This window comes from Pseudomonas fluorescens, assembly GCF_902497855.1.
GTDB classification, from domain to species: Bacteria; Pseudomonadota; Gammaproteobacteria; order Pseudomonadales; family Pseudomonadaceae; genus Aquipseudomonas; species Aquipseudomonas fluorescens_BI.
The window spans coordinates 1-230686 of the sequence record NZ_CABVHU010000009.1 but is presented as its reverse complement, the minus strand read 5'-3'; the positions used below and the strand labels follow the sequence as shown (position 1 = coordinate 230686).

The 230686-nt window shown below is 61.0% G+C and carries 193 protein-coding genes, 3 pseudogenes and 1 riboswitch (1 of these 197 cut by a window edge); of the genes and pseudogenes, 101 read left to right on the top strand and 95 right to left on the bottom strand.

Features of this window, described 5'->3' with window-relative positions:
• The 7 genes from F8N96_RS19350 to F8N96_RS35075 form a co-directional block, all read right to left on the bottom strand.
• Positions 1–201: the beginning of a GTP-binding protein gene (locus tag F8N96_RS19350; RefSeq protein WP_150799153.1), read on the bottom strand. The gene continues 1023 nt to the left of window position 1, outside the view; the window shows 201 of its 1224 coding nt (coding positions 1–201); it begins with the start codon at positions 199–201; its stop codon lies beyond the left edge, outside the window.
• Positions 198–860, bottom strand: coding sequence for a nitrile hydratase subunit beta (gene nthB / locus F8N96_RS19345; RefSeq protein ID WP_150799152.1), 663 nt, complete (start codon positions 858–860; stop codon positions 198–200). The genes F8N96_RS19350 and nthB overlap by 4 nt, the downstream gene beginning before the upstream one ends.
• Positions 861–901: 41 nt before the next feature.
• The gene (gene nthA / locus F8N96_RS19340; RefSeq protein ID WP_150799151.1) at positions 902–1501 is read right to left on the bottom strand and encodes a nitrile hydratase subunit alpha; all 600 of its coding nucleotides are present in this window, start codon (positions 1499–1501) and stop codon (positions 902–904) included.
• Positions 1502–1591: 90 nt separating this feature from the next.
• A complete protein-coding gene (locus F8N96_RS19335) occupies positions 1592–3106 on the bottom strand; it encodes an amidase (protein ID WP_150799150.1) in 1515 nt (504 codons plus the stop codon).
• A 210-nt stretch (positions 3107–3316) separates the two neighbouring features.
• Positions 3317–4186, bottom strand: coding sequence for a transporter (locus F8N96_RS19330; RefSeq protein WP_150799149.1), 870 nt, complete (start codon positions 4184–4186; stop codon positions 3317–3319).
• Between the two features lie 134 nt (positions 4187–4320).
• Positions 4321–5379 carry a phenylacetaldoxime dehydratase family protein gene (locus tag F8N96_RS19325; RefSeq protein WP_150799148.1) on the bottom strand — a complete coding sequence of 353 codons (1059 nt, stop codon included), beginning with the start codon at positions 5377–5379 and terminating at the stop codon, positions 4321–4323.
• Between the two features lie 39 nt (positions 5380–5418).
• Positions 5419–5586, bottom strand: a complete 168-nt coding sequence (locus F8N96_RS35075) for a hypothetical protein (protein WP_191630790.1) — start codon at positions 5584–5586, stop codon at positions 5419–5421.
• A gap of 366 nt (positions 5587–5952) precedes the next feature.
• Between F8N96_RS35075 and F8N96_RS19320 the strand changes: the two genes are divergently transcribed.
• Positions 5953–6888 (top strand): helix-turn-helix domain-containing protein, encoded by a 936-nt coding sequence (locus tag F8N96_RS19320; protein ID WP_150799147.1) that lies wholly within the window; start codon positions 5953–5955, stop codon positions 6886–6888.
• Between the two features lie 258 nt (positions 6889–7146).
• Here the strand turns inward: F8N96_RS19320 and F8N96_RS19315 are convergent, their stop codons facing one another.
• The 5 genes from F8N96_RS19315 to F8N96_RS19295 all read right to left on the bottom strand — a co-directional run bounded on the left by F8N96_RS19315 (position 7147) and on the right by F8N96_RS19295 (position 12769).
• Positions 7147–8421 (bottom strand): OprD family porin, encoded by a 1275-nt coding sequence (locus F8N96_RS19315; protein ID WP_150799146.1) that lies wholly within the window; start codon positions 8419–8421, stop codon positions 7147–7149.
• 218 nt (positions 8422–8639) lie between these two features.
• The gene (locus F8N96_RS19310; RefSeq protein WP_150799145.1) at positions 8640–10028 is read right to left on the bottom strand and encodes a tripartite tricarboxylate transporter permease; all 1389 of its coding nucleotides are present in this window, start codon (positions 10026–10028) and stop codon (positions 8640–8642) included.
• Entirely contained in the window at positions 10025–10501 is a 477-nt protein-coding gene (locus F8N96_RS19305) for a hypothetical protein (protein WP_150799144.1), read from the bottom strand. Before F8N96_RS19305 ends, F8N96_RS19310 begins: the two co-directional genes overlap by 4 nt.
• A 58-nt stretch (positions 10502–10559) precedes the next feature.
• Complete coding sequence (locus F8N96_RS19300) at positions 10560–11477, bottom strand: hydroxymethylglutaryl-CoA lyase (protein ID WP_150799229.1); 918 nt, start codon at positions 11475–11477, stop codon at positions 10560–10562.
• 5 nt (positions 11478–11482) lie between these two features.
• Positions 11483–12769, bottom strand: coding sequence for a hydroxymethylglutaryl-CoA reductase, degradative (locus F8N96_RS19295; RefSeq protein WP_150799143.1), 1287 nt, complete (start codon positions 12767–12769; stop codon positions 11483–11485).
• Between the two features lie 138 nt (positions 12770–12907).
• Between F8N96_RS19295 and F8N96_RS19290 the strand changes: the two genes are divergently transcribed.
• From F8N96_RS19290 to F8N96_RS19270, 5 genes are all read left to right on the top strand, one after another.
• Positions 12908–14278, top strand: coding sequence for a PLP-dependent aminotransferase family protein (locus F8N96_RS19290; RefSeq protein WP_150799142.1), 1371 nt, complete (start codon positions 12908–12910; stop codon positions 14276–14278).
• A 151-nt stretch (positions 14279–14429) separates the two neighbouring features.
• Positions 14430–15152 (top strand): GntR family transcriptional regulator, encoded by a 723-nt coding sequence (locus tag F8N96_RS19285; protein ID WP_150799141.1) that lies wholly within the window; start codon positions 14430–14432, stop codon positions 15150–15152.
• Positions 15149–15937, top strand: coding sequence for an SDR family oxidoreductase (locus F8N96_RS19280; protein ID WP_150799140.1), 789 nt, complete (start codon positions 15149–15151; stop codon positions 15935–15937). Before F8N96_RS19285 ends, F8N96_RS19280 begins: the two co-directional genes overlap by 4 nt.
• A gap of 93 nt (positions 15938–16030) precedes the next feature.
• The gene (locus F8N96_RS19275) at positions 16031–16963 is read left to right on the top strand and encodes a 3-keto-5-aminohexanoate cleavage protein (protein ID WP_150799139.1); all 933 of its coding nucleotides are present in this window, start codon (positions 16031–16033) and stop codon (positions 16961–16963) included.
• 157 nt (positions 16964–17120) lie between these two features.
• Entirely contained in the window at positions 17121–18461 is a 1341-nt protein-coding gene (locus tag F8N96_RS19270) for an MFS transporter (RefSeq protein WP_150799138.1), read from the top strand.
• 534 nt (positions 18462–18995) lie between these two features.
• Here F8N96_RS19270 and F8N96_RS19265 read toward each other — a convergent pair.
• Positions 18996–19355, bottom strand: a complete 360-nt coding sequence (locus F8N96_RS19265) for a DUF6124 family protein (RefSeq protein ID WP_150799137.1) — start codon at positions 19353–19355, stop codon at positions 18996–18998.
• A 1065-nt stretch (positions 19356–20420) separates the two neighbouring features.
• Here F8N96_RS19265 and F8N96_RS19255 point away from each other — a divergent pair.
• Both F8N96_RS19255 and F8N96_RS19250 read left to right on the top strand, forming a co-directional pair.
• Complete coding sequence (locus F8N96_RS19255) at positions 20421–20675, top strand: type II toxin-antitoxin system HicA family toxin (protein WP_150799136.1); 255 nt, start codon at positions 20421–20423, stop codon at positions 20673–20675.
• Positions 20672–21004, top strand: a complete 333-nt coding sequence (locus F8N96_RS19250; protein WP_150799135.1) for a type II toxin-antitoxin system HicB family antitoxin — start codon at positions 20672–20674, stop codon at positions 21002–21004. The genes F8N96_RS19255 and F8N96_RS19250 overlap by 4 nt, the downstream gene beginning before the upstream one ends.
• 361 nt (positions 21005–21365) lie before the next feature.
• On the opposite strand, the pseudogene F8N96_RS19240 reads toward F8N96_RS19250, so the two are convergent.
• Together F8N96_RS19240 and F8N96_RS19235 are read right to left on the bottom strand one after the other, a co-directional pair.
• Positions 21366–21665, bottom strand: a pseudogene (locus tag F8N96_RS19240) (cation:dicarboxylate symporter family transporter); the annotation flags it as partial.
• A 161-nt stretch (positions 21666–21826) separates the two neighbouring features.
• A complete protein-coding gene (locus F8N96_RS19235; protein WP_150799134.1) occupies positions 21827–22186 on the bottom strand; it encodes a DUF6124 family protein in 360 nt (119 codons plus the stop codon).
• 414 nt (positions 22187–22600) lie between these two features.
• On the opposite strand from F8N96_RS19235, the gene F8N96_RS19230 reads away from it, so the two are divergent.
• Positions 22601–23167 carry an adenylate kinase gene (locus F8N96_RS19230; protein WP_150799133.1) on the top strand — a complete coding sequence of 189 codons (567 nt, stop codon included), beginning with the start codon at positions 22601–22603 and terminating at the stop codon, positions 23165–23167.
• A 170-nt stretch (positions 23168–23337) separates the two neighbouring features.
• On the opposite strand, the gene F8N96_RS19225 is transcribed toward F8N96_RS19230, so the two are convergent.
• Together F8N96_RS19225 and F8N96_RS19220 are read right to left on the bottom strand one after the other, a co-directional pair.
• Positions 23338–23841 (bottom strand): hypothetical protein, encoded by a 504-nt coding sequence (locus tag F8N96_RS19225; protein ID WP_150799132.1) that lies wholly within the window; start codon positions 23839–23841, stop codon positions 23338–23340.
• Positions 23828–24133, bottom strand: coding sequence for a hypothetical protein (locus F8N96_RS19220; protein WP_150799131.1), 306 nt, complete (start codon positions 24131–24133; stop codon positions 23828–23830). Before F8N96_RS19220 ends, F8N96_RS19225 begins: the two co-directional genes overlap by 14 nt.
• Positions 24134–24406: 273 nt before the next feature.
• On the opposite strand from F8N96_RS19220, the gene F8N96_RS19215 reads away from it, so the two are divergent.
• Positions 24407–24595, top strand: a complete 189-nt coding sequence (locus F8N96_RS19215; RefSeq protein WP_224789582.1) for a type II toxin-antitoxin system HicB family antitoxin — start codon at positions 24407–24409, stop codon at positions 24593–24595.
• A gap of 58 nt (positions 24596–24653) precedes the next feature.
• Here the strand turns inward: F8N96_RS19215 and F8N96_RS19210 are convergent, their stop codons facing one another.
• Both F8N96_RS19210 and F8N96_RS19205 read right to left on the bottom strand, forming a co-directional pair.
• Positions 24654–25250: a cupin domain-containing protein gene (locus F8N96_RS19210; protein ID WP_191627468.1), complete on the bottom strand. Its 597-nt coding sequence runs from the start codon at positions 25248–25250 to the stop codon at positions 24654–24656.
• 101 nt (positions 25251–25351) lie between these two features.
• Entirely contained in the window at positions 25352–27313 is a 1962-nt protein-coding gene (locus tag F8N96_RS19205) for an FAD-dependent oxidoreductase (RefSeq protein ID WP_150799130.1), read from the bottom strand.
• A 176-nt stretch (positions 27314–27489) separates the two neighbouring features.
• Here F8N96_RS19205 and F8N96_RS19200 point away from each other — a divergent pair, with 176 nt between their 5' ends.
• From F8N96_RS19200 to F8N96_RS19145, 12 genes are all read left to right on the top strand, one after another.
• Entirely contained in the window at positions 27490–28344 is an 855-nt protein-coding gene (locus tag F8N96_RS19200) for a class II aldolase/adducin family protein (RefSeq protein WP_150799129.1), read from the top strand.
• Between the two features lie 238 nt (positions 28345–28582).
• Positions 28583–29230 carry a TetR family transcriptional regulator C-terminal domain-containing protein gene (locus F8N96_RS19195; RefSeq protein WP_150799128.1) on the top strand — a complete coding sequence of 216 codons (648 nt, stop codon included), beginning with the start codon at positions 28583–28585 and terminating at the stop codon, positions 29228–29230.
• Positions 29231–29322: 92 nt separating this feature from the next.
• Positions 29323–30036, top strand: coding sequence for a response regulator (locus F8N96_RS19190; RefSeq protein ID WP_150799127.1), 714 nt, complete (start codon positions 29323–29325; stop codon positions 30034–30036).
• Between the two features lie 5 nt (positions 30037–30041).
• The gene (locus F8N96_RS19185; protein ID WP_150799126.1) at positions 30042–30812 is read left to right on the top strand and encodes a substrate-binding periplasmic protein; all 771 of its coding nucleotides are present in this window, start codon (positions 30042–30044) and stop codon (positions 30810–30812) included.
• Positions 30809–33085: an ATP-binding protein gene (locus tag F8N96_RS19180; RefSeq protein WP_150799125.1), complete on the top strand. Its 2277-nt coding sequence runs from the start codon at positions 30809–30811 to the stop codon at positions 33083–33085. Before F8N96_RS19185 ends, F8N96_RS19180 begins: the two co-directional genes overlap by 4 nt.
• 211 nt (positions 33086–33296) lie before the next feature.
• The gene (locus tag F8N96_RS19175) at positions 33297–34709 is read left to right on the top strand and encodes an amino acid permease (RefSeq protein ID WP_150799124.1); all 1413 of its coding nucleotides are present in this window, start codon (positions 33297–33299) and stop codon (positions 34707–34709) included.
• 370 nt (positions 34710–35079) lie between these two features.
• Positions 35080–35871, top strand: coding sequence for an enoyl-CoA hydratase/isomerase family protein (locus F8N96_RS19170; RefSeq protein ID WP_150799123.1), 792 nt, complete (start codon positions 35080–35082; stop codon positions 35869–35871).
• A gap of 64 nt (positions 35872–35935) precedes the next feature.
• Entirely contained in the window at positions 35936–37096 is a 1161-nt protein-coding gene (locus F8N96_RS19165; RefSeq protein WP_150799122.1) for an acyl-CoA dehydrogenase family protein, read from the top strand.
• Positions 37097–37114: 18 nt separating this feature from the next.
• Positions 37115–39214, top strand: a complete 2100-nt coding sequence (locus F8N96_RS19160; RefSeq protein WP_150799121.1) for an acetate--CoA ligase family protein — start codon at positions 37115–37117, stop codon at positions 39212–39214.
• A gap of 10 nt (positions 39215–39224) precedes the next feature.
• Positions 39225–40838 (top strand): 5-guanidino-2-oxopentanoate decarboxylase, encoded by a 1614-nt coding sequence (locus tag F8N96_RS19155; RefSeq protein WP_150799120.1) that lies wholly within the window; start codon positions 39225–39227, stop codon positions 40836–40838.
• A 23-nt stretch (positions 40839–40861) separates the two neighbouring features.
• Positions 40862–42052, top strand: coding sequence for a pyridoxal phosphate-dependent aminotransferase (locus F8N96_RS19150; RefSeq protein ID WP_150799119.1), 1191 nt, complete (start codon positions 40862–40864; stop codon positions 42050–42052).
• The gene (locus tag F8N96_RS19145; RefSeq protein WP_150799118.1) at positions 42045–43460 is read left to right on the top strand and encodes an aldehyde dehydrogenase family protein; all 1416 of its coding nucleotides are present in this window, start codon (positions 42045–42047) and stop codon (positions 43458–43460) included. Before F8N96_RS19150 ends, F8N96_RS19145 begins: the two co-directional genes overlap by 8 nt.
• A gap of 81 nt (positions 43461–43541) precedes the next feature.
• Here the strand turns inward: F8N96_RS19145 and F8N96_RS19140 are convergent, their stop codons facing one another.
• Positions 43542–43982: an Rrf2 family transcriptional regulator gene (locus tag F8N96_RS19140; RefSeq protein WP_150799117.1), complete on the bottom strand. Its 441-nt coding sequence runs from the start codon at positions 43980–43982 to the stop codon at positions 43542–43544.
• Positions 43983–44158: 176 nt separating this feature from the next.
• Here F8N96_RS19140 and F8N96_RS19135 point away from each other — a divergent pair, with 176 nt between their 5' ends.
• From F8N96_RS19135 to F8N96_RS19110, 5 genes are all read left to right on the top strand, one after another.
• On the top strand, positions 44159–45760 hold the full coding sequence (locus F8N96_RS19135) for an ABC transporter substrate-binding protein (RefSeq protein WP_150799116.1): 1602 nt from the start codon (positions 44159–44161) through the stop codon (positions 45758–45760).
• Positions 45761–45927: 167 nt separating this feature from the next.
• On the top strand, positions 45928–46887 hold the full coding sequence (locus F8N96_RS19125; RefSeq protein WP_150762867.1) for an ABC transporter permease: 960 nt from the start codon (positions 45928–45930) through the stop codon (positions 46885–46887).
• Positions 46888–46890: 3 nt separating this feature from the next.
• Positions 46891–47718, top strand: coding sequence for an ABC transporter permease (locus F8N96_RS19120; RefSeq protein ID WP_150762866.1), 828 nt, complete (start codon positions 46891–46893; stop codon positions 47716–47718).
• Between the two features lie 2 nt (positions 47719–47720).
• Entirely contained in the window at positions 47721–49382 is a 1662-nt protein-coding gene (locus tag F8N96_RS19115) for an ABC transporter ATP-binding protein (protein ID WP_191635371.1), read from the top strand.
• A gap of 9 nt (positions 49383–49391) precedes the next feature.
• On the top strand, positions 49392–50111 hold the full coding sequence (locus F8N96_RS19110) for an NAD(P)H-dependent oxidoreductase (protein WP_150799114.1): 720 nt from the start codon (positions 49392–49394) through the stop codon (positions 50109–50111).
• Between the two features lie 61 nt (positions 50112–50172).
• On the opposite strand, the gene F8N96_RS19105 is transcribed toward F8N96_RS19110, so the two are convergent.
• Positions 50173–51411: an acyl-CoA dehydrogenase family protein gene (locus F8N96_RS19105; RefSeq protein ID WP_150799113.1), complete on the bottom strand. Its 1239-nt coding sequence runs from the start codon at positions 51409–51411 to the stop codon at positions 50173–50175.
• A gap of 390 nt (positions 51412–51801) precedes the next feature.
• Between F8N96_RS19105 and msuE the strand changes: the two genes are divergently transcribed.
• From msuE to F8N96_RS19065, 8 genes are all read left to right on the top strand, one after another.
• A complete protein-coding gene (msuE, locus tag F8N96_RS19100; protein ID WP_150799112.1) occupies positions 51802–52365 on the top strand; it encodes an FMN reductase in 564 nt (187 codons plus the stop codon).
• A gap of 47 nt (positions 52366–52412) precedes the next feature.
• Positions 52413–53513 carry a dimethylsulfone monooxygenase SfnG gene (gene sfnG, locus F8N96_RS19095; RefSeq protein WP_150799111.1) on the top strand — a complete coding sequence of 367 codons (1101 nt, stop codon included), beginning with the start codon at positions 52413–52415 and terminating at the stop codon, positions 53511–53513.
• A gap of 15 nt (positions 53514–53528) precedes the next feature.
• Positions 53529–54686, top strand: a complete 1158-nt coding sequence (locus F8N96_RS19090; RefSeq protein ID WP_150799110.1) for an AMP-binding protein — start codon at positions 53529–53531, stop codon at positions 54684–54686.
• A 14-nt stretch (positions 54687–54700) separates the two neighbouring features.
• Entirely contained in the window at positions 54701–55492 is a 792-nt protein-coding gene (locus tag F8N96_RS19085; RefSeq protein ID WP_150799109.1) for an ABC transporter ATP-binding protein, read from the top strand.
• A gap of 68 nt (positions 55493–55560) precedes the next feature.
• On the top strand, positions 55561–56442 hold the full coding sequence (locus F8N96_RS19080; RefSeq protein WP_150799108.1) for a branched-chain amino acid ABC transporter permease: 882 nt from the start codon (positions 55561–55563) through the stop codon (positions 56440–56442).
• A gap of 11 nt (positions 56443–56453) precedes the next feature.
• Complete coding sequence (locus tag F8N96_RS19075; RefSeq protein ID WP_150799107.1) at positions 56454–57521, top strand: branched-chain amino acid ABC transporter permease; 1068 nt, start codon at positions 56454–56456, stop codon at positions 57519–57521.
• A 75-nt stretch (positions 57522–57596) separates the two neighbouring features.
• On the top strand, positions 57597–58919 hold the full coding sequence (locus F8N96_RS19070; protein ID WP_150799106.1) for an ABC transporter substrate-binding protein: 1323 nt from the start codon (positions 57597–57599) through the stop codon (positions 58917–58919).
• 283 nt (positions 58920–59202) lie between these two features.
• A complete protein-coding gene (locus F8N96_RS19065; protein ID WP_150799105.1) occupies positions 59203–59973 on the top strand; it encodes an ABC transporter ATP-binding protein in 771 nt (256 codons plus the stop codon).
• A 62-nt stretch (positions 59974–60035) separates the two neighbouring features.
• On the opposite strand, the gene F8N96_RS19060 is transcribed toward F8N96_RS19065, so the two are convergent.
• The 4 genes from F8N96_RS19060 to F8N96_RS19045 form a co-directional block, all read right to left on the bottom strand.
• Positions 60036–61139, bottom strand: coding sequence for a sigma-54 interaction domain-containing protein (locus F8N96_RS19060; RefSeq protein WP_150799104.1), 1104 nt, complete (start codon positions 61137–61139; stop codon positions 60036–60038).
• Positions 61140–61147: 8 nt separating this feature from the next.
• Entirely contained in the window at positions 61148–62335 is a 1188-nt protein-coding gene (locus F8N96_RS19055) for an acyl-CoA dehydrogenase family protein (protein ID WP_150799227.1), read from the bottom strand.
• A 565-nt stretch (positions 62336–62900) separates the two neighbouring features.
• Complete coding sequence (locus tag F8N96_RS19050) at positions 62901–63167, bottom strand: hypothetical protein (protein WP_150799103.1); 267 nt, start codon at positions 63165–63167, stop codon at positions 62901–62903.
• Between the two features lie 164 nt (positions 63168–63331).
• The gene (locus F8N96_RS19045) at positions 63332–64993 is read right to left on the bottom strand and encodes a PHA/PHB synthase family protein (protein WP_150799102.1); all 1662 of its coding nucleotides are present in this window, start codon (positions 64991–64993) and stop codon (positions 63332–63334) included.
• Between the two features lie 357 nt (positions 64994–65350).
• On the opposite strand from F8N96_RS19045, the gene F8N96_RS19040 reads away from it, so the two are divergent.
• From F8N96_RS19040 to F8N96_RS19010, 7 genes are all read left to right on the top strand, one after another.
• Positions 65351–66790: an NAD-dependent succinate-semialdehyde dehydrogenase gene (locus F8N96_RS19040; protein ID WP_150799101.1), complete on the top strand. Its 1440-nt coding sequence runs from the start codon at positions 65351–65353 to the stop codon at positions 66788–66790.
• Between the two features lie 52 nt (positions 66791–66842).
• Positions 66843–68246: a Rieske 2Fe-2S domain-containing protein gene (locus F8N96_RS19035; RefSeq protein WP_150799100.1), complete on the top strand. Its 1404-nt coding sequence runs from the start codon at positions 66843–66845 to the stop codon at positions 68244–68246.
• A gap of 81 nt (positions 68247–68327) precedes the next feature.
• Positions 68328–69278 carry a PDR/VanB family oxidoreductase gene (locus F8N96_RS19030; RefSeq protein ID WP_150799099.1) on the top strand — a complete coding sequence of 317 codons (951 nt, stop codon included), beginning with the start codon at positions 68328–68330 and terminating at the stop codon, positions 69276–69278.
• Positions 69279–69329: 51 nt separating this feature from the next.
• Positions 69330–70790 (top strand): sulfatase-like hydrolase/transferase, encoded by a 1461-nt coding sequence (locus F8N96_RS19025; protein ID WP_150799098.1) that lies wholly within the window; start codon positions 69330–69332, stop codon positions 70788–70790.
• Positions 70791–70913: 123 nt separating this feature from the next.
• Positions 70914–72572 carry a GMC family oxidoreductase gene (locus tag F8N96_RS19020; RefSeq protein ID WP_150799097.1) on the top strand — a complete coding sequence of 553 codons (1659 nt, stop codon included), beginning with the start codon at positions 70914–70916 and terminating at the stop codon, positions 72570–72572.
• Between the two features lie 87 nt (positions 72573–72659).
• The gene (locus F8N96_RS19015; RefSeq protein WP_150799096.1) at positions 72660–73073 is read left to right on the top strand and encodes a YidH family protein; all 414 of its coding nucleotides are present in this window, start codon (positions 72660–72662) and stop codon (positions 73071–73073) included.
• Positions 73074–73075: 2 nt separating this feature from the next.
• On the top strand, positions 73076–73429 hold the full coding sequence (locus tag F8N96_RS19010) for a DUF202 domain-containing protein (RefSeq protein ID WP_150799095.1): 354 nt from the start codon (positions 73076–73078) through the stop codon (positions 73427–73429).
• A gap of 123 nt (positions 73430–73552) precedes the next feature.
• Here F8N96_RS19010 and F8N96_RS19005 read toward each other — a convergent pair whose 3' ends face one another.
• Together F8N96_RS19005 and F8N96_RS19000 are read right to left on the bottom strand one after the other, a co-directional pair.
• Positions 73553–74797, bottom strand: coding sequence for an OprD family porin (locus F8N96_RS19005; protein WP_150799094.1), 1245 nt, complete (start codon positions 74795–74797; stop codon positions 73553–73555).
• A gap of 32 nt (positions 74798–74829) precedes the next feature.
• On the bottom strand, positions 74830–75699 hold the full coding sequence (locus tag F8N96_RS19000) for a TSUP family transporter (protein WP_150799093.1): 870 nt from the start codon (positions 75697–75699) through the stop codon (positions 74830–74832).
• Positions 75700–75877: 178 nt separating this feature from the next.
• Here F8N96_RS19000 and F8N96_RS18995 point away from each other — a divergent pair, with 178 nt between their 5' ends.
• The 3 genes from F8N96_RS18995 (at position 75878) to F8N96_RS18985 (ending at position 81517) form a co-directional block, all read left to right on the top strand.
• A complete protein-coding gene (locus F8N96_RS18995) occupies positions 75878–76651 on the top strand; it encodes a GntR family transcriptional regulator (RefSeq protein WP_150799092.1) in 774 nt (257 codons plus the stop codon).
• Positions 76652–77158: 507 nt separating this feature from the next.
• On the top strand, positions 77159–78475 hold the full coding sequence (locus F8N96_RS18990; RefSeq protein WP_224789583.1) for an MFS transporter: 1317 nt from the start codon (positions 77159–77161) through the stop codon (positions 78473–78475).
• A 162-nt stretch (positions 78476–78637) separates the two neighbouring features.
• Positions 78638–81517 carry an FAD-binding and (Fe-S)-binding domain-containing protein gene (locus tag F8N96_RS18985; RefSeq protein WP_150799091.1) on the top strand — a complete coding sequence of 960 codons (2880 nt, stop codon included), beginning with the start codon at positions 78638–78640 and terminating at the stop codon, positions 81515–81517.
• 78 nt (positions 81518–81595) lie between these two features.
• Here F8N96_RS18985 and phaZ read toward each other — a convergent pair whose 3' ends face one another.
• Positions 81596–82402 (bottom strand): poly(3-hydroxyalkanoate) depolymerase, encoded by an 807-nt coding sequence (phaZ, locus tag F8N96_RS18980; RefSeq protein WP_150799090.1) that lies wholly within the window; start codon positions 82400–82402, stop codon positions 81596–81598.
• 300 nt (positions 82403–82702) lie between these two features.
• On the opposite strand from phaZ, the gene F8N96_RS18975 reads away from it, so the two are divergent.
• Positions 82703–83107, top strand: coding sequence for a DUF3597 domain-containing protein (locus F8N96_RS18975; RefSeq protein ID WP_150799089.1), 405 nt, complete (start codon positions 82703–82705; stop codon positions 83105–83107).
• A gap of 92 nt (positions 83108–83199) precedes the next feature.
• Here F8N96_RS18975 and F8N96_RS18970 read toward each other — a convergent pair whose 3' ends face one another.
• Together F8N96_RS18970 and F8N96_RS18965 are read right to left on the bottom strand one after the other, a co-directional pair.
• Complete coding sequence (locus F8N96_RS18970) at positions 83200–84525, bottom strand: SDR family oxidoreductase (RefSeq protein WP_150799088.1); 1326 nt, start codon at positions 84523–84525, stop codon at positions 83200–83202.
• A 127-nt stretch (positions 84526–84652) separates the two neighbouring features.
• The gene (locus tag F8N96_RS18965; protein WP_150799087.1) at positions 84653–85624 is read right to left on the bottom strand and encodes an MBL fold metallo-hydrolase; all 972 of its coding nucleotides are present in this window, start codon (positions 85622–85624) and stop codon (positions 84653–84655) included.
• Positions 85625–85868: 244 nt separating this feature from the next.
• On the opposite strand from F8N96_RS18965, the gene F8N96_RS18960 reads away from it, so the two are divergent.
• Positions 85869–86033 carry a KGG domain-containing protein gene (locus F8N96_RS18960; protein ID WP_102136406.1) on the top strand — a complete coding sequence of 55 codons (165 nt, stop codon included), beginning with the start codon at positions 85869–85871 and terminating at the stop codon, positions 86031–86033.
• 57 nt (positions 86034–86090) lie between these two features.
• On the opposite strand, the gene aldA is transcribed toward F8N96_RS18960, so the two are convergent.
• Genes aldA through F8N96_RS18940 form a run of 4 tightly spaced genes read right to left on the bottom strand, consistent with a single transcriptional unit; the run spans position 86091 to position 90858 of the window.
• Positions 86091–87524 (bottom strand): aldehyde dehydrogenase, encoded by a 1434-nt coding sequence (gene aldA / locus F8N96_RS18955; protein ID WP_150799086.1) that lies wholly within the window; start codon positions 87522–87524, stop codon positions 86091–86093.
• A gap of 20 nt (positions 87525–87544) precedes the next feature.
• Positions 87545–88345: an aldolase/citrate lyase family protein gene (locus F8N96_RS18950; protein ID WP_150799085.1), complete on the bottom strand. Its 801-nt coding sequence runs from the start codon at positions 88343–88345 to the stop codon at positions 87545–87547.
• Positions 88346–88359: 14 nt separating this feature from the next.
• Positions 88360–89544, bottom strand: coding sequence for an L-rhamnonate dehydratase (rhmD, locus tag F8N96_RS18945; protein WP_150799084.1), 1185 nt, complete (start codon positions 89542–89544; stop codon positions 88360–88362).
• Between the two features lie 18 nt (positions 89545–89562).
• Complete coding sequence (locus tag F8N96_RS18940) at positions 89563–90858, bottom strand: MFS transporter (RefSeq protein ID WP_150799083.1); 1296 nt, start codon at positions 90856–90858, stop codon at positions 89563–89565.
• A 124-nt stretch (positions 90859–90982) separates the two neighbouring features.
• Between F8N96_RS18940 and F8N96_RS18935 the strand changes: the two genes are divergently transcribed.
• Both F8N96_RS18935 and F8N96_RS18930 read left to right on the top strand, forming a co-directional pair.
• Positions 90983–91924: a LysR family transcriptional regulator gene (locus F8N96_RS18935; RefSeq protein WP_150799082.1), complete on the top strand. Its 942-nt coding sequence runs from the start codon at positions 90983–90985 to the stop codon at positions 91922–91924.
• 521 nt (positions 91925–92445) lie between these two features.
• Positions 92446–92715, top strand: a pseudogene (locus F8N96_RS18930) (PAS domain-containing protein); the annotation flags it as partial.
• Between the two features lie 101 nt (positions 92716–92816).
• Here the strand turns inward: F8N96_RS18930 and F8N96_RS18925 are convergent.
• Both F8N96_RS18925 and F8N96_RS18920 read right to left on the bottom strand, forming a co-directional pair.
• On the bottom strand, positions 92817–94172 hold the full coding sequence (locus F8N96_RS18925) for an amidase (RefSeq protein ID WP_150799081.1): 1356 nt from the start codon (positions 94170–94172) through the stop codon (positions 92817–92819).
• Between the two features lie 13 nt (positions 94173–94185).
• The gene (locus F8N96_RS18920) at positions 94186–95517 is read right to left on the bottom strand and encodes an MFS transporter (protein ID WP_150799080.1); all 1332 of its coding nucleotides are present in this window, start codon (positions 95515–95517) and stop codon (positions 94186–94188) included.
• A 211-nt stretch (positions 95518–95728) separates the two neighbouring features.
• On the opposite strand from F8N96_RS18920, the gene F8N96_RS18915 reads away from it, so the two are divergent.
• Entirely contained in the window at positions 95729–96766 is a 1038-nt protein-coding gene (locus F8N96_RS18915) for a LacI family DNA-binding transcriptional regulator (RefSeq protein WP_150799079.1), read from the top strand.
• A 145-nt stretch (positions 96767–96911) separates the two neighbouring features.
• Here the strand turns inward: F8N96_RS18915 and F8N96_RS18910 are convergent, their stop codons facing one another.
• Complete coding sequence (locus F8N96_RS18910; RefSeq protein ID WP_150799078.1) at positions 96912–97190, bottom strand: hypothetical protein; 279 nt, start codon at positions 97188–97190, stop codon at positions 96912–96914.
• A gap of 262 nt (positions 97191–97452) precedes the next feature.
• On the opposite strand from F8N96_RS18910, the gene F8N96_RS18905 reads away from it, so the two are divergent.
• The gene (locus tag F8N96_RS18905) at positions 97453–97650 is read left to right on the top strand and encodes a hypothetical protein (RefSeq protein ID WP_150799077.1); all 198 of its coding nucleotides are present in this window, start codon (positions 97453–97455) and stop codon (positions 97648–97650) included.
• Positions 97651–97756: 106 nt separating this feature from the next.
• On the opposite strand, the gene F8N96_RS18900 is transcribed toward F8N96_RS18905, so the two are convergent.
• Positions 97757–98974, bottom strand: a complete 1218-nt coding sequence (locus F8N96_RS18900; RefSeq protein ID WP_150799076.1) for a DUF3422 domain-containing protein — start codon at positions 98972–98974, stop codon at positions 97757–97759.
• 477 nt (positions 98975–99451) lie between these two features.
• On the opposite strand from F8N96_RS18900, the gene F8N96_RS18895 reads away from it, so the two are divergent.
• From F8N96_RS18895 to F8N96_RS18870, 6 genes are all read left to right on the top strand, one after another.
• A complete protein-coding gene (locus tag F8N96_RS18895) occupies positions 99452–100420 on the top strand; it encodes an amidohydrolase family protein (protein ID WP_150799075.1) in 969 nt (322 codons plus the stop codon).
• Between the two features lie 53 nt (positions 100421–100473).
• On the top strand, positions 100474–101226 hold the full coding sequence (locus F8N96_RS18890) for an Asp/Glu racemase (protein WP_150799074.1): 753 nt from the start codon (positions 100474–100476) through the stop codon (positions 101224–101226).
• A 9-nt stretch (positions 101227–101235) separates the two neighbouring features.
• Complete coding sequence (locus F8N96_RS18885; RefSeq protein ID WP_150799073.1) at positions 101236–102075, top strand: alpha/beta fold hydrolase; 840 nt, start codon at positions 101236–101238, stop codon at positions 102073–102075.
• A 2-nt stretch (positions 102076–102077) separates the two neighbouring features.
• Positions 102078–103124, top strand: a complete 1047-nt coding sequence (locus tag F8N96_RS18880) for a 2,5-dihydroxypyridine 5,6-dioxygenase (protein ID WP_150799072.1) — start codon at positions 102078–102080, stop codon at positions 103122–103124.
• Positions 103121–103738 (top strand): N-carbamoylsarcosine amidohydrolase, encoded by a 618-nt coding sequence (locus tag F8N96_RS18875; protein ID WP_150799071.1) that lies wholly within the window; start codon positions 103121–103123, stop codon positions 103736–103738. Before F8N96_RS18880 ends, F8N96_RS18875 begins: the two co-directional genes overlap by 4 nt.
• A 132-nt stretch (positions 103739–103870) precedes the next feature.
• Positions 103871–104374, top strand: a complete 504-nt coding sequence (locus F8N96_RS18870; protein ID WP_150799070.1) for a MarR family winged helix-turn-helix transcriptional regulator — start codon at positions 103871–103873, stop codon at positions 104372–104374.
• A 207-nt stretch (positions 104375–104581) separates the two neighbouring features.
• On the opposite strand, the gene F8N96_RS18860 is transcribed toward F8N96_RS18870, so the two are convergent.
• From F8N96_RS18860 to F8N96_RS18845, 4 genes are read right to left on the bottom strand one after another with little or no spacing between them, the layout of a single operon-like run.
• Positions 104582–105124, bottom strand: a complete 543-nt coding sequence (locus F8N96_RS18860) for an aromatic-ring-hydroxylating dioxygenase subunit beta (protein ID WP_150799068.1) — start codon at positions 105122–105124, stop codon at positions 104582–104584.
• The gene (locus tag F8N96_RS18855; RefSeq protein WP_150799067.1) at positions 105124–106413 is read right to left on the bottom strand and encodes an aromatic ring-hydroxylating dioxygenase subunit alpha; all 1290 of its coding nucleotides are present in this window, start codon (positions 106411–106413) and stop codon (positions 105124–105126) included. The genes F8N96_RS18860 and F8N96_RS18855 overlap by 1 nt, the downstream gene beginning before the upstream one ends.
• On the bottom strand, positions 106406–107698 hold the full coding sequence (locus F8N96_RS18850; protein WP_150799066.1) for an NAD(P)/FAD-dependent oxidoreductase: 1293 nt from the start codon (positions 107696–107698) through the stop codon (positions 106406–106408). Before F8N96_RS18850 ends, F8N96_RS18855 begins: the two co-directional genes overlap by 8 nt.
• 4 nt (positions 107699–107702) lie before the next feature.
• Positions 107703–108011, bottom strand: a complete 309-nt coding sequence (locus F8N96_RS18845; protein ID WP_150799065.1) for a non-heme iron oxygenase ferredoxin subunit — start codon at positions 108009–108011, stop codon at positions 107703–107705.
• Positions 108012–108381: 370 nt separating this feature from the next.
• Here F8N96_RS18845 and F8N96_RS18840 point away from each other — a divergent pair, with 370 nt between their 5' ends.
• From F8N96_RS18840 to F8N96_RS18825, 4 genes are read left to right on the top strand one after another with little or no spacing between them, the layout of a single operon-like run.
• Complete coding sequence (locus F8N96_RS18840; protein WP_150799064.1) at positions 108382–110766, top strand: xanthine dehydrogenase family protein molybdopterin-binding subunit; 2385 nt, start codon at positions 108382–108384, stop codon at positions 110764–110766.
• Entirely contained in the window at positions 110763–111605 is an 843-nt protein-coding gene (locus F8N96_RS18835; RefSeq protein WP_150799063.1) for an FAD binding domain-containing protein, read from the top strand. The genes F8N96_RS18840 and F8N96_RS18835 overlap by 4 nt, the downstream gene beginning before the upstream one ends.
• The gene (locus tag F8N96_RS18830; RefSeq protein WP_150799062.1) at positions 111602–112798 is read left to right on the top strand and encodes a xanthine dehydrogenase family Fe-S subunit; all 1197 of its coding nucleotides are present in this window, start codon (positions 111602–111604) and stop codon (positions 112796–112798) included. The genes F8N96_RS18835 and F8N96_RS18830 overlap by 4 nt, the downstream gene beginning before the upstream one ends.
• A gap of 30 nt (positions 112799–112828) precedes the next feature.
• Entirely contained in the window at positions 112829–114010 is a 1182-nt protein-coding gene (locus F8N96_RS18825) for an XdhC family protein (protein ID WP_150799061.1), read from the top strand.
• A 21-nt stretch (positions 114011–114031) separates the two neighbouring features.
• Here F8N96_RS18825 and F8N96_RS18820 read toward each other — a convergent pair whose 3' ends face one another.
• The 6 genes from F8N96_RS18820 to F8N96_RS18795 all read right to left on the bottom strand — a co-directional run bounded on the left by F8N96_RS18820 (position 114032) and on the right by F8N96_RS18795 (position 120510).
• Positions 114032–115324 (bottom strand): OprD family porin, encoded by a 1293-nt coding sequence (locus F8N96_RS18820; RefSeq protein WP_150799060.1) that lies wholly within the window; start codon positions 115322–115324, stop codon positions 114032–114034.
• Between the two features lie 207 nt (positions 115325–115531).
• Positions 115532–116848, bottom strand: coding sequence for an MFS transporter (locus tag F8N96_RS18815; RefSeq protein WP_150799059.1), 1317 nt, complete (start codon positions 116846–116848; stop codon positions 115532–115534).
• Positions 116849–117118: 270 nt separating this feature from the next.
• A complete protein-coding gene (locus F8N96_RS18810) occupies positions 117119–117751 on the bottom strand; it encodes an N-carbamoylsarcosine amidohydrolase (protein ID WP_150799058.1) in 633 nt (210 codons plus the stop codon).
• Positions 117752–117760: 9 nt separating this feature from the next.
• Positions 117761–118516, bottom strand: coding sequence for an Asp/Glu racemase (locus tag F8N96_RS18805; protein ID WP_110658857.1), 756 nt, complete (start codon positions 118514–118516; stop codon positions 117761–117763).
• Between the two features lie 30 nt (positions 118517–118546).
• Positions 118547–119365, bottom strand: coding sequence for an alpha/beta fold hydrolase (locus F8N96_RS18800; protein ID WP_150799057.1), 819 nt, complete (start codon positions 119363–119365; stop codon positions 118547–118549).
• Entirely contained in the window at positions 119362–120510 is a 1149-nt protein-coding gene (locus tag F8N96_RS18795; RefSeq protein WP_150799056.1) for an FAD-dependent monooxygenase, read from the bottom strand. The genes F8N96_RS18800 and F8N96_RS18795 overlap by 4 nt, the downstream gene beginning before the upstream one ends.
• Positions 120511–120855: 345 nt before the next feature.
• Between F8N96_RS18795 and F8N96_RS18790 the strand changes: the two genes are divergently transcribed.
• The 4 genes from F8N96_RS18790 (at position 120856) to F8N96_RS18775 (ending at position 126806) form a co-directional block, all read left to right on the top strand.
• Entirely contained in the window at positions 120856–121908 is a 1053-nt protein-coding gene (locus tag F8N96_RS18790) for a 2,5-dihydroxypyridine 5,6-dioxygenase (RefSeq protein WP_150799055.1), read from the top strand.
• A 105-nt stretch (positions 121909–122013) separates the two neighbouring features.
• Complete coding sequence (locus F8N96_RS18785) at positions 122014–122478, top strand: MarR family winged helix-turn-helix transcriptional regulator (RefSeq protein WP_150799054.1); 465 nt, start codon at positions 122014–122016, stop codon at positions 122476–122478.
• Between the two features lie 255 nt (positions 122479–122733).
• The gene (locus F8N96_RS18780; protein WP_150799053.1) at positions 122734–123222 is read left to right on the top strand and encodes a (2Fe-2S)-binding protein; all 489 of its coding nucleotides are present in this window, start codon (positions 122734–122736) and stop codon (positions 123220–123222) included.
• Between the two features lie 14 nt (positions 123223–123236).
• Positions 123237–126806 carry a molybdopterin cofactor-binding domain-containing protein gene (locus F8N96_RS18775; RefSeq protein WP_150799052.1) on the top strand — a complete coding sequence of 1190 codons (3570 nt, stop codon included), beginning with the start codon at positions 123237–123239 and terminating at the stop codon, positions 126804–126806.
• On the opposite strand, the gene F8N96_RS18770 is transcribed toward F8N96_RS18775, so the two are convergent.
• The 3 genes and pseudogenes from F8N96_RS18770 to F8N96_RS18760 all read right to left on the bottom strand — a co-directional run.
• Positions 126800–127465, bottom strand: coding sequence for a TetR/AcrR family transcriptional regulator (locus F8N96_RS18770; RefSeq protein WP_150799051.1), 666 nt, complete (start codon positions 127463–127465; stop codon positions 126800–126802). The two genes, F8N96_RS18775 and F8N96_RS18770, sit on opposite strands and share 7 nt — an antisense overlap.
• 174 nt (positions 127466–127639) lie before the next feature.
• Positions 127640–128980, bottom strand: a complete 1341-nt coding sequence (locus F8N96_RS18765) for an MFS transporter (RefSeq protein WP_150799050.1) — start codon at positions 128978–128980, stop codon at positions 127640–127642.
• 1280 nt (positions 128981–130260) lie between these two features.
• Positions 130261–130515, bottom strand: a pseudogene (locus F8N96_RS18760) (DUF6124 family protein); the annotation flags it as partial.
• Positions 130516–130696: 181 nt separating this feature from the next.
• Here F8N96_RS18760 and F8N96_RS18755 point away from each other — a divergent pair.
• Both F8N96_RS18755 and F8N96_RS18750 read left to right on the top strand, forming a co-directional pair.
• On the top strand, positions 130697–132004 hold the full coding sequence (locus tag F8N96_RS18755; protein WP_150799049.1) for an MFS transporter: 1308 nt from the start codon (positions 130697–130699) through the stop codon (positions 132002–132004).
• 124 nt (positions 132005–132128) lie between these two features.
• On the top strand, positions 132129–132593 hold the full coding sequence (locus F8N96_RS18750) for an anti-virulence regulator CigR family protein (protein ID WP_150799048.1): 465 nt from the start codon (positions 132129–132131) through the stop codon (positions 132591–132593).
• Between the two features lie 253 nt (positions 132594–132846).
• Here F8N96_RS18750 and F8N96_RS18745 read toward each other — a convergent pair whose 3' ends face one another.
• The 3 genes from F8N96_RS18745 to F8N96_RS18735 form a co-directional block, all read right to left on the bottom strand.
• Entirely contained in the window at positions 132847–134112 is a 1266-nt protein-coding gene (locus F8N96_RS18745) for an MFS transporter (protein ID WP_150799047.1), read from the bottom strand.
• A gap of 20 nt (positions 134113–134132) precedes the next feature.
• Entirely contained in the window at positions 134133–135203 is a 1071-nt protein-coding gene (locus F8N96_RS18740) for a sugar phosphate isomerase/epimerase family protein (RefSeq protein WP_150799046.1), read from the bottom strand.
• Positions 135204–135311: 108 nt separating this feature from the next.
• Entirely contained in the window at positions 135312–136820 is a 1509-nt protein-coding gene (locus F8N96_RS18735) for a PLP-dependent aminotransferase family protein (RefSeq protein ID WP_150799045.1), read from the bottom strand.
• Positions 136821–137049: 229 nt separating this feature from the next.
• On the opposite strand from F8N96_RS18735, the gene F8N96_RS18730 reads away from it, so the two are divergent.
• The 7 genes from F8N96_RS18730 to F8N96_RS18700 all read left to right on the top strand — a co-directional run bounded on the left by F8N96_RS18730 (position 137050) and on the right by F8N96_RS18700 (position 143442).
• Positions 137050–138030, top strand: a complete 981-nt coding sequence (locus F8N96_RS18730; protein ID WP_150799044.1) for a quinone oxidoreductase family protein — start codon at positions 137050–137052, stop codon at positions 138028–138030.
• A 13-nt stretch (positions 138031–138043) separates the two neighbouring features.
• Positions 138044–138892: a TauD/TfdA dioxygenase family protein gene (locus F8N96_RS18725; protein WP_150799043.1), complete on the top strand. Its 849-nt coding sequence runs from the start codon at positions 138044–138046 to the stop codon at positions 138890–138892.
• 87 nt (positions 138893–138979) lie between these two features.
• Positions 138980–140032 carry a 3-keto-5-aminohexanoate cleavage protein gene (locus F8N96_RS18720; protein WP_150799042.1) on the top strand — a complete coding sequence of 351 codons (1053 nt, stop codon included), beginning with the start codon at positions 138980–138982 and terminating at the stop codon, positions 140030–140032.
• 92 nt (positions 140033–140124) lie between these two features.
• Positions 140125–141453, top strand: a complete 1329-nt coding sequence (locus F8N96_RS18715) for an MFS transporter (protein WP_150799041.1) — start codon at positions 140125–140127, stop codon at positions 141451–141453.
• Positions 141450–142112 carry a DsbA family oxidoreductase gene (locus F8N96_RS18710; protein ID WP_150799040.1) on the top strand — a complete coding sequence of 221 codons (663 nt, stop codon included), beginning with the start codon at positions 141450–141452 and terminating at the stop codon, positions 142110–142112. Before F8N96_RS18715 ends, F8N96_RS18710 begins: the two co-directional genes overlap by 4 nt.
• On the top strand, positions 142109–142435 hold the full coding sequence (locus F8N96_RS18705) for a Rieske (2Fe-2S) protein (RefSeq protein ID WP_150799039.1): 327 nt from the start codon (positions 142109–142111) through the stop codon (positions 142433–142435). Before F8N96_RS18710 ends, F8N96_RS18705 begins: the two co-directional genes overlap by 4 nt.
• Complete coding sequence (locus F8N96_RS18700; protein ID WP_150799038.1) at positions 142432–143442, top strand: YeiH family protein; 1011 nt, start codon at positions 142432–142434, stop codon at positions 143440–143442. Before F8N96_RS18705 ends, F8N96_RS18700 begins: the two co-directional genes overlap by 4 nt.
• Before the next feature lie 246 nt (positions 143443–143688).
• On the opposite strand, the gene F8N96_RS18695 is transcribed toward F8N96_RS18700, so the two are convergent.
• Complete coding sequence (locus F8N96_RS18695) at positions 143689–144747, bottom strand: AraC family transcriptional regulator (RefSeq protein ID WP_150799037.1); 1059 nt, start codon at positions 144745–144747, stop codon at positions 143689–143691.
• Between the two features lie 381 nt (positions 144748–145128).
• On the opposite strand from F8N96_RS18695, the gene F8N96_RS18690 reads away from it, so the two are divergent.
• The 6 genes from F8N96_RS18690 to F8N96_RS18665 all read left to right on the top strand — a co-directional run bounded on the left by F8N96_RS18690 (position 145129) and on the right by F8N96_RS18665 (position 155741).
• Positions 145129–147132: a DUF1302 domain-containing protein gene (locus F8N96_RS18690; protein WP_150799036.1), complete on the top strand. Its 2004-nt coding sequence runs from the start codon at positions 145129–145131 to the stop codon at positions 147130–147132.
• 41 nt (positions 147133–147173) lie between these two features.
• A complete protein-coding gene (locus tag F8N96_RS18685; RefSeq protein ID WP_150799035.1) occupies positions 147174–148532 on the top strand; it encodes a DUF1329 domain-containing protein in 1359 nt (452 codons plus the stop codon).
• Positions 148533–148663: 131 nt separating this feature from the next.
• Complete coding sequence (locus F8N96_RS18680; RefSeq protein ID WP_150799034.1) at positions 148664–149755, top strand: WD40/YVTN/BNR-like repeat-containing protein; 1092 nt, start codon at positions 148664–148666, stop codon at positions 149753–149755.
• Between the two features lie 16 nt (positions 149756–149771).
• Positions 149772–152288 (top strand): efflux RND transporter permease subunit, encoded by a 2517-nt coding sequence (locus tag F8N96_RS18675; RefSeq protein WP_150799033.1) that lies wholly within the window; start codon positions 149772–149774, stop codon positions 152286–152288.
• Between the two features lie 7 nt (positions 152289–152295).
• Entirely contained in the window at positions 152296–154074 is a 1779-nt protein-coding gene (locus F8N96_RS18670) for an acyl-CoA dehydrogenase C-terminal domain-containing protein (protein ID WP_150799032.1), read from the top strand.
• A gap of 23 nt (positions 154075–154097) precedes the next feature.
• Positions 154098–155741, top strand: a complete 1644-nt coding sequence (locus F8N96_RS18665; RefSeq protein ID WP_150799031.1) for a fatty acid--CoA ligase — start codon at positions 154098–154100, stop codon at positions 155739–155741.
• Between the two features lie 535 nt (positions 155742–156276).
• On the opposite strand, the gene F8N96_RS18655 is transcribed toward F8N96_RS18665, so the two are convergent.
• From F8N96_RS18655 to F8N96_RS18640, 4 genes are all read right to left on the bottom strand, one after another.
• The gene (locus F8N96_RS18655) at positions 156277–158487 is read right to left on the bottom strand and encodes an LTA synthase family protein (RefSeq protein ID WP_191630763.1); all 2211 of its coding nucleotides are present in this window, start codon (positions 158485–158487) and stop codon (positions 156277–156279) included.
• Positions 158488–158639: 152 nt separating this feature from the next.
• Positions 158640–159080, bottom strand: a complete 441-nt coding sequence (locus tag F8N96_RS18650) for a hypothetical protein (RefSeq protein WP_150799029.1) — start codon at positions 159078–159080, stop codon at positions 158640–158642.
• A gap of 149 nt (positions 159081–159229) precedes the next feature.
• Positions 159230–160141 carry a carbohydrate kinase family protein gene (locus tag F8N96_RS18645; protein ID WP_150799028.1) on the bottom strand — a complete coding sequence of 304 codons (912 nt, stop codon included), beginning with the start codon at positions 160139–160141 and terminating at the stop codon, positions 159230–159232.
• 71 nt (positions 160142–160212) lie between these two features.
• Entirely contained in the window at positions 160213–161163 is a 951-nt protein-coding gene (locus F8N96_RS18640) for an AraC family transcriptional regulator (protein WP_150799027.1), read from the bottom strand.
• Positions 161164–161384: 221 nt separating this feature from the next.
• Here F8N96_RS18640 and F8N96_RS18635 point away from each other — a divergent pair, with 221 nt between their 5' ends.
• Positions 161385–162158, top strand: coding sequence for an L-iditol 2-dehydrogenase (locus tag F8N96_RS18635; RefSeq protein WP_150799026.1), 774 nt, complete (start codon positions 161385–161387; stop codon positions 162156–162158).
• 155 nt (positions 162159–162313) lie between these two features.
• Here the strand turns inward: F8N96_RS18635 and F8N96_RS18630 are convergent, their stop codons facing one another.
• A complete protein-coding gene (locus F8N96_RS18630; RefSeq protein WP_150799025.1) occupies positions 162314–166450 on the bottom strand; it encodes a CheR family methyltransferase in 4137 nt (1378 codons plus the stop codon).
• A 393-nt stretch (positions 166451–166843) separates the two neighbouring features.
• Between F8N96_RS18630 and F8N96_RS18625 the strand changes: the two genes are divergently transcribed.
• Positions 166844–167506, top strand: coding sequence for a glycosyltransferase (locus F8N96_RS18625; protein ID WP_150799024.1), 663 nt, complete (start codon positions 166844–166846; stop codon positions 167504–167506).
• A gap of 33 nt (positions 167507–167539) precedes the next feature.
• Here F8N96_RS18625 and F8N96_RS18620 read toward each other — a convergent pair whose 3' ends face one another.
• Both F8N96_RS18620 and F8N96_RS18615 read right to left on the bottom strand, forming a co-directional pair.
• Positions 167540–167776, bottom strand: a complete 237-nt coding sequence (locus F8N96_RS18620; protein WP_150799023.1) for a hypothetical protein — start codon at positions 167774–167776, stop codon at positions 167540–167542.
• Between the two features lie 72 nt (positions 167777–167848).
• Positions 167849–169150, bottom strand: coding sequence for an erythromycin esterase family protein (locus F8N96_RS18615; RefSeq protein ID WP_150799022.1), 1302 nt, complete (start codon positions 169148–169150; stop codon positions 167849–167851).
• A gap of 230 nt (positions 169151–169380) precedes the next feature.
• Here F8N96_RS18615 and F8N96_RS18610 point away from each other — a divergent pair, with 230 nt between their 5' ends.
• Genes F8N96_RS18610 through F8N96_RS18600 form a run of 3 tightly spaced genes read left to right on the top strand, consistent with a single transcriptional unit; the run spans position 169381 to position 171322 of the window.
• Positions 169381–170031: a hypothetical protein gene (locus F8N96_RS18610; RefSeq protein WP_150799021.1), complete on the top strand. Its 651-nt coding sequence runs from the start codon at positions 169381–169383 to the stop codon at positions 170029–170031.
• Entirely contained in the window at positions 170031–170462 is a 432-nt protein-coding gene (locus F8N96_RS18605) for a phage holin family protein (RefSeq protein WP_150799020.1), read from the top strand. Before F8N96_RS18610 ends, F8N96_RS18605 begins: the two co-directional genes overlap by 1 nt.
• Positions 170459–171322: a DUF3618 domain-containing protein gene (locus F8N96_RS18600; RefSeq protein ID WP_150799019.1), complete on the top strand. Its 864-nt coding sequence runs from the start codon at positions 170459–170461 to the stop codon at positions 171320–171322. Before F8N96_RS18605 ends, F8N96_RS18600 begins: the two co-directional genes overlap by 4 nt.
• Before the next feature lie 77 nt (positions 171323–171399).
• Here F8N96_RS18600 and F8N96_RS18595 read toward each other — a convergent pair whose 3' ends face one another.
• The 3 genes from F8N96_RS18595 to F8N96_RS18585 form a co-directional block, all read right to left on the bottom strand.
• Positions 171400–171849, bottom strand: a complete 450-nt coding sequence (locus F8N96_RS18595; RefSeq protein WP_224789538.1) for a GFA family protein — start codon at positions 171847–171849, stop codon at positions 171400–171402.
• Entirely contained in the window at positions 171846–172100 is a 255-nt protein-coding gene (locus F8N96_RS18590) for a DUF6555 family protein (RefSeq protein WP_150762818.1), read from the bottom strand. Before F8N96_RS18590 ends, F8N96_RS18595 begins: the two co-directional genes overlap by 4 nt.
• A gap of 148 nt (positions 172101–172248) precedes the next feature.
• On the bottom strand, positions 172249–172806 hold the full coding sequence (locus F8N96_RS18585) for an ATP-dependent Clp protease proteolytic subunit (protein WP_150799018.1): 558 nt from the start codon (positions 172804–172806) through the stop codon (positions 172249–172251).
• Positions 172807–173072: 266 nt separating this feature from the next.
• Here F8N96_RS18585 and F8N96_RS18580 point away from each other — a divergent pair, with 266 nt between their 5' ends.
• Complete coding sequence (locus F8N96_RS18580; protein ID WP_150799017.1) at positions 173073–173504, top strand: general stress protein; 432 nt, start codon at positions 173073–173075, stop codon at positions 173502–173504.
• A gap of 125 nt (positions 173505–173629) precedes the next feature.
• Here the strand turns inward: F8N96_RS18580 and F8N96_RS18575 are convergent, their stop codons facing one another.
• The 11 genes from F8N96_RS18575 to F8N96_RS18525 form a co-directional block, all read right to left on the bottom strand.
• Positions 173630–174148, bottom strand: coding sequence for a hypothetical protein (locus F8N96_RS18575; protein WP_150799016.1), 519 nt, complete (start codon positions 174146–174148; stop codon positions 173630–173632).
• On the bottom strand, positions 174106–174411 hold the full coding sequence (locus F8N96_RS18570) for a DUF1778 domain-containing protein (RefSeq protein WP_150799015.1): 306 nt from the start codon (positions 174409–174411) through the stop codon (positions 174106–174108). The genes F8N96_RS18575 and F8N96_RS18570 overlap by 43 nt, the downstream gene beginning before the upstream one ends.
• A 260-nt stretch (positions 174412–174671) precedes the next feature.
• Positions 174672–175052, bottom strand: coding sequence for a RidA family protein (locus F8N96_RS18565; RefSeq protein ID WP_150799014.1), 381 nt, complete (start codon positions 175050–175052; stop codon positions 174672–174674).
• Positions 175053–175213: 161 nt separating this feature from the next.
• Positions 175214–176755: an acyl-CoA carboxylase subunit beta gene (locus F8N96_RS18560; protein ID WP_150799013.1), complete on the bottom strand. Its 1542-nt coding sequence runs from the start codon at positions 176753–176755 to the stop codon at positions 175214–175216.
• Positions 176756–176844: 89 nt separating this feature from the next.
• Complete coding sequence (locus tag F8N96_RS18555; RefSeq protein WP_150799012.1) at positions 176845–178017, bottom strand: thiolase C-terminal domain-containing protein; 1173 nt, start codon at positions 178015–178017, stop codon at positions 176845–176847.
• Positions 178014–179543, bottom strand: coding sequence for an AMP-binding protein (locus F8N96_RS18550; protein WP_150799011.1), 1530 nt, complete (start codon positions 179541–179543; stop codon positions 178014–178016). The genes F8N96_RS18555 and F8N96_RS18550 overlap by 4 nt, the downstream gene beginning before the upstream one ends.
• A gap of 8 nt (positions 179544–179551) precedes the next feature.
• Positions 179552–179968 (bottom strand): Zn-ribbon domain-containing OB-fold protein, encoded by a 417-nt coding sequence (locus tag F8N96_RS18545; RefSeq protein ID WP_150799010.1) that lies wholly within the window; start codon positions 179966–179968, stop codon positions 179552–179554.
• 7 nt (positions 179969–179975) lie between these two features.
• A complete protein-coding gene (locus F8N96_RS18540; RefSeq protein WP_150799009.1) occupies positions 179976–181475 on the bottom strand; it encodes a carboxylase in 1500 nt (499 codons plus the stop codon).
• A 3-nt stretch (positions 181476–181478) separates the two neighbouring features.
• Entirely contained in the window at positions 181479–182876 is a 1398-nt protein-coding gene (locus F8N96_RS18535; protein WP_150799008.1) for a hypothetical protein, read from the bottom strand.
• Entirely contained in the window at positions 182873–184282 is a 1410-nt protein-coding gene (gene accC / locus F8N96_RS18530) for an acetyl-CoA carboxylase biotin carboxylase subunit (RefSeq protein WP_150799007.1), read from the bottom strand. Before accC ends, F8N96_RS18535 begins: the two co-directional genes overlap by 4 nt.
• The gene (locus F8N96_RS18525) at positions 184282–184749 is read right to left on the bottom strand and encodes an acetyl-CoA carboxylase biotin carboxyl carrier protein (protein WP_191630762.1); all 468 of its coding nucleotides are present in this window, start codon (positions 184747–184749) and stop codon (positions 184282–184284) included. Before F8N96_RS18525 ends, accC begins: the two co-directional genes overlap by 1 nt.
• Positions 184750–184911: 162 nt before the next feature.
• Here F8N96_RS18525 and F8N96_RS18520 point away from each other — a divergent pair, with 162 nt between their 5' ends.
• The 10 genes from F8N96_RS18520 (at position 184912) to F8N96_RS18475 (ending at position 198558) form a co-directional block, all read left to right on the top strand.
• Entirely contained in the window at positions 184912–185172 is a 261-nt protein-coding gene (locus F8N96_RS18520; RefSeq protein ID WP_224794109.1) for an acetyl-CoA carboxylase biotin carboxyl carrier protein subunit, read from the top strand.
• Between the two features lie 5 nt (positions 185173–185177).
• Entirely contained in the window at positions 185178–185888 is a 711-nt protein-coding gene (locus F8N96_RS18515; RefSeq protein WP_150799005.1) for a GntR family transcriptional regulator, read from the top strand.
• A gap of 66 nt (positions 185889–185954) precedes the next feature.
• Positions 185955–187514 carry a class I adenylate-forming enzyme family protein gene (locus tag F8N96_RS18510; protein ID WP_150799004.1) on the top strand — a complete coding sequence of 520 codons (1560 nt, stop codon included), beginning with the start codon at positions 185955–185957 and terminating at the stop codon, positions 187512–187514.
• Positions 187511–189091: an acyl-CoA carboxylase subunit beta gene (locus F8N96_RS18505; protein WP_150799003.1), complete on the top strand. Its 1581-nt coding sequence runs from the start codon at positions 187511–187513 to the stop codon at positions 189089–189091. The genes F8N96_RS18510 and F8N96_RS18505 overlap by 4 nt, the downstream gene beginning before the upstream one ends.
• A 62-nt stretch (positions 189092–189153) precedes the next feature.
• Positions 189154–190428, top strand: coding sequence for an MFS transporter (locus tag F8N96_RS18500; protein ID WP_191635370.1), 1275 nt, complete (start codon positions 189154–189156; stop codon positions 190426–190428).
• 3 nt (positions 190429–190431) lie between these two features.
• Positions 190432–191439 carry a YeiH family protein gene (locus F8N96_RS18495; RefSeq protein ID WP_150799002.1) on the top strand — a complete coding sequence of 336 codons (1008 nt, stop codon included), beginning with the start codon at positions 190432–190434 and terminating at the stop codon, positions 191437–191439.
• Between the two features lie 155 nt (positions 191440–191594).
• Positions 191595–193421 (top strand): DUF1302 domain-containing protein, encoded by a 1827-nt coding sequence (locus tag F8N96_RS18490; protein ID WP_150799001.1) that lies wholly within the window; start codon positions 191595–191597, stop codon positions 193419–193421.
• A gap of 32 nt (positions 193422–193453) precedes the next feature.
• Positions 193454–194812, top strand: coding sequence for a DUF1329 domain-containing protein (locus tag F8N96_RS18485; protein WP_150799000.1), 1359 nt, complete (start codon positions 193454–193456; stop codon positions 194810–194812).
• 68 nt (positions 194813–194880) lie between these two features.
• Entirely contained in the window at positions 194881–195954 is a 1074-nt protein-coding gene (locus F8N96_RS18480; protein WP_150798999.1) for a WD40/YVTN/BNR-like repeat-containing protein, read from the top strand.
• A 30-nt stretch (positions 195955–195984) separates the two neighbouring features.
• Positions 195985–198558 (top strand): efflux RND transporter permease subunit, encoded by a 2574-nt coding sequence (locus F8N96_RS18475; protein ID WP_224794108.1) that lies wholly within the window; start codon positions 195985–195987, stop codon positions 198556–198558.
• Here the strand turns inward: F8N96_RS18475 and F8N96_RS18470 are convergent.
• From F8N96_RS18470 to F8N96_RS18405, 14 genes are all read right to left on the bottom strand, one after another.
• A complete protein-coding gene (locus tag F8N96_RS18470; protein WP_150798998.1) occupies positions 198504–199295 on the bottom strand; it encodes an ABC transporter ATP-binding protein in 792 nt (263 codons plus the stop codon). The genes F8N96_RS18475 and F8N96_RS18470 overlap by 55 nt on opposite strands.
• Positions 199292–200308, bottom strand: coding sequence for a FecCD family ABC transporter permease (locus tag F8N96_RS18465; RefSeq protein ID WP_150798997.1), 1017 nt, complete (start codon positions 200306–200308; stop codon positions 199292–199294). Before F8N96_RS18465 ends, F8N96_RS18470 begins: the two co-directional genes overlap by 4 nt.
• Positions 200305–201318, bottom strand: a complete 1014-nt coding sequence (locus F8N96_RS18460) for an ABC transporter substrate-binding protein (RefSeq protein WP_150798996.1) — start codon at positions 201316–201318, stop codon at positions 200305–200307. The genes F8N96_RS18465 and F8N96_RS18460 overlap by 4 nt, the downstream gene beginning before the upstream one ends.
• A gap of 142 nt (positions 201319–201460) precedes the next feature.
• A riboswitch (cobalamin riboswitch) is annotated at positions 201461–201658 on the bottom strand.
• 43 nt (positions 201659–201701) lie between these two features.
• On the bottom strand, positions 201702–202748 hold the full coding sequence (locus F8N96_RS18455) for an ABC transporter substrate-binding protein (RefSeq protein ID WP_150798995.1): 1047 nt from the start codon (positions 202746–202748) through the stop codon (positions 201702–201704).
• A gap of 40 nt (positions 202749–202788) precedes the next feature.
• A complete protein-coding gene (locus F8N96_RS18450) occupies positions 202789–203841 on the bottom strand; it encodes an ABC transporter substrate-binding protein (protein WP_150798994.1) in 1053 nt (350 codons plus the stop codon).
• 265 nt (positions 203842–204106) lie between these two features.
• Positions 204107–205870: an ABC transporter ATP-binding protein gene (locus F8N96_RS18445; protein ID WP_150798993.1), complete on the bottom strand. Its 1764-nt coding sequence runs from the start codon at positions 205868–205870 to the stop codon at positions 204107–204109.
• Positions 205871–205946: 76 nt separating this feature from the next.
• Positions 205947–206546, bottom strand: coding sequence for a nitroreductase family protein (locus tag F8N96_RS18440; RefSeq protein WP_150798992.1), 600 nt, complete (start codon positions 206544–206546; stop codon positions 205947–205949).
• 25 nt (positions 206547–206571) lie between these two features.
• Complete coding sequence (locus tag F8N96_RS18435; protein ID WP_150798991.1) at positions 206572–208440, bottom strand: extracellular solute-binding protein; 1869 nt, start codon at positions 208438–208440, stop codon at positions 206572–206574.
• 23 nt (positions 208441–208463) lie between these two features.
• Entirely contained in the window at positions 208464–210065 is a 1602-nt protein-coding gene (locus F8N96_RS18430; protein WP_150798990.1) for an ABC transporter ATP-binding protein, read from the bottom strand.
• The gene (locus tag F8N96_RS18425) at positions 210065–211213 is read right to left on the bottom strand and encodes an ABC transporter permease (protein WP_150798989.1); all 1149 of its coding nucleotides are present in this window, start codon (positions 211211–211213) and stop codon (positions 210065–210067) included. The genes F8N96_RS18430 and F8N96_RS18425 overlap by 1 nt, the downstream gene beginning before the upstream one ends.
• The gene (locus F8N96_RS18420) at positions 211213–212274 is read right to left on the bottom strand and encodes a microcin C ABC transporter permease YejB (protein WP_150798988.1); all 1062 of its coding nucleotides are present in this window, start codon (positions 212272–212274) and stop codon (positions 211213–211215) included. Before F8N96_RS18420 ends, F8N96_RS18425 begins: the two co-directional genes overlap by 1 nt.
• A gap of 80 nt (positions 212275–212354) precedes the next feature.
• Positions 212355–213698, bottom strand: a complete 1344-nt coding sequence (locus F8N96_RS18415) for an LLM class flavin-dependent oxidoreductase (RefSeq protein ID WP_150798987.1) — start codon at positions 213696–213698, stop codon at positions 212355–212357.
• Between the two features lie 130 nt (positions 213699–213828).
• The gene (locus F8N96_RS18410) at positions 213829–214503 is read right to left on the bottom strand and encodes a class II aldolase/adducin family protein (RefSeq protein ID WP_150798986.1); all 675 of its coding nucleotides are present in this window, start codon (positions 214501–214503) and stop codon (positions 213829–213831) included.
• A 38-nt stretch (positions 214504–214541) separates the two neighbouring features.
• Positions 214542–215591 (bottom strand): ABC transporter substrate-binding protein, encoded by a 1050-nt coding sequence (locus tag F8N96_RS18405; protein ID WP_150798985.1) that lies wholly within the window; start codon positions 215589–215591, stop codon positions 214542–214544.
• Between the two features lie 646 nt (positions 215592–216237).
• On the opposite strand from F8N96_RS18405, the gene F8N96_RS18400 reads away from it, so the two are divergent.
• Both F8N96_RS18400 and F8N96_RS18395 read left to right on the top strand, forming a co-directional pair.
• Positions 216238–218655, top strand: coding sequence for a TonB-dependent receptor (locus F8N96_RS18400; protein ID WP_150798984.1), 2418 nt, complete (start codon positions 216238–216240; stop codon positions 218653–218655).
• Between the two features lie 358 nt (positions 218656–219013).
• Complete coding sequence (locus F8N96_RS18395; protein WP_150798983.1) at positions 219014–220102, top strand: sigma-54 interaction domain-containing protein; 1089 nt, start codon at positions 219014–219016, stop codon at positions 220100–220102.
• Between the two features lie 50 nt (positions 220103–220152).
• On the opposite strand, the gene F8N96_RS18390 is transcribed toward F8N96_RS18395, so the two are convergent.
• The 4 genes from F8N96_RS18390 to F8N96_RS18375 form a co-directional block, all read right to left on the bottom strand.
• Positions 220153–221232 (bottom strand): enolase C-terminal domain-like protein, encoded by a 1080-nt coding sequence (locus tag F8N96_RS18390; RefSeq protein WP_150798982.1) that lies wholly within the window; start codon positions 221230–221232, stop codon positions 220153–220155.
• 2 nt (positions 221233–221234) lie between these two features.
• Positions 221235–222428, bottom strand: coding sequence for an alpha-hydroxy-acid oxidizing protein (locus F8N96_RS18385; RefSeq protein WP_150798981.1), 1194 nt, complete (start codon positions 222426–222428; stop codon positions 221235–221237).
• Positions 222429–222440: 12 nt separating this feature from the next.
• Positions 222441–224027, bottom strand: a complete 1587-nt coding sequence (mdlC, locus tag F8N96_RS18380) for a benzoylformate decarboxylase (RefSeq protein WP_150798980.1) — start codon at positions 224025–224027, stop codon at positions 222441–222443.
• Between the two features lie 134 nt (positions 224028–224161).
• Positions 224162–225052 carry a LysR family transcriptional regulator gene (locus F8N96_RS18375; RefSeq protein ID WP_150798979.1) on the bottom strand — a complete coding sequence of 297 codons (891 nt, stop codon included), beginning with the start codon at positions 225050–225052 and terminating at the stop codon, positions 224162–224164.
• 185 nt (positions 225053–225237) lie between these two features.
• On the opposite strand from F8N96_RS18375, the gene F8N96_RS18370 reads away from it, so the two are divergent.
• The 3 genes from F8N96_RS18370 to F8N96_RS18360 all read left to right on the top strand — a co-directional run bounded on the left by F8N96_RS18370 (position 225238) and on the right by F8N96_RS18360 (position 229490).
• Positions 225238–226584, top strand: a complete 1347-nt coding sequence (locus F8N96_RS18370) for an MFS transporter (protein ID WP_150798978.1) — start codon at positions 225238–225240, stop codon at positions 226582–226584.
• Between the two features lies 1 nt (position 226585).
• Complete coding sequence (locus F8N96_RS18365) at positions 226586–228082, top strand: benzaldehyde dehydrogenase (protein ID WP_150798977.1); 1497 nt, start codon at positions 226586–226588, stop codon at positions 228080–228082.
• Positions 228083–228242: 160 nt separating this feature from the next.
• The gene (locus F8N96_RS18360) at positions 228243–229490 is read left to right on the top strand and encodes an OprD family porin (RefSeq protein WP_150798976.1); all 1248 of its coding nucleotides are present in this window, start codon (positions 228243–228245) and stop codon (positions 229488–229490) included.
• 28 nt (positions 229491–229518) lie between these two features.
• Here F8N96_RS18360 and F8N96_RS18355 read toward each other — a convergent pair whose 3' ends face one another.
• Positions 229519–230493: an aliphatic sulfonate ABC transporter substrate-binding protein gene (locus F8N96_RS18355; RefSeq protein ID WP_150798975.1), complete on the bottom strand. Its 975-nt coding sequence runs from the start codon at positions 230491–230493 to the stop codon at positions 229519–229521.
• Positions 230494–230686: the final 193 nt, after the last annotated feature.

The following is a 230686-nucleotide window of genomic DNA, read 5'->3' as shown; positions in this document are numbered from 1 at the left end:
ATCGCTGCCGCGGTGCAGCGACACGTTGCGTGCCACGTCCTCGGCGTCGATGTTGACTTCGCTCATGTCGTTGACGATGACCGCCACCCGCATACCTGCGCGGTTGCGCAGGATGTGGTTGAGCAGGGTCGTCTTACCGGAGCCCAGGAAGCCCGAAAGGACCGTCACCGGCAACCGGACCAACAGGGCCCCGTCAATCATGCGGCCACCGTTTGCGCGACGACGGCCTTGTCCAGGTAGCTTTCAAACAGGTCGACGACCACCAAGCCATCGTCCGCGGCATCGCCCCACAGATCCTTTACCTGGAATTCGACGTGATAGGTCGGCTGGTGCGCCGCGCTCAAATCGCCGTGGCCGATGGCGTCCGGGAACGGCCATTTTTCCGAAGTGCGGTGTCGGACGATGCCTTCCTTGCCGCGTACATAGGCCGGCATGCGTATGTGTCCGGCCACGTACTCGTCGCGAACCACCACCCGGTCGCCCACTTCAAATGGCGGGCGGCCGGTGATGGCGGGGCGGCCCTTGTCGTGGGAAGGGTTGGCCAATTTGAAGGGTGAACCCAGCGCCCGATCGAGTTCGTCCTGGCTAATGACGCCGGTTTCGACCAGCAAGGTGGCCGTGGCAATGACGTAGCGTTCGTAATATTGCGTGCCAACGTGCTGGCGGACATCAAGTCGTTCGACGGCGTGACGGATTTCGTCGACGCTGAATTTTTTCAACTGGTCGGCGCCGATAAACATCAGGCTGTAAGCCAGGTGCTCCCATTCCTGTTTGAACACTTGTTTGTAATCCTGGCTATTGATGACGTGGGGAACCTTGCCAAAGCCTTGAAAACCGCCGAGATCGTGAAAGCCATCCATAAAAAAACCTCCGAAAATTAGCAGATGAAGAGTCTTTTGGGTCAACGTACGCGGGGCAGGGCCACCCCGATCAGCACATCCTTGGTCACCAGTTTCTGAAGCTCTTCTTCACTCATGTGCTCGGAGCCTTCGGGCCTTAAGGGCAGGACCAGGTAGCGGCTTTCCGCGCTGGTATCCCAGACTTTGACGACCACATCGCTTGGTAACTCTGTGCCCATCTCACGTAGCACAGTGCGTCCTTCACGAACCAGACGTGCACGGAACTCAAAACCCTTGTACCACTCCGGCGGTAACCCCAGGACCGGCCAGTTGGTGCAGGAGCACAGGCTGCAGACGATGACATTTTTCAGCTGGGGCAAATCCTCCAGGGCCACGATGTATTCGCCTTGCGGGCCGGTGAAACCGAACTGCGCACACGCTGCGGTGCCGTCTTTGAGCAACAGCTCCCGGAACTGCGGATCCACCCAGGCCTTGGCGACTACACGGGCGCCGTTTTCCGGGCTCCATTGATGCACCATCAATTCGGTTAGCTGCTCGATATAGCCCTCTGGGATCAGCTCCTTGTCTTGCATAACCTTGAACAACGCCCAGGCCCGCTCGCTGGGCGTCGAAGTGGATGCTGGTGATACAGTGGCGCTCATGGTGTAACTCCTCATCGGTTGACACGGTCAAAAAAGTGAAGAACAGCCCCCGGTTTTTTATTGATGTCCGGGAGGTTTGGGGAGGCAGCCTTACAATGTCTTCCAGTCGACAGAGGCCTCGAACGCTGCCGCCGCCTGGTAAATCGTGCCTTCGGCATAGTGCTTGCCAACGAACATCAGCCCCACGGGCAGGCCGTCCACCAGACCACACGGGATCGACATGGCCGGATGGCCGGTAATGTCCTGCGGCGCGGTGTTGCCGATCATTTCCAGCGCACGGGCCACGTACTCGGTGATCGAACAATCGGGTTCGGGGTGGGGCTGGGCAATGATCGGCACGGTCGGCATGACGAGAAGGTCATAGGTTTGCAGTGCCTTGTCGTAACCGGCCCGGGCGAAGCGTGCGATGTTCTGTGCCTTGGCGTAGTAGCGACCGTTGTAGCGTTCCAGGCCGTATTGGCCGACGAACATGCACAGCTTGAGCGACGCGGACAATGCGTCCGCCTGTTCGCGCCAGCCGGCCTGCTTATCCAGCAGGCCGACGTCGTAGAGGCCCTTCCAGTTAAAGCCTGCGCCATTGCCATGCATCATCTGCATGGTCAGGCCTTCGCAGCCGATGGGGTGCCACAATGAACCCGCCAGGTTGTGCTCGGGGACGGAGACCTCTTCGACGCGAGCTCCCAAGGCTTCGAGTCGGGCGATGGCGCCGCGTACCTTGTCGGCAACACGTGGGTCCTGGTTGGCCAGCTGGAAGCCTTCCTGAAGGACGCCGATCCGAAGCCCGCTCACACCTCGTTCCAGATAGTCGCAATAGGCGTCGACTTGAGGGGCAGCCTGACGAGGATCGAGCCCGTCGGCACCGGCCAGGACTTCCAGCATCAGCGCGTTGTCACGCACGTTGCGGGTGATGGGACCGGCATGGTCGATGGTGGCCTCGATCGCCATGATCCCGGTGTAGGGCACCAGACCGTGGGTCGGCTTCATGCCATAGGTGCCGCAGAACGCTGAAGGGATGCGGATCGAGCCGCCTTGATCGCCGCCAACCGCCAGGTCCACCTCGCCGGCGGCCACCAACGCAGCGCTGCCGGAGGAGGATCCGCCGGCAGCGAAACCGTGCCGGTATGGGTTGTGTACGGGCGCCGGATCAGACGTATGGCTGCCACCGGAGAGGCAGTAGTGCTCACAGGTCGCCTTGCCCAGGATGGTCCCCCCGGCGTCTAGTAAACGGGTCACCACGGTTGCGTCAAACGACGGTACAAACCCTTCCAGGATCGAGGCGCCGTTCATCATCGGGACGCCAGCCAGGGAGATGTTGTCCTTGAGCGCAACAGTCTTGCCTGCGAGCTTGCCCTCACGGGCGCCATTCACTTCCGTCCTGTAATACCAGGCGTTGAGCAGGTTTTGCGGGGTCGAAGGGCGGTAGCGGGAACTGCGGTCGTAGCGCACTGGCGGAGTGAAATCCGGCAACTCGTCGACCAGGTCGTATGCATCGAAACTTGGCTGCATGAGTGCCAGGTATTCCACTGCCTGCTCGTGGGTCAGCTGCATGTTCAGCCGGCCAGCGATGTCCTGCAGTTGGTCGAGGGTAGGGCGAACAATGGCCATGGTTTTCCTATTCTTTTGTCTGTGATCGACAACGGGTCGGCCTGTACGGGAGCGTTCGAGGGTGATTCGAAACACACCTCGTGCCGAGTACCTGGAGCGACATCAATCGGGTGGGTAACAGAGATCAAGTTAGGCATCCCTCTCTGCCTTTGCTTGGCTGAGAAGGACAGCCATTTGGTTGAAAAGGACAACCTGCTGCGCATGGCGCGCTCAGAACACTTTCAAGACACGCAGGTTCAGGCGCGCACCTTCCTTCAAGCCTTGTTCGACCTCGATGTCGGTGCCGATCTGGGCCTGAATCTGCAGCGTGGGCTCGATGAAGTGCGTGACGGTGAACCGCCCATAGGAGGTGGAGACCCCGTCGTGCTGATCGACCCCGTTGACGGTGGTCGCCGAGCCCGTGATGTAGCCCCCGCCAACGGCGAAGGTGGTGCTCGGCGTCCAGTTGTAGCGCACGGCGGTCTGGTACTCGTAGCGGGTGTTTTCTTCCAGCTTCGCCCCGGTCGAGCCGAAGTCATTGTTGGCCGACACCCATGAGGCTTCGGCCACCGTGTCCAGTGCCCATTTCGGGGAGAAATGGTGGATGTACGCCGCCTGCAGCGTGGCGCGCCAGCGGTTCTCGCCGAGGTTCAGGGCATCGTTTTTGTCGTAGCTCCCCACCGGAAAGGACAGATAGGGCGCCAAGGCGAAGATGTCCTTGTTCGCAGTGGGCAGCGTCCACTTCAGCGGCGCGGTGATGATCGGGTCGCCGATGCCGCGGGTATCGCCCAAGGCGCCGATATCTCCAGAAGCGTTCAATTGGCCGAAAGGCAACAGAATCTGCGGTTCCCATGAGAGGTTTTCTGACAGGCCGATGGCGTGCACATAACGCAGGATGCCGATGTCCGAACTGAGCCTGGCGTCGTCGGAGACCTTGTGGCCGTTCTGGTACAGATCCGAGCGATCGGCGTGCTGGTAGTAGAGCAGCAAGGCGTTGGCGCCGGCCGGCAATGGTTCGAAATCGCCTGGAGCAACCTCGATGGCCTGGCTTTTGACAAAGGGCAGCATGCCCAGCACGAGTAACGAGCGACTCAACTTCATGATCGATTTCCTGGCAAAAGGGCCCCCAACCCCATGCGCTAGAGATGGGGGGCCAAAAAATGTTTGGGGGTGAGGTCTGTGTCAGAGCGGAATCCGGATCAAGACCGCCCGTGGACGCCGGGTCGCGTCAGACGTCAGGCTTCAGGGATCACCGCGTCACGCAACATGCCGGTTTGCGGGTGGCAGTTGATGTACTCGAACACTTGATCCTTGGCGTCGGATACCGAGACTTCGTGATAGAGCCGTAGCTTCGACAGGCTGGTGGCGACCCGAAAGAAGGTCACGAAGATCCGCAGATGGGTCGGATGGGATTCGGCCCAGCGCTCGAGTTTTTCCAGGGAGCGCCAGTGACCGATGTTGTAGCTCAGGTTCAGAAAATTGCCGTCCAGGTCGATGTAATTCACGAAGCGATTGCTGTAGCAACCCAGGTCCTTGCCACTGTCACGCAGGAAGTCCATGCCCGCCTGCAAAGTCGGCAGAATTTCGTTGAGATAGAGCGATCGTTCTTCTTCGCCAGCATCAGCCCAGTCCTGTCCGGAGCGGATCAGCGCGATATTGTCGTGACCCTGCACGACCACGCGCCCACCTTTGGCCGGGTCGCCCGCGATGACGGTCAGTTCGCCGGAAGGAGCCATCCAGTCGGTCTGGGAAATCGGGAAGCGGTCACGCATCGATCCCCAGTAACCATGTTCTTCGATGTCGTCACTGATGGTGTCCATCACGGCGCCAACGCCGGGCAACTCATCGCGAAAGCCATACAGCGTCTCGAACTGCTCGGCCCGCGGCGCGACAATTTCCCGAAAGTAACCGAGACCGTCGCTCAGGCGCTCCTGCGAGGACCACCATTCGATTACCTCAGGCGTGCGCAGCCAACGGCAATACGCGGCGGGGTCTTTCCAGTAACCGACGATCATCAGGTTGTCGTAACCGCTGTTGTCGGCGTGGTGGGTCAGGTCATGGCTCAGAGGGCCATCGGGCAAACTCAGGCTGGCGGCAATGTGGCGCATGGCGTGCAGGGCTGCTTCACGCTGGTCCTCCCCGCGGTATTGCACACCCCAATACCCCATCACTACTTGTTCCAGTCGCTCATCGGCGCGTCCAACCCACATGGGGAAGGGTGGTTGGTATTCATCGGGGACGCGACGAGACAACGTGCGCGGGCATTTGAGGTGCTTATCGATCGCAGATTCCATGGTGGGCTCCGTTGTTTTTTTTGGTATGCGGTTATCTGTTCAACGTTTCGACTGGCGCGGGTGACTGGTGGTTGGCGCAACCAGCCGACGCCGCAGCGCCAGAGTCCCCAGCTCTAACAGGTAGGTGGCGAACTCTTCAGGCGCCAAGTCGCGCATCTGCAAAAGCCAGGATGAATCGGACTGTCGCTGCTGCTCTGGCAGTTGCATGGGACACCTCATCAGTTGTGGTTGGAGGGGCACGGTGTGGGGTAGAAGTTAGGCGGGGACGACGCAGTACGCTTGGCTCGTAGGGACAACCGTTTGGCTAGAAAGGACAGGCGCTGAAAACAGGATTACGATGAGCTGAATTGGTGCGCGCACTCCGTCAGACGGCGAATGCATGTATCGATAACGGGCAGGAGAAGTGTTGGCGGGACTCGCCCACGCAGCCTCTATCCCGAGCGTGCGAGCGTCTGCCATTTCAGGCGCACATAACGTTGGCAACCCGAAAGGGGAGTGGCCTGCTAATTGCTAAGCAGGGAACCAACGTTACCGTCACTCTTATTGTTTCGTCGCCGCCGTGAGGTGAATGCCATGAGTCACAGCAATCAGTATTCAACCCTCGCCGTTGCAGCTCCGCGTCGCTTTGATTACTGGAAAGAAGTGGTGTGCCGTCACTGCCTGGCGGCAGACAGTAAACCATTGGCGCAGAGCGATTTCGACGGGGCGCTGGAGGTGCACGGCATGGGGCCGCTGGACATCTGTACGCTGTCCTCGCCACTGCATTTTTGGGAGCGTTCACCCCGGCACTTGCGCAGCGGTCCTGATGAGGATCTGTGGCTGGGCTTCACCCGGCGAGGCTTTGGTGAACTGGAGCAGGCAGGGCGCAGGGCAACGCTGGCGGCGGACAATTTGTTTCTTTATGACGCATCCCAAACATTCCGATTCAGCCTGGGTGGTACCGAGAACCACCTGGTCCGCATTCCGCGACAGTTGCTCAGCCAACGGTTGCCAGGCGTAGCAGGTTGCACCGCCGTGGTTTTGGACGATCGCCGTCCAGGGGTGATTCCGTTGCGCGAGATGTTGCATCAAGCGGCGAGCATTCCTGCGAGTTTTCAAGATGAGGGGCTATCCAGCCGCTTTTCCAACACCTTGCTTGACCTACTCGCGATTAGCCTGGAACTCCAGGACTTGAAGACGACCCATGACGAGCTGGATCTTTATGGTCGGATAATGAACTACATCCACCAGAATCTGACCGATCCAGACCTGTCGATCGAGCGCATCGCTCAAGTGCATTATGTGTCCACGCGAACCGTCACGCGCGCTTTCGCCCGTTACCAGAAAACGCCGGTCGCGGAGATCTGGAAAGAACGCCTGCTTGCGAGTCGCGAGGCAATAGAACGCGGCCAGGTACGCAGTATTTCTCAAGCTGCACTGGATTTCGGTTTCTCCGATTTCTCCCATTACAGCCATGCGTTTCGCAAGGCCTTTGGCGTGGCGCCTCATACGCTCCTGCGCCGGAATTGAGAACGGCCACTCACAATCCTCCCGAATCCAGACCTTAGAGCGTTGCCCACGCTGTCCCGCCCGGAATGTTGAGTGTCGGCGCCAGGGCATAAGCGGTCAGCGCCATCGCTACTCGAATGACGGCGCGGAGGCCAGATTCAGATTTCCTTGGTTATTTGGCCTCTTGGCGACAAGTGATGAACATTCAAAAGCGCCTGTTGAAGTTCATCACGCCGATTGTTGTCACACCTTCAGGTCTGTGAGTTGAACACGTGGTCGCTAAAGAAACTTGATCGGATAATTGATGATGAGACGGTTTTCATCGATGTCGTAATTGCTGAAATCCCGGCGTAGTGTTGAATTGCGCCAGCGCACCGACATGTCCTTCAATGGGCCGCTTTGAATGACGTAGGCCAGTTCGGATTCTCGCCCCCATTCCTTTCCATGGTCGGTGGCGTTGGTTTGAATATGGTCACCGCTGAGGTATCGATTCATCATCGTCAGTCCCGGCATACCTAGCGCCGCGAAGTCAAAGTCGTGACGAAGCTGCCAAGAGCGTTCCCGGGCGTTGTCATAGCTTGAAGTAAAGGTATCGTTTGCCAGCGGGTAGCCGGCTGTGCCGTTTACTCGCATCCAGCCCGTCTCTCCATACACCCGCTGTAAGCCCAGGTAAAAAGTATTAGCGCCTGTTTTGGCTGAAAGCATCAGCGAAGCAGTTTTGTTATCCATCTGGCCTGCCTTTGCAGATCCGTCTTCGTCGCCAAGAAAGAGCCCCAGATTTGCTCCTAGTTTCCATGAGCCAACACCTTGGTTATGGATCACATTCAAGTATTGCTGTTGGTAGATGTCATCAAGCTGGGCGTACCAAAGGCCCATCTGTGTGGCCTTGTCATTGAACTGGTACTCGCCCCCGGCGAAGTTGAATCGATCCGAGGTCGCTCCCGGGCGTCCAGCCATGAACATGTCATCCATGCTGGCGTCATTTCGAGGACTGTTGCCACGGAATTGGCCCGTGTAGAGCGTGAGGTTTTCCACTTCCCGTGATGTAACTTGTGCACCGCGAAAGGTCTGCGGTATTGAGCGACCATCATCCGAGCGCAAGATAGGGAGCAGGGGCACCCATTCGCCTATTTTCAGTTCAGTGGCGGAGTACCTGGCTTTCACCGCGACACCCAGGCGACCGAAATCGTCTGCCGGCCTGCCGCTATCGTGCACAGGAAGAAGTTGAGTTCCTGCTGTCCCCCGTCCACCGTCGAGCTTGATTGAATAGAGCCCCAACAGGTCTACCCCAAGGCCCACCGCGCCAGTGGTGTAGCCTGAGCGCACATCTAAAATGAAACTTTGAGTCCATTCTTCGGCCTTTCCCTGAGGATAGGACGGGTCTACAAAGTTTCGGTTTTGATAAAAGTTACGGAGATTGAGAGTGCCCGTTGTGTCGTCTGTCAAGCCTGCCGCCGACACCCCGATTGACGCAGTAGAACTCATAACGCCCACTGCTAATGGCCTCAAGAGGGTGGCAAGTCTCGGTGTCATGTTGCGTGGAAGGATTTTCATTATTGTTATTTCCTTTTTTTTGAGCGCAGTCTTCCCTCGCAGTGAAAGACTGGAAAAAAATACGGTTTTCTGGATATGGCTGGCGAAGAAGGACGTCTGCGCCAGAGTGTTATTGGGTGAAACGCCTAAACGCTTATTCCGTAGAGTTCAGCCAACGCACCCGGTCAGTCATGTGAATAGAGTTTCAATGCCTTGGCGAAGCCTTGGTTTGCTGGAAATCATGCGTGTATCAGGGCGACGAGGGCCGGAATCGTGAGTACGGCGGTGTAATAGCCCATGAACTGGACGCCAATGTTGAATCCTAAAAAGCGTGAGAGAAATCCGCCCAGCAGGCCGATGGTGATGATGACCAGCAAACCCAGGAGGCCGCCTTCCCAGATGCCAATCACCAGGATCAGGCCAACAAAAGTCGAGATCACGGCTTCGTGGCTGATTTTGCGCGACACATAGGATGCTGCTCTGTGCGCGTAATTCATGGTGAACGGGTAAGCAATCAAAATGGCAATGACCACCGCCAACATGCCGTACCCCAGAAACTCCCAAGTGCTGAGCAGTGAGTGCAAGTTGTGCACCTGGCCCGTCGCTGTGTCGACGCTGAAACGCGGGGGCGCATTGAAGAGTGGCGCTGCCGGGCCTGCGGCGACAGGGCTGAGTGGCAGACCAAACGCGATCAGCGGGATCAACGCTTCGGCGAGGTAAGTTGATTCAGTGACCCCGTTTCGAGCGGTTATGACTGTGGTCAAGCGGTGGTAAACGTGCTTGACCCGTGAACCGACGACTTCGCCCATGATGACGGTCATGGCAACCGGGCTGAACACGAAGGTGGCGCTGGAGACTACGGCAGTGACAGCCGTCCATATGCTCTGTTTGCTGTCCAATACCCTGAGCGGATTAGGAAAGAATCCGCCCCAGCTTTTTACGTCGGGAGACAAGGAAAAAGTGCGCACCTCCTGGCGTCGCATTGTTTCTCGCTCGGCCGGTGCGAGCATGGAGAACAGGGCGGCGATCAGCGGACCGATGGCAATGCCGAGGAAGTAACTGACACTGAGCTTGACCCCGTACTGGCCGGTGATGCTTTGCAGGCCCACAATCACCATCACGAAAGGGATCAGCGTCAGCACAGCCGCCATGCGGCCTTTGGAAAACCATGCGATAGCGACCGCTGCAAACAGGAACACCCAAGGTGCAGCACGCTTGATCATGTCACCGAACGGCGCGAGCATCACGGCGAACAGTACGGCCATCGGAACAGCAATCAACGCTGCAATGACCGCACCCGAAATCATCTTGCGCAGTGCAATGTGTGGTACGCCCAGATTGCGCAAGAAATTGGCTTCGCGCATGAGTGGCGTCGCCATGGTGTCGCCCGGAATACCCAGTAGTGCCGTCGGTACCGCATGGGTCATATGTTTGGCTACGGCGCCCGCCAGGAAGAATGTCAGCACACCTGCGGCAGGAACGCCCAGCAGAACGACCAGCAAAGTCAGCGGGGCGAGTGTAGTGGTTTCATCGCTACCCGAGATGAGTCCGATCCCGGCAAAAATCACCGCCCCCAGGATACCCATGCCCAACGCAATCAGGATCTGATCCAGCAATGGTGCGATCATGACCGGCCACCACTGATGCTTACCGCTCTGACATCGGCGGCGGGGGAGGCATCGAAGCTTTTCGCGCAAGTGTCCATACCTTTCTCGTAATCCGCGAACAGATCATAAAGATCCATTTCACGCAGTTCCGCTATCGTGGCTGGCGGCAGGTCAGTCAGACTGCCGAGGGGGCCGTATTCATTCTGCAATTCGATCAGGATTTTCGAGCGCCACGCCGGATCTGCCAGATGCTCTACGACATTACGCTTGGGTTTGAAAAGCGAAGCACTGATGGCTCCTCCTGCCAGGCAGCCAACGATACCCACAAGCATCGCGTACGCACGCGCCATCTGCAGAGAGTCTACCCAGCCGACAAACAGGTACTGCGCCAGGAAAAAAGCGCCGAGGCTGACGATTGCGCCGATGCCAATGGAGTAGATCAAGTGGCGACCGTCTACCGTGTCGCCCCATACTTCAAACAGTTCGGGTTTCATTAGGATTCTCCCACCGCCCCTGCGGGCTTTTATTGTTATGAACGTGAAGAGATGCGGCTTAGTTCGTTTCTACGAGACCACGTTTCGCGAGAAGGGCACGGGATACTCTGGATGCAGTTTCCCGTCCGAGTTCGGCATTGATGAACTCACCGATTTCGATCAATGCATCAAGATCGACGCCATGGTTCATGCCAAGGCCGTTTAGCAGGTAAATCACATCTTCGGTGGCAACATTGCCAGTGGCCCCTGGCGAATACGGGCAGCCACCCAAGCCGGCAACTGAGCTATCGAAAATCCGTACACCCGCTTCCAACGCGGCATGGATATTGGCGATAGCCATGCCGTAGCTGTCATGAAAGTGTCCGGCGAGAACGCTGACGGGAACAACCTGGCTACAGGCGTTGATCAATGTCTTGGTAGCCGCAGGTGTACCCGCGCCAATGGTGTCGCCCAGACTGACCTCATAACATCCCATTGCGAAGAGCGAAGCGCTGACTGCTGCCACTGCCTCTGGTTTGACGTGGCCTGTGAAGGGGCACCCCATGACGCAGGAGACGTAACCTCTGACCCGGACTCCGGCATCGCGCGCGCGCACCATCACTTCCTGATAGCGGCGCAGGCTTTGCGCGATAGAACAGTTGATATTCTTTTGTGAGAACGCTTCGGAGGCAGCGGCAAATATTGCGACCTCTCGGCAACCTGCCTCTATTGCTGCTTCCAGACCTTTCACGTTGGGCACCAACGCTGTCCAGGTTACGCCGGTGCGCGTTGTGAGTGATTTGAGCACTTCGGCAGATCCGGCCATCTGCGGTACCCAGCGTGACGAGACAAATGCTCCGGCTTCCAAGGTTCGCAAGCCCGCATCTGCCAGCATTTCCAGTAACTGCACTCTGATCTGAGGGGGAAGTGTCCGCTTCTCATTCTGCAAGCCGTCTCTTGCACCTACCTCAACCAACCGGACGTAATCGTCGGCCATGATCATTACTGCGCACGCTTTTGCTTGAGTAGTTCAGCCGCTTTGTCTGAACGTACATCTCGAGCCTCGACCATCTGCTTGACCAGCCAGTTGACCTCTGCGCCTTTGGCGCCAGCGGAAAGCGCAATGTTGCGCGCATGCAAAGCCATGTGGCCGCGTTGTATCCCTTCAGTAGACAGTGCACGCAGCGCGCCCAGGTTTTGAGCAAGACCGACTGCCACAGCGATTTCGGCGAGTTCCTGCGCCGTCTTCACCCCCAGGATGCGTAGCGACAGTTGTGCCAATGGGTGAGTCTTGGTGGCGCCGCCGACCAGGCCGACAGGCATGGGCATTTCCAAGGTGCCCACCAGATGACCTTTGCCATCTTTTTCCCACGTGGTCAGCGAACCGTAATGGCCGTTGCGGCAGGCGTAGGCGTGTGCACCGGCTTCCACCGCGCGCCAGTCGTTACCCGTGGCGACGATAAGTGGGTCGATGCCATTCATGATGCCCTTGTTGTGAGTGGCTGCACGATAGGGGTCGACGACAGCAAAGTTGTAAGCATCGAGGATCCCTTCAATGACGTCTTCACCTTTGTAGGCTGCGGTCGTGAGCAACTCAGGGGCAATACGGATCTGGGCCCTGGCAAGACGCAGATCAGCCAGGTTGGACAGAATGCGCAGCCGTACCTTGCCTCCGGTAATTTCTTCCATCAGCGGGGCAACCGCTTCAGCCATAGTGTTCACGGTGTTGGCGCCCATGGCATCCCGCACATCCACGATGAGGTGGGCCACCAGCATTGGTCCGCGAGGGCTCTGGGCAAAGGTGTGCACTTCAATGTCGCGACAGCCTCCGCCCAACTGGTTAAGCAGTTGATCCTTGCGGTTGGCGAGTTCGATGATTTCGTCTTTGCGACGCAAAAGGCTCAGACGTGCATTGAAGGGATCTTCGATCTCGACAATCTGCACCTGGGCTCGCATCAGCGGCAGAGAACTGGATGTCTGGAAACCACCGGCATCGCGCGCCAGTTTGGCCATGAACGAAGCAGCCGCGACCACCGACGGCTCTTCAACCACCAACGGCACTATTACGTCACGACCATTGATTTGGAAGTTGCTGGCGACGGCGTAGGGTAATTCGAACTTGCCGATCACGTTCTCGATCATGCCGTCGGCAATTTCCAAGGGGAGGGCGCCGGCATCGCGTAGCAGGGCAATATCGGCTTCTGGAAGTTCGAGCAGCTCTTGCAAGTGACTCAGGCGTTCGGCGGGCGACATGCTGCGGAACATGGGGAGGCGGGAGTCGATACTCATGTGAAGAGTCCTGGTGCAGTTATTGTTGTTGAATGGCTGTCACCCTATTCGCATGTGTCAGAGTAAAAAAGGTACAGTTTGGACAGACAGTACCTAAGCTGTACCCTCAGTGATTAATTCATTCAGGGGTTCTATGCGATGGCGCGGCTGACACTTGCCCAGCAACTGACGGCATCATTGGTCGAGCAAATCGGTAATGGCACCTACCGGGTCGGTGACCGGTTGCCGTCCCTGCGCGAGTGCATGCGCCTGTTTGGCCATTCGAAAAACACAGTGATCAACGCTTATGAATCGCTGGCCTCCCAAGGACTTGTCGAAGCGCGCCATGGGCAGGGTTTTTTCGTCAGACAAGGAGCGCCGAGCAGCAACGAACCGGAAGAGCCGCTACCTTTCACCCGGGCGATGGACACCATCTGGCTCATGCGACAGCAGTTTGTCCGTGAACCCGGTCACTCGCCACTCGGTGAAGGTTTTCCGCCAGTGGAGTGGCTGATGGATTTGCGTCTGGACAAGTTCACACGGCAGATCATGCGTATGGGTGTAACGACGCTTTTCCGATACGGCAACCGGCTGGGGAATGCCGCTCTTCGTCAACACCTGGTGCAAAAACTGGCAACCTACTCAATTACTGCAAGCCCTCGCCAGATCGTCACCACCCATGGGGCCAATCACGCACTGGACCTGATAATCCGCCGCTTTATTGCTCCGGGGGATTACGTTTTCGTCGAGGATCCAGGCTATTACCCGCTGTTTGGCAAGCTGCAATTACAAGGAGCCCGGATGCTATCCGTACCCAGATTGCCGGATGGGCCGGACATTGAGGTGCTGGAGCAGCATCTGCTTGTGCATAAGCCAAAATTATTTTTCATGCAGTCTGTTGGGCACAACCCGACGGGCTCCGATATTTCACCCGGCAAAGCCCACCGGTTGGTTCAGTTAGCGCAAGAGCACAACTTCATCCTGGTGGACGACGACGCTTTAGCAGATTTCAAACCGGCATCGGCAATCAAGGTATCTGCGCTGGATCAGTTGCGACGCTCACTGTACGTGGGGAGCTTTTCAAAATCGGTTTCTGCGGCATTGAGGGTTGGGTTTATCGCAGGCAGTAAAGACGTCATAGATGAACTGGGTGACCTGAAAATGCTGCTGCATACCAGCACCTCGGAGCTTTGTGAGCGAACCGTTGATGTCATTCTGATGGAGGGGCATTTCCTACGTCATTTGATCCGTCTTCAAGAACGGTTGAAAACTGCTACCACAGTAGGTTTGCAGATGTTGGATGAGATAGGGGCCGAGGTATTTGTTCGTCCAGAGCAAAGTCTTTATCTGTGGGTCAGGTTTCCTCACATTGACGATGCCAGGGAACTGACGCGACAACTGCTTCCAAAGGGTTTCATGATTGCCCCTGGACACATTTTTTCACCGGAGCAATCGCGTATAAATCCATGGACGAGATTGAATGTCGCGTATCTGAATGATCCATTGCTCAAAGCAGTATTGAGCAGCTGAGTCGAATGCCATTGTCGCGCCACCCGCGGCAAAAAATCAGCAGACACGCCGTAGCGTGCCTCAGGATCGACCCAGGCCAAAAATAATTTGACATATGATATTTGTGATCACATATTGGGCCCATAAGAACGCCCAATGTGAGCCATTACTCATGACAGATCGCCCAACCCTCCTGCCCACCATGCGCCAGGTTTCCCGCGATACCCTGCAGGATCAGGTCTACCGTCAGATCCGCGAAGCGCTGATGAGCGGCCGCTTCCAGCCAGGCCAGAAGCTGACCATCCGCGGTCTCGCCGAGGCGTTGGGTTCCAGCCCGATGCCCGTGCGCGAAGCGCTCAATCGACTCAGCGCAGAGAACGCCTTCGAAGTCACCGAGACCTCCCGCCTGCGTGTGCGCATGATGACCCCCGAACGACTGCGCGAAATCCGCGACGCCCGGGTTGCGCTTGAAGGCCTGCTGGCCGAGAAGGCCGTTCTGCTGCTCAACGACGCCGACCTTAAAGACATCAGCCACCTGTGCGACCAGATGCAGCAAGCCGCCGACAGTGTCGATGTGGCCCGCTACTTGTGGACCAACTTTGCCTTCCACCGGCGCATCTATGCGGTGGCCAAAGCCGAGCTGACCATCGCGGCAGTGGAGAATTTCTGGCTGCACATGGGCCCCTGTTTTGCGCTTGTCGCACCGGACAGGGCGCACCTGCAGCGCTCGATGGAAGCGCACAACCGCATCGTCGAGGCCCTGGCCGCGCGCGATGGGGCCGCGGCCCGGGCGGCAGTCACCGACGACATCATGCAGGCGGCCGACTCCCTGGCACGCCTGATCGTCAAGGGCGACCGTTCACGGTCGCCGGTTTCTGGAGTAAAGAAAGCATGAGCGTTCTCAATCGACTGATTCCCTATACCGGCCTGCGGGTGCTGATCTCTGGCGGCGCAGCCGGGATCGGTGAAGTACTGGCAGCGGCTTACATGGAGGCGGGTGCAAAAGTGCATGTGTGTGACGTCAGCGAAGCCGCCATTGCAGCGTTCCGCGACCGTTACCCGGACAGCGTCGCCACCCGTGCCGACGTGGGTGACCCGGCGCAGATCGAAGCGGTGTTCAAGGTTCAGCGCGAACAGTTCGGTGGTCTCGATGTCCTGGTCAATAACGCCGGGATCGCCGGGCCGACCGCCGGGATCGATGCGGTCACCGACGAGGAATGGCAGCGCACCATCGACATCAACCTTACTGCGCAATACCGCTTTGCCCATCACGCGGTGCCACTGCTCAAGGCGTCACCCAACGCGCATCTGATCCACATCGCGTCGGTGGCCGGTCGCTTGGGTTACGCCTGGCGCACACCGTACGCCGCGACCAAGTGGGCCATCATTGGCTTGATGAAATCCCTGGCGTCCGAGTTGGGTGAAAGCGACATCCGCGTCAATGCCTTGCTGCCCGGCATCGTCGAAGGCCCGCGCATGGACGGGGTGATTCGCGCCCGTGCCGAGCAGATGAACGTGCCTGAAGCCGAGATGCGTGAGGAGTACCTGAAGAAGATCTCGCTCAAACGCATGGTCACCGCCGAGGACGTGGCCGCCATGGCGCTGTTCCTGTGTTCCCCCGCCGCACGCAACGTGACCGGCCAGGCTATCAGTGTGGATGGCAACGTCGAGTACCTCTAAGCGTCTCGACTTCAGTTACACCAACGGCCGGACATAATCCGCGTCGAGTGACCCCAACAACTTTCTCGCCAAGAACAAGAACGGAGAACACTCATGTCCAAAAATCGCCCGATCATCATCACCTGCGCCGTCACTGGTGCCATCCATACGCCTTCGATGTCGCCACATTTGCCGATCACGCCGCAGGAAATTGCCGACGCCGCCATCGGTGCCGCCGAGGCCGGCGCATCGATTGTGCACCTGCATGCCCGCGATCCGATCGATGGGCGGCCGAGTCAGGATGTCGACCTGTTCCGTCAGTTCCTGCCGCAAATCAAGGCCAAGAGCGATGTGGTGATCAACATCACCACCGGCGGCGCGCCGACCATGGGCGTGGAAGAACGTCTGCAGCCTGTGGCACAACTCAAGCCGGAACTGGCGTCGCTGAACATGGGATCGATGAACTTCGGGCTGTACGAAATGCTCGATCGTTTCACCGAGTTCAAGCACGACTGGGAGCGGCCATACCTGGCCGAGAGTGACGACCGGATCTTCCGCAATACCTTCCGCGACATCGCCCACATTCTCAACGCCTGTGCCGAGAACCGCACCCGCTTTGAAATCGAATGCTACGACATCGGCCATCTGTACACCGCCGCGCACTTCCTGCAGCGCGGGTTGCTCAAGGCGCCGATTTTCATTCAGTCGGTGTTCGGTCTGCGCGGCGGTATCGGTGGGCATCCCGAGGACCTGGCGCACATGCGCCGTACGGCCGACCGCCTGTTCGGCGACGCTTATCAATGGTCGATTCTCGGCGCCGGTCGTAATCAGATTCCCCTGGGCACCATGGGCCTGGCGATGGGCAGCCATGTACGCGTCGGCCTCGAGGATTCATTGTGGGACGGGCCGGGCAAACTGGCCGCGTCCAATGCCGATCAGGTCAAGCGCATTCGCACGGTGATCGAAGCCCTGGGCGGGCGCGTGGCGACCCCGGATGAGGCGCGGGAAATGCTCGATCTCAAGGGCAAGGACCAGGTCGATTTTTAATAGCGTTGTCATGATGGCGCCGGCCTGGGTGGTCGGCGCCTGGTGTTGACAACGAAACCTGTCCTCTTCATAAAAACAGTCAGCTCAGCTTTTTTTGCTCACGGCGGCCAGCGTTGCCGGGACTTCTCTACAGCTGTAGCTGCAAGAGGTTTGCGCGATGACAATAACAAGAAACATCGAAATACCTGATGCCCCCCGAGACGCGGCGACGCTGAACAAGTTGATGTTCGTCAAGCTGATGCCATTGCTGATTGCGGCCTACGTGCTGAGCTTTCTTGACCGGACCAACATCGCGTTGGCCAAGCATCAACTGGATATCGATCTGGGCATTTCCGCTGCCGCCTATGGGCTGGGCGCCGGGTTGTTCTTTCTCACCTATGCGCTGTCGGAAGTGCCCAGCAACCTGATCATGCACAAGGTTGGCGCGCGCTTCTGGATTGCGCGGATCATGGTCACCTGGGGTCTGATCTCGGCGGCGATGGCGTTTGTCCAGGGCGAAACGTCGTTCTACGTGTTGCGCCTGCTGCTGGGCATTGCCGAAGCGGGTCTGTTTCCTGGCGTCATGCTGTACCTGACGTACTGGTTCGGCCGCGAACAACGGGCCCGGGCCACCGGTTATTTTCTGTTGGGTGTGTGTTTTGCCAACATCATCGGTGGGCCGCTGGGGGCCGCGCTCATGCAACTGGACGGTGTGTGGGGCTGGCGTGGCTGGCAGTGGATGTTCATGCTCGAAGGCCTGCCTGCGGTGTTCTTCGCCATGGTGGTCTGGAAAAAATTGCCGGACCGTCCAAGCAAGGCGCCCTGGCTGAGCGCCGCCGAAGCCGAGCAGATCGAGCGTCGGTTGGCCGCTGAAGCGGAGGAGGGCGCAGGCCCTGGCGGTCACTCGTTCAAGCAATGCCTGACGCCGCAGATTCTGTTGGCGATCCTGGTCTACTTCTGCCACCAGATCACGATCTACACGGTGATCTTTTTCCTGCCCGGCATCATCGGCAAATACGGCGAGCTGAGTACTTTGCAGATCGGCTTGCTGACCTCTCTGCCTTGGCTGGCGGCGGCAGCGGGCGCTATCGCACTGCCCCGATTCGCCACCACGCCGGCGCGTGCCCGGCAAATGCTGGTAGCGGGTTTGCTGACCATGGCCGCAGGCCTGGGAATCGCCTCGCTGGCGGGACCGGTGATCAGTCTGCTGGGCTTCTGCATATCGGCGGTGATGTTCTTCGTCGTGCAGTCGATCATCTTTCTCTACCCCGCTTCGCGACTCAAGGGCGCAGCGCTCGCCGGAGGGTTGGGATTCGTCAACTCGTGCGGCCTGCTGGGCGGTTTCGTCGGCCCCTCCGTGATGGGGTTGATCGAGCAAAGTACCGGCAATGCGATGAACGGCATGAAAATCGTGGCGATTATCCTGGTGCTCGCGGCGATGGCGGCATTGCGTTTGCGTCAGGGCCATGAGCACAAGGTGGATAAACAACGGCTGCAAGGCCGGCGACAGCCTGTATGAGTGCGCGCTGACAACAATGCTGCCGGTCAGGGGTGGGAGTGGTCGTGGTATCTGCGACATTTCCACCCCGGTTTCCCATCGGACTGGGCACTGTTGAATTTGCCTTATGCCCCGGTCCTGCCATTTGAGATTCGACCCAAAATCGTGATTGGTTTGTTTTTTGTTCTTAAAGCACCCTTATTGGTTAATGCCAGTCAGTTAAGCCCTTGTAGGAGCGAGCTTGCTCGCGATGGACATGCGGGCGACGCGTTTATCCAGAAGATACGCGTCATCGTTAACGTCCATCGCGAGCAAGCTCGCTCCTACAATTTCCTTAACTGATCGGCATTACCCTTATTGGTGCTTTTTTCTTGTTTTTTTAAACCCGTTTGGGGTCGGTGAATTATGTTCGGGAATGAGTTCCAACTGCGAACCGTGCCGAGTATCTGGTCAGACGAATCGGCCTTGGTGCAGCTTGGCAGAATGCGGCCCCGAAAAAAAAGAGACCGCAGCACAGACCGCAGGGCTTACTCATTCTGCCTCAGCCAACCCCACCTACTCGCGCGGATCGATCTGATCCAGCACTCGGTTCGCCGTGATTTCTGCCAGCATGATGCTATTGGAAATGCCCAACAAGGCGTGACGCGACCCTCCGTCCAGATGATCCACCAGGTGGTGAACCATCACATCGACCGAGGCCAGCGTTTCAACCAGATAAACCATGAGGGTTTCGGTCGTCGCCTCTGGGTCGACGGTAAACAGGGTGCTGGGTGTACGAGGCGTGGCTTTGATGTCGGCAATCGACGGAACGTGAAAATAAGCAGCCTGCTCGGCAGACTCGTTGGACGTGTTTGCATCGGATTCGTGCAGAGACGCCGAATCGATGTCTGGCGGATTGGGTGAAGGTTTCTTCATATGCTGAGTTTCCTGATTGAGTGCCAACCCTTTAGCGACTAAACAAAAGGGAGGCAGCTGTACGCAGGTTAGTCGACCGGGAAACTCAGAAATCCGGCGCGCCCGAAGGCGCCCTACGTACAGCCACCATCAAGTACAGGCAGTAAAAGACCTGCATGACAGATGCACGCACAACCGAGTTAACGCGGGCGACTAAACCCGATCACTGATGGGCAGTGACGCGAATCAAGTTACCTAGCGGCCACAAGGCGCACAAGCCGGCGGATTCTGGCGTAACCGTAGGCAACGGCGCAAGGTGTTGTAGCTTTCAGGAGGTAAGCAGTAGGGCGCTTAAACGCGCGCGTTGCGCGGATGTTTAATTTGCGCGCGAACATGACGGCACGCCTTATTTTCGCAAGACAGGAGACCAGGCGGTGAGCCAACGGATTCATATCAGCGGAGCTTCAGGGGCAGGCGTGAGCACGTTAGGAGCAGCATTGGCAGAAAGGCTTCACATACCCCATGTTGATGTCGATGATTACTATTGGTACCCGACGGATCCGCCCTTTGAAAAATCACGTCCGCCTGAAGAAAGACTTGTTCTGTTGAAACGAGCGCTAGCCGATCTCCCTTGGGCATTGTCCGGATCATTAGATGACTGGGGGGCGAGGTGATTCAATGCGCTGATCTGGTGGTATTCGTTGACACTCCGACACCGCTCCGTATGGAGCGCTTGAGGTCACGCGAATCACGACGGTATGGCCAGCGCATTTTGCCTGGCGGCGATATGTATGAGAACCACCAGAAATTTCTCACTTGGGCGCAAAGCTATGAGGCGGGCAGTCGAGCGGGCCGTAGCAGACCTAGACATGAGCTGTGGCTCAAGCACTTGACTAAACCAACCCTCAGATTGAGCGGAGAGATCGCGATCGCAGAAATGGTGATGACTGTAGTCGCGGCGATTTCAGATTTGACTCACCTGGAATCAACAAGCGATTGAATCGCTCCAGTCCCGAAAAATCAGTCCCCATTGGTCCGTTTGGGATGGATTAGCTTGTGCTATCTTTTTTTGATAGCATAAGGCGCATGAAGAATAGGCACCGAAAAACTCTGGAAGCTATCTACCGCACGCCAACCAGCGCTGCGGTGGTTTTTTCTGACATAGAGACCTTGGTCATTCATCTGGGCGGCCAGGTGCTGGAACGCGAAGGCTCGCGGGTCAAGCTCGTACTGAGAGACGCGCAATGGCGCTGCCATCGGCCGCACCCAGGTAAAGAAGCCAAGAAGTATCAGGTAGAAGAGGCTCGCGAGTTTCTTCAGCGAGCAGGAGTTGAGCTATGAACAGCATGACCTATAAGGGCTATACGGCCCGAGTCGAGTTTGATGAGCGGGACGACATCTTCGTCGGCCGAGTGTTGGGTGTGCGTGACATCATCAGCTTTCACGCCGACTCAGTGGCTGAGCTGCGCGCCGAGTTTGCTGCCGCTGTTGAGGATTATTTGGCAGACTGTGCGGAGCAAGGGCTCAACCCTGAGAAACCAGCCTCTGGGAAAGTGATGCTGCGCATTCGCCCCGAAGTGCATGCTGCCGCCACCATTGCCGCCCAATCCGCCGGCAAGAGCCTGAACCAGTGGGCTGACGAAGTGTTCGAACGCGCCACGCACGCGTGATGCCGGTGAAAGCTTCTGCCCGCGGACTTGTCTGAAGTTCACTGTCCGGAACCCACGCCGATTCAGTGGCCGAGCTGCACGCCGTGTTTGCTGCCGCTGTTGAGGATTATTTGGCGGACTGTGCTGAGCAAGGGCTCAATTCTGATAAGCCAGCCTCTGGGAGTGATACTGCGCATTCGTCCTACAACCTGATTTCTTCGCCACAATGAAGCCCACCAACGAGCGGGCTTTTTGTCGGGGGCGCCAGGCATGGCGCGATGCGCGCAAGCGCAAGCGCAACCAGCTTGGCTGCGGTGGTCTCGTTTGAAAGGGCTCCCTTTAGCACTCATGTTGCCAGTGCTTAAGGGAGCAGTACTTATGCTCAGGCGGGCGTAGCCTTCAGGCAGTGCGCAGCGCGGCCCTCCCACTTGGCGATAACCAACGGAGCCAAGGCATTCCCGAGTACGTTCAAGGCAGTGGTCGGCATCTCCATCAACCGGTAGACGCCGGCAATGAAAGCAATGCCTTCAAGCGGGAGGCCAGCGCTGGCTAGAGTGGCTGACAAAATCACGAACATGAAGCCCGGTACTCCAGCAGCCCCCTTGGACGTCAGAACCATGGTAACCACCAGCAACGCTTGATCGCCAAAACTCAGATCGATGCCATACAACTGAAAAGCAAAGGTGACGAAAAGCAAAGGTGACGGATTTATTTTTGAAAAGCAAAGGTGACGAAAAGCAAAGGTGACGGATTTATTTTTGCGCTTGGCAGAAATGCGGTCCCGAAAAAAGGGACCGCAGCACAGACCGCAGGGCTTACTCATTCTGCCTCAGCCAACCCCACCTACTCGCGCGGATCGATCTGATCCAGCACTCGGTTCGCCGTGATTTCTGCCAGCATGATGCTATTGGAAATGCCCAACAAGGCGTGACGCGACCCTCCGTCCAGATGATCCACCAGGTGGTGAACCATCACATCGACCGAGGCCAGCGTTTCAACCAGATAAACCATGAGGGTTTCGGTCGTCGCCTCTGGGTCGACGGTAAACAGGGTGCTGGGGGAGCGCGGGGTGGCTTTGATGTCGGCGACTGAGGGGAAGTGGAAGTCGAGGGCCTGTTCGGCGGTCTCGTTGAGTCTGTTTAAATCAGATTCGTACGGGGAGATTGGATCGGTGTCTGGTGGGTTTGGTGAAGGCTTCTTCATGTTCTGAGTTTTCCTAATTGGTTGCCAACCTCATGCTGCTAAACAAAGAGGGAGGCAGCTGCACGCAGGTTAGCAGACCGGGAAACTCAGAAATCCGGCGCGCCCGAGGGCGCCCTACGTACAGCTACCATCAAGTACAGGCGTTGAACTACCTGCATGACAGATGCACGCACAACCGAGCTAACGCGGGCTGCTAAACCCGATCACTGATGAGCAGTGACACGAATCAAGTTACCGGGCGGCCCCAAGGCGCACAAGCCGGCGGATTCTGGCGTAACCGTAGGCAACGGCGCAAGGTGTTGTAGCTTTCAGGAGGTAAGCAGTAGGGCGCTTAAACACGTGCGTTGCGCGGATGTTTAATTTGCGAGCGAACATGACGGCACGCCTTATTTTCACAAGACAGGAGACCTGGCGGTGAGCCAACGGATTTATATCAGCGGAGCTTCAGGGGCAGGCGTGAGCACGTTAGGAGCAGCATTGGCAGAAAGTCTTCATATACCCCATGTTGATGTCGATGATTACTATTGGTACCCGACGGATCCGCCCTTTGAAAAATCACGTCCGCCTGAAGAAAGACTTGTTCTGTTAAAACGAGCGCTAGCCGATCTCCCTTGGGCATTGTCCGGATCATTAGATGACTGGGGGGCCGAGGTGATTCAAGGCGCTGATCTAGTGGTATTCGTTGACACTCCGACACCGCTCCGTATGGAGCGCTTGAGGTCACGCGAATCACGACGGTATGGCCAGCGCATTTTGCCTGGCGGCGATATGTATGAGAACCACCAGAAATTTCTCACTTGGGCGCAAAGCTATGAGGCGGGCAGTCGAGCGGGCCGTAGCAGACCTAGACATGAGCTGTGGCTCAAGCACTTGACTAAACCAACCCTCAGATTGAGCGGAGAGATCGCGATCGCAGAAATGGTGATGACTGTAGTCGCGGCGATTTCAGATTTGACTCACCTGGAATCAACAAGCGATTGAATCGCTCCAGTCCCGAAATAGATCAGCCCCCCTTTTTTGGTCCATTGACAAAGAGGTGCCTGCTGTCTTTGCCAAACGAGTATCGCAGGTAGCCTTTGTCGAAAACCAGGATTCGCTCACATCGCGCGCGCCGATAGGGGGACGTGGTCAGTACATATCCGTACTCCCATTCATTTTTGTGCTGGCAGATTCGTCGGATTTTCTGGCGGAACTGTTGGAGCAGGAGGGGGTAGTTGGGACTGTTCGGATTTGCTAAGCCCAACCTGGAATGCAGCCATCATATTGGCGGTCAGCGCGGTGTTAAACGAAGCGATCCCGAAAACGATGGCCAATACTGTCGATACGGCTGTAATAACCATAGCGGTCTTCATGGAGCCGAGGCTGCTTTGAGTCTCGGAGTGGTTCGCGCCGATCTGCGAAAGCGCTGCATCCAATCGCTTGTCACGTTCAGCTTGAGCAGATAGAAAACCGTCGATTTTCGCGGATACAGACTCGACTCGAGCATCCATCTTGACTTCGATGGTCTCGAGTTTTGCGTTGAATTCTTCGCGAGTGATTTCGTTCATGCGCTCAGTATGGCCTCCACTTTTGCCATTGTCACTTCCGCTTGGCAGACTGCTTCCTCGACCCGATTGCTCTAATTTTCTCAGCAGGGATTCGTCAATGGCTCCCATTTTCCGCTCCCTTTGCGCGCTCAAGGATAGTGGTCAGTCGAATCGATAGTGCCTGCATCGATTTTTTATGCTCTGCAATCAGATCCAGAACTTCGCTGCGCCGATCATCGTCGAGATCCAGGTTCTCAAGATTAAAAACGGCCAAATTGCTGGTGGAAATAGTGATGGACATCATGTCACCGAGGACGTTTTCAAGATCGCTGAACGCGTCTTTGACAGGGTAAGCTGGCTCAAACTCCCCTGCTAACGCTTTACCAAAGTAAGTGGGTTTTTCGGATGGTTCTTCGCTCACGAGCGAAACTCCTTTTTTGGTTAACATGGACTGCTAAACCCGGTCACTGATCAGCAGTGACACGAATCAAGTTACCGAGCGGCCCCAAGGCGCACAAGCCGGCGGATTCTGGCGTAACCGTAGGCAACGGCGCAAGGTGTTGTAGCTTTCAGGAGGTAAGCAGTAGGACGCTTAAACACGCGCCATGCGCGGATGTTTAATTTGCGAGCGAACATGATCGAACGCCTGGTTTCTGCCCTCGCTTGAAAATCTTCAACGAACAGGAGTTGAGCTATGAACAGCATGACTTATAAGGGCTATGCGGCCCGAGTCAAGTTTGATGAACGGGACGACATTTTCGTCGGCCGAGTGTTGGGTGTGCGTGACATCATCAGCTTTCACGCCGATTCAGTGGCCGAGCTGCGCGCCGGGTTTGCTGCCGCTGTTGAGGATTATTTGGCGGACTGTGGCCCGCCGATTTGACTGAAGTTCACTGTCCGGAACACAGCGTTCCGGCAGCTTGTTTTGTTGTTTTTACCCTTCAAAACGTCGGTGGGGTAATCACCCAGATCACCACCGCGTCGACCTCGCCGGGGTTGCCGTAGCGATGGGGTTCCTGGCTGGAAAAACTGAAACTGTCGCCTTCATTGAGCTGGAAATGGCGTTCGCCAACCCACAACTCGAAACTGCCGCTGAGCAGGTAGCCGGCTTCTTCGCCTTCATGGCTATAGCTTTGCTGGCTGTAAGTGCCTGGTGGAAAGCGCGAATGCAGGATCTCCAGCTGGCGGTTGGGCTGCGGGGTCAGCAATTGGTCGACGATGCCGTCTTCGTAATGCACGCTCATCCGGCTGTGCTTGCGGACCACATATCCACTGTCCTCGGGGGCCGTGCTGGCTTCGCTGGCGAAGAACCACTGGATGGTCACGCCCAGGCTGCGGGCGATGTTGAACAGCGCCGGGATCGACGGGTAAGCCAGGTTGCGTTCCAGCTGGCTGATATAGCCCGCTGTCAGCTCGCTCATGTCTGCCAGCGCGGCCAGGGTCATGCCCCGGCGTTTGCGCAGGCCGCGAATCCGCGTGCCGAGGAAGTGCGGCCCTGCGCCAGCGGGCTGACTGGCGGGCGCGCTGGCAGGCGGCAGGTTGCTGCTGTTGCTCATTGCGTGCTCCGAACCGGACTGTGCCCGAGCGGGTTGAAACCCTCGAGCCTGGTGGCTGAAAAGGCCGGGAGTATAGAGCAGCCTCAGAGGTCCCATGCAACCCTCAAGCCGTCATAAATCGCTTCTTCGGCGGTGCGCGGCGCCAGGCAGTCGCCGATCCGCCGGAACTCCACCAGCCCTTGCAGTTCCGCGCCGAGGGTATCCACCGGCTGGTGGCCCTGGCACAGCACCAGCGTGTCGATGTCTTCGAAGATGATCGGCTCGGCGCTGGCGGTGTGTTGCATGTACACCGTGCTGTCGTCGCAGCCGTAAAGGCGGGCGTAAGGTGTAATGGGGATGCCCGATTTGTGCAGTTCGCCAGCCAATTGATCGCGCACGTACAGTGGCAGGTTTTCTCCACAATGGGTGCCGTTGACCGCCAGTTGCACCTGATGGCCGGCACGCACCAGGCGTTCGGCGATGCCGGGACCGATCCAGTCGCACCGCCAGTCGACGACCAGCACCGAGCGTCCAGGCTTGACCTCGTCGCGCAGGACCTGCCAGGCATCCACCACGTGCAGTTCGCCACCCCGTTCGAAGGTTGGCCAATAGGGTTCGGCACCGGTTGCAACAATCACCAGGTCCGGCCGTTCGCGTTCGACCAGCGCCCGGTCGACGCGGGTATTGCGCACCACGCGTACGCCAGCCAGTTGCATTTCCCGCTGCAGGTTGGTGCTGGCGCCGCCGAATTCGCTGCGCCGCGGCAACAGTTGCGCCAGCAGGATTTGCCCGCCGAGCTGTGAACCGGCTTCGTAGAGCGTGACCTCATGCCCGCGCGCGGCGGCGACGGCGGCCGCCTTCATCCCGGCCGGGCCGCCGCCGGCGATCATGATGCGCTTGCGTTTGGTCGTCGCTTGCAGCTTGCCGAAAATCAGTTCCCGACCGGTTTCCGGATGCTGGATGCAGGAGATCGGCAAGCCCTTATGAAAGTGCCCGATGCACGCCTGATTGCAGGCGATACAGGCTCGTACATCCTCGCTGCGCCCGGCATCGGTCTTGTTCGGCATTTGCGGGTCGCAGATCAGTGCGCGGGTCATGCCGCAGACATCGGCCTGACCACGGGCAAGGATCAGCTCGGCTTCTTGCGGTTGATTGATGCGCCCGGTGACGAACAGCGGAATCGACAGACTGGCCTTGAACGTCCCGGCTTCCTTGGCCAGGTAAGCCGCTTCGATGGCCATCGGCGGCACGATATGCACCGCACCGCCCAACGATGCCGAAGTGCCGGCGACGATGTGCACGTAATCCAGCTGCTGCTGCAATGACTTGACCGCCGCCAGCGACTCGTCTTCGGTCAGGCCTTCGGGGTCGCGCTCATCGGCACTGATGCGCAAGCCGATGATGAACTGCTCATCGGTGTTGGCGCGGACCGCCGCAATGACTTCGCGTAAAAACCGCAGGCGCTGTTGCAGGTCGCCGTTGTAGCCGTCGGTGCGCCGGTTGACCCGCGGGTTGATGAACTGCGCGGGCAGGTAACCATGGCTGGCGACCACTTCCACGCCGTCCAGGCCGGCCTGGTACAAACGCCGGGCCGCGGCGCCATAACCGGCGACGATCTCGTCGATCATGGCTTGATCCAGCGCGCGCGGCATGACCCGGAAACGTTCGTTGGGCACCGCCGAAGGCGAGTAGGCGACAGCCAGCAGGCCATCGCTGGATTCCATGATTTCCCGCCCCGGGTGGAAAATCTGCGAGAGCACCACCGTGCCATGGGCATGACAGGTGTCGGCCAGCTGTCGATAACCGTCGATGCAAGCGTCATCGGTGGCCATCAGCACATGGGAGGTGTAGCGCGCACTGTCATGCACCCCGGCAACCTGCAGCACAATCAGCCCGACGCCGCCTTCGGCACGCGCCCGGTGATAGGCGATCAGTTGCTCGTTGACCAGGTTGTCGGTCGGCATCGACGTGTCGTGTCCGCTGGACATGATGCGGTTCTTGAGGCGTTTGCCACGGATCTGCAGCGGCTCGAAGAGGTGCGCGAACGCTGGGGTGGAAGTCGGCATGGTGCGATACTCCAGGCGAGCCGAAGCCGGAAAACAGGGGGTTCGGCGTTTTTATTATTGCGCTATAGAAATTTACCCTCAGTAAAAAATCAACTTGTTTTTTTACTGATGGATAAACAGATTGGGACGTCGAGTCCTTTTCTTCGCGCAGACGATCAGCCCAGAGAGCAGAAACAATGAATGAAATCGCACACCCGGCGGCTGGCGCTGCCGAGCAGGTTTCCAGCGAGCAACTGGTGACGGACCAACTTTCTACAGACCCACTTTTTACAGACCCACTTTTTACAGAACAACGGCTGCGCCGGGAGCTGGCGGCCTGTTATCGATTGATCGCGCACTTTCGCATGAGCGACCTGATTTTCACCCACATCTCGGTGCGTCTGCCGGGGCCTGAGCATCACTTCCTGATCAACCCCTATGGGCTGATGTTCGACGAAATCACCGCCTCCAGCCTGGTCAAGATCGACCTCGATGGCCGTGCGGTGGAGTCGTCGCCGTATCCGGTCAACCCGGCTGGCTTCGTGATTCACAGCGCCATCCACCGTGCCCGCGCAGATGCGCAGTGCGTGTTGCATACCCACACCAGGGCCGGTTGCGCGGTGGCGGCGTTGAAGTGTGGGTTATTGCCGGTGAATCAGATCTCCATGGAGTTCTACGAACGGGTCGCTTACCACGACTATGAGGGCGTGGCGCTGGATCTGGGCGAACAGCAGCGACTGGTTGATGACTTGGGTGACAAGACGGTGTTGATGCTGCGCAACCATGGTTTGTTGACCGTCGGTGCAAGCGTCGGCCAGGCCTTTTTACGCATGTACTACCTGGAAAAAGCCTGCGAGATCCAATTGGCGGCACAGGCCTGCGGCGAACTGGTGCTGCCACCGGCGGCCGTTTGCGAGCACACCGAGCGCCAGTTCAACGAGCCGGGTCGGCCATTGGCGGAGGGCGAGCTGAATGATCCGGGTGCCATGCAGTTGGCATGGGCGGCGTTGTTGCGGTTGGCGGATCGAGTGGCGCCGGGTTATCGGGATTGAGTGCAATGCCCTGAGGCGGGGGGCTTGCTCCAATGCCAGTCAGTTAAGTGAAAGGTGTGCCCCCTGTAGGAGCGAGCTTGCTCGCGATGGACGTTAACGATAACGCGTGTTTTCTGAACAAACGCGCCGCTCTTGAGTCCATCGCGAGCAAGCTCGCTCCTACAGAGATGCTGTACAGTTGTTCAGCTCAGTGGCTGCAAAAGACCGGCCCAACGACTGTCCAAGGAGATTGATCACCATGACCCAGGAAGCCCGCTTTTCCCGAATGGAGCCGGAGTTGCGCAAGGCCAACCTGGTCGAGGCGACGCTGGTGTGCCTCAAGCGCCACGGCTTCCAGGGCGCTTCGATCCGCAAGATCTCGGCTGAAGCGGGGGTGTCGGTCGGGTTGATCAGCCATCACTACTCCGGCAAGGATGAGCTGGTGGCCGAAGCCTATCGGGCGGTCACCGGGCGAGTCATGAGCCTGTTACGCGACGCGATGGAGCAAGCCGCCCCCAATGCCCGCGAGCGCTTGTCAGCGTTTTTTCGCGCGTCGTTCTCCGCCGAACTGCTGGACCCGCAACTGCTGGATGCCTGGTTGGCGTTCTGGGGCGCGGTAAAGACCGCCGAAGCGATCAACCTCGCCCATGAGCATTCCTATGGCGAATACCGCAGCGAATTGCGCAAGGTGCTCAACGATCTGGCCCGGCAAGAGGGCTGGGAGGCTTTCGATGCCGACCTTGCCGCCATCAGCCTGAGCGCGCTGCTCGATGGCTTGTGGCTGGAGTCGGGACTCAACCCCGGCACCTTTTCCCCGAGCCAGGGCGTGCAGATCTGCGAAGCCTGGGTCGACGGTTTGCAGGCCGGCGGTCGCCAGCGTTTTCGTTTGCAGACAGAGGGCTGTTGATCGATCGTTCAGCAATAGCTACTCTCTGCCGCTCAAACGGGACACATTCTAATAAGAAACATGCCCTTCGGGCTTATGCAGGACACCAAGCGATGACTCCTCGGGTACTGATCGTCGACGACGATCCGCTGATTCGCGAACTCCTTCACGCCTATCTTTCGCAAGAAGGCTACGACGTGCACTGCGCCGCGACGGCGGAGCTGGCCGAAACCTTTCTGGCGACCAACACTGTCGACCTGGTGATGCTGGACATCCGCCTTCCGGGCAAGGATGGCCTGACCCTGACCCGCGAGCTGCGCGTACGCTCGGAAGTCGGGATCATCCTGATTACCGGGCGCAATGACGAAATCGACCGCATCGTTGGCCTCGAATGCGGCGCTGACGATTACGTGATCAAGCCCCTCAATCCACGGGAACTGGTGTCGCGGGCGAAGAACCTGGTGCGCCGGGTTCGCCATGCCCAGCTGCAGCAGCCGGCGCCGGCGCTGCGTCAGCTCAAACAGTTCGCGGCCTGGGGATTGGACACCGATCGCCGACGCTTGATCGATGGTGCCGGTGGCGAAACCCTGCTGACCCATGGTGAGTTCCAGTTGCTCAGTGTGTTCCTGCGCAACAGCGGGCATACCTTGAGCCGCGATCAGTTGATGGATCAGATCCGCAACCGTGAATGGGTGCCCAACGACCGCTCCATCGACGTGCTGGTCGGGCGCTTGCGGCGCAAGTTGCATGACGACCCCGCCGAGCCGCAATTGATCATTACCATCCATGGCGCCGGTTATCTGTTCACCGCCAGCGTGGCGGCCTGAACCTTATGTGGCGACTGCTCTGGCTACTTCTGGCACTGACGGGCACATCGGTGGGAGCAGAGAAGATTCGCTACTGCGATTATCCGGTCTACCCGCCGATTTCCTGGAGCGACGGCAAACAGGTGCGCGGCCTGGCGCCCAGTGTGGTGAAGACATTATTTGGCAACCTGGGGTACGAGGTGGAGATCGTCGTGCTGGGCAACTGGAAGCGCTGCCTGCTGGACGCCGCCGAAGGCCGGGTCGACGTGGTCCTGGCCTACAGCACGGCGCAGCGCGAACAGAGCATGCGTTTCTCGACGGTGCCGGTGTTGCGTGAAGAAGTCGCGGTGTTCTTCAACCGCCAACACCCGGTGAAGTTCGAACGGCTTGAAGACCTCGGCAATTACCGCGGCGGCCTGCTGTTTGGTGAAAGCTATGGCCTGGACTTCGATCGCTTCGTCGCCCGGCACGGCAATATCGAATGGGTGTCGGACAGTCGACAGAACTTCGGCAAGCTGATCCGCGGCAGAATCGACTTCATCACCCATGAGCGGCGCACCGGGCAGCTGTTCGTGGAAAACCTGCCGGGTGCCGCAGACATCCAGGCGTTGCCCCATTCATTGAGCGTCGACTATTTGCGGGTCGCCGTGTCGCGCCGCTCCACGCTGGCCGAGCGCATGCCGGCGATTGACGCCGAGCTGCAGCGGATGGTTGCCGCGGGCGAGATCGAGCGCTGGTTGAACGAAAGTGAAGCCACCTATCGCGACATGATCAAACTGCCGGCGGACGCGCCATGAGCCGCGCCAGTCCCGGCGGCCTGTTGCGCCGCCTGCTGCTGTTCATCCTGCTGTTCAGCCTGTGCTTCACCATTCTCGCCAGCACCGTGCAGCTGTATTTCGAGTACCGCCGTGAAATGCGCGATATCGATTCGCGCATGGAGCTGATCCGTGCCGGCTACCTGGCCAGCCTGGAACGCAGTCTCTGGGATCTCAACCAGGAGCAGTTGAATGTGCAACTGCGCGGCCTGGTGGATTTTTCCGATGTGGCCCGGGTGCATTTGCGCAGCCCGGATTTCGACCTGCTGCAAGGCAGCGCCGCGCCGGCCGGCCCCTTGCGCATCGAGCGTTTCCAGCTCAATTATCAGCCGCCGTCCGGCCCGTCGCGGCATCTGGGCGAGCTGGAAGTCAGCATCGACCTGGACGCGGTGTATCGCCGGCTGTACGCCACCGGCCTGACCAGCCTGTTATGGATGAGCGTGTTCCTCTGCGGCCTGGCGGTGGCGCTGTCGGGGTTGTTCTACCGGCTGGTGACCCGGCATTTGCAGGTCATGGCCGATTTTGCCCGGCGCATTGCCGACGGTGACTGGCATGAACCTTTGCGCCTGGACAAAAGCAGCACCGGCAGCGACGACGAAATCGATACCGTGGCTCACGCCCTGGATGACATGCGCCGGGCGATTCTCAGCGATATCCACCGCCGCGAAATCGACCGCCTGGCGCTGCAGGACAAGCGCGACGAACTGCAGAAAATGGTCGAGCGGCGCACGGCCAGTCTGCTGCGCGCCAAGGATGAGGCCGAAGCGGCCAACCTCGCCAAGTCGCGCTTCCTCGCCACCATGAGCCATGAACTGCGCACGCCACTCAATGGCATTCTCGGCATGGCCCAATTGCTGCGCGGCGCCAGTCTCGACGAGCGCGATGGCAAACGCCTGGAAGCGCTGTACAAGGCCGGCGAAGGTCTGCTGACGATTCTCAACGAAGTGCTGTATTTCGCCCGGCTGGAGGAGGGCGAAAGCCATCCGGAGCAGGTCGACTTCTCGCTCAGGCAACTGCTCGATGAGGTACTGACGTTGCTGGAACCGCGAGGGCTGAGCAATGGCACGCAACTGCAGTGTCGGGTTGATCCGCAGGTGGACGATCGTTGCCGTGGCGCCGAGCAGTTTTTACGTCAGGTGTTGAGCAACCTGTTGGCCAACGCCATCAAGTTCACCGAGGCCGGACACATTAGCGTCGACGTCGCGTTACTGGCGGCGGGCGACCCGTCCACAGGGCAACGCCTGCGGTTCAGCGTGACCGACAATGGTATCGGCATCGCGGCGTCGGTGCAGGAAAAGATCTTCGAGCGCTTCACCCAGGCCAGCGAAGACGTGGCCCTGCGTTATGGCGGTACCGGGCTGGGATTGGCCATCAGTAAACACCTGGTGCAGTTGCTCGGCGGGCGCATCGATGTCGACAGCCAGGAAGGGCAGGGCAGTTGCTTCTGGTTCGAGCTGTCCCTGCAACCGGCCCTGGCCGCGGCCCCTGTCACGCGTACCTCTTCACCGGTTCAGGCACTGAGCATTCTGGTGGTCGAAGATGTGGCGCTGAACCGCGAGGTGGTCAGCGGCCTGCTGGAACGCGACGGGCATTGGGTCAGCCTCGCGGAAGATGCCGAGCAGGCCCTGGAACGCTGTCGCCGGCAGGCCTTCGAGTTGATTCTGCTCGATGTGCATCTGCCGGGCATGAGTGGCGTCGAACTGTGCAGGCTGATCCGCAGCACACCGGGGCCCAATCAACACAGCCGGATCTTCGCCCTGACCGCCAGCGTGCAGCCGGCGCTGGTTCGCGGTTACCTGGATGCCGGCATGCAGGGCATTCTCGCCAAGCCGCTGAAGCTCGACAACCTGCGCCAGGCACTGGCCGGTGAACTGCCGATGCCCGAGCCGGCACCGGACACTCATCCGATGGACTGGCAACTGATGGACTGGCAGTTGCTGCACACCCATCGCAGCTTGCTCGGCGAGCAGAAACTGCAGGGCTTGCTGGGGGTGCTGCGCGACTCGATCGCCCAGCATCGCGTGGCGCTTATGGAGGCCATTGAAGCCGGTGACTGTACCGAGGTTGCGCATCTGGCCCACCGGTTGGCCGGGAGCAGTGACTCGCTGGGCTTTCGCGCCTTGGCCGAGGTCTTGCGAGCCCTGGAAGAGGCGGCATTGAGCAACGACACGGCGGCGGTGCACGCGTTGGTGCCGAAGTTTCAGGGGGTGTTGCAGGCTTCGCAAGGGGTGCTGGCGGACGAGTTGAACGCCTGACGTACAAAATCGTTACGACTTTTTACAACTTTGATCTTCAGGTTCAACGCGAACTTACATGGCCTTCCAATAATCGGCTCAACCGCGCCAGACGCGGTCTTCGAAGCTTATTGGAGATAATAATAATGAACTGCCGTAAAGCTGATCTTCCCCCGCGCAATGACCTCCTGTCATCCGCCGCGCACCTCGCCCAGTCTTGAGAGGTGAGGTCATGAGCGAATCTATCGAACGTAAAGGCATCCAACTGACCCGAGCCTTGAAAAGCCGGCACATTTTCATGCTGTCCCTGGGCGGGGTGATTGGCACCGGGCTGTTCATGGGCTCGGGCGTCACCATCAACCAGGGCGGTCCGATGGGGGCGGTCCTGGCTTACCTGGTGGCCGGCTTCCTGATGTACCTGGTGATGGTCTGCCTCGGCGAGCTGTCGGTGCAGATGCCGGTGTCCGGCTCGTTCCAGACCCATGCCACGAAGTACATCGGGCCCGCCACCGGTTTCATGATCGGCTGGGTGTACTGGATGAGCTGGGCGACCACGGTCGGCCTGGAATTCACCGCGGCGGGCATGTTGATGGTGCGCTGGTTCCCGGACATTCCTATCTGGTATTGGTCGGCGCTGTTTGTGGTGGTGCTGTTCGGTCTGAACGCCTTGGCCACTCGCGCCTTCGGTGAAGCGGAATACTGGTTCTCCGGGATCAAGGTGGCGGCGATCCTCGGTTTTATCGTCGTGGGGGTACTGGTGATTTTCGGCGCGATACCGCTGACCAGCGGCGCCCCGGCGCCGATGATGACCAACCTGATCGGCGACTCGCTGTTTCCCAACGGTCTGTCGGCGGTGTTCGCGGTGATGATGACCGTGGTCTATGCCTTTCAGGGCTGTGAAATCATGGGCGTTGCGGCCGGCGAAACCGACCAGCCGGAGAAGAGCATCCCCAAGGCGGTGCGCAACGTGGTGTTCCGGGTGCTGATCTTCTATGTGCTGGCCATCGTGGTGCTGTCGGCTATCGTCCCATGGCAGCAGGCCGGCTTGATGGAAAGTCCGTTCGTGCAGGTGTTCGACATGGTCGGCATCCCGTACGCCGCCGACTTGATGAACTTCGTGATCCTCACCGCGATTCTCTCGGTGGGCAACTCCGGCCTGTATGCCTCGACGCGGATCCTCTGGGCCATGTCGAAAACCGGCATGGCACCCAAAAGCCTCTCGCCCTTGAGTTCCCGCGGCGTGCCGTTGCGGGCGCTGAGCATCACCTTGTGCTTTGCCCTGGTGTCGCTGCTGACCAGCTTCGTGGCCGCCGACACCCTGTTCATGGTGCTGATGGCCGTCAGCGGCATGGCCGGTACCGTGACCTGGATCGTGATCGCGCTGGCGCAGTATAAATTCCGTCGCGCCTTCATCAGGGAAGGCGGCCAGCTCAGCGATCTGAAATACCGCGCACCCTGGTTCCCGTTCCTGCCGCTGCTGTGCATCGCCTTGTGCTGTTCGCTGTTCGTATTCCTGGCGCTGGACGAGACGCAGCGTCCGTCGCTGTATTGGGGGTTTGGTTTTATCGCCATTTGCTACGGCGCGTACTTCCTGACGAACCGTAAGCGCCAGGCGGATATGGCGCAGACGCTGCCAACGGTTTAAGCCGGCAAAACACTGTAGGAGCAGCCGGTCGCCCCCCTGTAGGAGCTGGCTTGCCAGCGAAGGCGGCGTGTCAGTCGACACATGTATTGGCTGATAGACCGCCTTCGCTGGCAAGCCAGCTCCTACACGGGATCTCTTCGACCTCAAGCCCCCGTACATAGCCCCCGTAGCCAGTTGTTCAAAGATGTAACAACTCTTTCGGCAAACATTCGAAATCTATAATTATTTCGTTTAAAAACAATAGGTTAGATAGTTTTTATGGCTGTTACAGGCTGCTTGGCCCCAGGATTGCCGTCTTACTGAACACTCGTTTAGTATGGTCGCCATGTCGCTCCCCCCTCATGCCAAACACAACAATTCGAGGACTCGTATGACTACTCAATCTTCTCTGCTCAGTCAGGTCGAAGCGGGTGTTGCCTGGATCACGCTCAACCGTGCCGCGCAACGCAACGCGCTGGACATTCCGACGCTCAAAAGCCTTCACGCCTTGCTCGACCAATACAACGTCGATCCGGCGGTGCGAGTGATCGTGCTGACCGGGACCGGTCGCAGTTTCTGTGCCGGTGCCGACCTCGCCGAATGGGCCAAAGCCGAGGCCCGCGGTGCGCTGGAAAGCTACGGCTGGACAGAAACCGCCCACGCCATGATGAGCCGCCTGTACAGCCTCGATAAGCCGACCATTGCCGCGATCAACGGCACCGCCGTCGGCGCCGGGATGGATTTGACCCTGTGCTGCGACTTGCGGGTTGCCGCGCAGTCCGCCCGGTTCAAGGCCGGTTACACCAGCATGGCCTACTCGCCGGACGCCGGTGCCAGCTGGCATCTGCCACGTCTGATCGGCACCGAGCAGGCCAAGCGCCTGCTGTTCCTCGATGAACTCTGGAGTGCCGATCGCGCCCTGGCGACCGGCCTGGTCAGCGAAGTCTGCGCCGATGAGCAACTGCCGGGCGTGGTGGGCGAACTGGCCGCGCGCCTGGCCAGCGGCCCGACCTTCGCCTTTGCCCAGACCAAGCAACTGATGCGTGAAGGCGCCCAGCGCAGCCTGCCGGAACAACTGAGCGCGGAACTCGCCGCCGGTTTGCTCTGTGGTCGCAGTCAAGATGGCGCCGAGGCCCTGCGCGCGGCGATGGAAAAACGTGCGCCTGCCTTTGTAGGTAAATAGGTTGGCCAATAAATACGCCAGCGCAGCCCTCGAATAAAACGATTATCGAAGAACAGGTAGCGTTATGAATTTCCAGCTGACACAAGAACAAGACATGTTGGTGGACGCGGTACGCAGTTTTGTCGCCAAGGAACTGCTGCCCCATGAAGAAGCGGTGGATCGCGCCGATGAAGTGTCCCCGGAACTCGCCGCACAGATTCGCGGCAAGGCGCTGGCGGCAGGTTTCTATGCCTTCAACATGCCTGAAGAAGTAGGCGGAGGCGGGCTCGACTACCTGTCCCAGGCATTGATCGAACGCGAACTGTCCAAGGTGTCGTGGGCCCTGCATGTGTTCGTCGCACGCCCCTCGAAAATCCTCATGGCCTGCACCGGCCAGCAGATTCAGGACTATCTGCTGCCGTGCATCCAGGGCGAAAAGATCGACTGCTTCGCCCTCACCGAACCGGGCGCCGGTTCCGATGCCAATGCGATCAAGACCCGTGCCGTACGCGACGGTGACGACTTTGTGTTGAACGGCAGCAAGCACTTCATCAGCCATGCCGGGCACGCCGATTTCGCGATTGTCTTCGCCGTGACCGACACCTACGAACACAACGGTCGCCAGCGCAACGCCGTCACCTCGTTCCTGGTCGACCGGGGCACGCCAGGCATGACGATCCGCCGCGGGCCCAAGTGCGTCAGCAACCGCGGTTATCACACCTACGAAATGTTCTTCGACGATTGCCGCGTCCCGGCTGCCAAAGTGCTCGGCGAAGTCGGCAAGGGCTGGGAAGTGGCCAACGCCTGGCTGACCGCCGGGCGGGTGATGGTCGCCGCCAACTGCGTCGGCCAGGCCCAGCGGGCGCTGGACGTTTCACTGCAATGGGCGGCGGATCGCAAGCAGTTCGGCCAACCCATCGGCACCTATCAAGGGGTGTCGTTCAAGCTGGCCGACATGGCCACGCAAATCCGCGCGGCGGAACTCTTGACCCTGCACACCGCCTGGAAAATGGATCAGGGCAGCATGACCGACGGCGAAGCCGGGATGGCCAAGTTGTTCGCCAGTGAAGTGCTCGGTCGCGTGGCCGACGAAGCGGTGCAGATTTTCGGCGGCATGGGCTTGATGGACGAAGGTCCGGTCGAGCGCATCTGGCGCAACGCCCGGATCGAGCGCATCTGGGAAGGCACCTCGGAGATCCAGCGTCACATTATTTCCCGCGAATTGCTGCGGCCGCTGCTGCGCTGATCAGGTCGGAGAACGGACATGTCCCAACAGATTCGCGACAACCTCAAACGCCTGCTCGCGCCGCGCCACCTGGCATTCATTGGCGGCCGGAGCATGGCCCGTGCGCTCAAGCGCTGTGCCGAGGGCGGTTATCAAGGCCAGATGTGGCTGGTCAACCCGCAGCACGACAGCCTCGAAGGCGTGCCCTGTGTGCGTAGCGTGGCAGCACTGCCCTGTGGCCCGGACGCGGTGTTCATCGCCACCAACCGCGAACTGACCTTGACCTGTGTCGCCGAACTGGCGGCCAGGGACGCGGGCGGGGCGATTTGCTACGCCTCGGGTTTCGCCGAGACCGGCGCGCAAGGCCAGGCCCTGCAAGACCAGTTGCTCAAGGCGGCCGGCGACATGGCCTTGCTCGGCCCCAACTGCTACGGCTTGCTCGATTACCTGCACAGCTCGGCCTTGTGGCCGGTCGCCCATGGCGGCAAGACCGTGGAGAAGGGCGTTGCGGTGCTGACCCAGAGCGGCAACTTTGCCTACAACCTGTCCATGAGTGACCGCTCGTTGCCAGTGGCCTATATGGCTTCGGTCGGCAACCAGGCGCAACTGGGCATCGCCGAGCTGATGGATGTGCTGCTCGACGAGCCGCGCGTCACCGCGATCGGCCTGCATCTGGAAGGCCTGAAAAATGTTCCAGGCTTTGCTCGTGCGGCACACAAGGCGCTGGAAAAAGGTATTCCGATCATCGCGCTGAAAACCGGGGTGTCGCAGATCGGCGCCGAACTGGCCCTCAGCCACACCAGCTCGCTGGCCGGTTCCGATGTGTTGTACGACAGCCTGTTCGAGCGCCTCGGGGTGATTCGCGTCAGTGGTCCGGTGAGTTTCGTCGAAACCCTGAAAGCCGCTGCCTGCGGCAATCTGCCGGCAGGCAACAGCCTGATCGCCCTGGCCTGTTCCGGTGGCGACGCCGGGTTGATCGCCGACTATGCCGAACGCAATGACTTGAGCCTGCCCAAGCTCGACGAAAGCCAGCGGGTCGAACTCGATCAGGTACTGCCCAGCTACGCTAACCTGGTCAACCCGCTGGATTTCACCACGGCGATCTGGGGTGACCGCGAAGCGCTGGACAAGATGCTCGACAGCGCCCTGCGCACCGCAGCCGACGCCGCCATCCTGGTGCTCGATTACCCCTCGGAGGCCACCGGCGAGCGCAAGGAATGTGACCTGCTGCTGGAGCTGTATTGCGATGCGTTGAGCCGTCACGGCAAGACCGGCTTTGTCACCTCGGCCTTCCCCGAACTGCTGCCGGCCAGTGCTCGCGAGCGACTGCATGCGCGCGGTGTTGCGGCATTGCAGGGCGTCGAGGATGGCTTGGCGGCGTGGGGGCGGATCGCCGGTTATCAGCGCAAGCGCCTGGCGCTGCTTGCACTCGGTGAGTCGGCGCTGGTGCCGCTGTGCCCGCCAGCGCTGGAAGGCGAGGGGCAACTGCTGGATGAATGGCAATCCAAGCAGGCCTTGCGCGCCTTTGGCCTGCCGATACCGCAAGGCGTGTTGAGCACGCCGGGCGAGGCGTTGCACGCGGCGAATTCGCTGGGTTATCCATTGGTACTCAAGGCGGTCAGCGCCGAGCTGCCGCACAAGACCGAAGCCGGTGCCGTGGCACTGAACCTGCGCGATCCGCAGGCCTTGAGCGACGCCCTGGAACAGATGCGCACACGGATCGCCGACTACGCACCGGGGGTGGCCTTCGATCAGGTGTTGCTAGAGCGCATGGCAACCCCGCCCTTGGCCGAGCTGATCGTGGGGATAAAGCGCGAAACCGGCTTCGGCCTGGCGCTGGTCATCGGCGCCGGGGGGATTCTGGTGGAGCTGCTCAAGGACAGCCGCAGCCTGCTGTTGCCCACCACTGACGGGGCCATTCGCAACGCGTTGTCGAGTCTGCGCAGCGCTGCCTTGCTGCAAGGGTTTCGCGGTCGCGAAGCCGCGGATCTGGAGGCGCTGGTGGCGGCGATCCGCGCTGTGGCGGACTACGCCTGTGAGAACGCCGGGCAGTTGCTCGAACTCGATGTGAACCCATTGTTGGTCGGTGCCCAAGGCACCACTGCGGTCGATGCGTTGATACGCCTCGGCCAAGCTTGAGGATCTGAGCATGCAAAGCAAAACCTTGACCGGCGGCCAGACCCTGGTGCGCCTGTTGGCCAATTACGACGTCGACACCGTGTTCGGCATTCCTGGCGTGCATACCCTGGAGCTGTATCGCGGCTTGCCCGGCAGTGGCATTCGCCATGTGCTGACCCGGCACGAGCAAGGGGCCGGTTTCATGGCCGACGGCTATGCGCGGGTCAGCGGCAAGCCGGGGGTGTGCTTCATCATCACCGGCCCCGGCGTGACCAATGCCGCGACCGCGATCGGCCAGGCGTACGCCGACTCGATCCCGATGCTGGTGATTTCCAGCGTCAACCATACAGCCAGTCTGGGCAAAGGCTGGGGCTGCCTGCACGAAACCCAGGATCAGCGCGCCATGACCGCGCCGATCACCGCGTTTTCGGCGGTGGCCTTGAGTGCCGAGGACTTGCCCGAGCTGATCGCCCGCGCTTACGCGGTATTCGACAGCGAACGGCCGCGTCCGGTGCATATTTCGGTGCCGCTGGATGTGCTGGCCGCGCCCGTCACGCGTGACTGGAGCAATGAGGTGGTGCGCCGTCCGGGACGCGGCCTGCCGGCGGCCGAGGCGCTGGATCAGGCGGTGGCAAAACTGCAGGCGGCACGCCGGCCGATGATCATCGCCGGCGGCGGCGCACTGAATGCCGCTCAGGCGCTCGAGGCCTTGAGCACGCGGCTGGCGGCGCCGTTTTTCAGCAGCGTCGCCGGCAAGGGCTTGTTGCCGCCGGATGCACCGCTGAATGCCGGGTCGACCCTGTGTGTGGAACCGGGTTGGGCGCTGATCGCCGAAGCCGACGTGGTGCTCGCGGTGGGCACCGAGATGGCCGACACCGATTACTGGCGTGAACGTCTACCGCTGAATGCCGAGCTGCTGCGGGTGGATATCGACTCGCGCAAGTTCAACGACTTCTATCCGTGCACGGTGGCCTTGCAGGGCGATGCGCGGCAAACCGTCGAGGCCTTGCTGGAGCGTCTGCCCGAATCCGCACGGGATGCGAGCGCTGCCATCCGAGCCGTCGAGACCTTGCGCAAAGCGGTCAAGGCCGGGCACGGCACCTTGCAGTCGATCCATCAGGCGATCCTCGACCGGGTTTCGGCCGAACTGCCGGACAACGCCTTTATCAGCAGCGACATGACTCAACTGGCCTACACCGGCAACTACGCCTTCAGCAGCAAGGCGCCGCGCAGTTGGCTGCACCCGACCGGCTACGGCACCTTGGGTTATGGCTTGCCAGCGGGTATCGGCGCCAAGTTCGGCGCGCCGGCCCGGCCCGGATTGGTGCTGGTCGGCGACGGCGGTTTTCTCTATACCGCGCAAGAACTGGCGACCGCCGTGGAAGAGCTGGACAGCCCGCTGGTGGTGCTGTTGTGGAACAACGAAGCCTTGGGCCAGATCCGCGACGACATGCTCGGCCTCGACATCGAACCGATTGGCGTGCTGCCGCGCAACCCGGATTTTGCCGCATTGGGCCGCGCCTTCGGTTGCACCGTGACGCAACCCCGCAGCCTCAACGAACTGCAAACCGACCTGCGTGCCGGCTTCAAGCGAAACGGCGTGACCCTGATCGAACTCAAGCACGCCTGTGCACTGGTCGGTTAAACCATCAACAAGGAACAACCCCTATGCGTTTTTCCGATCTGACCCAACGTGTCGCCGGTGACGGTGCCGCCGCCTGGGAGATTCATTACCGCGCCCTGGCGCTTCGGGAGCAGGGCAGGGACATTCTGTTGCTGTCGGTGGGCGACCCGGATTTCGATACCCCGGTGCCGATCGTGCAGGCGGCCATCGATAGCCTGCAGGCGGGCAATACCCACTACGCCGAAGTGCGCGGCAAGCGTGCCCTGCGCGAGAGCATCGCCAAACGCCATCGGCAACGCAGCGGCCAACCGGTCGATGCCGACCAGGTGGTGGTGCTGGCCGGCGCGCAATGTGCGCTGTTCAGCGTCGCCCAGTGCGTGCTCAATCCCGGTGATGAAGTGATAGTCGCCGAGCCGATGTACGTCACCTATGAAGCCGTGTTCGGTGCCTGCGGCGCGGTGGTGATTCCGGTGCCGGTGCGCTCCGAGAACGGCTTCCGGGTGTTGCCTGAGGACGTTGCCGCACGCATTACCCCGCGTACTCGCGCGTTGGCGCTCAACAGCCCGCACAACCCGTCCGGCGCCAGCCTGCCGCGCACCACCTGGCAGGCGCTGGCCGAGCTGTGCATCGCCCATGACCTGTGGCTGATTTCCGACGAGGTCTACAGCGAACTGTTGTTCGAAGGCGAGCACGTCAGCCCGGCCAGTCTGCCCGGCATGGCCGAGCGCACCGCGACCCTCAACAGCCTGTCGAAATCCCACGCCATGACCGGCTGGCGCGTCGGCTGGGTGGTCGCGCCACCGTCACTCGCCGGGCATCTGGAAAACCTCGCGCTGTGCATGCTCTACGGCTCCCCGGATTTTATTCAGGACGCCGCGGTCGTCGCGCTGGAGACCCAACTGCCGGAACTCGAGGCCATGCGCCAGGCCTATCGCCAGCGCCGGGACCTGGTCTGCGAATGCCTGGCCGACTGCCCAGGCGTGCGCGCCCTGAAGCCCGATGGCGGGATGTTCGTGATGGTCGACATCCGCGAAACCGGGCTCAGTGCCCAGGCCTTCGCCGACCGCCTGCTGGATCGACACGGCGTCTCGGTGCTGGCCGGTGAAGCGTTCGGCCCGAGTGCCGCCGGGCATATTCGCCTCGGGCTGGTAGTGGGCACCGAACACCTGCGCGACGCCTGCCAGCGGATTGTCCGCTGCGCCAATGAATTGATGGAGGGACGGGGCGATGCGTAATTACAGCAGGCTGTTTGTGGATGGCGCCTGGCAGCGACCTTCCGGCCAGGGCCTGGCCGAGGTGATCAACCCGGCCACTGAACAGGTCGCAGGCTCAGTGCCGCTGGGCGACGAGCGTGACGTTGATCGCGCCGTGGCCGCGGCCCGACGGGCCTTTGGGTCATGGTCGCGAACCTCGTCCAGCGTCCGCGCGGCTTACATCCGAGCACTGGTCGAGCAGCTGCGGGCGCGGGCGGACGAAATGGCCCAGGTGATCACCGCCGAACTCGGCATGCCGGTGCAGTGGTGTCGCTCGGTGCAGGTCGAGGGGCCGATCGCCGGGCTGGAACACTACGTCGAAATTGCCGGGTTGATGGATGAGGTGCGCGAGGTCGGCAACTCCCTGGTGATTCGCGAGCCGGTGGGTGTCTGTGCCTTCATCAATCCGTGGAATTACCCGCTGCACCAGTTGATCGGCAAACTCGCGCCGGCATTGGCGGCTGGCTGCACGGTGGTGGTCAAGCCGAGCCAGGAAACCCCGCTGCATGCCTTCCTGCTGGCGGAAATGATCGAGGCCATCGGTCTGCCGGCCGGGGTGTTCAACCTGGTCAGCGGGCCCGGTTCCAAGGTCGGTGAAGCCTTGGCCCGACACCCGGATGTCGACATGATCTCGTTCACCGGCTCCACCGGCGCCGGCGTCCGCGTGGCCCAGGCGGCAGCGCCTTCGGTCAAGCGGGTTTGCCTGGAACTGGGCGGCAAGTCGCCGTTGCTGATCGGCGAGGATGCCGATCTGGCGGCGGCGGTGCGCTACGGCGTGCAGGATGTGATGATCAACTCCGGACAGACCTGCACCGCCTTGACCCGCATGCTGCTGCCCGCCAGCCGTTATGCCGAGGCGCTGGAGCTGGCCCTGGCAGAGACGCAAAGCCTGCGCATGGGCGATCCGCTCGACCCGCAGAGTTTCCTTGGCCCGATGTGCTCGGCCGCGCAACGGCGGACCGTGTGCGACTACATTCAAGTCGGTCGGCAGGAGGGCGCGCGGTTGCTGTGTGGCGGTGAAACTGCCGACGAGTTCGAGCGCGGGTTCTACCTCAAGCCAACGCTGTTTGCCGACGTCGACAATCGGATGCGCATCGCCCAGGAAGAAATCTTCGGCCCGGTGCTGTGCCTGATTCCCTATGCGGATGAAGCCCAGGCCATCCACATCGCCAACGACTCGCCGTTCGGCCTGTCCAGCGGCGTGTGGGCCGGTAGCGCCGAGCGTGGACTCGGGCTGGCGCGGCAGCTGCGCGCCGGGCAGTGCTTTATCAACGGTGCGGCGTTCAACTATCGGGCGCCGTTTGGCGGCTACAAACAGTCAGGCAATGGTCGCGAGTGGGGTGAAGAAGGGCTGGCCGAGTTTGTCGAAGTGAAAGCGATGCAGCTGTGATATCGCCATGAGCGCGCGCGGGCCGCAGGCGCCGCGCTGCGCGTAAACCGCGCACACTCCTGCGCGCCTGCACAAGCCAAATCAGGCGCTATCGCGATTTTCCAACGGGGTATCGAAGGCCACGAACAATTGGTCGGCGGTGATGTTTCCAAGATCCAGGCGCATGTTGTTTTCCAGCATGGCGAACAGCCGGGTGAACACGTCGAAGACCTTGCAATGGTCTTCCATGCCGGAGAACGGGTTGTCGATTTTCTCGGCGATCAGCGAGCTTTCCTGCACCGCGTCATAGACCTCGCGCAAGGTGATTTCATTCGCGGGCCTGGCCAGGGTCAGCCCGCCCTTGGCGCCGCGATAGGACTTGAGAATGTCGGCCTTGACCATCTGCGACACCAGATTGCGCACCCGCGTCGGGTGGGTCTTGACCCACTTGGCAATGGTTTCGGTGCGCAGCTTCTGCGGTGCGTTGGCGGCAACGAACGACAGGATGTAAGAAGCGGTGATCAAGCGGGTCGACTGGCTCATGAGGCGAAAGGCTCCCTGTAAAAACCGGATTATTCCATCAATGAAAAATACCCGTCAGGGCATGGAATTTACGTTGTGAAGTCGTTAATGTATTTGTTACGGTAACAATTACGAATACTAGCAGCTTCGGTAGGACCTTCGAATCATTTTCTCTGCTACTGATCAGGGGCAATGCAATGAGCGATAACAAAAACAAGATTACTCAAGCAATTCATGACTGCAATCTTCCCCGGCGGGATTTCCTCAAAGGCAGCGCCGCCGCCGGCCTGGTGGCCGCTGCGTTTTCCATGGGCCTGCCGTTCGGAGCCTTTGCCCAGGAAACCACGCCCAAGCCGGGCGGTGTGCTGCGCCTTGGCCTGGCGGGTGGCAGCACCACCGATTCGCTGGACCCGGGCTCATGGAGCGATACGTTCACTTTCGTCGGCTTCTCGGCGGTGTACAACACCCTGAGCGAAATTGCCGTGGATGGCACCGCGATTCCCGAACTCGCCGAGCGCTGGGAATCGTCGCCGGATGCGCGGATCTGGACCTTCAAACTGCGCCAGGGCGTGACCTTCCACAACGGCAAGAGCCTGACCGTCGAAGACGTCGTGGCGTCGTTCAATCACCACCTGGGCGAGAAATCCACCTCGGCGGCCAAGACTGTCCTCGGGGATGTCGCCCAAGTGCGCGCACAGGGCACCGATACGGTGGTCTTCGAATTGCATTCGGGTAACGCCGACTTCGCCTATGTGGTGGCCGATTACCACCTGGTGATCATGCCGAGCAAGGACGGCGTTGCCGATTGGCGAGCGGGGGCAGGCACCGGCGGTTATCGCCTCAAGGCATTCGATCCGGGCGTGCGCATGGCACTGGAACGCAGCCCCGATTACTGGAAACCCGGCCGGGCGCATTTCGCCAGCGCCGAGTTGATCGGCATTGCCGACGGTGCGGCGCGGATCAATGCGCTGGTCACCGGGCAGGTCGATGTGATCAACAAGGTCGACCTGAAAACCGTGGCGCTGCTCAAGCGCAACCCGAACATGGTGATCGAAGAAACCAAGGGCGCGCAGCACTACACCTTCCCGATGCTGTGCGACAGCCAGGACTTCAAGAACAACGACATCCGCCTGGCGATGAAGTACGCCATCAACCGTGAAACCCTGCTGGCCTCGGTGCTGCACGGCTATGGTCTGGTCGGTAACGATCATCCGATCCAGCCCGGCAGCCGCTTCATCAATACGGCGCTGGAGCAGCGCAGTTATGACCCGGACAAGTCGCGTTTCCACCTGCGCAAGGCCGGCGTCGAGTCGCTCAAGGTGCGCCTGCAAGCGTCCGACGCCGCTTATACCGGCGCGGTGGATGCCTCGGTGTTGTTCAAGGAGCAGGCGCGCCAGGCGGGGATCGACATCGACGTGGTGCGCGAGCCGGCGGACGGTTTCTTCTCCAACGTCTGGATGAAGCAACCCTTCACCACCTCGTTCTGGTACAGCAGCCTGACCGCCGACCGTATGTTCAGCATCGGTTACGCCAAAGGCGCTGCCTGGAACGAAACCCACTGGGACAACGGGCGCTTCAACCAGTTGCTGAACGCCGCCCGCGGCGAGATGAACGACCCGCTGCGCCGCGAGATGTACAACGAAATGCAGGCGCTGTGCCGTGACGATGGCGGGGCGATTGTGCCGTTGTTCGCCAGCTCCGTGGCCGCCCGCTCGAAACGCGTCAGTCATGGCGAACTCACCGCACCCTACGGCGAACTGGATGGGCTGCGCGTGATCGAGCGTTGGTGGCAGGCGTAATCGGGATAGTTAAAACAGTGAAGATCAACTGTGGGAGCGAGCCTGCTCGCGAATGCGGTGTGTCAAACAACATCAATGTTGACCGTGATGACGCATTCGCGAGCAGGCTCGCTCCCACAGTAGTTGTGGTGGTCTTCACTAAAGTGCCCAATTCAAGGAACTGCACGATGAATAGTATTTTCAAGTTGCTGTTGCAGCGCCTGGCCCTGGGCCTGTTGTCGCTGTTTGCGGTGTCGGTGATTATTTTTCTGGCGGTCGGCATGCTGCCGGGCGATATCGCCCAGGCCATGCTCGGGCAGTCGGCGACGGCCGAAACCGTGGCGGCCTTCCGTGCCCAGCTGGGGCTGGATTTGCCGCCGTTGACCCGCTTCGCGCAGTGGATCTGGCAGCTGCTGCAAGGTGACCTCGGCGTCTCGCTGGCGAACCAGCGGCCGATCGCCGAGCTGATCGGCACGCGGTTGGGCAATACGCTCAGTCTGGCGGCCTTGGCGGCATTGGTGTCGGTGCCGTTGGCGCTGGTGCTGGGGATGCTCGCGGCCTTGTATCGCAATAGCTGGTTCGACCGCCTGCTCAACACCTCGGCACTGAGTGCGGTGTCGTTCCCGGAATTCTTCGTCGCCTACCTGTTGATTCTGCTGTTTTCGGTGAAGCTCGGCTGGTTCCCGAGCATCTCCAACCTGGCGCCGGATGCGTCCTTTGGCACGGTGCTGGAACGCTCGGTGCTGCCGGTGGCGACCCTGAGCCTGGTGGTGATCGCGCAGATGATGCGCATGACGCGTGCGTCCCTGATCAACCTGCTGGCCAGCCCCTATATCGAAATGGCCCGGCTCAAGGGCATCAGTCAGTCGCGGATTATCTTCCGGCATGCCTTGCCCAACGCCCTGGCGCCGATCGTCAACGTGGTGGCCTTGAACCTCGCGTACCTGGTGGTGGGCGTGGTGGTGGTCGAGGTGGTGTTCGTCTACCCGGGGCTTGGCCAGTTGCTGGTGGACTCGGTGGCCAAGCGCGACATTCCGGTGGTGCAGGCCTGCAGCCTGATTTTTGCCGCGACCTACATCCTGCTCAATACCACGGCCGATGTGCTGTCCATCGCCAGCAATCCACGCCTGATGCATCCGAAGGGGTAGAACATGAGCCTGCTTAAAGAACTGGCCCGGGCACCGCTGAGTGCGAAGTTCGGGATTCTGGTCATCGTTGTGTACATCCTGGTGGCGCTGTTCGCTCCGGCACTGGCGCCCTATGGCGAAACCGAAGTGGTCGGCGAGGGCTTTGCGCCCTGGAGCGGGCAGTTCCTGCTGGGCACCGATAACCTCGGTCGCGACATGTTCAGCCGGCTGGTGTATGGCGCCCGCAACACCCTGGGCATCGCCTTTCTCACCACCGTGCTGGCATTCCTGCTCGGTGGCTTGGGCGGTTTGATCGCGGCGATCAAGGGCGGTCGGGTCGATCAAGGCTTGTCGCGAATCGTCGACATCCTGATGGCCATTCCGCAACTGATCTTTGCCTTGCTGATTCTCAGTGTGGTCGGCACCACGGCCACCTCCCTGGTGTTGGTGATCGCGCTGCTGGATGCCACCCGGGTGTTTCGTCTGTCACGGGCGGTGGCAATGAACGTGGTGGTCCAGGACTTCGTCGAGGCGGCGCGGCTGCGGGGCGAGGGCTTGTGGTGGCTGGTGACCCGCGAGGTGTTGCCCAATGCCGCCGCGCCGCTGATTGCCGAATTCGGCCTGCGTTTCTGTTTCGTCTTTCTGTTTATCAGTGCGCTGTCATTCCTCGGCCTGGGCATTCAGCCACCGACTGCCGACTGGGGCAGCATGGTCCGGGACAATGCAGTGCTGATCACCTTCGGCGACATCAGCCCGCTGCTGCCGGCTCTGGCGGTGGCGTTGATCACGGTAAGCGTCAACTTCGTCGTCGACTGGATGCTGCACAAATCCAGCGGCCTCAAGGAGTGCTGAACATGCACCAACCCTCTTGCAACAACGACCAGCCGCTGCTGGAAATCCGCGGCCTGCATATCGAAGGTCATTACGAAGACGCCTGGCACCCGCTGATCAAAGGCATCGACCTGACCCTGCAACGCGGCGAGGTGCTGGGCCTGATCGGCGAGTCGGGTGCCGGCAAGTCGACCCTGGGCCTGGCAGCCATGGGCTATGCCCGTGACGGCTGCAAGATCACGGGCGGCTCGGTGCGCTTCGACGGTATGGAACTGTTGCAGGCCAAGCCCGACACCCTGCGCAAACTGCGTGGCCTGCGCATCGCCTACGTGGCGCAAAGCGCCGCGGCATCGTTCAACCCGGCGCACCGGCTGATCGATCAACACGTGGAAACGGCGGTCAACAATGGTGGCATCAGCCGCGCCCAGGCCGAAGCCGAAGCGGTGGAGCTGTACCGGGTGTTGCGCCTGCCCAATCCCGAACAGATCGGCCAGCGTTATCCGCACCAGGTGTCGGGCGGGCAACTGCAACGGGTGATGACCGCCATGGCCATGGCCTGCCATCCGGACCTGATCATCTTCGACGAACCGACCACGGCCCTCGACGTCACCACCCAGATCGAAGTGCTGGCGGCGATTCGCGACGCGGTGGCGCAATTTGGCAGTGCGGCGATCTATATCAGCCATGACCTGGCAGTCGTCGCGCAAATGGCCGACCGCATCATGGTGCTGCGCCACGGCAAGCTGGTGGAGGAAGCCGAGACCCGCAAAATGCTCCGCGACCCGCAGGAGGACTACACCAAGTCGTTGTGGGCGGTGCGCAGCTTTCGCACCGAACCCAAGCCGTGCCCGCAACAGGAAGTGCCGTTGCTGGAGCTGCGCCAGGCCTGCGCCAGCTACGGTAACCACCCGGTGCTGCACGATGTTTCGCTGAGCCTGTATCGCGGCCAGACGCTGGCAGTGATCGGTGAGTCCGGCAGTGGCAAGAGTTCGACGGCGCGGTTGATTACCGGCCTGCTGCCACCGACTTCCGGCCAGGTGCTGTATGGCGGCGAACCGCTGCCGGCGGACTTCCGTCAGCGCAGCAAGGAGCAGTTGCGACGGGTGCAGATGATCTACCAGATCCCGGACACCGCCTTGAATCCCCGGCAGCGGATCGTCGACATCATCGGTCGCCCGCTGGCGTTCTACCTCGGTCTGAAGGGCAAGGCCCTGCGCACGCGGGTCGCCGAGTTGCTGGAAATGATCGAGCTGGATCCGGCGACGTTCATGGAGCGTCAGCCCCGCGAGTTGTCCGGTGGGCAGAAGCAACGCATCTGCATTGCCCGGGCGCTGGCGGCCGATCCGCAGTTGATCATTTGCGACGAAGTGACCTCGGCACTCGATCAACTGGTGGCCGAGGGGGTCCTGAAGCTGCTCAATCGTATCCAGCAGCAGCTCGGCGTCGCTTATCTGTTCATTACCCACGATGTCGCCACCGTGCGCGCGATTGCCGATGAAGTGGTGGTGATGCAGCGCGGGAGGGTGGTCGACCACGGCTCCCGCAGCGCGATCTTCACCCCGCCGCATCAGGACTACACCGGCCTGCTGTTTTCATCCGAACCGGAAATGGACCCGGACTGGCTGGATCACCTGCTCGCCCAGCGCGCTGGCCAACCAGCGCCTTCCACGCTTGAAATCGTCTAAGGAATTGCCATGAACGTACTGATTGTCCACGCCCATCCCGAACCCAACTCTTTCACCGCCGCCCTGCGCGATCAAGCGGTAGACACCTTGAAGGCCCAAGGGCATGAAGTGCAGGTCAGTGACCTGTATGCGATGAACTGGAACCCGGTGGCCAGCGCCGGGGATTTCTCCCCACGGGAGAATCCGGACTATCTGGTCTATGCCCTGGAGCAGCGTCTGGGCGTTAAAAGCCAGTCGCTGGCGGCGGATATCCGGCAAGAACTGGACAAGCTGCTGTGGGCCGACCTGCTGATCCTCAACTTTCCGATTTTCTGGTTCTCGACGCCGGCGATACTCAAGGGCTGGATCGACCGGGTACTGGTATCGGGCGTCTGCTATGGCGGCAAACGCTTCTACGACCAGGGCGGGCTCAGCGGCAAGAAGGCGCTGGTGACCGTGACCCTGGGCGGCCGCGAGCACATGTTTGGCGAGGGCGCGATTCATGGCCCGCTGGAAGACATGCTGCGGCCGATCCTGCGCGGCACCCTGGCGTATGTCGGATTCGAGGTGCTGGAGCCGTTCGTGGCCTGGCATGTACCGTACATCAGCGATGACGCGCGCAAGGACTTCCTGCATAGCTACCAGCAACGCCTGGAACACATCGCCGACGACCAACCCATCGAGTTTCCGCGCCTGTCGCAGTTCGATGAGGCGCTTTACCCGTTGGCGGGCCAGCGGGTGGCTGGCTGAGTCGCTCGGTCGGCGAAGGCGAGCTGTTCATTGCCGTTGTTGGGCAATGCTGGTTTTGCGATCAGTCGGACGACCGGCCGATCTGCCAGACATAGGGCGGTTCGGTGCCGTTGATTTCCCAGTCGCCGATGATGCGCTCCTTGTAGATCAGCGGGTTGTGTGAAGCCGCGGTGCGCGCGTTGCGCCAGTGCCGATCGAGGGCCTTGCCGGTGCTGGTGGCCGAGGCGCTGAGGGCGTTGAACAGGTCACTGGTGGCGCGCAGCACCAGGTCGGCGATCACCACCTGGGCCTGGGCCGATTCCAGTTCGGCGGAGATGTTGGCCTCGCGTTCGGCGACTTCGTCATGGATAAAGCGGCTTTCGTACGCCACCTGCAAGGCGGTCGCCGCGCGCAGGGTGGTGGCGTGTGCGGCGTAGACCTGGGCCGACGCCTTGCCCACCACTTGCTGCACCTGGACGTCCTGGCTGACGTGGCTGGCATTGCCGGTGCTGAAGATGCGGGTGCGTGTGCGCACTTCTTCGCTGATGTCGTTGACCGCGGCACGGCCGGCACCGGTCTGGACCGCCAACAGCACCAGTTGATAGAACGCCGTCTGGTACTTGAAGCGGGTGGCGAAGTCCAGCAGGTTCTCGGCTTCCACCACCGCGTTCTCGAACACCGAGGTGCCGCTGCCGGTGGTGCGCTGGCCAAAGCCATCCCAGTCGTCGCTCTGGGTGATGCCCGATTGCTGCACGCGAACGGCGGCAATCACGTCGGCGCCGGTGTCGTCGCGCTGGGCATAGAGGTCGATCCAGTCGGCGAAGATGCTGCCGGTGCTGTAGTACTTGGTGCCGTTGACCACCCAGTGCTCACCCAGGCGCGAGACACGGGTACCGACCTGGCCGATCTTCACGCTGCCGACTTCGGTCCAGGCATTGCCCACCAGGTCACCCTCGACGAATCGCTTGAACCAGGTGTCCTGCGGTGCGTCGGCCTGCGCATTGAGGCGGTCTTCGACAAAGGCAAAGTGCCCGCGCAACGCCTGCGGCAGGTTGGAGTCGGCGGCGGCCAATTCGATCAGCAACTCGAACAACTGTGGCAGGGACGCGCCGGCGCCACCGTATTGCACCGGCACGCGCACCGCACCAAACCCGGCTTCCTTCAGCCACTTCACTTGCTCGAAGGGCAGGCTGCGACTTTGCTCGCGCTCCAGTGCGCCGGCGGCAATGCGTGCAAAGATCGGCCGGAAGCGCGCGGCCAGGGCCTGGTAGTCGGTACCGCTGGAGAGCGGGTGTGGCAGGTGCTGTTGCTGGACGGTCATGGTGCAGCTCCTTATGAAGGCAAGAGAAGCAACAGAGCAGTGGATCTGTTGCGTTCTGCTGTCAGTGCACAGGTCGTGCCTGGCGCTGCAACGCCCGTTTTTCCGGGCGCGCGGGGTGTTGAAAGTGCTCGCGGCTGTCGCCTGCCGGGCAACTTGTTGAAGCGTTGACCGCCTGGCAACAGTGGCCGAGGCGCGCCGCGTTGGGTGGACCTGGAGGCAACTGTTGTGCGCGCAACAGTTGATCAACAGCCTGTCCGGCAGGCGACACTGCGCAAGTTCGAAAAAAGTTAATAACTCTTTGATTAATATCGATTTATTGAAGTGGCACGGTTGCTGCTCCAGTCTTTTGTGCAGGTGCCGCGGTGGCCTCTGCCAGCATGAGGACGGGCAATGAGCAACACACTGAAAGTCGTCGCGGTATCCGGGAGCGTGCAGCGGCCTACGCGCACCCTGGTGCTGCTCAAGGCGCTGGTCGCCGGCCTGGCGCAACAGCTGCCGATCGAGCTGCACCTGATCGAGTTGTCCGAGGTTGGCCCGCAGTTCGCCGGGGTGCTGCGTCGTGAAGATTTGCCCGCTGCGGTCGAGGCCGATCTGCAGGCCATTGAAACGGCCGACCTGCTGATCGCAGCCAGCCCGGTGTACCGCGCCTCCTACACCGGCCTGTTCAAGCACCTGTTCGACTTCGTCCATCACCAGGCGTTGAACAACGTGCCGGTGCTGCTGGCCGCCACCGGTGGCTCGGATCGTCATGCCCTGATCATCGATCACCAGTTGCGCCCGCTGTTCGGTTTTTTCCAGGCCCTGAGCCTGCCCATCGGTGTGTATGCCGCCGAAGCCGATTTCACCGATTACCGGATCACCAGCCCGCAGTTGCTCGAACGCATCGAGCGCGCTGTCGAGTCGGCGGTCCTGAGCCTCAATCCGACTGTCCAGCCGGAGGCCAGCGCCGCCTGACGTGCCCGGTCGACCCTCACTTCAATGAATCAACGGAGTACACGCAAATGAGCCAGGACAACATCAAGTTTGCCTACTGGGTGCCCAACGTCAGCGGCGGCCTTGTGATCAGCAAGATCGAACAGCGCACCAGCTGGGACATCGATTACAACCGCAAGCTGGCGCAAATCGCCGAAAAGGCCGGCTTCGAATACGCCTTGTCACAGATCCGCTTCACCGCCGGTTATGGCGCCGAAAACCAGCACGAATCGGTGACTATCAGCCACGCACTGTTGGCCGCCACCGAGAAGCTCAAGGTGATCGCCGCCATCCTGCCGGGGCCCTGGAGCCCGGTGCTGGCGGCCAAACAGCTGGCCACCATCGACCAGTTCACCAACGGTCGGGTCGCGGTGAATATCGTGTCGGGCTGGTTCAAGGGCGAATTCCGGGCCATTGGCGAGCCGTGGCTGGACCACGATGAGCGCTATCGTCGCTCGGAAGAATTCATCCAGGCGCTCAAGGGCATCTGGACCCAGGACAATTTCAGTTTTCATGGCGATTTCTACCGCTTCCATGACTACACCCTCAAGCCCAAGCCCCTGCAGCAACCGCACCCGGAAATCTTCCAGGGTGGCAGCTCGCGCGCGGCGCGGGATATGGCTTCGCGAGTGTCCGATTGGTATTTCACCAACGGCAACAGCGTCGAAGGTATCAAGGCCCAGGTCGACGAGATCAGGGCCAAGGCCGCGATCAATGGCCACTCGGTGAAAGTCGGGGTGAACGCCTTTGTCATTGCCCGGGAAACCGAGGCTGAAGCCCGCGCGGTATTGCAGGAAATTATCGCCAAGGCCGACCCCGATGCCGTCAACGGTTTCGGCAGCGAGGTGAAGAACGCCGGCGCCGCAAGCCCTGAAGGCGAAGGCAACTGGGCCAAGTCCACCTTCGAAGACCTGGTGCAGTACAACGATGGCTTCAAGACCAACCTGATCGGTACGCCGCGGCAGATTGCCGAACGCATCGTCGCCCTCAAGGCAGTGGGCGTGGACCTGGTGCTCAGTGGCTTCCTGCACTTTCACGAAGAAGTGGAGTACTTCGGCCGCAAAGTGTTGCCGCTGGTGCGTGAGCTGGAGCGCGAGGCAGTCGCGGCCAAGACTGCGACACTCGCCTGAAGGACGGGAACGGTCATGCCGACATTCGCCGATAACCCGCAACCCGGCACCTTGCCGCAGTGGCTGCAACAACAGGCACGTCAGCAAGGGACGGGCATCGCCCTGCGCCATAAGCGCCTGGGGGTGTGGCAGGTGCGCACCTGGGGCCAACTGGCCGCTGAGGTTGAACACCTGGCAACAGCCTTGCAAGTGCGTGGTTTTGTGCCTGGCGCGAGCCTGGTGATTGTCAGCCGCCCGCGACCGGAGGCGTTGATGGCGGCCCTGGCGGCACAGTGGTTGGGTGGCGTGGCCGCGCTGTTGGATCCGCTGGAGGCTGCGCCCGCGCAGGTGGCGCTGTTGCGTGAGCTGCACACTGAATGGGTGTTCGCCGAAGGCCACGGGGAGATTCAGCGCCTGCGCGCCGCCGGACTGGCGCCCAGACTGCTGATTTACGCCGACGGTCGCGGCCTGGCTGAGGTGAGCCAGGCCGGTGACACCCTGGCGTTCGCGCAACTGCAGCAGCAGGGTAGCGATCACAGGCTGGAACCCCAGGCCCGAGCCGAGCGCACAGCCTTTGCCTTCTACCGTCTGGGCGCGGGGCAGCGCATCGAGCAGCAGCGCATCAGCCACGCCGAGTCGCTGCAGGAAGGCCTGCGCCTGGTGCACAGCGAGCAGTTGGGGCGGCAGGATGAGGCCCTGGCTGCGCGAGCGTTTGCCGCGGGTGGTCAAGCGCGTTACTTGTTGGCGCCATGGTTGATTGCCGGCTTTCGCCTGAATTTTCCGGAGAACCTGGCGACGCGCGACCAGGACCGTCGTGAACTGGGCCCGACGCTGGTGGCCGGCACCCGGGAAACCTACGAGCGCCTGCACGCCCAGGTTTTGGCCCGCTTGCCGGCGCCAGGCAGCTGGCGCCGGCGCCTGGTGGACTGGGCGCTGGTGGCGCACCCCGGTGCACTGCAACGACACCTGGGGTACTGGCTGATCCGCCGACCGTTGCGCGACGTTCTCGGCTTTTCCCGCACCCGTGTGCCGTTACTGGTGGGGGAGGCACTGGCACCGCCAACCCTGGCATTTTTCCAGGCGTTGGGAGTTGAGGTACGCAGCTGGCCGGACCCGGCGCAGTGGCAGCGCCCCGTGCCCTGGCCAGCCCCGCCGGTCAACGGCTGGATCGAAGACAGCACCCAACCGGCCTGACAAGGACATGACGCATGACACAGACACAGGCGACACAGGTTGAACATCTGCTGGTGCTGGAAAACATTGGCTTGTCGTTCAAGGGCGTCAAGGCGGTGACCGACATCAGCTTTGCCGTGGCCACCGGGGAGATTTGCGCCTTGATCGGCCCCAATGGCGCGGGTAAAAGCTCACTGCTGAATGTGATCAACGGCGTGTACCAGGCCCAGCAGGGGCGCATCCGCTTTGCCGCAGAAGCGTACCGGCGCATGCGCCCGCGTGATGTGGCGGTGCGCGGCATTGCCCGCACCTTTCAGAACATCGCCTTGTTCAAAGGCATGAGTGTGCTCGACAACGTGCTGACCGGACGCACCCTCAAGCGTCGCAGCAGCTGGATCGAGCAGGCCCTGCGCATCGGCCGCGCCGCGGGCGAAGACGACCGCCAGCGTGAGGCCGCCGAACGGATCATCGACTTTCTGCACCTCCAGCCCTGGCGCGACACCCTGGTCGGCAAGCTGCCGTATGGCTTGCAGAAGCGGGTGGAACTGGCCCGTGCCCTGGCCGCCGAACCGAGGTTGCTGCTGCTGGACGAACCGATGGCCGGAATGAACGCCGAAGAGAAGCAGCAGATGAGCCGGTTCATCGTCGACATCAACCGTGAGCTGGGGACCACGGTGGTGTTGATCGAGCACGACATCGGCGTGGTCATGGGCATCAGCGATCACGTGGTGGTGCTCGACTACGGCCGCAAGATCGGTGACGGCCCGCCCGATGAGGTGCGGCAAAACCCCGAGGTGATTGCCGCCTACCTAGGCACGCGCCACTAACCCCGAATCAACAACGCCGCCTGCGCTCGGGTGGCCGGGGACTCTTTGCCCGCAAAACAGGAAGGCTCATGGAATTTTTCTTCGAGGTGTTGATCGGCGGGTTGCTGGCCGGGGTGATGTACGCCCTGGTGGCTATCGGTTTTGTCCTGATCTACAAGGCGTCCGGCGTCTTCAACTTCGCCCAGGGCGCCATGGTGCTGTTTTCGGCGCTGACGTTTGTCAGCCTGCTGGAGCGCGGGGTGCCGTTCTGGCTGGCCTTTGCCATCAGCCTGGCGGCGATGGTACTGCTGGCGGTGGCGGTGGAGCGGGTGGTGTTGCGCCCGCTGGTCAACCGTCCGCCGATCACCTTGTTCATGGCCACCCTCGGCTTGTCCTACGTGATCGAAGGGTTTGCCCAGGCGCTGTGGGGCGCCCAGGTCCATGGTCTGGAACTGGGCATCAGTGACGAGCCACTGGAACTGGGCGGCATGCTGCTGTCGCAGTTCGATATTTTTGCCGCCCTGACCGCCGCGTTGCTGGTGTTGGCGCTGTCGCTGCTGTTTAACAAGACCCGAATCGGTTTGTCGTTGCGTGCCGTGGCCGATGACCCGCTGGCGGCGTTGGCCGTGGGCATCCGCCTGCAACGGGTCTGGGTGTTGGTGTGGGCGGTGGCCGGGTTTGTCGGACTGGTGGCCGGCCTGCTCTGGGGCGCGCGGCTGGGGGTGCAGTTTTCGCTGTCGCTGGTGGTGCTCAAGGCCTTGCCGGTGCTGATCATCGGCGGCTTTACCTCGATCAGTGGGGCCATTGTCGGCGGGTTGATCATCGGCGCCTCGGAGAAGCTGGCCGAGGTGTACCTGGGCCCCGTCATCGGCGGCGGCATCGAGAACTGGTTTCCCTATGTGCTGGCGCTGCTGTTCCTGCTGGTGCGGCCGGCCGGGTTATTTGGCGAACGCGCGATCGAGCGGGTTTAAGGAGAGGCGTGATGTTTTATCAGGAAGCCGGTCAGTTCAGTACTCGCTATGCCCAGGACCGCCGGGTGTTTCGCCTGCGTCAGGACCGTTACGGCCTGGTTGCCTTGCTGCTGTTGGCCTTTGTGGGTGTGCCGTATCTGGGTAACGACTATTGGTTCAGCGCCATTCTGATTCCATTCCTGGTGCTGTCGCTGGCCGGGCTGGGGCTGAACCTGCTGACCGGCTATGCCGGGCAGTTGTCGCTGGGCTCGGCGGCATTCATGGCGGTGGGCGCCTTTGCCACTTACAACGTTGAATTGCGGGTGCCGGGCTCGCCGTTGTTGCTCAGCATGGCCTTGGGCGGGGGAGTGGCTGCGCTGGTGGCGGTGCTGTTCGGCCTGCCCAGCCTGCGGATCAAGGGCTTCTATCTGCTGGTGTCGACCCTCGCCGCGCAGTTCTTTGTGACCTGGGCGCTGACCCGCTTCAGCTGGTTCTCCAACAACAGCGCTTCGGGGGTGATCAGCGCACCGCGCCTGGAGATTCTGGGGGTGGACCTGAACTCGCCGGTGGGTCGTTACCTGCTGACACTGGGGGTGGTGGTGGCGTTGTTCTGGCTGGGCAAAAACCTGGTGCGCAGCGAACTGGGGCGAAACTGGATGGCCGTGCGTGACATGGACACGGCCGCCGCGGTGATGGGCATTGCGTTGCTCAAGACCAAGCTGCTGGCGTTTGCCATCAGCGGTTTCTATCTCGGGGTGGCCGGAGCGCTGTGGGCCTTCACTTACCTTGGCACTGTGGAGCCCCACGGTTTCGATCTGAATCGGTCGTTCCAGATCCTGTTCATCATCATTATCGGTGGCCTGGGCAGCATCCTCGGCAATTTCCTGGGCGCGGCGTTCATCGTGCTGTTTCCGGTGGTGCTGTCGAACCTGGTGGCCTTGTTGCCGGCCGGGCTGATCGATGCCGGGCAAATGGAAAACCTGCAGAAGATGGCATTTGGCGCCCTGATCATTGTGTTTCTGGTCAAGGAGCCAGAGGGCCTGGCGCGCCTCTGGCAAACATTTCGCGAGCGCGCCCGGTTGTGGCCGCTGCGCTACTGAGCTAACGGCGCAGGCAGGGTCTGCGCTTCGATCCTCCCGCGGTAAACGTGCGAAATCCTGATAAGGAAAATACCGATGTCCAAACGTTCTCTACTCAGTGGCCTGGCGCTGGCAATCAGCCTGAGCGCCGCCTTTACCGCTCAGGCGGCTAACGAACAGTACTTCCCGCTGCAGAGCTATCGGGTGGGTCCTTATGCCGCCGGTGGTACCGGGTTTTTTGGTGGTTTTATCGACTACCTCAAGTACGTCAATGCCAAGGGTGGGGTCGACGGCGTCAAGCTGACCTGGAGCGAGTGCGAAACCGAATACGTGGTCGAGAAGGGCGTGGAGTGCTACGAACGCCTGAAAAAAGGCCTCAATGGCGCGCCTGCCGCCGCGACCAATCCGCTGTCGGTGGGCATTGCCTATGCCACGCTGGAGCGCTCGACCGCGGACAAACTGCCGCTGATTACCATCAACCACGGCCGTACCGATTCCACTGACGGCAGCGTATTCCCCTATGCCTTCCCCTTGCAGCTGAACCCGTACTCCGAAGTGTCGGCGATCATCAACTACATCGGCCAGCAGGCCGGTGGCCTGGACCAGCTCAAGGGCAAGAAGATCGTCACCCTGTATCACGGCTCGCCCTACGGCAAGGAAACCAATGAGGTGTTGCAGACCCTGGCCGATAAGTACGGGTTCAAGCTGACCCTGCTGGAAGTGCCCCATCCAGGCAACGAGCAGCAGTCGCAATGGCTCAACATTCGCCGGGAAAAACCCGACTGGGTGATTCTGCGCGGCTGGGGCGTGATGAACCCGGTGGCGTTGAAAACCGCGCAGAAGGTCGGCTTCCCGGCGGACCACATCATCGGCAACATCTGGAGCAACTCCGAGGACGATGCCGCCCCCGCCGGTGCCGCCGCCAAAGGCTATATCGCGATCACCACGCACCCTTCGGGCACTGATTTCCCGGTCCTGCAAGGTATCCAGCAGCAGGTGGTGGCCAAGGGCAATGGTGACCTGGCCGATCCGAAACGCTTTGGCACCGTGTATTACAACCTCGGGGTGGTGAACGGCATTCTCAACGTTGAAGCCGTGCGCATTGCCCAGAAAAAATTCGGCAAGCAGCCGCTTACCGGCGAGCAGGTGCGCTGGGGTTTCGAGCATCTCAAGCTGGACGATGCCCGCCTCGAGGAGCTGGGTGCGCTGGGCCTGGTGCAACCCTTGCAGCTGTCGTGCTCGGACCATGAAGGGGGCGGGGCGGTGCGCTTCCAGCAGTGGGATGGCAGCCAGTGGAAACTGATCAGTGACTGGGTGCAGGCCGACCGTGCCTTGCTCAGGCCGATCATTGAAGCCTCGTCGCACCAGTACGCCAGGGAAAAGGGCATCACGCCGCGCGATTGCACCCAGGACAGCTAATTATGTGTAGGAGCTGGCTTGTCGGATCGTCGCACCGCAGCGAAGATCGTTAACGAAAACACGTGTTTCCTGGGTCAACGCGGCCCATATAGGAGCTGGCTTGCCAGCGAAGATCGTTAACGAAAACCCGTGTTTCCTGGGTCAACGCGGCCCATGTAGGAGCTGGCTTGCCAGCGAAGATCGTTAACGAAAACACGTGTTTCCTGGGTTAACGCGGCGCATTTAAGTCCATCGCTGGCAAGCCAGCTCCTACAGGATGCTCGGCTTACTTGGAGAGAACAGCATGAACCCAGTACCGATCTTGCAGATCGACGCGATTGAAGTCCTTTATGACCAGGCAATCCTCGCCGTGCGCGGGGTATCCCTGGTGGTGCCGCAAGGCCAGATCGTGGTGTTGCTGGGGGCCAACGGTGCCGGCAAAAGCACCACGTTGAAGGCCGCGTCCAATCTGTTGAGGGCCGAGCGGGGCGAGGTGGTGCAGGGGCGGATTCTATATCGAGGCCAGGATGTCACGCGCAGTACGCCCCATAGCCTGGTGGCCAGCGGACTGGTGCAGGTGCTGGAAGGCCGGCATTGTTTTGCCCAACTGACCGTGGAGGAAAACCTGCTGACGGGCGCCTTTGCGCGTCAGGTGTCCCGTGGGCAACTCAAGGCTGACCTGGAACGTATCTACAGCCAGTTTCCGCGACTCAAGCTGCGGCGCAAAAGCCTGGCCGGTTACACCTCTGGCGGTGAACAACAGATGGTTGCGCTTGGCCGGGCGCTGATGGCCCGGCCACAACTGGTGTTGCTGGACGAGCCTTCGATGGGGCTGGCGCCGCAGATTGTCGAGGAGATCTTCGAGATTATCCACCAGCTCAATCAGCGCGATGGCGTGAGCTTTTTGATTGCCGAGCAGAACATCAACCTGGCCCTGCGTTATGCCCGGTACGGCTACGTGCTGGAAAGCGGCCGGGTCGTCAGCGAAGGCACGGCCGAGCAGTTGGCTGCGCGCAGCGATATTCAGGATTTCTACCTGGGGGGCGGCACCGGTGGCACAGGAGATGCGGCTTGACGGTGCACAGGGCTGATAATCCCTGGCGCTGCTCATTGAGCCAGGGATGAGCCTGTCGCAGTTCAGATCGACAGGTTAACCACTTTGACGCCCTGGCCGTCTTGTGCCGGACGGCGTTTGTTCACCACCAGCTCACCGATCTTGATCAACATGGAGCGGGTGACGTTGCGGCTCAGCCCCAGCAGGCTGGCGGTGTGCACCTGGTTGTAATGGCAGAAGCGATAGGCCGCGCGCACCAGCGCTTCCTCGACCCGTTCATGCAGGGCGCCGCTTTCTTCCTCGAACAGCTTCTGGAAGGCTTGCTGCAATCGGGCGTCGGCACTGTCGTCCTGGACGGTGTTACTGGCTTCCTGGCGGTCGATACGCAGGTTGGACAGGTGCAAGTCCTGGACGCGGATCAGATTATTACGGCAGATCAGCAGGGTGTGGTGTATGACGTTTTCCAGCTCGCGAATATTGCCCGGCCATGAATAATTCACCAGTTTGCGTTCGGCTTCGGCATCCATCACCACTTCGCCATAGCCCAGCCGCTGACTGTATACGGCGATGAAGTGACGGATCAGCGGCAGGATGTCGCCCGGCCGCTCGCGCAACGGGCTGAGTTCCAGGCTGACCACGTTCAGCCGGTAATACAGGTCCTCGCGAAAGTGCCCGGCGTTGATGGCTTTTTCCAGCTGCACGTTGGTCGCAGCCAGCACCCTTACATCAATGGGGATGCTTTTGCGTGAACCCAGGCGAACCACTTCACGCTCCTGCAGCACCCGCAGCAACTTGACCTGGATCGGCATCGGCAGGTCGCCGATCTCGTCGAGGAACAGCGTGCCGCCGTTGGCTTCTTCGAACCAGCCGGCCTTGGCGCTCAGGGCGCCGGTGAAGGCGCCTTTTTCGTGGCCGAACAGTTCGGCCTCCACCAGGCTTTCGGAAAAGGCACCGCAGTTGACTGCGATAAACGGCTTGTTGTGACGGGCGCTCAGGTTGTGCAGGTGTCGCGCCACCAGCTCCTTGCCTGTACCGGTTTCACCGATAATCAACACGCTGGCATCACTGGGCGCGACCTGTTGCAGGTGCGCCAGCAGCGCCTGTGATTTCGGATCTTCGAAGACTTGCGCGGTGGCGCGTATCGAGGTCGCCAGGGCGGGTGAGGGCGGCAGCGTGAGTAATTGCATGGTCGGGCCTATGAATAAAAGGACGGAGTGGGCAGCGCCGTGTTGAGCGCCCAGTCACCCAGTTCATGGAGCTTGTAGTCCACGGGGTCGTGTAGGGTCTGGGTGCGCAGGTTGCGCCAGTGACGATCAAGGCGCAGCGCGGCATGGGTGGCGCGGGCGCCGGTCACTTCGAACAGGCTGCTGGTCAGGTCCAGGCCGGTGCGGGTGGCCGCGACCTTGGCGGTGGCAATGGCCAAAGCCAGTTGGCCACGCTCCTCGGCGCCTAGCCGGTGCTCTTTGCTCCAGGCTTTGTCGAGCAAGGCGTTGGCGCGTTCAGTGAGCAGGCGCACGCTTTCCAGTCCGACCCAGAATTCGCCGTAATGGCGCAGGACGTAGGGGTCTTGATTGGCCTGGCTGACGTTGGCCTTGAACCAGGGGCGCGTTTCCTTGAGGGTGTAGTTGCGAGCTTCTTCGAACGCGCCCTCGGCGATACCGAGGAAGATATTGACGAAGGTCAGTTGGGCTATCAGCGGACGCAGACAGGCAAAGGGCGTGCTCAGCGGGCCGGGATCGAGCAGCAATTCATTCTCCTCCACGCGGACCCGCTCGAAGGTGGCGCTACCGCTGTCGGTCTGCCGTTGGCCGATATTGTCCCAGTCGCCATGCAAGGTGATGCCGGTGCGGTGGCTGGGAATGGCGGCGATCAACAGTTTGCCGCTGGTGGATTCGTCCAGCGCCGAGGCAATCAGCATTTCCGAATCGGCGGAGCCCGAGCAGAAACTCTTGCGCCCGGAAAATTCGCGCCAGCCGGCGAGCTTTTTCGACAGGGTGCGGGTGTCCAGAGGGTTAAGGGCGTTGCCCCAGAACCAGTTGTTGCGCGCGGTCTGTTCGAACCAGGGCTGCCACTGTTCAGGCCGGGAAAACAGGCGCACCGTGGCCAGCATCAGATGCTGGAAGCCGAACACATGGGCAATCGAGCTGTCGACCCTGGCGAACTCGCGCACCACTTCCAGGGTGTCGCTCCAGCTGGCGCCAAGGCCACCGTATTGCTGGTCGATTTTCATGGCCAGCAGGCCGCTGCGGCGCAGTTCGTCACGCTCGGCCTTCGGCGTGCCGCCCAGATGGTCGCGTTCGGCGGCGGTTCGGGAAAACTCGGCGGCGAGCGTGCGGGCGACCTGCAGCGGGGTTTCAAGTCTGGATGTAGGGATGGCGGTCACAGGCTGTTCCTCAGGCTGTTTTCCGCAGGTAAGTGGAGTGCTCATGGCGTCTGTTCCTGTTCGAATTGCGGAAGGTGCAGCCATCAGAGCAAAAGCTGTTCCAGTGTTAAATAGCTATAAAAAACAATAAGTTAATCTATTGTTTAGTCTCGACTGCTGTTGTCGGGGCCATTAACTGTTGAGCGACTGTTGCCTGAGCAACAATAGCGTTGCTGTTTGTCTGGCAACACCGAGGCATTCATGAGCTGAATGTAAATGATCTAAAAAACATCCAATAAATACTTTTTAGTTATTAGCTTAAGGCGTTAGCAGGCTGCCAGTGCCAGTGCCAGGCGAGCCGCTTTTTCCCTACAACCGGTGACACCCGCTACCCCGCCAAACACGTGGGCTGAATGCGGTGCGGTGGTTAGAGGTGGGGGATAGCCTTGAATCGACGCCCGCCGTTCACTCGGGGCTGGTGAATCTGCACCGAAAGGCGCTGACATCTGGAGATTTGCATTGAGTAAAACTCCCCATGTTCATTGCGAAAAATGGGGAGTGAATATGAGCGAACAGCAACCGCCTCTTACCCTGGCATTGTCCAGGATGGCAGCGTGTAGCCCCCCTGGTTCAACTCGGCGCGCACCTGTTCCAGCAGGCTTTCCAGCTGCGCCGGGTCGGAATAGGCACTGCTTGGAATCTGTTTGCGACAAATGCGCGTGCTGGCCCGGTCGATGACGGTCAGGCTCAGGTCGCCATTACCGTCTTGCGGAGCCCAGGCGATGCATTGAAAAGGTTCGAGTGCGTGGCCGGCAATCAAAAGTGCTTCGTTGATGCGGAGCGGGGTGCCCATGGGTCGTCTCTCCTTGTACCCAAACATGATGTGCCGTCGGTTGGGCGCTGATTTCTACTTTTTGTTTTTACGCTGCAGGAAAGGAGATTGTTAGGTATCGACGGGCCGTGCGGAAGTGTTTGAAGGTGACGTTTCCCTGTCCATCGGTGCCACGTCTTGTTTTCTCACTCATGGACGTAGCGCCCTGGAGCCGGCTCCAGTTCAGCATGGCGTTTGCGCCCGGCCATTGTCGGTGCCGGGCGTTCCGCTCCGGCGCGTTCGGTCACCCAGTCAGCCCAATGTGTCCACCAGGTGCCGGAGTGCTCGCTGGCCTGCGCCAACCAGTCATCTGCGTCCAATGCCTGCGCCGGACCAGTGAAGTGGCGTGACTTGGGGTTGCTCAGTGAGTTGATCAGGCTGGCGATATGCCCCGCGTTGCTGAGCACGAAGCTGCGCTTGCCACCAAATAGCTGGGCCGACTGGTAACAGCCTTTCCAGGGGGTTACATGGTCCCCCTCTGCCGCCATGAAATAGCTGTCGCAGTCGATAGCGCCCGCCTCGAAGGGTGAGCCGAGCACGGTCAACGGCCCGTCGACCAGGGCGTTGTCGCGGAACACATCGAGGAACTGGCTGTGCAACGCCGCCGGCATGCGAGTGCCATCGGCATTCCAGGCCATCACATCGATCGCGGGTGGCGATTGACCCATCAGGTAATTGTTGTGCCAGTAATTCCACACCAGGTCGTTAGGACGCAACCAGGCAAAAGCCGCGGCCATGTCGCTCGAACTCATCACGCCGGACCTGGTGGATTTCTGACGGACCAGCTTCAGCAAGGGGGCCGGCGAATACGCGCCGAGGGGCATCGGATAATCGAAGTCCAATAACATCACACCAAAGGACGCGGCGTTCACCGGGCACTTGCCCTGAGCCACACTGTGGTTCAGGGCCGCGCTGAGAATGAAGCCTCCGGCACAGATGCCATGGGCATTCACTTCGGCGCCATCGGCAATCTCGCGCACCACCTCCAGCGCTTCAAGCACGGCGGCGGCGTAGGTGTCGAGATTCCATGCGGCGTGTTCAGGGTTCGGGTTGCGCCAACTGATCGTGAAGAAGTGCAAGCCGCGACTGACCGCGTATTCGATAAAGCTGCGTCCCGGCGCCATGTCGAGGAAGTAGTACTTGCCGATCATCGGCGGCACCAGCAGCACCGGACGCTCACGCACCGTGGCGGTGACCGGGTGATACTCGATCAGCTCGAACACCTCGCAGCGATACACCACCGAACCTGGGGTGACCCCCAGGTTCTCGCCGACTTTAAAGCCGCTGGCGTCCACCTGAGTAGGCATGCCGCGATTATGCAGCACGTCGTGGAGCCAGTTTTTGCTCCCTCGCAGCAGGCTGGTTCCGCCCGAATCGAAGGCTTTTTGCAACGCCGCCGGATTACCCAGCAGGGTATTGGTCGGTGCGGCGGCACTGGTCCATAGATCAAGGGCAAAGCGCAGTTGCTCCCGGGTACGCCAATCCGGTGTGTCGAGTCGATCGGCCAGGCCGTTGACACTGCGTGACCAGGCCAGATAGGCCTGACCCAGACGGCGGTAACCCGGATGTTCGCGCCAGGCCGGGTGGGTGAAACGCCGATCACCTTTCTCAGGCTCGATCTTCGAAGTGCCAACGCCGATTGAAGCCAGTTGGGTGGTCAGTTCAGCACTGGCCGCGACGACCCGGGCGCTGTTTGTTGCCAGGCGTGCCAATCGTGCGAACAGCGACTCCTTCCTGGTGGCCTTGTCCGGAGTCGTTTTACGCGGTGGGACGACTATGAGCTGATTGTTTGTTCTTTTTTTGCTCATGGCAGGTGTTCCTTGTTGGGGACGAGCGGGGTTTTTAAGAGCTTAGGAGAGCCCTGTTGTTGGTGCATGGTCCGCTTGGATAGTGAGCGTACAACCGCAACCCTTTATTCCGATATGCATGCCGGCCCAAGGCTGCATCCATCGTTCGATATTCCTCCGACGTAACCCCCTTTTATATAGCGCGCTGCCGAAAGGTGTTCGGCCGTCTGTCGAGGCTGCGAAAGAATCTGAGCGTGAACTGTTTGACAGCTATAGAACTATAGCTATATAGTTTTGGAAAGGTTGAAAACAACAACGCGCACAAAGGTGTTACCCGCCCTCGGTTCACCGCTCAGACAACCAGCAGGAGCAAGATCCATGTATGACGTAGAGCTCGGTCTGTATATCGACGGTCAATGGCGCGCTGGCGAGGGTCGTCGCACCCTCCCGGTGGTCAACCCCGCTACTGAAGAAGTACTGGCCCATCTTCCGCTGGCGAACGAGCAGGACATTGCGGACGCGCTGGCGTCGTCGCAGGAAGGTTTCGACATCTGGCGCACTGTCTCGGCCTGGGATCGTCAGGTGGTGATGAATCGTGCCGCCGACTTGATCCAGGTGCGCCGCGAAAACCTGGCTCACGTACTCACCCTGGAAAACGGCAAGCCGTTGGCTGACGCCCGGGGCGAGATCGACCGGGTGGTCGAGACCATCAAATGGTGTGCGGAGGAGGGCAAGCGTGCCTACGGCCGTCTGCTGCCACCGCGTCAGCCTGAACTGGTGCAGACCACCGTGAAGCGCCCGATCGGTCCGGTCGCGGCCTTTGCCCCCTGGAACTTCCCGGCCGTACTGGTGGCGCGCAAGGTGGCTGCGGCCCTGGCTGCCGGCTGCTCGGTGGTCGTCAAGCCCGCCGAGGAAACCCCCGGTGTCTGTGTCGGTGTCATCCGCGCCTTCATCGATGCCGGTTTGCCCAAGGGGGTGATCAACATGCTGTTCGGCGAACCGAGTCAGGTGTCCGATCGGCTGATTGCATCGCCGATTACCCGCAAGGTTTCGTTCACGGGTTCGGTGTCTGTCGGGCGTCTGCTCAGCACCCTGGCAGCGAAGCAACTCAAGCCCGTCACCATGGAGCTGGGCGGACATTCGCCAGTGGTGGTGTTCGACGACGTGGATGTGCAGGCCGTGGCTCGTGCCTGTGCCGGCTTCAAGTTCCGCAATGCCGGCCAGGTCTGCGTATCGGCCAGCCGCTTCTTCGTGCATGAGCGGGTTTATGAAGAATTCACCCGTCACTTTGTCGAGTTCGCCAATGCAGTGAAAGTCGGCAATGGCCTCGAAGCCGGCATCAGCATGGGCCCGCTGGCCAACGCTCGCCGCCTGGAGTCGACGATGGACCTGGTTGCCGATGCCAAAGCGCGAGGCGCCACGGTCGCCGCCGGTGGCAGCCGGATGTTTGATCGCGGTTATTTCTTTCAGCCAACGGTGCTGACCGATCTGGATGCGCAGTCGCGCATTCTGCATGAGGAACCGTTCTGCCCGGTCGCGCCGATCATGCCGTTCAACGACTTCGATGAAGTCATGCAGCGCGCCAACGGTGTGGATTTCGGCCTGGCGGCCTACGCCTTCACTCACTCGATCAAGCGTGCCGCTGCGGTTAGTGAAGGCTTCGATGCCGGCTGGATCGGCATCAACTGCTTTACCCCCGCTTTGGCAGATGCGCCCATCAGCGGCACCAAACAAAGCGGTATCGGCCACGAAGGTGGCCCTGAAGGACTGGATGCTTACTTGCAGACTCGCTTCGTCAGCCAGGCAAGTTCCATTTAGTCCGTGACGTGATGCTTACCCTAAAAACAATAGTAATGATGAGGATCGAACCATGAGCCGTGCAGATGGTAAAGCGCAGAACATCCCTTTCGGTGGCTACCACTACAACATCATCCCGACTGAAGATGCCGAGCTGACCCGTGTCGGCCCAGGCACCGAAATGGGCGAGTACATGCGCCGTTTCTGGCACCCGGTCTGCCTGTCCGAGGAGCTGGGCCAACTGCCAAAGGCCATCCGCATTCTCGGTGAAGACCTGGTGGCGTTCCGTGACCGTAGCGGTCAGATCGGTGTGCTGCATCGCCACTGCGCCCACCGCGGCGCTTCGCTGGAATTCGGCATCATCCAGGAAAACGGCATTCGTTGCTGCTACCACGGCTGGAAGTGGGGCGTAGACGGTACGCTGATGGAAACCCCTTGCGAGCCGGAAGGCAGCAAGCTCAAAGAGAGCATCTGCCAGCCCGCTTACCCGGCGTTCGAACGCCACGGTTTGGTGTTCGCCTACATGGGCCCACCGGATCAGAAGCCGAAGTTCCCTGAGTATGAATCCTTCACCCAGCCGGCCGGTACCGAGCTGGTGGCGTTCTCCAACGTCTACCCCTGCAACTGGCTGCAGGTGTTCGAGAACATCATGGACCACATGCACACGGCGGTGCTGCATAACAACATGACGGTAGAAGGCGTGGACGCAGCGACCTCCGCCGGTGTTTCCCTGGAAGGCTTCGGTGACATGCCGGTCATGCATTGGGAGCCGACCCGTGATGGCAACGGCGTTGCATTCGTCGCCGGGCGTCGCGTAGGCGAAGACAAGGTGTGGACCCGCATCACCGAAATGACGTTCCCGCACCTGTGCCAGATCGGCTCGCTGGTGCCGTCGGCGGCCGAAGAGCGTCACTCCACTGTCGCCATGAGCCGCTGGCATGTGCCGGTGGACGACACCAACACCATCCTGTTCGGCTGGCGCCATTTCAACGATGAAGTGGACCCGCGTCATCTGGGCTGCAAAGAAGATTGTGGCGTCGACAAGATCGACTTCCTCGAAGGGCAGACCGGCAGCCGCACCTATGAAGAAGGCCAGCGTGCACCGGGCGACTGGGAAGCACTGGTCAGCCAGCGCCCAATCGCGATTCACGGCATGGAACACCCGGGTCGTTCGGACATCGGTGTCTACCTGTGCCGCAAGCTGCTGCGCGATGCTGCGCGCAAGCTGGCCGAAGGCAAGCCGGTGGGACGTGCCGACCTCAACAGCGATGACCCGCTGGCCATGTACTCCCAGGACTCGGTGCTGAAAATCCCCCGTGACCCGGCCCGTGACGATCGCGAATTGCTGATGGAAATCAACCGCAAGGTCATCGGTGTGATGAAAGACGCTGACCGTTTCCCGGCCAGCGAGCGCGACGCCTATGTGCGCCAGCGTCTCGATGAGCTCGACGATCAGCAGCTCTCCCGCAAGGGTTGATAGGGTGGTCGGGCCTGGCCAGGTCAGGCCCGACCCACTGACGACTCATCGCCCAGACAACAAAAAAGATCGAGGCGCAGCATGCAAACAGTCAAAGTACGGTGCATCGAGAACCAGGCGGCTGGTATCAACACCTTCGAGTTCGTCGATCCGGCAGGCAAACCGCTGCCTCCTTTCACCGCGGGTGCGCATATCGACGTGCACCTGCCCGGCGGTTTCATTCGTCAGTACTCCTTGTGCAACAGCCCGCAAGAGCGGGACCGGTATGTGGTTGGCGTATTGAACGTTGTCGATGGTCGCGGCGGTTCGCGCAGCCTGCACAGCAACGTGAAGGCAGGCGATCTGCTGCAGATATCCGAACCACGCAACCATTTCCCTGTCGTCGACCAAGCGCAGCGGCACCTGTTGATCGGCGGCGGCATTGGCGTGACGCCGATGATGGCGATGCTCGAGCATTTTGAAGCGAGCGGCGCTGAATACATTCTTTACTACTGTGGCGAGACGCCTGAGCGCACCGCGTTCAAGGAGCGCCTGTCGTCCCTGCTCGGCAAGCACGTAGTCATCCACTACGACGGAGGTGATCCGGCCCGTCGCCTGGACATCCGCGAACTGCTGATGCACCACGAGCCCGGTACGCATCTGTATTGCTGTGGCCCAGGCGGCCTGATGGCCGGCGTCAAGGCGGCGGCCGAGCATTGGCCGGCAGGCACGGTGCACTTCGAACACTTTGCTGCACCGGTACCGCCGCCAAGCGCCAGCACCGCCAGTGAAGGTGAATTCCGGATCACCCTGGCCCGCAGCGGCCAGACCCTTGATGTACCGGATAGCAAGAGCATTGCGCAGGTCCTGCGTGAAGCCGGCCTGCCGTGCGAGACCTCTTGCGAGGCCGGTATTTGCGGTACCTGCAAGACCCGCTTCATCGACGGCGAGGTCGACCACCGCGACTTCATCCTCAGTGACGACGAGAAACAGGAGCACCTGCTGATCTGCTGTTCCCGTTCCAAGAGCTCGACGCTGGTGCTGGACCTGTAAAAAAAATTTCCCTGGGAAAAGCTACGTAGCTACCTAGCTTTGGAGAGCAAAATGACTAAAGCCAAGAACCTCATCGTGTTCATGTCCGATGAACATAACCCTAAAGCCCTCGGCTGCTATGGCAATGATTTCGTCAAGACACCGAACCTGGACGCCATCGCCGCCACCGGTACCCGCTTCACCTCGGCCTATTGCAACTCTCCGGTGTGCATTCCGGCCCGTGCGACCTTCGCCACCGGCCGTTACATCCACCAGATGGGCTTCTGGGACAACGCCGACCCCTACGATGGTTCCGTGACCAGTTGGCACCACCGGGTTCGCGACGAAGGGCAGCACTGCGTCTCGATCGGCAAGCTGCACTTCCGCTCCATCGATGACGACAACGGTTTCAGCCAGGAAATCGTGCCGATGCATGTCATCGAAGGCAAAGGCGACCTGATGGGCCTGGTTCGCGAAGACCTGCCGCGTCGCGGCGGTGCCTGGAAAATGGCCGGGCAGGCCGGTCCGGGTGAGTCGTCCTACACCCTGTACGACCGCAACATCGCTGCGCTGGCACAGACCTGGTTGCGTGAAGAAGCGCCGAAACACCAGGACAAGCCCTGGGTGCTGTTCGTGTCTTTCGTCGCTCCGCACTTCCCGCTGACTGCGCCGCCCGAGCATTTCTATCGCTACTACCTGGATGACAACCTGCCTTGGCCGAAGCTGTACGACAAGGCCGAGCGCCCGAACCATCCGTTCATCAAGGACTACGCCTCAAGCTTTGCCTATGACGAATTCTTCGACACCGAAGACAAGGTGCGTCGCGCCCTGGCGGGCTACTACGGCCTGGTCAGCTTCCTCGACGAGAACATTGGCAAGGTGATGAGCGCCCTTGAAGGCAGCGGCCTGCGCGACGACACCCGGATTATCTACACCAGCGACCACGGCGACAACCTGGGCAGCCGGGGGCTGTGGGGCAAGTCGACGATGTTCGAAGAAGCCGTTGGCGTACCGCTGATCATCTCCGGTGACGGCATCCCGGCGGGCGCCTTGAAGAAGACCCCGATTACCCACATCGACGTCTACCCGACCATTCTCGAAGCGGTCGGCATTGCGCCCACCGAAGAGGAGAAAACCCTGTCGGGCGAATCCCTGTTCAAGCTGGCCAACCAGCCCGATGGCGACCGTCTGGCCTTTGCCGAATACCACGGCATGGGCTCGGCTACCGGTGCCTTCATGATCCGCGACGACCGCTACAAGTACGTTCACTACGTCGATTACCCGCCGCATCTGTTCGATCTGCTGGAAGACCCGGAAGAGTTGCTCAACCTGGCGCAGATCCCGGGTAACGAGGCGCTGGTCGCCGAGTACCGCGCGAAGTTGGAAACCGTCTGCATTCCGAAAGACGTGGATGCCCGCGCCAGAAAACGTCAGGCCGAGCTGCTGGCGCTCAACGGTGGCCGCGAAGCGGTGGTGGCCCGTGGTGACCTGGGTTACTCGCCCCCTCCAGGGGTTGCGGTGGACTTCAACTGAGGCCCTGCCTCGGCTCCGGAAAACAATAAGGCTGCAACAGTGAGGTGCCTGCAGTCGCCCGCTTTCACCCAACGAAGGCGGGCAGTGCAGGGCGCTGCCGGCCACCAAGCGAGGAGAACACCCGTGAACGGACCTGAATACGATTACATCGTGGTGGGCGCAGGCTCAGCCGGATGCGCCCTGGCCAACCGTCTCAGCGAAGGCGCAAAACACACTGTCCTGCTGCTCGAAGCGGGCCCGAACGACCGGCACTTCTGGATTCACCTGCCGATCGGCTATGGCAAGACCATGTTCAACCCGACCTATAACTGGTCCTTCCATACCGAGCCGGTGCCCGCGCTGGACAACCGTCCGATCTACTGGCCACGGGGCAAGACCCTGGGCGGCTGCAGCTCGATCAATGGCCTGGTCTACATCCGTGGGCAATCGCAGGACTATGACCATTGGCAAGCGCAGGGCAACCAGGGTTGGGGCTGGAGCCACGTGTTGCCGTACTTCAAGAAAATGGAATGCAACGAGCGCGGCGAAAGCGCCTATCACGGCGGCAGCGGCCCGTTGCATGTGTCGGATCTGCGCGAGCCCAACGAGTTGGTCGAAGCCTTCATCCGCGGCGCCAACCAGATCGGGGTGCCGCGCAACGATGACTTCAATGGGGCGCAGCAGGAAGGGGTGGGCTATTTCCAGCTCACCACGCGCAACGGTTGGCGTTGTTCGGCGGCCAAGGCTTACCTGAAGCCGATCCGCCACCGCAAGAATCTGACCGTCGAAACCGACGCCCAGGCCAGCAAGGTGTTGATGAGTGGCAAGCGCGCGGTCGGCGTTGCTTACGAGCGGGCGGGGCAACCGGTAACGGCCAGGGCACGCAAGGAAGTCCTGCTGTGCGCGGGTGCTTTGCAATCGCCGCAATTGCTGCAGCTGTCCGGGATCGGCCCACGTGAAGTGCTGGAGCAACATGGCATCGACGTCGTCCACGAACTGCCTGGCGTTGGCCGCAACCTGCAGGATCACCTGCAGATCCGCATCATGTTCAAGTGCACCAAGCCGATCACCACCAACGATCAATTACGCACCCTGTGGGGTCAGGCACTGATCGGCATGAAGTGGGCCTTTTTGCGCAAGGGGCCGCTGTCGGTGGGTATCCAGCAGGGCTGCATGTTCGCCAAGAGCCGTGAGCAGGAAAAGACGCCCGATATCCAGTTCCACTTCGGCACCCTGAGTGCGGACATGACGGCCGGCAAACCGCACAAGTGGCCCGGCTTCACCATGTCGGTCTGCCAGTTGCGCCCGAGCAGTCGCGGTGAATTGCGGATTCGTTCGAAGAACCCGAAGGACGCCCCCTGGATCGAGCCCAACTACCTGGCCACCGAAGAAGATCGGCAGACCATGGTTCGCGGTTTCAAAATGGCCCGCAAACTCGCGGCGAGCGAGGCCATGGCCGGTTATATCGCCGAAGAGTACAACCCTGGCGTGTCGGTGCAGACGGAAGAGGACATGCTCAACTTCGTGCGCCGCAACGGTTCCTCGATTTTCCACCCGGTAGGCACCTGCAAAATGGGCAGCGGTCCGGAAGCGGTGGTTGACGAGCGGCTGCGGGTTCACGGCATCGAAGGGCTACGGGTGGTCGATGCGTCGATCATGCCGACGCTGATCTCGGGCAACACCAACGCCCCGGCGATGATGATCGCCGAAAAAGCCGCGGACATGATCAAGGAAGATGAGCGTTGTCCCAAGGTCCGCGCTTCATCCGCTGCGCCCATCGGTAACCCCTCGATGACGGCATAGCCTATCCATGGCGGCAGTAAAAGGCCCTCACGGCAGACTGCCGTCGAGGGCATTTCTGGTTTTGGCACTCAGCAGGCAGACAGGATCATGACGGCACAACAGCAAGACTTGAGCAAAACCGATCACGTCGATCGCGGCCCATTGTCCTCATGGCTTCTGGCGGGCGGCAGTGAGCCCGATCCACGCTTCACCCTGGCCAACGAACGAACCTTTCTGGCGTGGATCCGCACCGCGCTGGCACTGCTGGCCGGCGGCATCGCCGTGGAAGCCTTTACCCTGGATGTGTTTACCCCTGCGGTGCGCACGACGCTCTCGGTTGCTCTGCTGCTGATGGCGATGCTCATCAGCGGCTCGGCCTGCCTGCGCTGGCTGAACGTTGAACGGGCACTGCGCAACAAGGCGCCGTTGCCACTGCCGCTGTTGGTGCCACTGCTGTCGATCGGTGGTGCGCTGGTGACGCTGACGTTGATCGGCGTCTTCCTGTTGCGCCAGGTGCACTGAGCATGACCCGCCGTCGCCCTGACGTGCGCCCGCTTCAGGCGCCGCACGATGACGCCGGGCTGCAACCGGAACGAACCTCCCTGGCCTGGGGGCGCACCTTGCTGGTGTTATGGGTTGTGGCCTGTATTTTCCTGCGCTGGATGCAAACCCTGGGCTGGTTGGGCGCATTGCTGGCGGTGCTCAGCGTGTTCGCTGCGCTGTACATCTGGATGACGCAGCGGCGTCGCTACCGGCGCAGTGCGCACGCCATCCATACGGGCCGCTTGCGGGCCGATGTCGCGTCGGTGGTGTTTACGGGCGTGATGGTGGCCTGCCTGGCCGCAGTGTCTCTTTGTGCCGTACTGGGCCGGCTGTAGGGTAGGAGCAAGCTTGCTTGCGATGAGCGATGACGTGGTATTCCTGATAAACCACGGCAATCCATCACCGCAAAACCGTGCTCCTGCCAGCCGACGCGGGATTGCCCCGCGCCGCGGTTGTACCTACCAGACCACCAGTTTATAGCCGACCAGCACGCGGTTCTCGTCGACATCGCGGGTCAGTCCGTTGCCGGAACGGAAGCTGATATTACGCATCTGCACGTAGACGTTCTTCAGCGGGCCGCTCTGCACCGTGTAGGTAAGATCAATGTCGCGCTCGCGCTCGGTACCCTGCTCGCGGCCCTGGACCAGCGCGTGGTCGCCGCTGACGTAACGGGTCATGAAGGTCAGGCCGGGAATCCCCAGCGCAGCGAAATCATAGTCGTAGCGCGCTTGCCAGGAATCCTCTTCTTCTCGGGCGAAAGTGTTGTAGAAGGACAAGTTGACGACATAGGGATCGTTGCCAATGAACGGAAACTCGCCGGCACCGGAGATGCGCTGGTAGGCGCCGCTGAACTTGTGGCCACCCAGCGTCAGGCTGACCATGCCGTTGAGGTTGTTATTGGCGAAGCGGCCCATTTTGGCAATGCCGTCGTCGTTGCTGCGAAAGTACCGAAGGTCAGTACGCAGGCTCGCGCTTTTGCTCAGCGGCAAGGTGTGGACGAGGCCGACGAAATGCTGCCGATAGATGTCTTTGAGTTCGCCGTAGTAATAGCTGGTGGTCAGCTGCGGGGTGAGCTTGTAGCTGCCGCCGGCAAAGTCGAAGTGATCGCTTTCCACGCCGCCGCGGTAATAAGTGATGCGGTCATTGCTGCTGGAGTTGCGCAGGTTGGCCTGGGTGATGCGACCGGCGTTGACGGTCAGGCCGTCGATTTCGTTCGAGGTCAACATGCCGCCGCTGTAGCTCGAAGGCAGCAGGCGCCCGAAGTTATAATTCAGCACAGGCAGGGTCGGGTAAAGCGTACCCAGGCGCAGGACACTCTTGGATACCTTGAGTTTTCCAGTGAAGCCCAGTTCGCTGAATTCATTCGCGGGCGTACCGTCGGCACTTTGCGGGAGGATGCCGTTGTCGCCGCTGCGACCGCGGGCCGAATCCAGCTTGAGGCCGAGCGCGGCATGGGCATCCAGCCCCACGCCAACGGTCGTGTCGGTGAAGCCGGATTCAGCATGCATGACGAATCCCTGCGTCCATTCATCCTGCGTCTCCGGACTACCCGCTTGCCGGTAATCGCGGTTCATGTAGAAGTTGCGAATGTCCAGGTTGGCCGTGCTGTCGGCTATGAAGGCCGCCGAGGCGTTGCAGCACAAGGCGAGACTGGACAGGCCGAGCAAGGGGGTCGGTAGTGCGCTTAACCGTAGATGTTTCATTGTTTTTATCTCTAGGGCAGGGAGCTACAAGCTCAAGGCATAGGCTTTGAGAACTGCGGTGACACAACGGAAAAGGTTTTGCCCGGGCGCGCGGTCATGGCCGGCTTCACAGGAGCGGCCAGGGCGTTCGGTAGCACTGCGGTGAGCGAGATGAAACCGCCCATCGCGACGAAGAGGGCGAAGGCGCCGCGACGCATGCTCAGGTCGGAAAGTTGCGGCGGAAAACGCACATACAGCCAGCTGGCCAGCATGGCGACCGGGATCGACAGGGTGCCCAGCGACATGACCTCGGCGTTCAACTCCCCTTGCAGGCCCTGCATGATCAAGCGGATCAGGGACATGGCGCCGGACAGCGCCAGCAAGCTGGTGCGGATGGTCTGAATGGACACCGGTTGACGATAATAGTGATAGATCAGCGGTGGCCCCGGTATGCTGAACAGGCCGCCCATCAGGCCGCCGAGCAGGCCCATCATGACGAAGCTCGCGGGGCTTGAACGGGATGGATGAGGCTTTGGTTTGATGAACAAGGCGATACCGCCGGCCACGATCAGCCCACCCAGCAACAATTGCAGCAGCGCGGTATGCTCTTCGCCCATTTGGCCAAGCAACCACAGGCCCAGCAGTGTGCCGGGTACCAGGCCGATGAGGGTCTGGAAGAACGATGCCCGATCGATGTGCCGCCAGTGGCGAACCAGGGCGATGGCGATGCCGGGCAGGGCGACGATAGTGATAGTGGTGGCAACGATGGCGATGGGGGCGGCGTGGGTGAGTACGGCAATCGCCAGTACCACAATGCCCAGCGCGAACCCGGTGAACGCTTGCAGGTAGCTGCCGACGGCCACGGCGACAAGAATGATGAGGAGCGAGTGCAGTTCCGAGTGTAGTGCCAGGTGCAGTTCCATGGATCATCCTGCCGGGATCGGCTGCTGTTCTTGCCGCACGCGTGGGCGGTTGGCAGGGTGTCGGGTCGGGCGGACACTGCGGAGCATTTCCGGGCGTCATGAGCTATAATATAAAGCTATATAGCTTTAGTCAACGTCTCTCTGGCAACAGCGTCGGAGGGTCTGAAGGAGGACAAAAATGTCGGAAGTAGAGACGGTCGATTTTTACGATCGTTACCAGTCACAGGAAGTGCTCGGTTTGCCCAAATATGCGCAGCTGCGGGAAACCCTGCTGGCGGCGATCAATGATGGCTACTGGGGCCCGGGTTCGCAGTTGCCCAATGAATCCACGCTGGCGGCCATCACCCCGTTCAGCCTGGGCACGGTGCAGAAGGCCTTGCGTGAGCTGGTTCAGGCCAAAGTGATCGTGCGCCGTCACGGGCATGGCACTTTCGTGGCCGAGCGAGCGATGCCGATGATGTCGCCGATGCACTTGCGTTTCGAGGACGGCGACGGGCAAGTCCTGCCGATCTATGCCGAAGTGGTCGGTCAGGAAACCGGGCTGGACGGCAAGGATTGGGCCGACAAGCTGGGCTCGAACGTGCGTAACGTGGTCAAGGTCGACCGGGTGTTCGCCGTGGACGAGCTGTTCCACTGCTTCACCCACTTCTATATCGACAGTGATCGTTTCCCGGCATTTGCCGAGGCGCAGTTGCTCGATTTTGCCGGGGCGAACTTCAAGGCGCTGCTGTTCAACCAGTACCACATCAGCATCGCCAGCCTGGACCAGAAGCTGCGTTGCGAGCGTTTCCCGGACGAGGTGTGCCAGCAGTTGGCGCTTGAAGAGGGCACGATCGGCGCGGTGCTCGAATTTCTCGCCATGGGCAACAATGGCCGGCCGCTGTATTACCAGGAAGCGTTCATTCCGCCCAATGACTACCGGCTGCGTCTGGACGCCAATCTGGAGCCTTGATCCCGTCGGGTTCTCCATAGCGGGGCCATCCCCTGGTCCCGGTTGAACGCACGCTTGCCTGTTGCCGATGGACGTTGCCGTGCGACGCCATCAGGACATGGGTCGGCCCGTCGCAGGTCCAACGCAACCTGCGGTAATGCTGCCGATTCTGCACAAACAAACACGCTTGATTCGAACCCCTGGCGGGCGCACTCCGCTGGGTGTCTTCTGATGGACGGAGATAAAATCGCTATACCTTCTTAGCTATAGTGCTATATAGTTATTTTGCGGTAAAAAACAACAACAAATTCGACTGGGGCCAAAGTACCTTCAGTCAGCCTGGAGAACGTCATGTCTGTGAACACAACGTTTGCTGCTACCTTGAGTAATATCCTTCCCATGTCTGGATGCCCCCGCCCGCAAGACCGGACCGCATTCGATCGCTACGTTTCAGAATGTTCCAGTTAATTCCACTTCGGCTCGCATCACGACGACCCGATGGTTTCAACATCAATTCTGAGGTGGGATATGGCTCGCTTTAAAAGTACCAAAACGCATGCCTGGGTCATCACGATCCTGCTGGCGGTGTTCATGGTGATCAACTTCATGGACAAGGCGATTCTTGGCATCGTCGCAGGTCCCCTGATGGCCGACCTGGGACTTTCTCCCGCTGAGTTCGGCATGATCGCCAGTAGCTTCTTTCTTCTATTCTCGTTGTCGGCCATCGGTTTCGGCTTCGTGGCCGAGCGGGTGTCGTCCAAGAAATTATTGCTGGTATGTGCCGGCATCTGGGGCGTGGCGCAATTTCCGCTGGCGTTCGTGGCCTCGGTCCCGCTGCTGTACTTCTCACGCATCCTGCTCGGCATGGGGGAGGGGCCGGCTTATCCGTTGGCGCTGCACGCCTGCTACAAGTGGTTCCCCAACGACAAGCGCAACTTGCCGTCCGCGGTGATCTTTCAGGGGGTCACGGCCGGACTGCTGATCTCCGGGCCGCTCCTGACGTTTGTCGTGGTGAAGTGGAGCTGGCATGCGGCGTTCATGGTGCTCGGTGTGGCCAGCCTCGTGTGGATGGCGCTGTGGGCTTACTTCGGTGCCGAAGGCAAGGTCACTGAGCAAGGCTCGGTGCAGGCCGATGCCGACGCTCCCCGCCTGCCTTACTGGGAGCTGATTACCGACAGAACCTTCCTGGCCAACATGCTGATGTACTGGACCAGCTATTGGATCTTCTCGGTGATGTTCACGTGGGTACCGTCCTATATGGGCAAGGTGATGCACTACGACCCGACTGACGCCGGCTGGATGTTCATGGTGTTCACGGCATTCAACATCCCGATCGTCCTTGGCGGCTCCTGGGTGTCCCAGCGCTTGCTGAAAACAGGGCTCGCCTCGAAGTACGCACGGGGTTGGTTGACCTCCTTGCTGGTGCTGATTGGCGGTGCGCTGATCCTGCTCGCGGTCTTTGCTGTGCACAATCCACTGCTCAAGGTCATCCTGTTGGCGATTGGTTGCAACTTGCCGCAGATCACCTTCGTGCTGAGTTCGGCGATCGTTGCCGAGATCATGCCGGCCGGGCAGCGCTCCTCGATGATGTCCATCAACAGCGCCCTGGCCACCACCGGCGGGCTGGTCGCTCCCGCACTGATGGGGGCTTTTATCCAGGGCGCCACCACACCTGCGCTGGGCTATGACAAGGGCTTCGTGGTCGCCGGCGCGCTGTGCATCGTCACCAGTGTCATCGGCTTGTTGCTCATCAATCCCGAAGCGAGCAAGCGCCGGTTCGCCCGGCTTATCGAAACCCGCCGGGCCCGTTCGGCGACCCGTTCCCGGAGCATTTTGGCCAAGTGACCGGACCGTCAGCGGTCGTGCATGGCGCCCGCTGACTCACCCCGTGTGTGCAACCAAAGCACAGGGAGTACTCCGGCTGTTCTCTGTGGATTCAGCCGTTTGACCAGCCCCAGCGGCCTCGCATACCCAACTGGCCGCAGGGGTGATTGATGGAGACAAGCAATGTTACCGGCGACTTTTATTACCGCTGTCGAGCGGCTGATCCCCCGTGACCGGCGTTTCGATGATCCGCTTTCGACCCTCGCGTTCGGCACCGATGCCAGCTTTTACCGGCTTATTCCCCAGCTGGTGCTGCGGGTCGAATCCGAGCACGAAGTGGTCGCGCTGCTCAAATTGGCCAATGCCGAGCGCGTGCCGGTGACCTTCCGCGCCGCCGGCACCAGCCTCTCTGGCCAGGCGATTTCCGATTCGGTTCTGATCGTGCTTGGCGACCATTGGAACGACCGTGATATCCGTGGCAATGGCCAGCAGATCCGTCTGCAACCCGGCGTCATCGGCGCCCAGGCCAATGCCGCACTGGCCCCGTTCAAACGCAAGATCGGTCCTGATCCTGCGTCGATCAACGCCGCCAGGATCGGCGGTATTGTCGCCAATAACTCCAGTGGCATGTGCTGCGGCACTGCCCAGAACACCTATCACACCCTCGCTGGCCTGCGCCTGGTACTGGCCGACGGCACCGTGCTGGACAGCGAAAGCCCATCCAGTGTCGCCGCCTTCCGCGCCAGCCATAGCGAGCTGCTGGAGCAGCTCGCCAAACTGGGTCGGCAAACCCGGGGCAATCTGCCCCTGGCCGGCAAGATTCGCCACAAGTACCGACTGAAAAACACCACGGGCTTCTCGATCAACGCCCTGATCGATTTCGAGGACCCGCTGGATATTCTCAATCACCTGATGGTGGGTTCCGAAGGGACCCTGGGGTTCATCAGTGCGGTAACCTATGACACCGTGCCCGACCACCCGCACAAAGCCAGCGCGCTGATCGTCTTTCCCGACGTCGGCACCTGCTGCAAGGCCGTACCGGTGCTCAAACAACAGCCTGTCGCGGCTGTGGAGCTGCTGGATCGGCGCAGCCTGCGCTCGGTGGAGAACATGGCCGGTATGCCCCAGTGGGTGCGTGAACTGTCGGCCGGCGCCTGTGCCCTGTTGATTGAGTCGCGTGCCCCAACCGAGGCACTGTTGCAAGAGCAACTGGCGCAAGTCATGGCCGCCATCGCACATTTTCCGGTGGAGAAACAGGTCGACTTCAGTGATGACCCGGTGGTCTACAACCAGCTGTGGCGGATCCGTAAGGACACCTTCCCGGCAGTCGGTGCGGTGCGCCAGACGGGGACCACGGTGATCATCGAGGACGTGACCTTTCCCGTCGAACAGCTTGCCGAGGGCGTCAATCGACTGATCCAGCTATTCGACAAACATGGTTATGACGAAGCAATCATTTTCGGCCATGCCCTTGAAGGGAACCTGCATTTCGTCTTCACCCAGGGCTTCGATGACCCGCTCCAGGTGGCCCGTTACGAGGCCTTTATGGGCGACGTGACCCAACTGGTGGCGGTGGAGTACGGCGGTGCGCTAAAGGCCGAGCATGGCACCGGGCGCAACATGGCGCCTTTCGTCGAGCTGGAATGGGGCACTGAAGCCTATCAGCTGATGTGGCAAATCAAGCGCCTGCTCGACCCTCGCGGCATCCTCAACCCCGATGTGGTGTTGTCCGAAGACCCGCGCATTCACCTGAAAAATTTCAAGCCGATGCCGGCTGCCGATGTCATCGTGGACAAGTGCATCGAATGTGGTTTCTGCGAACCGGTGTGCCCCGCCAACGGCCTGACGCTGACCCCGCGTCAGCGCATCGTCATCTGGCGCGACATCCAGGCGCGCAAGCGTGCCGGCATCGATACTGCTGAACTGGAGCGCGCCTACCAGCGCCACGGCCTTGATACCTGCGCGGCCACCGGCCTGTGCGCCCAGCGCTGCCCGGTGGGCATCAACACCGGTGATCTGGTCCGAAAACTGCGCGGCACCCAGGCCCACAGCCCCCGTGCGGCCAACTGGCTGGCCGAGCATTTCGCCTCGGCGGTGCAGGGCGCCCGTTTCACCTTGTACGCGGCCAATACGGCGCACCGGATGCTGGGCACTCCGTTGTTCGCCAGGACCACGGCGACCCTGACCAAGCTCAGCCAGGGCAAATTGCCCCAGTGGACCCCGGCGATGCCGCAGCCTGTGCAGCGTCTGCAGCTACCCGAACCCGCCACTTCGGATGAACGCCCACGGGTGGTGTATCTGGCGGCCTGCGTGTCCCGCGTCATGGGCCCAACCGCCAGCGATCAGGAGCAGCAACCGCTGTTCGACAAGACCTGTGCCCTGCTGGAAAAAGCCGGCTACCAAGTGGTTTTCCCGGACAACCTGAACGCGCTCTGCTGTGGCCAGCCTTTTGCCTCCAAAGGCTACGCGGAACAGGCCGAGTACAAACGCCAGGAAACCCTCAATGCCTTGCTCAAGGCCAGCCGCGGCGGGCTCGACCCGATCTATTGCGACACCAGCCCTTGTACCCTGCGGCTGATGCAGGACCTGGCCGATGAACGACTCGAGATCCATGACCCGGTGCGCTTCATTCGCACCTATCTGCTCGACCGTCTGGAGTTCGAGCCCCAGGACGCACCGATCGCCGTGCATGTCACCTGCAGCACCCAGCACCTCGGCGAGGCGCAAGCCCTGATTGACATCGCCCGGCGTTGTTCCAGGCAGGTGGTCATCCCCGAGGGGATTCATTGCTGCGGCTTCGCCGGCGACAAGGGCTTCACCACCCCGGAACTGAACAGCCATGCCCTGCGTAGCCTCAAGGAGGCGGTGCAATATTGCGACGAAGGCATCTCCACCAGCCGTACGTGCGAGATCGGCTTGTCCCAGCACAGTGGCATCGACTACCACGGGCTGGTTTACCTGGTGGACAGAGTCAGTCGGCGCAAGCCTGCCTTTCGCCCGGCTTCAGCACAGACGTGCGTGCCCATTATGGGCCCGTTCGGGCACCCGCTCACTTGCGTATAATTACCATTAGAGCGCCGCTATCAGGGCACTGTTGTGTTTGGTCTTTAACAGGCAGTGATAAATAACGACCCTGAGCAGTCAGCGTAAAAATTCATTAATGATCGGGGCGACGTTGGGCAAGTCCGTGAGGAAGAACAAGTGTCCGTCTTCAAACACATGCAATTCCGAATTTTCAATCTGGTCAGATAATCGTTGCATGTTAGACAATGGAATGATCGGGTCATCGCTACCTGCCAACACCAATGTAGGCTGGACTATCTGGTGCAGCCAGAAAACGCTGGACCAACAGGCGATGGCCATCATTTGATAGCTGTACCCGGTGGTCACTTCGTAGGGAGATTTATCAGCGCACATGACCTTGGCGTGCAAAGTTGCGAGCTGCTTGTCATGTCGGAACTTACCCCCGTAGAGGGCAGGAGCAATGCTGGCGGCATATTCAGGATCGGTATAACGGCGCGGACTGGCCATCAAACCCAATACCTTGTAATCGGGCAGGGTAGACATCAATCCACAGGAGGTGGCCGCGAGGATAAGCTTCTTACACCTTCGTGGATAATCAAAAGCAAATTGTTGGGCGAGGAATCCACCCCAGGACAGGCCGAGAATGTTGACTTGCTCGTGTTCCAGGTAATCAAGGATTTGCGTGACGGTTTTAGCAAGTCCAGAGAACGTGTAAGTCAGGCTCGGCATGGAGGAGCCACCGACACCGGGAACGTCAAAGGCGATGACTTCCAGGTCAGGGTGCATGGCATCGACAATGGGCAACACCAGTTCAAGGCCGGAGCCGATGCCATTGAATATCATCAGGGGCGTTGTATCAGGCAAGCCTGTGCGTACGCCTACGCGAATGGTCTGGCCATTGATATTGATGTGTTTAATATTCATTTCCACACTCCTGCCTGCACCAGTTTTAATAGCGATGAATGACCTGAATTGAAGACCTTGGTGCCCAAGCAAGGGTTCAATCATTTCCGCGCCTAAAGCATTTATCAGTTTTTTTGAACGGTCGGCAGAAGTTGCATAAATCTTACACTTTGATGTTATGCAGAAAAAATTCAGTAGTACGGGCCAGTCCCTCGCGCGGCGTCTGGGAAGCCGGATAAAACTTTAGCGCAAGCGCGGGAGTCATCCATAGGTAGCCAACACTCAACAGAGGGTTGGCCATTCAATCCTGGGAGAATTCAAATGAGCTTATTCAGCACGATATTGGAAAAACTGGGGATAGGTAAACACGCGGCGTCGACGGCCGAGGCTGCTCCTGCCACGCCTGCCGCGGGTGCTTCCCCTGCTGCGCCGCAGACGTCGACTACCACCCCGACGGCTGCGATCAGCGAAGTCGACGTCGCCGCAAAACTGGAAGCCTTGGCCAGCCAGCAAGGCGGGCAGCTCAATTGGCGCACGTCGATTGTGGATTTGCTCAAACTGTTGAACATCGACAGTAGCCTGGATGCACGTAAAAAACTCGCCGCCGAGTTGCATTACACAGGCTCCACCGACGATTCGGCAGCGATGAACATCTGGCTCCACTCGGCGGTCATGAAAAAGCTGGCGGAGAATGGCGGGAAGGTTCCCGCGGATTTACTGAATTAGGATTGTCCTGCTCTACCTCTAACGCTGGTGCGTACCCTGTTCTCGGGTCGATGAACCCGAGGACGAGGGTACGTACCTTAACCATGCGCGGGTTAATCGTTCATCGATCCTTTTTGGCGATGACGCATGTACAGGCACCCGCCAAGCAACAACGCCGCGCCTGCAGCCATCAGGACTGAAGGTCTGTGCCCGGTTACTCGCCAACCTCCTTCAACCCTGCGATTGCCGCTTGGCGGGGTAAACAGATTGCCTGATGACGATTCAGACCGCGGGCTGCGTTCCAAGCCCAAGCGCGTCAACCATCCCAATAGGAACGGGAACCCCGGTACCCAGTAATGCGCCAGACGGGCTATCGTGGCAGTGCTTCCTACAGTGGTGCTGGGTTTTGGACGTAACGCACAGGCAACCATCGCCTGGGCGACGAGATGCGGATCATAGAGGGGAGGCGGTGGCTTGAGCGCATGACCGGTGAAGTTGCCAGCGTCACGAAACCCCGGTGTGTCCATGACCGCCGGATAGATGTCGCACACATGGATATCGGGGTATCCGATCAATTCCCCGCGCAACGCTTCACTCAAACCGCGCAAACCATATTTGCTGGCAGAGTAAGCCGCGGCATAAGGCTGTGCGACCCAGCTCCCCAGTGACAAGGTGTTGATCAGGGTGCCGCGTTTTTGCGCCTTGAAATATGGCCATGCCACATAGGCGCCGCGCAGGTAACCGATCAGATCCGTCTGCAACACCTGCTCATGTGCTTCAAGCGGGGTTTCCTCGAACTTGCCCACCGCTCCGACGCCTGCATTGTTGATCCAGATGTCGATGCGTCCATCGCCAAACGTGGCAGCTTGATCCGCCAGATCCCGCATCTGTTCGCTGTGTGTGACATCCGTGCAGACTGCCAACGCGCTGGCACCGCGTGCAGCACATTCCTTGACGACGTCAGCCAGCGCCGCTTCATCACGTGCACCCAGTACCAGTCGTGCGCCCTCACTCGCGAATGCATGAGCAGCCGCACGGCCGATGCCGCTGGATGCTCCGGTAATGACCACCAGTTTGTTGTAGAGCGCCCCCTTCGTGTCTACCCGCTCCACCTCAGAACGGCCTACAACCTCTGAAGAGGGTAAATCGGCTTGGGCGTTGAATCGCACTTTGCTCAGTTTCAGGCGGGCACCATCAATCAGGGTCAACGTCAGGTCTTCAATGTTGCCCGCGACTCGATCGGCAAACACCGGCTTGCCTGTGGAGTCAAGTTGGTCATACAGGAATTGCTGACCTTCCAGCCACCCGACGGCGGTCATCAATTCGGGGCCCAGGTAATATTTTCCGTCGAGAAAGAAGCCGGGGAAACTTCGGGTGTGTTCCAGGCTTTGGACGGCGTAACGCTCGCCAGGCTTCATGCCGGTCGATGAGTCGATCATGGTGACATCCTCAGGTTCGCTGGTTTGCGATAGAGGATGGGCCGCCATCAATGTTCCATCGAGATGACTGAAAGGTGGTTGAGCATTTGCGCCGCATGCGTGAGCCAACGTTGGGACTGGGTGCCACCTATAGGGCAACCCTGAAAGCACTCTTCAGCCGACCATCCCGGTCGAGGTGGTAACGTTCCAGATCGCGCGCCAGGATCAATTCACCGGTGAAACAGGCCGCTGCTTCCTCGCGGATATCCCCAATGAACGGGCTCTCATCGGGATTGGATTGATAGCGTGCACTGAAGTGGGTGAGCACCAGATTCGGTATGCCTGCCGACTCGGCAAAACGCGCCACGGCGGCGGCACTGCTGTGCCCGTAACTCTCTGCGGTGCGATCGATCAATGACTGGCAGAAGGTGGCCTCGTGCACGAGCACATCCGCGCCTGGAACCACCTTGGCCAGCAGTTCGGGGGTGTCGTTATCGCCACAGATGATGAAGCGTTGACCGGGTCGCGCAGGGCGTAAATAGTCCTGCGCACGCAGCAGGCGTCCGGCATGCTCGACCTCACGTCCATGCGCCAGCTCACCCCAGATCGGGCCGCGGGGAACGCCGTCGGCCTCCAGGCGTTGCACATCCAGGCGCGGGTCAGGATTGGATTCGGCAAATAGGTAGCCATGAGAGGGAACACGATGAGACAGGGCAACGGTGTCGACCTGGACATTGCCGTTTCGCCAGCCATTCAAAGTTTCGCTTGCATGCAAACGCACCTCGAAGGGCAGGCACGACCTGCTGACGCTCAGGCTGAGGCGCACCCAGTCATGCAGCGCAACCGGCAACACGATATCGAGCGGCTCCAGGCGCCCCGACATGCCCGCAGTGGCCAGCAGGCCGGGTAAGCCGAAGCAATGATCACCGTGGACATGGGTTATGAAGCACCCTCGAAGGTTCTTTAAAGACAGGGGTGTGCGTAACAGTTGATGCTGGGTGGCTTCACCGCAATCCACCAGATACCAGCCCTTGCCTGAGGACTCGATGAGCGCGGTGCCACTCACATTTCGATTGCGGGTAGGGACTCCTGCTGAAGTACCAAGAAATATGAGATCCATGGCCGATCCTTGATTCAGGCAGTTGATCTGACAAACAGCCAGAGGCACTGAAAAAAAATCACGATTTCTACCTCCGGCATGCGTTTCGACACCCGTGATATGAGTTTGGCTCTCCGTGACTTTCCGTCACTTTATTTTTTGCGTCTGCAGGCGGCGGGCCTGTTCCGTTTGTCGTATCGACGAGACGAAAACTTAGGGTGACGATCCAAAGTAAGTCACTATTTTTTGTCTCAGGAGATTGGCCATGACCAAACGACAAGAAACCCATCACGGCTTTTCCGACGACCCGCAAAAAGTCAAAGAGGCGGGACGCAAAGGCGAGCCAAAGGCTAATGTGGCCATCGATAAGGCAGAGAAAGCCCGGATCGGTGGACAGCACAGTCATGGAGGGACACGTGGAGAAAAATGATATCGGCTCGACCTGCTGACAGCTCCAGTCAGCAGGTCGGTGGCCTCAATGCATGGCTCAGCCTTGCAGGTACACCGCATGGGTATGGGTATATTCATACAGCCCGTGCTTGCCATCCGCGCCGCCGATACCCGACTTGCGCACACCGGCATGGAACCCCTGCATCGCTTCGAAGTTCTCGCGATTGACGTAGGTTTCGCCAAAATCCAGCTCGCGCATCGCTTGCAGGGTTTTGCTCAGGTCGCGGGTGTAGATCGACGAGGTCAGGCCATAGTCGCAGTCGTTGGCCAGGGCGATGGCTTCGTCAAGGTCATCGATGATCTGGATCGGCAGCACCGGGCCGAAAATCTCTTCGCGCATGATCTCCATGTCGGCGCGGCAGCCGGCCAGCACCGTGGGCTGGAAGTGGAAGCCGTTGGGCAGATCGGCAATCTGCCCGCCACTGATCAGACTCGCGCCCTGGCTCAATGCGGTGCGGACTTTACGATTGACGCTGTCCAGCCCCTGACGGTTGATCAGCGGGCCCATTTCGATGTCCGGTTGGGCGATCGGGTCGCCGTAGCGGGTCGCACTCATCGCCGCCGCGATGCGCTCGATAAACTGGTCGGCGACCTTGCGTTCCACGTAGACCCGCTCGGCGCAATTGCACACTTGACCACTGTTGATGATTCGAGAGTCGCGGATGGCTTTTACCGCGAGGTCGAGGTCGGCATCCGCCAGCACGATGGCCGGCGCCTTGCCGCCCAGTTCCAGATTGAGCTTGGTGATATTTGGCGCAGCAGCGGCCATGATCCGCGAGCCGGTAGCGACGCTGCCGGTGAAGCTGATCATGTCCACGCCCTTATGGGCGCTCAGTGCCGCGCCGACTCGGCCATCGCCGCAGACCACGTTGAACACGCCGGCCGGCAAGTCGGTTTCGGCGACCAGACGGGCGAACTCGAAGCAGTTGTTTGGCGTTTCTTCGCTGGGCTTGATCACGATGGTGTTGCCGGTCAGCAGCGCCGGGGCCATCTTGCGGGCGATCAGGAAGAACGGGAAGTTCCACGGCAGAATCCCGGCGACCACGCCCAGGGGTTTGCGCAGCAGAAAGATGTTTTCGTTCTGGCGGTCGCTGGTGATGATTTCGCCTTCGATGCGCCGGGCCCATTCGGCCATGTAGTCGAGGTAGTCGGCGGTGAAGTTGACTTCGACTTCTGCAAGGCCACTGACCTTGCCTTGTTCCAGGGTGATGGTGCGCGCCAGATGGGCGACGTTTTCCCGCAGCCTGGCGGCGATTCGCCGCAGATGCCCGGCGCGTTCGATCGCCGGTTTGCGCGACCAGTCTTTTTGCGCGGCGCGGGCGGCGGCGAGGGCGCGGTCGACGTCTTCGGCGGTCGACGCCGGGACCTTCGACAACAGGGCGCCAGTGGCTGGGTTGATCACGTCGAGATGGGCGGCGCTGGCCACGAATTGGCCGTTGATGAAGTTTTCGTAAACAGGCACGGACGACATTGGGACAACTCCTGGGCTGATCAGTAGGTGCGCGATGGCGCTTGCTCGGTGGCGGGCGTGCGGTAGCGCGCGAGGGTGGCCGTGGCGCCTTGGCGCAGCAGGCTGATGTCGATGGCCACCGCAATGAACTGGCAGCCCCAGCCCTGATAGCGCCGTGCATCTTCTTCGTTGGGCGCGAGGATTCCGCAGGCCTTGCCCGCTGCGAGGGTCGCGTTTACTGCGTATTCAATGCGCTCTTGAACCTCGGGGTGACCCGGATTGCCGGCATGGCCCAGACCGATGGACAAATCCGCTGGCCCGATGAATACCGCGTCGACGCCTTCGACGGCGGCAATCGCTTCGACGTTTTCAACACCCAAGCGCGATTCCACCTGAACGATCAGGCACAACTGCTCATGGGCGGTGTTGAGGTAATCGGGCACCGCGTCCCAACGCGTAGCGCGGGTCAGGCCGCCGCCGACGCCGCGAATACCATGGGGCGGGTAGCGCATGGCGCGTACCAGTGCTGCAGCTTGTTCAGCGGTTTCGACCATCGGGATCATCAGCGTCTGGGCGCCGATGTCCAGCAGTTGCTTGATCAGGTTGGCATCGCCTGTGACCGCACGCACCACCGGCGCGGTGGAGTAGGGCGCCACCGCCTGCAATTGGGCGAGCACGCCGGGCACGGTGTTCGGCGCGTGTTCGCCGTCGATCAGCATCCAGTCGTAACCGGTGGTGGCGACGATCTCGGCGGCGTAGCCGGTGGCGAATCCGGCCCAGATGCCATACTGGGTTGCGCGGTTGTTCAGCGCGGCTTTGAAAGCGTTGTGCGGCATGTTCATGACGGGGTCCTTTCTCAGCGGTTATACGGCCGATGCAGTTGGCATTCCGGGTTGAGGGTCACGCCGAAGCCGGGCTGGTCGAGTGCCGACAGGCGCATGCGGCCGTTCACCGGCACAGGTTCGCCGAGCAGTTGCGGGTGGAACATCGGCACCACTTCATCGGCTTTGGGCGCCATCATCAGGAACTCGGCGAACGGGCTGTTATGCCGTGTGGCGACAAAGTGATAGCTGTAGACCGAAGAACCGTGGGGAATGACCAGTGCGTTATGGGCGTCGGCCAGCGCCGAAATCTTCACCAGTTCGGTGATCCCGCCGCACCAGCCGACATCCGGCTGGATGATGTCGCAGCAGCCCATCTCCAGCAGCATGCGGAAACCCCAGCGGGTCGCTTCGTGTTCGCCGGTGGTGACCAACATGCCTTTGGGTACGTTGTTGCGCAGCGCCGCGTAGCCCCAGTAATCGTCCGGCGGCAGTGCCTCTTCGATCCACTTCAAACCATATTCGTGAGCACCGACCGCCAGCTTGGTGGCGTAGTTGAGGTCCAGGCTCATCCAGCAATCGAGCATCAGCCAGAAGTCCGGGCCGACCCGCTCGCGCATGGTCGCCAGTTCTTCGAGGTTTTTGCGCAGGCCTTCTTCACCTTCGGCCGGGCCATGGTGCAACGGCATCTTGCCGCCGATGAAACCCATTTTCTGTGCCAGGTCCGGACGGGCGCCGGTGGCATAGAACTGCAATTCGTCGCGCACCGCACCGCCGAGCAATTGATGCACAGGCTCCTGGCGGATCTTGCCGAGCAAGTCCCAGAGCGCCAGGTCGACGCCGGAGATCGTGTTGATGACGATGCCTTTGCGGCCGTAGTACAGGGTCGATTGGTACATCTGGTCCCAGATGCGCTCGATGTCGGTGACTTTGGCGCCTTCCAGGAAGCGCGCCAGGTGTTTCTCGACGATGTAGGCGGCCGGTTCGCCACCGGTGGTCACGGCAAAACCGACGGTGCCATCGCTGGCTTCGATCTCGACCACCAGGGTCCCGAGCACGTTGATGCCGAAGGTGCGGCGGCTCTGGCGGTACTCGGGGTATTTGCTCATCGGCGTGGCGATGTGATCGTCGATCCAGTGGCCGTCCGCCTGGTCGTGATAATCCGCGCCGCCGCCTCGCAGAGTGAAGGCGCGGACGTGCTTAATGGTTGGAATGCCCATGGTGTGACTCCTCAGGTGTTAAACGGTGGCCGGTTTTTTTGCAGCGCTCGGAATGGGCGAGCGGATGCCCAGGACCAGCAACGCGGCGATGACGGTGGTAGCGGCGAGCAGGTAGAGACCCGCGGCCGGTGAATGGAAGGCGCCTTCGGCCCAGTTCTTCAGCACCGGGGCGATGAAACCGCCAAGGGCACCGAACGAGTTGATCAGGGCGATTCCGGCTGCCGCGGCGCTGCCGGCGAGGTAGCTGGAGGGGAATGTCCAGAACACCGGTTGCACGGCGATGAAGCCGGAGGCGGCGAAGCACAGGGCGACGATGCCCAGGAACGGACTGCTGAAGGTGACCGAGCAGGCGATCCCGGCCGCCGACATCAGCAAGGTCAGGCACGCGGTGCGGCGTCGTTCGCCGGTGCGGTCGCTGTAGCCGGGGATCAGGTAGGCGGCGACGATCGCGCAGATCCATGGAATCGCCGTCACCAGTCCGACCATCAGCCCGACCTTGGTGCCGAGCAAGCCGCCGACCTGGGTGGGCAGGTAAAACACCACGCCGTAGACGCTGGCCTGGATCAGCAGGTAGATCAGGCACAGGTACAGCACCGAGGGTTGGCACAACACGTTGAGCAGGCTGCGGCCGTGATTTTGTTTATGGCTGTCTTCCTGGTCGAGCAGGGTCTGGATCTGCAAGCGTTCTTCAGCGGTCAGCCACTTGGCGTCAGCGGGGCGATTGTCCAGGTACCAATAGGCCCAGATGCCCACGGCCGTCGCCATCAGGCCTTCCACTGCAAACAGCCATTGCCAGCCATGGAAACCGGCGAAGCCATCCATCTCCAGGAGCAGGCCCGACAGCGGGCTGCCGAAGATGAACGCCAGTGGCGCGCCAAAGTAAAAGAACCCCATGGCCTTGCCGCGCACGGCGTTGGGGAACCAGTAGGTGAGGTAAAGGATGACGCCTGGGAAGAAGCCGGCTTCGGCCACGCCCAGCAAAAAGCGCAGGACGTAGAAGGTGGTTTCGTTATGGGCGAAGACCATGGCCGCGGACACGAGGCCCCAGGTGACCATGATGCGGCACATCCACAGACGGGCGCCGACGCGGTGCAGGATCAAATTGCTCGGCACTTCGAGCAGCGCGTAGCCGACGAAGAACACCCCGGCGCCGAAGGCGAAGGCGGCGTCGCTGATCCCGGTGTCGGCTTGAAAGGCTTGCTTGGCGAACCCGACGTTGGCACGGTCGAGGAAGGCCATGATGTACATCAGCAGGAGAAACGGCAGGAGCCGCCAGGAAATTTTGGCGAGCAGAGGCGCGGGTAGAGTCTTCATCGCAGTTTTCCTTTGGTAGGCATTTGTTCTTATGGGAAAGACTGTACGACCGCAGATCTATGCGTTACAAATCGAATTTAGCTTACAACTGATACCCTTAGGGTATCGATAACAAAGGCCCGCCATGACCACGCCGACCATCTCCCGCAGCCTGCTCAACCGCCTGCGCTACAAGCATTTGCACATGCTGGTGGCACTGAGCAGCAGTCAGAACCTGCACCGCGCCTCCCAAACCCTGAGCATGTCGCAACCAGCGGCAACCCGCATGCTGCATGAGATCGAGGACATGTTCGGCTGCGATCTGTTCGAGCGCCTGCCGCGGGGGATGCGGCCAACAGCGCTGGGCAGTGAGTTGATCCGTTTCGCCGAGTCAGCCATCAGCGGCCTCGATCGTTGCGCCGAAGACCTGATCGCGAGGCAGCAGGGCGGTTTCGGTTACCTGTCCATCGGCACCATCATGGGCGCCGCGCCGGACCTGGTGATGGATTCGATTGCCGAAATCAAGGCGCTCAATCCACAGCTGCGAATTCGCATCATGGGTGACACCAGCGATCAGGTGATCCAGTTGCTTGAGCAGGGTCGCATCGATCTGGCCATCGCCCGGCGCAATGCCGCCACCGACAGTGAACATTATGAATTCGAACAACTGGGCAACGAACGCCTGCTGGTCGTGGTGCACGCCGGTCATCCCCTGGCCCGGCGCAACACACTGGAACTGTCGGAACTGGTCAGCGGCTGGCCGTGGATCCTGCAACCGGAAACCAGCCCTGCGCGAATCGGTCTGGATCAGGCTTTGCAGCGCCTGGCCTTGCCGTTGCCGGCGGACATCATCGAATGCAGCTCGGTGTACTCGATGCAGCAATTGATTCAACTGACCGATGCGATCATGGTGCTCTCGGAAACCGCGTTGCGCGACTACCTGAAAATGGGCCTGGTGGTGGCGCTCCCGGTAGAACTCGACGTGCAACTGGCGCCGTTCGGACTGCTGCTGCGCAAGGGCGAACACATCAGTCGGGAGTTGGGTTTGTTCATCGATTTGCTGCGCCGAAAAGCGCAGGTTTTTTGAACGCAAACAGAACAGTGCCCGCCATCGAGCGGGTATTTATTGCCTGAACAACAATAATGAGCGAACAGATCAATCAGCGTCGAAGGCGGACCTTCTCCCAGCTGCGGTCAACGTAAAACGATCCCGTATCGCCGCGAATGGAATATAGCGTCGCTCGGTAGAAGGCTGTTCGGCGAGAGCAGTGCAGCCCGCGCAGTTTTTCGTAGGCCCATTTCCAACCGTGCTTAGGTTCGCTGCTCATAGTGCTCCCTCCACCGATGTCATCCGTTCCTTGATCGTAGCTGGTAGCTAATTAGTGGCCAACCATTGTTTTCAGGCGTCAAAAAATCGTCCTGGAGACGAGCGGATTTATCTTTTACCTGATGAAACGAATGCCGGTGAAGTCAGTTAGCGGCGTGGGTAATTATTGGCGGAGTGAACGGCTGCCCGACTGTGCGCAGGCCTGATAGTCTGCAGAATTCCTCGCCGCCGTCCTGCGCGATCAGGCATGATCAAGCTATATGAACCGGACCCACTGACCTATGGCCGTTGATTTGCAAGCGCTCTACCCCAAACTGATCCATCTGATGCTGGACACGGTCTTTGTGGTTGATAGGGATAATCAGATTGCATTTGTGAGTGATGCCTGTGAGGCACTGCTCGGTTACCGTGCCGACGAGCTGACCGGTACCCCGATCACCGACTATATGCATCCTGATGACCTGGCGGTCACACGAGCCTCCATTATCCGGGTCATGAACGGTCAACCCCACTTCGATTTCCGCAACCGCTATATCCGCAAGGACGGCGGTGATGCCGATACGCTGCTCAGCCACGCCGATGGCGATATGTACCGGATAAAAAGGCACCGTTCTGCAACGGGGTGACGGGCCTGCAGCGATTCGCCGGCCCGTTAGTCCCGCACGAATCGCTGCGCCATCACCCGCAACAAACGATCATCCTCTCCCGCTGCGCCAATCACCTGCAGCCCCACCGGCATTCCCCTCACCAATCCCACCGGCAGGCTGATCGCAGGCAGCCCGGTGAGATTCCAGGCACTGGTATGGCTGAGCAGCGCGGCGCGCACATCGACGTCCTGCTCAGCAACCCGGACCTCGCGCGCATCGACCGCTGTCGCGGTAATCGGCACGCTGGGCGAGACCAGGAAGTCATAGCGCTCGAACAAGCGCGCCATTGTCGCCTTGAGCCGTGCCTGGCTGGCTTGTGCGCGAATGTATTGCCAGCCCCTGACTTCACGGGACAATTCGAGGCGCTCGCGTACCTCCTGCTCGAACATGTGCGGTGCATCCTGCATGCGTTCGGCATGCAGATCGAAGGCCTCGGCGCGTTGCAGCACCAGCAAGGTGTCTTTCATGGCGGCCGCCAGCGGCTCCAGTTCGGCAGTATCCTGCAGCGCCTCGCCAAACAGCTGCTGCGCCGCCTGGTACACCTGCCGATCCAGCTCGGCGTCGACCGGGCCGAAGCTGCCGGTGGTGATCCAGCCAACCCGTAGCGGTCGAGGGTTGGCCACCGGTGCACAAACTCGCCCAGCGACCACTTCGAACAGCAGGCGCGCATCCTCGACGTGGTTGGCGATCGGGCCCACGTGGTCAAGGCTCGCCGACAGCGGGAACACCCCCTGCAGCGGCACGCTGGCAAACGATGGCTTGAAGCCGACCGTTCCACACAACGCCGCCGGAATACGGATCGACCCGCCGGTGTCGGTGCCCAGCGCCAGCGGCACCATGCCGCTGGCCACCGCAGCAGCGCTGCCGGCGCTGGAGCCGCCAGTGATGCAGTTGGCATCCCAGGGGTTACGTGCCGCGCCCTGCAGCGAGCGATCGCCGGTCGGGCCGTAGGCGAATTCGTGGGTCAAGGTTTTGCCGACAATGACCGCGCCCGCCTCGCGCAGGCGCTGCACGCACAGCGCATCGCGGCTCGGCTTGAAGCCTGCGAAATGCGCCGAACCGTAGGTGGTGACGTAGTCGCAGGTGTCGATGTTGTCTTTGACCGCCACCGGTATGCCGTGCAGAGGGCCCAGGTCCAGGCCCTGGGCGAACAGCTCGTCGGCCTTGCGCGCCTGGGCCAGCGCCACCGGGGCATCGACCTGAACGAAGGCGTTCAGGATCGGATTCAGACGCTCGATGCTGTCCAGGGCGGCCTGGGTCAACTCGACACTCGTCAGGCTGCCCGCGCGCAGACGCTCGGCCAGCACGATGATCGATTGACCAAAGAAATATCCAACGTGAGGAGGCTTTACCAAGCTCATACAAACAACTCCATCAAACTGCTGCGGGTAAAGGGGAAGGGCTGATAGGCCGACTGCCGGGACGCACCATCAGCATCGCGCTCATGCCCAGTGCAGTGGCCACCGCCGCTGCCACGAACATCGACGAGTAGCCATAGCGCACGGTCAGGTAGCCGGTCAGCATTGGCGCGATGAACGACGCGGTGTTGGCGATGAAATGGGTCATGCCGCTGTAGGCGCCGACCCGGTTGGACGGCGCGGTGTCGATCACCACGGCCCAGTAGACCGAGTTGGGCAGCGCGTTGAGGGCGTTGGCCAGGGTCATCAGGGCAATCACGCCCCACACGGTCTGGGCCTGCGATACCAGGATGAAGCAGAGCGTGGTCAACAACAGGCAGGTCGCGGCAAGCCAGCTGCGTGCTACTTTCAGGTTGCCGGTGCGGCGCAGCAACAGGTCGGAGATCTTGCCGCCCAGGAGCACGGTGAAGCAGGCGCCGGTCCACGGAATCATGCCCATGTACCACAGCGAAGACAGGTTGTAGTGAAACTCGTCCTGCAGGTATTTGGGGGTCCAGGTCAGCAGCAGGAACGTCACGTACACGAACGAGAAGTAACCGACCGCGTTGAGCATCAGGTCCTTGTTCTTGAAGAAATGCCATATCGGCGCAACGCTGGTGGTCGGGGTTGAAGCATTGGCTGCCGCGGCGCGTTCCCGTCGCAGGAAGTCGAGCTCGGCCTTGGACACCCGCGGGTTTTCATCGGGGGTGTTGGTGAAGCGCGTCATGAAGAAAATCAGCAGCGCCAGGCTGACCACGCCCAGCACCACGAACATGCTGCGCCAGCCGCCAGTCAGGGTTTGCAGGCCTACCGCCACCGGGGCGGTGAGCAGCGCGCCCAGTGGAGTGCTGAGCAGTCCAACCGAGACCACGAAGCCGCGCTCCTTGGGCGTGGCCCAGTTGGCCACGCTCTTGTTGATCACCGAGTAGGCCGGGCCTTCGGCAAAGCCGAACAGCACGCGGATAGTGGCGAAACCGGCCATGGCCGAGCCTCCCATGAATGCCAGCCCGAGGTCACCGGCAAACGCGGTGGCGATCTCGAAAATCGACCAGGTGGCACCCGCAATCAGCCAGATACGCTTGGCGCCAAAGCGGTCGGCCAGGATGCCGCCGATCAACGCCCCGAGAATGTAGCCGTAACCGAAGTAACCCAGGACTTTGCCCCAGTCGGCCTTGTCGAAACCGTACTCCGGGAGAATGCTCGCCGAGGCATAGGCAATCGCGCCGCGGTCAATGTAGTTGAGCAATGCCATCAGCATGATCAGGAAGAAAATCTGGTAGCGGAAAGACGGAATAGCTGCGCTCTTCATAGGGATCTGACTCTTCAAAATGATGGCAGAAGTCAAAAAGTCGGCCGCGTCCGGCGTATTTTTATTGTCTTACCCAAACGTTTGGGTTGACGAAATGTAGTGAGAGAAAAAGTTTTAGTCAATCGTTTGGGTAAAGGTTTATTTCTGGGCCGACGCACCGATTGAGGTAGAATCGCGCGCTAAATAATGGACGGTTGGAAGCCCCTCAGACATGCCGAATCAATCTCGCCCCGCCACCCTGAAGTCCATGGCGACTGCACTCGGGTTGCACGTCTCCACGGTGTCACGGGTGCTCAATGGCGACCCGACCGGGGTTGAGCGAGCGGCGTCGGCCGAGGTGGTGGCGCGTATCCGCGCCTTGGCCAAGGAACTGGATTATCGGCCGAACACCCAGGCATCCAACCTGAAATTGCGCAAAAGCCAGGAGATCTGCGTGCTCATGCCGCGCCTCACCGACCTGGTAATGGCGACCATTTATGACAGCATCGACAGTGCCGCCGAGCAGGCGGGCTACCTCACCTTCGTCTCCAATACCGACGACCAGCAACCGCGCCAGATGGCCCGTGCCGAGCACGCCTTGCGCCGCTCGGTGGCCGGGCTGATCGTGGGTGACTCCCACGTAGGGGAAACCCAGCCCCTGCTCGACCTGCTTGCACGCAAGCACATCCCCTACGTGCTGGTCAGCCGGCAGATTGCAGGACACCTCTCGGCGGCCAGCGACGACGAATTGGGCGGCTGGTTGGCGGCCGAACACTTGTATCGACTGGGCTGTCGCGATGTGGCGATCCTGGCTGGCGAACGGCATGCGTCCACCGGGGCTGATCGTACCCGCGGGTTCATCCGCTATTACCGCGAGCAAGGTATCGCCCTGCGCCCGGAGTGGGTCCTCAATGGTCCTTTTGACAGCCACACCGGACACCAGCAAGGCGAATATCTGTTGGGGCTCAAACCGCGCCCGCAGGCGTTTTTCGCGGTCAACGACTTCCTCGCCATTGGCCTGATGGGCGCTGCCCGCGACAAAGGCTTGCAGCCAGGCAAGGACATTGCCGTGGTCGGCTACAACGACATCCCGTTGGCCAACGAACTGATCGTGCCACTGACCAGCGTGCGCCTGCCGCTGGCGCAGATGGGCCGGCATGCGGTGGAGTTGCTGCTCAAGCGCATCAAGGGCGAGGTCGCGGAGTCGATCATCCTTGCGCCGCAGTTGCAGGTGCGGGCGAGTTCCTCGCTGTTGCACCGCGTTGACTGAGAGGGGCAAAAGTGGTTGAACTTATACGCAGAGTCGGTCAATGGCGTGATGCTGGGGCAAGGCATCAACTGACCGATTGAACGTTAACTGCGACGCCGTGTGTGGACACGGCTTCGCGCAGCGCATCATCTCGCGGAGGCGGCAATCAGTTCGCCGTACCCCGCGCCCCTCCCATCCGGCGGTTGGACTTTTCTTCGAGCTGGATAGCGAAATCCATGGCCTCCCGGTAACTACGGAAGTCCCAGGTCTTGCCCGTGTATCGCTCGACGACATGGAAGGTGCCGAGCCCTATGGCCACCACCTGGAAGCGCACACCGCGGCGCGATTTCTGGCGCTTGCGCTGGAAGAAGTCGATGGGTGCTACTTCGGAGTGGACGAGCAGGGTGTCTAGCTCATCGATACGCTGCACAAAGGATGGATGCATGTCTGATCCTCTTGGTGGGTAGCCTGTATGCGTAAGCACTCGTGCCGCTAGTTGCTTGCCAATGCAGGCAGAGGTGAGTGGGACTAAAGGGTGATGGATCTGTTCAGGCGAGTACAAAGGGTGCCCTAAAATAGATAAGTCCATTTTTTGGCCATCGCGCCGTTTTTTCCATGCCGTTCGTCCAAAGTCCGGCATTTGTGAGTGTCTTGCAGTATTTAATGTTCAAGCACATACATCGCGCGCATCAGAACGGAGATCGAACATGGACATTGATGAAAATGCTCCAGGAAACATATCTCAGAAGGGCGTAACGAGCGGTACGGATAACGAAGCAGGCCATGACCCCAGGCGCAATGAAACTGAAGTGCCGTTGCCTGCGGACGACGAAGCACCGGTGGATGAAGAATTGGCGGAGTTGGAGGCCAACAATTCGGTGCCCAGCGGGCATCCCAATCCCTGATGACCAACGCAGCCACGGCGGCCCCGCCGTGGTCTCGACGTCGATAACCGGTTAGTGCGACGGATGAATCAGCACCAGTAGCCCGTCCATCCTGCGATGTGCTGCATCAGTGCCCTTTGACTTTCTTGATGCGCAGCACAATGAGCGCAAGGATGCCGATCGCGAGGGGGGTCATGGCCAGCATGGCCTCCCGTGGGGCCACCTCGACTCCGAGCAGGTGCAACCCCGAATAGCCAAGCTTGAGCAGGCTCAGCAGGTAGTAGGTGATGGCGATGATCGACAGGCCTTCCACCGCGCGCTGGATCTTGATCTGGGCATCGGCGCGGGCGTTCAGGCTTTTGAGGATCTCCGAATTCTGTTCTTCCATTTCCACCTGGACCCGGGCCTGCAACAGATCGCCCAGGTTGGCCACGCTTTTGGCCAGGTGCTCCAGGCGCTGTTCGGTGGCGGTGCAGTACCTGACGGTAGGCTTGAAGCGGCGATCGATGAACACCCCTAGCCGCTGGCAATCCCCCACGTGACTTTCCCGTAGTTCGCCCAGGCGCTCGAACACCAGCTGGGCGTAGGCCTGGGTGGCGCTGAGGCGATGGCGGGTTTTCGCGGTACAGCTGACCACCTGGGCCGAAAGGCTGGAGATGTCCGCCAGCAGGGCTTTCGCGTTACCGCTGTCTGCGTCGGCGTTTCGCCCGGACAGCGTGACCAGGGTCTGGTCAAAGACGTTGAGTTGCGCGCTCAAGGTCTTGGCCGTGATCAAGGCCAGCGAGGCCATCATCCGGTAAGTCTCGATTTCCAGCAGGCGGCGGATCATCCGTCCCTGGCGGTAGGCGTTGAGGCGCCGGTTGACGAACAGCAGGCGGTTGCTGCCGTCCTCCCTGAGGCGAAAATCGCTCCAGACCACCGCATCGCCGCCGCCCACGCAGGAACCGCACGGGTCCTTGAAACCGTAGCTGGCGAGGTCCAGGCCGGCTTCGCCACGCACGACGATCTGTACCGAGTTGATCAGCTTTGGCAGGTGCCCTTCGACCTTTTGCGCCAGCACCTCGGGCAGCGAGGTCCAGGACAGGTCATCGCAGGAGGAAGTGACCACCAGGGTCAGGGTGAAGAACTCGGCGTGGCGTTCCCATTTCAGGGCGTGGCCCTCGAGTCGGGTGATGCCCTGGGCGGCATGAGGATCGATCGGACCAGGGCAGCAGCGCTCCAGCAGCGCATTGCATTCCGGTTCTTCGCCGAGAAAGGCCATGTGGAACACATGGGCCGGCTCGTCGAAATACAGTGACGGACGCGCGTGCAGTTCGTTGTGCAGGGTTTGTCTTTGCGGATGCATGCTGTTCAGGCCAGGTTGGTCGACTGTTAGTGGGACTGGTGGGCGAACTCGCGAGTCACTTGCAGTCATCGATACTTTTCTGGCGATTGTGTAGGAGCCGGCTTGCTGGCGAAGGCGTCTGCTTGGGCACTGCTAGGCTTGAGGCCGCTTTCGCTGGCAAGCCAGCTCCTACAGGGGGCAGCTGTGTGCCGATGAATTGTGGTCAACGCCTGCGCATGGCCTGTCGCTGAGCGCCGGGGTATTTGCCAAATACTTTGACAATCCACCTGTCATCTGCAACGATAATTTTGTCAGTGTACTGATTGTATTTGGCGCATTGGCAATTTACCGAAAGCACGTGATGTAGCTGGGCACGCTCCGCCTCCGAGTCGATTGATGCATCAGTCCGGCCGGCCAAAATGATCAGTATACTGATCTTATGGGTGCCTTGAGGCGAGGCGCAGCAGTGAGTTCTGAACCTTCTGACAGGGCTTTACGATGGAAACCACCAAATTGCGCAAGATAACGTTCGAAGAGCATTTCATGACCCCGGGGTTCGAGGGGTACTCCAAAAGCTTCACTCAACATATCAAACCTGAAGTATTCGCCAGGCTGAGCGCGCAGTTGAGCGATTTCGATGAGCTTCGCCTGAGTGAGATGGATCGCTACGGCATCGATTTCAGCATCTTGTCGCAGACCGGTCCCGGGGTTCAAGGCGAGCAGGATTTCAAGCAGGCGCTGGCGCAAGCCCAGCGCAGCAACGATTACCTGGCGCAACAGGTACAACGTCATCCGACGCGCTTCGGCGGTTTCGCCAGCTTGCCCATGCACGATCCGAAACTGGCGGCCGCCGAGCTCACCCGTGCGGTCAAGGACCTGGGATTCAAGGGCGCATTGGTCAATGGCCATACCCAGGGCATGTATTACGACGACCCTTCCTATGATGAGTTCTGGGCCTGCATGCAGGAACTTGACGTGCCTTTTTACCTGCACCCGTCAGATGCCTATGTGTTCCCCCAGGTATTCGACGGCCATCCGCAAATGCGTGGCGCGGCATGGGGCTGGGGGGTTGAAACGGCCAGTCATGCCTTGCGCCTGCTGTTCGGTGGGGTGTTCGATCGTTTTCCCGACCTCAAGGTCATTCTCGGTCACATGGGCGAAGGCCTGCCGTTTATCCCGTGGCGCCTCGACAATCGCTTCGCGGTTTACCCCCATGGCGTGCATCTGGAGCGAGCGCCCTCGGAATACATCGGCAGCAATATCCTGATAACCACATCCGGGGTTTGCTCGCCGTCCGCCTTGAAATGTGCACTGGCGGAGTTGGGCCCGGAAGCGGTGATGTTCTCCGTCGACTACCCCTACGAGTCTACGGCCGTTGCCGTGGAGTTCATCGATTCGGTTGATATCGAGGAAGAGGTGCGTGCCCGGATCTGTCATGGCAACGCCGCACACCTGTTCAAGCTCTGAATCTGCCAACGCCACACTGACCACGACAATCTGCTAATACCGAGACCTTAATCATGACCAAGCTCCTGCGCATCGGGCAAATCGTGCCCAGCTCCAATACCACCATGGAAACCGAAATCCCTGCGATGCTGGCCGCCCGCCAGTTGATCCGGCCCGAGCGCTTTACGTTTCACTCCAGCCGTATGCGCATGAAGCATGTGTGCAAGGAAGAGCTGGCGGCGATGGATGCTCAATCCGACCGCTGCGCCCTCGAGTTGTCCGACGCGCGTGTCGATGTCCTCGGCTACGCCTGCCTGGTGGCAATCATGTCCATGGGCAGGGGGTACCATCGCGAGTCTCAACAACGCTTGAGCCAAGTGACCCGGGATAACGATTCCCCGGCGCCGGTGATTACCAGTGCGGGTGCCTTGGTGGACGGCATCAAAGTGCTCGGCGCCAAACGCATCGCTTTGGTGGCGCCCTATATGCGGCCGCTCACGGAGCTGGTGGTCGACTATATCGAGCACGAAGGCATCGAAGTCAAAGTCTGGCACGCGCTGGAAATCCAGGACAATCTGGCGGTCGCTCGCCATGATCCGGCCAACCTGCCAGGCATCGTTGCCGGCCTGGACCTTACGGGTGTCGATGCCATCGTCCTGTCGGCCTGCGTGCAAATGCCTTCGTTGAGCGCAGTGGCTACGGTTGAGGCACAAACCGGAAAGCCGGTGTTGACCGCCGCCATCGCCACGACCTACGCCATGCTCAAGGCACTCAACCTCGAGCCGATCGTTCCCGGTGCCGGCGCTCTGCTGTCCGGTGCCTACTGAGGAAGTGCCATGAGTCAATTTCTCTATGGCGCCAACATCCGCGCCAATGATATCCGTCAACATTACTTGCGCTTTGGCGGCGCCAGCGCTGAGCGGGCCGCGCGTGACCCGGTCATCATCATTCCCGGCATCACCAGCCCGGCGGTGACCTGGGCTTTTGTCGCCGAGCGCTTCGGCCAGGCTTTCGACACCTATGTGCTGGATGTGCGGGGGCGGGGGCTTTCCGAGTCCGGTGCGGATCTGGACTATAGCGTGGAGGCCCAGGCCGCTGATGTCAGCGCGTTTGCCCAAGCCCTGGGTTTTTCCCGTTTCAGTCTGGTCGGGCACTCCATGGGCGCGCGCATTGCCGCGCGGCTGGCGCGCAACAGTGGCGCCGGCCTGGCTCGCATGGTGCTCGTCGACCCACCCGTCTCGGGCCCCGGTCGACGCGCCTACCCGTCGCAATTGCCGTGGTATGTCGACTCGATTCGCATGGCTCAAGCCGGGATGAGCGCTGATGACATGCGCGCCTTCTGCCCGACCTGGACCGATGAGCAATTGTCCCTGCGCGCCGAGTGGCTGCACACCTGTGACGAGCGCGCGATCAAAGCCAGCTTCGAGGCGTTTCATACAGAGGATTTTCATGCCGACCTGCGTCACGTCACCTGCCCGGCACTGCTGATGGTGGCCGAAAGAGGCGGGGTGATACTGGACGCGGATATCGAGGAAATCCAGGGGTTGGCGACCGACCTGGCAGTCGTCCGGGTGGCCGATGCCGGGCATATGATCCCTTGGGACAACGCAGAGGGGTTCTATCGGGCGTTCGACAGTTTTCTCGGGGCTGCACTGCCCTCGGTCAATGGAGAATAAAGATGGCTGTCAGCGATTATGATTTGATCGAAGCCTGGAAGCACGTGCTCACCCTCAGCGATCTGCAGCGCGGGCAGAGTGTGACCATCCTGACGGGGGCCGATACTCATCCGCAAACATTGCGCACGGCTCAAGTGGCGTGTCAGGCCCTGGGGGCGATCGTCAATCGCCTGGATCTGCCGCCGGTCAACGGTGAGAAGGCGCTGAGCCGGGACTCCCTGGCGTACCTGGGGGTCACGCCGTTGACGGGTAATGCGCCAGCGCTGGCGGCCTTGAAAGCCAGCGATCTGGTGCTGGACCTGATGACGTTGCTGTTCTCGCCCGAGCAGCACGAAATCCTGGCCAGCGGTACCCGGATACTGTTGGCGGTGGAGCCGCCGGAAATCCTGGTGCGCCTGCTGCCTACCGTCGCTGATCGACAACGGGTACTGGCGGCGGCTGCGCTGATAGAGCGCGCCAGCCAGATGCATGTGACCTCGGCGGCCGGTACGGCGCTGACCTGTCCATTGGGCGAGTTTCCGGCGATCAGTGAATATGGCTTTGTCGATGCACCCGGTCGCTGGGATCACTGGCCCAGCGGTTTCGTGCTGACCTGGCCCAACGAGCTGGGCGCCAATGGGCGGATTGTGATCGACCGCGGCGATATCCTGCTGCCCCATAAGTCCTATGTGCAAGATCCGATCGAGTTGCAGGTCAAAAATGGCTACGTGACCAGCATCGAGGGCGGCGTGGAGGCTGCGTTGTTGCGCGACTACATGGCGGTGTTCAACGACCCTGAGGCGTATGCGCTGTCTCATATCGGCTGGGGCCTGCAGCCGCGTGCACGCTGGTCGACCCTGGGGTTGCTCGATCGAGAAGCCCATATCGGGATGGATGCCCGTGCTTACGAAGGCAACTTCCTGTTCTCCATGGGCCCGAATAACGAAGCGGGCGGCAATCGCACCACGGCTTGCCACATCGATATCCCGCTGCGTGATTGCACGGTGCGTCTGGATGACCTTGTGGTCGTCGAAAAAGGCCGGGTAATGGACCGAGGGAACATGCAATGAGCGAAAAACTGAAGACTTACGAGCGCCAGGGTTTTGGCACGCAGATAGAGCTGCCGGGGCCCTATGGGCTGTTGATCATCGACCTGGTTGAAGGTTTTGCCGACCCGGCGATCTTCGGCGGCGGCAATATTCCCGAGGCGATCGAGCGTACCAGGCCGCTATTGGCTTACGCGCGCGATAAAGGCTGGCCGGTGGCTCACAGCCGCATTGTCTTCGCCGATGATGGCGCCGATCGCAATGTATTTACCCTGAAAATACCTTCGATGCTGACGTTGCTCGAACACGAGCATCGAAGCGCCATTGTGCCGTCGCTGACGCCGATCGAGGGCGAGCTGGTGGTGCGCAAGACCCTGCCTTCAGCCTTCTTTGGCACGGACCTGGCCGCCTGGCTCAACTTCAATGGCGTGCGTACGCTGCTGGTGGCCGGGGCCGTCACCAGCGGTTGTGTGCGCGCCAGTGTGGTCGACGCCATGAGCCATGGCTTTCGCCCGCTGGTGGTGTCTGATTGCGTCGGTGATCGGGCGCTGGAGCCCCATGATGCGAATCTCTTCGACATGGCGCAAAAGTACGCTGCAGTCATGACCCTGGAGGAAGCGCTCGCGACAGTGGGTTGATCGAACACAGGGTCTGTCATCGAGCATTGCCCCTGGGCAAATGGCTCGATGACAGACCCTGCTCGCAACGTGACCGTGCCAAGGGACCCATGGTACGGTTATGCTTGGCGCCATTTATAACTAGGACATTACATGACAGCCCTTGGTAGTGCGACACCCGACTCTGAACTGGATGATCCGGCCAAAGAGCTTCTTTGGGGGCGCCCGGGGTTTCTCGTACGCCGCCTGCATCAGATCCATGTCGCATTGTTCTTCGAAGAATGCAAAGGGATGAATATCACCCCCGTTCAATATGCCATTCTCACGACCCTTTCGGTCATGCCCGGGCTGGACCAGACAGCGCTGGCCCAGGAGGTCGGACTTGACCGGACCAATACCGCTGATGTGGTCAAGCGTCTCGAAACCCACGAATTGCTGTATCGCCAGCCGGATCCCAATGACCGGCGTACGCGCAACGTGTTTCTTACTCAGCAGGGTAAGGACGCGGTGGTACTCATGCATGAAAGCATGGCCAGGGCTCAGGAGCGGATGCTCCAGCCGTTGCGTCCGGCCCAGAAGAAACAGTTCATGGGCTTGTTGGCCATATTGGTGGAATCCAACAACCAGTACAGTCGAACGGTATTGCGCGGGCTTTGATCGGTGGCTGGCTCGGGGACATGATGTAGGAGCGAGCTTGCTCGCGAAGGACGTTAACGATGACAAGGGCGGCCTGGAAGGACGCGGTGCCCTTGAGTTTTTCGCGAGCAAGCTCGCTCCTGCACGGCGATGGACGTTAACGATGGCGAGGGCTGCCTGGGAAAACGCGGCGCCCTCAAGTTTTTCGCGAGCAAGCTCGCTCCTACATTACAGCGGAAACACCAGATCGTTGGCGATCAGCGTGCTGTCATAGATCACCTGGCGCTCCAGCAGTAGCAGCACACCGTCGACGCGTTGGAAGCGGTCGTGGTAGGTGCCGGCCATATGAGTCGTTGTCGGGCCTTCCACCAGTGTCTGCAGCAGCATGAAGTTGGCTTGGGCGGTAATAATTCCGTCGCTCGACTCATCGATCACGCGGGTATTGCCGATCAGGTGCAGGTTGTAGCGTGGGGCGAACATTTGCGTGCGAGAGATGGCCACCGCGCGGTCATGCATCATGTTGCGGCCCTGGGCGTAGATCAGGCCGACGGGCATGTTCAGCTCGGCGTTTTCCCTTGAGGTCACACGGTACAGGGCATCGTGGGTGAAGAAATCCGGCCACTGCTCGATCAGGCCATCGTCCAGCACGGCACAGTAGTCGGCATTGAAGGTCTCGATCTCCAGTCGCAGGCGCAGGGCCGTGGCCCGGTCGAGCCGGCAGGGTTGGTAGAGCGGGTAGGGGCGGTTCAGTTCGTTGGCAAAGGCGTTCATTACAGCTCCATGATTTCGCGGTAGTGGCGGTAAAGGGCGCGGATTGCGGCTTCTGAAATAAGGGAGTTGGTGGTACCCACCTGGCCGTGGTCAAGCTTGAGGATGTTGAAGTCGCTGCTGGAGCGGCGCAGGCCTTCCTGGACGTACTTCATCGCTTCATTGTCTTCCAGGCCGAGGAATCCGGCAGGGCCCATCAGGTTGCCTTGGCGCAAGCGATGTTGCGTCATTTCCTCGGTGTCGCCTTCATAGCCGAACATGGTCCATTGCATGATCATGCTGTTCGGGCCGTTGGGGACGATCTGCCGTACGCCCAAGGTGTTCATTTCCCGTTGCACGATCAGGTTCGGCCAGATGGTCTGCATGGTCACCGACCATGGCGAGTCGGTTTCCTTGATGTAGTCGAGGAAGCGATCGTCGAGCAGGCGCATGCCTTCATGGTAGGAGCGCATTTCTGCCTTGTTGGCGTCGCTGACTTGCGCGTACTTGTCTTCACTCTTGGCCGAGGCCATGGTGCCGTGACGACCGTGCACCGGGTCGGCAATCATGGCGGACTTGTTGCCGGCCACCAGCAGGCCGAAGACCACCAGGAACGAATGCAGCAAGGTGGCGTGGTAAGGGTCCTTCAGGTTTTCGTGGTACATCTTCCAGTTGCAGGGCAACTCATTGCGGTAGTAACCGAGCACTTTGAGTTTGCGGCCATCGAAGACCTTGCCCATGTCTTCGATGATTTGCGGGGTCAGGTACTCTTCGATCGGTTCGACATCGGCGTGGTAGGAGGCGAAGACGACACCGTTCCAGGTGGTGACGTGGAGCTTTTTCAGGCCGTGGTCTTCGTTGCGAAAATCCTTGGGCATGCCGCCCTGGCGATTCACGCCGCGCTTGAAAGGCACGCCCTGCAGGTTGCCCTTGAGGTCGTAGGACCACTGATGGTACGGGCAGACGAACTCTTTGGCATTGCCCTGGCTGTGTCGGCAGAACTCCGCGCCGCGGTGTGCGCAACGGTTCTCGAAGACATTGACCGAGCCGTCTTCTGCCCGTGCAACCACCACCGGGGTCGGGCCGACAAAGGAGCGTTTGTAGTCACCGGTGTTGGGGATCTCGGCTTCCAGTGCGACGAAGTTCCAGGTGCGGCCGTGGAAGATTCGTTCAACTTCACGATCATAGACGGCATGACTGGTGTAGACCCAGTCGGGGATGTAGTGAAGGTCATCGTTTGGCCATATGCAGTCGGCCAGGGCCAGGTCTTTGTTGCCCCCGGTGCGGGCAATGACATCTTGCGAGTTATACATGGAGCGGCTCCTGAGAAGGGGCGGAAGAAGTGGGCTGGATCGAAGCCCTGAATTGTTTTTCCAGCTGCCGCAGCGGCTGGTTGATGTCTGCCAGTGCTGCTGCCGAGCACGGGACACCCGCCTCCATGAGGCTTTTGAGCGGACGTAATTCGCCGCCGGCGTTGGCGCACACCACATGCCTGAGTTGGCCGTTGCGCAGACCAAGGCTCACCCATTTCGGGGCCTCGGCAGATGTGCTCAGGGTGCGTTGGACATAGGTCAGGCCAGGCTCGGGCAACCCGAGCATCTGCAGGTTGCAATCGAATTGATCGCTCCAGAACCAGGGCAGCGGGGTAGGGCTATCGTCCACGCCCAGCATGGCGGCCGCTGCGATGCGTGCCTGCTCGTTGGCGTACTGCCAGGACTCGAGGCGCATGGGTTGACCGCAGTGAGCGACCCGCTGGGTGGCACAGTCACCTGCGGCATAGATACCGGGAATGCTGGTAGCGCATTGGGGATCGACGGCAATGCCGCCGTCGGCGGCTAATGCCAGGCCAATGGCTTTGGCCAGCGTGGTCTCGGGTTGCATGCCGGCGGCGACCAGAACAGTGCCCGGCGTAATGTCGGTACCGTCGCTCAAGCGGTAGGTGCCTGGCTCACCAGGGTGCTGCCGGTCGATGCTGGTTGCCAGGCGCAAGTCCACGCCATAGTCACGCACGCGCCCGGCCAGCCAGATCGAGATATCGCTGGGCAGTGCCCGTTTGAGCAGATGCTCCCCGGCTTCCAGCTGAGTCACCTCGACCCCCAGAGAGCGGGCGGTTGATGCGACCTCGAGGCCAAGGAAGCCGGCGCCGACAATTAGCAGGCGACCTTGAGACGCCTGGAGGGTCTGGCGCAGTTTGAAGGCGTCATCGGCCGTTCTCAGATAATGGACATCGGCCATTGTCCGCGGGAATTTTTCCAGCACGCGCGGCTGTCCACCGGTCGCCAACAGGCAACGATCCCACTCGATCAAGGTACCGTCGTCCAACAAGGCCGTACGTTTGATCGGCTCCAGTGACTGGACGGCGGTCCCCAGGCGCAGTTCGATCTCATGCTCGCGATAGAAGTCTGTCTTGTGCAGGCCACTGACCGTTTGCGAGCACTCTGTGAGCACCGATTTGGACAATGGGGGGCGCTCGTAGGGCGGGTGAGACTCTCGGCCAACCAGCACGATCCGTCCGCTGAAACCACGCTGGCGTAATGAGGCGGCAGCCATGGCGCCGCATTGGCCGGCCCCGATGATAAGAATGCGTTCAATGGTCATGGCGTTAACCCAGGTTCACGAGTACGGCGTCACCTTCGACCTTTACGGCGTAGGTTTTCAGGGGTTCGGTGGCGGGCGCGCATTGGGCCGCGCCGGTGCGTACATCGAATGTCGCCTGATGCAGCGGGCATTCGATGCAGCCGTCCTCCAGATAGCCCTCCGAGAGCAAGGCATGCTGGTGGGTGCAGATGTTGTCCGTGGCAAAAAACTCCCCATCGCAGCGATACAGCGCCAGGTGCGCTTCGGGTAATTTGAAGGCCATTACCTGGTCGTCCTGAAGGACGTCCACCGTTGTTATTTTTATCCAGCTCATTAGGTTTGCCTTTGTCAGTATGCCCACAAATAATATTCAGTGTACTGACGAATATGTCAAACATTTTGAGCGCTTGATTGGTATTTCAAGAAGTGAAAATCATTCGTGTCTGTTGGGTGGAAAGGAAGAAAACCCGTTCCTGTGAATTTTTAGCGGCTAGTCGTTGACGTAGCTGAAGGGATGATTATTATGTAAGTGTACTGATTAAATTCATACGTTAGCTGACGAACATAAAAAAACAGCCTTAAAGGACACTGATCATGCAGCTTCGCCGTTTCCTGAAAACCATGGGTGCCGAGTGTCAGGGCCTCTGTCATCAAATGGCGCATGCCGCCCGATTGAACATCGGAAACTCAGGAGTCCATAAGGTATGAGCGAAGCGAATGAGTACCCTGGCAAATCGGGTCAGGGCGTGGGTGCCCGAGTCCGGCGCAAGGAAGATGAACGGCACCTGCACGGTCGGGGCAAGTTTGTGGCGGACTACCATATGCCAGGGCTTCGGGAAGTGGCCTTTCTGCGCAGCCCTCTGGCCCATGCCCTGATCACCTCGATCGACGTGCCGCCAGCCTTGCGGGGCCAGGTATTCGTGCGTGCCGACATGCACAGTGCCAGCGACATCGTGGCCGATTCGACGCTCCCCACGTACCAACCTTCTGTCCAGCCGCCGCTGGCCAGTGGCAAAGTGCGTTTCGTCGGTGAGCCGGTGGTCATGACCTGTGCGCCGACCCGTGCCGAGGCCGAAGACCTGGTCGAGCAGGTGATGGTCGATTACGAAGACTTGCCGGTGTATGCCGATGCTGCCAGTAGCGTCGCCGCTACAGGTGACTTCATCCATGACCATTGGCACGACAACCGCTTCGTCACCCTGCATGCCGACAAGGCATTCAGTGAGCATGCGGCGGCCGCCAGCGTGACGGTCACGCGCCGAATGAAGCTGGCACGGCAATGCATGGTGCCGATGGAAGGCAAAGCGGTTCTGGCTTACTGGGATCACAGCCTGGACCAGCTGATCGTCATTACGGCCACCCAGGTGCCGCATATGATTCGTACCATCCTGGCCCAGTGTCTGAAGCTGGATCAGGGGCAGGTGCGGGTTATCTCGCCGGATGTCGGCGGTGCCTTTGGCTACAAATGCGTGTTGCAGCAGGAAGAGCTCTGCATCGCCTGGCTGGCCATGACTTACAAGCAACCGTTCCGTTTTATCGAAGATCGCCGGGAGCACCTCACGGCGGGGGCCAATAGTCGCGAGCATGAATATGTCATGACCGCGCATGCGGATGCTCAGGGGCGGGTGTTGGCGCTCGATGCCAAAATCGTCATCGATGGCGGTGCGTATTCGGTCTGGCCGTTCACAATCGGTCTGGAGCCGGGCCAGGCGGTTGGCAATTTGCCAGGCCCCTATGCGTTTCAGGGTTACCGCTGCGTCACCGAATGCGTGGCAACCAACAAACCAGGCTTCGTCCCTTACCGCGGGGTGGCTCGCACCGGTGTCTGCTTCGCCATGGAGCTGACCATGGATGCGGTGGCCCGAGCCGTCGGGCGCGATCCCCTGGACGTGCGCCTGGAGAACCTGGTGCGTCCTGAGCAAATGCCCTTCATCAACGTCGCCAACAAGCATCTCGACAGCGGTGATTATCCGGCCAGCCTGCGCAAGGCGGCCGAGCTGATCGGTGCGTCGGCGATTCGTGAGCGCCAGCGTCTGGGTGAAGCGGACGGTCGCCGTATCGGTCTTGGCTACGCGACCTACACCGAGCAGTCAGCCCACGGCACTTCGGTGTTCGCGACCTGGGGGACGCCAGTCATACCCGGCCACGAGCAGGCGACTGTGCGTATGACGCCGGACGGCGGTCTTGAAGTACGGGTCGGGGTGCATTCCCACGGTCAGGGCATGGAAACGTCTTTTGCCCAGGTGGCCCACGAGGTCCTGGGGATCGATATTGCCCGGATCAAGGTGCTGCATGGCGATACGGGTCAGACACCATTCTCTACCGGTACCTACGCGTCGCGGTCGATGGTCATGGCGGGCGGAGCCATCGCCCGCGCTTGCCGCGAGTTGTTGCCGCGCCTGACCCATATCGGCGCCTTTTTGCTGGGTGTGCCCGACTCAGAGGTCAAGCTGCAAGGCGCCAGGGTGGTGTGCGATCAAGCCTCGGTGTCGCTGGATGACGTGGGCGCGGCCTGGTACATCAGGCCCCACACGCTACCGGCTGACGTCCACCCTGGCGGGCTGGAAGTCACCACGGGCTTCAAGCCCGCCGTCGATACCGGTGCCTTTACCTACGCCACCCATGCGGTGCTGGTTGCCGTCGACACCGAGAGTGGCGAGATCGAAATCCTTGACTACGTGGTGGTCGAGGACTGCGGCACGATGATCAACCCGATGTTGGTCGAAGGGCAGACCTATGGCGGGATTGCTCAGGGTATCGGCACTGCCATGTACGAAGAAACGCCCTATGACGTCAATGGCCAGCCATTGGCTTCGACGCTGGCGGACTACATTTTGCCAGGCCCGACCGAAGTGCCCGCCTTGCGCATTCACCACATGGAGACGCCGTCGCCCCATACCGAATTTGGCGCCAAAGGCATGGGGGAGGGCGGAGCCATCGCTCCGCCCGCCGCGATCTTCAATGCGGTCAACGATGCCCTCGCCGAGCTTGGCGTTGAAGTCGCCGAAACCCCATTGACTCCGCGTCGGCTGCTACAGGCGCTGGCCGACGCCCGGGCAGAAAACAACAAGCAAGAGGTGGCCGCATGAAAGCCGTTGCGTTCGACTATCTACGCCCCGAAAACCTGTCGGCCGGGCTACAGGCACTGGCCGATCAGTCCGCGGGTATCGTCAAGGTCATGGGCGGCAGCCAGTCGCTGGGCCCCATGCTCAACCTGCGTCTGGCGCGTCCGAACCAGGTGGTGGACGTCAGCGGGTTCACCGAGATGCAACAGGTGAGCGAGGACGGAGAGTGGCTGCTGGTCGGCGGCGCGATTACCCACTCGCAGATTGAAGATGGCGTGTTCGCCGCACTGCGTGGGACCTTGCTCGCCGAAGTCGCGCCACAGATCGCCTACCGGGCTATTCGCAATCGCGGAACCCTCGCAGGCAGCCTGGCCCATGCGGACCCGGCGGCTGACTGGGTATTGGTGGCATTTACCCTGGGCGCCGAAGTGGAGTTGCGCAGCGTTCGGGGACAGCGTCGCTTGAGCATGGCCGAGTTCATGCTCGGTGCCTATACCACTGTGCTGGCTGAAGACGAGCTGATTACCGGGCTGCGCATTCCGCGCCTGGGGCCACGTGCGGCCTGGGGTTATCACAAGCTTTGCCGAAAAACCGGTGAGTTCGCCGAAGCCAGTTGCTCGGCGGTGTTCGATCCGGATCGTGGCCTGGCCAGGATTGTCCTCGGTGCACTCGATGGCCCGCCTTTATTGCTGGGGGAGTTATCGGTAGCGGTCGCCCGTCAGGGGGCGGCAGCACTTGAACCTGCCGCGCTGGTAAAAGCCGTGGCAAGCGTGACACCCGGTAAAGACGCAGTAGACCGACAACAAAGCCTCACCGCCCTGCGCCGGTGTCTCGATTCGATCTTCAAGGAACCTCGGGTATGACTTCTGTACGTATTAACGTCAACGGCAATCTGCTCGAGCGTGAAGTCGCGCCGAGAATGCACTTGGGCGACTTCGTTCGCGAGGAAGGCCGCTTTACCGGCACTCACCTGGGCTGCGAACATGGCGTGTGCGGTGCCTGCACCGTATTGCTCGACGGCCAGCCGGTACGTTCGTGCACGACGTTCGCGGTGGCGTGTGAAGGCCGGCAGGTGACGACTGTCGAGGGCTTTGAGCAAGACCCGGTAATGGCACTCCTGCGTGAGGCGTTCTCTGAGCACCATGCCTTGCAATGTGGTTACTGCACGCCGGGTATGTTGACCACTGCCCGCGACATTGTGCTGCGCCTGCCCAATGCCGATGAGCATCAAATTCGTGTCGAGCTGTCAGGCAACATCTGTCGCTGTACCGGCTACATGGGCATAGTCGCGGCCATTCGCAGCGTCCTTGAGCAGCTGCGTAAACAGCCGGATCCAGTGATCGAGGCTGCACGTGCACAGGCCCTGGCGGGCCATGGCGTGGCGATGCCAGCCAATAGCGGGCCATTGGCTTCCTTTGCCGTGGAGCACAGTGCGCAGGCCGCTGCAGTCGAGCCTTCCGCCGGCCCTGCGGCAGAAGCCTCGAGCGAGCGTGCACCCGCCGGCATCAAGGGCGGGACCCGGATGGATGGACGCTTCAGCGTGGCGTATCCGCCAGAACAGGTCTGGGCGTTCATGGCCGATCTGGAAGCCGTTGCCGGCTGCCTTCCGGGTGCCAACCTGGAAGAAAACGACGGCGAGCGAGTCAAGGGTTTCATTGCGATCAAGTTTGGCCCGATGGCGGCCAACTTCGCGGGTGCGGCACGTTTGACGCGTAACGAAGAACAGCGTTCGGGCATGCTCAAGGGGGGCGGTCAAGACACCATCAGTCAATCCCGTGCCAATGGCGAGATCACCTACCGGGTGTTGTCCGATAACGCCGGGGCCACGCTGGTTGAAGTGGAAATGCTCTACTCGCTGCAAGGGCCTTTGGCGCAATTCTCGCGCTCTGGCCTGGTGAAGGACTTCGTGGCCCGGATGATTCTCGACTTCGGTCGCAACGTGGAACGGCGTATGGATCCTGATGCGAAACCGTCGACCGAACCGGCCAGGTTGAACGTCTTTGCCTTGGGGATGAGCATCATCTGGAATCGCATCAAAGGGTGGTTCGGTCGATGAACAATGTGACCCCTGCAAGGGTTTGCGGCCATGTCTGATTTGTACGCCTTGCTCGATGCATTGGATCACGCCAACAGCGCAAAAACCGATACGGTCCTGGCCACGGTCGTCAAGGTCGATGGCTCGGCCTATCGGCGCCCCGGGGCCAGGATGCTGATACCCCTCTATGGTCGGACGGTCGGGACCATCAGTGGCGGTTGCCTGGAGCAGGAGTTGGCCAGGAAGGCCTGGTGGTTGACCGAGTCCGGCGAGGCGGTGGTGCGTCGTTACAGCACGGCGGCCCAGGAAGATGAGGAGGCCGATGACGAGGACGCGGCGCTGACCTTTGGCCTCGGCTGCAACGGTACCGTGCATGTACTGCTGGAGCGCCATGCAGCCGGCAAGCAGAGTCTGTTGCTCGACATGCTGCAACGGGTAAAAGCCAGCGGTCAGCCGGCAGCCCTGGCGACGGTCATCGCGGCGGGCCGAAAATCCCGGGTGCGAATCGGCGCCCGGATGGGCCTGAACGCGTTCATGAACGCCTGTGAGGGCATCCACTGCCAAGCGCTTCAACATACCCTGCGCAGCGATTTGCACAGTACGCTTGAGCGCAAGAAGTCTCGGTTGATGATTTACGGAAGCGGCGCCGATGAAGTCGAGGTCTTTCTCGAATACCTCGCGCCACAGCGCCGACTGGTGATCTTTGGCGCAGGTCATGACGCACAGCCATTGGTGCGGTTCGCCAGGGATCTGAACTGGCAGGTGACGGTGGTGGACGGGCGGGCGCATTTTGCACGCCCGGAGCGGTTCCCCGGGGCACACCAGGTCATTGTTGCGCCAATCAACGAGCCGTTTAACTTGTCCAGTGTGGTCGACGGTGCCGCGGTGGTGGTCATGACCCATAGCTTTCGACAGGATCGGCATTGGCTGGAAAACGTTTTGCACTGTTCACCCGCCTATGTCGGGCAGCTGGGTCCGCGAGAGCGAACCGAACGACTGCTTGAGGAGATTGGTGCGCCCGGGGTTTTACCTGGACTTCACTATCCAGCAGGTCTGGACTTGGGGGGCGACACCCCGGCGAGCGTGGCCTTGGCCATTGTTGGCGAGATCACGGCCTACCTCAATAAACGCAGTGGCGGGATGCTGAAACACCGCAAAACCACCATCCACGAAGCCACTGAGGCGACTCACTCTGGCTCCTGGGCACCGTCGCTGACGGTGCCCTCGGCCTGAACGTTGCGGCGGTTACGGCTATCAGAAAAGGCTGATGTTATAGCTGAGGATCAGCCGGTTCTCGTCAATGTCGCTACGGTAGTTGGAGCGTGCAGTCACGTTGCGGATGCGGATGCCCACTCCGCGCAGCGATCCACTCTGGACAACGTAGCCAATATCCAGGTCGCGCTCCCAGTCCTTGCCTTCGAAACCCTGTCCAGTGCTGACGTTATCCCCAGTGACGTAGCGCAGGGTGGTGGTCAGGCCGGGAATGCCGAGGGCGGCGAAGTCGTAGTCGTGACGCACCTGCCAGGAGCGTTCGTCCGGTGCGGCGAACTCGTAGGTGGGCAGGGTGTTGCCAAGCGGATTGGTGTTGGCGCCGATCTGGATGAAGCCGTCGTCGCCCCCGATCTGCTGGTAGCCCAGGTAGAAGGTATGGCCGCCGTGTTTCGCGGACAGCAGGTTGGACAGTGCGTGGTTGTCGAGTTTGCCCGCGATGCTCTGGCCGTCGTCGCTGGCGTCGAAGTAGCCGAGACTGACACCGAGTGTCCAGTCTCCCACAGGTTCGGCGTGCTTGAAGCTGTAGTAGCGCTGCTGGTAGATGTCCTCCAGTTGCGCCTGCCAGAGGCCGACGCTGGTGCGGTTCGAGTTGAAGCTGTAGTCGGCGCCCAGGTAGTTGAAGCGGTCACTGGTGAACTTGGCGATACGCGCCGGGTTGATCGGGTCGTTGATCAGCGCATACATGTCCTGGGTGTTGGTCGAGTCGCGCAGGCTGGTGGAGTGCAACTGGCCGGCGTTGATGGTCAGGCCTGCCCACTCTTTGGATACCAGCGAGGCGCCCTGGTAGGTCGGCGGCAGCAGGCGCAGGTCGCTGTGCACCAGTACCGGCAGGTTGGGCCGCAATTCGCCAATCTTCAGCTCGGTGCTGGAGGCCTTGAACTTGACTGCGGCACCCAGGCGGCCGTATTCATCGGCGGATTTGCCGTCGTCGTGTGTCGGCAGCAGTCCGCTCCTGGCCCGGCTCGGGCTGCTGTCGAGCTTGACGCCGTAGAGGCCGAGCACGTCCACGCCGACACCGATACTGCCCTGGGTGTAGCCGGAACGGACATCGAGGATAAAGCCCTGGGCCCATTCCTCGGCCTTGGATTGCTTGTTGGGGCCGACGATGTCGGAGAAGTCGCGGCTAAAATAGTAGTTGCGCAGTTGCAGGTTGGCCGTCGCGCCTTCGATGAAGCCGGTTTCTTCGGCTAGCAGTGGCGAGGCCAGGCCCAGCGTCAGGCAGCCGCCGAGGGTGCCGCTGATTGCATGGGCTTTGCGCAGTGCAGGAGTGTGCATGCTGGTGATCTCTGGAATGAGGACAAAGCGCCCCCCGTCAGACGAGGTCGAGGCCTGTCCGCAGGAGGGGGCTTGAACATGGGGGTGGCTGTTGGCTCGCGGGCCTGGCTTGAGCTGCTCCGCGTCGGTGGCATCAGCCGCAAGGGGGGCTGTATGAGATCCCCTTGCGACTCACACCAGGACAGGCAGTCGCCTGGCTGACGTGTCTCAGCGATTGACCAGCTTGGCCGGCAGGGCGATCACCAGGAAGCTGCTGAGAATCAGGCAGCCGGCGAAGAACCACAACGCGCCGGCGCTGCTGCCGGTGACGTCGATGGCCACGCCCATCAGCGAGTTGCTGACCAGCCCGGCGATGTTCGCCACCGAGCAGGCGAGGGCGAAGCCGGTGGCCGCCGCGGTGCCTTTGAGAAAGGTTGCCGGCAGGCTGAAGAACACCGGCACCGCGCCGATGATCGCCGCCGACGCAATAGCGAACAGCGCCACGGTCGCCACCACGTTGTCGACAAAGAAGGGCGCACTGGCCATGGCTGCCGCGCCCACCAGGAAGGGCACGATGATGTGCCAGCGGCGTTCGCGGTGTTTGTCGGAGCTGGCGCCGATCAACAGCATGCCCAGCAACGCGGCGATGCTCGGCAGCGCGGTGAGCACGCCGATGTGGAAGGTATCGACCACGCCGGCGTTGCGGATGAAGGTCGGCATCCAGAACCCCATGGCATAGGCGCTGAGCAGGATCGAGAAGTCGATGCCGCCGAGCATCCACACCTTCAGGTTGAAGAAACCGTCGCGAAAGCTGTGCTTGCTGCCGGTGGAGTCGGCATCGTCGGCGCGCAGTTCCTGTTCCAGCAGGTTTTTCTCGTCATCGTTGAGCCATTTGGCCTGGCGGTAGTTGTTCGGCAAGGCCCAGAAGGTCAGCACACCGAGCAACACGCTGGGTATCGCTTCGAGGAGGAACAGCCATTGCCAGCCGCGCAGGCCGCCAGCGTTATCGAAATGCCCCATGATCCAGCCGGACAGCGGGCCGCCGAGCACGCTGGACAACGGCAGGCCGATCATGAACAAGGCGATGATGCGGCCGCGGCGATAGGTCGGGAACCAGGTGGTCAGGTAATACAGCACCCCCGGCAGAAAGCCCGCTTCGGCGGCGCCGAGCAGGAAGCGCAGGATGTAGAACTGCGTGGTGGAAGTGACGAGCATGGTGCAGGCCGAGAGCAGGCCCCAGGTGATCATGATGCGGGCGATCCAGATCTTCGCCCCGACTTTTTCCAGGACCAGATTGCTCGGAACCTCGAAAATGATATAGCCGACGAAAAACAGACCGGCGCCCAGGCCGAAAGCGGTTTCGCTGAACTGCAGATGCTCGAGCATTTGCAGTTTGGCGAAGCCGACGTTGATCCGGTCCAGATAGGAGGCCAGATAGCAGAAGCAGAGGAAGGGAATAAGCTTCCAGGTGATCTTGCGGTAAAGCGCCTGGACTGGGTCTGCGACGGTGGCCGCAGTGGGTGTACTTACATTTGCAGAGGGCATCGGGGTGTCTCCTGGCGGTGACTTTGTGATTGTTGTTTAGCCGCGGATCAATGCTTTGGCAGCACCGGTCGGCGGCTTCCAAAGGCAGTGTCAGAAGACTGGGCAGGGTTTGATGTCGACCCTTTCCCAGTATTTGGCGACCAGTGCTCTACGGCCTGGTTCGACGGCAGATATCCATTTCTGCCGGTATTCGGTAAAAGCGTGAATCCGTGGAGGTTGCAGGCTTGCCCGGGAGGGCGCTGTGCCAGCCCGGAAAAACCAATGGCCCTCTCATTTCCTGAACTGCTGCATGGCCTCCTGTTTACTCACCACATCGCCATACTTGCTATCAATGTCGAACAGGTTGGCTTCGTGTGGCGCGGGGTGTCGATCGCCGACACATTCGCGAACAACGATGGTCCGGAATCCATGCTGCACGGCATCCACCGCCGTCGCGCGAATACAGCCACTGGTTGAGCAGCCCGCCAGTACCACGGTGTCGATGCCTTGGGCGTGCAACATCGACGCCAGGCTGGTGCCGAAAAACGAACTGGCGTATTGCTTGCTGATCACCACTTCATCGGGGTTGGGCAGCACCGGCTCGCAGAAGGCTGCCAGTGGGTTGCCCTCGATCATGTCTTTCATCACGGGGGCTTTTTTGACCCATATACCGCCGTCGGCAAAGTGCCCTGGGTGGTAGCGAATGTTGGTATGCACTACCAGGATTTCATGTTGGCGGGCGCAGGCCAACAGTTCGACGCTCTCGGCGACAGCGCTGACCACGCCTGGCGCGTACAGCGGTGCGCCTTCTTGGGTATAGCCCTGCATGAAATCGATCATCAGCAGCGCAGGCTTGTTGCCAAAGCCGATGCGCTGGCCCCACACGCCCTGATAGTTGGCGTCGGCGCTTTGTTCTTGGCTCATGATACGCTCCTATTTATAAGCGCCAGACAGCAGTGCGCCCGCACCCGGAACGATGGGCTCCAGGTCCAATGCCTTGAGCATGGCGTAGGTGGTGGCGATGGCGGCGGTGAGTACCGGCTTGCCGGTTTCGGCCTCGACTTGTGAGACCACGCCCAGCGATTGCATCTGCACGCAGGCCGACAGGACGATCACATCCACGCCTTCAAGGTTCATGTCGCGCACAATGGCGGGCAGGTTGGCCGGGTCATGGCGGGCGACGGCCAGGTTGTCGGGAATTTCCAGGGCGCGCCAGTCCACCACCTCGAAACCTTCTTCGCGAATGTAATCCACCACCAGCTCGGTCAGCGGCTTCATGTACGGCGCGACAATGGCAATGCGTTTGGCGCCCATGACTTTCAAGCCTTCGATCAAGGCGCCGGCGCTGGTGATGACCGGCGCATTGGCGTCGTTGTCGGCGGTGGCCTTGCGCAGTCGCTGCTCGGACTGGCGGTGATAACCCAGGCCCATGGCCATGATCGCCACCAGGCAGGCATACCCCAGCACGTCGACCTTGGCGTCAGACAGCTCGACCGCGCAGCGATCGGATTCGCCATCCATTGCCGCCAGCTCTTCCTTGCGCACCTGCTTCATGCGCATGCGACTGGAGTGAAAGGTGAAACGTTCGGGGCGGATCAATTGGCGTGCTGCCAGCATCGCCGGGATCTCGGTTTCCATGGTGGTGTTGGAACTTGGCACAATTTGGCCGATACGATATGGCTTGATCACAAGCTGTCTCCTTTGCAACGTGCGTTGAATTCAGGTCAGGGGCTGGCCGAGGAAATCGCCGAAAGCCGCGAAAAAACCTTCGAGGTCATCCCACGGAATCATGTGTCCCGCGTTTTCAACGCGAGCAATCTGGATGCCGGGTTGCAGATCGCGAATTTCTGCTTCGTCCCCGGCCTGAATCACGCCGCCGCGACCGGCAACGATCAGCAGGGCAGGGACAGGCAGGTGCGGCAGATCTTGATGAAAGTCCACCTCATGGAAATCGTTGAAGGCGCGGACGATGGCCGGTGTGTAGCAGGTGTGCAGCCACTCGGCGCGGACTTGCAGCTGCTCCTCGGTCCAGGTCGGGCAGAAGGCGCGCATGGCGTTGGCGTCCATCCCGGTCAGTGATTGGCGGATCGAGTCCACGTACCACGGCAGCTTGCTCGGGTATTCGCGCCGACCCGGGCCGGAAACGGGCGGATCGATCAGTACCAGGCTTTGCAGGCCTGCGGGATTGCGCACGGCGCTGCGCACGGCAAAGCGCGCGCCCATGGAGTGCCCCACCAAGTGATAGGCATTGATGCCCATGGCCTTGGCAAATGCGCCGATGTCATCGGCGCAGGCGTCGGTGCCGTAATCCAGGTCCGGTCCGGTGGAGGACAGGCCGCGGCCGCGAGCGTCGAGTACATAGGTATCGAAATGCTGGCCCAGGCGCTCGGCGACGAACCCCCAGGTGATTGCCGGGCTGGTGATGCCGGGAATCAGCAGCAGGACCGGTTTGCCGGTGCTGCCCTGGCCGCCATAACGCAGGTAATGCTGGCGGATACCGTTGGCTTGGACGTTGCCGCCATGAATGAACGTGCTCATGCGGCCACTTCCGATTTCAGCGGGTGACTGTAGAGGTCATAACCGTAGACCCAGGCCGGATCTTCCTGGGTGCGCAGCCAGGTGTTGGCATTGGACACGGCCTGTACTCGCGAGGCGCGGTCCTTGCGGTTGGCTTCGTACAGCTTGAACGCGGTGCGGTAATCGGTGAGGCCGGTTTCCTGCAGGCAACGGGTCAGCATGGCGGCATCTTCGATGGCCATGCCCGCGCCTTGCGCCATGTGCGGTTTCATCGGGTGGCAGGCATCGCCCAGCAACACCATCCGGCCACGGCTCCAGAGCGGCAGTGGATTGCGATTGAGCAGCGGCCATTTGGTCACGCTTTCACTGGATTCGATCAACGCTTGAACGGTGGGGTGATAGCCCTGGAATGCGTCGTACATTTCGTCGCGGCTGCTATCGACGAAGCTGCCCTGGAAGTCCCAGGCCGGGTGCGGTACGCCGGTGACGTAGTAGTATTCATCTCGCTTGCTGGTGGTGTGGTAGACCATCATGTGACGATCTTCGCTCCACCACTTCACGCAGTTTTCAAAGTCCATGTCGTACTTGGCCAGCACCTCGCCGCGAATCAAGGCGCGATGCGCAACCCAGCCGCTGTACAGCGGTCTTTCCGCTCCGAGCAACTCTTCACGAATTCTGGAGTTGATGCCATCGGCGCCGATGACGATGTCGACCTCGGTGGTGGTGCCGTCGCTGAAGTGCAGGCGCACCAGATCATCGGTTTCCTCGATCCCGGTCAGGCGTTTGTTGAAGTGCACAGTGCCCGGCGCAATGGTCGACATTTGCAGTGCATGCAGGTCCCCGCGGTGCACGGTGATGTAAGCCGCGCCGTATTCCTTGCGAGCGAATTCACCCAGGGGGATGCGGGACAGATAGTCACCGCTGGCACCGTCGCGGCTGAACCAGAAATCGGGGTGCGAACCCATGTCGCTCAACTGCTGCTCAATGCCCATGCGGCGGAAGATCTTCATGATGTTCGGGCCCATGTGAATGCCCGCGCCAATGCGGGAAAACTCTGGCGCCTGTTCATAAACATCGACCTCGAACCCGGCTTTCTGTAACAGCGTGGCAGCAGCAGCGCCACCCAGGCCGGCGCCGACGATTGCGATTTTTTGTTTGTTTCGCATGGGGCTTTTCCTTCGATTTGAATATGTGGCCGGTGAGATCAGGTTGTCGTCTCGCCGTGATTTGCAGTGTATACGCTATTCTTTTTCAATTGGAATAGCACGATTGAAAAATAAAAAATCAACGATAAACGGCGCGCGTAACGCTTTGTAACCCTTATTTGGTGGGGTTGTGTTGCTTTGTAACGTTTCGCGCCCTCTCGTCAAGCGCCCGTCAATTTGATGTTTTATCGTTAATAAATAGCGTATACACTTCAAATTCGTGCAGGCGCCAGGCTCGCTGCCTTGCTTTGGTGCACAGGGCGCGAGGCGTCGAACCAACTCAACAGGTTAAGAGGAAGACAAAAAATGCCGGTAAGCGATTGCGAACTGACCCAGATGTTTGAACACGTGTTGAAACTGTCCAAAGTGGACTCGACCCAAAGCGTTGCAGTGCTGAAAAGCCACTACTCCGACTCGCGTACCGTGCGGGCGGCCATGGACGCCGCGCAGCGTCTTGGGGCCAAGGTCTATGCGGTCGAGTTGCCGTCGTTCAACCACCCTATGGCCATGGGCAATGACATGACCGCTTACTGCGGCGACACCGCGCTGACCGGCAATATCGCCGCACAACGGGCGCTGGAAGCGGCGGACCTGGTGGTCGACACCATGATGTTGCTGCACTCGCCGGAGCAGGAGCAGATCCTCAAGACCGGGACGCGCATACTGTTGGCGGTCGAACCACCGGAAGTGCTGGCGCGGATGCTGCCTACGCTGGCGGACAAAGAACGGGTGATGGCGGCCGAGAAGCTGCTGAAGCAGGCGCGCTCGATCCACGTGAAGTCCAGGGCCGGCAGCGATTTCAAGGCGTTGCTCGGGCAATACCCTGCGGTTGCCGAGTACGGTTTTGCCGATGAGCCGGGGCGTTGGGATCACTGGCCCAGCGGGTTTCTATTCTCCTGGCCAAACGAGGAAACCGCCGAGGGCGTACTGGTGATCGACGTCGGCGATATCCTGTTGCCGTTCAAGAATTACTCGCGAGAGAAGATCACCCTGGAAATCGAAAAGGGCTTCATCACCTCGATCCATGGTGGCTTCGAGGCCGAATACCTGCGCGATTACATGAAGTACTTCAACGACCCCGAGGTGTACGGCATTTCTCATATCGGCTGGGGTTTGCAACCGCGTGCGCAGTGGACCGCCATGGGCTTGCATGACAAAAACGACGGCATGTGCATGGATGCCCGGGCGTTCTACGGCAACTTCCTGTTCTCCACCGGGCCCAATACCGAGGTGGGCGGTACCCGGAAAACCCCGTGTCACCTGGACATCCCGCTGCGCCATTGCGATATCTACCTCGATGATCAGGCAGTGGTCCTGGGCGGTGATGTGGTCGCGCCGCAGGCCTCTATCGCGCGGTGATATAAAAGAGGGGGGCCGGGACAGTGACCCACCACGATTGAGTTACCTTGATCCCCCTCGCAGGTTAATGTAAACGCCACTTACTTTTTTTTGATAGAGCCCGCCGTGCCGGATACGACAGACAACACCCCACAGACAACCGCACCCTACGCCTTTTCCGAGCAGGTCGGTCATTTGCTGCGCAAGGCTTACCAGCGCAATATGGCGATCTTCCAGCAGAACATCGACGATTCGCAGCTGACCGCCGTGCAGTTCATCACGCTGTGCGCCGTGCGTGACAGCGGGCCGAGCTCATTGACCGAGCTGGTCAAGGCCACTGCGGTGGATCAGGCGACCATTCGAGGCATCGTCGAGCGGCTCAAGGCACGCGACCTGATCACCCTGGAACCAGACCCTCAAGATCGGCGTAAAGTCATCGTTGGCCTGTCCGACAGTGGCCATCAATTGGTGCGTGACACCGAGCCTCATGCCGCCCGCGTCAGCGAGCTGACCATGGGTAACCTCAACCCGGGCGAGCGCGTCGCGATGCTGTATTTGCTGCGCAAAATGATCGATGACACCGACGATTAACCAGTGACAAGCCGCCCCTGGCATTCTTCTTGCCTCTGATTCATGAAGTGGTCACTTCATGAAAAAATGTAGTCAGGGGTAACGTGAAGAGTCGGGTAGCCATCCCCTCTTCAAGCGCTGGAACCCGCAATGGCACTGCGCTCGATCTGCGCAGTACGCACACGCGGCCCCGGTCACGCCTTTTTCATGTAGTGGTTACTTAATAAAAAAAACCGCACCTCAAGAGGGCGGACGGTAACACCCAGGGAGTGCGACATGAGTGAGCAAGCACGAGTGCCGGAAAAGACCGTGACGCTGCGAGTCAATGGCCAGACCACTACGGTCTGTGCCATGGCCGACACGCCGCTGTTGCTGGTACTGCGTAACGATTTACAGCTCAACGGCCCGAAATACGGTTGTGGCCTGGGCGAGTGCGGCGCCTGCACGGTAATCATCGATGGAGTTGCGGCGCGGGCGTGTGTGTTCCCGTTGTCCGGCGCCGAAGGCCGGGAAATCACCACCCTCGAAGGCATCGGCACCCGCGAGCACCCGCACCCGGTGCAGCAGGCCTTCATTGATGAGCAGGCGGCGCAGTGCGGCTACTGCATGAACGGCATGATCATGACGGCCAAGGCCTTGCTCGACCGCAATCCGCACCCCAGCGAGGCGCAGATTCGCAACGAATTGTCGGCCAATCTCTGCCGCTGCGGCACTCATATCGAAATTCTTCGTGCGGTACTGCGTGCCGCCCGTCAAAAGTCTTGAACGGATCGATGACCATGACCCATGCAACGCTCACCCGTGCTCAGCTGCTGACCAAGTCCGGCGTCTTGTTGATCGTCGATCAGATCCAGCCACCGTCCGGCCCCGTGGCCAAAGGTGGCGTACCCGTGATCAAACCCCAGGAGCTGGCGTTGTTCATTGCGGTCAACGACGACGGCAAGGTCTATGGGTTCAACGGTCATGTGGATCTGGGCACGGGGATTCGTACTTCGCTGGCACAAATCGTCGCTGAAGAGCTGGACCTGGCGCTGGATCAAGTCTGTATGGTCCTTGGCGATACCGATAGCGCGCCGAACCAGGGCGCAACCATCGCCAGTGCGACCATCCAGATTTCGGCCATCCCCTTGCGTAACGCGGCAGCTGAAGCCCGGCGATTTTTGCTGGCACGGGCGGCCCGGCGTTTAGCCGTTGCGGTTGACACCTTGCGTATAAACAGCGGGGTCGTCAGCAGCCAAGACGGTCGCCAGTTCACGTTTGCCGAACTGGTGCAGGGCGAGCGTGACCAGTTGACGATTTCTGGCGACGCGCCACTCAAGCGTCTGGAAGATTATCGGCTGGTGGGCAAGGGCGCAGCACGGGTGGACATTCCCGGCAAAGCCACCGGTGAGCTGACCTACGTGCATGACATGCGGCTGCCGGACATGCTGCATGGCCGAGTGATTCGCCCGCCTTATGCCGGGCTCGACAGCGGTGATTTCGTCGGCAACAGCCTGCTGGAGGTGGACGAGTCCTCCATCGCGCACATTCCCGGCATCGTGCGGGTGGTGGTGATTCGCGATTTTGTCGGCGTAGTCGCCCTGCGTGAAGAGCAGGCCGCCAAGGCCGCCCAGGCGCTGAAAGTCACCTGGAAAGCCTGGAACCACAAACTGCCGGACATGGGTGACATCGCGCAGGCCATTCGCGACAACCCCCGGGTGCAGCGCGTCGTGCTGGACAAGGGCAATGTTGATCAAGCGCTGGAGCAGGCCAGCGAACGCATGGCCCGCACCTACCTGTGGCCATACCAGCTTCACGCCTCCATCGGTCCGTCCTGCGGGCTGGCGGACTATCACGAGGACGGCATTCGCGTCTGGTCCGGCACGCAAAACCCCCATTTGCTGCGCGCTGACCTGGCGTGGCTGCTGGAGTACCCGGAAGAGCGGATCGAGATCATCCGCATGGAAGCGGCCGGTTGTTACGGGCGCAACTGTGCCGACGACGTGTGTGCCGATGCGGTGTTGCTGTCCCGGGCCGTCGGCCTGCCGGTACGGGTGCAATTGACCCGCGAGCAGGAGCATGTCTGGGAGCCCAAGGGCACGGCGCAACTGATGGAAGTCGATGGCGGCATCAATGCCGATGGTGGTGTGGCCGGTTACGATTTCCAGACCAGCTACCCGTCCAACGGTGCGCCGACCTTGGCGTTGCTGCTGACGGGACGGGTCGAACCGGTAGCGGCGATGTTCGAAATGGGCGACCGCACTTCGATCCCTCCCTATGATTTTGAACACATGCGCGTGAGCGTAAACGACATGGCGCCCATCGTTCGGGCGTCGTGGATGCGGGGCGTGTCGGCGCTGCCCAATACCTTCGCCCATGAGTCGTATATCGATGAGTTGGCCTTTGCCGCGGGCGTCGATCCTGTCGAATACCGCCTGCGCTATCTGAATGATGAACGCGCCTCGGATCTGGTCAAGGCCACGGCTGCCCGCGCCGAATGGGCACCGCGTACGCAGCCGATGCAAATCCCGGAACAAGACAACATCCTGCGTGGCCGTGGGTTTGCCTATGCCCGTTACATTCACAGCAAATTTCCAGGTTTCGGCGCTGCGTGGGCAGCGTGGGTCGCGGACGTGGCGGTGGACAAGCGCAGCGGCGAAGTGTCCGTCACCCGGGTCGTGATCGGGCATGACGCCGGGATGATGATCAACCCCGCCGGCGTGCAGCATCAGATTCACGGCAATGTGATTCAGTCCACCAGTCGCGTGCTCAAGGAGCGCGTGACCTTTGAAGAGTCCGCCGTTGCCAGCAAGGAATGGGGCGGTTACCCGATCCTGACATTCCCCCAGGTGCCGGAAATCGACGTGCTGATGATGCCGCGCCAGAACGAAGCACCCATGGGCGCGGGTGAGTCGGCGGCAGTGCCGAGCGCGGCAGCGATCGCCAATGCGATCTACGACGCCACCGGCATTCGTTTTCGTGAACTGCCGATCACTGCCGAGCGTGTGCTGGCCGCGCTCAAAGGCTCGGCGGACGAAGCGAATGCCAATCCCCCCAACTCGCCAAAGGCCAAACGCTCGAAATGGTTGTTCGGCTCATTGTTCGCAGCCTTCGGCGCGATACTGGGCGTGGCTGCCACCGCTTTGCCCTGGCGTGCGGAAATCGCCCCGATCACGCCACCCGGCGCCGGCACCTGGTCTGCGGCGACGCTGGAGCGAGGGCGCTTGCTGGCGGCAGTCGGCGATTGCGCGGTGTGCCATACGGCGCCAGGCGGCGCGACCAATGCGGGCGGGTTGGCCATGCAGACGCCTTTCGGAACGCTGTACAGCAGCAACATCACACCTGACCCGACAACCGGGATTGGCAATTGGTCCTACCCCGCGTTCGAGCGGGCGATGCGCGATGGCATCAGTCGCGATGGGAAGAATCTGTATCCGGCATTTCCTTACACGGCCTTCAGAAACATCAATGACGCCGACATGCAGGCACTGTACGCGTACCTGATGTCCCAGGCCCCGGTGAGCCAGCCGGCCAAGGTCAACGACATGCAGTTCCCGTTCAACATGCGGCCGTTGATGGCGGGTTGGAACGCGTTGTTCCTGCGCAAGGGTGAAATCCAGGTGCAGCCGCAACGCAGCGAGCAGTGGAATCGCGGCGCCTACCTGGTCAATGGGCTGGGGCACTGCGCGGCCTGTCATTCGCCGCGCAACCTGATGGGGGCGGAGAAGGGCGGCAAAAATTTCCTCGCGGGCGGCATGGTCGATGGCTGGGAAGCCCCTGCGCTCAACGGCTTATCCAAGTCGCCTACGCCGTGGACTGAAGATCAACTGTTCACCTACCTGAGCAGCGGTTATTCCGATGCCCACGGTGTCGCGGCGGGACCCATGGGACCAGTGGTGAGTGAATTGGCGAAGTTGCCCAAGGCAGACATCCGGGCGATGGCGGTGTACCTCGCGTCGCTCGATGGCACAGCGCAAGCACAGACTCGCTCAAGCACCCAAACCGTAGCGCAACCCAGTGTCACAGCCGTGTCGTTGAGCAATGGTCGGCGGGTGTTCGAAGGTTCCTGCCAGGGCTGTCACGCCGATGGTCTTGGGCCGAAACTCTTTGGTGTCAGCCCGTCGCTGGCAACCAATACCAACCTTCACAGCACACTGCCAGACAACCTGCTGAAGGTCATTTTGCAAGGCATCTCCAACCCGGCGACACCGGACCTGGGTTATATGCCAGGTTTCAAGGACAGCCTGTCCAACAGGCAGATCGCCGAACTGACGGCCTACCTGCGCAATCGCTTCGCCTCGGCTGAACCTGCGTGGCAAGGGCTGGAGCAGAAGGTCGCGCACTTGCGAGCCAACCCCGGCACTCATTGATCAGAGGGTAACTGAGGCGCAGGCAGTGTCAGCACACCGCGCACCACCAGATCGCTGATGAACGCCAGCCAGCCCTGCTGCTGGCCTTGATCCGCCAGGTCCTGACCCAGGAATGAGGTGAGGGTGTGCCGGTTGGAGTTATAGAAGTAGCAGAGTGAGGCGATCATCAGGTAAACGTGATTGATGTCGATGTCCTGGCGAAACACCCCCTGGCGCTGACCCGCTTCGATGATCGGTGTGATCACCCCCAGCGTGGTGCCGGACAAGCGACGTAGCTCACTGGACTGCCTGGCGTGCGTGCCCTCGTGCAGGTTTTCGATATTAAGGATAGCGACGAATTCCGGATGCTTTACGTAGTAATGCCAGACGAATGCTACCCGATCACGCAGGGCCTGCACGGGGTTCGAAAGGTCCGGGCGCAGCATGCTTTCGGCTTGGTTGAAGGCTTCATAAGTGTGTTCAAGCACCCGGACAAAGAGGTTTTCCTTGCTGCCGAAATAGTAATAGATCATCCGGTCGTTGGATTCGGCCTCGCTGGAAATCTGTTCGATCCGCCCGCCCGCATAACCATCGCGGGTGAAGACCTTGACGGCGGCCTTGAGAATCCGAGCCTTGGTCTGGTCGGCCTGCTGGGCTCTGATACCTGTTTTTTTGTTCACGCCTTTGTCCTTGAGGATGATGCGTAGCGCTGAATGCAAGGGGATGAATAGTACTCCCGTTCCTGACAACACCTGATACTAGAAGCTCGCCAGGCGGTGATCGATCCAGAGAATCGATCACCGCCTGGCGGCTTTTTTACGGCAGAATCTTTTGCAGCAGATCCAGGCCGGGGCTCAGTCCTGCAGCACAGCGCTGGCCGACGCCTGCGGTTGCGTTTTGGACTGGCGCTGGTAAACGAAGCACATCGCCAATGCAGCTACGGCTCCCGGGAGGGCGAAGACCATGAAGTTAAAGTGCAGTGGCAATTGAATGCCCACCAGCACGCCCCCCAGAATCGGTCCCACCATTGCCCCGGTGCGTCCGATCCCCGACGCCCAGCCGAGGCCGGTGGAGCGTATGGTCATCGGGTAGAACTGGGCCACAAAGGCCCACGCCAGAATCTGCGTACCAATGGTGCTCGCACCCGCTATCGCCACCAGTGCATAGAGGATGACCGTAGGCGGGTTGAAGCCGAGTGAACTGATCGATATCGCGGCAATGACAAAGAACACCACGACCACATTTCGCAGTTTGAAGCGGTCGCCAAGCCAGCCGCCACCGATGGCGCCAACGATCGCACCGAAATTGAGCACCAGCAGAAACATGATGCTCGATCCCAGTCCATAACCGGCATTCACCATCAGTTTCGGCAACCAGGAGCCCAGGGCGTAAATCATCAACAAACAGCAGAAACACGAAGTCCAGAGCAACAGCGTGCTGATCGCGCGGCCCTCGCGAAACAGCTGCATCAATGGCGCTCCGGCGGTTTTGAGCGTCGGGGTGCTGTAGTCGTCATTGGCCCGTGGAACATAGCCGGGTTCGATGCTTTGCATGACATGGCTCGCCTCGACTGCGCGGCCTTGACGCACCATGAATCCCACGGACTCGGGCAACGATCGATAAATCATCGGCAGCAGCAGTATCGGAATGGCGGCGACGTAGAACAGCGACTGCCAACCGAAGCTCGGCAACAGCACAACCCCCAGCCCTGCAGAGATCATCCCGCCCACCGAGTAACCGCTGAACATGATTGCCACCAGCGTGCTGCGAAGTTTCTTCGGGGCGTATTCGCTCATGAGCGCTACCGCATTGGGCATGACACCGCCGATGCCAAATCCGGCGATAAAACGACAGATGCCGAATTGGGTCGGGTCGGTGCAAAACCCGGTCAGCACGGTGAATAGGCTGAACAGCGCGATGCCGCCGACGATCACCGGTTTACGACCGACCTTATCCGCCAGCGGGCCGAGGATCAGCGCACCAAACATCATGCCGAACAGCGCACAACTGCCTAGCGTGCCTGCTTGTACCGGGGTCAAGCCCCATTCCTGCATCAGCGTTGGCAGCACCACGCCGTAGATCACCAGATCGTAGCCGTCGAAGATAAGGATCAGCGTGGCCCAGAACAGCACACGCAGGTGGAAGGGATTGAAACGTGCCTCGTCTATCAATTTGTTGATATCGATTTTTCGCATGGCATCTGACTCTTGTTGTTGTTTTTAGAGACCTGATCCTGTCCCGGCGTCTGGTGACTGGCCGGGTGGCTCATGCCTATCAGGCAAAGATGTGATTCGTCGTCAGGAAGAGCAGGGCGCCTGCCTGCTCCGGGACGGTTTTCTTGCGCATTTGTGTGGTTTTCATCCTAGGGCCCCTCGGAAGGTTCAGAACTCACGGCTGTGTCGTTCCATGCGCGATGATCCATAGATATCATCAGTGTACTGAGTATAAGTATTGGCCAGACTCATCCCGCATGAACCTGGAGACGAAGCGTGCCGCACCTGCAGCGTGTGCTGTCAATCAAGTGCCAATGCGCCAAATTAGATCAGTACACTGACGAAATGATCGTTGCAGAAGCCGGGTGGATTGTCAAAGTATTTGGTCGGGGAACGCGTTGAGGAACGGGCTGCGAAGTGCCGACAAATTTGTATCGCGACACAAATCCTGAGCCAAACAGAAACCCCTGTAGGAGCCGGCTTGCTGGCGAAGGCGTCATTATGGTCGGTGCAAGACTCAAGGCCGCCTTCGCTGGCAAGCCAGCTCCCACAATGATGTGTGTCGCGACACAAATCCTGGGCCAAACACAAACCCCTGTAGGAGCCGGCTTGCTGGCGAAGGCGTCATCATGGTCGGTGCAAGACTCAAGGCCGCCTTCGCTGGCAAGCCAGCTCCCACAATGATTTGTGTCGCGACACAAATCCTGGGCCAAACACAAACCCCTGTAGGAGCCGGCTTGCTGGCGAAGGCGTCATTATGGTCGGTGCAAGACTCAAGGCCGCCTTCGCTGGCAAGCCAGCTCCCACAATGATGTGTGTCGCGACACAAATCCTGGGCCAAACACAAACCCCTGTAGGAGCCGGCTTGCTGGCGAAGGCGTCATTATGGTCGGTGCAAGACTCAAGGCCGCCTTCGCTGGCAAGCCAGCTCCCACAATGATGTGTGTCGCGACACAAATCCTGGGCCAAACACAAACCCCTGTAGGAGCCGGCTTGCTGGCGAAGGCGTCATCATGGTCGGTGCAAGACTCAAGACGCGAAAAGGTGACGACGCGAAAAGGTGACGGATCTATTTATCGTTTTTTGTCATGAAATAGATCAGTCACTTTTTGGCTGGTCACTTTTTGGCTGAAAAGGTGACGGATCTATTTATCGTTTTTTGTCATGAAATAGATCAGTCACTTTTTGGCTGCTGTCACTTTTTGGCTGCTCGAAAATCCGACGCCACACCTCTGGCATCGGATTTTTTATGGCTGCCGGCCTCAGCCAACTGCACCTGTTTGAGCGGGATCGATCTGATCCAGCACTCGGTTAGCCGTGATTTCGGCCAGCATCACACTGTTGGAAATTCCCAGCAGGGCATTACGGGATCCACCGTCCAGATGATCCACCAACTGATGCACCATCACATCGACAGAGGCTAGCGTCTCAACCAAATAAACCACCAGGGTTTCGGTATCGATCTTCGGGTCCACAGCAAATAGTGTACTGGGTGTGCGAGGCGTGGCTTTGATGTCGCGGGGCGGCTCCTACAGGGATTGGCGTGCTTTCGCCGTCCTGAAAAAAAGTATCAGTCAGCATTACCTCACGCGTTAGCCATGACCCTCCTTCGATGGGATTCTTCCCTCGGCGCTCGCCGATCCTGTTACGCACATGTCGGCTGCGGCTTTACCTACAAATACAAAAAAAGGAAAAACCATGGTCACTCGCGAATCGTCTCGAGGGTTGTTGCTGGGCATGCCTGTCTGTCTGATATGGGGTTACGTTGCCATTGCTCTGTTCATGACAGGGGACGGCATTGAGCTGGCTTTCCTGTCGCGTTACATCGTCGACCTCGGTTTCACGCCGACCCAGGCTTCCTTGCTGTTCACGGTTTATGGCCTGCTCGCCGCCTTGTCCAGCTGGAGTTCCGGTGTGCTGGCCGAGACCTTCGGCCCGCGGCGGATCATGTTGGTCGGTGTCGTGGCCTGGCTGGTCTTTCATGGGTTGTTTCTGACGTTCGGCCTGAGCGCACAGAACTACCCGTTGATGGTGCTGTTCTACGGCATCCGCGGGCTGGCCTACCCCTTGTTCATCTACGCGTTCCTGGTCTGGATTGCGCAGGTCACGCCCGGTGCTCGCCTTGCTTCGGCGATGGGTTGGTACTGGACCATGTATTCCATTGGCATTGGTTTTCTCGGGACGTACCTGCCGAGCCTGAGCATCTCGCGGATCGGTTTTATCGGCACGTTGTGGATGGCGACATTCTGGGTCGCGCTGGCGGCGCTGTTGATTGTGTTCATGGTCAAGGACCGAGGCGCGGCACCGGCGGGCACACCTAAACTCCTCGCCGAACGTTTGCGCGAGTTGAGCCGAGGGGTCACGATCCTGTTCGATCAACGCAGCATTCTGATCACGGCCATCGTGCGCATTATCTGCAACCTGACACTGTTCGGTTTCCCGGTCATCATGCCGCTGTACCTGACGTCGGCCGAGATCGGTTTCACCATGGAACAATGGTTGCATCTGTGGGGCGTGATGTTCATCGTCACCATTTTCACCAATGTGATCTGGGGCTGGGTCGGCGACCGGATCGGCTGGCTGCGGCAGATGCGCTGGTTCGGTTGTGTCGGCGGTGCGCTGGCGACCCTGGCGTTCTATTACGTGCCGCTGATGTATGGCGCCCACTTCGAACTGGCGATTGTCGCCGCGGTGGCACTGGGCATTTGCGTCTCGGCGTTCGTGCCCATGGGCGCGGTCTTTCTGGCTATTTCCCCCGAGCGCAAGGGAGCGGCCATTTCTGCCCACAACCTGGCCGCCGGGCTGTCGAATTTCATGGGGCCGGCCATCGCGACCCTGACGATTTCCTGGCTGGGGGTGCAAGGGGTGGTGTGGGTCTATGCGTCCTTGTACCTGTTGGGCGCGGTGTTGACCTGTTTCATTCGGGTCGAGCAACCCAAACTCGGGACAGAGGCCGAGCCGGTTGCGCATTTCCCGACCCGGGCCAGTCCTGAACAAGCCATCTGAACAAAGGGATTCGAGACACGCGGTGGTCAGGTTGCGCAGCAGCATCCGATACACCTGGTTTGGGAACTAAAATCCCCTGGAGCATCTACATGCCAGGGGATACCCCCTTTCTGAGAGTACGGATATGTTCAGATCTCGCTCGTTGATTACAGCCATCACCTGTCTTGCACTGGTGTCCGCTTCGGTGCCCGCATTGGCCGACCCCGGTAACGGGAAGGGGCAAGGGAACGGCAAGGGAAATCCGCAAAACAGCCAGGACCATGGCAACCAGGGCGGACACGCCAATACAGGTCAACATTCAGGAGGCGGCGATCATGGTCCAGGCATCAATCGCTCGAACATCCTCGGCATTGTTGGCGAGCATCGCGACTACTGGAACCCCGGGCCTGCCTTGCCACCCGGCATTCAAAAGAACCTGGCCCGAGGCAAACCGCTTCCACCGGGCATCGCCAAAAAGCTGGATGGTCGGCTGGTTGGAAGACTGCCTCACTACGATGGTTACGAATGGCAGCAGGTGGGTACTGATTTGATACTGGTCGCACTGGCCACCGGGCTCATTTATGAAGTGCTCAATGGCGCTTTCGATTGAGGCTGGCGGTGCATCGTAGCGATGCCATGTTCTGCGCCCGGTTCTCGTTTCAGCGGGGCCCGGGTCTGATTTTGCGTCCCATAAAACGCCACTCTGTTAAGCGAATGTGACCCACTGTAGGAGCGAGCTTGCTCGCGATGGTCGTTAACGATAACGCGTATTTACCTGGTTAAACGCGGCGCACTTAAGGCCATCGCGAGCAAGCTCGCTCCTACAATTTCCATGGGCGCTTTTATTGTGTTGCCAACACGACTTAAGCCTGCGCCGCGCTGACCGCACCGCTTGCCGTGGGTTTATTGCGCACGCTCTTGTACAGCAGGCTGGACACCATGAATCCGATAATGGCCAACAGGCTCATCAGGCTGAAAACGTAGTTGTAGCCTTGCTGACCCGGGAAATGGTCGAGGATGGCGCCGTAGACGACGTAAGCGAACATGCCCGGTGCGTAGCCGATCAGGCAGCCGATACCGAACGCGGAACCGGTGATGTGCTGAGGAATGCCGACTTCACCCATGGGCGCCCAGAACACGCCGCGCATGGAAAACACGATCAGCGCGAAGGACAGCGTGGCGGCCATGCCCGCATAGATGAACCCCGGGTTTTTCGGGATCAGCATGATCACGCCCATCAGCGGCAGCAAGGCCAGGAATGCCCACTTCAAATAGCGGCTGGTGCTCTTGAACTGCTTGTCGGCAATGAAACCGCCGGCGGGCCCGCCCAGGATCTTGAGGAAGTACTGGTTGATGATGCCGTAGGCGCCCACCAGTGCCACGGGCAGCCCGTACATTTCCTTGAGGTAGGGAATGAAATAGGTCAGGCCGCAGTAGACGATGTAGACCATGAACACGTTGAGGCTGACCAGCCAGATACCCGGCACCTTGATGGCTTCGAACAGATTCGCCATACCGTTCTTCGGCTTGGCGATCGACTGCGCGCTGCCGCCCTTGAGCAGGAACCAGGTCAGGGTGCCGGCCAGAATGTCGATGACCGAGTAGAAGAGGATTGCCGATTTCAGCCCGGTCTCGCCGGAGCCCATGGCCACGAACACGCCCAGCGCCGAAAAAGCCACCAGCGTGTCGATGACGCCACGCCCACCTTCCAGCAGTCCGAACAACCGCCCCTGTTCCTGATCGTCGCCCAGATTGCGGATGGCCTTGAGCAGCGAAGGCCAGAAGATGCAATCGGCGCAGACGGCCAGCAGGCTGAACACGATCAGCAGATTGCTGAACGGTGGAAAGGTCGCCAGATACAAGCCCAGGCCACCGGTACCGATCAGACCGATGGGGATCAGTTTGCGCGTGTCGTAGCGGTCCGCCAGAACACCGCCGACCACAAACAGCGCGGTGGCGATGATGGCGTTGGCGCTCAACAGCAGGCCGATCTCAGTGTGGCTCAAGCCCATGAATTCTTGCATGGGTATGTAGAAGGCGTCCTTGAGGTTCGCCAGCTTGTAGATGGTGCCACCACCGAGGATGAGAATCAGGAATCTGAGCCATTTGGCCTTGTCACGAGTTGTCATTATTGTTCTCCACGTCAGGTTCAGGCGTTTTCGCAGTGGTCCAGCGTCAGTTCGGCCAGGGTGCGGAACTCGGCCAGCAGCCCTCGCACATAAGCGACCTGGTTGTTCGCCCAGCGGTGTTCATCGGCCAGCATTCGCTCCAGCGAATAGCCGTCTGGCAATGCGGTTTCACTCATTTCCCGGTACGCAATGAAGGGATCGGCCGCCTCGAGGGTCTGGCGGAATGCCGGGGCGACGTAGTGATTTTCCTGCTCGAGAATGAATGCGATCACTTGCGGGGTCGAGTCGCCGAGCATCAGCAGTTCGAACAGCATGCGTGCGTTGGGCAGATCGTCTTCGTCGCTGCCCTGCAGCACGCCGTAATGGCCGAAGCCGTTGTGCTCGGGGACGATGCGCACACCCTTGAGGTGGGTCTGGCGTATGTGCGGTGCCAGGGTCCGCAGCGCCTGCAGGGGCTGTTCGCAGGCATTGATCATGTTGCCGAAGTCGAACAAGGCATGCAGCCGCGGGTGGTTCAGCCGGGTCAGCAGTTGCGCGATCTCGGCGCTCTTGAGTTCCTCATGCTGCTCGAAGTCGAAGAACAGGTCGTGCTCGTCGGCCTGCTGCGCGAGGTAATGCAGGTCTGACTCGATCACGTCCATGACCCGGGACAGCGTGCCTTCGTAGCGTGAGTAAACGCGGATGTTGCGGGTGCCCAGGGCCTTGGCGATGGCGATGACCTGATCGACATCTTTTTTCAGCGTGCTGCTGATTTCCAGGTGCACCGCCAGTCCGAGCGCATTGGCCTTGTCGGCAAACGCCTGCAGCTGTGCGGGTGTCATCTGGCTCAGGCTGTTTTCCTCGCCGTCCAGCAAATGCAGGCTCAGGCCCTGCAGCTCGTGGCGATAGGCGAAGTCCAGCAGGTCGGCCGGCGTGACACGGCCATGGGTGAGGTTGGTCAGCAAGGGATAGGCATGAGCAAACAGGCGCAGCTGCCCAAGGCGGTCGAGCAGTTGGCGGGCCAGTGCTTCAGTCAGCAGGGGAGGTGTTCCGGCCTGGGCAGCCTTGTGGCTGAGCAAGGCATTGAATCGCTCTTGGATCTTATTGTTCATTCGAGTCATTCCTGGTTCAGACGCCGGGTCTACCGGCGCAGTCTTTATCGCGCCAGTCAGGAACTCTCGATAGATCCATTATCAGTTAAATCATAAGACCACTTGCCTTCACGTGGCCGGCTGCAGGTAGCCCATCGTGTCCAAGGCCCGGGCCAGTGCCGCGACTCGCTCCTGGGCCTGGCCCTCAGGCGTACCGGCGAAACCGATGAGCAGGGCCGGTGGCAGCACATGTTCGAGGCAGTAGTCGCTCAGGGCATAGGTGTGGATGTTGTGCCGGGCCAGTTCCCTGGCGATGGCGTCGTCATCGAGGGTGGGTGGCAACCAGGCGATCAGGTGCATGCCGGCTTCCACCGGGGTGATGGTGAAGAAGCCGCCCAGTTGTTGCCGGAGCTGCTCGACCAGTGCTTGCTGGCGCGCCTGGTACAGCGCACGCATGCGGCGAATATGGCCGAGGAAGTGGCCTTCGCGCATGAAGTCCGCCGTCGTCGCCTGCAGCAGCGTGGGCGGGCTGCGATCCATCACCGCGCGCAGGGTGCAGAAGGGTTCGACCAGGGCTTGCGGCAGGATCACATAGCCCAGTCGCAGCGAAGGGAAGAGGACTTTGCTGAACGTGCCGACGTAGATCACTCGCGCCATCCGGTCCATGGCGTAGAGCGCGGGGAGGAGGCGGCCGCTGTAGCGAAATTCACTGTCGCAATCGTCCTCGATGATCCAGCTCTGGTGGTGCGCCGCCCAGTCGATGAGCGCCTGGCGTCGCGCATAACTCAGGGTGACGCCCAAAGGGTGCTGGCGAGAAGGCGTGGTAAACACCAGGCGCGCGTCTGGGCACTCGGCCAGGCCCTGGTGGATATCGATCCCCTGTTCATCGATACGTAACGGCACCACGTTGGCCCCCTGGGCTTGCAGGGCAATTCTCGCCGCGATATGCCCCGGGTCCTCCATCCACACGCTGTCCTGCGGGTTGAGCAACAGCATGCCGAGCAGGTTGAAGGCTTGCTGGGCCCCTGACACGATCACCACCTGTTCGGCACTGCAGTCGATGCCACGGGCATCGAAGACGTACTCGGCAATCGCCGCGCGCAAGGCCTGCAGCCCTTGCAGTTCGCCGTAGCCGAGCAGGGCCTTGGTCGGCTTGAGCAGGTGCCGGTTCATCAAGCGCCGCCACACCGCCAGCGGGAACGCGTCATAGGTGCTGTGGCTGGGCAGGAATGAGGTGGGGGTCGCGGGGTCCCAATCGGTGTAGGAAACGCCGCGAAAGTGACTGCTGCGCAACGACAGCATGGACTGGCTCAAGTCGGACAGGCGCGGTGGCTGGCGCTGCTGCTCGTCGTCGGCAATCGCGCGACGCTCCCACTCATCGCCGACATAGGTGCCCGCCCCGGTGCGCGAGGCCAGGAAACCTTCGGCGATCAGCTGATCGAATGCATTGAGAATGGTGATGCGTGACAGCGCCAGTTCTTTGCTCAGGGTTCGCGTCGACGGCAGGCGCACGCCCCCTTGCATTTTTCCGCTGAGGATCTGTTTGCGGATCTGCAAATAGAGTTGACGGTACAAGGGAATGGCGCTGGCACGGTCCAGCTCGATAGCCGACAGCAGCAAACCTGCAGGGGATTTCATCACATGCTCGCCTGGAGAAAGGGTGGCTTGACCTGGAACACCTTCAGGTACCGAGGTGCGCAGGGTATCGAGAGGCTTTGGATATGTCATCCACCGCAGGCATTGCGGCGACGGCCAACTGTCATCAAATGAAAAGCCATTGTCGTCTGATGCAAAGCGGTTCGCCAGGTTGCGTCCTACAGTCCAGTCAGCGCAAATCGACGCTGTACAGACTGGAGAATAAGAAAAAATGGCCAACGCCGTACGCTTTTACGAAACCGGTGGTCCCGACGTCCTACGCTATGAAGAGGTCGACGTCGGCGAACCCGGTCCAGGCCAGGTCCGTCTTCGTCATGTGGCGGTCGGCCTGAACTATGCCGACACCTACTTTCGCAATGGCACCTATCCGATCCCGATGCCCAATGGCATGGGGGTTGAAGCGTCCGGCGTGGTCCAGGCCATCGGCGAAGGGGTGACTAACGTTGCGGTTGGCGATCGCGTCACCTACACCGGGTTTATCAATACCCTGGGTGCCTACAGTACCGAACGCCTGATCCCGGCCGCGCCGCTGATCAAGCTGCCGGAAACCATCAGTTTCGAGACGGCCGCCGCCATGACCATGCGCGGCCTGACCTCGGCCTACCTGATGCGCCGCATCTACGACTTCAAGCCGGGCGACAGCATTCTGCTGCACGCGGCTGCCGGGGGTGTCGGCCTGATCGTTTCGCAGTGGGCCAGGCTGCTTGGCCTGAACGTGATCGGCACCGTGTCCACCGAGATCAAGGGTGACATTGCCCTGGCCCATGGCTGCGACCATGTGATCAATTACAGCCACGAAGATGTCGCCCAGCGCGTGCGCGAGTTGACGGACGGGGTGGGGGTCAACGTGGTGTTCGACAGCGTCGGCAAGAACACCTTCATGGGCTCGCTGGATTCGCTCAAGCGGCGTGGCCTGATGGTCTGCGTCGGTACCGCCTCCGGCCCGATTCCTGATTTCAATCCGGCGCTGCTGGCGATGAAAGGCTCGCTGTACATGACCCGCCCGGCGCTGGCGGATTACATCGCCGATCCGGCAGAAAAAACCGCCCTGGCCGGTGAACTGTTCGACCACGTCGGCAGCGGTCGGATCAAGATCGAGATCAACCAGCACTATGCCCTGCAGGATGCCGTCCAGGCCCATCGCGACCTGGAATCACGCAAGACCACAGGCTCGTCGATTTTCGTCATTTAAGGAGTCGCCAGCCATGAAAGTCGAACAATTGACCTGCAGCATTGGCGCCGAACTGATCGGCGTCAACCTCGCCGATGCGGTATATGACGACGGTCTTTTCGCCGAGATTCGCGCCCAGTTGCTCAAGCATCGGGTGCTGTTCCTGCGCGACCAGGACATCACTCGCGCCGAGCATGTGGCCTTTGCCCGCCGGTTCGGCGAGCTGGAGGATCACCCGGTCGTCGGCAGCCACCCGGATCACCCGGGTCTGGTCCAGGTCTACAAGAATCCGGACAGTCCGGTCGACCGTTACGAGAACTCCTGGCACACCGACGCCACCTGGCGCGAGGCGCCGCCGCTGGGCAGCGTACTGCGTTGCGTAGAGTGCCCGCCGGTGGGCGGCGATACCATGTGGGCCAACATGGTCGAGGCTTACGCGCGCTTGCCGGAAGACGTGAAGCTGAAGATTGCCGACCTGCGTGCCCGCCACAGCATCGAAGCCAGCTTTGGCGCTGCCATGCCGATCGAAAAGCGTCTGGCGCTCAAGGCGATGTACCCGGATGCCGAGCACCCGGTGGTGCGCACCCACCCGGAAACAGGGGAGAAGGTGCTGTTCGTCAACGCCTTCACCACGCACTTGAGCAACTACCACACCCCCGAGCGGGTGCGTTTCGGCCAGGACGCCAACCCGGGCGCGAGCGAGCTGTTGCGTTACTTGATCAGCCAGGCCTACATCCCCGAGTTTCAGGTGCGCTGGCGCTGGAAACCCAACAGCGTCGCCATCTGGGACAACCGCAGCACCCAGCACTACGCCGTCATGGATTACCCGCCGTGCCATCGCAAGATGGAGCGTGCCGGGATCATCGGCGACAAGCCTTACTGATCGACCCCCTCTGCATTCGCACTCGTAAACACGTCTGCCCGGCACGATCCCGGGTGGGCGCGACAATCATAAGAACTGGAGTAAACCATGCAATTCTTCGACGATTCCCTGCACCCGGAAAACATGGAAAAGGTGGTCATCACCGTGGCCCCGTACGGCCCGGAATGGATGCCGGAAGACTTCCCCGAAGACATCCCGCTGACCATGGACGAACAGGTACAAAAAGCGGTCGAATGTTATGAGGCCGGTGCCACCGTCCTGCACTTGCATGTGCGCGAGCTGGACGGCAAGGGTTCCAAGCGCCTGTCCAAGTTCAACGAGTTGATCGCCGGTGTGCGTGAAGCCGTGCCGGACATGATCATCCAGGTCGGTGGTTCGATTTCCTTCGCGCCGGAAAGCGATGGCGAAGCCGCCCTGTGGCTGTCGGACGATACCCGGCACATGCTGGCCGAGCTGACACCCAAACCGGATCAGGTCACGGTGGCCATCAACACCACCCAGATGAACATCATGGAATTGCTGTATCCGGAGTACCTGGAAGGCACGTCCCTGGCCAACCCGCTGTATCAGGCGGCCTACAGCGAGATGACCGTACCGGCAGGCCCGGCCTGGGTCGCCGAGCACCTCAAGCGCCTGATGGCCAACGGCATCCAGCCCCACTTCCAGCTGACCGGCATGCATGCCCTGGAAACCCTTGAGCGTCTGGTGCGCAGGGGCGTCTACAAAGGTCCGTTGAACCTGACCTGGATCGGTATCGGTGGCGGTTTCGACGGCCCCAATCCGTTCAACTTCTTCAACTTCATCCACCGTGCGCCAGACGGTTGCACCCTGACCTCCGAGTCGCTGCTCAAGAACGTCATGCCGTTCAACACCATGTCGATGGCCATGGGCATGCACCCGCGCGTGGGCAATGAAGACACTATCATTGATCACAAGGGCGATCGTTTCGGCTCGGTTGCGCAGATCAGGCAAACCGTGCGCATCGCCCATGAGCTGGGTCGCGAGATCGCCACCGGCAAAGAAGCCCGTGAGATCTACCGCATCGGCGTGCAGTACCAGAGCATCGAAGAGACGCTGCTGGCCAACGGCATGGCCCCCAACCGCAAGGCTGGGCACAAAGGCGTGCCGCAACGCGGCTGATCGGCAGGCGCAGCGGGAGCGTGACGGCTTTCCGCTCGCTGCCCTGCAACACGCTTGATAACAACAATAAAACAAAGCTTTGAGGAGGCTGCATGGCCTTTCACCCAATCGCCGCAGACGATGACGACTGTGCTGTCGGCGTTTCGCGCCCGTATGCCTGGATCGTCTTCGCACTGACGTTCGGGCTGTTGATTTCCGATTACATGTCGCGCCAGGTGCTGAACGCGGTGTTCCCGATGCTCAAGGGCGAATGGGCCCTGAGCGACGGCCAGCTCGGCCTGCTCAGTGGCATTGTCGCGCTGATGGTGGGCCTGCTGACATTTCCCCTGTCATTGCTGGCGGACCGCTTCGGCCGGGTCAAGAGCCTGGCGCTGATGGCCTTGCTCTGGAGTCTGGCGACCCTGGGCTGCGCCGTGGCTCAGGACTATCAACAGATGTTCATTGCCCGCTTCATGGTCGGCGTCGGCGAAGCGGCGTATGGCAGCGTCGGCATCGCGGTGGTGATTTCGGTATTTCCCAAACACCTGCGTGCCACCCTGGCCAGTGCCTTCATGGCGGGCGGCATGTTCGGTTCGGTATTGGGCATGGCGCTGGGCGGTGCAATCGCCGCCAAGCTGGGCTGGCGCTGGTCGTTTGCCGGCATGGCGCTGTTCGGCCTGCTGCTGGCCGTGCTTTACCCGATCATCGTCAAGGAAGCACGCATTGCACCGCAACGCGCCGCCCTGGCGGCGAACAAGGCGGCTGCCGCGGTCAAGCGGCCGTTGCGTACGCTGTTTTCCAGCCGTTCGGTGATCGCGGCCTACATCGGCAGTGGCTTGCAGTTGTTTGTCGGCGGCACGGTGATCGTGTGGATGCCCAGTTACCTCAATCGGTATTACGACATGCCCACGGACAAGGCGGGCGGCGTCGCGGCGATCATCGTGCTGTGCAGCGGTGCGGGGATGATCCTGTGCGGCATGCTCAGCGATCGACTGAGTCGCCATTGCCCGGAGCGCAAAGTGGCCCTGGCCATCGCCTATTGCCTGGGCAGTTGCCTGCTGTTGTCGGCGGCGTTCGCCCTGCCGCCAGGCCCTGTGCAGCTGGCGCTGATCTGCCTGGGCATGTTGATTGCCGCCGGCACGACCGGGCCCTGTGGCGCAATGGTTGCCAACCTGACCCATTACTCGGTCCACGGCACGGCCTTCGCCACGCTGACCCTGGCCAACAACATGCTGGGGCTGGCCCCCGGGCCGTTCATCACCGGCAGGGTGTCCGACCTTATCGGCTTGCAGGCGGCTTTCCAGCTGGTGCCACTGGTCAGCCTCGCGGCAGGGGCCGTGTTCTTTTATGCCAAGTGTCATTACCACAAGGACATTGCCCGGCTCAAAGGCGGGCAAGTCCACGATTCGATGAACAAAGCGGTGTTAGAGGTGAAGGTGTGAGTGGTCGTCTACGTATTGATGTGTTCTTTGATTTCATCTGTCCCTGGTGCCTGATCGGCAAGCGCCAACTGGAGCATGCGCAGGTACAGTTTCGCAGTCGCCACCCGGGTGTGCAGATCACCACGCAGTGGCATGGCGTGCAGTTGCTGCCTCAATTGCCGGCACAAGGTGAGCCCTTCGCCGACTTCTATCGCAAGCGTCTGGGCAATGCCGAGGCTGTGGCCATGCGTCAGACCCAGGTACAGCAGGCTGCGGCGGAGGTCGGCTTGGCCATTGACCTGTGCCGCATCGCGACAATGCCCAATACCGCAGACGCCCATCGTTTGTTCGAGCGCGCAAGCGAGCTGGGCAATGTGGCCCAACGGGACATCTTGCTCGAGCGCCTGTTCGCCGCTTACTTCCAGAAGGGCGAAGACCTGGGTTGCCGGGAAACCTTGCTCGCGATTGCCCGCTCCTGCGGCATTGATGCACAAGCCGTGGCCGACTGCCTGCTGGGCGACGCCACGCCATTTGCCGGATCACCCGGGGCGAGCGGTGGCGTGCCGAGTTTTCAACTCGACCGCCGCATGACGGTGGTGGGCGCACAACCGGCAGTGGCGTTGCTCGGGGCCATGAGCCAGGCACTGAAAGAAAGTGATCAAGAGCGCCACTCTGCATGAACCGGCGCATCCCCGTGCCTGTCGGCAAATACCCGCCAGTGGGTGGGCGTGCACTGTTCGAATTCGATGACACAAGCCTGGCGTTGTTCAACGTCGAAGGGGACCTGTACGCCATCGATGACAGTTGCCCGCACCAGGGCGCCTCGCTGTGTGGCGGGCGCCTTCAGGGGCGGGTGATTCAGTGCTGCGCCCATGGCCTGCGCTTCGATCTGCGCAGCGGTTACTTGCTCAATTCCACGGCTGTCAAAGTCGCCAGCTACCCGGTCGAGATCATCGACGGCCAGGCATTTATTGTCATCTCTTGCGAGGAGTCCGCGCCATGAGCGCCATTGCTCTCACCCGTATCCACAGCCGAACGCGTGAATTGGCGCCCGGTTTTATCGTCAGCCTGATCGTGGCCGCCGCGGCGTCCTTTCTGTCCGAACACTACGGCGCGCCGGTGATGTTGTTCGCCTTGTTGCTGGGCATGGCGCTGAACTTCCTGGCCGGCGACGGTGCCTGCAAGGCCGGCATCGAGTTCACCGCTCGTACCGTGTTGCGCATCGGCGTGGCGCTGCTGGGCATGCGTATCACCCTCGAACAGATGGCGGCGCTGGGCTGGAAACCTGTGGCGCTGGTGGTGATTGTGGTGGTGGTGACCATCGGCGTTTCGGTGATCGCCGCCAAGGCCCTGGGCTTTCAGCGGTTGTTCGGCATGCTCACCGGTGGGGCCACCGCGATTTGTGGTGCCTCGGCCGCGTTGGCGCTGGCGGCGGCATTGCCCAACCACCCGCAGAAAGAGCGCGCGACGTTGTTCACGGTGATCGGGGTGTCGGCGCTGTCGACCCTGGCGATGATTGTGTACCCGATGATCGCCAATTGGCTGTCGTTGTCGCCGCAAGTGGCGGGGGTGTTCCTCGGGGCGACCATCCACGATGTCGCCCAGGTCGTCGGCGCCGGCTACAGCATGTCGACCGAGACCGGCGATACGGCCACGGTGGTCAAGCTGATGCGGGTTGCCATGCTGGTGCCGGTGATCGTTTGTGCGGCGATGGTCACGCGTATGCAGGGTGCTGATCCGACCGGCAAACGCCCACCGCTGCTGCCTTGGTTCGCCGTCGGATTTCTGTTGTTGGCCTGTATCAACAGCACTGGCTGGATAGCCCCGGTGGTGCAGGGTTCGGTCAACGAGCTATCGCGCTGGTGCCTGGTGGTGTCCATCAGTGCCCTGGGCATGAAAACCCAACTCAAGGAGCTGGCGGCGGTGGGCATCAAACCCATCCTGCTGATGGTGGGGGAGACGGTGTTCCTCGTGGTGCTGGTGCTGTTGTTGCTGCGCTGGGGAATGTAGGCACACAACACAGTGGCGAGGGAGCTTGCTCCCGCTGGGGTGCGAAGCGCCCCCACAAAGACGACCGCGTTTTTTCTCAAGGGCAAATCGGACCTGTAGGAGCCAGGCTTGCCGGCGAAGGCGTCCCTGAAAGCGCCTTCGCCGGCAAGCCTGGCTCCTACGAAACCACCATGGCGCGGTGTCATAAACACCGGCTCGTTTGCGGCGACTGTACCAGCAGTCGCCGCTTTTTTTTTGCAGTCTCTTTCAGTCGTCCGAAGGCTCCGCAGGGCGGGGCAGGGGGCTCGGCTCGCCAGGTGCCTTGGGTTGTTTTTGCGCACTGCGCCACGCCGCCGGCGGCATGCCGAACTGGGCGATGAACCAGCGTGTGAAGGAACTCGCCATGGAGTAGCCGAGCATGTCGGCGATCCGGCCCAACGAGTAATTCGGGTTGTCCAGGTAGCGCAGCACCAGGTCGCGGCGCACGTCATTGATCAAGTCATTGAAAGCGCAGCCGTCGTCCTTGAGACGGCGCTGCAGCGTGCGCACGTTCATGCCCTGGGTCTGGGCGATCTGCTCGATGGTGGCGCGTCCCATCGGCAACAACAGGTAGATGGCCTTGCGCACCTCGAACAGCATCGAAGTGCCTTCGTGACCCAGCAGCGAGTCGAGGTAACTCTGGGCATAACGCGCCATGGCCGGGTCGGCATGGGGGTTGGTCATGTCGAGGCTGGTATTGGGACAGACGATGCCGTTGAACTCGCTGCCGAACTCCAGTTTGCAGCCGAACAGACGGCGATGCAGTTGCAGGTTGTCGGGCGGTTGGTGCGTGAAGTTGACACTGTAGGGTTGCCAGTGTGTGCCGAGGAGGGCGGCGCACAGGCGAAACATCACCCCGATCGCCAGTTCATTGGCTTGTCGGCAGGACATGGGCGAGTCGGCGACCACCTCTTCGCGAATGATCACCATCTTGCCGGCCTCTTCAATGAACAGGGCCAGCGAGTCGTTCATCAGATGACGGTAATGCACCATCACTTGCAACGCATCACGCAGCGTTCGCTGGTGGCTGAGCAGCAGGCTGACCACCCCGAAGTGCGAGAGCTGGCGCGACTCGGCCATGCTCAGGCCGAAGCTCTGGCAGCCGCTGGCGGCGGCCGAATCCTCCAGTAGGCGCACGGCGGCATCGATGGGGATGCGGTGTTCAGGCGCCAGCAGCTTGGCTTTGCTCAAGCCGACGCCGGCAAGTACATCGCGCGGGTTGAACCCCAGGTACTGGGTGACCTCCAGGTAGTTGGTCAAGACAGCGGCGCGAACAAGCTTGTGCATGCGAAGGTCTTTCCTGGGCCGGTTGCGGTTCGAATTAGCGTGGCGACTATATCCAGCGCATCGGCAATTGAACAGTTGTGACATTGCCCCGGGCGCTCGTCCGATTCTGTCCTCCATCACCACCGTTGTCATGCACCAATCGAGGCTCACCCAGTGATTACGGTGAGCCTTCGAGAAGTGGCAGGGATTTCGACCCAGGCTCGCTGCGCACCAACGCCTGGCAATGTGTCATGAAAAGAAAAGTGCCTGACGTCCAATGAAAAGCGCCCCGGGCGGGCTCTCTCTAATGTCGGTCCTACAAAAAGCCCCTGGCGCATAACGCCAGTCGAGTCATCGAGAGGGCAGCTGCGCTTAAAACAAAAAGAAAGGCGGAGACACGCAATGCACAACACTAAGCGCCACGGGTTCGCACCCTCGCGTTACACCTTGATGGCCTCGGCCATTCTGGCCGCAGTCGTACCGGTCGCGCAGGCGGTCGAGATCGACACAGGGAGCCCGGACTGGGCCGTGCGTCTTGATAACACCGTGAAGTACAACTACGGCGTACGCACCGAAAGCGCCGACACGCGCATGTTGGGAACGCCGAACAACAACGATGGCGACTACAACTTCCGCAAGTCGGGGACCAACATCACCAACCGTGTCGACCTGTTGACCGAGATGGACGTGGTTTACCAGAACCACATGGGCTTTCGTGTCAGCGCCGCCAGCTGGTACGACAAGGCCTACGAGAACACCGGTTCCAATTCCAATCCGTTCGTCAACGGCAACGGTTCGACCTCGGGCCTGGTCGCCAATGACCCGCGCCTGGCCGGCGTCACCAATGACAACGTCGGCTTCGGCAGCCCGCACCTGAGCAACTATGCCCGGCGCTACTACACCGGTCCGTCCGGGGAAATCCTCGACGCCTTCGTGTTCTACAGCACCGAAGTGGGCGAGGAATCGCTGCTGAACGTCAAGGCCGGTCAGCACAACGTGTTCTGGGGCGAGACCACGCTCAACCCGGTGCATGCGGTCAGCTACGGCCAGTCCGGCCTCGACCTGGCCAAGCTTGCAGCCTCGCCAGGGACCGAAGCCAAGGAACTGTTCGTTCCGCGCAATCAGTTGTCGATGTCGTTCACCCTCAATCCCGAGCTGACCGTGGGTGCCCAGTACTTCCTCGATTGGAACGAAGCACGTCTGCCGGAAGCGGGCACCTATTACGGCGGTTCCGATCTGGTCGGCTTCGGTGCGCAGTCGTTCCTGCTGGGCAACACCAATGGCGTGGTGCCGGGCAGCCCGCTGGGTTGTGGCCTGGCGCCCTGCAACGGGCTGACCAATGTGCGTCGCGGCCACGACCTGACGCCGGACAAGCGCGGCGACTGGGGGATCATGGCCAAGTGGTCGCCGGCCTGGTTGGATGGCACCCTCGGCGTTTACTACCGCGAGACCTCGGAAATCCTGCCGCAAGCCTGGCTGGACGCCAGGGGCCTGAGTTCGGCCAACCCCAACGGCACCCCGCCGGCAGGGCAAGTGCCTGCGGTGGTCAATACGCTCAACTCGTTGAGCACCGCCACCTATCAGATGGCCTATGCCGACAACATCAAGATCGTTGGCCTGAGCCTGTCCAAGGACGTTGGCGGGGTGAGCGTCGGTTCGGACCTGAACGTTCGTCACAACATGCCGCTGGCCAGTATTCCGGCGATTGTCAGCACCAGCAGTCCGCTGGGCCTGGGCCAGGGGCTTGGCCTGTTGCCGGCCCGCACGGCCGCCACCGGTGTGGTGTATGACACCCCGCAGAAGGGCGACAGCATGGCCGCCACCGGCGACACCTTGCACTGGACGCTCAATGGCCTGATGACCTTCCCGAAGACCCCGGTGTTCGATTCGGCCAGCCTGCTTGCCGAGTTGTATTACAGCAACCTGCTCAAGCTCGATAGCAAGAACGAAGCGCTCTACAAGGGCAAGGACACCTACCGCGGCATCGACGCACCGACCCGGGACAACTGGGGGATCGCGGTCAACTTCACACCGACCTGGTACCAGGTGTTCCCGGGGGTCGATCTCAGCGCACCGATGTCGATCAACGTCGGGCTCGACGGCGTGTCACCGGTGTCCGGTGGCGGTGCCAAAGACACCGGTAACTATGCCGTGGGTGTGGGTGCCGCTGTGTACAACAAATACTTCGTCGACCTGAAGTACGTGGACGCCTTCGGCAAGACCGACAAGTGCGACACCAGCGGAGTGAGCACCGGTGCGACCGGTGGCGACGGCTCCACACCCAATGCCTTTAGCGGCAATGAAAACTACGCCTGTTACGCCGGTGGCTACTCGGCCTTCTCCGGTGGCGGCGCGACGACTGAGGACCGTGGCGCCGTGTACCTGACGATGAAAACAACTTTTTGATTTACCACTGATTTGCTCAATGCAAGCAGGAGAATAACAAGATGAAATTCGCAAAAACCGTGTTGGCCGCGTCGCTGGCCATGGTCCTTGCCGCCCAGGCACAGGCCGCCGTATCGACTCAGGAAGCCGCCAGGCTGGGCACCAGCCTGACCCTGGTCGGGGCTGAAAAAGCCGGGAATGCCGATGGTTCGATTCCCGCTTACGCCGGTGGCCTGACCACGCCGCCCGCCAGCTTCAAGTCCGGTGACAGCATGCGCCCGGATCCCTTTGCCAGTGAAAAACCGCTGCTGGTCATCGACGGCAAGAACGTCGATCAGTACAAGGGCGCGCTCACGGCGACTACCGTGGAACTGGCCAAGCGTTTCCCCAGCTTCCACGTCAATGTCTACCCGACCCACCGCACCGTCTCGTTGCCAAAGGCCGTGCTGGATAATGGCCTGAAAAATGCCACTGGCGCCAAGTCCCTTGAGGGCGGGTTGGCCATCGATAACGTACTGCCCGGCGTGCCGTTTCCGATTCCACAGTCGGGCAACGAAGCGATGTGGAACTTCCTGTTGCGTTATCAGGGGGTCAGCATCAATTCCAAGTACGACTCGTGGAACGTCGACTCCGCCGGCGTGCCGAGCCTGGCGACCACCGGGCAGGCGTTCATCTCCTACCCGATCTACGAAAACCTGGCGCAGCCGATCAGCAGCGCCGACGTGTACTACCAGATGAAGCTGTCCTACACCGGCCCTGCACGCCGGGCCGGTGAAGCGGTGATGCTCAAGGACGCCGCCAACCCGCTGCAGCAACCCCGTCGTGCCTGGCAGTACCTGCCGGGTCAGCGTCGGGTCAAGCTGGCCCCGAACCTGGCCTATGACACGCCTAACCCGGGCACCGCCGGCGCGGGCACCTACGACGATGTGTTCGTGTTCAACGGTGCCCTGGACCGCTACGACTGGAAGCTTGTGGGCAAGCAGGAAATGATCGTGCCCTACAACACCTACAAGCTTACCTACGCCCAGGACCCCAAGGCGCTGACCACCGCCAATCACCTGGCTCCTGATTATGTGCGTTGGGAAAAACACCGGGTCTGGGTGGTGGAGGGCACGCTCAAGTCCGGCGCCCGACACATCTATCAGAAGCGCCGCTTCTATCTCGATGAAGACAGCTGGACCGCTCTGGCCTCCGACCAGTATGACTCGAGCGGCAAGCTGTACCGTGGCTCCTTCGCCTTCCTCAGCCAGAGCTACGACAAGCAGATCCCCGATTCCACGCCCTTCATGATCTACGACATGGTGGTGGGGTCCTACAACATCAACGGCGTGGTCGGGCCTTACGGCGGCATCAAGTACATCGATCCGCTTTCCAAGACGCAATGGTCGGCGGAATCCCTGGCGGGCAGCGGCATTCGCTGAGTCTACCGCCGTCAAGCGTCCGTTCGCGGCACGACCTTCAAGGCCGTGCCGCGGATGACGGTGGGCGCAGGTTTGAACGTCGGGCTGCACGGTTGTGAGGCCTGGCGCGGGTTTTCCGAAGAGGACGCGGTATGTGTTCGTATAAAAATAATATTGTGCAGCTGGCGTTTGGCGTTGTGCTCGGCCTGTTGCAAGGCGTCACCCAGGCGGCCGGGTACGTCGATGTGCTGGACCTGCCCGCCCGGATCAGCGCCTTGGCGATCAACAGTCCTTTGTCCGGCATGGCCCGCGCCGGCGAGCGCGTGATTGCCGTCGGCCAGCGTGGCCACATTCTGTTTTCCGACGACGTCGGCCAGCACTGGCAGCAGGCCGCCGTGCCGCTCAGCAGTGATCTGACGGCGGTGAGTTTTCCGACCGACAGCCAGGGCTGGGCGGTGGGCAATGACGGCGTGGTACTGCACAGCAGCGATGCTGGCGCCACCTGGTACAAGCAACTCGATGGTCGCCAGATTGGCGATCTGCTGGTCAAGCATTATGCGGCGCTGGCCAGTGCCGAGCCGGCCAACGAGCAATGGCCACTGCTGGTCGCCGAAGGTGAGCGGCTGGTCGAACAGGGGGCAGACAAGCCGTTGCTCGATGTGTGGTTCGCCAACGACAAGCTGGGCTATGTGGTCGGTGTGTTCAACCTGATCCTGCGGACCGAAGACGGTGGCCAGAGCTGGACGCCGTTCCAGGATCGCACCGACAACCCGCAAGGCTTTCACCTCAACGCCATCGCCTCGACCGGTGACGCGCTGTACATCGTTGGCGAACAGGGCCTGCTGCTGAAATGGGATGACGCGCAGCAGCGCTTCGCTGCCTTGCCGACGCCTTATCAGGGCAGCTACTTCGGCGTGGTCGGCAAGCCCGGTGAAGTACTGGTCTACGGCCTGCGCGGCAACGTGTTGCGCAGCACCGATGGCGGTCTCAGCTGGACCCCGCTGGACACTGGCCTGCACGTCAGCATCACCGCCGGCCTCGTCGATGCCCATGGCGATTACCGCTTGTTCACCCAGGGTGGGCGGATGCTGGTCAGCCAAGGGACTGGCGCGCAATTGCGTCTGGTGCAGCGACCTGCGAGCACACCGGTTGCCGGTGCCACCCAGTCCGCCGATGGCGCATTGGTGGTGGCGGGCAGCCGTGGCGCCCAGACGCTCGCCGTCAATCCAGCCCTCGAACCCTAAGAGCGAGAACCCAGACATGGGCAATATCAAACAAGACACCATGCCGGTGATCCGCGAGCTGCGGGACTTCAATCAGTCCTCCGGCAACCGGTTGGAGCGGCTGGTATTCAACTACCGCCCGCTGTTCATGCTGCTCATGGCGCTGGCCACGGTGGTGCTGGGCTATATGGCGGTGACGCGTCTGGAGCTGCGCCCCAGCTTCGAGAAAATGATTCCGCAGAGCCAGCCGTACATTCAGAATTTCCTGGAGAACCGCCAGTCGTTGCGCGGCCTGGGCAACTCGGTGCGGGTGGTGGTGGAAAACACCCAGGGTGATATTTTCGACCCGGAGTACCTTGAGGTACTCAAGCAGGTCAATGACCAGCTGTTCCTCACCGAAGGCGTCGACCGCGCCTGGATGAAGTCGCTGTGGAGTCCAGGGGTGCGCTGGACCGAAGTCACAGTGCAAGGTTTCCAGGGCGGCCCGGTGATGCCGGACAGTTATAAAGGCTCGCCTTCGGACATCGAACAGCTGCGGCAGAACATTTCCCGTGCCGGTATCGTCGGCAGCCTGGTGGCCAGCGACTTCAAGTCCACCATGTTGATCGTGCCGTTGCTGGACAAGGCCTCGGCCACCGGTCAGCGCCTCGACTACCACGCCTTTTCGCAGATGCTCGAGACGCAGTTGCGCGACAAGATCGAATTCGCCGGCGACAGCGCGACCCACAAGGCCGGGGAGGAGGGCAAGGGCCATTATAAGATCCGAGTGATCGGTTTCGCCAAATTGATGGGTGACCTGATCGATGGCTTGATCCAGGTGATGATGTTCTTCGGCCTGGCCGTAGTCACTTCGCTGATCATCATCTATTGCTACACCCGCTGTGTGCGCAGCACCTTGCTGGTGGTCGGCTGCTCGCTGATCGCCGTGGTCTGGCAATTGGGCATCGTCGCCTGGCTGGGTTATGCCATCGACCCGTATTCGGTGCTGGTACCCTTCCTGATCTTTGCCATCGGCGTGTCCCACGCGGCGCAGAAAATGAACGGCATCATGCAGGACATCGCCCGTGGCACCCACAAGCTGATTGCCGCGCGCTATACCTTCCGCCGCCTGTTCATCGCCGGGGTCACTGCGTTGCTGGCCGATGCGGTGGGCTTCGCGGTGCTGATGCTGATCGATATTCCGGTGATCCAGGACCTGGCGATCACCGCCAGCATTGGCGTGGCGGTGCTGATTTTCACCTCGCTGCTGCTGATGCCAGTGGCGCTGTCCTACATCGGTGTCGGCGCGAAGGCGGCCGAGCGGGCGCTGAAAATCGATACCCGGGCGGACGGACACAAAGGCTTCGGCAAACTGTGGGACATGCTCGACCGCTTCACCACCCGCAAGTGGGCGACGGGTGCGGTACTGGTGGCGACGTTGATGGGCATTGGCGGTTTCATGGTCAGCCTGCAGCTGAAAATCGGCGACCTCGACAGTGGCGCTCCGGAGTTGCGTGCCGACTCGCGTTATAACCGTGACAACGCCTACATCACCAGCCACTACGCACTGTCCAGCGACCTGTTCGCAGTGATGATCAAGACCGCGCCGGAAGGTTGCCTGAGCTACCAGACGCTGGTCCTCGCCGACCGTCTGGCCTGGGAGCTGCAGCAGTCCCCCGGGGTGCAGGCGACGTCGTCGCTGGTCAACGCGGTACGGCAGATCACCGCCGGTACTTACGAAGGCAACCCCAAACTCAACAGCATCCAGCGCAACCAGGACGTGCTGAACTACGCCGCGCAGCAAGCCTCGGTCAACTCCCCGGAGTTGTTCAACAACGACTGCTCGCTGATGCCGGTGATTGCCTTCCTCAAGGATCACAAGGCCGAGACCCTGGACGCGGTGGTGGCCATTGCCGAGAAGTTCGCCAAGGACAACAGCACCCCGGACCGTCAGTTCCTGCTGGCCGCCGGCAGTGCCGGCATCGAGGCGGCGACCAACATCGTGGTGCGCGAAGCCAACCGCACCATGCTGTTGTATGTCTACGCGGCGGTGACGTTGTTCTGCCTGATCACCTTCCGCAGCTGGCGCGCCACGCTGGTGGCCTTGCTGCCGCTGGTGCTGACCTCGATCCTTTGCGAGGCGTTGATGGTGGTCATGGGCATCGGTGTGAAGGTGGCAACGCTGCCGGTGATCGCCCTGGGCGTCGGCATCGGCGTCGACTATGCGCTGTACCTGCTCAGCGTGCAGTTGCAGTACCAGCGCCAGGGCCTGCCGTTGTCCCAGGCCTATCGCAACGCCGTGTCGTTCACCGGCCGGGTGGTCGGCCTGGTGGGCATCACCCTGGCGGCCGGCGTGGTGTGCTGGGTCTGGTCGCCGATCAAGTTCCAGGCCGACATGGGCATCCTGCTGACCTTCATGTTCCTGTGGAACATGCTTGGGGCGCTGATCCTGATTCCAGCCCTGTCGTACTTCCTGCTGCGTCATCCCGTTGCACAAGCCCCCGTGGCGCAAACGGATAAAACCGGTACATCCCAACGTCAGGACATGCCTCATGCCCTGACCACTTCCGAGTAAGCCAACGATGTCTGATTACAAAGCTCCCTTGCGCGACATGCGCTTCGTCCTCAACGAGGTCTTCGAAGTGTCCCGGCTCTGGGCCGGATTGCCCGGCCTGGCCGAGGTGATCGATGAAGAGACGGCCGCCGCGATCCTTGAAGAGGCCGGCAAGATCAGCGCCGCTGTCGTCGCGCCGCTGAACCGCAGCAGCGACGAGCAGGGCTGCACCTGGAGCAACGGCGCGGTCCAGGCGCCGGACGGGTTTGTCGGCGCCTACCAGGCATTCGCCGAAGGCGGTTGGGTGGGTGTTGGCGGCGATCCGCAGTTCGGTGGCATGGGCATGCCCAAGGCCATTTCGGCGCAGGTCGAGGAGATGGTCAACTCGGCCAGCCTGTCGTTCGGCCTGTACCCGATGCTGACCGCCGGTGCCTGCCTGTCGATCAATGCCCACGCCAGCGAAGCGCTGAAACAGAAGTATCTGCCGAGCATGTATACCGGGGTCTGGACCGGCTCCATGTGCCTGACCGAGGCCCATGCCGGTACCGACCTGGGCCTGATCCGCACCCGGGCCGAACCTCAGGCCGACGGCAGTTTCAAGATCAGCGGCAGCAAGATCTTCATCACCGGTGGCGAGCACGACCTGACCGAAAACATTATCCACCTGGTACTGGCCCGCTTGCCGGATGCGCCCGCCGGTCCCAAAGGCATCTCGCTGTTTCTGGTGCCCAAGGTGCTGGTCAATGACGACGGCTCGCTGGGCGAGCACAACGCGCTGTCCTGCGGTTCCATCGAACACAAGATGGGCATCAAGGCGTCCGCCACCTGCGTGATGAACTTCGACCAGGCCAGCGGCTGGATCGTCGATGCGCCGAACAAGGGCCTGGCGGCGATGTTCACCATGATGAACTACGAACGTCTGGGCGTGGGTATCCAGGGCCTGGCGTTGGGTGAGCGCTCGTACCAGAACGCCGTCGAATATGCCCGGGATCGCCTGCAAAGCCGCGCGCCAACCGGTGCGCAGCACCCGGACAAGACTGCCGACCCGATCATCGTGCACCCGGACGTGCGGCGCATGCTGCTGACCATGAAGGCCTTGAACGAAGGCGGGCGAGCCTTCTCCAGCTACGTGGCCCTGCAACTGGACACCGCCAAGTACAGCGATGACGCGCCAACCCGCAGCCGCGCCGAGCAACTGGTGTCGCTGCTGACCCCGGTGGCCAAGGCGTTCATGACCGACATGGGGCTGGAAACCACGGTGCATGGCCAGCAGATCTTCGGCGGCCACGGTTACATCCGCGAATGGGGCCAGGAGCAATTGGTGCGCGATGTGCGCATCACGCAAATTTACGAAGGCACCAACGGCATCCAGTCCCTGGACCTGGCCGGGCGCAAGATCGTCGGCAGCGGCGGGGCGCTCTACCGGTTGTTCGCCGACGAAATTCGCCACTTCACCGCCAACGCCGGTGCTGAACTTGGCGAGTTCACCCAGCCGTTGAACGTTGCGGTGGACACCCTCGACGAACTGACCGCCTGGCTGCTGGATCGAGCCCAGGGCAGCCCCAACGAAATCGGCGCCGCCTCGGTCGATTACCTGCAGGTATTCGGCTACACCGCCTATGCCTACATGTGGGCACGGATGGCCAGCGTGGCCATGGGCAAACAGGCCGAGGATGACTTCTACATCAGCAAGCTGGGCACCGCCCGTTTCTACTTCGCCCGCCTGCTGCCGCGCATCCACTCGTTGAGCGCGTCGGCCAAGGCCGGCAGTGAATCCCTCTACGAGCTGGACGCAGCGCACTTCTGATCGAAAGAACAAGGACCTCAACCATGATGGCGACAAAAATAATTCCGCCCGCCGACGGCGCCTACGCCTATCCCTTGCTGATCAAGCAATTATTGCTGTCCGGCGTGCGTTACGAGCCGGGGCGGGAAATCGTCTACGCCGACAAACTGCGCTACAGCTACCAGACCCTCAACCAGCGCATCCGCCGACTGGCCAACGCCTTGACCGCGGCCGGCGTCAAGGCCGGGGATACCGTGGCCCTGCTCGACTGGGACAGCCATCGCTACCTGGAATGCTTCTTTGCCGTACCGATGATCGGCGCGGTGCTGCATACGGTGAACATCCGTCTTTCGCCGGATCAGGTGCTCTACACCATGAACCACGCCGAGGACGACCTGGTGCTGGTGCATGATGATTTTGTGCCTCTGGTGGAGCAGATTCACGGACAGCTCAAGACTGTCAAAGGCTATCTGCAGCTCACGGACGACAGCGCAACCGATACGTCTTTACCCGTACTGGGGGAATACGAGCAGTTGCTGTCCGCTGCGGCAGACCAGTACGACTTCCCCGATTTCGATGAAAACTCGGTGGCGACCCTGTTCTACACCACGGGCACCACCGGCGCCCCGAAAGGCGTGTATTTCACCCATCGCCAGTTGGTGCTGCACACCTTGAATGCCGTGGGCACGCTGGGCGTCTATCAAGGCCTGCCGCTGCTGCGCTCCGATGATGTGTACATGCCGATCACGCCGATGTTTCACGTGCATGCCTGGGGCGTGCCCTATGTCGCGACCCTGATGGGGATCAAGCAGGTGTACCCCGGCCGCTACGAACCCAACAGCCTGGTTCGGCTGTTCCGTGAAGAAAAGGTCACCTTCTCCCACTGTGTGCCGACGATTCTGCAAATGGTCCTGAACTGCGAGGAAGCGCAGCGGACCCGTTTCGAGGGCTGGAAAATGCTCCTGGGCGGCAGCGCGCTGACCTTGGGCATCGCCAGCGAAGCGAGTGCCAAAGGCATTCAGGTGCACAGCGGCTATGGCATGTCGGAAACCTGCCCGTTGCTGTGCCTGACTTACCTGCGTGACGCCGACCTCGATCAATCCACCCAAGCCCAACTGGCGACCCGCATCAAGACCGGCACGCCGGTACCGATGGTCGACCTGAAAATCATCGATGCCAATGGCAATGACGTTGCCCATGACGGCGAGTCGCTGGGCGAGGTCGTGGTGCGTGCGCCCTGGCTGACCCAAGGCTATTTGAAGGAGCCCGAAAAGGGCGCAGAGCTGTGGCACAACGGTTGGCTGCACACCGGCGACATGGCCTCCATCGACCCCTTGGGCGGCGTGGAAATCAAGGACCGCATCAAGGATGTGATCAAGACGGGCGGGGAGTGGATCAGCTCCCTGGAGCTGGAGAGCCTGATCAGCGAACACGCGGCGGTGATGTCGGTCGCGGTGGTGGGCATTGCCGATGAACAATGGGGCGAACGGCCCATGGCCCTGGTGGTGTGCGAGCCTGGGCAGTACCTCGACCGCAGGATCCTGGAGGCGCACCTGCAAGGATTTGTCGAGCGTGGCCGCATCAACAAATGGGCGATCCCCAAGCAATTCAAGTTCGTCGCCGAGATCCCTAAAACCAGTGTCGGCAAGATCAACAAGAAGCTGATCCGGGAAAGCGAATCAAGCTGAAAAACCTGCGCCAGTCACCGCAGACTCAATTGTGGGAGCGGGCTTGCTCGCGAAAGCGGTCGATCAGTCGCCATTGATGTTGAATTTGATGGCCCCTTCGCGAGCAAGCCCGCTCCCACAATTGGACAGTGGTGCGCCCGGATCTCGCGTTCGGGGGAGACTGCGCCGCAATGAAACCATGTCGGTTCAGATGCGGGAGCAGGAGTGAGCTGAAGTAGCTTGTTAAATGGCGTAATCAGCGCCGCAGACGAATTTTCTGCCAATTGTCCTGGCTGGTGCATGCTCCGGTGTCGCCGCGCACCCAATAGAGGGTCGCCCGGTAAAGCGCCGTTGTCCGGGAGCAGTGTAATCCACGAAGTTTTTCGTAGGCCCATTTCCAACCGTGCTTAGCCGAGCTGCTCATCCCAAGTACCTTTCGAGGCCATCCCTTCCCGAATGGTAGCAGCTAAATAAACAATGGGATCCAACTTATTTCAGGCGCCAAATAATTGTCTTGCCCTGCTGCGAAGTCTCTAGGTCAGGCGTCCTGGGTCGGTCAGCTCGACTCGGCGATGTCATCGTCGAGGGTCTCGGCCGGCGATTCCTCTTGCCCGGGCAGTTCGGTGATCACACTGAAGTCACTGACTTCGACCGCGCCCGAACCATACCCCAGCAGATGGAAAGAGAAGGCCTTGCGCGACTGCGGATTGGGGAAGCTGAAATCCATCTCCAGTGGCTGGTCGGCCGTGACGAGCATTTCGCCAGGCAGGCCCAATTGCACATCCTTTTCGAACTCCTTGGTCTTGAGCTGGATGTAGGCATTCTGGTGTGGTTCCACCGAGCGCACGGTCAGACGTACGCGAGTGTAGGAGCCTTTGGGCATTTCAAGGTATTGCGCGCCGATCAGGTTGTCGGTCCAGTCATTCTTGATTTGTGCCTGGAGTGGAATGATGGCCGGGCTACCAAACTGGTAGTGCTGGTTCAGCGGTGTCTGCAGCAATGTTTGATCCAGGGCGGCGGCCCGTGCCGCGATCTGGCGCGCGCGCTTGCCCCCATATTGACCGCCCAAGGTCGCACGTTCGGCGATAAAGCCTTCGCTGGCGTAATACCGGCAGCGCTGTTGAAAGTCGCATTCGGTGAAGGTGCCCTGGCCATCGTGGTAGCGCAGCTTGCCGTTGGTGAACGACATGATCTCGCGGCCGGTGTCGTACTGGCGAAACAGCGAGCGACCGCTCAGGGTCGCAGGGATTGGCAAGGCGAAATAATCGAGGATCGAGGTGCTCAGGTCGACATGGCCGTAGACTCCGGTCTTGATCTGCGGCAGCTGCGCTTGCTCGGGTGCCAGCGTCAGGTTGAAGCCCCAGGAGGACGCGAGGCGCACGCCGTCGATGCCGTGGGATTCGTCGGACGTGATCACCACCAGGGTGTCCTTGAGGATGCCCTGGCGTTCCAGGCCGCCGAGGAATTGCCCAAGGGCATCGTCCAGGTAACCCACGGCGGCTTGCTTGGCGGTGTCGTAACGCTGCAAATAGTCGTCCGGGGCCGAGTAGGGCTGGTGCGTGCCGACGGTCAGCAGCGTCAGCATCCACGGTTTTTTGTTGTTCTCCAGCTGGCCGACGTAGTCCAGCGCGCCTTCGAAAAAGGCCTTGTCATCCTTGCCCCACGGGAAGTCGAGGTAGGACGCATTGGTGAACCATTCGAGGCCATGGGTCGCGTCGAAACCGATGTGCGGCATGATCTTGTCTTTGGCCATGAAGCGCAGCCCGGCGCCCTGAAGGTAGTGGGTGGAGAAGCCGTTCTTGCGCATTTGTGCCGGCAGGCAGGCCTGATTGCGTTCGCTCTGGGTCAGCATCTCGACGCCTTTTGGCGTTCCATTGTCGAGCTTGTCGTAATCGCCGCAGAGCATCGCGTACAGGCCGCGAATGGTCTGGTGGCTGTGCAGCACGTAGTCCGGCGTGTTCATGCCCCGTTCGGCCCATTGGCTGAGATGGGGCATCAGGTTTTCCTGATAACTGCTGTGCAGGGCCTGGCGGTTGACCCCGACATAGGCCCCGGGAATGCCTTCCAGGGCAATGATCAATACGTTGCGTGCACGTCCCGGGGCTGCCAGCAGGCGTTGGCCGGTCAGGTCGAGCTCGGTGAGTCCTGCCATCTGCGGGGCGACATCGATCTCGTCACGTTCCAGCCAGTCTTCTGCGCGCGCTTGAACCTCGCCCACGCCGGCGGCCAGCACCTGGTGCGGCAGGTTGAACACGTGCCACTGGTCGGCATCGGTAGGTTGCAGGTGTTGCGCACCCCAGTGAGCGATCAACAGCAACAGCGGCACGGACCAGGCATGACGCGGCAGGCGCGGTGCAGGTGTCGCCGCGCTCAGCCAGTGGGTGCACAGCCACGCCATCGTTCCCAGCAGCAAGGCGGCGGCCAACCAGGGTTGGGCGAATCCGCCGCCGGTGGAGTTTTCCAGAAACTGCGGATCGATCAGGTAATGCAAGTCCGAGAGGTTGGGCAGCCGGCCGACCGCGCTGACCAGTTCGGCGGTCGCCACGGTCACGAGGCCCCAGGCCAGCAATATCGGCAGGGCCAGCCACCAGGGACGACGGTGCAGGAGCACGATGAGCAGGCTCGCCATGCACAGGTCCGACAGGTAGCCATGTGGATTCGACCAGCCCAGCGCTGCACGCAGGCACAGGGGCGTGACCAGAACCAGTCCGATGAGGGCGATGAGGCGTGCGTAGGGTTGTCGCAACCACTGACGAATGATGTTCACAAAGTTCTTCCAGATATTAAAGCTTCATACCAGTGTGCTGGATGGTATCAACTGGCGACAAAACTGGCCCGGGTATCAATGGGTGGAGACGGTTTTGAGCGGGTGACGGCTCTGAATATTGTTTGACATAAAGTGTCAGCGCGATCGCAACGCTAACTGCACGCCACGCTGACCGCTTTCGCGGCGCGTTTCAGTTCCTGTCGGACGTCGGCCGGTATCCGCCGTTTCATGGGGCGCTGGTCGAGGAATATCTGCTCGCCTCGAGCATTGATTTCCGCGTCGATAGCCGCTGCCTGGGCTTCGATGGAGGCCGCGTGAGCTTCTATCACACGGTTGACCTCGGCTTCATTGGTCGCCCTGTCGAGGGCCTCTATCAAGGCCGCCACTTTCGCTTCTTCGTCCTTGGCGTACTCTTCTACCGACAATCCGGCGGCCAACGCCCGTGCGCGGATTTCCACGCTTTTGAGCGCCTGCTTGGCTTCGCTGCACTGCGCGTCCTGTTTGCGGTGTTCGACGGTGTTCCACTGGATGAGTCCATAGGTCATCGCTCCGATCACCGCGACGGCGATGCCACCCATCAGGATTCGCTTCATCGTTGCACCGGCGAGCGGCTGGGGAGTGAGGGTTCTTTTTGCATCGCTTCAACTCGACTCGAGGAGATGAAAGCGTAGCATCGGAACCGGCCGCCCCCCGGTTGACCGTCGGGTATTGGCGAAGCAAAAAGTCGAGTGTTTCAGCGGTGTTACGACTGTAACGCGGATGTCTCCAGCAGGTCGTTCACATCGACCAGGGTCGGTGCGTGGGCGCCGGCATGGCGGCACGACAGGGCGGCGCAGGCTGCAGAAAATCGCAGGCGTTCGCGCACCTCGCTAATGCCGAGCAAGTCCGATGCGAGCCAGCCGGCCATGCACGCGTCGCCTGCACCGACCGTATCGGCCACGGTCACCGGGATCGCCGGTTGCTCGTACTGGCTGTCGGGGGTGTGAAGCAGCATTCCATGTTCACCCCGGGTGAACAGGATTTCGGCCATGGGATTCAGCGCGCGCAGCTCATCCAGTGCCTGGTGTTCGCTCAAGCCCGGATAAATGTGCCCAAGGTCTTCGTCGGACAGCTTGATCATGTCGGCCAGGGCGGTCATGGTCGGGAAGGTCTGCTCCCGGTAATGGCTGTCCATCAAGTTGCGCCAGTTCGGGTCAAAGCTGATTCGTTTGCCGGCGCCCTTGGCTTGCTCGGCGAGTTTTACCAGGCGGTCTCCCAGGGGCTGGCGAGCCAGGCTGATGCAACTGAAATGACACACTTGCGCCTGCTCGATCCATCCTGGCGGCAGCAGGTCCGGATCAAAAAACAGATCGGCCTCCCCGGCAAAAAAATAGCGGGGAGGGCGGCTCGACGGGACGACGGCAACCAGGGGATCGCGGTTCACCCGTTGCAAAAAACGCATATCCAGGCCTGCCGCTTGCGACTGTCGGGCGATCTCGTCACCCAGGGAGTCGGTGCTGACGGATCCGGCGAAGGCGCTGTCGACGCCCAGGCGACTCAGTGCGCGTGCCACGTTCCAGGGCGCTCCGCCGGGATAGCCTTGCCACTGTCCGGGCGTACCCTGGACAAGGTCGGTCAGGGCTTCGCCAAATACGACTGCGCGAGGCAATACCATGGTCATTTCCTCAATTTTTTCCTGTGTGATGGCTGTTGGCTGATCAGAGGCGATCGCCTGGCATCACTCGATCAATGGGCTGTGGTGAAGGGAAGGGCGGGATGAACCGCGTTGCGATTGAACAGCGTCATGGCCATTGCGCGACGATATTCGCTCGGAGTCTGGTCCATTTCGATCCGGAAATGCCGGTTGAAGTTGGAGAGGTTGGCGTAGCCCACCTCAAAACAGATGTCCGCCACCGTCATCTCGGTCTGCAACAACAGCCTGCAGGCGCGTTGCACCCTGAGCTTGCGCATGAGATCGATGAAGCCGTGGCCGGTAATCCTTTTGAAGAAGCGCGAAAACCCCGGCTCGCTCATCTGCAGGCGTTGGGCGATGACCGACAGTCGTAGATCGCCTGTCAGCTCGGTCAGCAGATAGTCGAAGGCCTTGTTGATTCGTTCGGAACTGCGCTCATCCAGGGTCGGCGCGTAGCAGGCACTGGCCAGCAAGTGCGCATCCTGCGTGGGCGCTTTGAGCAACGTGTTGATCAGCTGCAGGAAGAGGATCAGGCGCTCGAGCCCTTGCGCGGGCCCTATGGCTTCGAGCAGTCGAGCGGCCTGGACGGCCGTTGCCCCGGTGAACTCCAGGCCGCGACGGGCGCGTGCAAACAGGTGCTGCAGCTCACCCAGCTCTGGCAGGGTGCCGCGCAAGGCCAGGAGGGCTGCACCGTCGAACTGCAGCACCACATCGCGTCCGGCCAGGTATTCACCGGGCGCCAGGTCGCCGATCCAGTCGTGGGGCAGGTCGGGGCCGATCAGCGCGACATGACCTGCGCCAAACGCACCTATGTAGTCGCCGGCGACCAGCTTGCCGCTGCCTTGGCGGATCAGATGAATCTCGAATTCAGGATGATGATTCCAGCGAGCCAGGGCGTAGGGGTAGTCATGTTCGTACCAGCGAAAGCAATGATCGGGCTCAGGCAGGATGACTTCCAGCTCGGCGGGTCGCTGCTCGAACAGAGCGGTTCGGCTATCAGGCATGGCATGCCCCTTTTCTTGTTATTCGATCTTCGTGTGCGACCAACATACCCCCTCTCGGCGGATGCCTGCTAGCGCCGTTATTGCCCACGACTGATACTTTTTTGATTCCGGGGCCTCTCCCGCCTCCGGTTAAAAAAGTATCGGTCGAGCATCCGCCATGCGTTTGTCCGGGGCTTTTCAAGCTGCTGTAATCGAATCGTCAAACAAACGGATAAACAACAATGAAACGACTGCAAGGTAAAAGTGCACTGGTGACCGGATCGGCCCGCGGCATAGGACGTTCCTTCGCCCAGGCCTATATCAACGAAGGGGCAACGGTCGCCATTGCCGACATCAATCTGGAGCGAGCTCAGGCCACGGCCGACGAATTGGGGCCAAACGCCTACGCCGTGGAAATGGACGTGACCGACCAGCCGTCCATCGATAAGGCCATCGCCGCCGTCATCGAACAGACAGGCAAGCTGGATATCCTGATCAACAACGCCGCGTTGTTCGACCTGGCACCCATTGTCGACATCACCCGCGACAGCTTCGAGCGGTTGTTTTCGATCAACGTCGCCGGAACCCTGTTCACCTTGCAGGCCGCGGCGCGCCAGATGATCCGCCAGGGGCACGGCGGCAAGATCATCAACATGGCCAGTCAGGCGGGACGCAGGGGAGAGGCGCTGGTAGGGGTTTATTGCGCAACCAAGGCCGCGGTCATCAGCCTGACGCAGTCAGCCGGCCTGGGGCTGATCAAGCACGGGATCAATGTCAACGCCATCGCACCCGGCGTGGTGGACGGCGAGCACTGGGATGGCGTCGATGCCATGTTCGCCGAATTCGAGAACCGGCCATTGGGTGAAAAGAAAAGGCTCGTGGGGCAGGAGGTGCCTTTTGGCCGAATGGGTACGGCTGAAGACTTGACGGGGATGGCGATTTTCCTGGCATCGTCCGAGAGCGAGTATGTGGTGGCGCAGACCTACAACGTCGATGGTGGTAACTGGATGAGCTGAAACTGCAGGAGCGAGCTTGCTCGCGAAAAACCCGAGGACGCTGCGGGGCGTCAGGCTGGTCGCGTTATCGTTGACCCCTTCTGGCTCAAAATCGGGGGACGGCATCAATGGCGGCGCCAACCCCCTGTGGGAGCGAGCCTGCTCGCGCGGCACTTTCAACGTAGCAGTGCGCGTCTGAGTTCTTCTATGGTTTCGATCAGCGCCTCATAGGAGACCGGCTTGCTCAGATGACGATCGAATCCCGACTTGCGGGACTCCTCGATATCGCTGTCAGCGCCATAACCGGTCAATGCAATCGCCGGAACTTGCTGGATCTGTGGAAGTTCGCGCAAAGCGCGCATCAGTTCATGGCCGCTCATGACCGGCATGCCGACATCGGAGATCACCAGGTCGTATCGGCCTGTCTGCGCCGCTTTCAGCGCCTTCACCGGTTCAGAGAAGGCAATGACGCGGGCATCCTCCATTTCCAGGAGCATTTTCAGGGTTTCCAGCACTTGCGCCGAGTCGTCCACCAGCAGCACCGTGACGCCGGCAAGGCGTCCGGACGGTCCGTCGGCGGGGGCGGTTCGCGGCGTGTCTTCGGCAGATTGGCTCAGCGGCAGCAGGACCGTGAAGGTACAGCCCTGGCCAAGGCCTGCGGAAGTAACTTCCACACTGCCGCCATGGGCTTCGGCCAGTTGCCTCACCAACGACAGACCGATCCCCAGCCCTTCCCGTTGATGGGTCGCGTGCTGGTTGGCCGCCTGGCCAAACAGTTCGAACACTTCGCTGATGCTTTCCGCACTCAAGCCCAGGCCACTGTCCTTGACGTCGAGCCTGGCCATGCCGCCATCACGACAGGCCATCAACTGGATCCGGCCGCCCGCCGGGGTGAATTTCAGCGCATTGTTCACCAGGTTCCAGATGATCTGTTCCACTCGGGTCGGATCGGCATTGATCATCAGCGGTTGCCCTGCGTCGGGCAGGAGCAGGGTGACGTTGATGCCTGCAGAGTCATTGATGACGACGGTATGGATGTCTTGCAGCACCTGGCACAGGTTCATGGTCGCACGCTTGAGTTTGAGCTTGCCGGTGCGAATACGCGCCACATCGAGCAGGTCGTTGATAATGCGTGCCTGGCTGTTGACGGCGTCACAGATGGTGTCGACCGCCTTGGCCGCCGGGGCCACGGATTTGGTGAAGGGCAGGCGTCGCAACAGTTCCGCGTTGAGCTGAATCAGATTGAGCGGGTGCTTGAGCTCATGGGACATGACGGCGAAGAACTCGTCTTTGAGATGGCTGCTGATCTGTGTTTCGGCCAACTGCTGGTTTTGCTCTTCGTGCAAGCGTTTGTGACCGGTCAGGTCCCGGGCAATTTTTACGTAGCCCTTGAGATTGTCCCCCTGGAGCCGCGTCACTTCGCCGCTGCAAAAGAAGCGGCTGCCATCCTTGCGCAGGTGCCAGCGTTCATCCTGGCTGCGGCCGTGGGTACGCGCTGCCTGCAGTTCGCTTTCAGGCAGGCCGTTGGTGCGGTCTTCCGCAGAGAAAATGAAGTCGTAATAAGCCCCTTCGGCCTCGGCCTTGCTATAGCCGAAGATCAACTCGGCGCCTTTGTTCCAGCTGGTGATGATGCCCTGTTCATCGAGGGTGATGATCGCGTAGTCGCGGGTACTTTCGGCGACCAGGCGCATGCGTTCTTCGCCCTGGCGCAACTCTTCTTCGGCCGCGCGACGCTTGCTGATGTCGATGAAGGTCAGCACGGTGCCGTCGATGTGATCTTCGCTGGAGCGGTAGGGCAACAGGCGCGCGATGTACCAGCGGTTGTCGGTGCTGCTGACTTCACGCTCGATCATGTTCAGCGACTCGAACACCTGCGCCGCATCGGCGGCCAGGTTGTCGTAATGCAAGCGGTGGGTGATGTCGAGCAACGAGCGCCCGGTATCCACCGGCAGCATATTGAAGATATCGGTGGCGCGCGGGGTGAACCACTTGATGCGCATGCTGCGGTCGACAAACACCGTGGCGATGTCGGTGGAGGCGATCAGGTTGGTCAGGTAGTCGTTGATCTTGTCGGTCTCTTCGACCTTGGTTTTCAGCTCGAAATTGACGGTCAGCAATTCCTCGTTGATCGACTGCAGTTCTTCCTTGCTGGTTTCCAGCTCTTCGGTGGCCGAGCGCAGTTCTTCGTTGATCGACTGCATTTCCTCGTTGGACGTCTTGAGCTCTTCGCTGGAGACTTCCGATTGTTCGATGGTGTCCTGCAATTGCAGCTTGGTGCTTTGCAGGTCGCGCTCAAGACTGGAGAGCACTTTATCTTCTCTGCGCAGCGCACTGTCCGCCGACGCTTGGGCAGGGTCGACCTCGACCTCATCGAAAATCACCAGCACGAACTCGTCGTCCGATTCTTCGTCCTTGAAGGGATGGGCCAGCAGATTGACCAGAAAGCTTTTATCTTCGCGCTTGATCGGTACCTCGCGAGATTGCACCACCTGGCCGCGCTGCTGCACTTCGAACAGCGTGGTGCGCAGCTCCAGGCGCAGTTCCGCCAGAACAAGGGTCAATAGGTTACGCGACAGCTCCCCACCCCCGTGGCGCAGAAAGCGTCCGGCACTCTCGCTCATGTGCAGGATGTCGGCACTGGCATCGATGATGATGCTCGGCGGCGCCGACTGCTTGAGTGCACGCTGGTGAATGTCGGCGAATGACGATTTGCGCGACCTGGCAGTTTGCGGCGCCTGCTGGGGAATCCGGGTGCGCACGTAGCCGCCGCGTGGCAGGGTGAGGGGGCGCCGGCTATTGGCGTGACCGGTTTTGGCGCGGAAAATCCGGTTGCGTTTGTCGATGGGGGCGAACAGCTCATCACACACATCCGCGCTCTCGGAGGAGCCGAGAAACAGAAAGCCGCCCGGACGCAGGGCAAAGTGAAACATCTGCAGGATTTCGCGCTGCACTTCGCGATCCAGATAGATCAGCAGGTTGCGACAGACGATCAGGTCGATGTGCGAGAAGGGTGGGTCGGATAACAGATTGTGCTTGGCAAACAGCACCTTTTCGCGGATTTCCTTGCGGATCCGGTATTGCCTGCCTTCTTTGGCAAAGTAGTGCCGCAGCCGCGTGGGCGGCACATCGGTAATGATCGCCTGCGGGTACAGCCCGGCCCGGCCGACGCTGATGGCGCGCTCGTCGATGTCGGTGGCAAATAGCTGGAATGAGGCCGGGCTTGCGTCCAGTTGCAGCTGATCGTTCAGCAGCATCGCCAGGCTGTAGGCTTCTTCGCCCGAGGCGCAGCCAGCGGACCAGACCCGGATCTCTTCTTTTTCGGTTTGCGCCGAGACGGCGGCGCTGACCAGTTGCGGCACCACATCCCGTTCCAGTGCTTCGAAGGCTTCACGGTCGCGGAAGAAGTTGGTCACGCCGATCAGCATGTCAGCCAACAGGGCTGTGGTTTCTTCGGAGTTATCGAGCAGGTAGCGGTAGTAGGCGCCCAGATCGGGTTGAGCCGTGACCTGCATCCTGCGCTCGATCCGGCGCAATACGGTGGCGCGTTTGTAATGTTTGAAATCATGGCCGGTGCTGGCGCGCAACTGGACCAGAATATCCTGCAGCAGCTGTTCGGCCACCACCGCGTCGCGCTCAGCCATCGAGGCGGTGGTTTGCACTTGCGCATCGTTGGCGCTGGGCAGGGTGATTTGCCTCGCGTTACGCCACAGTTCCAGCAGTTTTTGCGGCATTTCCACGACCGGCAGCACCAGGTCCACCATGTGCGTATTGATCGCCGCGCGCGGCATGCCATCGAACTCGGCGTCCTCCGGTGCCTGGGCCAGGGTGACGCCCCCCTGTTCCTTGATGCGCGATAACCCCACGGCACCATCGGAGCCGGTGCCCGACAGCACGACGCAAAAGGCCCGCTCGCGGTGTGCCAGGGCGAGGTCGCGGAAGAATAGATCGATAGAGGCGTGGCGGCCGTCCCCAGGGCTGACTTCAAGATAACCGTCTTTCATCGTCAGCCGGTGCGCCGGTGAAATGACATACACCCGGTTTTTCTCTATGGGTACCGTTTCGGTCACCTGCAGCACCGGCATCCTGGTCGATTCCTGGATGATCTTGTCCGCGACGCTTTCGTGATCGGGCGACAGATGGAGAATGATGACAAATGCCAGTCCATTGTCCTGAGGCATGTTGTCGAAGAACAGTTTGATGGCTTGCAAACCACCGGCTGAAGCACCGATGCCCACCACGGCGAAGTCCAGGCGGCGAGAGCGGGTTTGCCTGGCCTGGAGCGTATTTTTCGACTTGTCGGATGAGGTTGTCATGGAAGTGTGCCTGTAAAGGCGACGTCCTGACGCCGCGAAAATATTCAGTGGGCGGGTGCCTGGTGAATGTCAGCCCTGGCGGTTGCCGCCGCCTCGCACAATCTCTGCGCAATGAGTCGACCCGAGCGTGAAGGTGGCGGATTGGCAGGGGCACTCAAGGTGTTTCGTCGGGGACTGAAGCGGTGAGGTAACAGCGCTACACCTGTCCGATCAGGACCGCTCAGTGTTTTAAGCGTAGTCCATTCGTTGATGAGCCGATCTTGACGAGGACGGTTTCGGGACGACTGGCGCTCATCCATTACAGAACCAGCGCCAGACATTCTTTAAACCTTCCGCTGGAGCGAAGGGTCGATAGGTGAAGACCATCGGCTTCACTGAATCGAGGGACCCTCAATGATTGGTGTCGTGATACCCGCCCATAATGAAGAAAAACATATTGGCACCTGTCTTTCATCCGTGTTGCTTGCCGCGAAACACCCGGGACTCGCAGGCCGCCAGGTAACGGTGCTGGTGGTTCTGGACGACTGCTCAGACGCCACAGGCAGGTTGGTCGCTGCCATGCAAGTCACCGCATTGATGGTCTGTTTCCAGAATGTGGGTAAAGCCAGAGCGACCGGTGCGGAAGAACTGCTCAGCGCTGGGGCGCAGTGGCTCGCCTTTACCGATGCCGATACGGTGGTGCCTCCCGATTGGCTCGCACGTCAACTCGAATTCATGGTCGATGCGGTTTGCGGAACCGTCGAGGTCGACAGTTGGGATGATCATGGTGAGTGGGTTCGCGCCAGGTATATGGAGCGCTACCGGTTCATAGAGAACCATCGTCACATCCATGGCGCCAATCTCGGCCTGAGTGCCACAGCGTATCGGGACGCTGGCGGGTTCCAGCATCTGGTGGCTCACGAAGACGTTCACCTGGTTGCCGAGCTTGAAAGGATCAATGCCCGCATTATATGGACGGCAACAAACCCGGTGGTTACCAGTGCACGCAGGGATTACAAATGTTGCGGCGGCTTCGGTGAATACCTGCTGTCCCTCGCTGTGACGTCTGCGTTGTAAGAGGCCGGACAGGTGTCTGAGTGCCGGGCCAGTCTATTTTTTCATTTGGCCCTGGATTCGCATCCAGTCCTGATACGCTTCGATTCGTTTGGTATCGGCGCGAGCCTTGGCCTCTGTGAATTTCGCCAGGGCCAAGGGTCTATCGCACACCTCATCCAGTATTTTATAAGCGATGGCGTCCAGTCGATCCGCCTCGAAAAAAAGCTCGGTATTGCGCGCCATCTCATCATCCCGATCCAGATCGGTATCGGTCAGGATTTTCCTCGTCATGATCGGTTAACCTCCATCCATTCCGGGGCGACTCTCTAGCTAATGAGTGAGCGCTTTACAGAAAATTCAAAATCAAATGCCGAAGGGAAACGTGTCCTGTTCATGGCTCGATGAATGTTCGGTCGCCAGCGGCGTGATCGCCCGGGTATGGGCAAACCATAGATAAGCGTCAAACTGATCACTCAGGGAGGCTTCGAAATAGTGGCTCTGACGCTCGGTTTCCGGGCGATAAATCACGCCGATGGCCCGTTCGAGCAAGGGTGTCGCCATCGCCGGGCGCAAGGTCAGACGATGGTGGTAGCGCCAGTCATACAGGGCCCGCGGATGGCCGGCGCGGGCAAACGCATGCTCCCAGCTATGGGGCAGGGCCGGTCGAACCTGCTTGATTTGCAGGGGGCCATCCCAGTCGCTGGCGGCCGCCACGGTGCCCTGATCGGTGCCCATGCCCATCAGCACGGTGTCTTCGCCCCAGGCTTCGCGACACAGTTGGCCAAGGGTCAATTGGCCGCGGTCACCCATCTGCGTCGCCCGCGCATCACCGACGTGCGAGTTATGCGCCCAGACAATCGCCTTGGCGTTGCGACCCAGGCGTGAACGCACCACTTGCAGGGTGTTGAACATGTGCCGGTCGCGCAGGTTCCAGGACGTGGTGCTGCCGCGATACATCGCTCGGTAATACTGCTCGGCGGCATGGATGACCCGGGCGTTCTGCGTGGCATTGAACAAGGCTTCGCCATCCTGTCCGATCAACGCAAGGCGCTGGTTCAACAGCTGCTGCAGCTGTTCGAGTACCTCGTTCTCGCAAGTGGCCATGCCGACGCGCTCGACGTAGTGTCCATAGAGCGCCGGGTCGTTATGCCACGGCGTCAGGCAGGCATAGCGGTGCCGGGCTTCACGGGCCATGGACGGGGCGGTGTCTTCCAGAAAGCCCAGCACTTCGCGAATCGAACTGCGCAGGCTGTACACATCCAGACCGCGAAACTCCACGCGCCGGTCAGGGGGGAGCGCTTGATTGTGCTTGCTTAACCAACGGGTGAACCGCTGGACCTCGGTGTTGCGCCACATCCAGGTGGGAAAGCGCGTGAAGGCCACTTCATGCCAGTCACCTTTGTCGCGCCCTCGCACGCAACGGTCGATCTGATCGGCGTCCGGCCAGTCGGCCTCCACCGCGACGATGGTAAAGCCATGATGGGTCACCAGGTGCCGGGTGATCGCCGCGCGCGCGTGATAGAACTCATGGCTGCCATGGCTGGCTTCACCGATCAGTACCACCCGGGCCTGGCCGAATCGATCGAATAGCCCGGCAAAGTCTTCGCTGTCGGCATCGGGCAGGGGCTCGGCGTGTTCCTTCAGGACTGTGCTCAGCTTGTCCATGATCAGGTGCTACCGTTGCGCGCGGATCGCGGATGGTGAGCGATAGAGGGCGGGGTGAAAACAGGGTTCCATCGAGATGATGAATGCCATGTTCCTCACTCCACAACGCGTCGCTCATCATTCCTTTTGAACTCCCGACAACTGCGCTCCGTCCTTTGAAATGAGGGGGGCTGCGGGCATTTCGTGGCGAACCCTGTAACGCTTTTTTTATACGGAAGGCGAGGAACGTCATGAACACTTCAGACAGCAGAGCTGGGACTCAGTCAGACAATCAAGACGACATTGGGCGACCCGAACAAGACTTTCAACATTTAAAGGAAGACGTCACGGAGGTGCTCGGCGACGCGAGGCAACAGGTCGATGCGCAGTTCGGACAGTACCGTGACACCGCGGCGGATCAGATCGAGGCACTGGCCAAGGGCGCCAAGTCTTTCGTGTCCGAGCTTGAAAGCAAGGACACGCTCGGCATGTCCGACTACCTCTCGGACATGGCGCAGTCCATGAGCGGCCTGGCAGGGAGTCTGCGCGGTAAAAGTGCCGAACAGTTGCTCCATGACAGTGCCGACCTGGCGCGTAACAATCCAGCCCTGTTCATCGCCGGCAGCATCGCGCTGGGCTTTGGCTTGTCGCGCTTCCTGAAAGCCGGCAGCAGCCCCGCGGCGACCTTCGATGCCAGCGACCCGGCAGCTGGCAGCTCCGTGCCACCGTCTGGTGGTTTTGGCGCGCATCAACCCTATGAAACCTCCGTTGCGTCGCGCACCGATCCGGGGCCTGGGCTGGCGACCGGGAGCACGCCGGCCTCGTCGGATGAACCAGGCCACCCTTCGGACTTTGCCTCGCCGTCGACACCTGGTTCGACTTCTTTCAAAGGAGAACTGTGATGAACAGAAAAGATCCGGACCTGCCCAACTCAAGACCGCTGTCTGCCCCTGAACAGGACGCTTCGGTCGTCGGATTGCTGCGGCAGTTGTCCCGCGAAGTACCCGATCTCTTCACCAAGGAACTGGCATTGGCCAAGGCCGAGTTGCAAGCCAGCCTCACCACGCTCAAGGCCGGCATTGCCGGTATGGCGGGGGGAGCGATTGTGCTGCTGGCGGGGTTCATCATTTTACTGATGTCCGCCGTCTACGGCCTGAGCATGGTGATGGCGCCGTGGTTGGCAGCGCTGATTGTGGGCGTTGTAGTGATGATTGTCGGATTCGTCATGCTGCAGTCGGGGAAGAAACAATTCGAGCCGTCCCACTTCAAGCCTGAACGCACGCTGGGCGCCTTGAACAAAGACCAGGAAGCGCTGCGGAGGAAAGTCTCATGAACCGTGAATTGGACATTGAATCGGAAAAAAGTCCGGAAGCCATCGAGCGCGAAATCGATGCGCAGCGAGCAAGCATCGGCAATATCGTCGATGCCCTGGAAAGCAAGTTTACGCCGGGCCAGATGTTCGACCAGGCGTTGGGGATGATGCAAAGCAACGGCACGACGTTCCTGACCAACCTGGGGACCAGCGTACGTAACAACCCGGTGCCCGCTGTGCTGACGTCGGTTGGTTTGCTGTGGTTGATGATGAGTCAGAACCGTCCTCCGACGCCACGTCCGGTCTATCGCACTGGCCCGAGCGCGGTGGACAAGGCCGGGGAGTGGGTTGATGGCTTGAGCGACGGTATCGACAGCGCGCGTGACCATCTGCACCAGACCGCTGATACCTTCAAGGATGGCTATCAGTCGGTCAAGGGCAAGGCGGCGAACCTGAGCGACAATTTGGGGGCGGCCACGGAAAACATCAGCCATGCCATGCATGATGCCAGTGACCGTCTTGTCCGCAGCACCCAAGTGGTCAGTGATCAGTTCAGGCATTTGCTGCAGGAACAACCGCTGATGGTCGCCGCCGCGGGCATCGCGCTGGGTGCCATGTTGGGCGCGGCATTGCCTTCGACGGCGACTGAGCAACGCTACCTGGGCAAGACCAGCGCAGGGCTGGCCGACAAGGTCAAGCAACAGGCTCGGGAGGGGTTCGAGGCGGTGCGCGACACGGTGACAAAGACGACGGATCAGCCGGATATGGACGTCAAGCCGGAAGGGGAACAGCGCACGGCATCCACCAGCGAAGCGAGCACAGCGAATGGAGCGAGTGCAGGGAGCGCAACCGACCTGTCGCGAGGACTGGGTACTTCGTAAACAGGCTGTGACGGGAGGTCTGCAATGGACCTCCCGTTTTAGTTCAGGCCATCAGCAAACACCGCATTCCCCGGGCTTCACAGTGAACTCCAGACCCCGCCATCCGCGACCGGGACATCGTTCAGGTCGAAGGGATTGACCCCCTCCAGGCAGCCAATGTTGAAACCGAACTCTTCCGGATTGTTGCTGCGTCGATGGTGGGTATAGGTACCACAGTTTTTACAGAAGTAATGCTCGGCCACATGCTTGCCGAATTGGTATCTCGACAGCGCTGTCTTGCCCCTGATCACCTTCAGGTCCGCCCAGTCGACTGCTGCGACGACTGCGCCTTTGCGTTTACAGAACGAGCAGTCGCAGCGGTGTGGATCGGGAACACCGTCCGGCAGGTGGATCTCCAGAATGACGGCGCCACAATGACAACTGGCCCGGTGATGCGTGCGGATAGCGGTATTGCCGATTTTTTTCAGCATCACCCTGCGTTGTTCATTGATATCGGTGACCACGAATTGCTGCGGGTTTTGGGTCATGACGTTGAAACCTCTGTCCAATCCAATTTTGCGGATTCGCGCCATTTAACGTCAGTCACTCCATACTTCTCCGCTTGAGGCTTGGAGATGATTTTAAGCGGCGGTCTGCCTGGTTTAGGTATGGGAGCTATTCCTGCATCACAGCTTGCCCAATGCCATGCATCGGCGTTGCGCATCATTTTTGCCCGGATGATGAAAGACTTCGGCTCCCCGTGAAGCTTGTACTCAATGACGTAAAGACAGGTATTCATGAGGCCCCTCCATTTGCTCATAGACAAAAGAGTGGCCGCGTCAAAAAAAATTCAAAAGGATTGCTCAGTCCTGATTACTGGTTGATTTGGATCACATAAAACGATTTCAGACTTTTCACTTTAGCTGATTTTGGCCAATGTGCCGCTTTCATCCACCACTGACTTTCCAGTGTTTGACATCATCGGCAAAAACCATCTGTTTCATCTCGTGCGCGATGCCGTAGGCCAGGGATTCGTGTGCGGCGATGACTTTCTCTTCCGCTGAAAGGCAATGAAAAATATCGAGTTTGGTGGTCGCCTCGGCGGTTTCGAGGGCATAGATCTGCACATAGCGGGCAAGGTCGTTGTCGAGGCTCGACAGGTATTCGCGCAGGCGTTGATGGTCAACCGATTTCTGGCTGAAGTACCAGTTCATCGGGTGTATCAGGAAGCGCGAGTGGGGCGAGGTGATACGGCGATTCGCCGCCAGGAACATGATGATGCCCATCGATTCTATGTTGCCGGCGTTGATTGCGCACAGCGGCACGGGCAACGACTTGAGGAAGGTGTAGAGCGTGAAGCCGAAATTGGTGCTTCCACCGCAGGTAGACAGATTCAGCAACAGCGAGGTCGCGCCCTGGTCGATGGCTTCGAGGCAACAGTCCCTGAAGCGTTCGGTCGTTCCCTGATCGATCTGGCAGTGGAAATGGATGATGTGTTCGGTCATCGGCTTGCCTCCTGATTAGCTTCAGTGGCAGGAATTTCGGTCCTTTTTACCCTTAGAAAAAGGATTGACCGATTCTGAGAAAAATCCAGCCACCAGGATGATCTTCAGCTACGTTGCCGCCAGTCGATTCGCCCGCTTTTATTTGGAACCAAGCGCCTGGTTCCGCTCGTCGCGAGAAGTGCATTTGCATTCAAACTTTCGAATTTCCAGGCCCTCGGAAGTATACGAGCAATGCGCTCGTCACTGACAATCAGAGGTAAACAGAAATGGCCAATACCGGAAACAACAATCCCGGAAACTTTGGCAACGACCGGGACAAGGCCTCGCAAGCCGGCAAGAAAGGCGGAGAGGCATCAGGTGGCAATTTTGCCAACGATCCACAACGTGCTGCCGAAGCAGGCCAAAAAGGTGGCCAGGCTTCGGGCGGGCAGTCGAGTGATCCAAATCGCTCCACTGGCGGCGGACAGGGCAGCGGCCGCGGTGACAACATGGCCGATGACAAGGAAAAAGCCTCACAAACTGGCCAAAAGGGTGGCCAGGCGTCGGGCGGACGGCATTCGGACGCTGATAAGATGACCGGCGGTGGCCAAGGTAGCGGCCGCAGCGGCAACTTAACCGATGACATGGACATGGACAGACCCAACGAGGCCGGCCGTAAAGGCGGTGATCAAAACCCCGGTGGCGGACGCAAGTCCTGATCCCGGAGTGTGGCAACTCAAGCCCCGGAATTTTTTCGGGGCTTGATCTTTTGTGCTGTCGACTCCGTCTTGCTCCCCTTTCACATGGCAATCGCCGAAGCCGGAAAGAGGCCGTACTTAATCAATCAGGAGAGGGGAAGCATCATCGTAATTGGGGAAAGTTGTGGGCTGCGGATGAACCCGGCTTTTCCATAAAGCGTCACCAGTCTTTCATTCAGAGGGTGAACTACGAGGGCGGTTGATCCGACTTCGCTGGATGCTGCGATCGCACGAATAATGGCATCTCTGAGCAGATCGATCGAAAGCCCGGTGCCTTGAGCGGACTTGCATACTCCCATTCGCCCCAAAATCGTAATCGGGTGCTGGTCGGGTGAATTGCGTTGCGCCTTCTTGGGTACCACGTTGGCGCGAATGATCATGCCGCTCGACAACGTGTAATAACCAACGACGGTTTTGCTGCCCTTCAGGCAGGTGACGAACACTGTGGCAAATCTGGAGTCCTGGGCTTTGGAAGCCTTTTTTGCCAAGTATTCGTTGATCGAGTCGTCGCCACAATCGAAGGCGCTCAGATCGTGAATGTCCTTCAGTTTTTCCGGCGCAGTCAGCTCCAGCGAGGTGGCCTTTCCAGCAGGCGGTGCAGACATTCGTTACTCCTTAACGGGTTTGACTCCAACGCTTGTTCAAAGGCATCAAACTCATGGTTGGCAAGGACGAACAGGCGTTGATCCAGAATGACTTCCTCAGCTTTTTTACAAGCAGCATCCAGGATAAAGCTGGTCCGGTCGCTTCCCGAAATGGCTGCGGCCACATCGATCAAGTCTCGTTTCCTGAAGTCGACCCGCATGTTGATTGGAACGGGTTTGGATCTGTCTTTTGCAGCAGATTCTGCAGGCAATAGAGTGGTCATGGTTTTGGTCCTGTTTTTCTGGGGCGCCTGTAAGTGCCCACAACCAGAGCATAGCCAGTTTGTATAGCAGATGTCTACATGTAACGCAGAAAGCTACACGGCCAGTTGTAGGGGCTTTTGGCAAAGCCTGTATTTTCTCAATCCATCCTTGGCTGCCCGCAGCCGGTCGTACTGACGGCCGCTGCGATGGCGGTGGCCCGGGTAAAATCCCCGGCCACCGTCCGTACACCGTCGGAGGTTTTCCGCGCGCGCTGGCGGGCTCAGCCCTTGGCGGCCATTGCGGTGACTTCCACACGCATGCCTTCCACTGCCAGTGAGGCCACGCCCACGGCGGCGCGCACCGGCCAGGGCTTGGCGAAGAAGCGCTGGTAGACCTCGTTGAAGGCCGCGCGGTCGGCCATGTCGGTGAAGTAGATGGTCAGGTGCAGGACCCGGTCCATGGAACTGCCGGCGCGCTCCAGCGCGATCTTCAGTGCCTGCAAAGTGCACTCGCTTTGCTCGACGATGCCGCCGAGTTCCAGGCTGCCATCAACACGGGTAGGGATCTGGGTGGAGACCAGGAGGCCGCCGAAACCGGCGACGTCGGAGGAGATGGATTCCGCGTCGGGATCGGGTACGAAGGTGATGTCGTGGTTTGCCATGGGGATCTCTTGTTGAGGTGGGATGAGGTGGCGGTCTTGCGCCTTCGAGCAGGTTGATACGCGGTTGATTCTACATCGACCACGAGCCAGAGCCAGAGGCGCCTCGTTTTGGCGGCCGAAATTCGCCACCTATCAGTGATTAAAAACAAGCTGGTCGCCGGTTAAAAGTAGGTTGGCCACGTACTCATTTCATGCCGCCCAATACCGTTATTGATTGCGCGCCGCTGAGCCACGAGTGCCTCGACAAGAAAACGCCGGGTTTCCCGCGGTGCGATCACTTCGTGCGTACCCATTGCACCCGCGAGGGCAAAGGCCGACGTGTCTTTCGAGAACTCGGCACGCAGCCGGTCATAGCGCTCGGGATCGGCTTCGCGTGTGACGTCATGCACGACGCTGACCGCAACGCCGGGGTCGACGAAGCTGACATCGGCCGTGCACCAGGCTGCCGACTGGTCGCTGTTGCGGCCTCCGCCGAAGTTCAGGTAAGCCTGGCCGAAACTCTTGCGTACGATCACCGATAGCTTCGGCACTGAACAGAGTTGTACTGCGTGAATCATGTTCATGATGTGCGCCGGCGCGCTGCGTTTCTCGCCTTCGATGCCCACTAGGAAACCGGGCGTATCGACGAGAAATACCAGCGGGATATTGAACGAGTCACACAGGGCGATGAAGCCGGTGGCCTTGCGGCAGGCATCGGCATCCAGGGCGCCGCCCTTGAATTGCGGGTTGGACGCGACGATGCCGATGCTGGCCCCCTCAAGACGGGCGAGGGCGGTGACCACCGAGCGGCCGAAGCGGTCCTTGAGCGGGAACAGACTGTCGCGATCGACCAGCGTGGCGAGCAGCTTGCGCATGTCGTAGGTCTTGCTGCGCTCGGCCGGGACGATGCTTTCGGGTCCCGACGAATCCGGCCGGTCTTCGGGATCGCAGGGCCGTACGGCTGGTGTCTCGTTCGAGTGAGAGGGCAGGTAACTGAGAAAGCGGCGGATGGCGGCCAAGGCTTCCTGGTCATTGTTGACCACCATGTCGGCCAGCCCGGTGATTTCAGCGTGCATGCGCCAGCCACCGAGCTCTTCGGTATCTGAAGACTCGCCGATCGCCACCGAGGTGACCTTCGGGCTGGAGACGGCGAGCAGTGCACCTTTGCGCATCACCGTGAAGTCGGCCAGACACGAGTACCAGCTCGCCGAGCCGAAGCAAGGGCCGAGCACCGCGCTGACCCAGGGGATCTCGCGGCGCCGGCAGTATTGCTGGGCATCCTGACCGCCACTGGCCATGCTCGCCGCGCCCATCGCGTCCTGCATGCGCTGGCCCGACGACTCCCCGAGGAAGATCAGCGGCATGCCGTTGCGGGTAGCACATTCCTTCATGTAAGCGATCTTGCGGGCATTGATCCACGAGGAAGAGGCGCCTTTGACCGTCATGTCGTTGGACACGACGGCCACCCGGCGCGCGTCGATACGGCCAAAACCGGTGATCTTGCCATCGGCGGGCGTGCTGTCCCGGTCCTCAGCGCGGGACGAATGGGCGAGCATGCCGATCTCGCTGAACGACTGCGGATCCAGCAGGCCGTCCAGGCGTTCCCGTGCGTTGAGCACGCCGGCGTCGCGCCGCGCCTGGAGCTTGGCTTCGCCGCCCATTTGCAGGGTGCTTGCGCGGCGCGAGTGCAGTTCTTGTTCGGGTGATGTGTGTTCGTGAGTCATGGGTAAGTCTCATTGGGAACAATGACGGCACGTCCGACGATGTCGCCGCGACGAATGTTGCGCAGGACTTGCGGTGATCAGACGATGCGTCAGTTGGCCAGCACCATGGACATGAATGCCGACATCAGCAGTCCACTGGCCTGGACCAGGCAGCTGCTGGCATTGGCGACCTGACGCTCGCCGCATTCGCCACGCAGCTGGCGCACGGATTCGATCATCAATTGCATGCCGAACTGACCGGAGTGATTGAAGGCCAGCCCGCCGCCCGAGGTATTCACCGGTAATGCGCCACCGGGCGCAGCGATGCCGCTGCGCAGGAACGCCCCGGCCTGGCCGGGCGCGCAGAAGCCCATGGCCTCGAGTGCAACCAGTACGTTGATGGTGAAGGCGTCATAGATCTGCACCATGCTCAACTCGCTACGCGCGATTCCCGACATGCCCAAGGCTTGTTCGGCACAACCGGCGATGACGCCTGGGTCGAGCCAGTCGGTCGAGCCCAACGGTGTCACGTGATGCCGGTAGGTATCGGCGAACCCACGGATGAACACGGGTGGCCTGGCCAACGTACGAGCCTGTTCGGCCCGGGTGAGGAGCAACGCCCCGGCACCGTCGCTGACCAGACAGATATCGGCCTTGCGCAAGGGGTCCGAAATCAGCGGTGAAGCCAGATATTCCTCCATGGTCAGGGGTTTGCGCAGCGTGGCTTGTGGATGCAGTTGCGCCCAGCGCCGGGCATTGATCGCCACTTCGCCGAGGTCCTCTGCGTTTGCCTGATAGCGATGCAAATACTGCTGCGCGAGCATCGCGTACCAACTGATCGGGCTGAGCACGCCGTAGGGCGCGACGAACTGGCCCGACGGCGAGCGCGGGTCGGTGATCACGCCGCCACGGTGGCGGCTGTGATCCAGGCGTTGGGTACTGCCATAGGTGACCAGCGCCACCGAGCACAAACCGGCGTCGATCGCGGCCATGGCGTGGATCAAGTGGGTCAGCGGCGAGCCACCGCCCACCACCGTGCTGTCGACGTAGCGCGGCGTGATCCCCAGGTATTCGCTCACCAGCAGCGCGTTGGCGCGGTCGTCCCAGTGGGCGAAAACGCCATCGACATCGGCCAGGGTGAGCCCGGCATCGAGCAAGGCGTCGCGGGCCGACCGGCATTGCAGCGCCAGCGCGGTATCACCCGGACGGGCCTTGCCGAGGCCGGCCTCGCCCACGCCGACAATGGCGTAATGGCCCGCCAGGCGGGAAGTGTCGGGCGTCATGCTTGAGGCTCCTGTGCAATGAGCTGCGCACGCACGTCTTTCTTCAACACCTTGCCCACCGGGCTGCGTGGCAGGCTCTGCCAGAACAGCACCTGTTTGGGCGTCTTCAGGCTGCCGAGTTTTTCGCGGCAGGTGGTGACGAACTCTTCGGCGGTGGCAGTGGCGCCTGCCTTGAGTTCGATCACGGCGATGACCTTCTCGCCCCAGTCCGGATCGGGAATGCCGACTACCGCACAGTCCATCACCGCCGGATGCGCCCAGATCACCTGCTCGATCTCGCTCGGGTAAATGTTGAAGCCACCGGAGATGATCATGTCCTTGGTGCGATCGACGATGTACAGGTAACCCCCTTCGTCGAACACGCCAATGTCACCGGTGTGATGCCAGCCAAAGCGTTGTGCCTCGGCATTGGCCTGCGGGTTGTCGTAGTAACCGGGAGCGACCAGCTCGCCACGGGCGACGATTTCGCCGCGCTCGCCGGGCTCGACGAGCCTGCCTTCTTCATCCATCAGCGCCACTTCGCAGGCGCCGGTGGGACGGCCGGCGGAGCCCAGGTGCTTACCATCACGCATGTGGTCTTCGCGGGTCAGCACCGTGATCACCCCTGGCACTTCGGACTGGCCGTAGGCCTGAACGAACACCGGCCCCCACAGGGCGATGCCCTCGCGCAGTTTGTCCACGGACATCGGCGCGGCACCGTAGATCACGTATTCCAGTGACGAGCAATCACGGGTTTGGGCGTCCGGATGCGACAGCAGTCGATAGATCAGGGTCGGCGGCAGGAACAGGTGAGTGATGCGTTCCCGTTCGATGGTTTCGAGGACTGCACCGGGGTCGGCGGATGGCGCGATCACGTTGCGCGTGCCAAAACTCGACAACGCCATGGCGGTAGCGCCGGCCGCGTGGGTCAGCGGTGCCACGACCAGATGCGCCGGTTTTTTTGCTGGCGGCATGAACTGGTTGCTGATGCGGTAGCAGGCCAGCAGCGCGCGATGGCTTTGCATGATCGCCTTCGGCCGACCGGTGGTGCCGCCTGAGGATTTGATCAGGGCGGTGTCATCGAGGGTCCGGCGCACCCTGCAACGCTGGCTGGCGTGTTCCCGGCACCAGTTGGCGATGCTCAGGCCGGCCATGGGCTCGTCCAGGCCGATCAGGGTTTTCAGGGTAGGCACGCCTGCACGAATGCGCTCGGCATGCTCGAAGTACTGCGAATGCACCACCAGCACGCAAACCCGGGTGAAACTCATGAACCAGATCAGGCTGTCGATCGAATCCCGGGCATTCAGGGGAATGAAGGTGGCCCCGGCGCGCAAGGCGCCCAGCATGGCGACGAAGCTCAGCGGATGGTTGGGCGCCAATACGCCGACATGGGTTGAACTCAAGTCCAGCAATGATAAGGCATGGCCGATGGCATGGGAGTCGGCCTGGACCTCGGCGTAGGTGAGGCTGAAGCCTGTGCCTTGCAGGCAGACATTATCCGGGTGGCGATTCGCGCCGGCATCGAAGTGGTCGGTAATCATTTCCATGGTGGCGGCTAATCCAAAAGAGTGAACTGGGGCAGCGTGCAGGACTCGCTGACGGCCTCGAAACAGACGCCGACGCGGGCACCGATGGCGACGTCCTCAAGCTCGACATCGAGGAGGTTGGCCAGCATGCGTACGCCTTCGTCGAGGTCTATCAGCGCCACGACATAGGGCAGCCGGGCCTCGAAGGCCGGCGAGGGGGCGATCCGACAGACCGTGTAACTGTAGATTCGCCCCTGGCCGCTGGCATTGATCCATTCAATGCGCTCGGACAGGCACTCGATGCAAAACGCCCGTGGGTAAAACTGGCAGTGGCCGCAACTGGCGCAACGCTGGATCACCAGTCGCTGCTCCTGGGCGGCCGCCCAATAGGCGGCCGTTTCGCTGGTGGGTTGCGGTATTGGCCGTGCAGAAAGGGGAGTCGACATGGCAGCCTCAGTGGGTACGCAATTCGAAACCGGCCATGGCGATATGCACATGACGTTGCTCCGGGAGCCGGGCCAGGCCTGCGATCAGTTCGTGCAGCGGGCGGCGCACGCTGAAGGTGTCGTCGACTACGGTCGGTGCAAGCCCGGTGATCTTTTCGTCGCCGTACATGGCGCGCAGCAGCAGCTCGTCATCCGACAGGCCGGGGTAGCGGCTACGTAGCTCGGGAACTCTCGGCGCCAGCACGGGCGGCGTGGTGGCAATTTCACGGGAGCCGTTGGCGAGCACGCGATCCTTGATCTCGGGATCCACCGGCAGGGGCAGGGCGCCGAAATAACCGCACACGTACTTTTTCACTTCGTCCGGCACCACTTTATAACGCTCACCGCTCAGCACGTTCATCACCGCCTGCGCGGCGATCATGGCGGGGAAGGGCGTGGCCATCACCGGTGAGCCCAGTTCCACGCGGATGCGGGCGATCTCATCGAGCACTACCGGCAGCTTGTCGGCGATACCCGCCAGCTGCAGCTGCGACTGCAGGTTGGACATGGCGCCGCCGGCGTACTGGGTGGCGAAGTGAGCCGGGTCGTATTCCGCCGGGACACCCAGGGGAAAGCCATTCTCTTCGGCGATGCCGGCGAGGTAGTCGCCGATCTCGTCAGCGGCGCGATCGTCGAAGTCGACCTCGAAGCCGATCTCGCGCAGGTTGCGCGCCAGCATCTGCGCCGACGGCCCGGCATTGCCGTTGGCCAGCGGATCGATCGAGCACAGCAGACGGTCGGCGCCGTGTACGGCTGCTTCCAGCGCCACCAGCGAGCCGGTTGCGTTAAGGCAGTGAGTGAGCACTTCGAGCGGCCGATCACCGATCACTGCCTTGATTGCCGGCACAATGCTGCGTACCTGCTCCACGGTCAGGCTGCCCCCGGCGTCGCCGAAGGTAAAGGCGTCGATGTCGAAGCGCTGGATGGCCTCGCGCGCCTTTGCAGCGTAGAACGGCGCGTCGTAGCCTGGAGCCAGGTTGTAAATCATCGCAAGATTGGTGGTAGCGCCCAGGCGCTTGGCGGTGGTGATCGCCGGCACCAGGTTATCCCAGCAATGCAGTGAGTCGAGAAAGCCGATGTCGCGGGCACCGTTGGCGACCAGGCGTTCGACGTACAGCTCGCTCAGATCGTCCGGTTCAGGGTAGAAGCTGCGCAGCATATTGCTGCGCACCACGCCACGCAGCGGAGTACGACGGATCCGCTCGGACAACAGGCGCAGCCGCTCCAGCGGATTCTGGTTGAGGAACAGTACACTGGCGTCGAACTGCACCAGTGCGATGGCTTCTATAAAATCGAAACCCAAGGCATCCAGGCGCTCGGCCATCGGCAGCATGTGCTCGGTGCGCATGCGCGTGGCCCACAGGCACTGGTGCGCATCGCGCAGGGTGGCGTCGACCAGCTGGATACGCCGACGTTTGCCGGTACGGGCAAATTCCGCACTCACTTTTTCACGTAGTTGATTCAGCACATGTCACCCCTTGCTGTGTTCGAGATGGATGGACAGGCCGGGGCCCGTGACGCTCAATACGCTGTAGTCGGGCCAGCGCTGCAGCAGCCCGTGTGTCAGGGCTTGCTCGGGGGTGCGAATTTCATAATGAAGCCTGTGCGACAGCGGCAGCGCGGGGCAACCGCAGACCAGCGCGGCCAGCGCATCGTCGGTGGCCGGCACATCGATCGCACGGCCAGGGTGCGCCACGGCGCCGATGCGCTGTTGCAGGCTGTGCAACGTCGTGTCGATCGGGCCGTAGCAGCCTTGCAGCCAGCGGCGCAGAAGCGGCTGCAGTGTCGCGTAGCGTGGGCTGGCGTCGAGATGCTCGAATGCCTGTCGCGCAATCGCCTGGGCGAAAGGTTGCAACATCGGCGGATGGCCGAGCTCCTGGCGAATGCGCGTGCATTCATGGGAGAACTCGAACAGGTCGGCCAGCCGTCCGCGCTCGCGCAATGCCTGCATGGCCTGGGCGGCGATTTCCGCTGGCAACTGGTGTGCGTAAGGTGCCAGGTCGAACGCCCAGGGCAGGCTGTCGGCAAACCCTTCCTGATCCGCTACGGCAGCGAGCTGGGCCTGGGCTTCTTTGATACGGTCCTGGTCCGGTGATTGCAGCGGCAATTCGAGCAACGCCGCAGACCTGGCCAGCAGTGTCAGCGAGGGCGTCGAAGCACCGTTGGCGACACCGGGCAACGCGGCATCGAGACGGTCGATGCCGAGTCGGATTGCCTCCAGCGCGACTTGCGGGCCGAGGCTGGTGTGGCAGCGGGTGTGCAAATCCAGCGGGGTCCCCTCCAGGCCACTGCGCAAGGCCGAAAGCAAGCCGGGCAGGCGGTCGACATGCAGCAGGCCGGCTTCGTCGCGCAGCATGATGCGCTGTGCGCCGGCCTGGACCAGTCGTGCGGCACTGGCCGAATAGCAGGCGTCGTCATGTTCATGATCGTCTACATAGGGCAGGGCGGCGATGGCGGTCAGACCGTTGGCCAATGCCATCCTTATGGCACTGTCCAGGCGCTGGAAATCCAGCTGCGGATCGATCAGTACCACTTCGCTGACACCATGGCTGGCCAGCAGGCGTAGCCACGTGTTCAGTGCGTCGCCAGACAGCACGTCGATGTAACCATGGGCCGGCAGCAGGTTTACCGTCGCACGCAGGGGCGTGCCATTGGCGCGCTGGCGCAGCGCAGCGACCCGTTGCAGCGGGTTCTCCTCACGGCGGATGCACTGCGCGATCACGGCCGGACTCAACACCTCGATCGCGGCCAGTCGAGCGTGCCCAAGCGAATTCATCGTGCCCAGCAGCATCGCCGTGCTGGCGGCACCGTCCCAGGCGGCGGTCTGACCGTCGCTCAGGCTGACATCAACCAATGTTGTCATGCTCATGCGCGCTCCTTGGCCTGTTTCAACGCCTGTTTGCGGGCCGGTACGAAGACGTCTTCAACCCAGCGGGTGGTGACCTTGCCGGCGACGAAATCCGGGTGATCGAGCACCGCATGATGGAAGCTGGCCGTGGTCGACAGGCCTGTCACTTTCATGTCCTCCAGCGCCTGGCGCATGCGCACGATCGCCTCGCTGCGGGTGGGCGCATGCACGATCAGCTTGGCCAGCAGGGAGTCATAAAAAGGCGGGACGGTGGCGCCGCTGTAGCAGTGGGTATCGACGCGGACGCCCGGGCCTTGGGGTGGCTGCCATTCGCTGACCAGGCCCGGGCTCGGCAGGAAGTTGCGGTCCGGGTCTTCGGCGTTGATCCGGCATTCGATCGCATGGCCGACCAGCTTGACGTCGGCCTGAGTGAACGACAGCGGCAGGCCGGCGGCGATGCGAATCTGCTCGGCGACCAGGTCGAAGCCGGTGATCATCTCTGTCACCGGATGCTCGACCTGGATGCGGGTGTTCATTTCCAGAAAATAGAAGGTGCCATCGCGGTCATCGACCACAAATTCGATGGTGCCCGCGCCGAAGTAACCGACATTTTTCGCCAGGCGTACGGCGCATTCACCCATCTGCTCCCGGGTATCGGTGGCGAGGCTGGGCGACGGAGCTTCCTCGATCAGCTTCTGGTGCCGGCGCTGCGTCGAGCACTCCCGCTCGCCCAGATGCACCACGTTGCCATGGCGGTCGCCCATGATCTGGATTTCGATATGGCGCGCCAGCTCGATGAATTTTTCGACATACAGTGTTGGATCGCCAAAGGCCGCCTGGGCTTCCGATGAAGCCGAACGGAACGCCGCCTCGGCTTCTTCATCGCTGCGCACGATTCGCATGCCACGCCCGCCACCGCCGGCTGTCGCCTTGAACAGCACGGGATAGCCGATTTCGCTGGCGATGCGGCGTGCGGTGTCGGCATCGGCGACGGCGTCCGAGCCAGGCACACGCGGCACTTCGGCCTTTTCCGCCAGGCCGACGGCGGTGATTTTGTCGCCCATCGAATCGATGATTTCGGCCGAAGGGCCGATGAACACCAGACCTGCGTCTTCGCAGGCCTGAGCAAAATGCGAGCGCTCGGAAAGGAAGCCATAACCGGGGTGGATGGCGTCGCAGCGGTGTTCCAGTGCGGTGCGCACCAGCAGATCGGCGCACAGGTAACTTTGCGCCGCCGGCGCTGGGCCGATGATCACGCAGTGGTCGGCCAGGCGGGCTGCCAGGCTGTCCTGGTCGGCTTCGGAGACGGCCGCCACCGATTCGATACCCAGGGTTTTGCAAGCGCGCACGATACGCACGGCAATTTCGCCACGGTTGGCAATCAGGACTCGACGAATGTCGCGGGTTGCCACGGGAACGGTGCTCATCAGCATGCCTCCGGTTCGATGATCATCAGTAGCTGGTCGCGCTGAACCATCTGCAGGTCCTGGGCGACGATGCGCACGAGGCGGCCGTTAACGGGGGAGGCGATTGTGTTGAAGAGTTTCATGGCTTCGACCAGGCACAGGGGGGTCCCTGCCTCCACTGTGGCGTTTTCTTCGACAAAGGACGGTTGGTCGGGGCTGGGCTTGCGATAGAAGGTACCCATCATCGTCGCGCGCACCGCCACTTGGCCCTCGGCCACTTCGGGTTCGCTCGCAACCGCCACCACGGGAGCGGGCGGTGCGGATTTTGCCTGCGAGGCGCCTTGGGCTGGCGCCAGCGACCGCTGAATCGTGCCCGACTTGCTGGCAGTGAGTGTGGTGTCACCGACGCGGACTTCCAGAAAGTCCAGATGCGTCGTGTGATCCAGGATCTCCAGGATCCTGCGTGCTTCTTTATGTGTGAGCGACATGCCTGATGGCCTCTTGTTGTTCGAATTGCCTGGATGAATAAAAACATCGAAAAGTATGATTGTCAACAATCCTACAATCATGTAATTTACTGATCATTGCCCAGGTCGTTTGCACAGGCCTTATAGGAAAAGCCTAGCGTGCGCCGGCGAAGGGCTCAGCGAATGCAGAAAAACAACAGTGTTTTGAAGGGGGCGAGAATGAGTACAATCGCGGTCAAGTCGGATGTCGCCGGCACGGTATGGCAGATTCATGTACGCGAAGGCGATGTCGTTGAAGAAGATCAGACGCTGGTCATCATGGAGTCCATGAAAATGGAAATTCCCTTGATGGCCGCGGAACCGGGTCGGGTTGTCAGCGTTCTCGTTGCCGAGGGCGAGGTGGTGAAAGACGGCCAGGATGTTTTGCTTATGGAGTGCGATTGAAGTCTATGTCAATGAATGCAGGTTCGGCATCGGCCGCCAAGGGCGGTAGTGCAATAGGTATCATGCGGGCTGGTCGCCAGCGCGTTTTGACGATGCCGGAGCAGATTGCCGAGAGCATCACGCTTGCGATTCTTCGTGGTGAATACGGGCCGGGTGATTCGGTGCGCGAACAGGAACTGGCCGACCATTTCCAGGTCAGCCGTGGTCCGATCCGCGAGGCCCTGCGCATTCTCGAAAAGGTGGGCGTGGTGACCATCGTGCCCCAGCGTGGCGCGCATGTGACTTCATTGAGCCGGCAGGAGATCGACAACCTGTTCGAGATCCGCGCCGTGTTGGCCGGGTTGCTGGCCAAGTACCTGGTTGACCTTGATGCCAGCGCCGTGAATCAGATGGACGCCATTGTCACCCGGCTGGAGCTGATCGCCGGGCAAGCGGATGCACTGGATGAGTACGCACAGGGCAGTTACCGCCTGAGCACGCTGTTGTTCCAGGCCTGCGGTAACAAGCAGCTGGCCGAACTGATGGGGGCGCTGGGTATCCAGACTGCGCGCTACACACGTTTGGGGTTGCGTTCTCCCGAGCGCCGGCAGGCTTCCGTCATTCATTGGCGTCAGCTGGTCGAGGCACTCAGGCAAAACAGCAGCACGGTCGCCGCGCAAATGATGGTGGAGCTGATCAACGCTTCCCATCAAGCCGCATCGACTCAGCTTGAATAACTGACACCGGGGGCACAACACTCCCGAGTGCTGTGTCAAATTGTCAACAATAAGACAAAAATTATCATGATAAAAAAACGCACCGCAGGACTCATGCTCAGTTGGGCGGCCCGACAACACCGTGGTCGCACCGCCCTGGTCTTTGGCAACGACTGCCTGACCTATGAAGAGGTCGAAGCCGGCAGTAACCGTCTGGCCCACGCCTTGATTTCGCTCGGGTTGCAGGTTGGGGAACGGGTGGCTGTGCTGCTCGACAACTCGCCCGAGGCAATCGAGAGCGTGTTCGCTGTCGAGAAGGCGGGACTGGTTTATGTCGCACTCAATGCCCGGCATACCCTGGCCGAGCAGATCGCCATCCTGGACGACGCCGGTGCGAGCCTGTTGGTGGTGGGACCACAATTCCGCGAGATCGGCGAAGGGGTTCGCGATCGTGTCGCCAGCTTGCGCCATGTGCTCGGGCTTGGCTGGCAGGCGCCGCAGGTACTGGATTATCGGCAAGTGCTCGCTGCCATGCCGGCAAGCGCGCCCAGCGTTCAGGTTTCACCCGACGCGTTGCTGCGAATCGCTTATACCTCGGGCACCACAGGCAAACCCAAGGGTGTCACCTACACCGTCAAGCGCTGGTACGAACGCCTGACCAACCACTTCTACGCCATGGAATACAGCCTGGGGGTGGAGGATGCGATGTTGCATGTCGGCCCCTTGACCCATGCCGCCGGTGTCCATTTGCTGCCCTGCTATCTGCGTGGTGCGCGCAATGTGATCCTGCACAAGTTCGAGCCTGTCGAGACGCTGCAGCAAATCGAACGCCATCGCATCACGCAAATGATGTGCGTGCCGACCATGCTCACGCGCCTGCTCGACACACTCGATAGCGGCGTCGAGGCCGATCTTTCATCACTCAAGTGCATTCATTACGGGACCGCGCCGACCTCCGTCGACCTGATCCGCCGAGCCATGGCGCGGTTCGGTCCGGTGATGCGCCAGCAATACGGAATGACCGAGGCGGTACAGCCGTTGGCAGTGCTGTATCCCCATGAACACGCCGAGGACGCTGTGCTGCGCTCCTGCGGCAAGCCGACCGCCAATGTGCAGATCACCGTACGCGACGGGCAGGGCGAGGAGTTGCCGGTGGGTGAAATCGGCGAGATCGCGCTCGAGAGTTTCGGTATCGGCGAAGTGGCTTTCTGGCGCCGTCCCGATCTGGAGGCCGAGGCCATCCGCGATGGCTGGTACTACTCGGGCGATCTCGGTTACCTCGATGCCCAGGGCTTCCTTTATATCGTCGGGCGCAACAAGGACATGATCATTTCCGGTGGCTTCAACGTCTATGCGCGGGAAGTCGAGGATGCATTGGAAAGCCATCCGCAGGTCGCCGAAGTCGCGGTCCTGGGCTTGCCCGACCCTGAGTGGGGCGAGCGTATCGTGGCCTTTGTCGTCAGGCACGAAGGCACCAGGGTCGACAGCGAGGCGCTCGGCAGCCATTGCGCCGCACTGATCGCCGGCTACAAGAAGCCACGTCTGATCGAGTTCATCGATGCCCTGCCACGCAACAACGCCGGCAAGGTGGTGAAAAACATTTTGCGCGATGACTATCTCGCGCGCCTTGAGAGGAAATCATCATGAGCACGCCTGTTGCCCCTGAATGGTCGCTGGAGCTCGCCGACATCCGCGCGCGTCGGGAAATCGCCTATGCATTGGGTGGGCCGCAAGCGGTGGAAAAACATCATGCCCAGGGCAAGCTCACGGCGCGTGAGCGCATCGGTCATCTGCTCGAGAGCGACAGCTTCGAGGAATTCGGCATATTGGCCGGCGCGGTGAAGTACACACCAGAAGGCCAGATTACTTCCGCGACGCCGAGCACGGCAGTCGTCGGCGTGGGCAAGATCGGGCAGCGACGTACCGTGGTGGCGGCCGATGATTTCACCATTCGCGGTGGTTCGTCGGAGGCGGCGGTCGCTGAAAAATGGATCTACGCCGATCGTTATGCCTGGGAATACAAGCTGCCGATCATCCGCATGATCGACAGCGCCGGTGGCAGCGTGAAGCTGCTCGACAAGCTTGGCCATACCAAGATTCCGGGTTATGCCCTGCTGCCCATCACCAATCTGCTGGGGGCGGTGCCGGTCGTCGGCATTGCCCACGGCGCTTGCGCCGGGCTGGGTGCGCTGCGGGTCGCCGCCTCTCACCTGTCGATCATGGTGCGTGGCCAGAGCCAGGTGTTTGCGGCGGGTCCGCCCGTGGTCAAGCAGGCGTTCGGGATCGATATCGACAAGAACGACCTGGGCGGTTATGACCAGGTGCATCGTTATAGCGGCATGATCAACCTGGCCGCCAACTCCGACGCCGAGGCGCTGGATCTGGCCAAGCGCTTCTTGTCCTATTTGCCTGGCAATGTCTGGGAGCAGCCACCGCATGTGACGTCGAGCGACTTACCCGGTCGGCGCGATGCCTGGCTCAACGACGCCATTCCCCATGACCGGCGCAAGATTTTCAATCCGCACAAGATCCTCAAGTCGCTGGTGGATAAAGACAGTCTGTTCGAGATGTCGCCGGATTTTGGCGCGTCGACCATCACCGCGTTTGCCCGTCTCAATGGTTATTCGGTGGGGATCATCTGCAACAACCCGCGAGTCGGCGGCGGTGCGTTGACCCGTGCGGCGGCGCTCAAGCAGACCCGTTTCATCGACCTGTGCGACACCTTTCATCTGCCGCTCATTTACCTGGTGGACCAGCCGGGCGTCATGACCGGGCAAGAAGCAGAGATGCAAGGCACCCTGGTTGCCGCCATGCAGGCCGTGCATGCGATCGAGCAGGCCAGCGTGCCCGTGATCACCATCGTGCTGCGCCGCTGTGTCGGACTGGCCGGCGCCATGGTCAGCCCCTGGCATGGTCCGACAGGCACGGCATTGCCGCACCGGTTTGCCTGGCCTTCGGCGCAGTGGGGTTCGATCCCGATCGAGGGTGGCGTCGCGGCCGCCTATAAGCAGGAAATCGCCGCCGCCGAGGATCCGCTGGCCCGGCGCAAGGAACTGGAGGCCCATTACCAGGCCCTGGCTTCACCGCTACGGACGGCCGAGCGCTTCGGCGTGATCGACATCATCGAGCCGGACAGTACACGACCGCTGCTGTGCAACTGGGTGGGTGATGCCTATCGCATCACCGCACTTTCCCTTGGGCCGAAGCGGCGAACCATGCGCTAGTCCTGGCAGGACGAGCGGCATCCAGCCTTGCCTTCATAAAAACAACTCAAAGGTACAGACCGATGTTCTGGAAAAAGAGTCCCTGCGCAGTGCTCGCAACGCTGATGGTGATTCACCTGCTGGCGCAGGTGGACCGCAATATCCTGCTGGGCTTCGCACCGCAAATCACCGGCGAACTGGCGATCAACAATGCGCAGTATGGCTTTCTCGTCGGCGCGGTCTGGGTGCTGAGCTACGGCGTCATGGCGGTGGTGCTCGGTGCGCTGGCCGACCGACATAGCCGGCCACGGGTGATCGGTGCCGGCATGCTCATCTGGAGCGTCTGCACGATTGCCTCCGGGTTTGTGCAGAACTTCGAACAGATGGTGGCGGCGCGTTTTATGGTGGCAACCGGTGAAGCGGCGCTGGTGCCTGCCGCCACCGCGCTGTTGATGGAGCTGTTCTCGCAGAAGCGCCGGGGCACGGCGATGGGGCTGTTCTACCTCGGCATTCCGCTGGGCATCGGTTGCAGCTTTTTGCTGGCGGGCACGCTCGGCGCCACCCATGGCTGGCGCACCACGTTTTATATCCTGGGCGTTGCCGGGATTGTCATCGGCTTGCCGCTGATGCTGATGGGCGACAGGCGCAGCCACAACACGGTGCAAGAGCGCGGCGCCCCGCTCAAGGCTCAGTTAACCGCGGTGCTCGGTGAACTGCGCAGCAATCGTGTGGTGCGTTACACCGTTGCCGGCTTTGTGCTGGCCCACCTGGTTTATCCGGGGATTTCGTTCGCGCAACTGTGGATGACCCGCGAGAGGGGGATGGATCCGGCCACGATCGCCACGACCATGGGCGCCATGCAGATCGTCTTCGGCTCGTTGGGCGCGTTGGCGGGGGGCATTTTGAGCGACCGCCTGGCCCCGCGTTTCAAAGGCGGCCACGCCAGTGTCCTGGCGTTGCTGGTGCTGCTGTTTGCGCCCTTCATGATTGCTTTTCGCCTGGTGCCGACGGATTCGCCGCTGTTCTATGTGGGCATGGCGGTCGGCATTTTCATGGTGATGTCGCTTTACGGCTCCGCGACCACAGCGATCCAGGGCGCAGTTCCCGCGCGCATGCGTTCGACGGTCATGGGGTTTTCGATGCTGCTGCTGAATGTTTTTTCCGTGGCGCTCGGCACCTTGGTCGTGGGCTGGATCAGTGATTCTCTGGCGACAGCCGGGGTTGATTCTCCCCTGACCCCTGTGCTGCTGGTCAGCGACATTGTAGCGCTGGTGTCAGGTGGGATCTTCTTTTATCTGGCGGCTCGCATCAAGCGTGAAAGCTCGCATGCGCTGCCGGCCATGGGAATCAAGGTTTGACTTATGACCAGGTCCGCCGTCATCCAATTTCAGTCGGTTGTCAGCCTGTACCTTCCCGGTGTTCTGGCCAGCATCGTGGTCGCCATCGCCGCGCGCTTTCTCGCCGACCAGTACCACGCGCCAGTGATGCTGTTGGCCCTGTTGCTGGGCATGGCCATGAATTTTCTGGCGGCGGGGCCGAGCAAGGCGGGTATCGATTTCAGTGCCCGTGAAATCCTGCGCATCGGGGTTGCGTTGCTGGGCATGCGCATCTCCCTGGAGCAGATCGTGGCGTTGGGTTGGCACCCGGTGTTGATCGTGGTGGTTTCGGTGGTAGTGACCATTTTGCTGTCGATGCTGGCGGCGCGCGCCTTGGGCTTCAATGCGCTGTTCGGTCTGTTGTCCGGCGGGGCTACCGCGATTTGCGGCGCATCCGCGGCGCTGGCACTGGCGGCGGCTTTGCCTGGGCATCAGGCCAAGGAGCGCGCCACGCTGTTCACGGTCATTGGCGTGTCCAGCCTGTCGACCCTGGCGATGATCGTTTATCCGGTGATCGCCCGGGCGCTGGGCCTGGATCCGCTGCAAGCCGGGGTGTTCCTCGGCGCCACCATCCATGACGTCGCCCAGGTGGTCGGTGCCGGCTACAGCATGTCCCATGACATCGGCGATACGGCCACGGTGGTGAAACTGATGCGCATCGCTATGCTTTTGCCAGTGATTATCTGCGCGGTTTTGATCACCCGCGCTCAGGGTGGCCAAGGCACCGGCCAGCGGCCGCCGTTGTTGCCCTGGTTTGCCGTGGCGTTCATCGCCTTTGCCACGGTGACCAGTCTTGGCTGGCTACCGGCGACGGTACAGAGCCTGGGCAATCCATTGTCGAGTTGGTGTCTGGTCGTGGCCATCAGTGCGCTCGGCATGAAAATCCAGTTGAAGGAACTGGCCACGGTGGGGCTCAAGCCCATTCTGTTGATGGTCGGTGAAACGCTGTTCCTGCTGGGGTTAGTGTTGGCGCTGATACGCCTCGGTAGTTGACGTTCAGTACCCAAGGGTATTGACCGGCTTAATTCAAATGAATCGAACACTGCCCTGTCGGGGTTATGAGTGGTGGGCAGCGGTACGCCCGAATTCAGTGACAGGGCGTTTTTTCAACAACGCAAAACAACAACAAAAAAAAGCGGAGACAAGATATGCACGTTAACAAAAATCGTGGTTTGAGCGTGTTGGAGCCAACGCTGCTGGCCTCGGCGCTGTTCCTCGCCGCTTTACCGGCAGCCCAGGCCCTGGAGCTCAATACCGGCAATGAAGACTGGGTTGTACGTTTCGACAACACCTTCAAGTTCAACTACGCCCAGCGGGTCGAAAGCCCCAACAGCAAGTTGGCCAATGCCTGGAACAACAACGACGGCAACCGTAACTTCTCTTCCGGCAGTGCGGTGTCCCAGCGCCTGGACGTGCTCTCGGAACTGGACGTGACCTACCAGCAGAAGATGGGGTTTCGCGTCAGCGCCAACAGCTGGTACGACCACGCCTACGACCATGTCGGCAGCGACAACGCGGCGACCAACCAGCTCAACCACGGGGTGCCGGACTCGCGCCATCTCAGCGGTTATGCCGATCGCTACTACAACGGCCCTTCGGCCGAGATCCTCGATGCCTTTGTCTTCGGCAGTACGGAAGTCGGCGAAGAATCGATGCTCAGTGCCAAGCTCGGCAAGCACACCCAGTATTGGGGCGAAAGCATCCTGGCGTTTGCCCACGGCAACAGCTACGGCCAATCGGGGCTGGACATTGCCAAGGCGCTGGCGGTGCCGGGCACCGAAGCCAAGGAGTTGTTCATTCCGCGTAACCAGCTGTCCGCCAGCCTGACCGTCAACCCGGAGCTGACCCTGGGCGCCCAGTATTTCCTCGACTGGGACGCCTCGCGCCTGCCGGAATCCGGCACCTATCTGGGCTTCAACGACGGCATCCAGAATGGCGGGCACAACCTGTCGCTGATCGGTGGCGTCAATCCGTTTTTCGGTGCCCCGGGGCCGATCGGCGCCAACCAGTTTCTGCGCCTGAGCAATGGCCATACCTTCACCCCGGACGATCGCGGCGACTTCGGGCTGATGGCCAAGTGGAGCCCGGAATGGCTCGACGGCACCCTGGGTTTCTACTACCGCAACACCTCCGACATCCTGCCCAACCTGGCCTTGCAGCCGACTGCGGTCGGCCCGGCGCAGCTGATCTCCGGCAACATCGGCAGCTACAACCAGTTCTACGTCGATGACATCGACATCTACGGTATCAGCCTGTCCAAGAGCATCGCCGGGGTCAGCGTCGGATTCGACCTCAACTACCGCGAGAACATGCCGCTGGCCAGCGTTGCCGGCACCGTCAATCCGGCCGCGGCCAATGCCGGTGTGCCCGGTTTCATCGGCAGCTTCAACGGCGAAGACGGCGTGGCCCGGGGCAACACCGTGCACGCGGTGCTCAACGGCCTGACCACCTTTGGCGACACGCCGCTGTGGGACAGCTCCTCGTTGCTGGTCGAACTCGGCTACAGCCGCTGGCTGGACGTGACCGACAACAAGCAACTGTTCAAGGGCGAGGACTGGTACCACGGCACCGACAAGGTCACCAAGGACAACTACATCCTCGGCGTCAACTTCAACCCGACCTGGTACCAGGTCTTCCCCGGCATCGATATGTACCTGCCGATGACCTACAACGTCGGCCTCAATGGCAACTCCGCCGTGCAGCTCGGCGGCAACGAAGACGCCGGCAGCTACTCGGTCGGCGTCGGCATGGACGTGCGCAACCAGTACCGCTTCGACCTGAAGTACGTGGACAACTTCGGTCCGTTCGATACCTGCAGTTCGCCAGGCAGCGCGGGCAGTCAAGGAGACGGCGCGTCGCCGGGGGCCAACGGGCAATACAACTGCGTGCCCGGCCAGACCACCGCGTTCGGCGGTACACCATCCCAGCTCAAGGATCGCGGCATGGTCACTTTAACTTTCAAAACGACTATTTAATCGAACCATTGCCCAGCAACAGGAGACACCCCATGAAATTCGCTCAAACCTTACTGGCCACCACCCTCGCGCTGGCCGTCGCCGGCGCCGCCCAGGCGGCCGTGTCCCCGGACCAGGCGGCCAGGCTCGGGACCAGCCTGACGGCCGTCGGCGCCGAAAAAGCCGGGAATGCAGATGGCTCGATTCCGGCCTACACCGGCGGGCTGACCAGCCTGCCGGCAGGCTTCAAGGCCGGTGACACCGTTCGCCCGGACCCTTACGCCAGCGAGAAGCCGCTGCTGGTGATCGATGGCAAGAACGTCGCCCAGTACAAGGACAAACTCACCGCGGTCACCGTCGCATTGGCCACCCGCTACCCGAGCTTTCGCGTCGAAGTCTATCCGACTCACCGCAGCGTGGCGCTGCCCCAGAGAGTGCTGGATAACACCTTGAAGAACGCCACCGGCGCCAAGTCGCTGGAAGGTGGCAACGCGATCGAGAACGTGCTGCCGGGCGTGCCGTTCCCGATCCCGCAATCCGGTGCCGAGGCCATGTGGAACCACCTGCTGCGCTACCAGGGTGTTGCCTATTCGACCAAATATGATTCCTGGAACGTCGATGCCTCGGGCGGGCAGAACCTGGCCACCAGCGGCGAAATCGTCAACTCCTTCCCGATCTTCGAAGACCTGACCAAGGTCATCGACGCCAAGGATACTTATTTCCAGACCCGCCTGTTCTACACCGGCCCCGCGCGCCGTGCGGGGGAGGCGATCATGCTCAAGGACGCGGCCAACCCGCTGGTGCAGGCGCGGCGTGCCTGGCAGTACTTGCCCGGTCAGCGCCGCGTGAAGCTGGCACCGACCCTGGCCTACGACACGCCGAACCCGGGCACCGCCGGTTCAGGCACCTATGACGACGTGTATGTCTTCAACGGTGCGCTGGATCGCTATGACTGGAAACTGGTCGGCAAGCAGGAAATGATCGTGCCGTACAACACCTACACGCTGAGCTACATCAAGGATCCGAAATCCCTGACCACACCGAACCACCTGGCGCCGCAATTCGTGCGCTGGGAAAAGCATCGGGTGTGGGTGGTGGAAGGCACGCTCAAGTCGGGTGCCCGTCACATCTACGCCAAGCGCCGTTTCTACCTGGATGAAGACAGCTGGGTCGCTCTGGCATCCGACCAGTACGATGCCCGTGGCCAACTGTACCGTGGCTCCTTCAGCTTCCTCTCGCAAAGCTACGACGTGACGACCCCCAACACCACGCCGCACGTGATCTATGACCTGGTGGGCGGGACGTACAACATCAACGGTTTGTCGGGCGCCTACGGCGGCATCAAATACATCGCACCGCTCTCCAAGACGCAGTGGTCTCCGGACGCGTTGGCCGGTACCGGTGTTCGTTAAACGCTTCACACCAAGAGACCGGGCTGCACCCCGCGCAGCCCGGCCCGGTTCTGGCCAGAGGACGCACTATGTGTTCATTGAAGAAGCACACGTTGCAGGCGTTGGCACTGCTGTTGGTGTTGTGGCAGGCAGTCGCCCAGGCGTCCGGCTACATTGACGTGCTGGATTTACCCGCCAGGCCCAGCGCCCTGGCCGTGCGCAGTCCCTTGCTCGATATCGCGAGCGCCGGGCAGCGGCTGGTTGCCGTCGGGCAGCGTGGCCATATTCTTTATTCCGATGATGACGGCAAGCAATGGCAGCAGGCGAGCGTACCGGTCAGCAGCGACCTCAATGCCGTGTATTTCCCGACCCCCGAACAAGGCTGGGCCGTCGGCAACGATGGCGTGGTGCTGCACAGCAGTGACGCCGGCGCGACATGGAAAAAGCAACTGGACGGTCGTGAGATCGGCGCATTGTCGGTCAAGCAATATTCGGCGCTGGCGGCGGCCGAACCGGACAACGAGCAATGGCCGCTGCGGGTCGCCGATGGCCAACGGCTGGTCGAAGAGGGCGCCGACAAGCCATTGCTCGATGTCTGGTTCGCCGACGACAAGCTCGGCTACGTGGTCGGCGTATTCAACCTGATCCTGCGCACCGAGGATGGTGGGCAGAGCTGGACGCCGTTCCAGGACCGTACCGACAACCCGCAGAACTTCCATTTGAACGCCATCACCTCCACCGGCGATGCGCTGTACATCGTCGGCGAGCAAGGCCTGGTGCTGAAATGGGACGAGTCGCCCCAGCGTTTTGCCACCTTGGCGACACCCTATCAGGGCAGCTACTTCGGCGTTGTCGGCAAGCCTGGCGAAGTCGTGGTCTTTGGCCTGCGCGGCAATGTATTGCGTAGCACCGACGGTGGCTTGAGCTGGACCCCCTTCGATAGCGGCCTGCAGGTCAGTGTCACCGCCGCCACCGTGGACGCCCAGGGGCACTATCGGATGTTCAGTCAGGCCGGGCACATGCTGGTGGCCCGGGACGACAGCCCCCGAATGCAACGTGTGGCGCAGCAGAACCCGTCGCCGGTGGCCGGTGCCGCCCTGGCCGCCGATGGTTCCCTGGTGGTGGTGGGTACCCGCGGCGCACATGCGCTCCTCAAAGAATAAGAACCAGAACCACAGAGCGAGTACTCAGACATGGCCCATACCAAGCAAGACACCATGCCGGTGATCCGCGATCTGCGTGATTTCGATCGGCGCTCCGGCAATCGGCTGGAGCGGCTGGTGTTCAACTACCGCCCGCTGTTCATTGCGCTCATGACCCTGGTCACCCTGGTGCTGGGTTACATGGCCGTGACCCGTCTGGAGTTGCGCCCCAGTTTCGAGAAAATGATCCCGCAGAGTCAGCCCTACATTCAGAACTTCCTGGAAAACCGTCAGTCGCTGCGCGGTCTGGGTAACTCGGTACGGGTGGTGGTGGAAAATACCCAGGGCGACATTTTCGACCCCGAGTACTTGAATGTGCTCAAGCAGGTCAACGACGAACTGTTCCTCGCCGAAGGCGTCGACCGCGCCTGGATGAAGTCGCTGTGGACGCCGGCCGTGCGCTGGACCGAAGTCACCGAAGAAGGTTTCCAGGGTGGCCCGGTGATGCCCGACAGTTATCAAGGCTCGCCATCGGACATCGAACAGCTGCGGCAGAACATCACCCGCGCCGGTATCGTCGGCAGCCTGGTCGCCAGCGATTTCAAATCGAGCATGCTGATCGTGCCGTTGCTGGACAAAGCCACGGCCACCGGTCAGCGCCTCGACTACCATCAATTTTCGCAGATGCTCGAAGCGCAATTGCGCGACAAGATCGAATTCGCCGGCGACAGTGCGGCACGACTGACCGGGGAAGAGGGCAAGGGCCAGTACAAGGTCCGGGTGATCGGTTTCGCCAAGCTGATGGGCGACCTGATCGATGGGCTGATCCAGGTGATGATGTTCTTCGGTTTGGCGGTGGTCACCTCGCTGATCATCATCTACCTCTACACCCGCTGCGTGCGCAGTACCTTGCTGGTGGTCGGCTGTTCGCTGATCGCCGTGGTCTGGCAACTGGGCATCGTCGCCTGGCTGGGTTATGCCATCGACCCGTACTCGGTGCTGGTGCCGTTCCTGATCTTTGCCATCGGCGTGTCCCATGCCGCGCAGAAGATGAACGGCATCATGCAGGACATCGCCCGCGGCACCCACAAGCTGATTGCCGCCCGCTACACCTTCCGCCGCCTGTTCATTGCCGGCGTCACCGCGCTGTTGGCCGATGCCGTCGGCTTCGCCGTGCTGATGCTGATCGATATCCCGGTGATCCAGGATTTGGCCATCACCGCCAGCATCGGTGTGGCGGTACTGATCTTCACCTCGCTGTTGCTGATGCCGGTGGCGTTGTCCTACATCGGAGTCGGGCGCAAGGCCGCCGAGCGAGCGCTGAAAATCGACACCCGGGCGGACGGGCACAAAGGCTTCGGCAAACTGTGGGACACGCTCGACCGCTTCACGACCCGCAAATGGGCGACCGGTGCGGTCCTGGTGGCGGCACTGATGGGCATTGGCGGCTTCATGGTCAGTCTGCAACTGAAAATCGGCGACCTCGACAGCGGCGCCCCGGAGTTGCGGGCCGACTCGCGCTACAACCGCGACAACGCCTACATCACCAGCCACTACGCGCTGTCCAGCGACCTGTTCGCGGTGATGATCAAGACCCCGGCGGAAGGTTGCCTGAATTACCGGACGCTGATCCTCGCCGACCGCCTGGCCTGGGAGCTGCAGCAGTATCCCGGCGTGCAGGCCACCGCTTCGCTGGTCAACGCGGTACGGCAGATTACCGCTGGCACCTATGAGGGCAACCCCAAGCTCAACAGCATCCAGCGCAACCAGGACGTGCTGAACTACGCCGCGCAGCAAGCCTCGGTCAATTCCCCGGAATTGTTCAACACCGATTGTTCGCTGATGCCGGTGATCGCCTTCCTCAAGGACCACAAGGCCGAAACCCTGGACGCGGTGGTGGCCATCGCCGACCAGTTCGCGCGGGACAACAGCAGCGAAGACCGCCAGTTTCTGCTGGCCGCCGGGTCGGCCGGCATCGAAGCGGCGACCAACATCGTAGTGCGCGAGGCCAACCGCACCATGCTGCTGTATGTCTATGGCGCGGTGACGCTGTTCTGCCTGATCACCTTCCGCAGCTGGCGCGCGACATTGGTGGCGCTGCTGCCGCTGGTGCTGACCTCGATCCTCTGCGAGGCGTTGATGGTGGTCATGGGCATTGGCGTGAAGGTGGCAACGCTGCCGGTGATCGCCCTGGGTGTCGGCATCGGGGTCGACTACGCGTTGTACCTGCTCAGCGTGCAGTTGCAGTACCAGCGCCAGGGCCTGCCGTTATCCCAGGCCTATCGCAACGCCGTGTCGTTCACCGGCCGGGTGGTGGGCCTGGTGGGCATCACCCTGGCCGCCGGCGTGGTGTGCTGGGCCTGGTCACCGATCAAGTTCCAGGCGGACATGGGCATTTTGCTGACCTTCATGTTTTTGTGGAACATGTTGGGTGCTTTGATCCTGATCCCTGCGTTGTCGCATTTTCTGTTGCGCACTCATCATGTTCTGGGCAAAAGAACAGAGGAGGTGGCACTGGAAGTGGTGGGTGCCGAGGGATCGCAGGGCATGACTCAATCTCCGGGCGCCAGTCAAACAGCACGAAACCGCAATATCCGCGCCCCATCAAAAGGGTCGGTCAGGTAATGCGCGTGCACACCAAACGTCTCCTGCAAACGTTGCGGGGTCAGTACCTCAAGCGGTTTGCCGAGGGCGACCAGTCGCCCCCGTTCCAGTACCGCCAGACGATCGCAACTCAGGGCCTGATTCAGGTCGTGCAGGGCGATCAATGTCGTCACCGGGAGCGCCTGCACCACGTTCAGGATCGCGAGCTGGTGCTGGATGTCCAGGTGATTGGTCGGTTCGTCCAGCAACAGTATCTGCGGGCGTTGGGCCAGGGCGCGAGCGATGTGGACACGCTGGCGTTCGCCGCCGGACAGGCTGTGCCAGGTCTGGTTTTTCAGGTGCGCCGCATCGACGTCGCACAGTGCCTGCCGGACGATGGCGGCATCCTCGTTCGACCACGGGCTCAAGGCCGACAGCCACGGCGTTCGGCCCAGGGCCACGGCATCGAACACGTTGATGGCATCCAGCGTGTCGGCCTGTTGCTCGACCACCGCCAGGGTTTGCGCGACGGTTCGCCGCGCCAGCGTCTTGAGGCGCTGGCCGTTGAGGTGGATGTCTCCCCGGCTGGGCGCGCGCACGCCAGCCAGCAATTTGAGCAGGGTGGATTTGCCCGAGCCGTTGGGCCCGACGAGGCCCAGGGTTTCGCCGCGGCGGATGTCCAGGTGGATATCGTGCAGCAACTCGGCGTCGCGGACATGGAACCCGAGGCCGGAACAACTCAGCACGCAATCGCCGAGAACAGGCGTGACGGCATTCATCGGGCATTCCTCCGGCCGATCAGGATCAACGCGAACACCGGAGCGCCGACCAGTGCCGTGATGACCCCGACCGGGATCACCTGGCCTTTGATCAGTGTTCGCGACAGCACATCGGCGGCGATCAGAAACAGCGCACCCCCCAGCGCACTGGCCGGCAGCAGGCGCGCATGGCGGGTGCCCAGCAGCAGGCGCACGGCATGGGGGATGACCAGCCCGACGAAACCGATGGAGCCGACAATCGAGACCATCACGGCCGTCACCAGGGCGGCGCAGCTGATCAGCAGCAATTGCACGCGGCGTACCGGGATGCCGAGCGAGGCGGCGGAGTCGGCGCCGAAAGTGAAGGCGTCCAGCGCCCGCCGATGCCACAGGCAAACACCCAGACCGGCCACCGCCACCGGGACGGCCAGCCACACCGACGGCCAGCGCACCCCGCTGAGATTGCCCAGCAACCAGAACATGATGCCCCGGGCCTGTTCGGAACTGGCCGACTTGGTGATCAGAAACGCCGTGAGCGCATTAAATAGCTGCGAACCGGCAATCCCCGCGAGGATGATCTGCCCGGTGCCGCCGGGTGAGCCGCTGGCACGGGCCAGCAATACCACCAGGGCGAAGGCGGCCACAGCCCCGGCAAACGCCCCGACCGACAGCGAAATCAGGCCCGCCCCCAGCCCCAGCAACGCCACCAGCACCGCGCCCGTCGAGGCGCCGGCGGAGATGCCGAGCAGGTAGGGATCGGCCAGCGGGTTGCGCAACAGCGATTGCAGGATCACCCCGCACGTGGCCAGACCGGCACCGCAGGCTGCGGCCACCAGGGCGCGGGTCAGGCGATAATTCCAGACGACGCCTTCGTCGATCGGGTCGAGGACATGGCCGGCAGCCCACAGTTTGTTGGCCAGCACCTGGAACACCACACCCGGATCGATGGGTGTTTCACCGATGGCCACACCGGCAATGACGGCCAGCAGCAGGGTCATGGCGGCGAGCAATGTGCCTATCAGCGTCCTGGTCATTTCGGCAGGTCATAGCCGTCGATGGCTGAAGCCAGGGTGGCCAGACCGTCGAACATTCTGACGCTGGCCTGCATGGCCATGGCGTCGAGGATGATGATGCGGTTGTTTTTCACCGCGTCCATGTTGCGGGTCACCGGATCGCTGCGCAGGAACGCCAGTTTCTTGAGGTGGTCGTCAGCGGGGAAGCGCCGGCGATCCATGCGTGCAATGACCAGGAAGGTCGGGTTGGCCTTGGCAATGGTTTCCCAGCCGACGGTCGGCCATTCTTCATCCGATTGCACCACGTTACGCACGCCCAGGGTGTTGAGCATGAAGTCGGGAATGCCCTTGTGCCCAGCGACATAAGGGTCGATATCCAGGCTGGCACTGGAGAACCAGAACAGCGCGCTGGTGTGCTTCAGGTTCTTGTCCTGCACCGTGGCGACAGACCTCGCCAGGCTGGCCTTGAGTTCGTCGTTCAACTGCCGGCCACGTTCCTGCACATCGAAAATCTCAGCCAGTTGGCTGATGCTTTTGTAAATGCTGTCGATGCGAAACGCTTCCAGCCGTGTGCCATCGGCACCGACCAGGTTGTCTTTGGCTTCGCAGTCGGAGGGCATCAGGTAGGTCGGGATCTGCAGCTCGTGAAACTGCTCGCGGGTACCGACCACGCCTTGCGGGCCGACCATCCACTCCAGTTCCACCGCTACCAGCTGCGGGCGTTTGCCGATCACCGCCTCGAAACTCGGCTCGTTATCGGCAAGGCGCGGGATCGGGTCGTTCGCTGTCTTGTACTTGGCCAGCACCTCGTTGAACCACAGCGACGTGCCGATCAGCGTGTGGCCAAGCCCCATGGCGAAGAGCATTTCGGTGCCGGCCTGGCCGATGGTCACGGCGCGGCTCGGTGCCTGCTCGAAGGTCAGGGTGCTGCCGCAGTTCTCGACCGAAAGGGGATAGTGGGTCGGGGTCGCCTGGGCGAGGGTGGACAGACCCAGCGCAGTGACGAGGGTGGCAAGGCGTGACAGCAGCATGACGCAATCTCCAGTGGACCGTACTCGGGGCAGGGGGCACGGACTGGAAACACATCATCGAACGTTGCCAATAAAGCACTGACGTGGCGCTCACTGAACGTGACGCACGGCGCGAGGATGTCCTTCCCGGACACCCCGCCGGTTAGTGATTTGCTTGGCCGGCAGGTCTCCTGACTGATGCGTCGGCACCTGGCTCCAGCCTTCCCGGGAGTGATCCCAGTGGCAATTTCAGGAGCAGGCTCAGCACCTACAGTTGCGGGGGCAGTTCCGATTGATGCCGTGTCGGGCATCTCGGATTCCCTATTAATCCCATGTGGAAACCGGCGGCCGGCATGGTAGTCGATCATGCCGTTCAATGGTCCAGTATTTTTTCCCCGCCTTACTCAGATCACCCGACAAACCTCTTCCAGCGGACGCGGATCGATCCAGTCGCGGACATCGAAGCGTTGCGCGATGAAGTCCCAGCGCTGAAGGAAGTCCGTGAGGTGTTGCAGGGCGTTGATCGAGGTTTCGTCGAGGGCGGTACGCAAGCGGCGATGGGCATCTTCGCCGTAGGCGGCGGCGACCCAGTACTCGCTGGTGTTCAGTTCGCGAGCGAGAAAGCGCCGGGTTTCATCGGGGTGGGCCCAGGCCCAGCGTTCGGCATGCAGCACGCTGTCGACGATGCACAGGGCCGCGTCGAAATGCTCATCCAGCAGGTGCTGGTCCACCGTCAGGGTGCGCGGCGTGCCGATGTTGGCGCGGATCAGCGGGTCGGGGTGGGAGCCGGTGTCGACCACCACGTGCAGGCCGAACTCATCCGCCAGCTGCAGGCCATGGGCGCCCTTGAGGAAGATCGCATCGACATCGCCATGCAACAGGCCGATCAGTTCCTGGTTGCGCCGACGCACGCGGTTGCCGTGCAGCCGGACCTGGGCGCCGAACACATGGCGTACCGGGGTGTCGCTGTGGGTGCCGCCATAGGGGTAGTCGACCAGATCGACATCGGCGACGTTCAAGCCCTCCAGGCTCAAGGCGTTTTCCAGGCCGCGCAAGGCGCTGGCGCGGTTGAAATCGATTTTCACGTTGGCCCATTTGGGCAGGCCGAAACGCCGGTCTTTCAAGTCGCGGATGGTTTTCACCGGACTGTCCGGGTTGCTCACGATCAGCTGGACTTCGTCGCTCCAGGACAGGCCGAGTACCCGGGTCTGCACACCTGTCGAGCGCGCCCAGATGGCAGGCGTATTGCCGCCATGCCGGACCGAATTGGGCAAGTGGTGATCAAAGTGCGCTTCGCGAATCTCCCGATCGTTGGATTCGCGCAACGCCTGGATGTTGGTCCCGAAAGGACGAAACGCCTCGGCCAGTCGGCCGGATTCAACGGCAATCCCCAGCCCGGTGGGAACCGGGCTGTGGGTATACCAGAGGGTATCAAGAAAATGGGTGCTCATGAGGCCTGCTTGTGGGAAAGGTCTTGTCGAGCCAGGGGCATCAGCCGGCCAGTGCGGTGGCTGAGCGCAAGGATTCCAGGGGGCGCGGGTCGATCCAGTCGCGGACCGAAAAGCTCTGCGGGATGAAATTCCAGCGCTGCAGGAAATCGGTGAAGTCCTGCAAGCCGAGAATCGAGTTCTCATGCAAGTTGGTGCGCAGACGCTGGTGGGCGTCTTCACCATAGGCCGCGGTGACCCAGAACTCGCTGCTGTTGGTCTCCCTGGCCAGGTATCGGCGGGTGTCCTCCGGGTTGTTCCAGGCCCAGGTCTCGGCACGCAGCACCGAGTCGAGAATGCCCACGGCGGCATCGTAATGGTGGTCGAGCAAGTGCTGGTCGACACTCAGGGTCCGCGGCGTGCCGTTATTGGCGCGGATCAGCGGCTCCGGGTGCGAGCCGGTGTCGATCACGGTGTGCAGGCCGAACTGATGGGCGACGTGCGCAGCGGAGGCGCCCTTGAGAAAGATCGCGTCCACTTCGCCACGCAGCAAGCCGACCAGTTCCGCGCTCTGCCCGCCGTTGCGCCGACCGCCGAAGGTGCTGATGCCGGCCACGGTTTGCGCGGCTTCATCGCTGTGGGTGCCGCCCCGCAGGTAATCCACCAGCTCGACATCACTGACTTGCAGGCCCTTTAGTTTCAGCGCGTTTTCCAGGCCGCGGATCGCCTGGGCGCGGGAGAAATCGATCTGCGCGCTGGCCCACAGCGGCAGGCCGAATTTGCGCCCCTTGAGGTCCTTGGCGGTCTTGATCCCGCTGCCAGGCAGGGTCAGGATCAATTGCACCTCATCCTGCCAGGACAGGCCGATCACCCGAGTCTCACGGCCGCTGGCACGGGCCCAGATCGCCGGAATGTTGCCGCCGTGGCGTACCGAATTCTGCAGGGTATGGTCGAAGTGCGACTCGCGCACGGCCTGGTTTTCCGATTCACGCAGGGACTTGATCGCGGTGCCCTGGGCATTCAGGGTCTGCTCCAGCCAGCCTTTCTGCACGGCAATGCCAAGACCGGTGGGCACCGGGCAACGGGTGTACCAGAGCGTATCCAAAGCTTGACTCATGTGTTCGTTCCTTTGCGTTGACGAAGGGCCGAAACGCGGTTGCGTCCGGCGGTTAACAGCAGCGTTACAGCAGCGGTTACAGTGATAATTGCAACCCCTGTGCCAGTCTCTTGTGCCGGGTTGAAAGCCCCGTGAACCGGGGCCTGCAACCGGGCGTTCAGTGCCGAGGCCTGGCGCCGGGGCGGGTGGGTGCGTTGCCAGCAACACAGCAACAGCAGTGGTTGTTGGGGGGCCAGCAAGGGGTGTCGCGAGCACCCGCACCGGCTCAATTGGCCACGGCCGGCCGGCCCTGGCTTTGCAGGGCAAACAACCTGGAATAGAAACCACCTTCCAGTGCCGCCAGATCGCTGTGGCGACCGCGCTCCAGCACCTCGCCATTGCGCATCACCAGGATCAGGTCGGCGTTCATCACAGTGCTCAAGCGGTGGGCGATGATCACCGAGCTGCGGCCGCTGATCAGTTGTTCCAGGCCCTTTTGCACCAAGTGCTCGGACTCGGAATCGAGGGCGCTGGTGGCTTCGTCGAGGATGATCAGTTGCGGGTCCTTGAGGATCGCCCGGGCAATGGCGACCCGTTGCTTCTCGCCACCGGAGAGCTTGATGCCGCGCTCGCCGACCAGGGTCTCGTACTGGTTTTCCATGCGCTGGATAAACTCGTCGGCATGGGCGGCGCGCGCCGCTTCGCGGACCTTCTCGATGCTGGCACCGGGGCGGGCGAAGGCGATGTTTTCGCCGATGCTGTCGTTGAACAGCGCCACGTCCTGCAGCACCACGCCCATCAGTGCGCGCACGCTGCGTTGCTGGTAGTCGCGCAGGTCGATGCCATTGATCAGGATCCGGCCTTCGCTGACATCGTAGAAACGCATCAGCAGTTTGACGATGGTGGTCTTGCCGCTGCCACTGGTGCCGACCAGGGCCAGCGTGCGGCCGGCCTCCAGGTGGAAAGACACTTGCTTGAGGGCGTACTCCTCTTTGCCCGGGTAACGGAAGCCGACGTTGTCGAAGGTGATGCTGTCCAGCCGGGTCAGGGCAATCGCATCCGGGCGGTCGGCATGCTCGGCGGCAATGTCCAGCAGCTCGATCAGGCGTTCGGCGTTGCTCTCGATTTCGCCCGCCTGGTTAATCTGCCGGGCGATGGGCGCGATGTTGTTGATCAGGTTTTGGGTCAGGGTCAGGATCAGCAGGATATCGCCGGTGGTGAAACGTCCTTGCAAGGCGCCATGCACCGTCAGCGCCACGGCGATGAATACGCCAAAGGTGTTGATCAGGTTCAACACCTGTTCCGAACGCCATTCGGTGGTGTGCAGCTTGCCCCGGGTGATCAGCCATTCGGCCTGGGTGTCGTCATAGCGCTGCTTGACCGCCGGCTCGCCACCGAAACTGCGCACGGTGGAAATGTTCCCGACCATCTCCGCCAGCAGCCCGGTCATGCGTCCGGCAAGGGCCTGCCAACCGCGTCGGTAGGGGCGCGTCCAGCCCACGGTGCGGTAGGAAATCCAGAAGTTGAGCAGCAACACGCCGGTCATGATCGCGCCCACCAGCGGTGCCTTGACCAGCAGCACAGTGATGATAAACAGCATTTGCAGGGTGTTCGCCAGGGTGCCCTCGGTCAGCGACGACAGCCACATGGTGATGCTGGTGATGTTGCCGAAGCGGTCCATGATTTCGCCGACCCGGGTCTTCTCGAAATAGTCGATGGACTTTTGCGTCATGTTGTCGAAGACGCGCTGGCGAAAGGTGCTGACGGTATCCAGCCAGAGATCGTCGGCCTGCTTGTTTTGCAGGGCACCGAACACCACGACCCCCAGGCGCAGGGCAAAGAAGATGCTCAGCAGCACCGTCACGCTCCAGGTCGCTTCCTCCTTGCTGATAGTGCCGGCGAGCAGTTGCGCGATGGCGTCGACGATGAACTTGTAGAGATAAGGCGTGGCCGTGCCGATGAACCCGAGGATGGTGCCGACGGCGATGACGCCGATCACCCGTCCACGGTATTCGGGGATGAACTGAATGGTGCGCCAGAGGTTTTTCATAGGGTTTCTTGTCGATCAAGGGCGGATTGGGGGCGTGGCGATGTCAGTCGTGCCAGCGCGTGTGCTGTGCTGCTGATCAAGTGGCCTCGAAGGCAAAGCGTCCTTCGGCGACAACGTTCTGCAGCGGGTGGCGCGGGGTGGGTAGTTCCCGCGCCTGCAGTTCAATGGACAGGGTTTCCCGGGCGGCCTGTTTGCCAATGGCGATGGCGATCTCCACCTGGTAACCCTCCGGCACGCCGAGCACTTCACGGGCCTTGTCGCGGTCGAAACCGCCGATGGCATGGCTGCGCCAACCGGCATGTTCGGCCTGCAGGGCCAGGCTTGCCCAGGCCGCACCGGCATCCAGCGAGTGACTGCGCAGGTGGGTGGCTTCGGTCGCCCCGGGACGCCAGTGGCTGGTCTTCGACAACAGCACGATCAGCGCCGAAGCCTTGGCCGCCCAGCGCCGATTGTTGTCGTTGAGCAGTTCGAGCAGCGAATCCCAGTGCGCGGAATCGTTGCGCGCGTAGATAAAGCGCCAGGGTTGCGAATTGTTCGCCGAAGGTGCCCAGCGCGCAGCCTCGAACAGACTGTCGAGGGTGCCCTGGTCGATGGGCTCGCCGGTAAAGGCACGGGGCGACCAGCGATTGATGAACAGCGGATGAATAGCGTGGGTGGACTGGCGGGTCTGGGACATGGAAGGGCCTCGAAAGTAGAGTTGATCAGCGTTTGGCGGTCAGGGAATTGGCGGTCTTGTCCCACCAGGTCGCGATCACCCACTCGTTGGCGCCGTAGTACAGCGGCAGGGTTTGCGGCTGTTGCAGGCGCTGGTTGTAGATGAAGTAGTGCTTGTCCAGGTAGCGCCAGGGGATCACGTAGTGGCTGTGCATCAGCACCCGGTCCAGGGCATGGGCGGCGGTCTGTTGCGCGGGCTGGCTGTCGGCTTCGAGCAGGTTCTTGATCAGGGCGTCGACCGCCGCGGACTTCACCCCGGTGATGTTTTCCGAACCGGGGCGGTCGGCATCCCGGCTGTTGAAGTTGCGCCACAGTTCGTCACCGGGCATGCGCGCCTCACGCAAGGCGAGGGTGGTGTAGTCGTATTCGAAGTGGGTCATCTGTTTGCGGCTGGTGGCGGCGTCGGTCAACCGCTTCTTCACCACCACGCCGATCTTGCTCAGGTTAAGGTAGATCGGATCGGTGAACGGGCTTTGCGCGCGGGTGCCGGCCACTTCGAGAATGAATGGCTCGCCCTTGGCGTTACGCAACACGCCGTCGCGGTTGTGCCAGCCGGCAGCGGCGAACAGGTCGAGAGCCTTGGTCAGGTTCTGCCGGACACTGGCCGGCGCCTTGGTCGACGGCTGCACCAGCATCGGGCCGAACACCGCCGGCGGTATCTGCCCACGGTAAGGCTCCAGCAGCTTCAGCTCGTCGGCACTGGGCAAACCCGTCGCGGCCAACGGGCTGTTGGCGAAAAAGCTGTCGACCCGCTTGAACTCGTTGTCGAAAATCTTCTGGTTGATCCACTCGAAGTCCAGGGCGTAGTTCAAGGCTTCGCGCACCCGTGGGTCCTGGAAGCGCTCCTTGCGCAGGTTGACCACCCAGCCGTTCATGGCCGGCGGGTTGCGATGGGGGAACTCGCGCTTGATCAATTCGCCTTTATCGAAGCGCTTGCCGATGTACTGACAGCACCAGTAGCGCATCTGGGTTTCGCTGATGAAGTCATAGTCGCCGGCACGCAGTGCCGCGACCTGGGTGTCGCGGTCCTTGTAGAGCTTGTAGTCGATGCTGTCGAAGTTGAACGAACCCCGGCGCACCGGCAGGTCGCTGGCCCAATAGTCCGGATTGCGCCGATAGACGATGCCGCGTCCGCTGATGGCCTTGTCGATCCGGTACGGACCGCTGGCGATTGGCTGTTCGAAGCGCAGTTCGTCGAACGCCACGGTCTGGCCATCGGCCTGCAATCCCCATTTGGGCGAGAACACCGGCAGGCTGCCAGCGATGAACGACAGGTCACGGCCCTTGCGCTTGAACTCGAAGCGCACCCGTTGCGGGTCCAGGACCAGCACCCGCTCGATTTCGCCGAAGTAGGCCTTGAAGCGCGGGCTGGCCTTGCCACCAGTGAGCGTCTGAAACGAATACAGCACGTCGGCGGCAGTGACGGGATCGCCATTGGAGAAACGTGCCCTGGGATCGAGGTGAAACTCCACCGCGCCGAAGTCCGCGGCCACCTGGATATCGTCGGCGAGCAAGCCGTATTGGGTATTCAGTTCGTCGAGGCCATTGATGGTCAGGGTCTCGAACACCAGTTCCAGCAATCCCGGTGGCGGTGTGCCGCGCAGGCTGTAGGGGTTGTACTTGTCGAAGCTGCTGTTGGTGGCGACCAGCGACATGGACAGGCTGCCGCCCTTGGGCGCCTGGGGATTCACATAATCGAAATACTGGAAATCGGCCGGGTATTTCGGTGTGCCGAATTGCGCAACCGCATGGGCCGCCCATGCCGGTGACGCGACACTCAGCAATACGCCGGCCAGCGTCATGCCTTGGGCCAGGCGATTGAGGGGCTGCAACAACGGGTGTCTAAAAGATTTCATAAGCACTACTTCCATGAACCGGATTACAGCGAGGCCTGAACCAGACGTTGGGTATAGGGGTGTTGGGGATGGGCGATCAGGCTGGCGGTGTCCCCGGACTCGACGATCACCCCGTCCTTCATCACATACAGGCGGTGCGCCAGGGCGTTGACCACCGCCAGGTCATGGCTGATCAGCACATAACTCAGGGCGTGTTTTTTCTGCAGGCTGACCAGCAATTGCAGCACCTGGTTCTGGATCGAGACGTCGAGGGCCGAAGTCGGCTCGTCCAGCACCACCACCCGCGGTTTGAGCACCAGCGCCCGGGCAATGGCGATGCGCTGGCGCTGGCCGCCGGAAAACTCGTGGGGGTAACGGGTCAGGGCGCTGGTGGGCAGGCCGACTTCGCCCAACACCTCGACGATGCGCTGCAAACGTTGCGCGGCATTCAGTTCGGGGAAGTGCAGGGCCAGCCCTTCGCCGACGATCTGGGCCACCGTCTGCCGTGGCGAAAGCGAGCCGTACGGATCCTGGAACACCACCTGCAACCGGGCGCGCAAGGCACGCTTTTGTTGGCGGGTACGCTGGCTGATGGGGCTGCCGTCGAATTCCAGCTCGCCACCCTGCACCGGGATCAGGCTGAGGATGGCCTGGGCCAGGGTCGACTTCCCCGAACCGGACTCACCGACCACGCCTATGGTTTCACCGGCCTTCAGCGAGACTTCGGCACCTTCCAGGGCGATGTAACGCTCGTGACCAAACCAGCCACGCCAACCCGGGCGTTTCTTCGGATACTCCACGCGCAGCCCCGACGTCTGCAGCAAGGTCGCGGCGTCGCCGGCGATCGGTTCGATCTGCCGTTGCGGACGGCTGTTGAGCAGCTTGATGGTGTAGGGATGCCGGGGGTTGGCGAACAGCTCGGCCGTCTCGTTGCTCTCCACCAGCTTGCCGTGCTCCATCACGGCCACGCGCTGGGCGAAGCGCCGCACCAGGTTGAGGTCGTGGGTGATCAGCAAAATCGCCATGCCCTGGCCATCGCCACGGGCAAGTTCTTCGTCCTGCAGATCCAGCAGCAACTGCACGATGCGCGCACGCACGGTCATGTCCAGTGCGGTGGTCGGTTCGTCGGCGATCAGCAGCTTCGGCCGGCAGGCCAGCGCCATGGCGATCACCGCCCGCTGCAACTGGCCACCGGACAACTGATGCGGATAGCTGTCGACCCGTCGTTCCGGCTCGCGAATGCCGGTGCGGGCGAGCAGGGCGATGGTCCTTGCCCGGGCCTCGCGCGGGGTCAGGCCTTCGTGCAGTTGCAGGGTCTCGATGATCTGTTCGCCAATGCTGAACAGCGGGTTCAGCGCCGACATCGGCTCCTGGAAAATCATCGCCACGTCGCGCCCGCGAATCTGCCGGATCTGCGCCTCGGTCTTTTCCAGCAGCTCCTGGCCTTCCAGGCGAATGCTGCCTTGAATCCGCGCCTGGGCCAGCAGGCGCAGGATCGACAGCGCGGTCACGGTTTTCCCCGAGCCGGATTCGCCGACCAGCGCCAGGCGTTCGCCGGGCTGGATCTGCAGGTTGAGGTCATCCACCACCCGGCGGTTGCCGAGGCTGATCGTCAGATGTTCCAAGCTCAGCAAGGGCGTGCTCATCAGAGGTTCTCCGCCAGCGGTTTGTCGGCGATGCGGGTATCCAGGGCGTTGCGCAGGGCTTCACCCATAAAGGTCAGGAGCAACAGGGTGATCATCAGCACGCCGAAGGCCGACACGGCGATCCACCATGCATCGAGGTTTTCCTTGCCCTGCAACAGCAACTGGCCAAGGCTTGGCGCCGGTGCCTCGACGCCCAGGCCGAGAAAGTCCAGGCTGGCCAGGGCCATGATCGCCGCGCTCATGCGAAACGGGAGGAAGGTGATCACCGGCGTCAGGCTGTTGGGCAGGATGTGCCGCCAGATGATCTGGGCATGGGACAGGCCCATGGCCCGCGCCGCCTTGACGTATTCCAGCTGGCGATTGCGCAGGAACTCGGCACGCACGAAGTCCGACAGGTAGATCCAGCCGAACAGCGACAGCAGCACGCAGAGCAGGATCAGGCTCGGCTCGAAGATCGAGGCGAAGATGATCAGCAGGTACAGCTCCGGCAACGACCCCCAGACCTCGATCAGGCGCTGGGTGAACAGGTCGATCTTGCCGGCGAAATAACCCTGTATTGCGCCGATCAACACGCCGAGCACAGTGCCGATAAAGGTCAGCGCCAGGCCGAAGGTCACCGAGACCCGGAAGCCATAGAGCAGCCGGGCAATGATGTCGTACCCGGCGATATCGGTGCCCAGCAGGTTCTCCGCGGTCGGCGGCCCGGGGTAATGCACGGCGTTGGAAAAGTAGTTGAGGGTGTCGTAGTAGTAAGGGTTGAGCGGGTACAGCGCGAAATTCCCCGGTTGTGCCAGTTGCTCGCGGATAAACGGGTCGTTGTAGTCGGCGTGAATCGGTAATTGACCGCCGAACACCCCTTCCGGGTAGTCCTCGAACAACGGGAAATACCAGTGCTGCTGGAAGTAGATCAGCAGCGGCTTGTCGTTGCTGATCAGCTCGCCCGCCAGGCTCAACAGGTACAACGAGGTGAAAATGATCAGGCTCCAGTAACCCAGGCGGTGCTGCTTGAAGCGCAGCCACACGCGCCGGCCCGGTGTGAGGACGGGGGCGGGGGGCAGGTCGGTTTCCAGTACCGGAGTCCGAAGGTGTGGCGGGCGTTGCCAGAGGCGGCGCCAGATCGAGGGCGGTGCAACAGTCTGCGAAGTCATCAGGCCACCTGGGCGTCGAATTTGATCCGTGGGTCCACCAGCACATAGGCGATGTCGCCCACCAGCTTGGTCAATAGGCCGATCAGCGTGAGCAGGTAGAGGCTGCCCAGGACCACCGGGTAATCACGACTGTTGATCGACTCGTAGGACAGCAGGCCCAGCCCGTCCAGGGAGAACAGGGTTTCGATCAACAGGCTGCCGGTGAAAAAGGCCGCGATAAAGGCGCCGGGGAAACCGGTCACCAGCGGCAGCAAGGCATTGCGAAAAACGTGCTTCCACAACACCCGGCGTTCCGAGAGGCCTTTGGCCCGGGCGGTGAGCACGTACTGCCGGCTGATTTCCTCGAGGAAGGTGTTTTTCGTCAGCAGGGTTTTCAGGGCGAAGGTGCTGATCACCGAGGCCGCGACCGGCAAGGTGATGTGCCACAGATAGTCGGTGAATTGGCCGAAGCTGCTCAGTTCGTCCCAGTTGTCCGAGGTCAGGCCGCGCAACGGGAACACGTCCCAGAACGAACCGCCACCGAACAACACGATCAGCAGCACGCCCAGCACGAACCCGGGGATCGAATAGCCGGCGAGAATCAGCAGGCTGCTGATCAGGTCGAAGCGGCTGCCGGCGCGCACCGCCTTGGCCACGCCCAGCGGCACCGAGATCAGGTAGGTCAGGACAAAGGTCCAGATCCCCAGGGACACCGAGACCCCGAGCTTGGACTTGATCAGCTCCCAGACGCTCTCGTTGCGAAAATAACTTTCACCCAGATCGAAATGCAAAAAATTCGTCAGCATCTGCACATAGCGCTCGCCAACCGGTTGATCGAATCCGTACTGCCGCGTCAGGTGCACCACCTGTTGCTCGTCGATGCCCTGGCGCCCGCTGTAGCTCCAGCCGCTGCTGGCTACGCCGCCCTCGGCACCGGAGCGGGCGCTCTGCTGGTCGAGGTTGCTCAGCACTTGCTCGACCGGACCGCCGGGGACGAATTGCGTGACCAGGAACGTCAGGGTCAGGACCCCGAACAGCGTGGGGATCATCGCCAGCAGGCGAGTCAACAGGTAATACAGCATGGCGTCGGTTCCAGCGTCGGTGAGAAAAACGACTTGCGCCGCAGCCGGCGGCAGAAGTCGGTACGGCTTCCATGGTTAGCTCAAGCGTTCCGGGTGTCGCGCGGATTGGCCGGGCGTTTCAGGCCGAGGTTTTCGCGGAAGGTCTTGCCTTCGTACTCGGTACGGAAGATCCCGCGTCGCTGCAGTTCCGGGACCACCAGCCGGGTGAAGTCCTCGAAGCCCTGGGGCAGGTAGGGCGGCACCACGTTGAAGCCGTCAGCGCCGCGTTCGACGAACCACTGCTCGATGATGTCGGCCACGGTCTTGACCGAACCAATGGCCTGCAGGTGACCGCGGGAAACGCGGAACCGCAGGACCAGCTCACGGATCGACAGGTTCTCCCGACGTGCCAGGTCCAGCTGTTGCTGGAAGCGGCCCTTGCCGTTGGCTTCCGCCTGGTAGGGCAGGTCGGGCAGCGGGCCGTCTACCGGGTAGCCGGACAGGTCGAAGCCGCCAAAGCTGATGTTGCTTACGTCCACCAGTTGCTGCAGTTCGTTGAAGCGGTCCAGGGCTTCTTGATCGGACTCGGCCACCACCACCGACAACCCGGGGGTGATTTTCAGTTGGTCTTCGTCGCGCCCGTATTTCGCCATGCGCCCTTTGAGGTTGGCGTAATAGGCTTTGGCCACGTCCAGCGACTGGGCCGAGGCGTAGGTCATTTCCGCTTCGCGGGCGGCGAATTCGAGCCCGGTTTCCGAGTTGCCGGCCTGGACGATGACCGGGTAGCCCTGTAGCGGGCGGGGGAAATCCAGCAAGCCTTCGGCGTCGAAGTACTTGCCTTTGTGCTTGACCGGATGCGCCGAACGGGTTTCGTAGAACACCCCGGCCGAGCGGTCGGGATTGTCGAAAGCGTCGTCATCCCAGGTGTCCCACAGGGCCTTGGTGACGGCGATGAATTCGGCGGCGCGCTCGTAGCGTTCTTCGTGGGAGCGCGGCTCGTGGATGCCGAAGTTCTTCGCGGTGTGCTCGGAAAACGACGAGACCACGTTCCAGCCCGCGCGACCGCCGCTCAGGTGGTCCAGGGAGGTGAATTTACGTGCCACGTGATAGGGCGAGTCGTAGTTGGTATTGACCGTCGCCACCAGGCCGATGTGCTCGGTCACGGCGGCAATGGCCGACAACAGGGTAAAGGGTTCGAACTGATAGTTTTGCCCGCCGCGTCCGGTCTGCGGCGTGATGTCGCCGGACCGCCCGATGAAGTCGGCGACGAAAAAGGTGTCGAATTTCGCGGCTTCGGCCAGCTTGGCGGCGTTGATCCACCAGGCCAGGTCCGGGCGGCCGTTGCCTTGGGAGCTGGGGTGACGCCAGGCTTCGGGGTGATGGCCGAAACGGTGGAGGAATACGTTGAGGGCCAGTTGGCGTTTTCTGCTGTTGTCGTGGCTCACGGGTGCGTCTCTCTGAATACGGGGCCCGAAGGTGTGCGGGGCACACCCCAATGGTTTGGGTACGCAGCGCGTACCCAGGCTCTGCAGCCTCTCGCCGGTCAGGGGCGCGCGGCGCCCCGGATCCGCCGATTCAGCCGGTAAAGGCTTTGGATTTCTCCAGCAGGCCGGTGCGTTTCCATTGCAGTTCCAGGGCGCCCGGGGTGTACACCTGGGCGCCGCCGAGCTGCTCGGCAATTGCCTGGAAGCGCGCGGCCTCTTCGACGAAGAGGATGGTCTCGGCAGTCTTCAGGATGCCCGTGCCCCAGAAGTTGGCACCGCCATTGGATTCCAGCAGGGCCGGCGGTGGTGCCAGTTCCGGGTGCTGGTCGAGACGCTCGCGGATGACTTCCAGCGGGCTGCGGGTGCGTTCCAGATGATTGGGGATTTCCCGTGCCAGAAGGTGTCGTGCGGCGGCCACATAAAGGATCGGGAACGGCTTGTGGGCCAGCGACCAGGCGGACAGCCAGGCGGTGTGCACATGGATCACGGTGTCGGCTTCCAGCCGCGCTTCGTTGATCAGCGAGCCGGGGCTTTCCGAAAACGCCGAGACGCTGACTTTCGGCGCCTGGTCGCGCGCCAGGCCACCGGGGAAACGGATCCCCAGCAACTGGTCGGTACCGGGAATGCGATGGGAGATGTGGAAGGTCAGGCTGGCGGACAGGGTGCCGTTCTCGCGCAGGGTTTCAAAGGCGTGGACGGCATCGGCCCGGGCCTGGTCGATGTAGGCGACCAGGTCGATGTCAGTGGTGGTTTCGAAAGCGGACATGGTGGATCTCCAGATCAGGTAGAGGCGTAAGTAAGGTTTCAGGCGGCGGCGTCGGCTTTTTCCCGGGCGACGAGTTGCTGCGCCTGCTCCAGCGGGCCGCTGACGATCCAGTCGCTGACCTCGAAATCAGCCTTGAGGTAGCCCCAGTCGCGCAGGAAATTTTTCTGCACGGTCAGGCCTTCGATGTACTCGGGAGTCAGTTTGGGCGTGAACGACAGGTGCACGTCCGGGCCGTGGGAGCCGAGGACTTCGGCCGGCGTGGCGTTGCGGTCTTCCGGGATCAGCAGTTGCACCACTTCCTCGTGATGGGCGGCGGCCCATTCGGCGGTGCGCAGCAGCACAGCCAGGTAACGCACCACCAGCTCCGGGTGCTGCTCGAGGAACAGCCGGTCGACGGTGATCGGGCGTGGTGTGCCGTTGTTGACCCGCAGCAGCGGATCCTGCAGTTCGTTGATGTTGATCAGCTGGTGGAAGCGCGGGTCCTGGGACAGGCGATAACCCCGGGCAAAGCGCAGGAAGATCGCATCCACGCTACCGTTTTCCAGGGCTTCGATCGCCACGTCCGGCCGCTCCTCGCGAATTTTCCGCGGGCCGTCTTCGCTGTCGTAGCTCGGCGCCTGGAGGTCGACGAAGGTCGCGTCGTCAGGGCTCAGGCCGGCCAGTGTCAGGGCTGTGGCAAAGCCGTGCTGGGCGGCACCGCGCTGGAAGTCGATCACCGCGTTGTTGTGCAGTGGCACGCCGAGGCGTTTGCCTTTGAGGTCAGCGATCTCGCGGATGCCACTGTCGGCGCGGGTGAGGATGCCCTGGTACTCATCGAGCCAGGTGATGCCGACGACCACAGTGTCCTGGCCACTGCCTTTGGCCCAGATCGGCGGGATGTTGCCACCTTCGCGAAACAGCCCGCTCTGCTGGTGATGGTAGTGGGCGTTGCGCACCGCCAGGCTGTCCGAATCGCGCAGGGAATGCAGCTCGGTTCCCGGGCCGGCGAACGCTTGTTGCAGCCAGTTTTTGCGGATCGCCAGTGCCGAGGCAGTGGCAGCACCGCACCGGGTATAGAACAACTTTACAGGGGGGGTGGAAGTGCTCATGAATCGTCCTCGAGTAAGGGGGTTGAAGAGTGACGTTAATCACTAGAGCACACTCCATGCCAAACTTTTCAATGCAGGTTGTCTGTTTGCCTGATGCTAAATATTTATTGTTGTTAGATGCCGTTGTAAGTACGCAGAAAGCCCGTGTATTAAGACCTTTAGGTTTTTAAAGGAGGGGAAAGAGCCGCGCTGGTTTTAGAAGGGGTGGATAAGAATGCCGGCGGATTATTGCTCGGCCTGGGGAGACACTGCTGCATGGGCAGCACTTTGCGAAAGCGATTGCTGCCAGGCAGGCAGCCCACAAGCAGCAGGCTGCGGCGCGAGCAAATACGGGGTTTTGGCGATCTTGTGGGTTTGGTTATTAGCTTATCTTTAAATGTCGCAGTTCGTCGGTTGTAGGAATCGGCTGTTTATAGGAAGGAAAAAACTCAAGGTCGTAAGGTGCTGGGGAATCAGCAGTCAAACAGCAGCGAGTTGCCTGGCTTGCAACATTAAGTGCGATGAACTTGTGGAAGCTTTTGCTCGTTCTTTCAAGCGCCGCGTGGGTTCCAGGTCATCAAAAGCAGATGGCACAGTTTCTGCTATTTAAAGTTCGAGTTTAATTATCAGACCCTTCAACTGCCTGTGCCTGCAAAGGAAATACTTAATGTCGCGCCTGACTATACAAAGGAGCAAAGCCCGCGCTGCTTTGCTCGCTCCGGACACTTCGCATTATTTCAAGAAAACGCTGGCTCAGGCCGTCTCCCACGCATGCATCGGTGGTCTTGCGGCCAGTCTGCTGGCCGGTTCGGCCTTCGCCGCGCAACCTGCGGCCAAGGCCGGCACCGAGCAGAACCCACAGGTCGGCGGTCAGGACGATCAGCTCGATACGGTAGTGGTCACCGCACAGAAACGCTCGGAGAAAATCAAGGACGTACCGATCCCGATCACTGCGATTTCCGGTGAGGCCATCCGTGATAAAGACATCACCACCTCGACCGATATCGAGCGCCTGGCGCCCAACCTGTCGGCGCAATCCAGCAGCAATACCGGCGGACGTACCGGCAAGCCGCGCTGGTTCCTGCGCGGGATCGGCACCAACGACCCCAACGCGAACCAGGAAGGGCCGCTGTCGATCTACGTCGATGAAGTGGTGATTGGCCTGCAGGGGGATCAGAATTTCCCGCTGTTCGACCTGGAGCGGGTCGAAGTCTTGCGCGGTCCCCAAGGCACCTTGTGGGGCAAGAACAACACTGGCGGTGCGATCCATTTTATCTCGAAGAAACCGACTTTCGAAAACAGTGGCTACACCAAGCTGGGCATCGGCAGCTACGGCAAGCGAACCCTCGAGGCCGCCAGTGGCGGAGCACTGGTCGACGACAAGCTGGCCGGCCGCGCGGCGATTTATTATGAAAAGGGCGATGGCTGGGCGGACAACATCGTCACCGATGAAACCGGACCGGAGCTGGAAGATTTCAACGGTCGCTTCCAGCTCCTCGGCAATTTCGGCGACAACCTTGATGCGCTGCTGAGCCTGAACGTGCGGGAACTGCACACCGGCAACCCGCCGAACTTCCTGGTCGGCGCCACCAGCGTCAACAACGTCACCACGCCCAACCCCAACGGAGTCATTCGCCAGGGTGGGGGAGCCTATGTTCCGCCCTACGGCGACGATCCGGACAACCGCAGCGATTTCTGGGGCGGCAAGAGTACCGGCGAAAGCACCCAGGTCGGCCTCAGCCTCAAATTGAACTGGTACCTGGAAGAGAACACCCTGACCTCGATCACCGCGTTCAGCCACGGCGATGGCGACACCGATGTGCGTGCCGGAGTGCCGCCGGGAACCCTGCTCGACCAGACCAGCACCCTGGGCGATACCTCGTCCCGCCAGTTCACCCAGGAGCTGCGCTTGAGCTCGCCGGCGGATCAGCGCCTGACCTGGATGCTCGGTGCCTATTACTACGACTTGCAGGCCGACAGCGACACCCGCGCGATCCGCTTCAAGAGCGGCACCACCCAGGAGCAGTACAGCAGCAGTTCCTGGGATCAGGACGCGAAGAGTTTCGCTCTGTTCGGCAACACCAAGTTCCGCTTCACCGACCGTGCGGCATTGACCCTGGGCCTGCGCCAGACCTGGGAATCCAAGGACATTACCGAAACCACCCTGACGGTCCAGGACACCCCCGCCAACCAGAACCTGGTGGTCGTCACGCAACCTGGTGGCACCCCGGACTCGGTCACGGGTACCGGGCTGGTCGCGCCGCTGTCATTGAGCAAGGATGCCGACTGGAGCCAGACCACCTGGGACATCACCCCTGAATATCGTTTTACCGACGACATTCTCGGCTATGCGCGGATCGCCACCGGCTTTCGCTCCGGCGGTTTCAACCAGGCCATCGTCAACCAGGCCATCATTGAAACCGATCCGGAAACCCTTACCGATTACGAACTGGGACTCAAGACCAGCTGGCTCGGCGGGCGCCTGAACGCCAACGTGTCGCTGTTCTATTACGACATCAAGGACCTGCAGCTCAATATCCAGCAGCAGGTGCCGGGCACCACGATTACCAGCACCGCCGGCAGTTCCGACGGCAAGGTCAAGGGGGTCGAGTTCGAGGTCGAAGCGTTGCCCACCGAGTTCTGGCGGGTCACCACCAGCCTCGGGCTGCTGCACGCCGAGTACACCAACTTCGAATACACCATTGGCGGCGTAGCCCTGGATGCCAGCGGAAACAAGTTCTACCGCACACCGCAAACCTCGTTCCGCTTCGATACCGACTACCGGATTCCGCTCGCCGTCGGTGGCCAAGTCATCCTCGGTACCGACTGGGCCTATCGCAGCCACATCTATCACAACGCCACGGTGCAGGAAGATCCGGTTCAGGAAACCCCGGACTACTGGACCGGCAACGCCCGCGTCACCTATCAGGCGCCCAGCAGGAAATGGCAGGTCACGGGGTTCGTCAACAACCTTACCGACCAGTCCAACAAGGTGCTGTCGCAGATCGTCAACCAGCGTGGGGTGTATCCGACGTCCTATGTGGCGCCGCGGACTTTTGGCCTGCAGACCACGATCAATTTCTGAATTGGCTGCTGTGGCGATGGTGCTGTTCACTGACAAAGACGTAAACCCGAACACCCCCGCGATCTGTAGGAGCTGGCTTGCCAGCGAAGGCGTTGGGTCAGTCGACATATTTTATCGCTGAACGGACGCTTTTGCTGGCAAGCCAGCTCCTACAGGGGGCAACGATTTTGCGGAGGGATTGTTGCTGGAGCAGCAGTCCCTCCGGAGCGCTACTGGCCCGGGCTGGCGGGGGCTGTGGCCTATTCACCGACAAAAAACTGATATTTCTTTAAGGACTATATAAATGAATTTTTATGATTGTTTGAATATAAAAATATACGTCACTATGGGATTATTCTCTCGCTCCGGATAGCCGCTCATGTCGCTCATCACTCACCCACACGCCCGCGAACTGACCAAGTCAGTACGCGCCACGGTGCTGGTCTTCGAAGACCCGCGCTCCCAGGAATTGCTGGCACGCATCGAGCGCCTGGCACCGAGTGAGGCCAATGCACTGATCTTCGGCGAGACGGGTACCGGCAAGGAGTTGGTGGCGCGGCACATCCATCGCTTGAGTCGCCGCGGCGACGCGCCTTTCGTGGCGGTCAACTGCGGTGCGTTTGCCGAAACCCTGGTGGAAAGCGAATTGTTTGGCCATGAGAAAGGCGCCTTCACCGGCGCCACCAGCAGCAAGGCCGGCTGGTTCGAAGCGGCCGAAGGCGGCACGCTGTTTCTCGACGAAATCGGCGACTTGCCGCTGAACATGCAGGTCAAGCTGCTGCGGGTGCTGCAGGAACGCGAAGTGGTGCGCCTGGGCTCACGCACGCCGATCCCGATCGATGTACGGCTGGTAGCGGCCACCAACGTCAACCTGGCGGACGCCGTGGTCGCCGGGCATTTTCGCGAAGACCTGTTCTATCGCCTGCACGTGGCGACCATCCGTTTGCCGGCACTGCGCGAACGACCGGGGGACATCATGCCGCTGGCCGAGTTTTTCATGGAAGAGCATTGCCTGCGCCTGGGCTACAACCGCGCGACTCTGAGCGCCGAAGCTGGGCGCAAGCTCTTGGGCCATAGCTGGCCGGGCAACATCCGCGAGCTGGAAAACGCCATCCATCACGCCTTGCTGGTGTGCCGTAACCAGTTGGTGCAACCCAATGATCTGCACCTGGTGGACATGCGCAGCTCGGGTATCCGTAACGAAGCGCCTGTTCAAATCAGTCAAAGCCTCCCCGGGCCGATCGATCTTGAGTCGGCGCTGACGGCGCTGTTCGAAGCCAACCTGCCCAACCTCTATGAGCATATCGAGGAGACCGTGTTTCGCACGGCTTACCGCTTTTGCCACGGTAATCAATTGCAGACCGGCAGGTTGCTGGGCATCAGCCGGAACATCGTGCGCGCGCGGCTGGAGAAGATCGGAGAGATCACCGCGTCGGCGGCGAAGTCGGATGTTGTGGATCAGGTGTAGGGCTTACCTGGCTACCGTCATTGGGAAGCCAGGAAAGCGGGTCGGCGTCCTCAGACACTGAACCTGTCAATCTGGGCTTCGCGCCATACAATCCCGGCACCCGGCAAGTCCGGGATCACGGCGTGCCCGTTCTCGAAGGTCAGCGTCGGCTCGATGACCGCGCCTGCGATGTCCAGTCGTTCGAGCCAGTCAGCGGTGGGGGAGACCGCCAGCAGGTGTGCACTGAACTCCTGGAACAAGTGGCTGGACAACGGCAGGCTGAATTGCTGGGCCAATGCACTTGCCCGGAGCCATCCGGTAACACCACCGATTTTCATCATGTCCGGCATCGCCAGGTCGCAGGCACCTGCACTTACTGCCTTGAACATCTCTTCGGGACCGAACCAGTTTTCGCCGATCTGAATCGGCACATTCAGGGCGTCGCGAATGCGTGCATGGCCGAGATAGTCGTACTGCAGGGTCGGCTCTTCGATCCAGGCCACGCCTTCTTCCTGCAGGGCCAGACCCCGGCGGATGGCTTCGGGAACGCTCAGGCTCTGGTTGTAATCGACCATGATCGAGAAGTCATCACCCACCGCACGGCGCATGCTGCGAATGACCCGCAGATCCTCGGCCAGGCTGGCATAGCCGATCTTGGTCTTGACCCCGCGAAAGCCCGCTTCAGCGGCGTTGACGGCACGCGACGTTGCCAGGGCTTCACCGTCCAGGCTGTGGCTGTCGTAGCTTCTCACTGTTCGTAGACTGCCGCCCAGACACTGTACCAACGGCAGCCCCTGAGTCTTGGCCAGGGCATCCCAGGCCGCCATGTCGATACCCGCGGCAGCCATGCGCACCAGACCAGTGAAACCCAGCAGGCAAAAACGCCGGCTGAGCAGCTGTTCCAGGTCACTGGGTGCCAGCGGCTGATCGACGATCAGGCTGGCCATGTCATCGACCATCTGTTTGAGTGGCTTGAGCGCCAACGGTGTGTAAGCGAAGAGGTAGGCATGCCCGGTGACGCCGGCGTCGGTAGCCAGGTCCAACAACACCAACGGCGCGGTGGCGACAGTGCCGACGGCGGTATGAATCGGATAGGCCAGGGGAACATTCACAGCTCGGGACTTGAGTCCGGTGATCTTGACGGCAGACATGATTATTTTCTCGCGTGTTCCAGTGGGTGAATCCGGGCGGGTGCCGATACAGTCTGTGCAGGCGTGGGGGGCGGATCGAGATAGGCGGGCGACAGTTGTTCCACGCCAGGGCAGCCGATATGGGCCAGGGTCCGATCGATATCGGCCTTGAGCAGGCGCAACACCTCATCTACGCCGGCTTCACCCCGGGCGGCCAGGCCATACAGAGTGGCGCGCCCCAGCAATACCGCATCGGCGCCCATGGCCAGTGCCTTGACGATGTCGGAGCCCCGTCGAAAGCCACTGTCGATCAATACCGGGCGACTAACCTTGCGCACGGTTTCAGCCAGGACTTCGAAGGGCGAGATGGCGGTGTCGAGTTGGCGTGCGCCGTGGTTGGACAGAATCACCCCATCGATGCCCTCGGCGATGCATCGAGCGGCATCGTCGGCGTCCAGCAGGCCTTTGACCAGCAAGGTGTGGGGCCAGATATCACGCAGCCAGCGCAACGCCTGCCAATCAAAACCGGCGTCCATCTGCCGGCTCATCAGTGCGGCCTGGACTTCGAGGTCGGGTGCCTCGCTGCTGACAAAGTTGGCCAGCTCTGGCATGCCATGGCGCAGCAGATCCAGTGACCAACGCGGATGCAGGCAACCGTCGAGCATCACCCGGGGGCTGTAGCTCATCGGCATCTTGAATCGATTGCGCAAATCGCGTTCGCGATAGCCGTTGACTGCGACGTCGGTGGTCAGCACCAGGGTCTTGTAACCCGCCGCCAGCGCTCGCGCGACCATCTGGCCGGCCAGGGTGCGGTGGACCACATATAGCTGGAACCACAACTCACCATCGCAGCGCCGCGCCAGCTCCTCGATGGACAGATTGGAGGCGGTGGACAGCACGAAAGGTATGCCCGCCCGGCTTGCCGCGCGAGCCAGGGCCAGATCACCCTCGGGCCACAACGCGCCATTGAGGCCGGTGGGGCCGATCAACAGCGGCAGTGCCTGGCGCTTGCCGAACAATCGTGTCGAGAGATCGCGCTGGCTGACATCTACCAGACGCCGCGACTTGAACCGCACGTTCTGGAACACGTCACGGTTGTGCTGCAAGCCTTGTTCATCTTCGGCACCCCCTTCGAGGTAATCGAAGACCATTTTCGGCAAGCGTCGTCGGGCCAGTTCGCGGTAGTCGGCAACATTCAGCGGGGCATTGTTCCACATGGATGATGCTCCTCAGCCCTGCGGCGCCAATGTGCTGACTTCGATCAGTACCGGTGCGTGCAGTGCCAGAGCCTGATGCAGCGCGTCTTCAAGTTGAGCCCGGTTATCGGCTTTGAACGACTGCATGCCATAACCCTTGGCCAGGGCGCAGAAGTCGATGCCCGGCACGTCAAGGCCTGGCACATTCTCCACCTCCAGAACCCCCGCAAACCAGCGCAAGGCGCCGTAGGTCCCGTTGTTCATGATGATGAAAATCGTCGGTACGTTGTACTGCACCGCCGTCCACAGGGTGGTAATGCTGTAGTTCGCCGAGCCATCACCGATCACCGCAATGACCCGGCGCTCGGGCTCGGCCAGTTGAACGCCCACCGCCGCCGGCATGGCAAAGCCCAGGCCACCGGCCGCGGCGAAGTAGTAGCTGCCAGGGTTGCGCATTTCCAGGCGTTGCCACATCAGTGCGGTGGTGGAAGTGGATTCGTTCAGGTAAATGGCATCGTGCGGAGCGATTTCGTCAAGCGTGTCGAACACCACCTCAGGACGCAACGGGCCCGCGGATTGTTCCACCGGCTCGGGTCGTGGCAGGGCTGTGGGCGTTGCTCGGGAAGAAGGCGTCACCCGTTGGGCCAGGGCGGCGGCAATCAAGCCGACATCGCCGACGATGGCGTCGCCCATGGGCGCTCGTGCCGCTTCCAATGGATCGCAAGTGACTGCGATCAGTCGCGTGCCTTGGGCCAGGTACTGTCCCGGATCGTATTGATGGTAGCGAAACACCGGTGCACCTAGCACCATCACCAGGTCATGACCTTCCAGCAGTTTTCCAATGGCTGCAATGCCTGCCGGCAGCAGGCCACGAAAGCACGGATGGCGCGTCGGGAAGGGGCAGCGCGGAGCCGACGGTGCGACCCACACCGGGGCTTTAAGACGTTCGGCCAAGGCCACGCAATGCTCATTGGCTTTTGCCGCATCGACATCCGGCCCCAGCACCAGCACCGGGTTGCGGGCGTTCGACAATTGCTCGAGCAGATCCGCCAGCACGGCATCGCTCGGCAGCCCGGCACTGACTACACGCCGCTCAAACAAGTGAGAAGACTGTGGATCGGCTTCCCGGGCCCAGTCGTCATAGGGCACGGACAAGTACACCGGCCCGCGGGGCGACAGGGAGGCCATGTGGATCGCACGGCTCATGGCGTGCGGGACTTCCTGGGCACTGGCCGGCTCATAACTCCATTTGACCAGCGGCCGGGGCAGGTTGGCGGCGTCGACGTTGGTCAATAGCGCTTCCACCCCCACCATGGCGCGGGTCTGCTGGCCGGCAGTGATGATCAGGGGGGAATGGGAGTTCCAGGCATTGCTCAACGCACCCATGGCGTTACCGGTGCCGGCGGCCGAATGCAGGTTGACGAAACCGGGGGTACCGCTGGCTTGGGCAAACCCATCGGCAATGCCGACCACCACGCCCTCGTGCAAACCGAGGATGTAGGTGAAATCCGCTGGAAAGTCCTTGAGGAACGGCAGCTCGTTCGAGCCGGGGTTTCCAAAGACGGTGGTGATGCCCTGGCGACGCAGCAGTTCGTAGGTGGTGGAATGTACCGAAGCCATCGTGATGATCTCTCTCAAAACGTCAGCCTCAAAAGTAAGAGGTCGTATTGAATAGATCAAATAGATGGTTTTTTCGATTAGATATAGAAACTGTCTATTTTAGTTTTCATCGATCGGCAGCCTTCCGCCAGGCATCACAGTCCGGCCAAGGTGTCTTTCAACAGCTCGCAGAACCAGCGTTGGGCAAGGATATCGCTGTCGTGGTCGTTCCATTGCAGGCTGACTTCGATAGTCGGAACGCTGAAGGGCAGTTCCACCACACGAGTATGGCTGCGGGAGGCGAACATGGTGGCCACTCGTGAGGGCAGGGTCACCAACAGGTCGCTGGCGGAAATGACTTCCGGCAGGACACTGAAGTGCGGCACCCGCAGCCTGACCTGGCGTTCGAAGCCGGACTCGCGCAAACGATCCTCCACCACGTGGTGGCCGGTCATTGCGGACACCACCACGTGCTTCTCCTCCAGATACTGTTCCATCGTCATCGTCGCACCAATGCGTGGATGGTCCTGACACACCAGGCACACATAGCGCTCACTGAAGATCAGGTCACAGTTGGCATTGAGCGGTGAGTCGCTGCGGTTGCAGATGGCGGCGTCGATCTTGCCGGTACTCAACCACTCGCCCAGTTTATCGATGTCGATCTGGATGATTTCCAGCTCGGTGGCCGGCGCTTGCGCCTGCAGGGCCTTGAGAATGTACGGCAGGAAGAACACCTCGCCCAAGTCGGACAAGGCCAGGCGAAAACCGCGGGTTGAAACCCGTGGGTCGAAGTGGCTGGTCTGGGCGATAGCCCGCTCGATCTCCGACAGTGAGTACCGGAATTTCGCGTACAGCTGCGTGGCCAGGAAGGTGGGCTGCATGCCGTCCCGGCTGCGCTTGAACAGGGGTTCGTTGAGCAATGTACGCAGGCGGGACAAGGCGTAACTCACCGACGGCTGGGTTATGTGCAAGCGTTCGGCGGCGGCGCTGACGCTACCGGTTTCGAAAATCGTCACGAAGACGCGGACCAGATTGAGGTCGATCACCGCCCCCTCCACATATAGTTTGTATTTATATTTAATCGAAAAATCTATCTATTTGATCTATTTGGATTCTATCCATATCGTCTGGAAACGCAAACGAAGCAGGCCTGCTCCGCTTGGCAATACTCCCGGCCCAGTGTGCCCAAAGTCCCGCTGCCAGGGTCCTGACAATAATAAGAGTAACCTGTATGCGCTCAATCAATGCGTTGGAAGTCGTCAACTCTGCGCGGCTTAACCGGTTCCACTACCTGCTGGTTTTCTGGTGTTCGTTCATCATGATGTTCGATGGCTACGACCTGGTCATCTACGGTTCGGTGTTGCCCCATCTGATGACCGCATGGTCATTGACGCCAGGTGAGGCGGGTATGCTCGGTGCCAGTTCCATGGTCGGGATGATGTTTGGCGCCGTCACCCTGGGCACTCAGGCCGACCGCTTCGGCAGGCGGCGCATTATCCTGTTCTGCGTTGGCTTGTTCAGTCTGGCGGCGTTGGCCAACGCCTTTGCCACCGACGCTACCAGTTTTGCCTTATGCCGCTTCCTCACGGGAGCAGGACTGGGCGGCGTTGTGCCTAACCTTGTGACCATTCTCAAGGAAATGTCGCCGGGGTCTTGCCGCAATCGATTGATCAACCTGATGCTCAGCTTCTTTGCCATCGGCGGACTGCTCTCCGGTCTGGCCGGCATCTACCTGATTCCGCTCCTGGGCTGGCACTCGCCCTTTTATATCGCGGGCCTGTCGTTATTGTCCTTGCCGTTGCTCTACAAGACCTTACCCGAGTCGGTCGCTTATCTGTTGCATCGCGGCCGCCAGGCAGAGGTGGCCAGGATGTTGCGCCAGATCAATCCGGACCATAACCCCACCGGCGCGGTGAACTATGTGTTGGAGTCGCCTGCTGGCGAGGGCGCTGGTAAAACGTCGATATCAGCGTTGTTCGGCAATGGCCGCGGGTTCAGTACATTGATGCTGTGGTTGAGCTTTGGCATGTGCATGCTGATGGTGTATGGCCTGAACACCTGGCTGCCAAAGTTGATGAGTAGCGGTGGCTATCCATTGGGGTCCAGCATCGTGTTCCTGGTGGTGATGAATGTGGGGGCCCTGATCGGTACGTTGATCAGCGGCGTGCTGGCCGATCGTTGGGGCTGCAAGGCGACACTGGCGCTGTTCTTCGCTTTGGCAGCCATATCGATATCAATGTTGGGCATCAAGCCTGACGCGATCACGCTTTATGCCTTGTTGCTGATCGCGGGCGGGTCAACCGTTGGCTGCCTCTCAGTGGTTCATACCTTGGCCGCCGATCTCTATCCATCCCGGGTTCGCTCTACCGGCGTCAGCATGGCCGCGGCGATTGGCCGTTGCGGCGCAGTCGCAGGGCCGCTGCTGGGAGGCTTTCTGTTCAGCCTGAGCTTGCCCTTTGAACACAACTTCCTGGTCTTCGCCCTTCCTGGCGTGATCGCGGTGATTGCCGTGTTGTTGGTCTCACACAAATCCGCCGAACTTCCTTTGGCCCACACTCGCCCGACGGAGAATGTCTGATATGACTACCGCCAACCTGCACAATCAATACCCGTCCATTGCCGAATTCATCGCCGAGCACCGCTGGAAAGCCTGCTTTTATCCTGGAGCCTGGGAATCGGCCGAACGCGAAATACCGGTTTTCGAGCCCGCCACCGGCGAGCGCCTGGCAAGCGTAGGGATTGCCAGCGCGGCAGAGGTTGCACGCGCCGGCCTGCGCGCCAGACAAGCCCAACCAGCCTGGGCGGCCACCCCCTTCGATCAGCGCGCGGCGATACTGCGAGAGGCTGCGCGCCTTCTGCAACAGGAAGCCGAGAGCTTCATCGAATGGAATATCCGTGAGTGCGGCGGCGCTCGTTTCAAGGCCGAGTGGGAGCTCAATATTTGCGTCGAGCAATTGCAGATGGCTGCCGCCATGCCGATGCAAGCCAATGGCGAACTGTTCCCCTCGAGCATGCCGGGGCGTACCAATATCTGGCGTCGGGTGCCGATGGGTGTTGTCGCCGTCATATCTCCCTGGAATTTTCCGTTGCTGTTGTCCCTGCGCTCGATTGCTCCAGCGCTTGCCCTGGGGAATGCAGTGCTGTTGAAACCGTCGGAATTCAGTAGCGTGACGGGCGGTCTGCTGCTGGCACGGTTGTTCGAACTGGCGGGGGTGCCGCAAGGCGTGTTTCAAGTGCTTCCCGGGCTGGCAGAAACCGGTTCTGCGCTGGTCAGCGACCCTTGCGTGAAGATGGTTGCCTTCACCGGCTCCACGGCTGTGGGTCGCAGGATTGCCGAGACCTGCGGCGGATTACTCAAGCGATGTTCCCTGGAACTGGGGGGCAACAATGCATTGATCGTTTGCCCGGATGCGGACCTTGATGCGGCCAGCTCGTCGGGTGCCTGGGGCTCGTTCCTGCATCAGGGACAGATCTGCATGCAGGCGGGCCGGCACATTGTCCATCGCAGCGTGGTGGCGGCCTATACGGAAAAACTCAAGGACCGGGCGGAGCGCCTTGCCTGCGGAAATCCGTTTACCGAAGCGGTGCAACTCGGGCCCCTGATCAACGCCCAACAGCGCGACCGCGTACATGGACTGGTGCAAGACGCCGTCCACCAGGGAGCGACGTTAGTGACGGGCGGGGAATACAAGGAGCTGTGCTACCGGCCGACAGTGTTGATCGGCGTTACGCCGGATATGCCGGTGTTCAAGGACGAGATTTTCGGGCCGGTCGCGCCTATCGTCGTCTACGACGACATCGAAGAAGCCCTGGCGCTGGTCAATGCATCGCCATACGGTTTGGCGGTTGCCATCCATACCGGCAATGCCACGCGTGGCTACGAATGGGCAGGGCGCATTCACAGTGGCATGGTGCATGTAAACGACCAGACGGTGAACAACGAATTCCAGGTGCCTTTTGGCGGGATGGGCGCCTCCGGGTACGGCGGCCGTTACGGCGGGCCGGCGAACTTCGATGAGTTTACCGAGCGTCAGTGGGTCAGCCTGACGAGCGATCCGATCCAGTATCCGTTCTAGCGCTTTTCCAGGCGTTTTTTGGCACCGGCGTGATCGCACCGATTGCGCCTTTCATAAAAAAACCGAGTAGGTCCGGCGAAGCCTCGTGCTACTCGCAGGAGCTCGGCTGTGCGCTGCATTTGAGTTTTTGCATAACAACAAGAAGAAAGGAACAAACGTCATGAAAGCTTCTGTTCGTCTGGGTACTCTGGGCTCTCTGTTGACCATCGCAATCGTTCCCGCAGTGAAGGCTGATGCCCTGGAGGACAGCCATCTCAGTCTCGGGCTACGCAATTTTTACGTCGACAGGGACTTCAAACAGAACAATGCCCCCCAGTCACGCGTCGGCAGTTGGAGCCAGGGCTTCGATTTGCAATTCAGGTCGGGCTATACCGATGGCCCGGTCCAGTTCGGTCTTGATGCCGCCGGGCAGTTTGCCTATCGGCTCGATGGCGGTGGGGGGCGGGCGACCGACACCGTGTTGCCCTACGATAAGAGTTCCGGGAATCCGGTTCGTGACTATGGTCGTGCCGGCCTGACCGCCAAAGTGCGGATGTCCAACACCGAAGTCCGCGTGGGCGAGCAACGCCCGACCTTGCCGGTGGCCTACATGGACGACTCCAGGCAGTTGGTCACCACCTTTGAAGGGGCCACCATCGAGTCCCGGGAATGGTCGAGGCTGACCTTGAACGCGGGTAGATTCTGGAAGATCTCCACGCGCGAATCGTCCAATCGGGAGGATATCTACCTGTTCGGTGACAGCCCAGCCCAGAGCAGCGATGGGCTCAACTTTGCCGGTGCGCGTTATGACTTTACCCCTGCACTCAACGCCACCTATTACTTCGGTCAGCTGGAAGACATCTACCGCCAGCATTACCTCGGGCTCGCCTATACCTTGAGTTTTGGCGACGGCTATAGCCTCAAGAACGATGTCCGTTACTACAACAATCGCGAGGAGGGCAAACAGCTGTCGGGCGACCTCGATAATCGTTCGTTGGGCCTGATGACCGCATTGAAAAAAGGCGGACACACCTACACGCTCGCCTATCAGCGAATGTTTGGTGACGATGCTTTTCCGCTACTCAATGGCTACGCGCCACAGCCTTATCTTGTGAACTGGTCGACCATCGCCTTCTACAAGGCCAGCGAGCGCTCCTGGCAAGCACGTTATGACTACGATTTCGCAGCGCTCGGTGTGCCAGGCCTAAAGTTCATGACCCGCTATCTGCGCGGCGTCGACATCAACCGTGGAGCGAACCTTGCGGATAACGTCGAGAGCGAACGCAACTTCGTCATGTCTTATGTGGTGCAGAGCGGTCCGCTCCAGGGGTTGGGTTTCGAGGGCCGCAACATCAAGGTAAAGACGCGCTACGGTGCCGATTTTGATGAGAACCGGTTGATCACGACTTACACATGGAAGTTCTGGTAGGCATGCTGGTGTTGCCCGGATACCGTCCTCACGGCTTCCAGATCTCCACATCCTTCGCATCCACCGCCTTGGGCAACAACCCCGCGGCAAAAAACGCATCGGCGATTTTCTGCTGCTCACCCAACTGGTCGCCTTTCACCGGCTGCACCTGATAACTGCGATGGGTGTTGGCGGTCTCGACGGTCGCCACATCCAGGTTGCCCCACAACGGGCTGAGGATTTTTGCCGCTGCACCGGGGTTGGTTTTCACCCATTCGCCGGTCTTGTGCAGTTGCTCGTAAACCAGCTTGAGCACTTCGGGATGCGCCTTGGCGTAGGGAGTGCTGGTCAGGTAGTAGCGTTTGTAGCTGGCCAGGCCTGCGCCGTCAGCCAGGGTGCGCGTCGGCAGTTGACGTTGTGCGCTGGTGAGGAAGGGTTCCCAGGTGACCCAGGCGTCGACCTTGTTGTTCTCGAAAGCCGCGCGGCCATCGGCGGGCGACAGGTAGGCCGGCTCGATGTCCGAAAATTGCAGGCCGGCTTTTTTCAGGGCGGCGATCAGCAGATAGTGGGAGCCGGCTGCCTTGGTCACCGCGACTTTCTTGCCTTTCAAATCCGATAGCTGCTGCAGCGGCGAATCCTTGCGCACGACGATGGCCTGGGCCGAAGGCGAGGGCGCTTCCTGGGCGAAGTAGGTCAGCTTCGCCTGCGCGGCCTGGGCGAAAATCGGCACGGTGTCGGCGACGTCGGCGCTGATGTCGACGTTGCCCACGTTCAACGCTTCCAGCAGGGGCAAGCCACTGGAGAACTCATGCCAGCTCACATCGATGTTGTTCTGCCCCAGGGTTTTTTCCAGGGTGCCTTGGGTTTTCAACAGCGTGATCAGCGTCGATGACTTCTGGTAACCGATGCGCACCGTTTCCCGGGCCTGCACCGGAAGGACGAAGGACAGGGCCAGCGCCACGGTCAGGCCGGTCAGTAGCGGACGACGGAATTTCGCTGCAGGGTTTTTGCTGGGCTTGGACATGGCACGCTCGACATTCAGCAAGAGAAAGAAGGGCTATCTGCCATGAAGCATATGGTTCTAAAAAGTATTTTATAAATAATTTTTGGGTATTAGCTTAGTGAGTTTGTATATTCTATTAAGGAATAAATAAATCATTATTTATTCCTTTTGTTGTTGGCTCAGGAGGTGCACCTTAGAGGCCTGCACATCAGTG

Coding starts and splice junctions, on each gene's coding strand:
- F8N96_RS18565 (WP_150799014.1), bottom strand. CDS start 175,052: ATGGCAAACCACGACATCACCTTCGTACCCGATCCCGACGCGGAATCC.
- F8N96_RS18845 (WP_150799065.1), bottom strand. CDS start 108,011: ATGAGCTGGATAAAAATAACAACGGTGGACGTCCTTCAGGACGACCAG.
- msuE (WP_150799112.1), top strand. CDS start 51,802: ATGAGCAACACACTGAAAGTCGTCGCGGTATCCGGGAGCGTGCAGCGG.
- F8N96_RS18690 (WP_150799036.1), top strand. CDS start 145,129: ATGCACAACACTAAGCGCCACGGGTTCGCACCCTCGCGTTACACCTTG.
- F8N96_RS18680 (WP_150799034.1), top strand. CDS start 148,664: ATGTGTTCGTATAAAAATAATATTGTGCAGCTGGCGTTTGGCGTTGTG.
- F8N96_RS18605 (WP_150799020.1), top strand. CDS start 170,031: ATGAACAGAAAAGATCCGGACCTGCCCAACTCAAGACCGCTGTCTGCC.
- F8N96_RS18745 (WP_150799047.1), bottom strand. CDS start 134,112: ATGACAACTCGTGACAAGGCCAAATGGCTCAGATTCCTGATTCTCATC.
- F8N96_RS19000 (WP_150799093.1), bottom strand. CDS start 75,699: ATGGAACTGCACCTGGCACTACACTCGGAACTGCACTCGCTCCTCATC.
- F8N96_RS18985 (WP_150799091.1), top strand. CDS start 78,638: ATGTTACCGGCGACTTTTATTACCGCTGTCGAGCGGCTGATCCCCCGT.
- F8N96_RS18445 (WP_150798993.1), bottom strand. CDS start 205,870: ATGAAAAACCTCTGGCGCACCATTCAGTTCATCCCCGAATACCGTGGA.
- F8N96_RS18870 (WP_150799070.1), top strand. CDS start 103,871: ATGACAGCCCTTGGTAGTGCGACACCCGACTCTGAACTGGATGATCCG.
- F8N96_RS18755 (WP_150799049.1), top strand. CDS start 130,697: ATGGTCACTCGCGAATCGTCTCGAGGGTTGTTGCTGGGCATGCCTGTC.
- F8N96_RS19075 (WP_150799107.1), top strand. CDS start 56,454: ATGTTTTATCAGGAAGCCGGTCAGTTCAGTACTCGCTATGCCCAGGAC.
- F8N96_RS18480 (WP_150798999.1), top strand. CDS start 194,881: ATGTGTTCATTGAAGAAGCACACGTTGCAGGCGTTGGCACTGCTGTTG.
- F8N96_RS19335 (WP_150799150.1), bottom strand. CDS start 3,106: ATGGCCATTGTTCGCCCTACCCTCGACCAACTGCAGGACATCGCTGGC.
- F8N96_RS18515 (WP_150799005.1), top strand. CDS start 185,178: ATGTCAATGAATGCAGGTTCGGCATCGGCCGCCAAGGGCGGTAGTGCA.
- F8N96_RS19265 (WP_150799137.1), bottom strand. CDS start 19,355: ATGAAGAAACCTTCACCCAATCCGCCAGACATCGATTCGGCGTCTCTG.
- F8N96_RS19060 (WP_150799104.1), bottom strand. CDS start 61,139: ATGCAATTACTCACGCTGCCGCCCTCACCCGCCCTGGCGACCTCGATA.
- F8N96_RS19295 (WP_150799143.1), bottom strand. CDS start 12,769: ATGAGTATCGACTCCCGCCTCCCCATGTTCCGCAGCATGTCGCCCGCC.
- F8N96_RS18405 (WP_150798985.1), bottom strand. CDS start 215,591: ATGAGCACTTCCACCCCCCCTGTAAAGTTGTTCTATACCCGGTGCGGT.
- F8N96_RS19280 (WP_150799140.1), top strand. CDS start 15,149: ATGAGCGTTCTCAATCGACTGATTCCCTATACCGGCCTGCGGGTGCTG.
- F8N96_RS18735 (WP_150799045.1), bottom strand. CDS start 136,820: ATGAAATCCCCTGCAGGTTTGCTGCTGTCGGCTATCGAGCTGGACCGT.
- F8N96_RS18625 (WP_150799024.1), top strand. CDS start 166,844: ATGATTGGTGTCGTGATACCCGCCCATAATGAAGAAAAACATATTGGC.
- F8N96_RS18855 (WP_150799067.1), bottom strand. CDS start 106,413: ATGTATAACTCGCAAGATGTCATTGCCCGCACCGGGGGCAACAAAGAC.
- F8N96_RS18590 (WP_150762818.1), bottom strand. CDS start 172,100: ATGAATACCTGTCTTTACGTCATTGAGTACAAGCTTCACGGGGAGCCG.
- F8N96_RS18500 (WP_191635370.1), top strand. CDS start 189,154: ATGTTCTGGAAAAAGAGTCCCTGCGCAGTGCTCGCAACGCTGATGGTG.
- F8N96_RS18615 (WP_150799022.1), bottom strand. CDS start 169,150: ATGGACAAGCTGAGCACAGTCCTGAAGGAACACGCCGAGCCCCTGCCC.
- F8N96_RS19320 (WP_150799147.1), top strand. CDS start 5,953: ATGAGTCACAGCAATCAGTATTCAACCCTCGCCGTTGCAGCTCCGCGT.
- F8N96_RS18385 (WP_150798981.1), bottom strand. CDS start 222,428: ATGTGGAACAATGCCCCGCTGAATGTTGCCGACTACCGCGAACTGGCC.
- F8N96_RS19310 (WP_150799145.1), bottom strand. CDS start 10,028: ATGATCGCACCATTGCTGGATCAGATCCTGATTGCGTTGGGCATGGGT.
- F8N96_RS18510 (WP_150799004.1), top strand. CDS start 185,955: ATGATAAAAAAACGCACCGCAGGACTCATGCTCAGTTGGGCGGCCCGA.
- F8N96_RS18750 (WP_150799048.1), top strand. CDS start 132,129: ATGTTCAGATCTCGCTCGTTGATTACAGCCATCACCTGTCTTGCACTG.
- F8N96_RS18960 (WP_102136406.1), top strand. CDS start 85,869: ATGACCAAACGACAAGAAACCCATCACGGCTTTTCCGACGACCCGCAA.
- F8N96_RS18905 (WP_150799077.1), top strand. CDS start 97,453: ATGGACATTGATGAAAATGCTCCAGGAAACATATCTCAGAAGGGCGTA.
- F8N96_RS19185 (WP_150799126.1), top strand. CDS start 30,042: ATGTGGCGACTGCTCTGGCTACTTCTGGCACTGACGGGCACATCGGTG.
- aldA (WP_150799086.1), bottom strand. CDS start 87,524: ATGTCGTCCGTGCCTGTTTACGAAAACTTCATCAACGGCCAATTCGTG.
- F8N96_RS19080 (WP_150799108.1), top strand. CDS start 55,561: ATGGAATTTTTCTTCGAGGTGTTGATCGGCGGGTTGCTGGCCGGGGTG.
- F8N96_RS18700 (WP_150799038.1), top strand. CDS start 142,432: ATGAGCGCCATTGCTCTCACCCGTATCCACAGCCGAACGCGTGAATTG.
- F8N96_RS18570 (WP_150799015.1), bottom strand. CDS start 174,411: ATGACCACTCTATTGCCTGCAGAATCTGCTGCAAAAGACAGATCCAAA.
- F8N96_RS18450 (WP_150798994.1), bottom strand. CDS start 203,841: ATGAGTCAAGCTTTGGATACGCTCTGGTACACCCGTTGCCCGGTGCCC.
- F8N96_RS19110 (WP_150799114.1), top strand. CDS start 49,392: ATGAACGTACTGATTGTCCACGCCCATCCCGAACCCAACTCTTTCACC.
- F8N96_RS18640 (WP_150799027.1), bottom strand. CDS start 161,163: ATGCCTGATAGCCGAACCGCTCTGTTCGAGCAGCGACCCGCCGAGCTG.
- F8N96_RS19160 (WP_150799121.1), top strand. CDS start 37,115: ATGTCCCAACAGATTCGCGACAACCTCAAACGCCTGCTCGCGCCGCGC.
- F8N96_RS18885 (WP_150799073.1), top strand. CDS start 101,236: ATGAGTCAATTTCTCTATGGCGCCAACATCCGCGCCAATGATATCCGT.
- F8N96_RS18705 (WP_150799039.1), top strand. CDS start 142,109: ATGAACCGGCGCATCCCCGTGCCTGTCGGCAAATACCCGCCAGTGGGT.
- F8N96_RS19085 (WP_150799109.1), top strand. CDS start 54,701: ATGACACAGACACAGGCGACACAGGTTGAACATCTGCTGGTGCTGGAA.
- F8N96_RS19045 (WP_150799102.1), bottom strand. CDS start 64,993: ATGAGCAAAAAAAGAACAAACAATCAGCTCATAGTCGTCCCACCGCGT.
- F8N96_RS18390 (WP_150798982.1), bottom strand. CDS start 221,232: ATGTCTGCCGTCAAGATCACCGGACTCAAGTCCCGAGCTGTGAATGTT.
- F8N96_RS18975 (WP_150799089.1), top strand. CDS start 82,703: ATGAGCTTATTCAGCACGATATTGGAAAAACTGGGGATAGGTAAACAC.
- F8N96_RS35075 (WP_191630790.1), bottom strand. CDS start 5,586: ATGCAACTGCCAGAGCAGCAGCGACAGTCCGATTCATCCTGGCTTTTG.
- F8N96_RS19010 (WP_150799095.1), top strand. CDS start 73,076: ATGACCCGCCGTCGCCCTGACGTGCGCCCGCTTCAGGCGCCGCACGAT.
- F8N96_RS19330 (WP_150799149.1), bottom strand. CDS start 4,186: ATGAAGTTGAGTCGCTCGTTACTCGTGCTGGGCATGCTGCCCTTTGTC.
- F8N96_RS18610 (WP_150799021.1), top strand. CDS start 169,381: ATGAACACTTCAGACAGCAGAGCTGGGACTCAGTCAGACAATCAAGAC.
- F8N96_RS18600 (WP_150799019.1), top strand. CDS start 170,459: ATGAACCGTGAATTGGACATTGAATCGGAAAAAAGTCCGGAAGCCATC.
- F8N96_RS19005 (WP_150799094.1), bottom strand. CDS start 74,797: ATGAAACATCTACGGTTAAGCGCACTACCGACCCCCTTGCTCGGCCTG.
- F8N96_RS18425 (WP_150798989.1), bottom strand. CDS start 211,213: ATGACTTCGCAGACTGTTGCACCGCCCTCGATCTGGCGCCGCCTCTGG.
- F8N96_RS18490 (WP_150799001.1), top strand. CDS start 191,595: ATGCACGTTAACAAAAATCGTGGTTTGAGCGTGTTGGAGCCAACGCTG.
- F8N96_RS18775 (WP_150799052.1), top strand. CDS start 123,237: ATGACCCATGCAACGCTCACCCGTGCTCAGCTGCTGACCAAGTCCGGC.
- F8N96_RS19120 (WP_150762866.1), top strand. CDS start 46,891: ATGAGCCTGCTTAAAGAACTGGCCCGGGCACCGCTGAGTGCGAAGTTC.
- F8N96_RS18650 (WP_150799029.1), bottom strand. CDS start 159,080: ATGAAGCGAATCCTGATGGGTGGCATCGCCGTCGCGGTGATCGGAGCG.
- F8N96_RS19180 (WP_150799125.1), top strand. CDS start 30,809: ATGAGCCGCGCCAGTCCCGGCGGCCTGTTGCGCCGCCTGCTGCTGTTC.
- F8N96_RS18485 (WP_150799000.1), top strand. CDS start 193,454: ATGAAATTCGCTCAAACCTTACTGGCCACCACCCTCGCGCTGGCCGTC.
- F8N96_RS19125 (WP_150762867.1), top strand. CDS start 45,928: ATGAATAGTATTTTCAAGTTGCTGTTGCAGCGCCTGGCCCTGGGCCTG.
- F8N96_RS19300 (WP_150799229.1), bottom strand. CDS start 11,477: ATGGCCGACGATTACGTCCGGTTGGTTGAGGTAGGTGCAAGAGACGGC.
- F8N96_RS18410 (WP_150798986.1), bottom strand. CDS start 214,503: ATGTCCGCTTTCGAAACCACCACTGACATCGACCTGGTCGCCTACATC.
- F8N96_RS19190 (WP_150799127.1), top strand. CDS start 29,323: ATGACTCCTCGGGTACTGATCGTCGACGACGATCCGCTGATTCGCGAA.
- F8N96_RS19015 (WP_150799096.1), top strand. CDS start 72,660: ATGACGGCACAACAGCAAGACTTGAGCAAAACCGATCACGTCGATCGC.
- F8N96_RS18460 (WP_150798996.1), bottom strand. CDS start 201,318: ATGCTGCTGTCACGCCTTGCCACCCTCGTCACTGCGCTGGGTCTGTCC.
- F8N96_RS18730 (WP_150799044.1), top strand. CDS start 137,050: ATGGCCAACGCCGTACGCTTTTACGAAACCGGTGGTCCCGACGTCCTA.
- F8N96_RS19225 (WP_150799132.1), bottom strand. CDS start 23,841: ATGGGAGCCATTGACGAATCCCTGCTGAGAAAATTAGAGCAATCGGGT.
- F8N96_RS18560 (WP_150799013.1), bottom strand. CDS start 176,755: ATGACTCACGAACACACATCACCCGAACAAGAACTGCACTCGCGCCGC.
- F8N96_RS18365 (WP_150798977.1), top strand. CDS start 226,586: ATGACTACCGCCAACCTGCACAATCAATACCCGTCCATTGCCGAATTC.
- F8N96_RS18800 (WP_150799057.1), bottom strand. CDS start 119,365: ATGAGCACGTTCATTCATGGCGGCAACGTCCAAGCCAACGGTATCCGC.
- F8N96_RS18525 (WP_191630762.1), bottom strand. CDS start 184,749: ATGTCGCTCACACATAAAGAAGCACGCAGGATCCTGGAGATCCTGGAT.
- F8N96_RS18780 (WP_150799053.1), top strand. CDS start 122,734: ATGAGTGAGCAAGCACGAGTGCCGGAAAAGACCGTGACGCTGCGAGTC.
- F8N96_RS18695 (WP_150799037.1), bottom strand. CDS start 144,747: ATGCACAAGCTTGTTCGCGCCGCTGTCTTGACCAACTACCTGGAGGTC.
- F8N96_RS19035 (WP_150799100.1), top strand. CDS start 66,843: ATGAGCCGTGCAGATGGTAAAGCGCAGAACATCCCTTTCGGTGGCTAC.
- F8N96_RS18575 (WP_150799016.1), bottom strand. CDS start 174,148: ATGTCTGCACCGCCTGCTGGAAAGGCCACCTCGCTGGAGCTGACTGCG.
- F8N96_RS19030 (WP_150799099.1), top strand. CDS start 68,328: ATGCAAACAGTCAAAGTACGGTGCATCGAGAACCAGGCGGCTGGTATC.
- phaZ (WP_150799090.1), bottom strand. CDS start 82,402: ATGAATATTAAACACATCAATATCAATGGCCAGACCATTCGCGTAGGC.
- F8N96_RS19165 (WP_150799122.1), top strand. CDS start 35,936: ATGAATTTCCAGCTGACACAAGAACAAGACATGTTGGTGGACGCGGTA.
- F8N96_RS18850 (WP_150799066.1), bottom strand. CDS start 107,698: ATGACCATTGAACGCATTCTTATCATCGGGGCCGGCCAATGCGGCGCC.
- F8N96_RS19255 (WP_150799136.1), top strand. CDS start 20,421: ATGAAGAATAGGCACCGAAAAACTCTGGAAGCTATCTACCGCACGCCA.
- F8N96_RS18370 (WP_150798978.1), top strand. CDS start 225,238: ATGCGCTCAATCAATGCGTTGGAAGTCGTCAACTCTGCGCGGCTTAAC.
- F8N96_RS19290 (WP_150799142.1), top strand. CDS start 12,908: ATGGCGCGGCTGACACTTGCCCAGCAACTGACGGCATCATTGGTCGAG.
- F8N96_RS18520 (WP_224794109.1), top strand. CDS start 184,912: ATGCAGAAAAACAACAGTGTTTTGAAGGGGGCGAGAATGAGTACAATC.
- F8N96_RS18860 (WP_150799068.1), bottom strand. CDS start 105,124: ATGAACGCCTTTGCCAACGAACTGAACCGCCCCTACCCGCTCTACCAA.
- F8N96_RS18715 (WP_150799041.1), top strand. CDS start 140,125: ATGGCCTTTCACCCAATCGCCGCAGACGATGACGACTGTGCTGTCGGC.
- F8N96_RS18740 (WP_150799046.1), bottom strand. CDS start 135,203: ATGAACAATAAGATCCAAGAGCGATTCAATGCCTTGCTCAGCCACAAG.
- F8N96_RS18920 (WP_150799080.1), bottom strand. CDS start 95,517: ATGAAGAGCGCAGCTATTCCGTCTTTCCGCTACCAGATTTTCTTCCTG.
- F8N96_RS18360 (WP_150798976.1), top strand. CDS start 228,243: ATGAAAGCTTCTGTTCGTCTGGGTACTCTGGGCTCTCTGTTGACCATC.
- F8N96_RS19285 (WP_150799141.1), top strand. CDS start 14,430: ATGACAGATCGCCCAACCCTCCTGCCCACCATGCGCCAGGTTTCCCGC.
- F8N96_RS18795 (WP_150799056.1), bottom strand. CDS start 120,510: ATGCGAAACAAACAAAAAATCGCAATCGTCGGCGCCGGCCTGGGTGGC.
- F8N96_RS18400 (WP_150798984.1), top strand. CDS start 216,238: ATGTCGCGCCTGACTATACAAAGGAGCAAAGCCCGCGCTGCTTTGCTC.
- F8N96_RS18810 (WP_150799058.1), bottom strand. CDS start 117,751: ATGAGCCAAGAACAAAGCGCCGACGCCAACTATCAGGGCGTGTGGGGC.
- F8N96_RS18900 (WP_150799076.1), bottom strand. CDS start 98,974: ATGCATCCGCAAAGACAAACCCTGCACAACGAACTGCACGCGCGTCCG.
- F8N96_RS18465 (WP_150798997.1), bottom strand. CDS start 200,308: ATGACCAGGACGCTGATAGGCACATTGCTCGCCGCCATGACCCTGCTG.
- F8N96_RS19175 (WP_150799124.1), top strand. CDS start 33,297: ATGAGCGAATCTATCGAACGTAAAGGCATCCAACTGACCCGAGCCTTG.
- F8N96_RS18675 (WP_150799033.1), top strand. CDS start 149,772: ATGGGCAATATCAAACAAGACACCATGCCGGTGATCCGCGAGCTGCGG.
- F8N96_RS18995 (WP_150799092.1), top strand. CDS start 75,878: ATGTCGGAAGTAGAGACGGTCGATTTTTACGATCGTTACCAGTCACAG.
- F8N96_RS18875 (WP_150799071.1), top strand. CDS start 103,121: ATGAGCGAAAAACTGAAGACTTACGAGCGCCAGGGTTTTGGCACGCAG.
- F8N96_RS18880 (WP_150799072.1), top strand. CDS start 102,078: ATGGCTGTCAGCGATTATGATTTGATCGAAGCCTGGAAGCACGTGCTC.
- F8N96_RS18555 (WP_150799012.1), bottom strand. CDS start 178,017: ATGACGCCCGACACTTCCCGCCTGGCGGGCCATTACGCCATTGTCGGC.
- F8N96_RS19040 (WP_150799101.1), top strand. CDS start 65,351: ATGTATGACGTAGAGCTCGGTCTGTATATCGACGGTCAATGGCGCGCT.
- F8N96_RS19105 (WP_150799113.1), bottom strand. CDS start 51,411: ATGACCGTCCAGCAACAGCACCTGCCACACCCGCTCTCCAGCGGTACC.
- F8N96_RS19150 (WP_150799119.1), top strand. CDS start 40,862: ATGCGTTTTTCCGATCTGACCCAACGTGTCGCCGGTGACGGTGCCGCC.
- F8N96_RS19145 (WP_150799118.1), top strand. CDS start 42,045: ATGCGTAATTACAGCAGGCTGTTTGTGGATGGCGCCTGGCAGCGACCT.
- F8N96_RS18685 (WP_150799035.1), top strand. CDS start 147,174: ATGAAATTCGCAAAAACCGTGTTGGCCGCGTCGCTGGCCATGGTCCTT.
- F8N96_RS18630 (WP_150799025.1), bottom strand. CDS start 166,450: ATGACAACCTCATCCGACAAGTCGAAAAATACGCTCCAGGCCAGGCAA.
- F8N96_RS19140 (WP_150799117.1), bottom strand. CDS start 43,982: ATGAGCCAGTCGACCCGCTTGATCACCGCTTCTTACATCCTGTCGTTC.
- F8N96_RS19170 (WP_150799123.1), top strand. CDS start 35,080: ATGACTACTCAATCTTCTCTGCTCAGTCAGGTCGAAGCGGGTGTTGCC.
- F8N96_RS18895 (WP_150799075.1), top strand. CDS start 99,452: ATGGAAACCACCAAATTGCGCAAGATAACGTTCGAAGAGCATTTCATG.
- F8N96_RS18470 (WP_150798998.1), bottom strand. CDS start 199,295: ATGAATGCCGTCACGCCTGTTCTCGGCGATTGCGTGCTGAGTTGTTCC.
- F8N96_RS18595 (WP_224789538.1), bottom strand. CDS start 171,849: ATGACCCAAAACCCGCAGCAATTCGTGGTCACCGATATCAATGAACAA.
- F8N96_RS18645 (WP_150799028.1), bottom strand. CDS start 160,141: ATGGTATTGCCTCGCGCAGTCGTATTTGGCGAAGCCCTGACCGACCTT.
- F8N96_RS18355 (WP_150798975.1), bottom strand. CDS start 230,493: ATGTCCAAGCCCAGCAAAAACCCTGCAGCGAAATTCCGTCGTCCGCTA.
- F8N96_RS18670 (WP_150799032.1), top strand. CDS start 152,296: ATGTCTGATTACAAAGCTCCCTTGCGCGACATGCGCTTCGTCCTCAAC.
- F8N96_RS18970 (WP_150799088.1), bottom strand. CDS start 84,525: ATGATCGACTCATCGACCGGCATGAAGCCTGGCGAGCGTTACGCCGTC.
- F8N96_RS19115 (WP_191635371.1), top strand. CDS start 47,721: ATGCACCAACCCTCTTGCAACAACGACCAGCCGCTGCTGGAAATCCGC.
- F8N96_RS18830 (WP_150799062.1), top strand. CDS start 111,602: ATGACTTCTGTACGTATTAACGTCAACGGCAATCTGCTCGAGCGTGAA.
- F8N96_RS19090 (WP_150799110.1), top strand. CDS start 53,529: ATGCCGACATTCGCCGATAACCCGCAACCCGGCACCTTGCCGCAGTGG.
- F8N96_RS18455 (WP_150798995.1), bottom strand. CDS start 202,748: ATGAGCACCCATTTTCTTGATACCCTCTGGTATACCCACAGCCCGGTT.
- F8N96_RS18910 (WP_150799078.1), bottom strand. CDS start 97,190: ATGCATCCATCCTTTGTGCAGCGTATCGATGAGCTAGACACCCTGCTC.
- F8N96_RS18420 (WP_150798988.1), bottom strand. CDS start 212,274: ATGCTGTATTACCTGTTGACTCGCCTGCTGGCGATGATCCCCACGCTG.
- sfnG (WP_150799111.1), top strand. CDS start 52,413: ATGAGCCAGGACAACATCAAGTTTGCCTACTGGGTGCCCAACGTCAGC.
- F8N96_RS19155 (WP_150799120.1), top strand. CDS start 39,225: ATGCAAAGCAAAACCTTGACCGGCGGCCAGACCCTGGTGCGCCTGTTG.
- F8N96_RS18475 (WP_224794108.1), top strand. CDS start 195,985: ATGGCCCATACCAAGCAAGACACCATGCCGGTGATCCGCGATCTGCGT.
- F8N96_RS18925 (WP_150799081.1), bottom strand. CDS start 94,172: ATGAGCTTGGTAAAGCCTCCTCACGTTGGATATTTCTTTGGTCAATCG.
- F8N96_RS19195 (WP_150799128.1), top strand. CDS start 28,583: ATGACCCAGGAAGCCCGCTTTTCCCGAATGGAGCCGGAGTTGCGCAAG.
- F8N96_RS18720 (WP_150799042.1), top strand. CDS start 138,980: ATGCAATTCTTCGACGATTCCCTGCACCCGGAAAACATGGAAAAGGTG.
- mdlC (WP_150798980.1), bottom strand. CDS start 224,027: ATGGCTTCGGTACATTCCACCACCTACGAACTGCTGCGTCGCCAGGGC.
- F8N96_RS18495 (WP_150799002.1), top strand. CDS start 190,432: ATGACCAGGTCCGCCGTCATCCAATTTCAGTCGGTTGTCAGCCTGTAC.
- F8N96_RS19215 (WP_224789582.1), top strand. CDS start 24,407: ATGAACAGCATGACTTATAAGGGCTATGCGGCCCGAGTCAAGTTTGAT.
- F8N96_RS19270 (WP_150799138.1), top strand. CDS start 17,121: ATGACAATAACAAGAAACATCGAAATACCTGATGCCCCCCGAGACGCG.
- F8N96_RS18825 (WP_150799061.1), top strand. CDS start 112,829: ATGTCTGATTTGTACGCCTTGCTCGATGCATTGGATCACGCCAACAGC.
- F8N96_RS18430 (WP_150798990.1), bottom strand. CDS start 210,065: ATGAGCACGCCCTTGCTGAGCTTGGAACATCTGACGATCAGCCTCGGC.
- F8N96_RS19305 (WP_150799144.1), bottom strand. CDS start 10,501: ATGAAACCCGAACTGTTTGAAGTATGGGGCGACACGGTAGACGGTCGC.
- F8N96_RS18890 (WP_150799074.1), top strand. CDS start 100,474: ATGACCAAGCTCCTGCGCATCGGGCAAATCGTGCCCAGCTCCAATACC.
- F8N96_RS19235 (WP_150799134.1), bottom strand. CDS start 22,186: ATGAAGAAGCCTTCACCAAACCCACCAGACACCGATCCAATCTCCCCG.
- F8N96_RS18550 (WP_150799011.1), bottom strand. CDS start 179,543: ATGGAAATGATTACCGACCACTTCGATGCCGGCGCGAATCGCCACCCG.
- F8N96_RS18965 (WP_150799087.1), bottom strand. CDS start 85,624: ATGGATCTCATATTTCTTGGTACTTCAGCAGGAGTCCCTACCCGCAAT.
- F8N96_RS18395 (WP_150798983.1), top strand. CDS start 219,014: ATGTCGCTCATCACTCACCCACACGCCCGCGAACTGACCAAGTCAGTA.
- F8N96_RS18940 (WP_150799083.1), bottom strand. CDS start 90,858: ATGAAGACTCTACCCGCGCCTCTGCTCGCCAAAATTTCCTGGCGGCTC.
- F8N96_RS18635 (WP_150799026.1), top strand. CDS start 161,385: ATGAAACGACTGCAAGGTAAAAGTGCACTGGTGACCGGATCGGCCCGC.
- F8N96_RS18620 (WP_150799023.1), bottom strand. CDS start 167,776: ATGACGAGGAAAATCCTGACCGATACCGATCTGGATCGGGATGATGAG.
- F8N96_RS18545 (WP_150799010.1), bottom strand. CDS start 179,968: ATGTCGACTCCCCTTTCTGCACGGCCAATACCGCAACCCACCAGCGAA.
- F8N96_RS18440 (WP_150798992.1), bottom strand. CDS start 206,546: ATGTCCCAGACCCGCCAGTCCACCCACGCTATTCATCCGCTGTTCATC.
- F8N96_RS19200 (WP_150799129.1), top strand. CDS start 27,490: ATGAATGAAATCGCACACCCGGCGGCTGGCGCTGCCGAGCAGGTTTCC.
- F8N96_RS19325 (WP_150799148.1), bottom strand. CDS start 5,379: ATGGAATCTGCGATCGATAAGCACCTCAAATGCCCGCGCACGTTGTCT.
- F8N96_RS18990 (WP_224789583.1), top strand. CDS start 77,159: ATGGCTCGCTTTAAAAGTACCAAAACGCATGCCTGGGTCATCACGATC.
- F8N96_RS19070 (WP_150799106.1), top strand. CDS start 57,597: ATGTCCAAACGTTCTCTACTCAGTGGCCTGGCGCTGGCAATCAGCCTG.
- F8N96_RS18935 (WP_150799082.1), top strand. CDS start 90,983: ATGACCACGCCGACCATCTCCCGCAGCCTGCTCAACCGCCTGCGCTAC.
- F8N96_RS18585 (WP_150799018.1), bottom strand. CDS start 172,806: ATGACCGAACACATCATCCATTTCCACTGCCAGATCGATCAGGGAACG.
- F8N96_RS19250 (WP_150799135.1), top strand. CDS start 20,672: ATGAACAGCATGACCTATAAGGGCTATACGGCCCGAGTCGAGTTTGAT.
- F8N96_RS18950 (WP_150799085.1), bottom strand. CDS start 88,345: ATGAACATGCCGCACAACGCTTTCAAAGCCGCGCTGAACAACCGCGCA.
- F8N96_RS18435 (WP_150798991.1), bottom strand. CDS start 208,440: ATGAAATCTTTTAGACACCCGTTGTTGCAGCCCCTCAATCGCCTGGCC.
- F8N96_RS18505 (WP_150799003.1), top strand. CDS start 187,511: ATGAGCACGCCTGTTGCCCCTGAATGGTCGCTGGAGCTCGCCGACATC.
- F8N96_RS18840 (WP_150799064.1), top strand. CDS start 108,382: ATGAGCGAAGCGAATGAGTACCCTGGCAAATCGGGTCAGGGCGTGGGT.
- F8N96_RS19315 (WP_150799146.1), bottom strand. CDS start 8,421: ATGAAAATCCTTCCACGCAACATGACACCGAGACTTGCCACCCTCTTG.
- F8N96_RS18580 (WP_150799017.1), top strand. CDS start 173,073: ATGGCCAATACCGGAAACAACAATCCCGGAAACTTTGGCAACGACCGG.
- F8N96_RS18790 (WP_150799055.1), top strand. CDS start 120,856: ATGCCGGTAAGCGATTGCGAACTGACCCAGATGTTTGAACACGTGTTG.
- F8N96_RS19205 (WP_150799130.1), bottom strand. CDS start 27,313: ATGCCGACTTCCACCCCAGCGTTCGCGCACCTCTTCGAGCCGCTGCAG.
- F8N96_RS18835 (WP_150799063.1), top strand. CDS start 110,763: ATGAAAGCCGTTGCGTTCGACTATCTACGCCCCGAAAACCTGTCGGCC.
- F8N96_RS19050 (WP_150799103.1), bottom strand. CDS start 63,167: ATGGGCACCCCGCTCCGCATCAACGAAGCACTTTTGATTGCCGGCCAC.
- nthA (WP_150799151.1), bottom strand. CDS start 1,501: ATGAGCGCCACTGTATCACCAGCATCCACTTCGACGCCCAGCGAGCGG.
- F8N96_RS18665 (WP_150799031.1), top strand. CDS start 154,098: ATGATGGCGACAAAAATAATTCCGCCCGCCGACGGCGCCTACGCCTAT.
- F8N96_RS18815 (WP_150799059.1), bottom strand. CDS start 116,848: ATGCCCTCTGCAAATGTAAGTACACCCACTGCGGCCACCGTCGCAGAC.
- F8N96_RS18915 (WP_150799079.1), top strand. CDS start 95,729: ATGCCGAATCAATCTCGCCCCGCCACCCTGAAGTCCATGGCGACTGCA.
- F8N96_RS19135 (WP_150799116.1), top strand. CDS start 44,159: ATGAGCGATAACAAAAACAAGATTACTCAAGCAATTCATGACTGCAAT.
- F8N96_RS18725 (WP_150799043.1), top strand. CDS start 138,044: ATGAAAGTCGAACAATTGACCTGCAGCATTGGCGCCGAACTGATCGGC.
- F8N96_RS18765 (WP_150799050.1), bottom strand. CDS start 128,980: ATGCGAAAAATCGATATCAACAAATTGATAGACGAGGCACGTTTCAAT.
- F8N96_RS18820 (WP_150799060.1), bottom strand. CDS start 115,324: ATGCACACTCCTGCACTGCGCAAAGCCCATGCAATCAGCGGCACCCTC.
- F8N96_RS18535 (WP_150799008.1), bottom strand. CDS start 182,876: ATGAGCATGACAACATTGGTTGATGTCAGCCTGAGCGACGGTCAGACC.
- F8N96_RS19065 (WP_150799105.1), top strand. CDS start 59,203: ATGAACCCAGTACCGATCTTGCAGATCGACGCGATTGAAGTCCTTTAT.
- F8N96_RS19275 (WP_150799139.1), top strand. CDS start 16,031: ATGTCCAAAAATCGCCCGATCATCATCACCTGCGCCGTCACTGGTGCC.
- accC (WP_150799007.1), bottom strand. CDS start 184,282: ATGAGCACCGTTCCCGTGGCAACCCGCGACATTCGTCGAGTCCTGATT.
- rhmD (WP_150799084.1), bottom strand. CDS start 89,544: ATGGGCATTCCAACCATTAAGCACGTCCGCGCCTTCACTCTGCGAGGC.
- F8N96_RS19025 (WP_150799098.1), top strand. CDS start 69,330: ATGACTAAAGCCAAGAACCTCATCGTGTTCATGTCCGATGAACATAAC.
- nthB (WP_150799152.1), bottom strand. CDS start 860: ATGGATGGCTTTCACGATCTCGGCGGTTTTCAAGGCTTTGGCAAGGTT.